This is a genomic window from Exiguobacterium sp. s6, assembly GCF_018618155.1.
Taxonomy (GTDB): Bacteria; Bacillota; Bacilli; order Exiguobacteriales; family Exiguobacteriaceae; genus Exiguobacterium; species Exiguobacterium mexicanum_A.
The window spans coordinates 1,947,087-2,125,226 of sequence record NZ_JACSLN010000001.1 but is presented as its reverse complement, the minus strand read 5'-3'; the positions used below and the strand labels follow the sequence as shown (position 1 = coordinate 2,125,226).

Here is a 178,140-nt window from a genome sequence, read left to right as displayed (position 1 = left end):
AGACGATGAGGTAGATAGGTCATGGGTGGAAGCACGGCGACGTGTGGAGCTGAATGATACTAATCGGTCGAGGCTTTGATCTAGTCTAATGGTTTGTGTGAATTGATGAGTCTTCAGTTTTGAGAGAACGATCTCTTAAAAAATATTGACGTTATGACTAAATAATGTTAATATAATACTTGTCTGGTGGCGATAGCGAAGCGGCCACACCCATTCCCATGCCGAACACGGAAGTTAAGCGCTTCAGCGCCGAAAGTAGTTGGGGGTCTCCCCCTGTGAGGATAGGACGCTGCCAGGCAAGATCGTTCCGCAATAGCTCAGTGGTAGAGCAACCGGCTGTTAACCGGTAGGTCGTAGGTTCAAATCCTACTTGCGGAGCCACTTTTCTCTTTTTGGAGAGCTGTCCGAGTGGCCGAAGGAGCACGATTGGAATTCGTGTAGGCGGCAAAACCGTCTCAAGGGTTCGAATCCCTTGCTCTCCGCCAGTTTTTCAATCCAAGATATGGCCCGTTGGTCAAGCGGTTAAGACACCGCCCTTTCACGGCGGTAACACGGGTTCGAATCCCGTACGGGTCACCATTTAAAGTTTTATATCGTCGCGGGGTGGAGCAGTCTGGTAGCTCGTCGGGCTCATAACCCGAAGGTCGTTGGTTCAAATCCAGCCCCCGCAATTATCAGTGGTCCTGTGGTGTAGTGGTTAACATGCCTGCCTGTCACGCAGGAGATCGCGGGTTCGAATCCCGTCAGGACCGCCATTTTTTTAATTAAATTACTACATACATGGCTTTGTAGCTCAGTTGGTAGAGCAAAGGACTGAAAATCCTTGTGTCGGCGGTTCGATTCCGTCCAAAGCCACCATGTGGGGGGGTAGCGAAGTGGCTAAACGCGGCGGACTGTAAATCCGCTCCCTCGGGTTCGGCGGTTCGAATCCGCCCCCCCCCACCACTTAGGGGCATAGTTTAGCGGTAGAACTACGGTCTCCAAAACCGTCAGCGCGGGTTCGATTCCTGCTGCCCCTGCTTCTTAATATAATTATGGCGATTGTGGCGAAGTGGTTAACGCACCGGATTGTGATTCCGGCATTCGAGGGTTCAATTCCCTTCAGTCGCCCCATTTTATTGGGCTGTAGCCAAGTGGTAAGGCATCGGATTTTGATTCCGACATGCGTAGGTTCGATCCCTTCCAGCCCAGCCATTATGCGGAAGTAGTTCAGTGGTAGAATACGACCTTGCCAAGGTCGGGGTCGCGGGTTCGAATCCCGTCTTCCGCTCCATTCAATTTGGCGCCATAGCCAAGTGGTAAGGCAGAGGACTGCAACTCCTCTATCGTCGGTTCGATTCCGACTGGCGCCTCCAACATAATATGCCGGTGTGGCGGAATTGGTAGACGCGCACGACTCAAAATCGTGTTCCTCTGGAGTGTCGGTTCGACTCCGACCACCGGTATCCGTAGATCCTAGCTGAGGCTAGGGTCTTTTTTTGTGTATCTAAAACCAAGAAGAATGGAGAAAGGGAAACGACGCATAAAGAATAGGGCAGAAGTGTTAAGAAGCTGAACTATGAAAGGTACACTCGTGTCAGAGCTTTTTGCATCAATCAAAAAAGAATCATCATTGAGATGATTCTTTATATGACGTGTACGTCGTTTCTTCCAACGTGTTCAAGTATTCAGGTCCGAAGTTGTTCAAAATAAAGAGTTCTTCTTCATTCTTGGTAGCTAATCCGTTCGAGAACCCTCTACTCGCTTGGAGGAAGTGCAACAAACGATCTTGTTCCTTGTCTGCTTGAGAGAAGTCACCTTGCGACCAGTGATCGAGCATCGTTTTCAATTCCGAGTACATACTGTCACCAATTTTGAATTTAGTTTTTAGGAGCTCCAAATAGTCAGCGGACTGTTGTATATTGTCTGGGGTCATCGGAATCGCTCCCCATTTGGAACGGGCCGATATTTTTTGATGTGTCATCAAGTGCATATTTTTAATCAATCCAGTTCGGCTCGGTTTCTCTTCATTGAAGGAGACCTCCAATTCAACACGCGTCTTTGCGGTGGAGTTGCCTCTCCGATCTAATGGGTCTTCTTTAGAAACTTCGATTTGTAACTCTTTGACTCGCTTTGCATATTTGTCATCAAGGTCTTTATTTTCGACGCCTTGACTCAAATTTTTATAGAACGTATAGCTGACAAAGAAGACTGGGATAAGCAAGATAAAGACGCTCGCCATGATGATTAATCGCTTAGGTGTGATCAAATTTTTTAATTTCTGAAACAATAACATTTCCTCCTATCTCTACATAATTGGAGTCTAACACACTTTATATATTAATAATTCCATATAAGGAATTTTAATGGGAATTATTGAGACTGAAATAATAATTGATTCAATTACTGTTATGGAATGAACGATTTATTCTATATGATGTGATATAATTACCTGGTAATAATATTTTTATGACAAATTGATTCTTATGGCGATGGATGCCGTCGTCACTATCATAGTGTAGTTGGTTTCATATTTCATTTTTGTTGTCGTCAACGCTGTATGCAATTGAGGAGGAAGTTGTACATGAGTAAAGAAAAAATCGCCCAGCTCCGGAAACACGTCTCGCCGTTTGAAAAGGCCGACGTGAAGAAGAGCGTCCGGCAGATGATCAACACGATCCTGCCGTTTCTTGCCGCCTGGATCCTTGCCTATCAGGCGCTCCAAATTTCGGTCTTCTTGACCATCCCGCTCGCCATCGTGGCAGCAGGCTTCGTCGTCCGGATGTTCATCATTTTCCACGACTGCACGCACGGTTCGTTTTTCAAAAATAAGAAAGCGAACGCCATCGTCGGGACGATCATGGGTATCTTGACGTTATTCCCGTATGAGAAGTGGAAACGAGAGCATTCGATTCACCATGCCTCGAGTGGGAATTTAGATAAGCGGGGAGTTGGTGACATTTGGGTCATGACAATCGAAGAGTACGTCGAAGCTTCGAAGTGGACTCGTCTCCAATATCGTCTCTATCGTAACCCGCTCGTCATGTTCGGCCTTGGACCTTTGTTCCTGATCCTTATCACGAGCCGCTTCAACCGGAAAGACGCACGTAAGAAAGAGCGCAACAACACGTATCTCATCAACTTGTCTCTCGTCGTGCTCTACGCACTCGTCATCGCGCTCGTCGGATGGAAAGCATTCTTGATCGTTCAAGGAACGACGATGTTCACGGCAGGTGTCCTCGGGATTTGGTTGTTCTATGTCCAACATACGTTCGAAGACTCGTATTTCGAGGACGAGAGCGAATGGGATTATGTGAAAGCAGCAATTGAAGGGAGCTCGTATTACGAGTTGCCTAAAGTGTTGCAGTGGGTGACGGGAAACATTGGTTTCCATCACGTGCATCATTTGAGCCCACGCGTACCGAACTATAACCTTGAACAAGCCCATACGGCGACACCGCCGCTCCAGAAAGCGACGACGATTGGTCTGTTCTCTAGTTTGAAATCGCTGCGCTATAAACTATATGATGCTAAAAACAAGACGTTCGTCACGTTCCGAGATATTAAACATTTGCTTCGGGAACCAAAAACATCGTCATTGTAATAGAACTTCCTGCCGACAGAGTCGGCAGGATATTTTTATACCGCGACGTTTATCTTATAGTGAGATATGGTTTGAAGAAGAGAGATAAGGGAATTATATGTATTCATACACCATAAGTATAGATTTCATAAGCTATCAAATAAATTTTTTCAAAAGTATTGACTTCCTAAAGGTATAGATGTATATTGATTGTAGTCGCTTTTACAGACGACTCATTTGAACCATGCGGGTGTAGTTTAATGGTAAAACCTCAGCCTTCCAAGCTGATGACGAGAGTTCGATTCTCTTCACCCGCTTCATCATCTCTCTGCCGACTGGCGGGGAGATTTTTTGTATGCGAAAATAGACACGAAAGAGGTGATTCGATGAACGGGATGGACCCGGAGACACTCAAACAGAAGATTGTAGCATATGCGACGACGATCGGGATTGACGAGTTGAAAGTGACGACCGCCGACCCGTTCATCGTCATGAAGCAACGTCTCGTGAAGCAGCAAGAGAAGGGATTCGCCTCGGGGTTCGAGGAGCCTGACTTGGACAAACGGACGACGCCGACGCTGTTGCTCGACGAGGCGCAGTCGATCATCGCCATCGCCATCGCGTATCCGAGCAAATTGAAAGATGCGCCGCGAAGTGTTGCCGATGAACGGCGGGGCTTGTTCGCCCGGGCATCGTGGGGGCTCGACTACCATCGCGCCGTCGGCTCAAGGCTTGAGCAACTGCAAGCGTATATTGAACAGCTCGTCCCGGGCGTCCGGACACGCTCGATGGTCGACACGGGAGAACTCGTCGACCGTGCCGTCGCCGAACGGGCCGGAATCGGCTTCAGCGGCAAGAACTGTTCCATCATTTCGCCCGAGAAGGGGTCGTACCTTTATTTAGGGGAGATGATCCTGGACACATACTTACCACCGGACGAGATGATTGAGGACGGATGCGGAGAATGTACGAAATGTATGACGGCTTGTCCGACGACGGCACTCATCGAACCAGGTGTCCTCGATGCCAAGCGTTGTATCGCCTATTTGACGCAAATGAAGACACTTATGCCACGCGAGTTTCGTTCGAAGCTCGGCGGGCGGCTTTACGGTTGCGACACGTGCCAACAAGTCTGTCCGTATAATCGGAAAAAAGATTGGCGCCATCATGAGGAACTGCTTCCTGAAGCTGAAATCGTCAAACCGTTGCTCGTCCCGTTACTGAACTTGAGCAATCGGGAGTTCAAAGCGAAGTTTGGCCATCTGTCTGGCGCATGGCGCGGCAAAAAGCCGATTCAGCGAAATGCGATTTTAGCGTTGGCCCATTATCGGGAACCATCGGCCGTGCCGGTGCTCGAAGACTTTATTCGACAAGATGAGCGCGAAGACATGCGGGCGACGGCCGTCTGGGCGATCGGTGCGATTCTCGGAGCCGAAGCCGAGACGATTTATCGACAAATAGAGTCGACGGAGACGTCTGAGCTCGTACATGAAGAGATTCGATTGTTCCGAGAGGAGTGGGACCGTGAAGACCGTGTCATCTAAATGGGGTACATTGGCGTATGAATTGAACGCGCAAGGGAAGCTATGCGCGTTAGATTTTGCGGAGACGGAAGCAGATGACGGATCGGCGCCGAGTTGGCTGACCGACCTGATTGAACGCGTGGAGCAAAATGGGCTTCAATCGTCTGACCGCGAGTGGATCGAGATGAATGGGACCGTCTTCCAACAAGAAGTATGGGATGCGTTATTGACGATCCCATTCGGGGAAACGCGTTCGTATAAACAAATCGCTGAACAAATCGGCCGCCCGAAAGCGGTTCGGGCGGTTGGCCAGGCGCTGAACCGCAATCCGTTGCCCGTCATTTTCCCATGCCATCGCGTCGTCGGCAGCGGAGGGCAACTGACCGGGTTCGGAGGCGGCCTTCATCAAAAACAACGATTACTTGATCTCGAACAAGTGAAGTGAGGAGTAGATTATGGCAATCCATGTAGTAATGTTCCAACCAGAAATCCCGGCAAATACGGGTAACGTCTCGCGCACATGTGCGGCGACGAATTCCGTGCTCCATTTGATTCGTCCGTTAGGTTTCTCGACGGACGACAAAATGCTCAAACGGGCCGGGCTCGACTATTGGCAATTCGTCGACGTCCGTTATCACGACTCGCTCGATGAACTGTGGGCCAAACACCCGGACGGAGAGTTCTTCTACATTACCAAGTATGGGGAACAGTACCCAAGTGACCTCGATGTGTCTGCGGTTGATAAAGATTATTTCTTTGTCTTCGGACGCGAGACAAAAGGTTTGCCGATGGAAGTGATCGAGGACAACCTCGACCGCTGCATCCGTTTACCCCAATCGAACCTCGTTCGGTCACTCAACGTCTCAAACACGGCGGCCATCATCGTTTATGAGGCGCTCCGTCAACAAGGATATGCTGGATTGAAATAAAAAAAGAGCCGGATTCGTGAGAATCTCGGCTCTTATTGATTACCTTCAGGTTTTCTGTTGTATCCAGCTGTGAAGATAGCTGCGAGGAAGACGACGCTGATTCCGACCATTAGTAACAAACCCATCTAAAAATCCCCCTTTTGTTCTCCGTGACTACGAATATTATAATATACTTGATAATAGATTTGCACTGAATATGAGAAATTCTTGTGAAATTGGAGCCGATATGAAAACAAACGTGTACTTGTTAAGCTATGCCCCGTTGATTGGAATCATTCTATTCTCGATGTCGCTCGCCATTGCCACGAGTGAGTATGTGATTCAATGGCTGACGCGTGTCGGCGTGTACAGCGAAATCATCGCCTTGTTGTCCGTCCAAGAGTCGAAAGTGCTCGTGCTCGTCGTGTTCTTTACCATTTACTTTATGCTGTTCAGCGCCTTCAAGCTCGTCGCCGACACGTTCAACCAACTCGGGTTCGCATTCTTTGCGCGTGAGACGAACGGTAGCTCGTTGCATCGGTTGAAGCCAGGCGCGACGATTTTTCTCGTCGGCTCAGGGATTAGCTTCTTGTTTTTAAATTCGCTGCTTGCGGTCATTGCGGTGCTGCTCGGCACGTTCGTTCTCTATTTGTTCTATTACATATGGCAAGTCAGCCAGTTGATGTCGACGTTTCGTGCCATCGGTCTACTGTTAATTCAAGCGATGATGTGGGCGATTCTTTTGAGCGGCCTCGCTTGGGCCATGCTCCGCTTGTTTAACTCGGTCGGGGATATCATCCTATGACGGTGAACACGAAGATTTCCCTCATCCCGGCCGAAGAAGTCGTCCAGGAGTGGATGTCGTCGATGGTGCCACCGATGGACTTGTTTATGGCGGACGAGCATCTCGTGACGCAATTAGGCGCACAGGTGTCAGTGTTGATCATCCCGAAAGCAGAATTTGACATACACCCGTCTTACCGGGACGTCCGAGTCGCCAACGCCTATACGTATTGGACGATTGATCGGGAAGTGTCGTACGTCTTGCATGCGCCGCCTGGTTGGATCGAGACATTGCCGCCAGAGGTGAGGCGCGAGTTGCTTGCCTATCAAGTCACGGTCGGACGGGGGCTCGTTTTCCCGGCGACTGACATGGAAATCGATTCGTTGGCGACTTCGATTGTGACGGTAGACGATGTGCCGTATCTCATCTTACATCAGTCAGCCTTTCAGGTGATGCCAGACGAGATGCGTCGTCAACTGACGTTTGAGTACGCCAAAGCTTGGGACGAGTGGACGGCGAGTTCTATTCCCGATACTTGCCCTGACCATGTGCGACGCCTTGCCAACACCTTCCCGGTCACGTCAGGCAGCAATTGCCTCGCGGCGACGCTGTTCGCAGTGACAGGTGCGGAGTGGATCGCTTCGCAATGGGTCCATCCTGGCACATTCCTCCAGACGCTCGGTCAGGCTGGTTACATGAGAACCGAGTCGGAACTGACCGAACGAGGGGATGTGCTCACGTTCGTCGATGAGGCAGGGCGTGTCCAACACGCGACATACTGCATCGGCGCCGGACTCTTCTTCAACAAGAACGGACAGACGCTGTTCAATCCGTGGAAACTGATTCAACAACATGAACTGTTCGAGGCATGGGGGGACTACACGTGCCAGACGTATCGACGACCATAAAAAGCCAGGGACAACGATGTCCCTGGCTTTTTAGCGATGTGCTTCCGTCCAAACGATAGCAGGATAGGCCCGGTTGGCGAGTTCCGGGAACGGCCGCGGCGTGTCGGCGCCGAGCCAGATAGCCGTGATTGTCTCATCGGTCAAGCCGACGTACCACATGTCCTTATGCGAGTTCGTCGTACCGGTCTTGCCGCCGACATAAGGACGTTTGATTTGACCGGCATACCGTCCGGTCCCGTACGTCGTGACGGAAGACAACGCCTCGCGCATCGTCGCGACGGTCGATTTCGACCAGACGGCTTGTTGTGTCACGCTTGGCGTGAGCGTTGGGGCTCCCGACTCGAAACGAATCTGTTTGATGGTTTGACCTGACACGTACACCCCTTGATTTAAGAACGGCGTATAGGCGGCGGCGAGTTCTTTCGGTGACACACCTTGGGTCAATCCGCCGAGCGCACTGGCCAGGCTGTTATCCGTTTTAGCGTCCCATTGGCTGAACATTAGGTCGGCCGTGGCGAACGCCGTTTCCTGGTCAATCGCGGTGAAGGCAGCGAGCGCCGGCGTGTTGTAAGAATACGCGACCGTATCACGGAACGATACATCGCCGAGGACGCGATTGCCGCTGTTCGTCGGACAATATGTTCCGTAACAGACCGGCCGGCCGTCAAGGATCGTATCGAGTTTCGCACCGGTCTCTTCGATGAAAGGCGCGAAGACGAGGACCGGCTTGATGGCCGACCCGGGTTGACGGAACGCTTGCGTGGCCCGGTTGAATTCACCGCTCTGAGTCATTTCTGAATCAACGAGGGCGACGATCCGGCCTTTCGGCGTCAATTCAGCATAGCCACCGTTTAAACCGTTCGGCAGTTTCGTCATCACTTGTTTTGCTTGTTGCTGTCGGGCGACAGACAGATACGTGTCGATCGTCGCTTGATTCGTCGCCAAGTAGTCTCTGGCCGCGTCTTCATCGAGATCGTAACGTGAGCGGACGAGTCGAATCGCTTCTTTCATGACCGTATCCATATAATCGGGATAGCGGACGACGTGCTGGCGATAGGTCGCCTTCAGCTTCACACCATGGTGCGTCTCGTAAGCTTGCTTCGATAGCACGCCGGCATCCCGCAGTTGAGTGAGGATGCGGTCCTTACGCTCATAAAATCCAGATGAAGGTTGGAGCGGATCATAGAGGGATGGATTGTTTGGTACGGTCAACAGGAAAGCGATTTGATTCCAATTTAAATCTTCGAGCGGACGAGCGAAGTACGTATCGGCCGCTGCTTGGATACCATAAACGTTATGTCCAAAGAAGATGACGTTACTGTAGGCGGTCATAATTTCTTTCTTACTATATTGTTTTTCTAGGGCTCGAGCGAGTAAAAGTTCTTTCACTTTACGTTCATATGTCCGCTCGTGCGTCAAATACACGTTACGAGCCAACTGCTGCGTGATCGTACTTCCGCCCTGTAATGACGATTCATTGGCGTTGTGAATGAACGCCCGAGCGATCCCGCCGAGGTCGTACCCGGGGTGGGCGTTGAACTTACGATCTTCGATGACCATGATCGCCTCACGGATATGGGCCGGCAAGCGGGCGACGGAGACGTCATCACGTCGGCCGCTCAAATAGAGCTGTTCTGTCCCGCCTTTATACGTCAATGTGACGGCATGCTTCGAAGCGAGCGGGGCCGCATCGACCGTCTTTTCGCCCCACGTCAAAATCTGCTTTGTCTGTTCAATCTCCTCTTTCAACGCCCCGCTGATTGTCAGACCGGCGGCTAGCAAACCGGCAAAAAATAGTGTCCCAATCCACGCTCGCATCGTCTCACCTCTCTCTTTATTCATTATATCGTCAATCTTTCGATAAAATTCAAAATGTAAACGTTATCATATAATAATTTGAGCAGGAATACATTAGGAAATAGAGAAAGAGGGTAATAGATGTTTATATTATGAATTTAGGAGGCTGTACTATGAAGCAAGAAATGGTTGCGATGCTCCTCGCAGGAGGAGAAGGGAAACGACTCGGGCCTCTCACACAGAAGACAGCGAAGCCTGCTGTCAACTTTGGAGGGAAGTACCGGATCATCGATTTTCCATTATCGAACTGTACCAATTCGGGAATCACGACGGTGGGCGTGTTAACACAATATGAACCGCTTGAGTTGAACCGTTACCTAGGCATCGGGTCGGCCTGGGACTTGGACCGCCGCAATGGAGGCTTGGCCATCTTACCGCCATACCAAGCGCAGTCGGGAAAAAACTGGTACGAAGGTACGGCCAATGCGATTTATCGGAACTTGAGCTATATCGACGATTACGATCCGGAGTACGTGTTGATTCTATCGGGGGACCACATTTACAAGATGGATTATGAGAAGATGCTCGATTTCCATAAAGAGAAGCAAGCAGACGTCACGATTTCAGTTATGGAAGTCCCTTGGGATGAAGCACCGCGTTTCGGGATCTTGAACACGAGCGATGACCTTCGCATCAATGAGTTCGATGAGAAGCCGGAGAAACCGAAGAGCAACTTGGCTTCGATGGGGATTTATATCTTCAACTGGAAAGTGCTACGGGAGCACTTGATTCAAGATGCGGAAGACGAGACATCAAGCTTCGACTTCGGTAAAAACATCATTCCGAACACGCTCCTCGACGGTTTAGACGTGTTCGCGTATAAATTCAAAGGTTACTGGAAAGACGTCGGGACGATTCAATCGCTTTGGGAAGCCAACATGGACTTACTCGAAGAAGATCCACCGTTTGATCTATATGATCCGGACTTTAAAATCTACTCGGTCAACCCGAACCAGACGCCACAGTTCATCGGCAAAGATGCCTGTGTCGAACAGTCGGTCATCAATGAAGGTTGCCGGATTGAGGGCGAAGTTCAACATTCAGTTTTGTTCTATGATGTGCGCGTCGGTGAAGGCTCGCTCGTCAAAGACTCGGTTATCATGCCTGGAGCACGAATCGGAAAAGATGTAACGATTCATAGAGCCATCGTCGCGAGCTGTGCCGTCATTGAGGACGGTGCGACGGTCGGTGAGCCGGGTGGTGAGATCGTTGTCATTGAACCACATGAAAATATCGAGAGCGGCACAGTCTTCAAACAACGTGCTTAATTTAAAAAAAGACCGACGCAAGGAGGCGTTACTGTTGACGAATGATTTGTTAGGGGTCATCAACTTAGGGACCGAAGAGGGCTTGTTTCCAGAATTTACGGGGCATCGCAATTTAGCTGCTGTCCCGTTCTCTGGGCGTTATCGCCTGATTGATTTTACATTGACGAATATGATTACCCAAGGCATCAACCAAGTGGGTATTTTCACGCTCGATAAGTATCGCTCGCTCATGGATCACTTGGGTTCAGGGAAAGAATGGGATTTGGACCGTTCGCAAGGCGGGCTACACATCTTCCCGCCGGCGCTCAAGCCTGACGGGGAAGCGTACCTCGGCGACTTGGCCAACTTCTCGATGCACCGCGAACACTTCGTACGCAGCAAACAGCCGTACGTCGTGATCACCGGATCGAACGTGTTGACGACGATCGACTTCCAAGACATGCTCGAGCATCATAAATCGATGGGCGCGGACATCACGCTCGGCTATGCCGCTCACGAACAAAAATGCGGCTATTGCCGCCCGATTCGTCTCGGCGAAAACGACCGTGTCGTCGGCATCGGTGAGCGCGGATACACCCCGGACGATGAGTATACGTATACCGAGACGATCATCATGTCGAAAAACTTGTTCCTTCGTCTCGTCGACGAAGCGACGTCAAGAGGCGAGTACGATTTGCTCGACGGTGTCATCCGTCCGCAGCTTCATCGTCTGCACGTACACGGCTATCACTATACTGGAAAAATGCAGGTGATTCATTCTGTCCTTTCATACTATAATGAAAGTATGCGCTTACTTCGTCAGGAAGGGATTATCTATGACTTCCCGCATATCTATACGAAGATTAAACATGAGCCGCCGACCCGTTATTTGAAAGGGTCGAAAGTGAATGAAGCGCTCGTTGCAAACGGCTGTAAAATCAGCGGAGAAGTTCAAAACAGTATTCTCTTCCGCGGTGTCGTCGTCAGTGAGCACGCCCGTGTCAAAAACTCAATCATTTTATCCAAGTCGATCATCGAAGAAGGCGCTGTCGTCGAGAACGCCATTTTAGATAAAGAAGTGGTCGTCAAACGAGGACAAGTCATTCGAGGTACGGTCGACGAACCGATCGTCATCGGAAAACGGACAACGGTTTAAAGGGGGATATTATGAAAATATGGTATGTCGCTTCAGAAGCGGCACCGTTCATGAAAACGGGGGGGCTTGCCGATGTCATCGGCTCGCTCCCTCAAGCGGTGTCTGGCCTCGGTGAAGATGTGAGTGTCGTTATGCCGAAGTATGGCTCGATTGCTCAGGAATATGTGGACGAGATGGAGTATCTATTCGACTTGATCGTACCGGTCGGATGGCGCAAGCAGTTTGGTGCCGTCCTGAAACTTGTGCGCGATGGGGTCACGTTCTACTTTATCGATAACGAGTACTATTTCAAACGGGAAGGCGTGCTCTACGGCCATTACGATGATGCCGAGCGGTTCGCATTCTTCTCTCGGGCCGTCCTTGAGATGATCGGGAAACTCGAAGCAGAGGAGATCCCGGACGTGCTCCATTGTCACGACTGGCAAACGGGCGTCGTCCCGGCCTTTTTACGGATTCATTATCAACACCTCGAGGCGTATCAACGCATCCGTACGGTGTTCACCATCCATAACCTGCAATATCAAGGCATCTTCCCGGAAGCGGTCCTCGGCGAGCTGTTACAGTTCGGTCCGGAACACTTCACAGCAGAAGGGATTCAACATAACGGTCTCGTCAACTACATGAAGGCCGGAATCGTTCATTCCGATCAAATCACGACGGTCAGTCCGTCGTATCGCGACGAGATTATGGAACCGTACTACGGGGAAGGACTCGACGCGGCGCTTCGATACCGGTCAGTTGACGTCCGGGGCATTTTGAACGGCCTTGATTTGGCGACGAACGACCCGAGCATGGACAAGCGCATCGCGCAAACGTATGACCTCGATACGGTGAAGGAAGGGAAGCTCGTCAACAAGCGCGTCCTGCAAGAGCGGTTTGGTCTCGAAGTACGTGACGACATCATGTTGATTGGCTTTGTCAGTCGACTCGTCGAGCAAAAAGGGCTCGATTTGATCGAAGCCGTGAGTGAAGAGCTCGGAAACTTGGACTGTCAGTTCGTCTTCCTCGGATCGGGTCAACCCGAATACGAGGGCATCGTTCACGAGATGACGGCGACGCATCCAGGCAAGGTCGGGTCGTATATCGGCTTCGACATTGAACTCGCACACTTGATTTACGCGGGATCGGATGCATTCCTCATGCCGTCGCGCTTTGAGCCGTGCGGTCTGAGCCAACTTATCTCGATGCGCTATGGGACGCTCCCGATCGTCCGCGAGACGGGTGGGTTACGCGACACGGTCAAGCCGTATAATGAGTACACACAAGAGGGTACGGGATTTGGTTTCTTGAATTACAACGCCCACGAGATGCTCGCGACGATTGAGAAATCGATTCGTGTCTTCTACGACGACAACAATTGGAACGCCCTCGTCCATCAAGCGATGACTGCGGACTTCAGCTGGAAACAATCCGCGAAGCAATACCGTGAGTTGTATCACCTATTCGCATGACCGGAAGGAGTTTTACACACATATGTTTACAGATAAACAGAGCTTCGTCACTTCATTTCAAGAGAGATTCGTCGCATTAAACGGGAAGTCGTTTGATGAAGGGACCGAGCAGGAAGTGTATCAAACGTTGGCAACGATGGTGCGCGAACAGGCGATCCCGAAATGGATCAACACCCGCGACAAGCACGAAGAAAAACAGAGTAAACAAGTCATTTATTTCTCACTTGAATTTTTACTCGGCCGTTTTCTGTATAACAACCTGCTCAGCATGGACGTCTTAGAAGTCGTGCAAGAGGGGTTAGACGAACTTGGTTTCAACTTCACCGACATCACGGAATATGAACCGGAACCGGGTCTCGGGAATGGCGGGCTTGGTCGTTTGGCGGCATGTTTCCTCGATTCACTCGCCGCGCTCAGCCTGCCTGGGCACGGGAACGGGATTCGTTACCGTTACGGCTTGTTCAAACAAAAGATCGTCGACGGCTATCAAGTCGAGTTGCCGGACAACTGGCTCCGTGATGGCAACATGTGGGAGACACGCCGGGCTGACCGAGCTGTCGACGTCAATTTCGGCGGTTGGATCGAGATGCGACAAATTGGGGACCGGCTTCGCGTCGTCCACCATCCGGATGAAGTCGTCCGAGCCGTGCCTTACGACATGCCGATCATCGGCTACAAAAACGATGTCGTCAATACGCTCCGTCTTTGGAACGCCGAGTCACCGTTTGATGACGAGGAGTACATGGAACGGACGAAAGGTTCGTACAAAGACTTGCTCAAATACAAGCAGTCGATTGCGACCATCTCTGAGTTCCTCTACCCGGACGATACGACATATGAAGGAAAAGTGTTGCGCTTGAAGCAACAGTACTTCTTCGTTTCGGCGGGCGTTCAGTCAATGATCGCGTCTTACTTACGTCATAATAAATCATTGAAGCACTTAGGCGACCATTACGCCGTCCACATCAATGACACGCATCCGGTCGTGGCCATCCCCGAACTCATGCGCATCTTGATGGACGACCACGGTTACGGATGGGATGAGGCTTGGCGTGTGACGAAGAGCGTCATGTCATTCACGAACCACACGCTTCTCGCCGAGGCACTCGAGAAGTGGCCGGTCGAGATGTATGAACGGCTATTGCCGCGCATCTATCAAATCATCACGGAAATCAATCGTCGCTTCTGTAAAGATGTGCTCGTCAACTATCCACATCTCGAGCCGCACATGGGCGAGATTGCGATCGTGTCGAACCAACACATCAACATGGCGAACCTTGCCGTCGTCGGCTCGCACTCGACGAACGGGGTCGCCCGCATCCATACCGATATTTTGAAGCAACGTGAGATGCGTCATTTGTATGAGATGTTCCCGCTTCGCTTCAACAACAAGACGAACGGGATCACGCATCGTCGCTGGCTGCTCAAGTCAAATCCGCGACTCTCGAACTTGATCACCGATGCGATCGGTTCGTCATGGATCGAACACCCGAACGATCTTGAGAAGTTGATGGGTGTGTCAAAAGACGCGAGCTTCCAAGAGCAAGTCATGAACGTGAAGCAACAGAACAAACTTGACCTCGCCGGCTACATTCAAGCAGAGACGGGCATCGCCGTCGATCCGGAGTCGATTTTTGACGTTCAAGTCAAGCGGCTCCACGCTTATAAACGTCAATTGATGGACGCGATGCATATCCACGCGCTCTATCAGAAGATTCAAGCGGACCCGACGTTCACGATGGTGCCACGGACATTCATCTTCGGTGCGAAGGCGGCGCCAGGTTACTATTACGCGAAAGAAGTCATTCGCTATATCAACGCGCTCGCAGCCATGATTAACAACGATAAGCGGGCGAGCCGCTTCATCAAGATCGTCTTCCTCGAGAACTACCGCGTCTCGATGGCGGAGCGAATCTTCCCAGGTTCGGATTTGAGTGAACAGATTTCGACGGCGAGCTACGAGGCGTCAGGTACCGGCAACATGAAGTTCATGATGAACGGTGCGCTCACAATCGGGACGCTCGACGGGGCCAATATCGAGATTCGCGATGCGGTCGGGGACGATCACATCTTCATCTTCGGATTGACACCGCAAGAAGTCATGAACTACAAGAAGTTCGGCGGTTATCATGCGGCCGACATCTACCATGCGAACACGGAAGTGCGTAACGTCGTCGATGCCCTCGTCAACGGAACGTTCGACAAGGTCGGAGAATACCAATTCCAAGCCATCTTCGACTCGCTTCTCGTCTATAATGATGATTTCCTAGTGTTGAAAGATTTCGCGTCTTACATGCAGGCGCAACGACGCGTCGACGAGGTGTTCTCGGACAAAGCACGCTGGGCCGAGAGTTCAATCGTCAACACGGCCAAATCGGGAATCTTCTCGAGTGACCGGACGATCACTGAATACGCGAACGCCGTCTGGAACATCAAACCGACGAGCGTGAAATAAAAAAAGCGATCCACCCGTTACGGGTGGACCGTGTTTTCTGGATAACTGATCCAATCAGAGTAAGACCCTGGGTACAGCCGGACGTCATCTTTACCGAGGGCGTGTAACGCCAAAATGTTCACGCAGGCGGTGACTCCGCTCCCGCAATAGAAGATGGGGTTGGGGACGTCGAGGACGTTGGCGTACAGCTCTCTCAAATCATGAAAATCTTGAAGTGTGCCGAGGTCGGTGACGGCTTCGGTATACGGACAAAGGACGGCGTTCGGGATATGGCCCGGTTTGCGATCAATCGGTTCATGACTGCCGTCGTACCGGTCGGCCGTCCGTGAATCATAGAGCCCGCCCGTGACCGTGGCGGCACGGACGTCTTCAATCGTCGCAATCATCTCGTCTTGGAACGCTGGGACGTAATCTGAGGCGGGGTAGGACGGAACGTCCGTCGTCGTCTCGCCGCAGTAAGTGATTCCGGACTGAATCCCGCCCTCGAGCACGATGACACGCTCATGGCCGGCCCATTTGAATAACCACCAAGCACGGGCGGCATAAGGGAATCCGTCATCGTAAATGATGATCAAGTCATCTTTTTGAATCCCGATCCGGCGAAGCGTCTCGGTCCATGCTTCTTTTGACGGCAGTGGATGGCGCCCGCCGTGAATGGACACGGGACCGGATAAATCTTCCATCAAATCGAGGAAGACGGCGTTCGGGAGATGCCCCTGTCGATACACATACTTTCCGTATGAGGCGTCGTTTAATGAATAACGACAATCAATAAAGCGAATCGAGTCCGTATGGACGATGTGTTTCAATTCTTGGGCACGCATAGTTGGAAACATAGTATCACCTCGAAGTTTCGTTACTCCCATCGTATACAAGATGGAACAAATTGGCGAGTACTTCGATTGAATTTTTGAATGTCGAAAGGGGAACTGACCATGACATGGCAACAGACATATGACCGATGGAAACAACACGAGGCGCTCGAACCGCACTTGCGCGCCGAGCTTGAGGAAATGGAGCAAGACGAGACGTCGCTCGAAGACGCCTTTTATAAGACGCTCGAATTCGGGACGGGCGGTATGCGCGGGGAAATCGGACCAGGTGCGAACCGGATGAACATGTATACGATTCGTAAGGCATCGCAAGGATTCGCGGACTTTATCGCTGCCTCAGGCGAAGAAGCGAAACGTCACGGCGTTGTCATCGCCCACGACTCACGTCACTTCTCGCCGGAGTTCGCGCTCGAAGCGGCGCGTACGCTCGCCTCGAACGGGATTAAGACATACTTGTTCCCAAGCCTGCGGGCCACACCAGAGTTGTCGTTCGCCGTCAGACATTTAAACGCATTTGGAGGCATCGTCATCACGGCGAGCCACAACCCGCCAGAATATAACGGCTTCAAAGTGTACGGCGCCGACGGCGGACAGTTGCCGCCGGCTGAGGCCGATGAGCTCGTCTCGTACGTCAACGCGATCGAAGACGAATTAAAGATCGAAGTCCAAGATGAAGCCCCACTCCGCGCCGACGGCACGCTCGTCACCGTCGATGCGTCGGTCGATGCCGCTTATATGGAGGCTCTTCAATCGATTCGCATTCATACGGATGTGCAAGGAGACCCGCTTAAAATCGTCTACTCGCCACTCCACGGGACAGGACGCCGTCCGGTCATGGAAGGGTTGAAGGCGTATGGATTTGAACATGTCACCATCGTCGAGGAGCAGGCCGAGCCAGACGGGGCATTCCCGACGGTCAGTTATCCGAACCCGGAAGAACGGGCTGCCTTTGAGCTCGCGATGCAATACGGCGATCGTGTCGGGGCCGACTTGCTCATGGCGACGGATCCGGACGCCGACCGTGTCGGCTTCACGGTCCGTGACCGCAACGGCGAATGGTTCGTCTTGACGGGGAACCAGACCGGGGCGCTCCTCATGGATTACATTCTGTCTCAGAAAGTCGAGACGGGGACGCTTCCGACGAACGGTTTCGTTGCGAAGACGATCGTCACGTCTGAACTTGGCGCGGCCATCGCTAAGGCGTATGGGGTTCACCTCGAGAATACGCTCACCGGCTTCAAGTTCATCGGTGAGAAGATCAAACAATATGAAGAATCTGGTGAATATACGTTCTTGTTCGGCTACGAAGAGAGCTACGGGTATTTGATCGGCGACTTCTGTCGTGACAAGGATGCCGTCCAGGCGTGCTTGCTCGGCGCTGAGATGGCGGCCTTCCATAAACAACAAGGACGCACGTTATACGATGCGCTCCAAGCTGTCTATGAGAAGTATGGCTTCTATGAAGAGTCGCTCCAATCGATGACACTGAAAGGGAAAGCCGGTCTCGAACAGATCGGTCGGATGATGGAGGCGTTCCGTGCCAATCCGCCGCAGGAAGTCGGAGGGTACGAAGTCGTCCGCTTTGAAGACTATAAGCAACAAGTCGCGACGAACTTGCGACAAGGGGAGACGGAAACGATCGAGTTGCCGTCGTCGAACGTGCTCAAGTTCATCTTCGAGGATGGCTCATGGTTCTGCCTGCGTCCGTCTGGAACGGAGCCAAAAATCAAGTTCTACTTCAGCGTCCACGCCGATAGCGCTGAGAAGACGACGGTCAAACGAGAGGCGATTGAACGAGATGTCATGAAACAAGCGAAAGCAATCGATTAAGCGAGGACCACTGCCCTGACGAGGGCAGTGGTTTTTGTTTGACATTGAATGCCCCCGTCAGTATGATGAGGTTATTGTTCAAAACCATGTAATCATATAAGGATTATCAGGAAGGCGGAATTCATATGAAAAAATCGTTAACAGCAGTACTCGCTATCGGCGCATCGTTCGGGGTGCTCGCAGCATGCGGCACAGAGACAGACAGCGGTTCAGAAGAAGCCGTCATCACAGTCGGAACAGAAGCGACATACCCGCCATTCACGTATAAAGATAAAGGTGAAATCACAGGGTATGACATCGATGTGTTGAATGAAGCGGCCGAGCGTGCCGGTTACACGGTCGAATACGAGCCGATGGACTTCAAAGGACTCGTTCCGGCACTCGACGCGGAACGCATCGACATGATCGCCAACCAGATGAGCATCACACCAGAGCGTGAAGAGAAGTACGCGTTCTCAGACCCATACGCCGTCTCAGGCGCGCAAGTCATCGTCGCATCAGACAACGAGGACATCCAAGGCATCGACGACCTCGACGGCAAAGTCGTCGGCTCGACACAAGGATCGGTCTACGCCAAGCTCGCTGAAGAAGCTGGAGCTGAAGTCAAGTTCTACAAAGGCGCGAACCAAGTGTTACAAGATCTTCAAGTCGGACGTCTTGACGCAGCGCTCAACGACCGTCTCTTCATCTTGACGGAGCTTGAGAAGACAGGTTACGACGTGAAAGCGGTCGGTGACGTCTTCAACAAGAGCGAAGCGGGCTACATGACACGCCAAGACTCGGACGTGCTCGATAAGTTGAACGACGCGCTCGCTGAGATGCAAGAAGACGGTACGATGGCTGAAATCGGTGAGCAGTACTTCGGTGAGGATATCAGTCAATGAGTGAGCTGATCAAGACCGTCATCGAGAACCGTTCGGCCTATGTAGAAGCCGTACAATTGACGATGATCGCCAGTATCCTGTCGATTCTCCTCGCCTTGGTGCTCGGTCTGATCATCGCATTACTTCATAGCAGTCCAATCAAAATCGTCCGTTTGTTCACGCGCACGTATATCTCGTTCTTCCGCGGGACACCGCTCTTGTTGCAACTTCTCATCTTGTACGTCGGTTTGACCGGATTCGTTCAGTTGAGCGGGATGCAGGCGCTCATCTTCGGGTTAGGCCTTCACTTCGCGGCCTATATCTCGGAAGCGTTCCGGGCGGCGATCAATTCGGTCGACCAAGGACAAGTCGAGGCGAGTGTCGCCCTCGGCATCCCGCGTGCGAAGCGCTTCAAGGATATCATCTTCCCCCAGGCGCTATCGCGTGCGATCCCACCGGTGTCCAACTCGGTCATCGATATTATCAAATCGACGTCGCTCGGTTCGGTCATCGCCGTCCAAGAGTTGACGTACGTGTCGGACCAAATTGCCGCGACGACGTATCTCGTCATGCCGCTCCTCTTGTTCTCGGCATCGATCTATTGGATCTTGTCGACGCTCATCCAGGCGGGGCAGCATCGTCTCGAACGTCGGTATGCGATTCGCTGACACAAAGAAATCCCTTCGATTGCAACCAATCGAAGGGATTTTTGTATTAACGGATGACTTGTTCTGTTTCCGTGTCGAAGAAGTGAGCTTTCGTCATATCGAGTGCGAGTGTGACGTCGTCACCCATGTGGATGTTCGAACGTCCATCGATGCGAGCCGTGAACTGGTGGCCACCAAGTTCAGCGTACAAGTATGACTCAGCGCCCATGAGCTCGGCGACGTCGATATGCGTGCGGAACGTGTGCGTCGTTGGTGAGTCGATGTAGATCGGTTCATCATGGATCGATTCTGGACGGATTCCGAGAACGAGCTCTTTACCGACGTAACCGCGGTCACGAAGACCTTTCATTTTGCCTTCAGGGACGTTGATTTCTTCACCACCGACGAGGAACTTCCCATCAGCCAATTTACCGCGGAAGAAGTTCATTGAAGGTGATCCGATGAAGCCGGCTACGAAGATGTTGTCCGGGTTTTCATATACTTCTTTCGGCGAACCGACTTGTTGGATGATTCCGTCTTTCATGATAACGATGCGAGTCGCGAGTGTCATCGCTTCCGTTTGGTCATGGGTAACGTAAATCGTCGTCGTGTCGAGACGGTTGTGCAATTGGATGATTTCTTTACGCATTTGAACGCGAAGCTTGGCATCCAAGTTTGAGAGCGGCTCATCCATCAAGAACACTTTGGCATCACGGACGATGGCACGGCCGATGGCGACACGTTGACGCTGACCACCTGAGAGTGCTTTCGGCTTACGTTGAAGGTATTCTTCAAGTCCGAGGATGCGGGCCGCATCTTGGACGCGACGATCGATTTCATCTTTCGGGAACTTGCGAAGTTTCAAACCGAACGCCATGTTGTCATACACACTCATGTGCGGGTAAAGGGCATAGTTTTGGAAGACCATCGCGATGTCGCGGTCTTTCGGTGCGACGTCGTTCATGCGCTTGCCATCGATGATGAAGTCCCCGCTCGAGATTTCTTCGAGTCCGGCGATCATACGGAGTGTCGTCGATTTACCACAACCTGAAGGTCCGACGAAGACGATGAACTCGCGGTCCTTGATGTGCAAGTTAAAATCGCTGACTGCCTTTGAGTCGCCACCTTCGTATATTTTATCAATGTGGTTCAATTGAATTTCTGCCATGTCGTTAGCCTCCTGGGAATCTGTTCTTGTATAATAGCGCTTACAAGATTGATTATACGGTGAAACCGCTTGCATTGGATATGTACACGTTGCACAAAAACGATTACTCAGATTTGTGCAACGTGACAATGAGTTGAAGCAAACTCGCATCATAGAATTGGCGGGCATCGTATCCCGTCAGTTCATACAGCCGATCGAGCCGGTAATTGAGCGTATTTCGATGCATGAACAGTGCTTTAGCCGTATGGGATACGTTTAAAGAGTGGGCGAATAATGCCTCTAACAGCTCGATGTTCGTCTTGTCGAGCGTCGTATATACGGCCTCGATCAATTGGAGACGTTCGGCAAAAGTCTCATGGTCTTCTAGCAAGTAATGGTATAATAGTTGACTAGCAGGGTAAGCTTTAGTAGAGAGTCTCGCGAACGGGCGCAGCGTTTGATGTTGTTGATACAGTGTCCCTAACACACCGAGCGGTCGCTCGCTATAGATGACATGGGCCTCAACGTAGCAATCGCTCGCCACGGCTCGTAACACGTCCTCGAACTCGGACAAATCGACGAGTTGATTCATCTCGATGATTTCCACGTGATGTCGCGTCATGACGACGATTTCCGCTTCAGGCATGAAATCGTGCAATATCTCTAAAAATTGCTCGAGCGATTCCGGCTCTTGATAATGGAGCGACAGCGACAACAACCGAAATGGCTGGGCAATCCGATACGAATCTGTGAGCAAGCGGTCTTGCCATTTCTCTTGACGCGGATCACGCGTCGTCACAAACGGTGTCGCCGACCATTCAAGGAGCTGTCGTTCACGCTCGCTCAATTCCATTTTGGGTAGTCCAAACACGGTCCCATCGTGTGCTTGGTACCAGATGTAGTCTCCGGATGCATCTTCCGACCGATGGACAACGGTCGGGAAAATCGATTTAATACGATCATACGTAGTCAATACAATCACCTCTTCAAACAATGTATCATATTTCAGAACGGAGGCAGGCAGTTTGGACAGTCTACTAAAAATATTCATCATGATCGCCATCGGGGCGACAATCGGGGGAGTCACGAACTTTCTCGCTATCAAAATGTTGTTTCGGCCCCATCATCCTAAATACATCGGGAAGATGAGAGTTCCGTTCACCCCGGGGTTGATCCCGAAACGTCGCGACGAATTGGCAACGAGCCTCGGGAAGACGGTCGTCAAGCACTTGTTGACGCCTGAAGGGATGCGTAAGCGCCTGCTCGATGAACAAGTCGGTAGTCATATTACCCACTTCGTGCAAGGTGAGGTTCGGACGATGCTTCGTTCAGACAAGACGATCCGTTCGCTCATCGAACCGCTCTATCCCGATGCGGAGACACGTGTGTTGGCAGAAGCGGATACGAAGCTCCGGCAAGAGCTCCGACTCGTCCTTGCGGATGTGAAGTCGCGTCAACTATATGAGCTTCTCGGTGAAGACGGGATGGACCGTGTCCGCGGCATCATCCCCGAAATCGTGGACGCCCTGCTCGTCAAGTCAGAAGAATACTTTTATTCGGCTGAAGGCGAGGCGCAACTTCGGCACATGGTCGACTCGTTCGTCCAACGTCGGCTTGGTTTCATCGCCGGGTTCGTTCAAAACTTGAATTTCGTCGAAATGATTCGTCCGGAGATTATCAATATCTTGCGAGGTGGCTCGACTCGGTCTGGCATGGCGACGATGATCACGCGCGAATTCGAGCGGTTCAGTGAACGCTCGGTCGATACACTGCTCGACGACCGATTAGAGGAACGGTTGATTGACGGTGTGACGACGGAAGTCGTCTCGCGTCTCCCGGTTGGGGAACTGCTCGATCGGACCGTCCACTCCTATACGCGGGACGTCGAAGACCGTGTCATCGAAGAACTCGTGCCGAACGGCGTGAGGCTCGTCATCACGCGCTTCACGGATCAAATGGAGACGGTCATGGATCGCCTGAAAATCGATCAAATCGTTCAAGAGCAAGTGAGGTCGCTCGATACCTCGTACCTCGAAGAGATCGTCCTTTCGATCTCAAAACGAGAGTTCCGGGCAATAACATGGCTTGGCGCCTTATTAGGTGGTATGATTGGATTGATTCAAGGGTTGATTGCCATCGTTTGATCGGCACGCCCTAATAGTTTTTAGGAGGACGTCACATGTCACAATCAAACTTGTACGATCATGCTTACCAATTGGAAAAAGCACTTCGCGATTCTGAGGAGTTCACAAATCTCTCTTCACTATACGACCGTGTCAATGCGGATGCAGAAGCGAACCAGTTATTCGCTGACTTCCGTGATATCCAAATGACGCTTCAACAGAAGCAAATGCAAGGCGAAGAAATCTCTGAACAAGAGATGATGGATGCGCAGACAAAAATGATGGGCGTTCAACAAAACGAATTGATCATGGAGCTCATGCAAGAAGAGCAACGCATGCATCAACTGGTCACAGAAGTGACGAAAATTATCATGAAGCCACTTGAAGAGCTCTACGCTCCGATGGTGAATGATAACGAAGTTCAATAACAGTGAAGCGGATGGCAATCGAGCCATCCGCTTTTTTGTTGCCTAGATTGTCACCCAATTAATAATAGCGCTTACATAAAGCGTGGTATACTCTATTTGTAGGTCATTTCACAAGAAAGGGTGGACGTCATGGTCACCTTGGTGATTTTAGCCGTCATGATCATCGGTTTTATCGGAGGTTGGCTCCGGGCCGACTTGGTCGCGCTGATTGGTCTCCTCTTGCTCGTTTTGACAAATCAACTGACACCGGTCGAAGCGATGGCCGGTTTTTCGAATTCGGTCGTGCTCATGATCGCCGGACTGTTCATTGTCGGTGCCGGGTTGTTTCACACCGGACTCGCCGAACGGTTAGGGGCCGCTCTCATCCCGTACGCGAAAGGGAGTGAAGTACGTCTCTTTCTCGTCCTCATGGTCACCGTGACGTTTTTGTCGAGCCTGATGTCGAACACGGGAACGGTCGCTTTGTTGATTCCGGTCGTGCTCGCCATGTCAAGGCAGATGGGTACGAGCCCGGCGAAATTGCTCATGCCGCTCGCCTTTTTCTCAAGCATCGGTGGGACGATGACACTTATCGGAACGCCACCGAACCTAGTCGCCGCGGAGACGCTCCGAGGCGCGGGGGGAGCGCTTGGATTTTTTGCGCTCTTGCCGATTGGTCTCGTCGTGGCTGTGGTCGGACTGTTATATTTCTATGTCATTGGGAACCGTCTGCTCGGGGCGGGGGATGTTCGTTCGTCGGCGGCCCATCCGTTGATGATACCGCAAGTAGCCGTCTACGCGCTGTCCATCACGAAAGGACACCGCCTCGTCGGTCAGACGCTTAGTGACGTCAAGTGGTCACGAGACGGCCTGGTCGTCGTCGGCGAACACCGAAAAGGAGTGGTCCATCGGTTTATCACGGCCCGAGCCGACACGGTGCTTACGGAAGGGCGTGTCCTCGTCAGTGGCGATGAGACGGATGTCCACCGCATCGCCCGACAAGAAGGATTGGTCGTCGAACCGGTTAACGTCAAAGATGTGTACGGCAAAGAGTCGGGCGTCGCCGTTTTCACGATTCCGACCGACAGCCCGCTCGTCGGCCGCTGTTTGTCCGAGAGTCGGTTGCGCAATGAGTATCGATTGAACGTGCTTCAAGTCGTACGCCCGAACGAGGAAATCGCCATCACCCGATTGAAAGATGTGCCGCTCGAACGAGGCGACATGCTTGTCGCCCAAGGGGAGTGGGCCGACTTAGAGCGGGTCGGAAACGAGACGCACCTCTTGCTTGCCAATGAGCACGTGACCGACGTGGCCAATCGGGCCGTATCCGAACGTCATCAACTAGCAGCGGGATTGATCATGCTCGGAATGGTCACGCTTCTTGTGTTCGAGTGGGTCGACCCGACGGTAGCGGTATGGCTCGCGGCGCTTGCCATGGTGCTCACCGGAGCCGTCCGCCAAATGGACGTCGCGTATCAATCGATTCAATGGTCCTCGCTTCTTTTGATCGCAGCGATGATCCCGGTCGGCCAAGCGCTCGACAATGCTGGGATCATGGCGTGGCTCGTCACATGGATCAGTGAGTCGTTCGGGCAGGCTGGTCCGGTCTGGGTGCTCGTTGCGCTCTTTGTCGCGACGATGGTGCTGAGTCAAATCATCTCGAACACGGCGACGGCTGTCTTATTCGCTCCGCTCGCACTGTCGCTCGCCTCGGCACTCCAAGTCAGTCCCGTCCCGCTCGTCGTCGCCGTCGCGATCGCGGCCTCGCTCGCGTTCATGACACCATTCGGGTCGCCGACGAACGCGATGGTGTTCGGCATCGGCGGCTACCGTTTCTTCGATTTCGTCAAAGTCGGCTTGCCGCTTCAGGTCGTGACAGCGGTCATCGCCATCTTCACGATTTTGTTCATCTTTCCGTTTTGAAGGAAATGTTGTTTGCTCTGCCGAATGTGTAAAAAAATGCTAAACGGTGAGGTGAGAGACGATGTGGAAACGAGTTGGGATGATTTTGGCTGTGTTCTTGCTTGCGGCCTGCTCGAATGAGAGCGAACAGCCGGCACCGACGCTCGGGGCGGACGCCAAAGTGGCCAAGGCGTACTTAGAGGAGCAAGGCTATGACGTCGTCTCTTATAAAGGGAATAGAACGTCGAGCTTTGAAAAGGCAGATCTGCTTGAGTTGCCAACGGAAAGTACGTGGCAAGTCCAGATGACGCCGCCGGATGACTATATTGGACGTGACATTCGACATGAGAACTTCATCGTCCGCAACCATCCGCTCGATGAAGTCGCAGAACTCGGCCAGACGAACGTCTCGGTCATGATGGTGGACGGCGAGATCATCGGCGGGACGTCATATCCGGATTCGGCCGAGCCGCTTACCGGAGCGAGCTATTCACTCGATGGGAAGACGGCGGAAGAGCTGCATCCCGATTACATGGAGTGGCGCAGCGAGTGGGAAGCCAAATATAGCGAATGAACAAGCGCCTCGGGATTCCCGAGGCGCTTCTATTATGAGGCCGTGCCTTTCAGTTTTCCTGGCAGTTTACAGCGCTCGAAGTAGATGAGTTGGCCGCGACGTGCGATGCGGGCCCCTTTATGGAGGTGCCCGGCTTCCTCGAGCATCGCGAGCCCTTTCGCTTTCGCCTCGTCATCGCTTGCCGCGGTAAATGAATCGTTCAAGCCGACCGTGCCGTCGTTCTCGAACGCTGTGATCGTATACTGTTCCATCCGTTCGCCCCCTTTGCTTCCATTGTACTGAATGGTCATTCATTCTTCAAGCGAAGGTTTCGTCAGCTCCTCGAACGTGAGCTGACGGGCCGTTTCGGTACGCGGAATCAACTCTGAGACCGTCATCCCGATCAAGCGGACCGGTTCGGTGATCGCCATCTCGTCAAACAGACGGCGGGCGAGCCGTTTAATCTCATCATGGTCGTGCGTCGGATGGTTCAGTTTGATTTGATGGCTCCGGGCTTGGAACTCGCTCGTCTTAATTTTGATCGTCACTGTCTGACAACTGAGCTCGCGGCGGTCGAGCTGATGGAGTACGTCTTCGATTTCCGGGACGACACGTTCATACACTTCTTCCGGGTCATCGAGGTCGAACGCGAACGTCGTCTCGGAGCCAATCGATTTTCGTTCCCGGGTCGGCACGACGGGGCGGCTGTCCCGGCCGTGGGCAAGCTCATATAACTGATTTCCCCGGTCGTGGCCGAAGATGGCCTTCAACTGTTCGGGGCGGGTGCCCTGCAAGTCGGCGATCGTATGGTAGTCGTGCTTGAACAACGTCTGCGCGGTCACTTTGCCGACCCCGTGCATCGTCGTGATCGGGAGCGGGGCGAGGAACGCCTCGACGTCAGCCGCCTCGACGACCGTCAGTCCGTTCGGTTTGTTGAATCCTGAGGCGATCTTGGCGACGAACTTCGACGGGGCGACCCCAGCCGAAGCGGTCAGTCCGGTCCGGCGTTTGATTTCCCCGAGAATATAGCGCGCGATATAAGGACCCGACGTGCTCATGAGCGTATTCTCTGTCACGTCCAAGTACGCCTCGTCGAGCGAGAGCGGTTCGACGAGCGGCGTGATCGATTTGAAAATGGCCATCACCTGTTGGCTGACGTGTCGATAGACGTGAAAGCGCGGTTTGACGAACGTCGCCTGAGGACAGAGCGCGAACGCCCGCCGTGACGACATGGCGCTGTGCACGCCGTATTTTCGCGCCTCATACGAACAAGTGGCGACCACCCCACGGCTGTGAGGGGCGCCACCGACGATGACCGGTTTATCGCGTAAGTCAGGGCGGTCGCGTTGTTCGACCGAGGCGTAAAATGCGTCCATATCGACATGGATGATCAATCGTTCCATGAACATCACCTTTCTGTATCATCTGCTCCTTTCAGTATACCGAACTTTTGTTCGTTTTTTGCTAGTTTTGCTTATTTCGTTTGCTGCGCTGTTTATCTAACTTTTCTTGGCTACGGATTTGATTCGGGAATTGCAGGAGCGACCCAATCCAATTTTTTTGCTTCAACCAGAAATAAATCAAAACCGTGAAGCCGATGATCATAAGCCAGGCGAACAAATAGCCGAGCGGCCACTCGAGCTCGGGCATTTGTTTGAAGTTCATGCCCCAGACCGCACCGAACGCGACGACGGGCGTCGTCAAGGCCGTGAAAACGGTGAGCGCCTTCATGATCTCGTTGCCACGGAAGTTTGACAACGTCGCGGCCAAATCGGTCATCGCGATGACGTCTTCTTGGTAATGTTCGATCAACGTCAGGAGCCGATTGACGCGATATTTGGCGAGACGATACGCTTTCAATTCGTTTAAGTCCATGTCGAGAAACGCCTCGCGCCCGGCCATGAGCAGTTCGCGGTACGGGACGACGGTATCGGACCATCGTTCGATCTCGCTACGGAGCCCGAAAATCTCATTCATGAACTGGGGCGGCACTTGCCCGCTCATCTCGCGCTGGGCGACCATCAACCGTTCTTCATATTCATCGATGCCATGAAAGTAATAGTCCATCTTTTCAGCGAGCAAATCATAGAACGCCTCGATCGGGGTATCGTATTGCTTGGCCGCCACTGACTGACAATAGACGTCATCAAACCCGATTGTCCATAAGAAATCCCGGGTCACGAAGTAGTGCCCGATCTTTTGCGGTTCGCGCTCGAGCTGTTCATAGTCGAGCGTGAGCGAGCCATACATATAGTCTTGCTCGACAATGATTTTTGTGACTTTCGCCGTCGTCAACTGCTCGAGCCAATACGTGTACGCTTCTTCATAATGATTGTCGACCTGTACGATTTCTTCGGGTCGTGTATACCATTTCCAACTCATCTTCCATTCCCCCAATTTCCTTCTCCCTCAAGTATTCCCGCTTTCCTAAGAAAGTTGGCATCTCACGTGAACTTTCGTTAAGATGAAGGTACTGACAAGAAGAGAGGTGCTTTTTTTGACGACTACTAAAATCGGTCAGCTCAAAGTGGGCGACACGTTAAACCAATATGTCATGATCAAACAATCCTATCGAGGACTCGCCGGAAATGGCAAACCATATTTGACGCTCATTCTTTGCGATGAGAGCGGAGAGATTGAGACGAAAGTATGGGATAGCGCCGACACGGATAAATATGCGACGAAGAAAATCGTCCACGCTTCCGGAGAAGTGATGGATTACCGCGGGCGGACCCAACTGAAGCTCAAACAAATCTCCATCATCGAAGGGGAGACGGACATCGCGCCATACGTCCGTTCGGCACCTGTACCGAAGTCGGAACTCGAGACGGGAATCCGCGGCTATATCGATGCAATCGGACACGCGGGCATGCGTGAGCTCGTGACGGCGCTCGTCGACCGGAACGAAGAGGCTTACTTCACGTATCCGGCCGCGGTGCGACACCACCATGCGGTCTATTCGGGCCTTGCGTTCCATGTCTTGTCGATGCTGAAACTCGCTGAAACGATGTGTGACCTGTACCCGCAATTGAATCGTGATTTGCTCGTCTCAGGTGTCGTGCTCCACGACTTGGCGAAAGTGATCGAGTTGTCGGATGCGATCACGCCGGAGTATACGCTTGAAGGCAAACTGCTCGGCCACTTGTCGCTCATGGCGTCTGAAATCGAGGTCGTGGCCCGAGAACTCGGGACCGAACGCGAAGTCGTGACGTTGCTCCAACATCTCGTCCTCAGTCATCACGGGAAACCGGAGTGGGGATCGGCGAACGCGCCACAGCTCCCGGAAGCTGAGATGTTGTTCTTCATCGACAACATCGATGCCCGGATGAACATGTTCGAGAAGGCGTTCGAGGGGATCGAACCCGGAGCGTTCACTGAGCGGGTCATGGCACTCGATAACCGTGCGTTTTATAAACCGAAGCTATGAAGGCATACAAAAAAGACGTCCCGCGGGACGTCTTTTGCTTATTGCTCGGTCGATTCTTCGGCCGGTGCTTCTTCTGTACCTTCTTCTGACGCTTTGATGGCGTCTTTCACAGCGTCGAACTGTGTTGAAGCTTTCGCATCTTTCACGTCGACGTTATATTTCTCGATCAACTCGGCGTAGATCTTGTTCGCGTCGACAGAGGCTGCTTTTTCAGTTGCCAATTCTTCACGGATGCGATCTTTCTCGTCTTCGAGTTTAAGATCTTTTTCTTTACGATCCATGACTTTGATGACGTGGAAACCGAATTGTGATTGGACCGGCTCAGATACTTTGCCGACCACGTCTTCTTGGAACGCGTATTCTTCAAACTCTGGGACCATGGCGCCGGCTGAGAAGTAACCGAGGTCGCCACCTTTTTCACCAGAACCTGTGTCTGTCGATTTCTCTTTCGCGACGTCTGCGAAGTCAGCGCCATCGTTCAATTCTTTGATGATCGCTTGGGCTTCTTCTTCTGTCTCAACGAGGATGTGGCTCGCTTTGACTTCGACGTTCTCTTTCGCGAATTGTGCCTCGATGTCTTCGTCCGTCACTTCGACGAGTTCTGACTTCGCTGCATCGACGAGCATTTGTCCGCGGAGCGCTTCTTTGAACTCGTCCGTGTCAGTCATGCCAGCTTGTTGAATCGCTTGCTCGAACTCTTCTTTCGAGTTGAACTGCTCTTCAGTCTTGCTGAACTCTTCGTCAACTTTGTCTTGTTCGACTTTGTCGCCGTATTCTTTTTCAAGCAACTCGTTCATCGTTTCTTGGAAAGCTAGTTGTGGGACCATACGGTCGTAGCTCATGTCCGCGATCTCGCCTCGTGTCACTTCGCCGCCTTCAAAGGAAACAACTGCTGAGTTGTCCGAAGACCCGCCGTTTGTCGCCGCATATGTGCCGCCGACACCGATGAGAAGTGCAATCGCTGATGCGCCGACGAGGGCGCCTGTTGAAAACTTCTTGTTTTGTTTGTTCGGTTCGTTCGTCATTCCGTTTGACATATATTCCACCCCTAAAAATCTATAAGTTTCTAAATCCGACTATACCACATTTTGTTAATGATAACAGCTGTTCTCTTGCCTGTGTAGTATCATAGCACAGAAACGTGTCGTATAATGATGAAAGAGAATGTGAAATGATGGGGTGGAGAACGTGTCGTTAGAAGAGAAAATCAATCAATTATCGTTTCAAATGGAACTGTTGCTCGGGGCGGTCGATTGGTCGGAGCGGCCCTTTGAACATGAGGTGCTCAAGGCGAATCTGACACGGCAAGAAGTCGTCGCGTTTTTCGCGCTGCTTGATGATATTCGAGAACGACAAAACGAGCAAGCGCGCTACGGTCTGTCGTCCGTAGAGCCTTTGCTCGTTCATTTCGTCGGCATGCTTCATCCTCATTTAGAGGCCGAGACGATTCTCGCGGCGTGCGTGCGCCAAGGAATGGCGCTAGACGTCACGGAACCGCTGTATCGGCAGGTCAAGCTTCTTTACTGATCTCGTCGTCCTCAGGGCGACGTCCGGCTTCTTCTGTGATCATCTTCGATGTTTCAGCGAAGATGTCCATGAAGTTGTCGCCATACAAGCGGCGAACGATCGCGGTGATGTCCGTCAAGTCCGGGAATTTCCCGTACAATTCTTGGAGCGGGAGGGAGGCGCGGAAGACGCCGTTCTCTTCCGGATCGAACGCATGAATCGTCTCGAGCAAGAGCGCTTCACCTTCAGGCGTCAATTGGACGTACGTGTTTCGTTTGTCCGTCTCCTTTTTCGAGAACGTGAGCAAACCGCGGTCTTCTAACTTCTTCGAGAAGTTGAACGCCGTCGATACGTGCATGACCCCATATTTGGCGATCTCTGAGATCGAGGCGCCGCCGAGGGCGTGAGCGATCCATAAAATATGGTGTTCGTTAATGTTCAAATCGAACGGCTTGATCCAATTTTGCCAGTCTTTCTCGACCGTCTTCCACAATGCCTTACTAAGTTGAATGATTTTATGACTATAGAGCATGGCCTCAGGGCCAGTGAATTCTTTTTCATGTTCCATGTCGATCCATCCTTTCCGGATACAATGTGACTAAAACGACGGGCGATGACAACAGACCGGTCAGTTGGTCTTTTCCGCTTTCGCTTCGGTCATGTCTGACTGTACGTTCGAAAGCTCGTCTAGGTTTCCTTGGATCCGCTCGATTGAAGGCTGAATGTCTTGTTGATAACGTTCGACTTCGGCTTTCACTTGATCCGTCAATTCTTTCCCTTGCAATTTACCGGCCGCGGCCACTTGCGACGCGTCCTTGGCAACTTTTTGGAATTGTTCTTTCAACGTAGTGATTGTGGACGCCCGGTGTTGATTGGCCGCGGCGTCATTTGCCGTTCCACGGGCGATTTTCTTCACGGTCGCAACCCCTAAAAACGCTACGACGAAGCCAAATGCAACCCACTCTCGACGATTGTGACTCGACAATACATTCCCCTCCTCAAGCACACTGATGCTACAATACATTCTTTTCATATTATTTTACCAAAAAAGAGTGATTAAAAACCTATATCTTAAATAAAATTTTTCAGAACATTCAATTTTGACCGAAAAATCATTTTATTTTAAACTATGGGTAAAGGAAGGTGACCTCCAGTGAACATGCAAAAGCGTTGGGTTGATGACATGCTAGACCTGTATAACGCGGCCAAGCGACTGGGAGATGACCCTTGGGCACAGACAATAATGGAAGCACTAGAGGCGGGATATGAAGCGTCGGAACAGAATGAACAGACGCGTAAACAAACTTTGCTTGAAAAGCGACTCGTTGAAATAGACGCCCGTCTAAATTTGTTAAGAAAAGAATTCGAACAAGCGGAATCTGTCAAATCGCGGCAACAGTTGTACGAGCAAGCGATTAAATTACAAGTCGAACGGGCCCAAATCGAGGAAGAGCGGAAACGTCATCTCGATTCGATCAATTCGTCATAAGGGCACATAAGACAATGGACCGGTCGCTCCAGGAGCGGCGGTCCATTTTTTCATAGCTTCGCTTTGATGCCGGCAGCGATGGCTTGCATGTCTTCAGTGGAGTAATCGTCTTGGTGCGTCTCCCATTTTGCGTCAAATCCATCTGTCTCGCCATAGCGTGGCAACAGATGCATATGGAAATGGTAAACCGTTTGTCCGGCGATTGCTTCGGCGTTCGATAGGATGTTCATGCCGATCGCACCCGTCTCGCGCTGGATGGCGTTTGCGATAGAAGGCACGGCTTGGAAGACGTCCCGGGCGACATCGGCTGGCAGTTCATAAATGTTTCGGGCGTGATGTTTTGGGATGACGAGCGTATGGCCTTTCGTGACCTGCGAGATATCGAGGAACGCGACGACGGCATCGTCCTCGTATACCTTATAAGAAGGAATCTCGTTCTGGACGATTTTACAAAAAATACAGTTGGCTTCAGTGTGCATGTGGGTTCCTCCATTCGTAAATGACTATTCCACTTCATCATAACATGGAAATTCAGGCGGAAGAATGATTGTCCGGGAGGATGAATCGTCTTAGACTAGAAACAACAGCAATCAAGAGAGGAAGTAAACGGATGGCGTATGTACGATCGAAAAAAACGGTACGGCGGAGGCGAATCTATTATGTCCTCCTTGCGACAATCGTGCTTGGGCTGATTGCCGGGGCCGTCTATCGCTGGGGATATCAACCGGCGGCAGCCAATGACAAGATTCATGTCCTGTTCAAAGAGGCGCTGTTGAACGAGGACGTCAGCTTCTTCCAGGAGAACGTCGAGTATGAATCAGAACCGCTGACACGAGCCGAGGCGCTCCGCTTCATGGGCTGGTTGAATGAAGAGAAGACGATTCGGGGCGAGGCCATCTCGGAAGTAGCGCAGGACCGCGCCGACCGGGAGCAAGGTATGGAGACGGATGGGTTGTTCCGGCTCGTCGATACGGGGGCAGGACGGTTTGGTTTCTCGGACTATCGGATTGAATTGTTGCCGAAGACGCTCGTTGTGACATCGGACGTACCGTTGACGAACGTGTGGGTGGACGGTGCACAAGTCGGTCGAATTGATGAGGGGGGCGGTGAGGTGGAGCTCGAGCGTATGCCGGGTCGTTATGACGTGAAAGCCGTCGCTGTCATCGATGGGTCGACGGTGACCGAGACTGAGGTCGTGACGCTGACAGAAGACGATGACTTGGCGTTTGCCTTGTTGCCGGAACAAGCTGAGACCGTCGCCGGGCAGTTCGATCTTGATCGGGCCGAGTTGATTGAAATCGAAGTCGAAGCTCAGACAGGTCACTCGATTGAGACGATCGAAGGGCTGATGAACAAACGTGAACAAACCGTCCTCGACGAGATTGGTGAACCGATGGAGCGAGGGGACGTTTGGCGCTATGAGGGGATGGAGTTACGGTTTGTTGACGGGCGCGTCGAACGCATCGACATCGATTTACAGAAGCGGCCGGATGACCTCATTGCGCTTTTAGGTGAACCGAACGAGCGAGTCGAAACGGACCTCGGTGTCGAATGGCGCTACGACCGGACGCTGCTCGAGTCGATTTTCACGTTTTTGCGCTTGGAGAGCGAGAAACGATTCATCGAGCGGGATGAGGCCCTCTATCTCATCCTCACATGACAAAAAACGGGACCCTCGGCGAGGGTCCCGTTTTTCTAGCACTGGATTAGCGCTTTTTGTTCATTGACTTCATAACGAACGATACGATCAAGATCAAGATAATCGCACCGAGAAGTGCTGGGATAATCGCGATGCCGCCAACTGCAGGACCGAAGTCTCCGAAGATGAGGCCACCGAGCCAAGCACCGATGATACCGGCAATGATGTTCCCGATGACGCCACCTGGTACATCCTTACCTAAAATAAGACCTGCTAACCAACCGATAATACCCCCGACGATTAAAGTGATAATCCAACCCATAAAAACATTCTCCTTTCTGTTTTGTCCATTGTTCTTCCTAACAATTTTATGGAACAATGGAAGTAATGAATAAGTTTTAAAATGCCTTACAGTTCAGATTATTCCCATGTGACAGCTTTTAAAACATATATCACAAAAAAAAGTTGAAAATGAGGGGTGGAGTTTTCATGTTGCACGTCGACCAGTTGAACGGCGGTTATATAGGTAAACAAGTGTTACACGATGTTTCGTTTGAAGTGAAAAAAGGTGAGCTCGTCGGGCTCATAGGGCTAAACGGCGCCGGGAAATCGACGACAATCAAACATATTTTAGGATTGCTTGATCCGATTTCGGGATCGGTCGAAGTCGATAGTGAGACACTCGCTTCTTCGGAAAATAACTATCGCAAGAAAATAAGTTATATACCCGAGACCCCTATTTTATACGACACGTTGACGTTGCGTGAACATTTGACGTTAATCGGGAAAGCGTATGACATCGATGCGGCCGACCTGAAAATCCGGACCGAAAGATTGGCCCGAGATATGCGGATGGAGAAGCAGTTGGACTGGTTTCCGTCCGTTTTTTCAAAAGGAATGCGTCAAAAAGCGATGATCCTCTGTGCACTCGTGACAAAGACGCCGCTCCTCATCGTCGATGAACCGTTCGTCGGGCTCGACCCGCTCGCGATTCGCCAACTGCTGCGATTGTTTGATGAGTATAAGGAAGATTGCGCCATCTTGATGTCGACCCACATCTTGGAGACGGCGGAACGTCACTGCGACCGCTTCGTTTTCTTGCACCAGGGGTCGGTCATCGCGACCGGTACGGCGGCGCAGTTGCGCGAGACATATGGTCTTCGTCCGGATGCCACGCTCGATGACATTTATGTTGAGGCGATTGAGGCCGAGGAGCGGAAGCAATGAACGTGTTCAAACAACGATTTGGCGTCTGGGTGGAGGACGTCGTGAAATACAGCCGGTACGTGGCGAACGGCGGTTTGTTGTTCACACTTTATTTCACGCTCATTTACGGAGCGTTCGTTTACAACCAGTTCTTGACGGACTTGGACCCGGCATTCCCGAGTGAATGGATTGTGGCGCTCCTCTGGTTGCTTCTGCCGCTCGGGCATCGCCCCCGCACATTGATTCAAGAAGCGGACCAAGTCTTCTTATTGCCGCGACTCGGTGAGATGCAAACGTTCATGAACGGCGTTCGACTATTCAACGTCGTCTTCGCTGCCGTCCGTGCCGTCCTCATCATGCTCGTCGTGTTGCCGTTGCTCGTCCGGACGCAAGCGCTCACCTCGGTCGAAGTCGGGGCCATCATCGCGACGAGTGTCCTGATCTCGGTGGCGGGACGGCTCGCCAAGTTGGAGGGGGTCAAATATGTCGTCTTGCCGAGCGCGCTCGCGAGCGGCTTTCTCATCCTGTTTGGTGTGCCGATGTTGACACCGGTGCCGGCGCTCGTCCCATTCATCTTGCTCCACGTGCGACGAAATCGACGCATCCCGCTGTTCGATTGGCTCTTGCTTGAAGAGAAGAGCAAAGCCCAGTTCAACCGGGTCGTCAGTTGGTTCGTCGATGTCCCGGCGATGCGGGAAGATGTGCGGGAACGATCGCTCATCGTGAACCTGCTCGAGCGCTCGGTCTTGAAACGGGCCGATGCGGCACGGTACGTCTATGGCCTCCGGGTCATGCGCTCGAACGATTCGCTCGATCTCGTGTTGCGTCTTTCCGCCGTCGCGCTCGTCGTCATGTGGCTCTCGGGCGGGTGGTACGTCGGGTTGGTCGTCCCGCTTTTCGTCGGGTTGACTGCCTTGCAACTCGTCCCGTTGTTTAAACGACTCGACACGGTGTCGATGGCGTCGTGGTTGCCGATCACTCGTGCCGAGCGGCTCGTCGCCTATAAATGGTGGGCGACACGGCTGTTGTTCGCGCAAATGCTCGCCCTTGGCGCGGCTTCGCTCATGTTCGGGGCGACGTGGGACGCGCTCGTCGGTCTCGCGCTCGCATATATGGTCGTCCGGTACTATTTGAGCCGACTGACATGAAACAGGGACACCCGCTTTGGGTGTCCCTGACTGTTGTCGTTATTTCTTCGGTGACATGACCGATACACTCGACCCGAGAATTTTCGGGAGGCGTGCTGGTGTCTCTGCTTCTGGCTCGACTTCGCCATATGCCGATACACCGTGTTCAGCGATATCGAGACCGATATCTTCTTGTTCTTCCGTGACACGAAGACCGATCGTGACGTCGAGCAATTTCAAGAACACGTAGCTACCGCCACCAGCGATGACCATTGCGATCAAGACGCCGAGTGCTTGAACACCGAGTTGACCCAAGCCGCCGCCGTAGAAGAGGCCGGCCGAACCGATGCCCGTGATTTCGACCAAACGAGGCGAGGCGAAGAATCCGAGTGCGAGCGTCCCGATGATTCCGGCGACCCCGTGTACCGAGAAAGCACAGAGCGGGTCATCGACATATTTTGCCATGAGGATGCTCGTGCCGTATGTGGCGATCGAAGCGACGGCACCGATGACGACGGCGGCCCATGGTTCGACGAAGGCACAGGCAGCAGTGATCGCGACGAGCGCCCCGAGCACACCGTTGACGATTGTCGGGATGTCCGCTGTCTTCTTATGCATCATGACGATGGCGAGGGCGCCGAGGGCACCGGCAGCCGTGGCGAGCATCGTCGTAAGAGCGACGTAACCGAAGAATCCATCTGCGACCGACATCGTCGATCCGGCATTGAATCCGAACCAGCAGAGCCAGAGCACGAGTCCACCGACGACCGTCAAGACGTGGTTGTGACCGGCGAGTGATTCGGTTTTAAGACGTGGTTTCAAGATGATGGTGGCCATGAGGGCGGCCATTCCGCCTTGAAGGTGGACGACGGCCGAACCGGCGAAGTCTTGCATTCCCATCGATCCGAGGAGTCCACCGGCCCATACGGAGCGGGCGACGATTGGATAGAGGATGGCGACGAAGAAAATACCGAACAAGACGTACGCGGAAAGTTTGGCCCGCTCTGCGAAACCGCCCCAGGCGATGGCGAGTGCGACAGCGACGAACGACAACTGGAACAAGAATTTGATGTCGATCGAGACGTTGGCCCAATCAAGGCTTGTGAACGATCCGTTCATGAAGAACCCTTCCGTCCCGAACCAGCGGGTCCCGTCCCCGAAGGAGAAGCCGAAGCCGACGGCCCAAAAGGCGAGTGCCGCCACAGAGAGGCTGATGATTTGTTTGACTGCGACGTGTCCAGCGTTTTTAGCCCGGAGCGTCCCCGTCTCGAGCAAGCCAAAACCAAGTTGCATCGTTAAGACGAGCAGTGCAGCGATGAGTACGAACAGCGTGTCCATATAATATAAGATGTCTTCCATGTTGCGATTCCTCCTTTTTGCGATTGATGATTCAAAAGTTGTTTTCAGTGTAAGACGAAAAATTCGACTTGGATTGCAATTTGTCAGATTATCTGACATAGTTTTTTTATGAAGGAGGAGGACGAGCGATGGACTATAAGTCGAAGAAAGTAATCGGGATGGGCGTCATCACTGAGCTGACAGGACTTTCGGAGCGACAAATCCGTTATTATGAAGCGAAAGGACTCGTCTTTCCGGATCGGACAAAAGGTGGGTCACGTAAATATTCCTTCCATGACGTCGAGCGATTGGTCGATGTAGCGTCGAAACTTGAGGATGGCTGGCGAATTCAAGACATCAAAGAGCGAGAGAAGCGTCTGTCGTCGAAACAGCGTGACGATTTGATCCGAGGTCAGCTCAATTCAGCCTTCCGCACGTATCCGACAAAGAAATGACACAAAGAAAACACAATGAAAATGCTTCACATTAGCATTATTCTAATTAATTTCTGTATAATGTTTTTGAGTTCACATACCTATAGAAGAAGAGTGTAGGAGAATTATAGAGGGGAATGACGCGACGTATGAACGATACTATTTTGAAGGCGTTTCGAGGAGAGGCGACAGACTATGTGCCCGTCTGGTACATGCGCCAAGCCGGACGCTACCAACCAGAATATCGTGAGATCAAAAAAACGAGGACGCTATTCGAGATCACGCATGATGCCGAGCTGTGTGCCTACGTGACAGAACTCCCGGTGAAACAACTTGGAGTCGACGCGGCCATTCTGTATAAAGACATCATGACGCCACTCCCGTCGATGGGCGTCGATGTAGAAATCAAGAGCGGCATCGGTCCGGTCATTGATAACCCATACCGGACGATGGAAGATGTGGAGCGTTTGAAACCGCTCAATCCGGAAGACATCTCGTACGTGTTCGAGACGATCCGTTTGCTTCGGGAACGTTTGGAAGTCCCGCTCATCGGATTCTCAGGCGCACCGTTCACGCTCGCGAGCTACATGATTGAAGGTGGTCCTTCGAAGAGCTACCACCGAACGAAAGCACTCATGTACGCCGAGCCGGACGTGTGGAACGCGCTCATGGAGAAACTGGGCGACATGGTCATCACATATGCGACGGCACAAGCAGAAGCCGGGATCCAGGCGTTCCAGTTGTTCGACTCATGGGTCGGGACGCTCAGCCGTAAGGATTATGTCCGTTATATCAAACCGACGACAGAACGAATCTTCACCGAGTTGCGCAAGCTCGACATCCCGCTCATCATGCACGGTGTCGGAGCGAGCCATCTCGTCGAAGAGTGGCAAGACCAGCCGCTCGACGTCGTCGGACTCGACTGGCGCCTATCGATTCAAGAGGCGCGCGACCGCGGCATCACGAAAGCGGTCCAAGGTAACCTTGACCCGTCATTCTTGCTGGCCCCGTGGCCGATCATCGAAGCGAAAGTGAAAGAAATCCTCGACGAGGGGATGAAACAACCTGGATACGTCTTCAACTTGGGACATGGGGTGTTCCCGGAAGTCGATCCGTCCGTTCTCGTCAAATTGACAGCATTTATCCATGACTACTCACGTGAAAAAATGGGAGGCAAATCATTATGAAAACCGTCGGATTACTCGTAATGGCTTATGGGACACCATACAAACCTGAAGATATCGAGCGTTACTACACACACATCCGCTATGGCCGTAAACCATCACCGGAAGCACTCCAAGACTTGACGGAGCGCTATGAGGCCATCGGTGGCGTGTCACCGCTCGCGAAAATCACGATCGACCAAGCGGAGACGCTCCGTGACATCTTGAACGAGCGCCACGTAGGTGAGATCGAGTTCAAGCTCTACATCGGGCTCAAGCACATCGAACCGTTCGTTGAAGATGCGGTCGCGCAAATGGCGAACGACGGCATCAAAGAAGCGGTGTCGGTCGTATTGGCCCCGCATTACTCGTCATACAGCGTCAAGTCGTACAACGGCCGGGCGCATGAAGAAGCTGCGAAGTTCGGCATCGAGATTCGTTCGGTTGAATCATGGTACGATGAGCCGAAATTCATCAACTGGTGGGCGGAAGCCATCAAAGCGACGTTCGCGAACTTGCCGGTACCAGCTGAGAAAGCTTGCTTGATTGTCTCGGCGCACAGTCTCCCAGAGAAAATTTTGGCAGGTGGCGACCCGTATCCGGATCAATTGAAGGAGACGGCGGACAAAATCGCCCAAGCGGCGGGTGTACCGAACTATGAGGTCGGTTGGCAGTCGGAAGGCAACACGCCTGACCCATGGATCGGACCGGACGTCCAAGATTTGACGGCTGAACTTTATGAAAAGCATGGCTATGAGGCGTTCGTTTACACGCCGGTCGGATTCGTTGCGGATCACCTCGAGGTGCTCTTCGATAACGACGTGGAATGTAAAGTCGTCTGTGACCGCCTCGGCGTTCACTACGCGCGCCCTAACATGCCAAACGCGGAGCGGAGCTTCATTGAAGCCATCGCCGATCGCATGGAAAGCGTGATTGTACATCATGCGTAATGTAACGATTGTCGGTGGTGGGATCACAGGTCTCACCGCCGCTTTTTATGCCGAGCGTTATTTGCCGGAAGACGTCACCATCAAGCTCGTCGAAGCGAGCGGCCGTTTAGGTGGAAAAATCGATACGTTCGAGACCGGGGAATTTGCGGTCGAACGAGGGCCGGATTCGTATGTGTTCCGGAAAACGGCGATGACCGACTTGATTCATGAGGTCGGGCTCGGCGATGAGATCGTCCGGAACGGCGTCGGCCAAGCGTACGTGCTCCATCATGACGGATTACATCCGATTCCGAAGCAGACGGTCATGGGCATTCCGCTCGACGTCGATGCGTTCAAGGATACGACACTCTTGTCCGAGGAAGAACACGCCACGCTTCGGAAGATGCTGTTGTCGCCCCCGGACGTCGAAGCGCCGAAGACGGACGTCTCGCTCGGACTTTATTTACGCGAGCGCGTCGGGGACCCGATCGTCGACCGGTTGATCGAACCGCTTCTCTCCGGGATTTATGCGGGAGACATCGATAAGATGAGCGCGTTGTCGACGTTCCCACAATTTATCGAAGGCGAGAAGAAATACGGCAACTTGTATGAAGGGATGCGTCACCTTCGTCCGGAGCAGCGGGTCGCTGAAGTCGGGGCGAAGAAAGTCGGACAGTTCGCCTCGCTCAAACGAGGGTTAAAATCGCTCACCGACCGTCTTGCCGAACGGCTAGAGCGCACTGAAATCGTCTTGAACTGTTCGGTCGAGCAAGTTGAGGAGATTGAGGGCGGCTATCGACTATTGACGAACCGTGGCGATATCGAGTCCGATCATCTCATCTTGACGGTCCCGCCTCGGCTCATTCGTCAGTTCTTGCCGAAAGTCGACAGCGATTTTCTCGCAGACATGAAGCCGCACGCGACGGCGACGTGCTCGCTCGTGTTTAAACAAGACGATATCGAGCTGCCGTTCGTCGGGACAGGTTTCGTCACGAGCCAAGAGGCGGACGTGACGATCACGGCGTGCACGTTCATCGACCAAAAATGGCCGCACGCCGTGCCGGAAGGGTATCACGTCCTGCGCGTCTTTCTCGGACGGCCGGGCGCCGACGACATCGTCGATGCGTCCGATGAGGAGATTGTCACAACGGCGTTGCGTGACCTCGGCGGGTTGATGACAATCAAGGCCGCTCCGCTCGAGACGGTCGTCAGCCGGCTCCGGGACGGGCTGCCGCCATACGCCGTCTTCCATTCCGACCGGGTCCGTGCACTCCGGGCTGAGATGGGCCGCGTCTATCCGGGTATCCTGCTCGCGGGCATCGCCTATGACGGGATTGGCATGCCGGACTGCATCAAGAGCGTCCATGAACAGATCAAAGCGCTCGCGGAAGAACGTTAAAGATTCATGAAGGGAGGTGTCGGATTATTCCGATGGCCTCTCTTTTTGTTATAGTTATAAGCGAAACAGAAAAAGAGGAGTGGATGTTGATGACAACGTATAAATTGTTCGTATCTGATATGGACGGCACGATCTTGCACAACCACACGAAAATCGCGCCCGAGACGGCAGAAATCGTTCGCGCGGCAGAAGAACAAGGGATTCGCTTTGCGATTGCGACGGGACGCAATTACTTCAACGCGAAAGAAATCCTCGATGAGGTCGGCCTCACGTGCCCGATCGTCTCTTCAAACGGCGGACGAGTGTTGACAGAAACGGGTGACGTGCTACATGAAATCGATTTGACGACGGAAGAAGCGCTCGAGGTCGTATCGGTGTTGCATCAAGACCATAAATATTCGGACGTCTTCTATGAAATGTATTCGGAGGCGGGACTCGTCGCGAGCCGACTCGACTTGATCGATGCGACGATGGAAAACTTGAAACAGAACGGGGACGAGCGGTCGCTCGAGATGTATGAGTTCTTCCGCAAACGTTATTATGTCAACGAAGATGTCCGTCTCGTCGAGGATATCGAAGACTTCATTAAGAACGAGGCCGGACGCGTCTATAAATTCATCGCTTTCTCGAGCCACTTTGAGAAAATGTCATCGCTGTGGACGGAAATCGATGAGCGCGTCGAAGGTGTTTACGTTACGTCTTCAGGCAACGATAACATCGAGGTCATGGCGAACGGGGCCGACAAAGGACACGGCATCAAAAAACTGGCCGAGCATTTCGGTGTCGATTTGTCAGAGGTCGTCGTCATCGGCGACAACTTGAACGACATTCCGATGTTTGAGGTCGCCGGCAAAGCCATCGCGATGGGCAATAGTCACGAAGACTTGATCGCCATCAGCCATCACGTCACCGAGCGTCACGACGAATATGGTGTCGCGAACGCATTGAAACGCGTCATGACAGGGGAATGGAAGTAAACGAGTTGTAGCGCCGGGCCGACGTCTCGTATAATACAACTAACGAACATCCTTAGGAGGAACTTACTGTGAAATTTATTTTCAACCCGGACATCCGGGACCCAAAACTCAACTTGGCGGTCGAGGAGTACATCCTCAAACATTTGAACGTCGAGCATGAGGATTATTTCTTGTTCTATATTAACGGCCCGTCGATCATCATCGGTAAGAACCAAAACACGTCAGAAGAAGTCAACTTGAAGTATATCGAAGAGAACGGGATCGACGTCGTCCGTCGTCTCTCGGGCGGCGGGGCCGTCTATCACGACGAAGGGAACTTGAACTTCAGCTTCATCACAAAAGATGACGGCAACTCGTTCAATAACTATAAGAAGTTCACGCAACCGATTGTGGATGCCTTGAAACAGCTCGGCGTCGAGGCGGAATTGACGGGACGTAACGATATCCAAGTCGGCGAACGCAAGATCAGCGGTAACGCCCAGTTCACGACGCGCGGCCGCATGTTCAGCCACGGGACGCTCATGTTCAACTCGAACATCGAGGAAGTCGTCAACTCGCTCAACGTCTCAGAAGAGAAGATGCGCTCGAAAGGAATCAAGTCGGTCCGGAGCCGTGTCGCCAATATCACCGAGTTTTTAGAAGAAGAGATGGCGATGGAGCGCTTTGTCGAGGCACTCCTTCACTCAATCTATGACGGGCAAGAACCCGAGCGTTACGTGCTTCGTGATGAGGACTGGGAGATCGTTCAGGACATCTCGAAAGAACGCTACGCGAACTGGGATTGGAACTTTGGGAAATCGCCGAAGTTTGATGTCGAGTCGAAACGTCGTTTCCCGATCGGCACGATTGATGTCCGCTTGAACGTCAACAAAGGGACGATCACGGAAGCAAAAATCTACGGCGACTTCTTCGGCGTCGGTGATATCCATGATGTCGAACAAGTGCTCGTCGGGACGCGCTTCGAACGCGGCGCGATTCGGGAACAATTGTCACAGCTTGACGTCAAACATTACTTTGGCAACGTCGAGCTCGAAGAACTCGTCGATCTCATTAGCTGAAGCGGGTTTGAGGGAAGAAGGGGCTCTGAACAGGGTCCCTTCTTTTTGGCGTTTTCGTGACATCTTGTGTGGACCGTTGCGCGTCGTTTCGACGAGGCGTATCATAATCAATGCAAGCGCTTTCGTAAATTGGGTTCAACCAATAGGAGGAAACAATATGTACCGATTTATCACAGAGTGGATGGACGCGAATTGGATGTGGGTGACGGAGCAACCGACGTTTGACCTCGCTGTCCGCGCGATCGGTCTTGAGTTAGAAGGAAGAGGGATTGTCGATGAGTCATTCGCGCGCGTCGTCATCGAACAAGAGCGGACGATCCCGTCGGGCGTGACAGATGTCGCCGTACCGGTCGCTGTCGTCGATGTACCGCTCCACGTCTCGAAACAAGATGGAATCACGTTGTTACATCTTAATCACCCGTTTGCGATGCAGACGATTGCTGCTGAAACCATTCGGGCCGAGGCGATCTTTTTCATCACGGCAACAACCGAAGCGAAGAAGTCGGCGCTCCACAAATTGATGGACGATTTGCTCATGGATGACGAGACACTGCAGGCGCTCGTCCACGTACAGAGCCGGACCGGTTTGTATCATTTGAAGACGATGGACTTGAAAGCGTTTTCTTATTGAGCCGTTTCATGTACAATGAAGATAACTGAAAAAGAGCGCGGATGCCGTGCTCTTTTTTACGGCTCAAAAGTGAATAGTCATTCATTTTCAAAGGGGGATTACCATGGCAAACTTAGTCACGGCACTACAGGGCGTTGTGGCCGCGCATCCGAATAAGGCGGCCTACGTGTTTGGGGAAGACACGGTCAGCTACGGACAGTTTTTCGGTCAAATCGAGGCGATGGCGGCGACACTTGAGCAAAAAGGGATTGGACAAGGCGACCACGTCGCACTCGTCCTCGGCAATAGCCCGGCATTCTTGATTTCCTATTTTGCGGTGCTCGCACGAGGTGGGGTCGTCATTCCGATCAACCCTACATACACGCCAGATGAGATGGCCTATATTTTAGTCGATGGGGACGTGAAGGCGATCGTCGCCTTGTCACCGCTCGTCGCGCAAGCAGAGGCCGCGCTCGCGAAGTTACCGCAACTCCGCCTCGTCATCTCGGTCCCGTACGCGGACGTACCGGCGTTGAAACGGGACGGGGACATCGAGTTCTTGCCGTTCGAGGAGGCGTTCGCGACGACGAAAGGGGAACTCGTCACGGTCGATGAGGAAGACGTCGCCGTCATCCTCTATACGAGCGGGACGACCGGGAAACCGAAGGGAGCGTTGTTGACGCATCTCAACTTGTTCTCGAACGCCCATTCGATCGGCGAATATTTGGAGATCACGCCGGAAGATAAAGCGCTCGCGGCGCTGCCGATGTTCCACGTCTTCTGTTTGACGGTCATCGTCAACGCCCCGCTCCTTCGCGGGGCGACGATTGTCATCTTGCCGAAATTCTCGCCGCAAGACGTGTTCGACCTCATCCCGAGACACCGCGTCAGCATTTTCGCCGGGGTGCCGACGATGTACAACTTCTTGTTACAGACGGCGATGAAAGTCCCGGCCTACGCCTCGGCACTCAAGCATGTCCGCGTCTTCGTCTCCGGTGGGGCGAGCCTGCCGGTGCAACTGCTCGAATCGTTCGAGCAGAAGTTCGAATGTAAGATCCTTGAAGGGTATGGCCTCTCGGAAGCGTCACCGGTCACCTGCTTCAACCCGCTCCATGGGGAGCGGAAGGCAGGTTCGATTGGTCCGTCGATCGTCCACGTCGAGAACAAAGTCGTCGACGAGCTCGGTGAAGAAGTCGGGATCGACGAGGTCGGTGAACTGATCGTCCGTGGGCCGAACGTGATGAAAGGGTATTACAAGCTCCCAGAAGAGACATCGATGACACTTCGGGATGGATGGCTCTACACCGGCGACTTGGCGAAGCGGGACAAGGACGGATACTTCTATATCGTCGATCGGAAGAAAGATATGGTCATCGTCGGGGGATATAACGTCTATCCGCGCGAAGTCGAAGAAGTGTTGTATCAGCATCCTGGGATCGTCGAGGCGGCCGTCATCGGGGTGCCAGACGCAGAACAAGGGGAAGCGGTCAAAGCGTTCATCGTCACTCGTGACGAGCATGTGACGCTCGACGAGATTCGGTCGTTCGCGGCGACGAAACTGGCGAAGTATAAACAGCCGACACAGATTGAAATCATTGATGAACTGCCTCGGAACACGACCGGAAAAATTTTACGGACCGTCTTGAAGAGCGAGGCGTTCCAACGCAATTGATTAGGGCAAGAGCGACAAATCAGTCGCTCTTTTTTTTGATTAAATGATTTGACACCATTACGGGGTAGGGGTATATTGAAGGTGAGGTGATAACCATGGAAGAATTCATGCATGACGAACCGATCGTTCCGCGCGAAGACGCGGAGCGTGAAGCGCTCAGCAAACGGCTGCGCCGGATTGAAGGACAAGTACGAGGGATTCAAAAGATGGTCGAGAGCGACCGTTATTGTGTCGATATTTTGACTCAGACGTCAGCCATTCAAGCTGCGCTCAAACAAGTTGAGATGCAACTGCTCGAACGCCACATGCGCAAATGTCTAGTCCATGCCAGCGAAACGGAAGACATGGACCCATACATTGACGAATTGATGACAATCGTCAGTCGCATCAAAAAGTAAGGAGGTGGACCGATGAAAACCGTCGAACTGTCGATTCAAGGGATGACATGCGCCGCATGTTCGGCCCGAATCGAAAAAGTGTTGAATAAAATGGACGGCGTCGAAGCGACCGTTAACTTGCCTCTTGAAACGGCGACGATTCGCGTCGAGGAAGGTATCACTGAAGAAGAGTTGATTGCCCGAATCGAGAAGATCGGCTACGGCGCAGAACGGAAAGCGGAATTGACCCCGAAACACGACCTCCGCCCGCTCGAACGAAAAGTGCTCATCTCGGCGCTATTGTCAGCACCGCTTCTGCTCGTCATGATTACGCACATCCCGGGTGTGACGTTCCATGCCGATTGGCTCATGAATCCGTGGTGGCAATTCGCGCTCGCCACACCGGTCCAGTTCTGGATCGGGGCCCAGTTTTATAAAGGGGCGTATAAGAGCCTGAAGAGCGGCGCGGCCAACATGGATGTGCTCGTGGCGACAGGGACATCAGCGGCTTACTTTTATTCCGTCTTCGAGATGCTCGTGCATCCGATGCATCCGTCGCTCTATTTTGAGACGAGTGCCGTTTTGATTACGCTCGTATTGCTCGGGAAATGGTTAGAGGCCCGAGCGAAAGAAAAAACGACGGACGCGCTCAAGTCACTTTTATCGTTACAGGCGAAAGAAGCGATTTTACTTGTTGAAGGTGTGGAACGGCCAGTCGCGATCGACTTGGTCAAAGCCGGTGACGTCATCGTCGTCCGCCCTGGCGAAAAAGTGCCGGTCGATGGAAAAATCGTCGAAGGTGAGACGGTCATCGATGAGTCGATGTTGACCGGGGAATCAATCCCATCTGAGAAAAGTGTCGGCGCCGATGTTGTCGGCGGAACGATTAACCGCTCGCACCGGGTCTTGATGGTCGCCGAACGTGTTGGCAGCGAGACGATGCTCGCTCAAATTGTTCGTGTTGTTGAACAGGCGCAGACGGACAAAGCCCCGATCCAACGGCAAGCGGACCGGATTTCCGGTGTGTTCGTTCCAATCGTCGTCGCCATCAGCGCCTTGACGTTCGCCGTCTGGACGCTTGGCTTCAATGATTTGGACATGGCGATCCGGGCCTCGATCGCCGTTCTCGTTATCGCTTGTCCGTGTGCGCTCGGTCTCGCGACACCGACATCGATCATGGTCGGGACGGGCCGTGCCGCCGAACGTGGTGTCTTGTTCAAAGGTGGCGGTCAGCTCGAATCGTTGAATGGGGTCGATATCGTCGTCTTCGATAAGACGGGGACGCTCACGAAAGGTACGCCGGAAGTCGTGGCGACGTTCGGAGAGACGTCGTTCTTGAAACAAGCCGTCATGGCCGAACGTCAGTCGACGCACCCGCTCGCCGAGGCAATCGGTCGGGGCGAAGGGGACGGTCAGGTCGAACGCGTTGAAGAGTTGGCCGGTCGAGGATTGAAAGCGGTCGTAGATGGGAAACCTCTTCTTATCGGCTCGGTCCGTATGATGCAAGAAGCCGGATTTGCATTACCGGAGTGGGACATGCAGGCGATGACGCCGGTCTATGTGGCCGACGAGTCTGGGGTCGTTGCGGCGTTTGGTCTGCAAGATCGGTTGAAAGACCAAAGCCGTGCCGTCGTCCAACAACTTGCCAAGACGAGACAAGTCTACGTCTTGACCGGTGATCGGAAAGAAGTCGCATTCGACGTCGCCCGTCAACTCGGGATTCCGGAAACGAACGTCATCGCCGAGGTATTGCCCGTCGAGAAGGCGGATCATGTCGAGGCGCTGAAACGCCAGGGCCGTGTGGCCATGGTCGGGGACGGGATGAATGACGCGCCGGCGCTTGCTGTCGCTGACGTCGGCATCGCCTTCGGAAGCGGGACGGATATCGCTCTTGAGGCGGCCGATGTCACCGTGATGGGGCAAGATATCGATGGGGTGAACCGTGCCATCGAGATGAGTGCGTTGACGATGCGTAACATTCGTCAAAATTTGTTCTGGGCGCTTGCCTATAACAGTCTCGGTATCCCGGTCGCAGCGGCCGGTTTGCTTGCCCCATGGATTGCCGGGGCGGCCATGGCGTTCAGTTCGGTCTCGGTCGTCTTGAACGCGTTACGATTGAAAACACAAGGAGGAACATCCAAATGAATGAAACGACATTAAAAGTAGAAGGTATGACATGTAATCACTGCAAGGCGGCGGTCGAAGGCGCCTTGACAGAACTTGAAGGCGTCGAGTCAGCGATCGTCTCGTTACAGGACCATCGGGTCGATGTCATCCACAACGATAAAATTTCAGTGAAAACGATGATCGAAGCCATCGAAGAACAGGGTTACGACGTCAACGCATAATCGAGAGCTCCCGCCTAGCATGGCGGGAGTTTTTTTGTCATGTTCATGCTAAGAAAAGTATGCTATATTATAGGTGATAATGAGAATCGCTATCAGTAGGAAGGTGGAACATGATGGAACTCATGATGATCAGCGGTGTACTGGCCCTCCTTAGTGGCGGCACGGTATTCCTCGCACAACAGATGCGCACTCGGCCGACGCGGTAAGGAAGGGGGAACCCTTCTTTTTTTGTGGGCTTGTTTGCGTGTCGTGAACACATTGAGCGCGGAGGAAACGGCTACATTCCCATCATTCATCCACAATTGTTTGATATGATAAATAAAAAACGTTGCAGAGGTGACTGGAATGTACACAATCTATTTAGTCGATGATGAAATCAATTTAAATAAGATGCTCGTCACGTATTTAGAGCAAGAAGGGTATCAGGTCCGTTCGTTCACCGACGGGACCTCGGCCCAGGCCGCAATCAAAGACGAACCAGACTTATGGGTGCTCGATATCATGCTCCCGGACCTCGATGGGTTCCAATTACTGAAACAAATCAAAGCGAAAAACGCGTTCACGCCGACGATTTTCATTTCGGCGCGAGATGAGGATATCGATAAAATTATCGGACTCGAGATGGGATCGGACGATTACATCGCGAAACCGTTCTTGCCACGGGAACTGGTCATCCGCGTCAAAAAATTGATCGACCGTGTCTACGGTTCGAAATCGAATGAGCATATCGAATATGGGGAATATACGATTTATCCTGAGAAACGTCTCATCAAGCATGAACAAGATGAGATCGATTTGACATCAAAAGAGTTCGACTTGCTGCTGCTCTTCCTCGAACATCCGGGCTCTGCCTTATCACGCGAACAGATTTTAGAAGGGGTATGGGGCCATGACTATTTCGGCTCGGACCGCGTCGTCGATGACTTGGTACGCCGTCTCCGGAAGAAACTGCATCGCCTTGAGCTCGAAACGCTCTATGGCGTCGGTTACCGACTCGTTAAGCCATGAAGCTCGATCGTCTCCAGCCGAAACGGCTCATGTGGAAGATTTGGGTATTGATCCTTCTGATCATCGTGACGCTCGCCTTGATGATTTTGTTGACGATTCGTTCCTCGATCACGCAGTTTATCGATGAACAAGTGTACGAGACGTTGCAAGATGTGGATTATTACCTGGGGAATACGAATGAGCTAGAAAACATTCCGCAAAATCCGATTGAGTATGACCGTCGCCAACAAGAATCCCGATCGGTCAACCAGCTCATCTTTTTGCCGAATGGACGCATCATTTATGGTTCGGCCCCGCTTGAATTGACGAACCGGATGTATCAAGAGGCGCTCACGCAGACGAGCGAGGTCGCCAAATACCAGACGACGATTGATGGAGAGGACGTCTACTATATCATCCGGCAGAACGAGTATGATGGGGCTCTAATTTACCAAGCTTCCTATGCCTGGGACGCTTACCGGCGTGAACTTGTCTCGACGCTCTACTGGCGCATCTCGATTTTAATCGGCGTCATCAGCCTGTTGTCGTTAATCCCGGCTTTATGGATGTCGCGAGAATTGACGAAACCGATCGTCGAGATGGAGCGGGCGGTCGAGAAAATCTCGAACCGACAATGGGAGACGGTGCTCCCGCTCGCTCGTCAAGATGAGCTCGGGCAGTTGGCCCGCTCGATTGACGCGATGCGGCAAGAGTTGCAAGAGCAAGACGTGGCCCAACAGGCGCTGCTCCAAAACATCTCGCACGACTTGAAGACGCCGATTATGGTCATTCGCGGTTACGCCCAATCCATCGGGGACGGGATTTATCCGACCGGGGATTTGAAAGGGTCGGCCGAAGTCATCGATGAAGAGGCGTCCCGGCTCGAGAAGAAAGTCGTCGATTTGTTATATGTCACGAAGCTCGAATACTTTAAAGGCCAGGAGATGCGGCTTGAACCGATCAATCTCGATAAGTTGATGGAACTGCTCGTCAGCCGATTCAAACTGCGAGGCAACTTGGACTGGTCGGTGACAGGACATGCCGGCGAGATGCTCGGGGACGGAGAACAAATCCGTGTCGCCTTCGAGAACGTGCTCGATAATGCCTTGCGCTATGCCGAGTCGACGATTCGAATCGAACTGACACGCTCCGAGGCGGGTGTCGACATCACCATTGAGAATGATGGTCCCCCGGTCGACGCGAACCTCGACTTGTTCCATCAGTTTTCGCGAGGGAAACAAGGGAAGTTCGGTCTCGGCCTGTTCATCGTTCAACGAATCGTGACACTCCACGAGGGGACGGTCGACTTGGGAAATACAAAAGACGGAGTACGTGTGCATTTTCACTTTCCCCAATCGAAATCGTTACAGAATAAGAAATTAGATCACTGAAATTAAAAAACCAGCCGATAATCGGTTGGTTTTTTTAGTGGGAAATATATGAACGCGATTTGTTTAAGTCTTCATTTCTTGGTATGAATGACATGTAAGTCACTATATCCATGATGGAGGCAAATCAGATGACTCAGTTGACGAATGAAACAAGAGCTTTGATTCCAGTTTTCAATGAGTATGGGGAGGCGGAGACGCTCGTCTATCAATCCGACGGTGTATCGCGAATGAAGGGATCACCCCTGTATTTACTTGAATCGGCCTGTCTGTATTACGGTTCAAGCATTCAAGGACGAATCGAGGCGGCCCGTAACGTACTCGGCCCGCACCGGAAGACACCTGTCATCATGGATTGGCATGCGGATGCGATCTTTTTCCCGACGATCGCAAAAGAGAGTCCCGAATGTGCCTGGATCAATTTTTCTCAAGTCCTCGATGCTAAGAAGAGTGGTAAAGGAAGTCGGATTATCTTTCATTCGGGTGAATCGGTCGAGGTCCCGGTCTCAAATCATACCGTCTATAAGCAAAAGCAACGGTCCATCGAGTTATCGTATTCGTTTCAAAAACGCTTTCACTGAAGCACATTCAACTGTGTTTAAAGATTGAAATGAATGGTGAACCCCTCTATGATAAAGAAGAATAGTTCATATGTGTATTTGCACATTATCTGAAAGTGAGGGGTCAACATGTTTTTTCAAAAAATGATTGAACGAGGAAAACTGGTCATCGTGTTTTTGCTCGTCGCAGTCGTCGTCGGAGTGCTCACGTTCTTCCAACTTCCGAAACGTGAAATTCCAGAGACGAGTGTCAATATCATCTTGATTCAAACGCCATATCCTGGCGCGACCGCAGAGACGGTCGAACGGAACGTTACGAATATTTTGGAGACTGAATTGAGAGGACTCGATGGTATCGAGAATGTGTCATCATTATCCGCATCCGAGTTCTCGAATATCACCGTCGAATATGAAGACGGCTTCGATCGAAGTGAGCTGCAGTCGAATGTACGCCAAGCGATCTCAGACGCTGCGCCTCGCTTGCCAGAAAATGCGCTGGCTCCGACCGTCAATGATTCGATCGGGCAGTTGCCGGTCGCTTCTTACTTGTTGACGGCAGGTGATCGCCAAACACTCCAGACAGTGCGTGAAGATATCGAGCGGTTGGAGGAACGTCTGTTGCGGACAGATGGGGTTACCGGTGTGACGATCAAAGGACTACCGGAAACGGAATTCGTCGTCTCGCTCGACTCGGCGGAACTCGGGGAGCGTCAACTTGCTTTTCCGGACGTCTTGACGGCGATCAATGAAGAATATAAGACGACCCCGCTCGGTCGCCAGTCGACTGAAGATGGGATTTACCAATTGGCGATCGATAGTTTGACGAACGTCAATGACATGGGCCAAGTCGTCGTCGGCTCAGTGGATGGGACGCCTGTCCTCCTTGAAGACGTCGGAACGGTCGAAGAGACGGAAAAAGCGGTCACGGACCTCGTTTCACTCGACGGACAACCTGCCGTTTCCTTGACGGTCACGATTGAACCGGGTCAAGATATCCCGACTCTTCAAGAACGCGTCGACGAAGTCGTTGCGGATGAAGTCGGGGACGTGAATGGTGTCGAACTTGTTCCATATTACGAGCAGGCCAAAGCGGTCGATGATATTTTCTCATCCCTCACTCGTGAATTCATCATTGCCATGATTGCGGTCATCGTCGTCACGACGATCGGGCTCACGTTCTCAGGCTCGCTGATTGTCAGCTTAGCGATTCCATTGTCGTTCTTGCTCGCGTTGATTCCACTTCGTTTCACCGGAGTCGACTTGAACCAAATCTCAATCATCGGGGCTATTATTGCGCTCGGGATCCTCGTCGATGACGCCATCGTCGTCAATGACAACATCCTGCGCCGTTACCGAAAAGGTGACACGGCGATGGGCGGTGCCGTACGCGGGACGAAAGAAGTGTGGGGCTCGATTGTCACATCGACGCTCGCCGTCGTCTTCGCCTTCTTGCCATTGACACTCCTCTCGGGAGCGAACGGGAACTTTATCCGTGCCTTGCCGACCGTCTTGGCCTTGTCGGTGCTCGCTTCGATGCTCATCAGTTTGACGCTCGTGCCGATCGCCCAGTACTGGTTGAATCGGAAGCAAGTGAAAGTATCGAAACGCGAGCCGGGTTGGTTAGGTGGGCCACTGAACCGTCTCAGTAATTTCTATGCAGATACGTTATTACCCAAAGTCGCGAAGCGTCCATGGACGTTCGGTCTCGTCGGTTTCGTCATCACGACCGCATTGTACGGCTTGATCTTGTTGACGCCGTTCGAATTCTTCCCGGCTGCGAACCGGCCAGAAGTCGTGACGAGTGTCACCTTGCCGGTCCAAACCGACCTTGAGGAGACGGAACAGAGACTTCGAGCGATCGAGGAAGAGTTCCAAAGTATTGACGGTGTCGTCGAGACATCTGTCTTTGCGGGCGGGGGCCTACCGAGCCTCTTCACGGGAGGGCTCGATCAGACCGGTGAAAACACGGGTCAAATCGTCGTTCGTGTCGACAACGAGACGATTGATGCGATTCAATTGATCGACGAATATACGACACAAATCCGGGAAAACAACCCGGATGCTGAAATCTTCTTGGATACGCAGCAACAAGGGCCGCCGACTTCGGCACCAGTCGAGTTCACGATGCGCGGTGAAACGATTGAGCAACTCGTCACGGCCCGGGATACCGTGAAAGCGGACCTTGAAGCAATCGACGGTGCACTCGTGCTCGACAACATTAAAGAGCCGTTCCAGACGCTCACGTATGAACTTGATCGTGACGCGATGGCGGCCGCTGGTGTGACCGCGAAATCAATCAGTGACCAGATTCGCCTCGTCACGGACGGCATCCCGATCGGCACGTTTGATGACGGAGTCGAACAACGCGATGTGAAAATCGTCGTCGATGCGGAAGCGAACCGTGAGGCGCTCGCCTTAGACGATATCCTCGTCCCAGTTCAGACGGAGGCAGGTCCTCCGGTCGCACCGCTCAGTACGTTCGTCACTGAGACGACGACAGAACAGATTCAACAGATTCCGCGTGAGAACGGGGAACGGATCGTGACGCTCCAAATTTATGCGAGCGAAGGCATGGACGAAGAGGCGTTCAAACAAGACGTCGACCGCGTGCTTGCTGACGCCGAGGCGTCATTGACCGATGAAGGAATCGCGTTCGACCAATCCGGCGCGAGCGACACACAAAACGAGTTCTTCCTTGAACTTGCTACGTTGTTCGTCGTCGTCTTGTTCTTGATCTTCTTGATCATCGCGTTCCAGTTCAATTCACTGTCACTTCCGCTCCTCGTCTTGTTCACGATTTACTTGGCGATTGCCGGTGCTGTGGTCGGACTGTTCGTCACCCAGACACCATTTAGTTTCATGGCCTCGATGGGGATCGTCTCACTAGCCGGGATCGTCGTTCGGAACGCAGTCGTCTTGTTCGAGTTCATCGAGCAAGGAATTCGCGACGGCATGGCCGTCACGACCGCCGTCTATGAGGCGGGACGCGCCCGGATTCGTCCGATTCTGTTGACGGCGTTGACCGCTGTCGTGGCACTCTTGCCGGTCGCACTTGGAGAAGACCCACTGTTCCGACCGCTTGCTATCGGAATCGTGTCAGGAATTCTCTTCTCGACCGTATTGACGCTCGTGCTCGTTCCAGCTTACTACTTGATTTTGGCGAAACGTCGCCATCGAGATAAGCCGTTCACGGAGTAATGTGGCAAACAGAGGGTGGTCCGAACCGGGCCATCCTCTGTTTTGTGAACGAACGTTCACGACAACTCATGTTTTCCCTAGATGTTGTATGGGTATAATAAGAAAAGGTACTTCAGTATATTGGAGGGAATAGACATGAACGATTCGTACACATGGATCAATCGGCGCAAGATGCGCCCTGCTTATAGCGCGACAGGGGGTCGCTCGTGGACGAGTGAACGGATAGTCCGACCCGATGCGGCTCGTGGGCGCACCGTGCGTGGCGTCAAACGTGTCCGTCGCCCGTACACCGATGAACACGGTGTTCGTCGTTATACGACGGGACGTGTCGTCATTACCGATGCGGCTCGTCAGGCGCGTGCGCACGGTCACGGCGAGTCGGCGGTTCAACTCGAGCTGTCGGTGCCGACACCGTATGAACGGGTGAAAGAGATGATTCCGACGAAAAAAGTGCTCGTGCCGGTCATGGCCGGGATTGCTGTCGCCGGAGGACTTGCGGGTGCGATTTACGCGCTTCGTAAGAAAAAACAAAACAAAAACAAGCACAAATAAAAAAATCGCCCGCGGGCGATTTTTTTATTTGAGGCGATCCGCGAGAATCCGTTCGAGCTGTTGCTCGCCGAGTTCACGCATCTCTGCTTCGTTCTCTTGGTCATACGACTCGTCTGTGAAACGGCCGACGAATTCGACTTTCCCGTTCCCGAGTTCACGGAACACGAGGTTTTTGCGATCGTTATAGAAGACGACGCGGTACTCTCGTCCATTCTCATGTGGATAGTTGAACACGCCTTTAATATGGTCCATGTTCTTTTCTTCGGGTTGGTCTTCTTCCTCTTCATCCTCTGCGAGGGCGTCGGCGAGGACTGCCGTCGGTTCTACTTCTTCCGTTTCTTCTTCAGAGGAAACGGCCTCTTTTTTTTCTTCTTCTGTCATGAAAAACGACCTCCTTTACTTACTTTCTTATCATACCCGCTTTTCGAAAGGCTGACTACTCAAAATGGTGGGAGCAGACGCGGACGACGTTCGAGGATGACATGATCAAACGATGGAACAGTTGTTGCTTGACCGATTCGGGGGCATCGACTGTTTTGAGCGCTTGCTCCATGCAGCCGAGCCAGTGGCCGGCGTGCGTTTCCGAGATCGGGTGGTCGCGATGGATCATCGCCAAGTTGCCGCCACCGCGACGTTCCGTATACAGTTTCGGTCCCCCGAGCAGTTGTGTTAAAAACTCAAACTGATGCGCTTTGACCCGGTCTTTGTCGTCCGGGAACAACGGCAATAAGATCGGATCGGCGTAGACGAGGTCGTAAAAAGCGTCCACGAGTTGCTGAACGCCACGTTCGCCTCCAAATTGTTCATATGCACTCATCTTCTTTCCCCCTCATACGTTCAGTCTAATCGATTTTTGCGGAAAAGGGGACTGAAGCGGGCTGGTCAATTTTCTTCCCGGGCTGTTAAAGGATTTCCCTCTACAAACGAGGTCGAATGGGTCATAATAAAGAAAAAAGGGAAGGGGTGTTCGCCTAAATGACGGTCACTTTTCATGTCGGGCGTTCCGGGAGCGGAAAAAGCGAATGGATGACGAAACATGTCATCGAAGAGCTGAAGCGTGACCCGAGCGGACCGACCATCTATATGCTCGTCCCAGACCAAATGTCGTTCGAGATGGAACGGAAGATGGCGATGACGGACGGCTTGAACGGGTCGACCCGGATTCAAGTCTTATCGATGCGTCGACTCGCCTTTTTGATGATGCGCGACCGGGGCGTCGCGACCGAACAGTTTTTAGATCAGACAGGGACGCACTTGCTGTTGCGCCGCGTCGTCGAGATGAACGAGGAACGATTGACGTTGTTCCGCCGGACGATGAACCAGTTCGGATTTTACGAGGAACTGAACCAGTTGATCACGCTCCTCAAGCGCGGCCTCGTCGATCCCGAGCAGTTGCTCCGCTTAAGCGAGCAAGACCAACATCGGTCACTCAAACTCCAAGATTTGTCGATTCTTTACGAGGGTTTCTTGACGATGACGGAAGGGAAATCGCTCCACGCGGAAGACTATTTCAACGTGTTGCTACAACTGTTGCCGGACATCGATTTGACCGGGACGCAGTTTTACGTCGATGGGTTCAATGAATTTTCGGAACAGGAGCTGGCCGTGCTCGTCGCTTTAGCGGAAAAGGCGCCGCTCGACGTGCTGTTGACGATTGACCCGGATTCGCTCTATCGGCCTCATCCGTCGTTCGGACCGACGCAACGGACACTCATGCGTTTCAAAGAGTTGTTGGCCGAGCGCGGTCTCTCGTCAAACGACCACCCTCATACAGGATCTCCGCGCTTCCAACATCCGAGCCTGGCCTATCTCGAGGCGACGTTCGGGCAAGTGACGGCAGCCCCATACACGCGTCCTGATTCGAACGTGGTGTTGAACGCGGCCGTCGACCGGTCGGTAGAAGTCGAGGCGGCCGTCCGTGAGGTCGTGCGGCTTGTCCGCGAGGAAGGATTCCGCTATCGCGATATCGCTTTCGTGTCACGCTCGCTTGAGGAGTACGGCGACTTGGCGACACAAGCGCTCCAAAAAATGCGGTTGCCGTTCTTCCTCGATGAGCGTCAACCGATGCTCGATCATCCCGTCGTCGAATTATTGAAGGCGACGATTGACATCGCGATCCGCGGCTATCGGGAAGAACCGGTGTTTCGGGCGCTCAAAACCGAACTGATTTTGCTCGATGCGGAGCATCGACGCACGTCGGTCGACCGGCTCGAGGCGTTCGTCATCGAGCGCGGGATCAAACATTATCACTGGCACGAGGATTGGTATTTGCGACGCCGAGCCGAAGAAGAGGCACGGCTGACCGGGGAAGAACTTGACTTGGAGACGGCACTCAATCGTTACCGCCAAACCGTCGTTGACACGTTCGACCCGCTGTTGGCCGATTTAAAAGCGGCGAAGACGATGCAAGCTTACACGCACGCCATCTATGCCTTTTTAGAACGGGTTGATGTGGCGTCTTGTCTCGCCTATTGGCGCGAGGAGGCGCTCGAGGAATCAAGATTGCTCGAAGCGAGAGAACATACCCAAGTGTGGGATGCCGTGTTGCACTTGCTCGAACAGTTGGAAGCGGCGGCGCCAGATGAGACGCTCTCGACCGAACTGTTCCTGCAGATGATGGATACCGGGCTCGACAGTTTGCGTTACGCGCTCGTCCCGCCATCTCTGGACCAATTGACGGTCACTGATTACGTCCGGGGCCGCTTGATTGATAAAAAGGTCGTCTTCTTACTCGGGGCAAACGAAGATCAAATCCCGCTCGTAGCGACCCAGTCGAAACTGTTAACCGACCAGGACCTTGATTTCATGCATGACAACGGCGTTCGGGCCGGGAAAGCGACCGAGCATTTATTTGATGACGAGACGTACTATTTATACAAGGCGCTCACGGCACCGAGCCATCGTGTGTTCGTCAGCTATGCCCTCGTCGACCGGGCTGGCAAGGCGATTCAACCGGCGAGTTTTATCGCTGACCTGAAAGCCCGCCTCAGTGGCGGGAAAGTCGTGACGACCCATTTCGCGGAAGCCGGGGAACATCGCCCGAGCGACCAGCTGTCTTTTATCACGAACGTGAATCAGACGGCAGCGGTGACAGCGCTCGAACTGCAACGACTCAGCCGGCATTATCCGATTCAAGATACGTGGTTCACGGTGTACAACGAACTGTTGAAACATCCGGAAGGCCGCGAACGGATTCGCTTATTGACGAGTGCACTCTTCTATCAAAACGTGCCACAACCGTTGCCGGAAGATGTCGCCAAGTCACTTTATACAAACTCGATTCGAGCGAGCGTCTCGCGGCTCGAGACGTTCCAGGCTTGTCCGTTCCGTCACTTTGCGAGCTATGGGCTCCGTTTAAAAGAACGTCGCCTGTATCGGTTAGAAGCGCCGGATATCGGAAACTTGTACCATCGCACGATCGAGCATATGTCCCAGACCGTGAAAATGGACGGGAAAGAATGGCGGGATGTGAGCCGCGACGAGTGTTCGTCACTCGCCGAGGCGGCCGTCGAACTCGTCACGCCGGAAATTCAAAATGCGATTTTGATGAGTTCGAACCGGTATGGCTATTTGAAGAAGAAATTGACCGATGTCGTCAGCAAGACGGCGGAAGTATTGATCGAGCAATCGAAACGGGACGGATTCGACCCCGTCGCTTTCGAACTCGCCTTCGGCAGCGGCAATTTCCCGCCCGTGTCGTTCACGCTCAGTAACGGGGCGACGTGTGAACTTGTCGGTCGCATCGACCGCGTCGACACGGCCTCGGTCCATGATCAGCTTTACGTCCGGATTGTCGACTATAAGTCGAGCAAACGAGAAATCGACTTCGCCGAAATCTATTACGGGCTCGCCATGCAGATGCTCATCTACTTGAAAGTGCTGATCGAGCAGGCGAACGCGTGGACGCAAGAGAATGTCGCCCCAGCAGCGGCGCTTTATTTCCACGTCCACCGGCCGCTCGTCGCACCGGGCGAGACGGACACGGACACCGAGCGGAAGGTGCTCGAGTCGTATCAGATGCAAGGGTTGCTCGTCGACGATCCGGCCATTTTAGAGGCGATGGACCGGACGGCGAAACTCGATCAGAAAAAATCAATCGTCATCCCGGTCAAGTACAAGAAAGACGGGACGATCGATGCGAATACGACGAAAAAAGTCGTCTCCCCGCCGCAGCTCGAGCAATTGATGGACCATGCCCTTAATTTGGCGGAGGCGAGCGCCGAGGCGATGTATGACGGTGAAATCGGAGTCGAGCCATATGAATATAAAGAACGACGGCCCTGCCAGACGTGCCCGTTCCAAAGTGTCTGTCACTTTGATGAGGCGCTGTCTAATGAGCCACGGCAATTGAAGAAATTAGAAAAAGATGACGTCTTGTCAAGATTAGGAGGTGACGTCGATGAAGTGGACGAATGACCAACAAGCGGCCATCGATGCCAGAGGATCCCACGTGCTCGTCTCGGCGGCAGCCGGTTCCGGCAAGACGGCCGTCCTCGTGGAACGGCTCGCGAGCCGTCTCTTGGATGAGACGGACGAATTGACGGCGGACCGCATGCTCGTGGTCACATTCACGAATGCGGCGGCGGCCGAGATGAAACGTCGAATCGCCAAAGCACTCGACGGGGCACTCCGTGACGATCCCGAGAACGCATATATTCGAAAGCAACGCCAAATGCTCAACCGGGCACTCATCACGACGATTCACTCGTTCTGTCTCGAAGTGATTCGGGAGAATTATTATTTGCTCGACCTCGACCCGGCGTTCAAAATCGCCGAGGAACGGGACTTGGTGCTCTTGCAGGACGATGTGCTCGAAGATGTGCTCGAGGAGGCGTACGGTCAACAAGACCAAGCTTTCTTCGCTTTGATTGACGCTTATACGTCGGACCGGGGCGACAGTGAGATCGAGGAATTGATTCTCGGCCTCTATCACTATGCACGGACGCTACCAGACCCGGAAGCGTACTTGGACGAACTTGTGTCGTTGTATCAGTTCGATGGGGATCCTGACGAGGAACAACTGTTGATTGAATTCGGGCGCCTGCTTTGGGTAGACATCGAAAAAGCATTGCGTCAGCTCCGTCGCGTCGCCATCGAACTTCGCCTCGCTGGTTATGAGGCGCAATCTGAGAACGTGCAACAGGCGATTTTACCATTTGCGAATCTCGATCCGGACTCGTTCAAGTGGAGCGAGCTCGAGACGGCTTCCCGCGCCGTCAAGTTCGGGACGATGAAATCCGTTCAAAAGAAAGAAGAACATCACGTCTATCACACGGTATTGAAGCCGGCGTACGATCAGGCGAAGAAGAAGTTAAGTGAAGCCATCGCCCAAGCGAGCACGAGTGGGGCCGATTATTTGGACGTGTTGATGACACAACGTCCGCTCGTCGAGACGCTCGTTAAGACCGTTCGGACGTTCGGTGCCGCCTATGAACAGGCGAAGCGGGACCGTGCTTTTGTCGACTTCAGCGACCTCGAGCATTATGCGCTCGCCATTTTACGAGACGAGGGAGGACCATCTTCGGTCGCTTCGCTTTACAAGCAACGTTTCGCCGAAGTATTGATCGATGAGTATCAGGACACGAACGAGATTCAAGAGACGATCATCGGGCTTGTCAGCAATGAAGTCGAGCATGTCGGAAATCTGTTTATGGTCGGCGATATCAAGCAGTCGATTTACCGGTTCCGTCATGCCGAACCACGCTTGTTCATCGAGAAGGCGACGCGCTTCAAACAGCATGGGTCGGGACAACGGATCGACTTGTCCCAAAACTTCAGAAGCCGAGCCGAGGTACTTCACGGCATTAACGACTTGTTCGTCCGGTTGATGGACGAGGAAGTGAGCGAAATCGAATACGATGAGGCGGCACGTCTCGTCCCGGGGCGTGACTATGAGGCGCTCGAGGCGAGTCCTGAACTCATTCTCGTCAACGGGGAGAGCCGCGACTTGTCGAAACAAGAACTCGAAGGCCGGGCCATCGCGACCCGGATTTTAGAGCTCGTCTCGGGCGAGGAACCGTTCAAAGTGACCGATGAAGCGACAGGTTTGCTCCGGTCGTGTGAATATCGTGACATCGTCATCTTGGTCCGTTCAAAGAAAGAGCGGGTCGAACAGTTGATGGATATTTTGACACAGTACAACATCCCGGCCTACACCGATTCGGACGGGGGATACTTCCAAGCGACGGAGATTCGGATGATGCTCGCGGTGTTGAAACTGATCGACAACCCACTCCAAGACATCCCGCTCGCCGGGGCGCTTCGCTCGCCGATGTTCGGGTTCAGCGACCAAGAGTTGGCGAAAATCCGCCTTGAGTCGGAAGAGTCGTTCTTTGAGGCGCTCAAAGCGAAAGCAGATGATGAGGACGATCTCGGTCTGAAGTGTGGCGATGTCCTCGACGCGTTGTCAGCGTGGCGCACGTTCGCTCGCAACCACAGCTTGTCAGAATTGATTCAACAAGTGTTCAACGACACAGGATTTTATGATTTTGCCGGCGGACTGCCGGGCGGGAAAGGGCGCCAAGAAAACTTGAAGGCGCTCTATGACCGGGCGTTGTCGTATGAGCGGAGTGGTTACCGCGGCTTGTATCGTTTCCTCCGCGTGATGGATCGGCTTCAGGATAACGGTGAGGACTTGTCCGAGGCGCGTTCACTCGGTGAAGAAGAAAACGTCGTCCGGATCATGACTGTCCATAAGTCGAAAGGACTGGAATTCCCGGTCACAATCGTCGCTCAGCTAGGGAAGCAGTTCAACAAGCGCGATCAAATGCAGCGCGTCATCTTCCATAAACGTTACGGAATTTCCCTCGACGCGATTGACGTCGTCACGCGCACGAAGACGGAGACGTTCGTCAAAGAGATGATTCGCCGCGATCTCGATGCGACGATGAAAGCCGAAGAGATGCGCGTCTTGTATGTCGCGCTCACGCGCGCGAAAGAAAAACTGATTTTGGTCGGGACGGTCAAAGAGCCTGGGAAACAGATCGGGCAATGGTTGCACGTCGAGCAAACCGGGACGACTTTATCGGCCGATGCGCGTCGTGAGGCGAAGACGTATCTCGATTGGGTCGCTCCGGCGCTCCTAAAACTCGAAGGGGCGGCCCCGTTTTTAGAAGAGCAAGGGTTGCCAATCGTCGCACCCCAATCGGAAGCGACCCCGTGGACGTACCGTATCATCGGCGAAGAGGACTTGGCGGAAGTCGCCACGCTCCAAGAGATGATGGCGCAGCTCCATCACGTTAAACAGTTCGAGGCGATCGACTTTCCGGTCAAAGACGAGGCGAACGTCACAGACTTTGTCCGCCGGGCGTTCACTTATGAATATCCGGGCCAAGCCGCGACCGAGACGGCTGCCAAGCAAACGGTCACGGAGCTGAAACGCGCGCTCCAACTCGAGCAGGCGGCGTTTGAAGAGACGTACCGGGCGAGTGACACCCCGTACCGAGAGCCGAAGTGGAAACAATCGAAACAGACGGGAGCCGAGCGGGGTACGACGTTACACCTTGTCTTTCAATTGATCGACCCGTCTGAACCGCTCGCCTTACAAATTGATCGCTGGGAAGCCGACGGCATGCTCAGCCCGGTCGAGGCCGAGACGGCAAGGCTTGCCATCCCTGAAATCGAGGCGTTCTTTGCTTCAGACACGGGGCGCGCATTAACGGCAGCGCTTCAAACCGGGACAGGCTGGCGCGAGTTGCCGTTCACGTACACGGTTCCGGCCGAACGGGTCAATCCGAGCGGGACGTTCACTGACGAACATGTGCTGATTCAAGGGATTATCGATTGCCTGTTCCATGACGGCGAGACATACGTGCTTCTCGACTATAAATCGGACTCCGTGCTCTTTTCGAGCGAATCCCGTGAAGCGGCGAAACAAATGTTGCGCGACCGTTATCATGTCCAATTATCGCTCTATCGCGAGGCCATCGAGGCGATTTGGGGGATCACGGTCGGGCAGATGCTCATTTATTCGCTCGAATTACAGGAAATTGTTGTATTATAATGTAGACGTTGTGAAGAAAAAGGGGTACGGTTATACACCGTACACCCTTATTTTTTGTGATTACGAACTGAATCCGTTAAAATAATGGAATGGGATAAAAAATGGAGGAATCGTCATGGTAAAAATTTTACTAGCAGAAGATGAAGAAGTATTACGGATGCTTGTTTTAGATACATTAGAAGATGAAGGATATGACATTGATGAAGCGCCAGACGGCCTTGAAGCCTACCGGCTAATCGAACAGAACGAGTATGACCTCGTGATTGTCGACCATATGATGCCAGGCATGACCGGTCTTGAGGTCATCGAGAAAGTTCGGAAACTACCGGGACGTCAACATACAAAAGTGATGATGCTCACGGCGAAGAGCCAACAATCTGATCGTGATTGCGCGAACGAGATTGGCGTCGACTACTTTATATCTAAGCCGTTCAGTCCACTTGAGTTGGTGAAGATTATAGGAGGAATCGTGAATTGAACAGATGGTTTAAACAAAAACTCGGTCGCGACCTTATGGTCGTTCTCTATTCCTTCCTCGCGCTCGCGCTGGTCGGATCGATGATTATGTACACGTACATGCAAGAGCGAGTTGCTGAAAACGAACAACGGCTTGAAGACGTTGATGAACGGATTGAGCGGTTGAACACGCTGTGGGATGAGTGGCAAGGCGTCCAGTATGATTCGCGCGGTTATCTCTTGTTCGGAGACACCGAGTCGCTTGAACGGGCTCAGTCGAAAGAGAACGAGTTCCAGCAAGAAATCAACTGGTTCAAGAGCGTCGTCCAAACGAAGCAAGGTGAAATTTTCGCAGACGACTTGCAAGAATTCCACGACTTCTATTTTGGCGTCATCCTTCCGGTGACGACGGAATATGGACAGTTGCGTGCTGACGGTGAAATCACCGAGACGACGATCGACCCGGAGACCGTATTAGGCTTACCGACCGCCCAGCGCTTGATTGAGCAGGGCGTCGTCCCGTACAGTCCAGAACGCGGCATCGATACACTCGGCCCAATCCAACAGATCGAGACGGCGTTAGAAGATTATAAATCATTGATGGATAGCGAGAAACAAAAAGTGTACGACGCTTGGAAGTTAAACAATGATATTCTTCAATTCTTGTGGATCGCGAGCATCTTGTCGTTCGCGGCATTGATCTTGTTGTTCATCCAACCATTCTTGCGCCGTCAAACGCGTTTGATTTCACGTCTCTCGGTCGCATCTGACCGGTTGTTGAAAGGCGAGATCGTCGATTTGAGTGATCAGATGGAACGTGAAGACGAAATCGGGATCATGTCACGATCGTTCAACAAGATGGCCGAGACGCTTCGTGACAATGAACGTCACTTGATTGAAAAGAACCACGAATTACAGGCGCAACAAGAAGAGTTGATTGCGCAACAAGAAGAACTTCAAGCGCAACAGCAAGAACTCGAAGAAATCTTGGAGCAGACACAACAGAACGAGCAACACTTGGCTTACCGCAACGAGTTGACCGAGACGCTCGCGGCCCGCGATTCGTTGACGGCTTACCCAGAGATTATCGAGAAACTGGTCGCCATCACCGACTCCGAAGTCGGCGCCCTCGTATTTGTCGATGCGACAGGCTCGTTCTCAATCACAAGCCACGGATTGAACGAGACGCTCACGCGTCAGTTGCTCGACAGCGAGAACTCAGTCTTGACGCGGGCGATGACGCTTCGGACGACAGTCCATTCGTCGAAACAAGTCGCAAGCGACCACCCGCTCCCGTACCCATACTATATGTATGAGACGGCTGTACCGGTCCATGACCCGACAGATGACTCGATCATCGCGTTCATCTATCTCGTCCGCTATAAAGATCGCTTTACGCAGACACAGATGGGTGACATCATGTCGTTCGCTCGTCAGTTGTCGCTCTCGCTTCTCCGGATGCGTCTGTTTGAAGAGATGACCCGTGAGAAAGGGAAGACGGAACGGATCCTCGATTCAATTCGCGAGGCGGTCATTTACGTCGAACATTCGACCGATGACGTCTTCGTCAACCGTCCGCTCTATGAGATGTTCCCTGAGCTTGACGACATCACGTCGAGAGAACTCGCGGAACTGTCGTGGAACGAATGGCGAGAGACGATTTCGACGACAGTCGACCAAGAAGATGATTTCTTGAAGTATACCGATCGCCTCTTCACCGACGACTTCCCGCATGACAGCGTCAGCTTCTCGATCCGTAAAGGCGAGATGAACTTGCAGATGTATGCGGAACGCATCGTCGTCGGCGGGTTGTCGAAAGGGACGTTGCTCGTCTTCCGTGACATCACGAGCGAGACCGAGGCGGAACGCTTGAAGAGCGAATTCATCTCGACGATCTCCCACGAGTTGCGGACACCGCTCTCGTCGATCTACGGGTTCACCGAACTCATGGTCAAGAAGCAGTTGCCGAACGAGAAGCAAGCGAAGTACTTGCAGACGATTCACGCCGAGACGGAGCGCCTGACGCATCTCGTCAACGATTTCCTCGACGTGCAACGGATGGAAGCCGGCAGTCAGATGTACGACCGCGAACAGCTCGATATCGAGCCGGTCATCCGCGACATGATGACGTTCTATGAGGCTTCTTCGCTGAAGCATAAGTTTGAACTCATCACGGCCGATGACCGTCCGTATGAACTGTTCGCCGACTGTCAAAAGTTCAAGCAGTTGATGAGCAACTTGCTCTCGAACGCCGTGAAGTATTCACCGCGCGGCGGAAAAATCACCGTCGAATTGGCCCACCACGATCAATCGGTGTCGATTAAAGTGAAGGACCAAGGTATCGGTATTCCGAGCGACGCGCTCGACCGTCTCTTCGACAAGTTCTATCGGGTCGATAATTCCGACAGCCGAGAAATCGGCGGAACCGGACTCGGTCTTCCGATCTGTCAAGAGATCGTGCGCGGTCACGCCGGACAGATTCATGTCGAGTCGGTCCAACATCAAGGGTCGACGTTCACGGTCGTGATTCCGAGCTTCGAATACGCGGTTCGCGAACAAGAGTCAACGACAGCTTAATAAATGAAATACGACAAGGCGCCTGATCATTCCTCGATCAGGCGTCTTTTTGATAGGCAATCAGATTTTTCAGTGGCCTGCTTGACCGCAATCAGAGCGACTCGTGTACAATAGAGGTTGTACATAATGGAAAGGGGGACTTAGAATGCCATTGATTGCATTCCTACACACGCACGTCACGAGCTGGGTCTTGTTACTCGTCTTGTTCGCTGTCGCCTATATCGGCTACAAAAATGCCAACAAGAGCGGGAAGATCGCCCACATGGCGTTTCGACTCATGTTGCTCGTCGCGTTCGGCACGGGACTTTATTTGTATCTTCAATTACTCGAAGGCGGCATGTTCTACCACGTGAAGATCACGGTCGGACTCTTGACACTCATCTTTGGTGAGATGACGCTCATCCGTGTGAAGAAGAACAAACCTGCGGGCACGATGTTCGGCGGTTTTGCGATTCTCGCGCTTGTGACAATCTTCATCGGCTATGCGTTGCCGTATGGACAGTCGTTCTTCAGCAACTTCATTTAAGTTTGATTCCCACTTCGCACATCGGAGTGGGATTTTTTTGTTTGTCCGTAAATTATTAGGGGAAAATAAAAAAATCAGTGATAACGATGATGAGGTGAAACGATGGAACAACAGATGAATGAATGGTCACGCGTCTTGCACGCACGCAGATGGATGAAACAAACCGAATCGTTCCTGCCGCTCTGGCACGGATATATCGGCTATAAATATGGGTTGTTCGATGCGCTCCAAGGCGGGGCGAGCTTTGCGGAGATGACGCTTCGCTTGAAGCAACCGTTGACGAAACTCGCGCTCGAGCGTTGGCTCGACGTCGGGGTCGCCGTGCGCCATTTGAAGAAGAAAGGTTGGCGCTATTTCCCGACCCGTAGTTTGAAATATCAGTTGTCGCACGAAGATGAGCGCAGCATCGGCTTTATGCTCCAAGAGATGATGGAACTTCATATTCCGGCACTCATCGCATATCCTGACTTTTTAGAGTCGGGCAAACAGAAAACGTTCGATGGGGCGACACATGGCCAGGTCGTCGCACAGACGTCGACGCTCGTCGAGACGGTCGCGTTCCCGGTCGTGCAGCAGCTGTTGCGGCAAGCCGACGTCAAGACGATGCTCGATATCGGGTGCGGCCACGGGGGTTACTTACGCAAACTGCACGGACTCGAACCCGATTGGCAGTTGACCGGCATCGATCTCGAGGAAGACGTGATCGCAGAGGCGCGGGAACAAGATGAGTCCGGTGAGATTCGCTATGAAGTAGCCGATTTTATGGAGTGGGATCACGACGAACGATTTGATGCCGTCATGATGAATAATATGTTGTATTATTTCTCCCCGGAACAACGAATCGAACTGCTCGGACGGATGCTCGAAAACTTAGACGAAGCAGGTGTCGCGGTCCTCGTCACGCCTCTCGCCGAGACGCCGCTCGGTGCTCGATTTGCCTCAGCGTTCAATGCGTTCATGACGTTGCATGATAACCTCTATCCGCTCCCAACGATTCGTGAGTTACGTCGTCAAATGCACAAGGTCGGTTTCGACAACGTCCGTTTCATCCCGTTCATCCCAGAAGGGTCATGGTACATTGTCATCGCGAAACGCGACAATTGACACATCGCGGACACACGACGAGCCGATTCAGATTTGAACTTGTCTCCAGTCATTTCTATAATGGGATAGAAGCATAAGAGACTTTTCACATAGGGAGTTGTTCAACGTGTCGGAAAAAAGAGTCGCCGTAATCGGTGCCGGACCAGGAGGACTTGCGGCCGCTATGCTGCTCGCAAGTCGTGGTGTGAAAGTAACAGTGTTTGAGAAGCAGGCGTTCGTCGGTGGACGGACGTCGCGTCTGCAAGTCGGAGAATTCGCGTTCGATCGTGGCCCGACTTTTTTAAATATGCCATACATTTTAGAAGAGATTTTCGAAGAGACAGGTCGAGATTTACACGACTATGTCGAGATGAAACGACTCGAGCCGATGTATGATCTTTATTTCGATAAAGGAAATCGGGTCCTATCGATGACGACCGATCGCGATCAAATGCATCAGGCGATTGAAGAGCAGTTCCCAGGCAACGGGGAAGGGTACGAACGCTTCATGGCCGAACAAGCCATCAAGCTGTCGAAACTGATGCCGGTGCTCCAGACGGCACATGACAAACTGACCGATTACGTGGCGACGCGCGTCTTGAAGGCGCTCCCGTTCTTATCGATCGGCAAGTCGTTATACGACGTCTTGTCAGAGTATTTCACGAGCGAAGAGCTGAAGTACGCGTTCACGTTCCAAGCGAAATACCTCGGCATGTCGGCGTGGGATTGCCCGGGTGGCTTCTCAATCTTGTCGTATATGGAACATGCTTACGGCGTCCATCATCCGATTGGCGGCGTGAATCAACTCTGCACAGCGATGGCGCGCGTCATCGAAGAAGAGGGTGGGGAGATTCGTCTCGAGGAAGGCGTCGACCGGCTCTTGCTCGACGGGAAACGCGTCAACGGACTCGTAGCGAACAATGTCCACTATGCCTTTGACGAAGTGATTGTCGGTGCCGACTTCGCCCATGCGATGACGACACTCGTCCCAAGCGACGCACTCACACGTTGGAGTCCAAAACAGCTGAAGAAGAAACGCTACTCGTGTTCGACGTTCATGCTTTATCTTGGACTCGACCGTGTCTATGATGATGTCGCGCACCATTCGATCCATTTCGCCGACGACTACGAGCGTAATGTGAAAGAGATGACGCAAGACCTGAAGCTGAGCGAAGACTTCTCGTTCTATGTCCAAAATGCTTCACGGATTGACCCGACACTCGCACCGTCAGGGAAATCCTCGCTTTATGTGCTCGTCCCGGTGCCGAACAACCTGTCGAATTTACCGTGGGAGACGCTCGAGACGACGATGACCGAGCGCGTCCTCGATGCACTTGAGACTCGTTCGCCGTATCGTGAGATCCGGAACCATATCGAGGTGATGCAGCCGCTCACGCCAAACGATTGGGAAGCGTTCGGTGTCTATGAAGGGGCGACGTTCAACTTAGGACATAACTTGTCACAGATGATGTATTTCCGTCCCCATAACCAGTTCGAGGAGCTCGACCACGTCTGGCTCGTCGGCGGTGGGACACATCCAGGCAGCGGACTGCCGACGATTTTTGAATCGGCGCGCATCACCGCCAACCTGTTGCGTGACCGGGCAGGTGTCGGCCAATGAACATCAGTTTCGTCGGTGCCGGAATTGGGTCGCTTTACGCGGCCTTGCTCCTGACCCACAAATATCCGTCGTTAGACGTGACCATCTATGAAAAAGAAGCTCGTGTCGGCGGCCGGCTCAATTATGTCGAGTTCGAGAACGGCGCCCGCGTCGATGAAGGGCCGACCATCGTCTTATTGCCCGGAAAATTGAAAAGTCAGCTCCTCGAGGCCGGTTTCCCGGAGCGAGAGCTCGAGTTGATCGAGGTCGACCCGCTTTATCGCCTCCGTTACGAGGATGGCACGACGTTCTACAAATACCGTGACATCGAACGTCAGGCGGCCGAAATCGACCGTCTGTTCAACGAGGGCGACGGCTTTAGAAAGTATATGACTCAAAAACGAGAAGAGTATCGCCTCGGGTTCGATGCATTCTTAGACCGGGGCTATAAAGGCAAGACCGATTTGTTCGAACCGAAACTATTGATGCTCCTCATGCGCTTGAAGGCGTATGAGACGGCCCACGAGAACATGAAACGCTTCTTCAAAGACGAGCGTCTGCGCGTCGCCTACAGCCTCCAAACGCTCTATATTGGTGGGAACCCATATGATACCCCATCCCTCTATGGTTTGATCCCGTACCGCGAACAAGAAGAAGGAATCTGGTACGTCAAGGGAGGATATTTCTCACTTGCGACGAAAGTAGAACAAGAGTTGAGACGACGCGGCGTCAAGTTCGAGTTGAACGCGAACGTCGAACGGGTGCAGGTGGAACAAAGCCGAGCGAACGCGGTCATCGTGGATGGTGTCGTTCATCCGTATGATGCGGTCGTCGTCAACGGTGATTTCCCCCTCATGGAACGGTTGATTGATGGCGTTAAGCCGAAATCATACGAACCGTCGAGCGGGACGCTCCTGCTTTACTTCACCGTGACCGGGGACATCGATTTACCGATCCACCAATTCGACTTGCCGAATGATTTTGCCGGGTCGATGCGGACCATCTTCGAAGATGGTAAACTAAGCAAGTATCCGGCGATGTATACGTTCAATCCGTCTTTGATGGACGACACGCTGGCACCGGACGGGACGAGCGTTCTCTATGTCCTCGTGCCGGTCCCACGTAAATTGGAGCGTGAGGACTTTGAAACGAGCGGTGCGATCGAGCATTTGATTGGTCGGATTGAACAGATGGTCCCCGACTTCAGGGATCGTGTCATTGAGATGAAAGTTCGGACGCCGATGGATGCGGAACGATTTGGGTTATTTGAAGGCGGGAGCTTCGGCATCGCCCCGAAATTGGCCCAATCGGCCGCGTTCAAACCACAGGCTCGCCCGTACGCGCACATCGACCGACTTTACGCCGTCGGAGCATCGGTGCATCCGTGCGGAGGCGTCCCGATCGTCATGATCGGCTCGCAGCTGTTAGTGAAGAGAATGGAAGAAGAAATGGGGGCATTGTACCATGACGACACAAGAAGCGTATCGTCACTGTGAAGACGTAATGAAAAAAGGCTCGCTCACGTTTTATCGGGCCTTTTCTTTGCTCTCCAAACCAGACCGTCAGGCCGTGGCCGCGGTCTATGCGTTTTGTCGGACGCTCGATGACGCGGTCGATGAATCCGACCGTCCTGAAGAGAGCTTGACGGACTTTTTGACCGAGTTCGATCGCTTCTTGGCCGGTGAACATCTGACCGATGCGCTCTGGGTGGCGTTGCGTGACGTTTGGGGACGTTACGACATGGACGTCGAACCGTTCTTTGAATTGGCTGAAGGCATGAAGTGGGACTTACATAAAACGCGCTACGCGACGCTCGAGGAGACGGAGCAATATAGTTACTATGCGGCCAGCACCGTCGGTTTGATGCTGTTGCCGATCCTCGCGCCGGACGTGGATGCGACGGGACGGCACCAGTTGAAACAAGGTGCGATCGACTTAGGTATCGCGATGCAGTTGACGAATATTTTGCGTGACGTCGGGGAAGATCTCGACCGAGATCGGATTTATGTCCCACAATCGTTGCTCGCCGAGTTCGGTGTCGCGGAAGCCGATTTGTTCGCGCGACAAGTGACCCCGGCGTTCATCGACGTCTGGGAGACGATGGCGCGCCGGGCCGAACACCTATACGTCCGGGCCCGGGAGACCCATCACTTATATCCTGCGACGAGCCGGAAGCCGGTCAGCGCGGCGGCATTGCTCTATGAAGGCATCTTGGACGCGGCCCGGCAGAATGGGCACGACGTCTTCACGAAGCGGGCGTTTGTCTCGACGATTCAAAAAGGGAAACTGTTGGCCAAGTTATAAAATCAGGCAGCCGTCGCAAAACGGCTGCCTTTTTTGTGCACAAAAAAACCACTTTTGGCGGGGGACCAAAAGTGGTGTAAGCGTTGTGTGATTCGTTCATCGGGGAAACGAACGAATCGGACGTGATGAACCCTAAAGATGTGCCTCGTCTCATGGGGAATGAAACGATGGGGCATCTTCGCTGAAGCAGGATGCTTGATGGACTAAGGGGGAACATCATAATGCATGCTGTTCCAGCCGCGGGATACGAGTGGGGAAACTCGCTCATCACTTTTTTCTCGGGTGTGACAAGTTCAAAACGCGATAGGCTCGGGGAAGCCATTCGATCGCTACAGGTGTAACAAACGTTACAAAACTGCTTGAACTCGAATATGATGTTATCACGTCTATCCCGTGTCGACAAGTGTCGAATCTTCTGTTCACAAAATGTTCAAATTGTCAGAGGTATGTCCTCTAACATCGACCGGGCCGCAAATTGTCCTGAAAGCGTCACCATCGGGCTGCCGCCGCCAGGGTGGGTCGAGCCTCCAGCGAACCAAATGTTGGACACATCTTCCGAGCGAGCGGAAGGTCGGAAGAACGCTCCTTTTTTCGAGTTGGCCGATGTCCCATAGAGTGCCCCGTAATATGCGTAAAAATCACGCGTCAAGTCGAGTGGGGTGACACGGCGATGGAAGACGACATCGCGATCTTCCCATTCAACGCCGAATTTCCGGAGGCGTCGGCGAATCAAATGTTCATACGTCTCGGCATCGATGTCGGTCATATGGGCCGGCGCGTTGACGAGGATGAACAAGTTGTCGCCAGCTTCTCCCATCGAAGGGTCCGTATGGGCCGAGTTCGAGATATAGATCGTCGGCTCATCGGCATACCGTTCCTCTTCAAACAAGGCCCGGAACTCGGCCTCGTAGTCATCTGAGAAGTAGACGTTATGATGCGCCAAGTTCAACCGCTTGTTCAAGCCGACCATGATGACGAAAGCGGACACCGATGGTTCAATCGTGTCACGCGTCGGTACCGGGAACGACGGACGGTCAGAAGCATCGACGAGTCGCGGATACTGCGTGAGCAGTTCTCCGTTCAATAAGACGGCGTCACAAGACATGACTTCTTCATGGTCGATGACGACCGCGTGCGCTTTTCCGTTCGTCACTTCAATTTTTGTGACTTCATGACCGAGCCTGAACTCGACGCCAAGCTCGCTCGCCCGTTTGGCGAAGCCTTTCGCAATCGTCCAGTTCCCACCTTTGGCGAAATAGACGCCATCATTCAGCTCCAGGTGCGAAATGAGCGCGAACGTGCCGGGTGTGACGTATGGACTGCTGCCGATATACGTCGCATAGCGGTCGAGCGCCTGGATGATGCGCGGGTCTTTAAAATACTTCTTATGGAGCGCATGTAGGCTCTTGAGCGGATGCACTTTCATCATGTCAGCCCAAAGGCCGGTATCGATTTTTGAATCCATCCGTGTGAAGAACCGGTTATTGGCGATTTCAAACAACTTCTCCGCCTCGTCTAAGTAGTCGGTCAATTGATTCTTGTCGGCCTTATCGCCGGTCAGACGGCGTACCTCGGCTTCCATTTTCTCGCGGTCTGAATGAAACGTGAACGTCGAACCGTCAGAGAAATGATTGACCGTGTGCGACTCAAGTTTGACGAGCTCAAAATAGTCATCCGGGTTGGCTCCGCTGTTGCGAATGACGGAGCGGAACACGTCCGGCATCGTAATCGTATTCGGCCCGAAGTCGAACCGGTGTCCATCGGTGATGATCGGCATGAGTTTTCCGCCGACATGTTCATTCTTTTCAATGACGGTCACGTCGTAACCGCGGGCGGCAAGGGTGACGGCGGCGCTCAAGCCGCCGAGCCCGGCCCCGATAATAGCGATATGTTTCATGTTGTGCCTCCTAGCGAGATTATTGATACGTCCGGCCTTTCCATGAAATCGGCTTTCGTCGCCATTTGCGCACGACCGCGCTCGCGAGGAGCAACAAGTAGGCGATGAGGCTGAACGGATGGAGCCAAAAGTGGCGTCCTCCCGATTTGACGTCGATCGCCAGTCGAGCGAGCAAGACGAACACGCACGCCAAGAACGAGATCCAGTCCATGCGGACGAGGAGTGCGATGAAAGCAGACAGCTGGGTGCCGTAGTATAAGAAGAAATAAAGGGCGATGCCCACTGCTTCATTCATTCCCTTGAATACGTTCTTTGAAAACCCGTTCCACACTTCTTCGTTCGTCGCATACATGTCACATGTGATGTAAGGCGAGACGTTGACGAGCGACGTGACTTTTTTGCGTCGCTTGAACTCACGGCACAGATCGATATCATCGATCAATGAATTGTGGATCGAGGCGTGTCCACCGACGTCGTCATAACTTTTCCGTTCGACGAGCACGTTCATTCCGTTGGCGGCGGCGAAGGCGGGATGACGCACCTTTCGCCAAAACAACGGCAAATGTTGGGCGATTAAGACGTGTTGCATCGGAATCAACAGTTTCCCGAGCCACGTTGGTGTCGGGAAACGAGGAAAACCTGACAAGAAGACCGCCCCTTCACGGGCGAGTGTGCCGTGCAGTCGCCCGATGAACGTCGGGTCGATCGTCACGTCGGCATCGAGGAACAACACGTACGGTTCGGTCGTCCGGGTCGCCAGCTGGTGACACGCGTGGACTTTGCCGGCCCAACCTTCCGGGAGCGGCACACCACGGAAAATGGTGAAGCGGGCATCGTCCGCGATTTCCCGGACGAGTGCCTCGTATGTAGCATCCTCGGACCGGTCCTCGTATAAATAGACGTGGCTTTCATCCGTCAAGGCGGCCTTCAAACTCGTGATCAGTTTTGGCACGTTCCGTTCCTCGTTCCGCAGTGGGATGCACACCGCGGTCGGAGGAGCTGGGATGGGTGCGGTGAGCGGACGGAGGAATAGCAAGTTGACCAACGTGAACAGCAGCATCAAAAATGTGAGCGACAAAATCACCATCAGCGGCCTCTTCCGATTTGGAGCAAGTGCTCCGTCCAATCTGCCAAACTGCGCTTCGGTGGGAACAAGGCGATATAGCGGTCGGACTGCTTGATTACGTCGTCGCGCGTATCGTCATATAGGCGTTCGAGTGCTTCGGCGAGCTCTTGTTTTTGAAGCCGCCGCGTCTCGGAGACGACCGTATGGTTGCGGAAGCGCACATAGACGAGCGGAGCGGCGTGCGACGCGAACGTATAATAGATGGCACATAGCCGGACTTCCGGCTGGTGGAGCAGCATCGTCACACCTGAGCCAATCTCGAGCGGACGATGCTCTTGTGGATACTCGCGTCCTTGTGGGAACACCCAGACGGACTTGCCTGCAAGTAAGAGCCGATTGGCGTAGTCGAGCGAGGCGCGCACATCCGACAGTTTGCCTTTTTTGATGGAGAACGCGCCCAAGTGACGGAAGAACGGGAAGCGGCGCAACCCATCCTCATCCATCAAGACGTGAACGTCATGACGCAAATAGTATTCGTTCAACATGAGCAAAATCATCCCGTCCCACCACGAGCTATGTGTGCTCAAAAACAATCCTGGTGTCGGCACGTCATCGGCCCGGACGTGAATCGTATGGAAAAACGGACGGATTTGACGTTCTTTGACGAACGTCGAGAACAGATTATTGAACCATTTCTTTTTGCTCGCTTCGATCATGTCGGCTCCTCCGTTCTATCAAGATGAGGCCTGCGGCTGTGACAACGCTGAGTACGCCGATGCCGTAAAGACCGGCGTTGACGGCCGTGACACCGAACAGGGCGTGCAGCATGACGAACAAATAACGTCCGTGTCCGAGTAACATCGGCTCGGCTTCGACTTCAAACCGGTCGAGCAACCAAGAGAAAATGAGTGACAGTCCGAACCAACCGACGAAATTCTGCGTCGGGATATCATAATACAGACCGTCATTGGCCCATTCCCAGTAGCCTTTCACGTTCGCTGCGACCGGGTCAATCGCCATATCGAGCCAAACGGCGAGGAACGGGACGAGCCAGAGCGTCCGGTTCTTGAACGAGAACAAGCGGGCGACGGCAAAACTCGAGCCGATGACGGCGAGCCAAGCCGCCCCGATCGTGACCGGTACACCGAACACGGTCGGACCGAACGCCTCCGCGTAGATGTACTCACTGAACGGGAAGCCGGTTTTGACACCGAGCGTCTCGACAGCGATTGAACCGAAGAAGATGAACGGGACGATCAGGCGGGCGTGGCGGACGCCGTCCGCAATCACCCAACCGCCGATGAGACCGGCGAGCCATAAGAAGACCGGGTTCGCCCATTCGAGCCAACTCGGCAACAAATCAAAGCCGACGAGGACGACCCCGACGACATACCAAACCAAAAACCATTTCCAAATCCATGGATACACTTTCATTTCATCACCTCTATTCTCATTCTAGAGAGGTTTGCGGCTTGCGTCTAATAAATGCATGCAAAAAAAAGAGTCCCTCGAGAGGGACCCGTCAATTCGCCATCCGCTTTCGTTTTTTGACGAACGAGAAAGCGATGAATAAGACATAGAACGTGACGGCGATGAACCAGAATGATGGCCATTCTTTCCACCGGGCAAAAATCATGTACGTCAAGTAGATAAGGCTGACCGTGATGATGAACGAGTGGCGCGGGAGCGGCACGTCTTTAAAGCTCGGGATGCGGACACGGCTGACCATGAGCAGAGCGAGACCCGTGAAGAAAATCGGAGTGAGCAACTCGTTGATCTGGTCCCCGAACGTCGTCACGACGGCGAGCAAGCCACCGGCCGCGGTGATCGGGACGCCCGAGAAGTAACTGGCCGTGACGTTCGTCGCCGACAAGTTGAAGCGGGCCAAGCGGTAAGCACCGAACAACGGGAACAAGGCGGCGAAGAAGAGACCGTAGTTGCCGTAATCGATGAAAAACGTATAGTAGGCGAGAAGCGCCGGGGCGACCCCGAACGTGACGACATCGGCGAGCGAGTCGAGTTCTTTTCCAAAGTCACCGGCCACGCCGAGCATACGGGCCAGCCGTCCATCCAAACTGTCGAGCATCATGGCGATGATGATGAGCAGCGTCGCATTCGAGAAGTCACCGCGCGCCGCATAAACGATCGCCAAGACGCCACAGAACAAGTTGCCGAACGTAAACGAGTTAGGAATCCATGAGCGGATTCGTTCTTTCCACATAGGTATTGCCTCCATCTTTCTTTGTCATTGAGTGAACCAGTGACCGTCCGTGAACCGGAGCAAATCGGTCGGTGTGAGTTCGAGTTGGTAGCCGCGCTTGCCGGCCGAGATGATGATCGTATCTTTTTGTCTGGCACTATCATGCAAGAAGACAGGAAACCGTTTTTTCGCCCCGATTGGCGAGACACCGCCGCGGATGTAGCCGGTCAGCGTTTCGAGCTCCTTCATCGGGACAGGGGAGGCTTTTTTGGCGCCCCAGGCTTTCGCGGCCGCTTTCAAATCGATATCTAAATCTCCTGAGATGAGGAAGAAGGCGTAGCGCCGTTGCTCATTCTCGAGACAAATCGTTTTATAGAGCTGGTCGAGCGGTTTACCGAGTGACGCGGCGACATGTTTGGCGGAGACGTCGGACGCGTCCACTTCGTAGGAGTGGTACGTGAACGGGATGTTCCGTTGTTTCAATTGTCTTGCGGCATTCGTCAGTTGCATCAGCCCCACCCTTTCGTTGAACGACTCTTTTAAGAATAGCAAATAGTGGTAGCGTCGGGCAATCGAACTCGGAAAGTTTCTATGACAAGAAGGAAACAGAATGACCGATATAGAAATGAATAGTGATTCATTTTAGTGAAGGGGGAAATGGGATGGAAACGATTCAACTGGAACAGCGGAACGGGGTCGGCTGGCTGAAATGGGACCGGCCGGAAAAATTGAACGCATTAAATGAGACGTTGCTTCGCGAGGCGAGGGAAGCGATGGAGCAGCTCGTGGCGGATGAGGCCGTCCACGTCATCGTGCTCGTCGGGCAAGGGCGTGCCTTCTCATCGGGCCAGGACTTGACGATTGAGAGTGGCGCCGACTATGGGGTGTATTTGGAAGAGGTGTACCATCCGCTCGTGCGGGCGCTTGCCGACTGTCCGAAACCAATCATCGCCGGCATTCACGGGGTCGTGGCGGGGGCGGGACTCAGTCTGGCGCTCGCGGCGGACGTCCGTCTCGTCGCCCGGTCGACGAAGTTCAGTTCCGCCTTCATCAAAATCGGCCTTGTCGCCGATGCCGGGGGTCCGTACCATTTACGGCGCTTGATGCGGCCCGATCTCGCGCTCGCTTGGATGTGGAGCGGCAGCACGATTGATGCCGAACAGGCCGAAACGTTCGGTCTCGTCACCGAGCTCGTCGAGGATGAGGCGTACTTGGAGCGGTTGACGGCCTATGCCGAGACGCTCGCAGCCAAGTCACCGACGGCGGTGCAAGGCATGAAGGCGTTATTCCGGGCCGACTCGTTCGAGGACGGTCTCGAGCAAGAGATCATCTGGCAACGGAAATGTGGTCAGACGGACGTTCATCGGCAGGCGATGCAGGCGTTCCTAAATCGATGAAAAAAGAAGCGGTCACAGCGACCGCTTCTTTTTGGTTGATTATGAAGTTGGCTTCGGTTCGAACTGGAAGCCTTTTTGTTGCCACGTGCCGTACTTCCAACGACGGAAGGCGAAGAAACCGCGGAACCACTCGTCGAGCGAGAAGGCGAGCCAAATGCCGAGGACGCCGAGTCCCATTTGGAGTCCGAACAAATAACTGAAGACGACCGCAACGCCCCACATCGAGGCGATGCCGATCATGACCGGGAAGCGAACGTCGCCGACCGACTTGAGCGATCCCATCAACACGATGTTCATGGCGCGACCTGGCTCAAGGATGAGCGTCGCCCATAAAATCGGCACCCCGACGGCGATGATATCCGGGTTCGATGTGAACAAGCCGAGCAGCGACTTGCCGAAGACGGCGAGTCCGAGCGACGCCACGAGTGAAGCGAACATGGCAATCTTCAATGTCTTAACGGCGCGGGTATACGCTTCTTTAAACCGTTTCCCGCCGATGTCACGGGCAATCAATAATTGCGTCCCTTGCGCGACGGCGACCGTGAACAAGAAGGCGAGCATCGACAAGTTCATGACGTATACCCGCGCGGCGAGGGAAGCCTCGCCCATCGTGGCGATGAAACCGGTGATGATGATTTGCGAGAACTGATATGACAAGTTCTCTCCGGCTGATGGTACGCCGATTTGGAGCAAGGCGCGAATGTCGTCACGTTTCGGACGAATCAATTCCTTGAGCGGGAAGCGGAGCATGAGCCGCTTCTTGACGATCCAGAACAATAGCACCATGGCTGAGAAGCGTGCGATGACGATGGCCCATGCGACGCCGGCGACACCCGTGACCGGGAGACCGAACCAGCCCATGACGGCGAGCATCGCCCCGGCAGCTGTGATGATATCGATGAGAAGTGTCGCGAGCATCGCGTGCTTCGTCATCCCGTGGCTCCGGAGGACGGAACTGAGCGCCATGATGAGCGCTTCGGTGAACAGCGACAACCCGACAATCTGCAAAAATAACAGGCCATGGTCGAACAGCTCATCCGATAAGCCGAACAAACGGAGGAACGTCTCACCGAACAAGAAGACGACCGCGACCATGAGCACGCCGAGCCACATGTTCAAGCTGACGGCGGAACGGGCGAAGTCACGGCTCTTCTTCATCCGATTGGCGCCGATCGCTTGACCGATCAAGATGGTCGCACCGACCGAGGTCACGCTGAAGACGATTAAGAAGACGTTCAAGATTTGGTTGGCGACGCCGACCGCGGAAGCGGCAGCATCGGAGTAATGGGCGAGCATGAGCGTGGCAATAATCCCGGTCCCCATATGGAGTGCGAGTTCGATGAAAATCGGCCACGAAATTTTAAATAAACTGAGCTGTTCGGTGTCTTTTGTCGGCATGTTGTATTCTCCCTTGTTTCTACAATTCTCTATATGAAATATTTACGTTGTCAAAATCACAAGGGTCATGTTACTCCTTTTGAAATGAAAAAGAAAGGGATTTGGCAAATTATTTTCAACAAAAAAAACACCCGCCGAAACGGGTGCAAAACGGAATTTATTTCATTTTTAAAATCGTGGCGCTGTACGGTGCGAGCTCGACTTCGAGCGAGTCTACATCACGGTCGCGCAGCAAATCGTAAGCGCTTCCGGTATGGCCGAGCGGATTAAGTTTTGATACGGAATCAGAGTTATTGAAGTATATCAAATACGTCTCATCTTTCGTACAACGCTCGATGATGAGGGCGTTATCCTCATCGTCGACGAGATTGAAACGATACGAGCCGCCGTTCGCGAGCACCGGATGCTCTTTGCGGAGTCGAATCAATTTCTGCACGTAGCGGAACAGTTCGCGATCTTCTTCGGCTTCGTCCCACGGCATACAACGGCGGCAACCCGGATCTTGTTCACCTTCGAGGCCGATCTCGTCCCCGTAATAGATGCATGGGCTTCCTGTGTACGTGAGCATCGACGTCATGAGCAACTTGAACTTTCCTTTATGCCCTTTCGCTCGTGTAAGGGCACGCGGCGTGTCGTGCGAATCGATCAAGTTGAACGTCACTTCGTTCACGTTCGTCGTGTTCATCATCTCGACGCGTGTCAACTCATTGCGAAACTCGGAAGCAGACGTCCGGTCGAGCGCGAAATAGTTGAGGCTCGCGTTCGTAAACGGATAGTTCATGACCGCATCGAACTGGTCACCTTTGAGCCATGGCTGGGCATCGTGCCAAATCTCACCGAGGATGTACGCATCCGGATTCGCTTGTTTGACCGTTTTACGGAAATCGCGCCAGAACGCGTGATCAACCTCGTTAGCCACGTCTAACCGCCACCCGTCGATGCCGAATTCTTCGACCCAGTAGCGGGCCACTTCTAATAGATAAGCTTTCAACGCCGGGTGCTCCGTATTGATCTTCGGCATGTTCTTCTCGAACGCGAACGTGTCGTAGTTCGGCTTCGGCGTCGTCTCGATCGGGAAGTCGCGAAGATAGAACCAGTCACGGTACTCTGACTGTGGTCCTTTTTCGACGACGTCTAAGAACCAAGGGTGGTTGTACCCGACATGGTTGAAGACGGCGTCGAGCATGACTTTGATGCCGTTCTCGTGGAGAAGATCGACGAGTTGTTTGAACTGCTCTTTCGTTCCGAACTGCGGATCGATTTCCATATAATCGAGCGTGTCGTATTTATGGTTCGTCGTCGCTTTGAAGATCGGGCAGAAGTAAATCCCGGTGATCCCTAGATCGACGATATGGTCAATATGGTCGATGATCCCTTGGAAGTCGCCGCCGAAGAAGTTCGTGATCGTCGGTTCGGTACTATTCCATGGGAGCGTGCCTTCTGGATCGTTAGAAGGGTCACCGTTCGCGAACCGGTCCGGGAAGATTTGATACCAGACTGTGTCCTTCACCCACGATGGGGCGTGGAAGATGTCGACCGGGTTGATGAACGGGATGCAGAAATAGTAGCCTGTGTCATCGAGCGGTTTATCTTCGAACCAACCTTTTTCCGTATAGACGGCCGTCTCATTGCCGTCATGGAGCCGGAAGCCGTAACGGAGGCGGCGGAATGGCGGTTTGATGGCGATGAACCAATAGTCGTATTGATCATCATGGCCGATTTTTTCCATCGGCGTCTCGAACGTGCGCCAAAAGCTCGGCTTGTCCGGGTCGAAATTCCACATGGCCGGGTCTTCCGAGTGCCAGTCGTACGGATCGTTCCAAATTAAGTCAACAGATTGGATATCATTTCTTTTCGTATGGAAGCGAATATGTATCGTTTCTCGGTCGTACTTGTACACGAAAGGGGACATGGCGCGGTGGTAGATGGCTTCTTTGATCATGGGTTTGAATTCCTTTCTCTATTAAGGGTTATAACCATTTTACACTGTCTGTTCAGAAAAGAAACAACAGTTGTGAAAACGTTTGCTCAAGCAAAGGGTAATAAAGCGTTTACATTTTGTCAATCGCCCGATTCGTCATTTTTTGCGAAATAGGGTCATAAATAATTCAAAAAGAGATAAATGGGACAACCACAATAAAAAAAGCGAAAAAAAAAGACTTGTAAAACGCTTACACAACTGTATAATAAAAATTGAGGTGAGGATGCAAACGTTTTCACTAACCTACTGATTCTGTAGCGGAGTTGATTAAAATCAGTAGGTCAGTGCGATTGCGCAAATCTGACCATACTATTTCCTTGGGGAGGTTTTTCATCATGAAGATGAAAAAAATGGTAGCAGGACTTTCAACGGCAGTATTCGCTTTCGGTGCACTTGCTGCATGTGGTGGCGGTACGGACAATGGTTCTACTAACGAAGGCGGTTCTTCTAGCGAGAACAAGCCAGAAAAAATCGTAATTTGGGAAGATATTGAAAAGTCGGAAACGACGAAAGAAGTTGCGAAGGCGTTTGAAGAAGAACACGGCGTCGCAGTTGAAGTCGTTGAAGTCCAAATGACGGATCAAAAGGACAAGTTGGCGCTTGACGGCCCAGCTGGTAAAGGTCCTGATATCGTTCTCGTACCGCACGACCAAATCGGAACGATCGCTGACCAAGGTCACTTGGCTCCACTTACTGACGAAGGCGCACTTGACGCGTTCACAGACGCTTCGAAATCGGCTGTCATGTTCGACGGACAAGCTTACGGCTACCCGAAATCAGTTGAAACGCCAGTCCTCATGTACAACAAGGATTTGGTATCAGAAGCTCCTGCTTCAATGGACGACTTGTACAAGTTGTCTACAGATCTTAAAGATAAAGGCGAGTACGGATTCCTCGGTCTTTGGGATAACTTCTACTTCGCTCACGGTGTCGTGGCTGGCTTCGGCGGTTACGTCTTCAAAGAAGACGGCGGCGCGCTCGATCCAACTGACATCGGCTTGAACAACGAAGGCGCAGTCGAAGGCTTCGAGTACATCGGCAAATGGTACCAAGAAGGCCTCTTCCCTAAAGGGTTGATCGGCGAGTCTGGCGGCCAAGCGATGGACCAACTCTTCACTGAGAAGAAAGCACACACAGTCATGAACGGACCATGGGCCGTAGCTGGTTACACAGATGCCGGCATCAACCTTGGAGCGTCTGCATTGCCGACACTTCCAAACGGTGAGCCAATCAAGACGTTCATGGGCGTGAAGACATATGCACTTTCGGCTTACACAGAAAACCAAGAGTGGGCTGAAATGTTCCTCGCAGAACTCACGAACGAAGAGAACGCATTGAAGATGTTTGAAGCTTACAACGAGATCCCACCAGTAGCAGCACTCGAGTCGAACGAGACAATCACGTCGAACGAAGTTGCGAAAGCGGTATTCGATCAAGCAACGAACGCGATCCCAATGCCTAACATTCCTGAAATGGGACAAGTTTGGGAGCCAATGGCACAAGCGCTTCAGCTCGTAGCAACTGGCAAGCAAGATGCAAAAAAATCAGCTGACGATGCTGTTAAAGTCATCGAGCAACAAATCCAAGCAAACAACCAATAAGGATATGAAATGATGGGGTACGCCGACTGGCGTTCCCCCTCATTTTCTAGAATTGAGCAAACGCTTGCTCGATTGATTTGCTCAAATTGAAAGGAGAAATTGAGGATGGCTTCAATCGCGAACCCTAAAACGCCGGAACAACGTCCGGAAAAACCGACCAATCATGCTCGGAACGCCGCATTACTTTCGATCATTCCGGGAGCCGGTCAATTCTATAACAATCAAAAAGCGAAAGCGATCGCTTTCTTTATCGTTATCATGTCTTATTTTGCAGTAAACTACGATCTCTTTTTCAAAGGGGCGGGCGCAGGACCTGGCGACCGTGGTGGCCTTTGGGGATTGATCACGCTTGGCGAAGTGGCAGGACCTCGTAACGACCACTCCATCTTCTTGATGGTAGAAGGGATTGTCGCATTAATCTTACTTTTCTTCGGAATCGCGTTCTACATCTGGAACATTCGTGACGCCTACCGAGTCGGTCGCATTCGTGATCAGCACCTAAACGTCCCAACGTTCCAAGTGCAACTCCGCAACTTGCGCGACCATGGATTCCCATACTTGATGTTGATCCCGTCGCTCATCTTGCTCGTCTTCACAGTCGTATTACCACTCATTTTCACATTCTTGATCGCGTTCACGAACTATCGTTACAACAACGCACCACCGGCAAAACTTGTCGAGTGGATCGGGTTTGAGAACTTCACACGAATTTTTGAAATCGACATTTGGCGCGACACATTCGTCGGCGTTCTCGGCTGGACACTCGTCTGGACGGTCGCTTCGACGGTCGGTGTCATCGCGATCGGGATTTTCCTCGCGGTCCTCTTGAACCAAGAAGGCCTTCGCTTCCGCCGCTTGTTCCGCTCGATTTTGATTTTGTCATGGGCCGTTCCAGCGTTCATCACAATCTTGATTTTCCGTTCGATGTTCAACGAATCGTTCGGTGTGTTCAACACGACGATCCTTCCAGCGTTCGGACTTGATCCGATCAACTGGATGACCGATCCGACGGCGACACGCAGCGCGCTCATCTTGATTCAATGGTGGCTCGGCTTCCCGTTCATCATGACGCTCATGACTGGGGTATTGCAATCGATCCCTGGCGACTTATATGAAGCGGCAACGATTGACGGTGCGACCATCTTTGACAAGTTCCGCTTGATTACGTTACCGATGCTCTTGTTCGCAACAGCACCGATTCTCATCACGCAGTTCACGTTCAACTTCAACAACTTCAACATCATCTATCTCTTTAACGGCGGTGGACCGGCTGTACCGGGACAAACTGCCGGTGGTACCGATATCTTGATTTCATGGATTTACAAATTGTCTCTCGGAGCCAACCCGCAATACGGACTTGCGGCTGCGATCACGCTCATTTTGTCATTCTTCATCATGACACTTGCCGTCATCCAGTTCCGTCGGACAAAATCTTTCAAAGACGAGGATATGATCTGATATGAAAAAACAAAAACGAATCAATTTGGCGTTCTCTTATGTCATCTTGACGCTTGCGTCGATCATCATTCTCTATCCAATGCTTTGGGTGGTAGGGACGTCATTCAACCCGGGTCGTACCATCACGTCAAAAATCATTCCAGAAAATCCGACGTTCATTCACTATAAAAACTTGTTTGATCTAACGATTTCGGATTATAGTTTATGGTATGTGAACACGTTGAAAATCGCTTTCATTACGATGGCGCTCGCTGTCATCTTGGTGACGATCACTGGTTATGTGTTCTCGCGCTATCGTTTCGTCGGACGGAAGAACTCGCTCGTCTTGTTCCTCGTCTTGCAAATGGTGCCGCAATTCGTCGCCATCATCGCCATCTACGTATTGCTCAACATGCTCGGTCTTCTCGACACGCACACAGCGCTCATTCTGCTGTATGCCGGTGGCGCGATTCCGATGAATACGTACTTGGCAAAAGGTTATTTCGATACGATTCCGAAAGAGCTCGATGAAGCCGCTCGGATGGATGGTGCCGGTCACCTTCGTATCTTCTGGCAAATCATTTTGCCGCTCGCGAAGCCAATCGTCGCAACGATCGCCCTCTTCAACTTCATGGGCCCGTTCAACGACTTCATCTTGGCATCGCTCGTCCTTCGGACACCAGAGAAACAGACGCTCGCGGTTGGTCTTTACAACATGATTTCTCGACAGTTCGACAACAACTTCACGTTGTTCGCGGCAGGCGCCGTCCTTTCGGCCCTCCCAATCGTTCTCTTGTTCTTCATGTTCCAACGCTACTTCGTCTCGGGTCTTACTGCCGGTGGTACGAAAGGATAATACTCACTTAAGGGGGAAGCGATATGAGGCGAGGCGTCGTGCTCGTTCTTCTGTCGCTTCTTTTGTTTCCAACAGTCGTCGGAGCGAAAGAAGCAGCATCGTGGGAACAGGAACGCATGTACTTTATCATGGTCGATCGGTTCGTTGACGGGAATCCCGATAACAATGACCAGGTCGATCAGAATGACCCGAAAGCCTTTCATGGGGGCGATATCCGAGGCGTGATTGAAAAACTTGATTACATCGAGTCGCTCGGATTCACGTCCATCTGGTTGACGCCGGTGTTTGAAAACATGCCGGGCGGTTACCATGGCTATTGGATTAAAGATTTTTATGACATCGATCCCCAATTCGGGACGAAAGAAGATTTGCAGGAGCTCGTCGATGAGGCGCATAAGCGGGATATGAAAGTCATCCTCGACTTTGTCGTCAACCACGTCGGGCCGAACCATCCGTGGGTCAAAGAAAAACCAGACTGGTTCCATGACGAGCTACCAATCGTGCTGTGGAACGATCAAGAACAAGTCGAGACGCACTGGCTGTTCGATTTGCCCGACTTTAAAACCGAAGACCCGGAAGTGAAAGACTACTTGCTCGAGGCGGCCACGTATTGGATTGAAGAGACCGGCATTGACGGCTATCGTCTCGATACGGTACGTCACGTCGACAAACCGTTTTGGGAAGATTTCGTCAAAGCGGTCCGTGAAGTCGATCCAGATTTTTATCTCTTGGCCGAAGTGTTCGATCCGGACCCGCAGTATGTCGCCGAGTATGATGGCTTAGGCTTCAACAGCATCACCAATTTCACGTTTTATGACCGCGTCTCGAAGACGATGACGCAAAAGACGGCGAACGTCGACGAAATCGATGTGGCCGCAAGTTACGCCGAGACGTTCTTTAATGATCCGAACCAAATGGCGACCTTCCTCGATAACCATGACGTCGAACGTTTCATGCACGTCGCGGAACTAGGTGGTGCCGAGTCGGCCGAACGCAGGCTCCGCCTCGGATTGTTCGCCCTTTACGCGTCACCGGGGATGCCGATCGTCTTCCAAGGCACGGAGAATGCACAAAAGGGCGGGGCTGATCCCGCGAACCGGGTCATGACCGATTTCCCTGGAAATGAAGAGCTCCATGAATACGTTGCGACGATGAACCGGATGCGCGCCGAATACCCGGTGTTTGCGACCGGTGAACAACGGATGATCGCTTCGAAAGACGGCATGGCCGTGTTTGAACGTCGTGACGGCGAAGATGTCGCGCTGTACGCCATCAATATGAACGCCGAGGACAGAGAGATTGAATTCGAGGTAAGCGAGGTCGGAGAAGATACACGGCTTCGTGGTCTCTTGTTCTCACAACTTGTCACGGACAGCCGTGGCACGTTCACCATCAAACTCGCAGGAGAAAGTGCGAACGCCTACATCGTCGAAGAATCGGAAGTGAACATGTGGACGATCGGTCTACTCGTGGTCGCCATCCCGATTTTCTTGACTGGATTGGTCATGTGGAAGCGTCGCAAGAGCGCGAGCTGAGGATACCCTGTGATAGGGAACTTTGAACTAACGGAAGCAAGGGGGAGCATCATGCAAATCACGATTAAAGATGTCGCCAAACACGCCAATGTCGCACCGTCGACCGTGTCACGCGTCATCGCCAACAGTCCGCGTATCAGTCAAAAAACAAAAGAGCGTGTACGCAGTTCGATGGAAGAACTCGGGTACCATCCGAACATTCACGCCCGAAGCCTCGCCAACCGCTCGACGCAGTCGATTGGTCTCGTCATGCCGAGCGCAGCGACGAAGACGCTACAAAACCCATTTTTCCCGGAAGTGTTGCGTGGGATCAGTACGAAAGCCCATCAAAACGGCTACTCGCTCTATATGACGACTGGTGTCACCGAAGAAGAAGTATTGTCCGGTGTCATCGAGATGGTGCAAGGACGTCGCGTCGACGGGGTCATCGTCTTGTATTCACGAGAAGACGACAAAGTCGTTCAATACTTACGTCAGACGAAATTCCCGTTCGTCGTCGTCGGGAAGCCGTTCGGGGATGCTTCATCAATCACATACGTCGACACGGACAACTATTTGGCCGGACGAGAAGTGACGAAACATCTATACAATCTCGGCCATCGCTGTATCGCCTTCATCGGAGGCTCGGATAAACTGGCGGTCACGCAAGACCGGCGCAACGGGTATGCGACGGCGCTCATGGAAGCAGGGATCCCGGTTCGCGAAGACTATATCGCCCGGGCCGAGTTCATGACGAAAGGCGGCGCCAAAGCCGTGCGCGAGTTGCTCCAACTAGAGGAACCACCGACAGCCGTCGTCGTCAGTGACGATATGATGGCGCTCGGTGTCATCAGCACGCTCAGTGAGATGGGACTCGGAATCCCTGAGGATGTCGCCGTCGTCAGTTTTAACAACGTCTACATCGCAGAACACTCGAACCCGCCACTCACATCGGTCGAAATCAACATTTTCGGCCTTGGTTTCGAGGCGACGAACTGTTTGATTGAACAGATCGGCGATAGCGCACCACCTTACGGGAAACGCGTCATCGTGCCGCACTATTTGGTCGTACGCCAGTCGTGCGGTCAGAAAAAGAAGACTGAAATCGTTGAATGAGTGCAAACCTTCCGTATCATGCGGAAGGTTTTTTTGTGGAAAATCTCAATGCATATAATAGAAGCGAAAGCAATCGGTCGAAAGTCATGATGTTACAAACAGATTACAATCATGAAAGAAACGATTGAAACGGAGTTGCAAGGGAACATCTACATTACCGGCCGAATGGCAGATCATTTTGAATCCGCCCAGCCAATAACCAAAAAATACAGAATGTGAAAGGGAGATACAATCATGGATAACAAACGTTATGTAGGCACTTACTATCAGGAGTCAGAGCTCGTGTCAAAAATTGATCAACTTCGTGCCGAGGGGCATCGCGAAGACGATTTGTACGTCGTTGTGAAAGATAAATCGAACCTTTCGATGGTTCGCGGCGAAACGGATGCAGAAGTAAAAGAAACGAAAGCGTCATGGCTTGATCGCTTCTTTGGAGTCGCGGACGGAGAAGACGAAGTTCGTCATACGTTCGATAAACTCGGTTTCTCAGAAGAAGAGACAGCACGTCACCGTCAAGACATCGAGAACGGTGGATTCGTCCTCTTGTTGGACTCGAACGACGGCATCTTAGATGACGGTCGTAACTCGACGTTCGAAGGTGGCCGCACATCAGCTGGCTACGGTTCAGAAGGTAACGAAGCAGGCAACATGACCGCACGTGACGTTGGGATGACAGGAGCTTCAAGCACTGGTATTCCATCGGAACGATTCAACGATATGGATGAAGATATTCGTAACCGCACGGATTTGACGGATGAGCAAAAGCTCGAATTGCATGAAGAGCGTCTCCAAGTGAACAAAGAGCGTGTTCAAACAGGAGAAGTTCGCGTCGAGAAAGATGTCGTCGAACACGAAGAACGTGTCGATGTCGAAGTCGAGCGCGACGAAGTCTACGTCGAACGCCGTCGCGTTGATGGGGACCGTGAAGCGACAGGACATTCATTCGATGCGACAACGGACCGCGATGAGATTCGCGTGCCGGTCACGGAAGAGCGCGTCGATGTGACGAAGAAAGATGTCGTCGCCGAAGAAATCGTCGTCGGCAAAGAGAAAGTGAAAGATACAGAAACGGTACGTGAGACGTTACGTAAAGAAGAAGCGCACGTCGAAGGGGAAGATGACCTTCGTCATCGTGATCATGACCGCGACCATACACGTCGTGATGAGCGCGACCGCTTCTAATCTGATTGACTAAGTACCTCGACAAGGATGGCTCTCTCTGAGGGACCATCCTTTTTTTCGCCAATTGACTAGAGGAGGAACGAACGCCATGAAACATGCAATCATCTCAGAAGTTTTTGATCATCCCGAAGAGTTGCTTAATCGAACGGTCGATTTAAAACGAGAAGGGTATGAAGAAGAAGACATGTACGTCCTTGTCAAGCGGGCCGATGTGGCGGACGCTGTCCGCCGTCACTCGAACCTCTATGTTCTCGTCACCGATGAACCGGGAACGGTCGCCTCGCTCGTAACGTCGAGTGAGCGGCCAATCGAACGCTGGCTCAAAAGCATGCGCTTGACGTCAGAGCAACAAGACCGCTTTGCGAAAGAAGTTGAACAAGGTAGACTCTTCCTCTATGTCGACGCGGACCGGAGTGAACAACAGTTTAATGCGACGAGTTCGAAGACCGAACCCGCGCCGAAGACGGAGGAACAGACGCTCGCCTTACACGAGGAACGGTTGACGATCGAGAAGCAAGCGGTCCAAGCAGGAGAAGTCGTCATCAATCGTCACGTATCGGAGACCGAACAAGAGATTGAAGTGCCCGTTCGGAGGGAACAGGTCCATGTGGAGCGGACGACCGGATCAGAAGATGTGGTCGAAGATTATGACTTCGATCAACCCGGTATCCGCACGATCGACGAAGGGGACCACTTACGGATCCAAGTCATCGAAGAACGAGCTTTCATCGTGAAGCGTCCTGTCGTCGTCGAAGAAATCATCGTTCGAAAACAAGTGACCGAAGACGTCAAGACGATGACGGAAACGCTCCGCAAAGAAGAAATCGAAGTGACCGAAGTCGGACAAGCCGATGTCACGGTCGAAGACCATACAACGCGAAAGGATGAGACACAATGAGTAAACGTCGTTTTGTAGATACGTATCCAGAGGAGGCGGCACTCGTCGCCAAAATCGATCAACTGACCGAAGAGGGTTACGACGAAAGTGATGTGTTCGTCGTCGCGAAAGATCAAGACGATGTGTCGCTCGTCAAACGGAATACCGATGCGAAAGTGGAAGAAGCAAGCGCGAACTGGATGCAGAAATTCACTGGCGTCGCGGAAGGCGAGGAAGAAGTGAAGCGGGCCTTGCTTGACCTTGGCCTCACTGACGATGACGTCAACCGGGCGTACGGAGATATTTTAAACGGAGGGTATGCCCTCATCCTCGACGAACCGGATACGGGATTCAATGACGGGAACAACCCGGCATTCGAGGGTCACGAAGCGAATGCCGCGTTTGGACGCGACCAAGACAAGTGACTAGAGCACCTACTGCCTTCTTGAAAAGGTGGTAGGTTTTTTGTTTGCTCCAAAAAGTAAGAAAAAAATTTATGCAAACGATTGCATTCTTGTGTGAGTCGTGTAAAATGAGAGGTGAGATTGAAATACAGCGCTTTCATAGACAAACGGTTGCATGATTCGATTGTCTGATGACGAGTAGCCTTGTAGAGAAAAAGGAGTGGCAGACAGATGAAACGATTGTTTGCAGTCGATGAATGGAAAGTAACGGAAGAGAACTTGCATCCGAAAGAAAACCGCCTCGCAGAATCGATTACCTCGCTTGGTAACGGTCATATGGGGATGCGCGGTAACTTTGAAGAAGATTATTCAAACGATACACACCAAGGCTTCTATGTGGCCGGCGTCTATTATCCAGATAAGACACGTGTCGGTTGGTGGAAAAATGGATATCCGGAGTACTTCGCAAAAGTATTGAACGCGACGAACGTCGTCGGTCTTCGTGTTGCCATCAACGGGACACCGGTCGATTTGGCGAAGTGGGAAGTGAAAGACTTCACGCGTGAGCTCGATATGCAACGCGGCGTTCTCACACGGACGTTCACGCTCGTGAACGGAACGGAAGAGACGAACGTCGAAGTCGTCCGTTTCTTCTCAATCGTCGATAAAGAGATTTTGGCAATCCGTTACAACGTCACTCCGGTGAACTACGAAGCGAAAGTTGAATTCACACCTTACTTGGACGGCGATGTCGTCAATGAGGATTCGAACTATGATGAGAAGTTCTGGTTACCGGTCGAGCATGGTGTTGAAGAACGTTTCGGATTCGTGACAACGAAAACGAAGAAACTCGATTGGCACATCACGGCCTCGATGATCGCAGACGTCGAAGGAGCCCGTTGTGAAGTGCTCGAAGCGACTGACCTTTACGTCGCCAACAAATTCACGGTCACGGCGGCAGCTGGCGAGACGGCGACAGCGTACAAATACGTCTCGGTCGTCACGAACCGTGACTACGAAGTCGAGGAATTGCAGTCGACGGGAATGCAACGCGTTGAGATGGCGTTTGAGAAAGGCTTTGAAACGCTTCTCGCCGAGCAGACAGAAGCATGGCTCGCTCGTTGGGAAGATGCCGACGTCCGCATCGATGGGGACGCCGAAGCGCAACAAGGCATCCGCTTCAACATCTTCAACATGTATCAAACGTACACGGGTGAAGACTCGCGCCTCAACATCGGACCGAAAGGGTTCACCGGTGAGAAATACGGCGGTGCCACATACTGGGATACGGAAGCGTATTGCCTCCACTTCTACTTGGCAACGACGAAACCTGAAGTCTCATGGAACTTGCTCAAATATCGTCACAATCAATTGCCGCAAGCAAAAGAGAACTCGGTCAAGAACGTCGGCATGGAAGGCGCCCTCTATCCGATGGTGACGATGAACGGGGAAGAGTGCCACAATGAGTGGGAAATCACGCATGAAGAGATTCACCGGAACGGTGCGATCGCCCACGCCATCTTCAACTATACGAACTTCACGGGCGACAAGTCATACCTAGGTCAATACGGACTTGAAGTATTGGTCGAGATCTCGCGTTACTGGGCGAGCCGCGTCAACTTTGTCCCGCACAAAGACGTGTATATGATCCTAGGCGTCACAGGTCCGAACGAATACGACAACAACGTCAACAACAACTGGTATACGAACTTGATTGCCGCTTGGACGCTCGAGTACACGCAAGAAGTGTACAACTATTTGAAAGAAGCAGAGCCGGCGCGCCTTGAAGAACTTGTCGCGACGCTTGGTCTCTCAGATGAAGAACTCGCGAAGTGGAACGATATCCAAACGAAGATGTACTATCCGAAAGATGACCTCGTCCCAGACGTGTTCATGCAACAGGACGGCTTCATGGATAAAGAACAGATCTTGGTGAAAGACCTTGACCCGAAACACTTGCCGCTCAACCAAAACTGGTCGTGGGACCGCATCCTCCGCTCGAACTTCATCAAACAAGCGGACGTGCTCCAAGGGCTGTATACGTTCAGCGACCGCTTCACGGTCGAACAGAAGCGGGCCAACTTCGACTTTTATGAGCCGCGTACGGTTCACGAGTCGAGCTTGTCACCTTGTGTTTACTCAATCATTGCGGCCGAAGTCGGTTACGAAGACAAAGCGGTCGAGTTGTATCAGCGTTCGGCGCGCCTCGACCTCGACAACTATAACAACGACACAGAAGACGGGCTTCACATCACATCGATGGTCGGCTCATGGATGTCGATTGTTCACGGTTTCGCAGGCATGCGCGCCCTCGAGACGGAACTCACGTTCAGCCCGATGATTCCTAAGGGCTGGAACGGGTACTCGTTCAACATGCTCTGGCGCGGTCATCACTTGACGGTCACGTCGACGCGTGAACAAGTGACGATCAAACAGACGGGCGGTACGGACGTGTCGATCCGCGTCTACGGAAACGTCGTCACGGTCCCGGCAAACGATGCGGTGACCATCGAGACAGTGAAAGCGTGACCAAACGCATCAGCTCAACAAGTCGGCTCCGGCCGGCTTGTTTTTTTATGAGAAGCGCGGACACATCCCATTATTTTTATGGTAGGCAGCACTAGAAAACTATGTTATCTTGATTCTTAGCCATTTTTGAAAGGGGAGACAGAACTTGACGGAAGCCGTTAAAGAACACGCACGCATCGGGATCGTTTCGATTATCGGGGGAGTGTTCGTTGCATTATCCATGACATTATTCTTAATCCCGGCGGGGGTATACTCGACCGGATTTACAGGGCTCGCCCAAATCTTTACGAAACTGTTTGCGGGGACACCGTTTGAGCTCGGAGAAGGGATTTGGTTCTTCGTCTTGAACGTGCCGCTTTTGATCGTCAGCTATTTCATGCTCGGCAAGAACATGATGATTCATACGTTGATCAGTGTTGCGGCAGTTACCGTGTTTATTCGCGTGCTTCCACAGTCGTCAATCATTTCGGACGACCCGCTTTTGAACGCTGTGTTCGGCGGGGTTTTGCTCGCCATCGGTTCGGGGATCACGATTCGCTTCGGTGCCTCGACCGGTGGATTTGATATCGTCGCCCTCATCTTGGCGAAGTTCACGAACAATTCGGTCGGCGTCTATCTGTTCCTCATGAACATGATGATCGCGCTTTGGGCCGGTGCTTTGTTCGGGTGGCCGACCGCGCTTTATACGATCGTCTTCTTATACGTCACGTCGAAAGTCATCGACGAGATCTATACGAACACGCAGCGGCAGACGCTCTTCATCGTCACGAGTCATCCGGACGAAGTGACGAAAGAACTGCATCAGCACGTCTTCCGCGGCATTACGCTCATGCCGGCAATCGGTACGTATTCGAAAGTCGAGAAAGCAACGCTCATGATGGTCGCCCAGCGCCACGAAGTGCGTGAGATCACGCGAATCTGTAAAGACGCCGATCCAAGCGTCTTCATCAACATGGTTCCGACTGAAAATGTCGAAGGTGCGTTCCGACGCTGAAATGAACCCCCGCTGAACGCTCAGCGGGGGTTATTCTATAGATAGGAATAAAAAGAGATGGGGTGGACGTGTGATGATTGGAGTCAGTATTGCGACGAAGTGGGAATACGAAGCGACATTGGAGCATTATGACGTCAAAGCGGATGAGCGGTTCAGCTACCCGTATGGCGAGTACTTCATGAGGACGGTTGATCGAGCGGTCGTGATGTGGAACGATTATTTAGAACTCAAAGAGCATGGCGTCACCATCGCGGACACGGAAGCAGGTGCCATCGCCTATATCTGTAAGAAAAATGACGTCGAGTGCATCATTATCAAAGGCATCTCTGACTTCCCGACGGATGAACGCGACGCGAATCCAGTCGAATCGAACGCGGAACAAATCAATGTGTACATCGCGAACACCCCGAAAGTCATGACCAAGATTTTTGACGACTATTTGATGCGCTTTCTGTAGGCAAATCGCAAAAAACACCGACTGCATGAACAGTCGGTGTGTGGATTATGCTTTGATGCCAAGTTTTTCTTCGAGGTAGATGGCGATGCCGTCTTCCATATTCGAAGCGGTCACTTCATCCGCGACGGCTTTCAACTGGCTGATGGCGTTGCCCATCGCGACGCCGGTGCCGACGTAGTCGAGCATCTCGAGGTCGTTTTCCTCGTCGCCGAACGCGATGATGTTTTTGCGGTTGATACCGAGATGTTTCGATACTTCGCGCAACCCGAGCGCTTTCGACGTGTTCTGACTCATGACCTCAATCATGTGCTCCGGCATGCGCCATTGGCGGTTCAAGACGGCCTCGGCGTGGACTTTATTCAAACGAGCGCGGACGTTATCGACGTGCTCTTTCGTCGCGTGGATGAGGAGCGATGTCGGTTCTTCCTGCAAGTGCTTGAGCAAGTTGCCCGACGTGACGCTGAGCGCGCGCTCGGCGTACGGGCTGTAAAACTCTTGCGGATCTTTATGGAAGTAGACGTGGTCGGTCACTTCGACGACGATGTTGTGCGCTTTCGTGTCCGAGACTTCCTCGATGATCTCGTGCGCCGTCTTGAGCGGGATCGGCCGGTGCGTCACTTCGTATGACGGATCTTTCGGGTGATGGACGAGCGCTCCGTTAAAGTTGATGAGCGGTGTCGTCAAGCCGAGTTCTTCGTAATACATGATCGAATGGCGTTGTGGGCGTCCGGTCGCGATCATGACTTCATGACCGGCCTCACGGGCCGCTTGAAGCGCGCGCACGTTGCGCTCACTGATCGTTTTGTCGTCGCGCAACAACGTTCCATCTAAATCGACTGCGATTAAATAACGTGACATAAAGGGTTCCTCTTTTCTACGAGATGCTTATTTCTCAAACCGTACCATATTTCCCGTTTCGACGGAAAGAATATACAATCGAGGTCGCACATTTTACGGTAACAATGCTATACTAAGGTCGTATGAATTTTTCATGAATCATCTGTGAGATGGAGGGGACTATCGATGCGTTACTTAGTCACATTGTTCTGGGCGATCTTGCTTTCGAATACAGCAATCTTTATCATTTCTGCTGTCGATGGCGTGTCGTTCAACGCGATGCTCGCGACATTCTTTGGCGTCGTCATCACGATCTTTATTGTACTCTTGGACACGCTTAACCAAGATATGGGGATTAGCGACGTCGCACAAGAGAAGTAAGACGTCTACAACCAAGCTGGCTCATATCCGAGTCAGTTCTTTTTATATTATTTAGGAGGAATCGAATATGAAAAACAGTGCCAAACGGGCGAACTTCATCACGTTCGCCATCATCGGTGTCATCATCATCGTCGGGATCGCTCTCTTGTTCTTCTTGAACAATGCGAACGAGGAGACGGGCGTCAACGCTGTCACACCGGACGAGCTTGAAACGAAGATTTCAGAAGAAGAGGAAGTCGTCGTCTACTTCTGGCAGACTGGTTGCGAATACTGTGAGCAAGTCAAACCGTACGTCGAGCCACTCATCGAAGAATATGACGCCGTGTCGATCAACTTGGCCGACCACAACGTCTGGACGACTTACGGCATCAACGGGACACCGACAATGATTCGTTTCCAAGATGGAAAAGAAGTCGGTCGTGTGGAAGGTGCCGTCTCTGAACAACAATACGAGACGTTCTTTAAAAACGAGGAGGGCGCACAGTGATCAAAAGCCGCTTGTATCAGACTTTGTTTGAGTTGAACGCGACCCCGGTCATTGCCAAACGACTCCGTGCCTTCGCTGAATCGTCAGCGAGCCGGTCCTTCATCCCTTCGTTTGCGAAAACGTATCAAATCAATCTTGATGAAGCGGCGGAGCCGATCGAGGCTTATCCGAGCTTGCACGCCTTTTTCACACGGCACTTGAAAGAAGGGGTCCGGCCAATCGATGCAAGTCCGGACTCGGTCGTCTCGCCATGTGACGGGAAACTATCCATCGTGGCCGATATCACGGACGATAGCCGCTTCGAAGTGAAGGGACAATCGTACACGCTCGCCGAACTGCTCGGCTCGCAACAAGAAGCGAGACGTTACGCCGGCGGCACGGTCTGTGTCCTCTACTTGAGCCCACGCGACTATCATCGCGTTCACGTCCCGCTCGCCGGGCGGGTGCTCAGCCACTACGAGCTCGGTGACCGTTCGGCCCCGGTCAATGACATCGGCTTGACGGAGACGGTTCGTCCGCTCTCACGAAACTATCGCCGCGTCACACGCTTTGAAACGGCGTCCGGGTTGTACGAACATATCATGGTCGGCGCCTTAAACGTCAACACGATCGAATGGACGCTCGACGGCGACCGCGCTGCCAAAGGAGAAGAGGTCGGATACTTCTCGTTCGGTTCGACCGTCATCCTATGTTTTGAGAAAGACCGCGTCACAATCGACCCAGCAAAAATCGGTCCGGTGCGACTCGGAGAAGTCATCGGTACGATGCAAAACGATTGATTTTAAAAACTTTTTCAGGCCGACCGAACGATACACTAGTCGTTTGGTCGGTTTTCGTTTACCATAGAAGGGATATCACTACATGTATAGTAGTTGAATCGCTTTAGCTAATTGGAGGAATTTAAACGTGTTTAATCGACTTTATCCGAAACAGTTCGTCGCGTCAGTTTTTGACATCGACCTTGAAGAATTGAAAGACCGTGGGGTCCGCGTCATTTTGACGGACCTTGATAATACACTCGTGGCCTGGGACGTCCCGCACGCACCGGAGCTTCTTTTGCTATGGCTTGAAAAAGTGAAATCACACGGACTCGATGTCATCGTCGTCTCGAATAACAACGAGAACCGCGTACGTACGTTCACGGAACCGCTCGGCCTTCACTATGTGGCGCGTGCGAAAAAGCCGTTGCCGTCTGGATTCAAACAGGCGCTCGCAAAATATGGATACTCGACGAAAGAAGCCATCTTCTTAGGCGATCAATTGTTCACGGACGTGCTCGGCGCCAATATGGCCGGGATTCACGTCATCCACGTGCAACCGGTCGTCAAGACGGACGGACTCGTCACCAAGTTCAATCGCATGCTTGAAAAAGTCGTGTTCGCCCATATGAAACGTCGCGGGAAGTACGTGTTGATCACGAAAAAAGTTGAGGAAATCGCTGTCGATGCGAAGCGCGCCAAAGTGGCGGTCGCTGAGAAAATCGGTGAAGCGATGCACTCTCGTTCCGAAGATTCACATAAAAAAGATGAATAAGGACCTCGAACGCACAGGAAGAAGGAGGCTGTCCATGTACGGCGCGTAAGGCGTCGGAATTAACGCTTCAGGAGTAGCGGCGAGGCGCTACGGTGAATGAAGAAGAGGCAACTCAAATGACAGCAGACAACATTATGGAAGAAACAAAACGTTATTGCGCCGGTTGCGGCGTCGCCATTCAAACGGAAGACCCGACCGGTGTCGGTTATGCACCAAAATCGGCACTCGATCGCGAGATCGTCATTTGCCAACGCTGCTTCAAATTGAAGCACTATAATCAAATTCAAGACGTCGAACTGACAGATGACGACTTCTTGCGTATCTTAAACGGCATCAGCGCGAAAGAAGCGCTCGTTATCAAAATCGTCGACATCTTCGACTTCAACGGTAGCTGGTTGCCGGGGCTCCAACGCTCGGTCGGCACGAACCCCGTCCTCTTGGTCGGGAACAAGGTCGACTTGTTGCCGAAATCGGTTAACCCGAACCGGATGTCTAACTGGATGAAGGCCGAAGCGAAAGAGCTCGGTTTGGAACCGATTGACGTCCATTTGATCAGTGCGAAAAAAGGTCACGGGATCGACGAGCTCGCCGAAAAGATCGAATATTATCGGAAAGGCAAGGACGTCTATGTCGTCGGTTGTACGAACGTCGGGAAGTCGACGCTCATCAACCAAGTCATCAAACGTTTCGGGGCAGAGGACGAGGCCATCATCACGGTCAGTCATTTCCCGGGAACGACGCTCGACTTGATCGATATCCCGCTCGATGATGATGCGAACCTTTATGACACGCCAGGGATTATCAATCGTCACCAAATGGCGCATTACGTCGATGCGAAAGATTTGAAAACGATCACCCCGAAAAAAGAGATCAAGCCGCACGTGTTCCAGTTGAACCCGCAGCAGACGCTCTTCTTCGGTGGACTCGCCCGTCTCGACTACATGGAAGGCAACAAGCGCTCATTCGTTGTCTACATGTCAAACGAGTTGAAGACACACCGGACGAAGCTCGACAAAGCAGATGAACTATACGAAAACCATATCGGTAAGATGCTCAACCCGCCGAACGAGAAGACATTACAAATGTTGCCTCCGCTCGTGCGTCACGAGTTCAGTCTCCGTGACGGCGTCAAGACCGACATCGTCTTCAGTGGACTCGGTTGGGTTGCGATTCACGGAAAAGGTGGACGCATCGCCGCATGGGCACCAAAAGGAGTGGCCGTCACATTGCGTGAGGCGCTCGTATGAGACTGGCCGTCCTCGGTCACCCGATTGCTCATTCGCTCTCTCCCGTCCTGCACGAGCAGTGGCTGAGCGCGTCTGGGCTTTTCGGGCGCTATGAGGCACTCGACGTCGCCCCGGACGAGCTCGGGGACTTGTTTCAAGCGATGCGGGACGGCGTCTGGGACGGCTTTAACGTCACGATTCCGTACAAAGAGGCGGTCATCCCGTATCTCGACGAACTTGATCAGGCGGCTGAAGCCGCCGGTGCCGTCAACACCGTCTATAAACGGGACGGAAAGCTGATTGGGACGAATACGGACGGTGTGGGTCTAGTCACCGCACTCGACCGTCATACCGATTGGACGGGACGTGTGCTCGTTATCGGGGCAGGCGGGGCAGCGCGCGGGATCATCAGCGCCTTGCCGACCCGAGCCGTCACGATCACGAACCGAACGATGGAACGAGCGGAGCGTCTCGCGGAGGCGTTCGGCATTGAAGCGCAGGCGCTCACCGACGTTGATCCCTCACGCTATGACGTGATCATCCAGACGACTTCGGTGGGGATGGATGGTATCCATTCGCCTCGATCATTAAAAGGTTTACGACAAAACACCGTCGTTTGTGATATCATATATCGTCCACTCGTCACACCGTTTTTAAAGGAAGCCGCCAAAAGTGACGCGAAAATCGTCAACGGAACTGCCATGTTCGTCGGACAAGGTGCTTTGGCGTTTGAATATTGGACAGGTGTGAGACCGGATCAACTTGTCGGAATGAAGTTAATTGAAAGCTTATTGGAGGAATAAATAGTATGTTATCAGGTAAACAAAAACGCTTTTTACGTGCTGAAGCACACCACCTTTCACCGATTTACCAGGTCGGGAAAAATGGAGTCAGCGAAGCGATGTGCAAAGACATCAGCGACGCGCTCGAAAAACGTGAGCTCTTGAAAGTTCAAGTGCTCCAAAACTGTGCCGATACGCCGAAAGATGTAGCCGGTGAATTGGCTGAGGGCACGAAAGCCGAAGTCGTTCAAGTCATCGGAAAAGTCATCGTCTTGTACAAACAGGCGACTGAGAAAGAAAATCGCCAAATCAAACTCCCATGAGCCGCATCGGCCTGATGGGAGGCACGTTCGACCCGCCGCATCTCGGTCATTTGTTGATTGCCGAGCAGGCACGTGAACAGCTCGCCCTCGACGAGGTCTGGTTTCTACCGGCGGCGATCCCGCCTCACAAGGCGGGGTTCAGTCCGGCCGAGGATCGGATCGAGATGACACGACGGGCGATCGCGGACCAAGCCGATTTCAAGCTGAGCTTGATCGAGTTTGAACGCGACGAACCGTCTTACACGGTCGAGACGATGAGACGGTTGCGGGACATGTACCCAGACGACACGTTTTTCTTCTTGATCGGGGCGGACTCGCTCGAGTCGCTCGAGAAGTGGTTCGATTACGACACGCTCGTGACCCTCGTCACGTTCGGGGCCGTTGCGCGTCCGGGTAGCCGGTATCGCATCCCGAGACAGGCAGATGTGCGCACAATCGATATGCCGCAACTCGAGATCTCATCGACCGATATCCGGGAACGGGCGAAACGGGACAAGTCAATCAAATATCTCGTCCCACGCGATGTCGAAACTTATATCAAGGAGCGCAACTTGTATGACGTATGAGGAAGCACAATCATTGATTGAGGCGACATTGCCGGAGAAACGCTATATCCACACGCTCGGTGTCGTTGAGACGGCAGATCGGTTGGCCCGTTTATACGGTGCCGATGTGGAACAAGCACGTCTCGCGGCGATGTTGCATGACTATGCGAAATATTTTGATAGCGATATGATGCGCCAAGTCGTGGTCGAGGAAAACCTTGACCCGAGCTTGCTTGCGTTCGATGACGAACTGCTGCATGCACCGGTCGGCGCGATTCTATTAGACCGGGCGTATGACCTTGACCCGGCCGTTGTATCGGCCATTAAGAACCATACGACCGGAGAGCCTGGCATGTCACGCCTCGACCAGATTTTATTCGTCGCGGACGCGATTGAACCGAACCGGTCGTATCCGGGCGTCGACACGTTGCGTGACCTCGCGGACCGTTCGCTCGAAGCGGCCGTCGTCGCGACGTTGCGTCAGACAATCGATTATTTATTGAAGAAGTCGGTGCGAATCTTTCCACTGACGATTGAGGCGTATAACCATTTTGTGAAAACACCCTAGGAGGTACAGTATGACTGTAAAAGAAGAATTAGAATTGATCGTGAAGGCCGCTGACGATAAGCGTGCCGAAGATATCGTCGTCCTCGACATGGAAGGCATCTCACCGGTCGCAGATTATTTCGTCATCTGCCACGGTAACTCAGAGAAGCAAGTCCAAGCGATCGCACGCGAAATCAAAGACGTGGCCGGCGAGCATGAGCTTCCGCTCCACAAATTCGAAGGCATGGACTCGGCACGTTGGGTGCTCGCTGACCTCGAAAACGTCGTCGTCCACATCTTCCATCGCGATGACCGCGACTACTACAACCTTGAAAAATTGTGGGCAGATGCGCCACACGTTGAAGTGGAAGTCGGCTAATGGCGTACGAAGGGTTCGCCTACGTCTACGATGAGTTAATGAAAGATGCCCCGTACGAGGATTGGGTCGCCTTCGTGCGTCGCCACGTCCAAGACGGTGCATCGCTTGCTGACGTCGGATGCGGGACGGGCTCGGCGACGATTCGCTTGGCGGAACATTACGAGACGATCGGACTCGATTTATCCGAGTCGATGCTCGAAGTCGCCCAAGAGAAGGCGCTCGAGGCAGGCATCACGCTCCCGCTCTGGCAACAGGACATGCGGGAGCTTGAATTGCCACACCCGGTTGACGCCGTGACGATCCTTTGTGACTCGCTCTGCTACCTCGAGGATGAGGCCGACGTCATCGACACGTTCGAGGCGGTGTACGAACAATTGAAACCGGGCGGCATGTTCATCTTCGATGTGCATTCGCCGAACAAGATGCAGACGCTCTTCAATCAGAAGACGTATGCCTCGAACGGAGAAGATTGCTCGTATATCTGGTTCGCCGACCCAGGCGAAGCACCGCTCTCGGTCGTGCACGATTTGACGTTCTTCGTCGCCCTCGAAGATGGCACGTATGAGCGTGTTGAAGAGACACACGAGCAACGGACGTACGAGCCGGGGCAATATATGCAGTGGCTCATCGGAGCCGGCTTCCATGTGAAATCGGTCACCGCTGACTTCACGGACCAAGCCCCGGGCCCGAACGCAGAACGAATCTTTTTTGTCGCCCAGAAATAAACGAGACCCCATCGCGGATTAAACTGCGATGGGGTCTTTGTCATAGTCACGCCTCGTGACTGAACTGCCATTGGACACCGAAACGGTCTTCGACCATGCCGTACGCCTTGCTCCAAAACGTCTCTTGGAGCGGCATGAGGACATGGCCCTCGTCTGACAAGGCCTCGAATTCGCGACGAATCGCCTCGAGGTCGTCGGTCACGACGGCGAGAGTAATGTTTTGCCCGAACGTCACCGGACCGTCCGGCATCGCGTCTGAAAACATGAGCGATGTACCATGGACGTTCAGACGAGCGTGGAGGACGAGGTCGGCCATCTCGTCTGGGACCGGTTCGCCGTCCGGTCCAGGCTGGGCTGCGAACGTCATAATCTCTGGTGCGGGCTCGCCGAACACGTCCGCATAAAATAGCACGGCGTCGCGGCAGTCACCGTTGAAGTTGAGATAAGGATTGATCGGCATGAGAGTTCCTCCTTGAATCGTTTTTTTCAGTATGGAACATATGGATGCGTGAAGAATCCGACAAAAGCACGAATTTTCGAACTGGGTTGTTGAAATGTTCGCTGAAACGGGAATGAACAAGATGAGACATTCTAACGAAAGAAGGCGCGTTACATTGAAACTGACACGAGGACGTCTATTGGAATTCGGGTTCGTGTTGTTCATGGCAATTATTCTCGTCACGTCGATCATCGAAGGGGAATGGTTTGACGCGAGCGTCGCTGGGGCGGGGATCGTGTCGGGATTGATTCCGTTCATTCTCGAGAAGACGTTCAAGACCGAGTTCGACGCCAAGATGAAAGTCGCCTATATCTTGTTCTTGTTCGCATCGCAATATTTGGGCTCGATCGTCGGTTTATATTCGAATGGATGGTGGGACACGTTTCTGCACGTGTTGAGCGGCGTGTTCTTGGCGTTTCTCGGCTTCGATTTCTTAAGTCGACTTGATGAGGACATCCGGCTCGAGATGCCGAAGCGGTTCGTCTTCGTCTATATCGTCGTTTTCGCAATGGCCGGGGCAGCGCTTTGGGAAATGTATGAATTCACATCGGACTTGGTGTTGAACACGACGATGCAAGGGAACGGGAATGATGACACGATGGTCGACATCGTCGCGGGATCACTCGGAGGTATCATTGCGGCTCTCCTTGTGACCGAAATCCATCGGAAAGAACAGCGTAACAAACGTAAAAATTGAAAGCGATTTCAAAAACGCTCGAGTCCATCGAGCGTTTTATTTGTAATAATTATTATCTTTTAATATTATTAATCTTGTAATAATGATTATTAAGAGGAGGCAATATTAATGGATCAACACCGTCATCTAACTACTAACCAAGGCGTCCCAATCGGGGATAACGCCAACTCCATCACAGCGGGTCGTCGCGGCCCGACACTTCTCGAAGATTATCAGCTAATTGAGAAACTCGCCCACTTTGACCGTGAGCGCGTACCGGAACGGGTCGTTCATGCCCGTGGCGCCGGAGCCCACGGTGTCTTCAAAGTTAAAAATAGCATGAAACGATATACAAAAGCCAAATTTTTGCAGGAAGAGGGACAAGAGACACCAATCTTTGCTCGCTTCTCGACGGTCATTCACGGTCTCGGCTCACCAGAGACGCTTCGTGACCCGCGTGGATTCTCGGTCAAATTTTACACGGAAGAAGGGAACTACGACTTCGTTGGAAACAACTTGCCGGTCTTCTTTATCCGTGACGCCATCAAATTCCCGGATGTAATCCACTCACTCAAACCGGACCCGCGGACGAACCTGCAAGACCCAGACCGTTTCTTCGACTTCATGTCGCTCACGCCGGAATCGACGAGCATGCTCATCCATTTGTTCAGTGACGAGGGGATCCCAGCGTCCTACCGTCACATGCGCGGCTCATCGGTCCACTCCTTCAAATGGGTCAACGAATATGGAAACACGGTGTACATAAAACTCCGCTGGGTCCCGAAACAAGGTATTAAAAACTTGTCGATGGAAGAAGCGGCGAAAGTGCAGGCCGAAGACTTCAACCATGCGACACGCGACTTGTTCAACGCCATCGAGGAAGGCGACTTCCCAGAATGGGATCTCTACGTCCAAATCCTCGACCCGGCCGATATGGACAACTTTGACTTCGATCCGCTCGACGCGACGAAAGATTGGTTCGAAGACGTCATCCCGTATCAACTTGTCGGTACGATGACACTCAACAAAAACGTCGACAACTTCTTCGCCGAGACAGAGTCGGTCGGTTTCAACCCGGGTGTGCTCGTTCCTGGGATTCAACCGTCTGAAGACAAGATGCTCCAAGGCCGCTTGTTCTCGTATTCGGACACGCAGCGTTACCGCATCGGGGCGAACTACTTGCAACTCCCAATCAACTGCCCGTTCGCACAAGTGTCGAACAATCAGCGTGATGGGGCGATGCCGTTCAAACAACAGACGAGCCCGGTCAACTATGAACCAAACCGCTATGAGGACGCACCGAAACCGGACGCGGCTTATATCGAGACGGAACAACCGCTCACAGGCGTAGCCGGACGTCAAAAAATCGAGAAGACGAACGACTTCGGTCAAGCGGGTGAAGTGTACCGTCGCTACTCGGAAGAAGAGAAGACGGCGCTCGTGAACAACTTGGTGGCACACATTAAAGAAGTTCGCCACGAGAACACGGTGCTGCTCTTGATCTGTAACTTCTATCGGGCCGACCGCGACCTCGGCGCGCGTCTCTCGGAAGCACTCAACGTCGATATCACACCGTTCTTGAGTCAAGTGACGGAATAACTTGTCCGCAACAGAGATGCGTAGCTGCATCTCTGTTTTTGTTTTTTTACCTTAGGAGGATAAGTGGTTCGAATCTCAAAAATTGTCCCGAGCCCGTCCATATGCCAAGATAAGAAAAAAGGGGGATGTTACATGAACCAAGTCATTGACACACTACTGAACCACCGCTCCGTCCGCTCGTTCACGGACGAGACGTTGACCGACGAACAAATCCGGCTCATCGTCGAGAGCGCCCAGCGCGCCTCGACGTCGAGCTTCATCCAAGCCTATTCCATCATCGGGATGACCGACCCGGAGAAGAAAGCAAGGCTGGCCGAGATCGCCGGTAACCAGCAGTACGTGATCGACAACGGTCACTTCTTCGTCTTCTGCGCCGATTTGTATCGACATGAGTTAATCGGTGAACTACGGGAGGCCGAAGTGAATGCGACGCTCGAGACGGACGAGAAGCTGCTCGTCGCGGTCATTGATGCCGCGCTCGCTTCGCAAAATGCCGTCGTGGCCGCGGAATCGATGGGCCTCGGCATTTGTTACATCGGTGGGATTCGCAACGATATGTTCGCTGTGAAGGAACTGCTCGGTTTGCCGGAGCGGGTATTGCCTCTCTTCGGACTTGCCGTCGGTGTACCGGAGCACGTCGAAGGCCAGAAACCGCGTCTCCCGTTCGAACATATTTATCACGAGAACACGTACGTCGCAGACGCCGGGCAACTCAAACAAGAACTCGATGCGTATGATGCGACGATTCACGACTACTATGCGGTCCGCGGGTCGAACCAACGAAGTGACACATGGACCGGACAGATGGGTCGGATGCTGTCGAAACCGACCCGGCTCGACGTGAAAGATTTCCTAAAGACGCAAGGCTATTTGAAGCAATGAAAAAACCGCCGGGAGGCGGTTTTTAGTTTGTCTGAGCATCGAGCCAGGCGTGGTCGATCGCCCCGAATTGCTTGGCGATGATGACCCCATTTTCATCAAGGACGTATGTTGTGGGCATCGCTTGAATCCGGTAGGCGTTTCCGACGATTCCTTCCTCGTCATAGACGACCTTGAACGCATCTTCATATGGGGCGACGAACGTCCGCGCATCCTCGATGTCCCGTTCACTCGTCGTCGTATTGACGGCGACGATGGTCACATCGTCTTGTTCTCGGGCAAACTTGGCCATGTCCGGCATCTCGGCCCGGCATGGCGGGCACCACGATGCCCAGAAGTTGACGACGACCCGCTCACCGCGTAAATCTTTCAAGTTGAACGGCGTCCCATCGGTTCGCTTCAACTCAAAATTCGGTGGGATTTGGCCGATGTTCAATCCGGTCTGGGACGAGTCGGCCTCGAGCCGTGGCGTCTCGTCCGGTAAGCTCGCGTTGATGACGGCGAGCACGACGATGAGCCCGAGTCCGTATTGGACCGCCTTTTGAGATGGCCGTGCTACATATGTGGCGACGGCGATGAGAAGAAAGAGCGGAATGAGCCACCACAACTCGAATGTATCGGTCACAAGCGACCCGACCGACCAAATCGCGAACGCACCGACCACGGTCCAGAGTAACAATCCGAGCGTAGGACTCTGCATCCAGCGCCATGTCGTGACGAGCAGCAAGGCGATCAGGACGGCCATATAGATATGGAGCGGTTGCGGAGATGAGAGCAATGGGAGCATCCCATATTTGGGGACGACGAGCGTCACCGCAAACCAAAAGACCAAGGCCGAGAACAACCAATAGCCACGAAGGCTAGGCGTGAGCCGGAATACAAAAATAGCAATCACGGCAGCGGCAATGAGAAGTGACCACGTGCCGCCGGTCGCATAAAGGGATAAGGCCAAACTTCCTGTCGACGCGAGACCGAGGACGATCGCGCTTCCTTTCCAAGCGAGAAAGCCGGCGAACCATGTGCCGAGGACGGCGTCGCGCTCTTTTTCCGACAAGCCGATTTTTTTAAAGCCGATGTAGAGAATAAGTAGGCTGGCCATCATAGCCAGCAAATCGAGTCGAACGTTCAATGGACCGATGGCAATCACAGAATCCCTCCTAGAGAAAAAGCGCCCAAACGAGTGGGCGCTTTCTTTGTTTGTAGTATAGCATTAGCCGATTTGTTCTGCATTGAGGACAGTCTTCATCGCGCCATAGCCACCGAGGATGTTTTGGATATCCTTGTAGCCGAGTGATTGAAGCACACTCGCGGCCATCCGTGAACGGACGCCAGATGCACAGTGAACGGCGATTGTTTGATCTGTCGGGAGACCTTCATGGTCGCGTGCCAGTTTACCGAGTAGGATGCGCTCGGCTTTCTCGTAGTGGCTCGCGTTCCATTCTGTCGCATTCCGGACATCGAGGACGAAAACGTCACCTTTTTCTGCCGACTCGATCGCTTGTTCCGCTGTCACATCTGTGTACGTTTCCGTCAACAGTTCTTGACCGAGTTCTTCGACTGGGACGACGAAGCGGAGACGGTCGAGACCGATCGATTGGAGGTCCGTCTGTACTTGATCGACATCTTCCGCGCTCGCGATGAGCGTGATGTCTTTGTCGAAGTTGACGAGCCAGCCGGCCCATGAGACGAACTTCGTGTTGTAAGGGATGTTGATTGTGCCCGGGACGTGCCCTTTGGCGAACTCTTCCCCTTTACGCGTATCGACGACTTGTGTTTCCTCGACGAGCGTATCGAGGCGGTCCGAACCGACGACTTCTGGACGAGCGATTTCGTTCGTGACTTGGATGCCTTCTTTGTTCACTTTTTTCATCATCGCGAAGTAGTTCGGCGGTTCTGGTTGGTCCGTCGTCAACTCTTTGATGAACGCGTCTTTGTCTGTCATTTGAAGCGCCCAGTTCGTCGCTTTCTCGTAACCGACCGTCGATGTCGGGATGGCGCCGAGCGCTTTCCCGCAGGCACTTCCGGCACCATGGCCCGGCCAAACTTGAACGAAGTCAGGAAGGTCTTTGAACTTTTTGAGCGAGTCGAACATTTGCTCGGCACCGATCGCTGTCGTTCCTTTTACACCGGCTGCTTCTTCGAGCAAGTCAGGACGACCGATATCGCCGACGAAGACGAAGTCGCCTGTGAAGATACCCATTGGTTGTGTTTGGTTCCGGTCGTAGAGCAAGAACGAGATATGTTCTGGCGTGTGACCTGGTGTATGCATAACTTCGAGTGTGACGTTACCGACTTTGAACGTGTCGCCATCTTTGACAAGTTTTGAGTCGATGTCTTTCGCGAATGCATATTTCCATGACGCGTCGCCTTCGTCTGATAGATAAGCCGTTGAACCGGTACGTTTCGCAAGCTCGAGTGAACCTGAGACGAAGTCGGCGTGGATATGAGTCTCAGCCGTCGCGACAATCTTCATGCCTTCTTTTTCAGCTTCTTGAAGATAAGGTGTGATGTTACGGGCCGGGTCGATGACGACGGCCTCGCCGGTCATTTGGCAACCAACCATATAAGATGCTTGTGCTAATTTTTGATCATAGAAATAACGTAATAACATGTGAAATACCCCCTAAGAATAGTTGACTGTAAACGATTGTCGTTTTTGAAATATATATATAGAAGATTGTTAGACTGTTTCGCCCGTCCAGCTCATCATGCCGCCATCGACGTTGATGACATCGAAGCCGAGTGAATCGAGGTAAGCCGAAGCGTTCATGCTTCGTCCGCCTGCTGCACAGATGACGTGAATCGGTTTCGAACGATCGAGCTCATCGACTTTCGCACCGAATTCAGAGAGTGGCACGTTTTTTGCTTGCTTGATGTGGCCACCTGCAAATTCGTCTGTCTCCCGAACATCAATCAAGTTGAGTGTCTCGTCAGATTGAAGCAATGTTTCTAGTTCAGTTGTCGAAATGGTTTTCATGAGTCATTGATCTCCTTTGTGATTGTAGAATTTTTGAAGTGAGTTTCTTTCGTTGTTTTTAATATACCCCCTGAGGTATACTGAATGCAAGAAAAAGAATCGGAGGTCGAAAATTGAAGAAATTAATGCTGATTTTATCGATTTTGGTGCTGGTGACGATCGGAATCGTTCTTTTCACGTCCAAAGAGACTGGAATTACAAAAATCGACGTCGAAACACTACAAAACAGATTGGAAAACGAAGAAATAACCTTGTTAGACGTCCGAGAAGTAGACGAATACGAGGGGGGGCATATTGAAGGAGCGGTGAACGCACCACTTTCTTCATTAAATGAAACCGAATTATCTTATCCGAAAGATGAACCGATCTATGTCATCTGCCGGAGCGGAAATCGAAGTGCCCAAGCGGCACAACTGTTGAAAGAACGTGGCTACACTGAAATTTATGATGTCTCGGGCGGTATGATTGCCTGGGAACAAAAATAAAAACTTACTTATTATATAGGGTAGGGAATTGGAGGAATTGATATGGAATTTGGATTTATCATCACCATCTTTTTGATCGGCTTTATCGGGTCGTTCATTTCAGGGATGGTCGGAATTGGCGGATCGATTATTAAATATCCGATGTTGTTGTATATTCCACCGCTCCTCGGCTTCGCGGCGTTCAGCGCCCATGAAGTATCGGGGATTAGCGCGATTCAAGTCTTCTTCGCGACGATCGGTGGGATTTACGCATACCGGAAAGGCGGTTATTTGAACAAACAGCTCATCTTGTATATGGGTGTCGCCGTCTTGATCGGGAGTTTCATCGGCGGCTACGGCTCGACGCTCTTGTCTGAGAACTTGATTAACGTCGTTTATGCCGTGCTCGCGACCATTGCGACAATCATGATGTTCTTACCGAAAAAGAATGTCGAGGATGTTCCGCTCGACCAAGTCACATTCAATAAAGTGATTGCATCGAGCTCGGCGTTCATCGTCGGGGTGGCAGCAGGGATCGTCGGGGCAGCAGGAGCGTTCATCTTGATGCCGATCATGCTCGTCGTGCTCCGGATTCCGACGAAGATGGCGATCGCGAGTTCGCTTGCCATCACGTTCATCTCGTCGATCGGTTCGACAGCGGGAAAAATCATCACCGACCAAATCGTGTGGGAACCAGCCGTCATCATGATCATCGCGAGTTTAATCGCGGCACCGCTCGGCGCGAACGTCGGCAAGAACATGAAGACGAAGTCACTTCAAATGATTTTGGCGTTACTGATTTTAGCGAGTACAGTAAAAATTTGGATGGACATCATCGGTTAATCGAATCAATGTTAAATGGCTACCAAGGCGACTTGGTAGCCTTTTTTGTGTAAAGACTGCAATGGAATTGTTAAGTTTATGTATAGTTGTAAACGTCGATTAGTTGAATCGGGTTCACAAGAACGTTAAAATAGAGGCTATACGTCTAAAAAGAAAATGAACCTTTCACTTGAATTGCATATAAGGAGTGTTTACATGAATCACACGAATCAACCGAAAGGAAGAATGGACCGATTCCGCCAAGCGGCGCTCGACTCGTTCAAAACACATCGTCTGTTCTGGGTGTTCACCATCTTGTTATGGACGAAGTCGCTAATCGCGTATCAGTTCTTCTTCAACATGCCGGCCGAGAATGCGGTCCAGGCATTTATTCTCATCATCAACCCGCTCAGCTTCACGTTGTTCTTGTTCGCCTTCAGCTTCTTCTTCGGGGGAAATAAGAGGAAGTGGGCGCTTTATGGTCTATATCTCGTCTCCTCGCTCATCTTGTTCGCGGATACGACCTATTACCGTGAGTTCACGGATTTCTTGACCGTACCAGTCCTATTCCAATCGTCGAACATGGAGACGCTCTCGTCGTCATTCCTCTCGCTTCTCGAATGGAAAGACTTGCTCTTGTTAGGTGATCTCGTCGTGCTCCCGTTCCTACTATGGAAAATGAAAGAGACGAGCCAAGCGTCACAGCGCCGCGTCTTGATCACATTTACGGCAGCCGCCGCCATGTTTGGGTTCAACCTCGTCCTTGCGGAAACGGAGCGTCCAGAGTTACTCACGCGCTCGTTCGACCGGGAACTGTTGGTCAAAAATTTAGGAACGTTCAATTTCCACGTCTACGATGCCATGCTTCAAACGAAGACATCGGCCCAAAAAGCGCTCGCGGACGGTTCTGAACTGGATGAAGTCGAGAACTTCACACGTCAGAACTATGCGGCGCCGGACCCAGAGATGTTCGGGAAGTATAAAGGCAAGAACGTTGTCGTCGTCTCGTTCGAGTCGGCTCAAAACTTTACGCATAACATGAAAGCGTCGAACGGCGAGTACATCACGCCGAACTTGAACAAACTGATCGAAGAGTCCCACTACTGGCCGAACTATTACCATACGACCGGCCAAGGGAAGACGTCAGATGCCGAGTTCGCACTCGATAACTCGCTCTATGGCCTCTCGCGTGGAGGAGTCTACTTCACGAACGCCGATAACGAATACAACGCGTTACCAGAAGTCATCAAAGAAGATAACTACTACTCGGCCGTGTTCCACGCCAACAACAAGTCGTTCTGGAACCGCGACCAGATGTATCAAAACATCGGCGTCGACAAGTTCTTTGACGAAGCCAGCTACGACCTCGGAAACCCTGAGGATATGACGGAGTGGGGTCTGCTCGATGATGAGTTCTTCCGCCAATCGGTACCGATGCTCGAAGAGCTGCCGGAACCGTTCTATGCGAAGTTCATCACGCTGACGAACCATTTCCCGTACACGATGCCGAGTGAGAAGCACGAGCTCGTCCCGAAATTTGAGACGAACTCGACTACGCTCAACAACTTCCCGCAGGCGCTCGCCTATCAGGATTATGCCCTCGGCTTGTTCATCGACGAGTTGAAGGCGAACGGCATGTGGGATGACACGATTTTCGTCGTCTACGGTGACCATTACGGCATCTCGACGAACCATAACGCCGCCATGGCGGATCTGCTCGGGAAAGACGAGTTGACGCCATACGACGTCGCCAAGCTCCAAGCGGTCCCGTTCGCGATTCATTTGCCGGGACAAGACAAAGGTGAAGTGCACGAGACGATCGGAAGTCATGTCGACATGAACCCGACGATTCAGCACTTGCTTGGAATCGATACGTCAGAACAGGTCGGATTCGGGAACGACTTGTTCTCGAAAGAGCATTATGACCGCGCCATCTTCCGTGATGGAACGGTCGTGACGCAAGACCATCTGTTCACGCAGTCGCTGTGCTATGACGCCAAGACTGGCGAAGTCGCAGAAGACGGTGAGGCGTGTACACCACTTGAATCAGAAGCGAACAAAATCCTCGAGATGAACGACCAGCTCATCTATTCAGATTTACTCCGCTTCAAACAAGCTCAATAATGAAGAGAGAAAAGATTGGAAACAGTCTTTTCTCTTTTTTTTGTGGTCGTCGCGCCTTAGGAAGACTAAGATGAGAGAAGTGCACATCAGAAAAGGAGAACGAGATGACATTAGATTATACGGGAGAACGGGTCATCCCAGATCGCATGGACCCGCTGAACGGCTTGTTGCTTGAACATATCGCGCGTTACCATTTCGCCCTCTTATACATGAATGGACGCGTCCTCGATTTTGCGAGCGGGAGCGGATACGGCAGTCAATTGATCGCCAAGAACTTGAAGGGGACCGTGACCGAGGTCGTCGCGCTCGACTTGTCGGAAGAGGCGACGCGCTATGCGAAAGGGAGATATCACCATCCGAACGTGGCCTATGTAGTAGGCGACGTGTTAGACCGGACGTTGCCGGAGAAACTCGGGACGTTCGACTGCATCGTCAGCTTCGAGACGATTGAACACGTGACCGATTATGAGGCGTTCATGGCGAACGTGTGGGAACTCCTGAAACCAGGGGGCATCTTGGTGTTATCGACACCATTCGGGCAAGGTGTCGGGCAACCGACGAACGAGCCGTTCCATGCCCACCAGTTCACCGAGGCCGAGTTTGAGGAATTATTTACGCCATTCACGTCGACCGAATTTTATTATCAACGAGGTGTGCTCGTCGAACCGAAACGGGCGACCCGCCATTATCCGATTGGAATCGTGATCGCGGTGAAATAGTAAAACGGGGAGGGGGAGTAAGATGGGAAAAATTAAAAAACCATCCTATTATGGATGGTACATGGTCATGATCGCAGGGCTCGGCGTCTTTTTCTCGGGTCCCGGTCAGACATATTTTATCTCAGTGTTTATCGATCAATACATAACCGACTTCGGTTGGTCGCGTTCGGAAGTGTCGAGCATCTATTCGGCGGCGACGCTCGCTTCAGCCGCCTGTCTGTTCTTCGTCGGTCGATTGATCGACCGGTTCGGGCAACGCGTCATGATGGTGCTGGCATCGATTCTCTTAGCCGTCGCCTGTCTGTTCAATAGTTATGTGGTGAACTTGACGATGCTCTTCTTCGGGATTTGGATGCTCCGTTTATTTGGACAAGGCTCGATGACACTCATTCCGAACACGCTCGTTCCGCAATGGTTCATCACGAAACGCGGGCAAGCGCTCAGTTATATGGCGATTGGCGGCTTCTTGAGTTCGGCTGTCTTTCCTCCGCTCAACGTTTGGCTTGTCGGTTTGATCGGCTGGCAGACGACGTGGCAAGTGTGGGGACTCCTCGTGTTCGTCTTGTTCACGCCGCTCGCTTACCGCTTCGTCCGCAATCGACCGGAGGATATGGGGTTGTTGCCGGATGGCGGGACGAACCCACACCCGAGTCCAAAGACGGCAGGTGCACCGATTCATGTCGACATCGACTTCACGTTCAAAGAAGCGCTCAAGACACGGGCGTTTTGGCTGATTCTCTCGTGTATCGGGATTCCGGCGCTCGTTAACACGGCCATCACGTTTCATCTGATTTCGATTTTTGAAGAGCAAAGTCTGCCTCCTGTCACGGCGGCACTCGTCTTAAGTTTGATGGCGATCCTTGGGTTTCCGGTGACGTTCATCGCTGGACGAATCATCGATGTCGTGAAAATCAATTACGTGCTCATCGGGATTTTCGTCACCGAAATCGTCTTCATGGTTATCTTGCAGTATACAACGACGTTCTCGCTCGCCATTCTCTTCGGGGTCATTTGGGGGATCAGCAACGGTTTTGAACGCATCGCCTTGAATTACGTCTGGCCGTATTACTTCGGTCGCGCCGCGCTCGGCAGCATCAGCGGGCTGGCGACGTCTGTCATGGTGCTCGGTTCTGCGGTCGGCCCGCTTCCGTTCGGGATCGCCTACGACCTGTTCGGGAATTATGAGATGATCATTTGGTATTCGCTCGTCTTCCCGCTCATTGGTATCGTAGCTGCCGCTTTGGCGGTGAAGCCGACACTCGTCCGCTCGTGATGACACAAAAAATCCCGATGAACGAAGTCATCGGGTAATGAAATAGTATAACAGGCCGAGCGCCACGAAGGAGATCGGGAACAGGACGATATACGTCCACGACACCATCGACCAGCTTTTCTTTTGACTGTAGTCTGACTTGTCTTTTCCGAGCCCGACCATGATCGTAAAAATGAGGGCAATCAAGCAAACGAGTAGCGATAATCCGATTGTGAGATACATATTGTCACATCCTTCTTTGTTTCTTCATATATCAAGCATAGCTGAAAACGTAACGAAAAAGCCTCTGAAATGTTGGGATTCTGTGTCCAACAATCAGAGGCTTTTATCACACCTGGGTATCTTTTATATACGTGTCGGCATCATCGATTGGAATGCCAAGCGCCTCGTGGATGACGGTCAAGGCGCTGTCGTTGCGCTTGTCCGTCTCGGCGGCGACACAGTCGCGCGGGACGTGGAGCTCATACTCACGCATATAGCCGTCATTCGCCGAGAACAGGATACAGATATCCGAGGCGACACCGGTCAGGACGAGTGATGTGACGTCAAGTTGACGCAGCAAGATGTCGAGTTGTGTCCCGTAAAACGTCGAGTGTCTCGGCTTGATGATGAAGTATTCTTTTTCTTCCGGCGCGATCCGTTTGGCGATGGTGCTGCCTTTCGAAGACTCGACGTGCCGGATGATATCCTCGGTGCTATCTTTCCACTGCCCGAAGTTATCGTTGCAGTAGATGACCGGCCAGTCGTTCTCTTTAAAGTGACGTTTCAGTTTCAAAATCGGGTCGACGATCGGCTCCGTATGTCGAAACAGGTCTTCTCCTCCGACGAAGTCGAAGTCGTTAAACAGATCGATGATGAGTAACGCCGTCTTTGGCATCGTGGTCCCTCCATTCAAAGAAGTCTCTGTATAGGAAGTACCACACTCGTTCAGCCGTTAATCGTCATTCAGCAAACGTTTTGCTGCGGAACATGAACGCCGTGATGATATAGAAGGCGACGATGTGAATCAAGACGTAGAACGCCGAGAACCAAATCGTCACGTCCATCGTCTCCATGAAACCTGGGCTTTGGTAATAGATCGACAAGTCCGTGTGTAAGAAGACGATCCATTTGGCGATGGCCGGTTTCCACGCGATGAGAAGTCCACCGATCATCGTCGAGACGAAGTTTGCGAGCACGGTGAAGCCGATCACGACCCCGACCGATTTGAAGACGACCGAGAACATGAGCGTCAAGAAGATGACGAACACGCCGCTCGAGACGCTAAGCAGGACATTGCGGAACTGCTCGAGCGTCAACTCCCCGTCGAGCGTCAACGCAAAACCGTACGTGACGGCAAGGATGAACACGAACTGGGCGAGCATGATGAGAAGGGCGGCCACAAGTTTCGACAGTAAAATTCGATCGCGCGAGTAAGGGCTCATGAGTAGATGCTTCAACGTATCAAATTTCAACTCGTTCCCAATCATCTCAGCGGTGAAGACGATCGTGAAGATGCCGAGGAACGTCATCGCCGCCATCGTCGCATAGTTGACGAACGTTTCCGCGTCACCTGGGTTGTTGCCGCTCCGGACGATGAAGTACGTTAAGACGATGATCCCAGTGTACATACCGAGTGCGACGAGCGGTTTAATCGTACGTCGCCATTTCATGAACTCATTGGCTAGTAATGAACGCATTGTTCGTGCCTCCTTCTTTTTTCGTCAATTTCAAGAACTGTTCTTCAAGTGTCTCGTGTTTCATCCCGATCTGATAGACGGCGATGTCACGTTCGACGAGATGTTTCAACAAATGCGGGATATCGGTTTCCGGACGCGGGACGATGAACGTCTCAGCTGACTGTTGAATGATTTTCACATCATCAAAAGCGAGTGCGACGACATCGAGCGCTTCGTTCATCTGCTCGCGGCCGACTTTACAGAGGATGACACTTTCCGTCTTAGCCTCACCGTCTCCGCCTTGGACCGACTTGATTTGTCCTTGATCGATGATGGCGAACCGGTCGGTGATCAGTTCCATCTCGCTCAATAAGTGACTCGAGATGAGGATGGCGATGCCGCGGTGGTCGGCTAAATGCCGTAAGTAGTTGCGCAAATCAGCGATGCCTGCTGGGTCGAGACCGTTTGTCGGCTCGTCGAGGATCAATACTTTCGGATTATGGAGCAGGGCACGGGCGATGCCGAGTCGCTGTTTCATCCCGAGTGAGTATTGTTTCACTTTCATATCGAGCTTTGTCTCAAGTCCGACGAGGGCACCGAGGGCGTTCAAGTCGACTTTCTTTAGACCAGGAATCAAATTCATCGCGTGAATCAGGTTCTCGCGGCCCGTCAAATACGGATAGAAGGCCGGGTTTTCGACGATGGCACCGATGCGACTGAGCGCTTGTTGGCGTTCTGTCGAGACGTCGAATCCGTCGACGGTCACTTTGCCGTGTGTTGCTGGCATGAGGCCGGTGATAATACGGATCGTCGTCGTCTTCCCGGCGCCGTTCGGGCCGAGGAAGCCAAAGATTTCTCCGGGCGTGACGTCAAAACTTACATTCGTCAGGACGTTCGTCTGGCCCATTTTCTTGTGTACATTTTGTACGGATAACATAGGGTCACCTTGCTTTCGTTGAGAGTATTTTCCAACTGGACACCCTTATATACGGACTGGATTGAAACAAGGTTTCACCTTTTTTTGAAACTGTTGAAACAAAGCGTTGATTTCACAATTAGTTGATAAGGAAAACTTATTGAAATAGTATGGACGAATTGTGAATTTGAAAGGGTCTTTCTACAGGGAAAGGTGTAGTATGAAGAGGAGAGAAAGAGGCAAGATTTGGCTCTTTTTGCAGGACGAATCAGATGGATGAACTGCTTCGTGCTTAATGTTAAAATGAAAGCGTTCACACATCGGACGCACAGGAACGGATAGGGGGATTTATTCAATGGGAGAGTCGTCGAACGGTCGCGAAGAAGTGCAAGCATTTTATGGTCCAAACTTAGGCTACATCGTTGAATTATATGAGCAATACGTGGAAGACCCAGAATCGGTCGACGCGGAGACGCGTCAATACTTTGACGAACACGGGGCACCGGAAGCGAGCGCGCCTGTCGCGCCGGCTGCATCGTTTGATTTAGAGAAAGTCGTGGCAGCGACACGGTTGGTCAATGATATCCGGGCACTCGGCCATAAAGCGGCCGATATCTATCCGCTCAAAGACCACCCGCGCGAACACGGCTTGTTTGCGTTTGACCGCTACGGGTTGAGTGAGGCCGACCTCGAGCAAGTACCAGCTCACTTGTTGTCGGAAGACGTGCCAAAACCGGGCGCGAACGCGCTCGAACTCGTTCGTCATTTGCTTGACGTCTATACGGGCACGGTTGCCATCGAGCTCCGCCACTTGGACGATATGGAAGAGAAGCGTTGGATTCGCCGCCGCATCGAGCAAGGCGCATTGAAAGCGAAGTACTCGAAGAACGAGAAAATCGAGCTCTTCCAGCGTCTAGCCGAGACAGAGTTGTTCGAGTCGTTCCTTCATAAAACATACGTCGGACAAAAGCGCTTCTCGATCGAAGGGCTCGACGCGATGGTGCCGCTCCTTGACGCCATGGTCGGCGGCCTCATCTCGAGCGGGTCAGAACATATCAATATCGGGATGGCCCACCGCGGACGCTTGAACGTACTCGCGCACGTGCTCGGCAAACCGTACGAGATGATCTTCGCCGAGTTCCAACACGCCCCGAACAAAGAGTTGATCCCGTCGGAAGGATCGATCGGCATCAATTTCGGTTGGTCCGGCGACGTCAAATATCACCTCGGTCTCGACCGCAGAGTGTTAGAAGAGAAGAAAGAGGTCCGATTGAACCTCGCCAATAACCCGAGTCACCTCGAGTTCGTCGGTTCGGTCGTCGAAGGGTATACGCGTGCCGCGCAAGACGACCGCTCAGAAAAAGGGATGGCGGTACAACATGACGACAAGGCCGCATCGATCTTGATTCACGGAGACGCCGCGTTCCCAGGTCAAGGAATTGTCGCCGAGACGCTCAACATGACGAACTTGCAAGGCTATCGTACAGCGGGGACGGTCCATGTCATCGCCAACAACACGATCGGCTTCACGACCGACCCGAGCGACTCGCGCTCGACACGTTATGCGAGCGATATCGCCAAAGGCTATGAGATTCCAGTGTTCCACGTTAATGCCGACGACCCGGAAGCGTGTGTCGCCGTCGCCAAACTGTGCAGCGAGTATCGTGCCAAGTTCCATAAAGACATCCTCGTCGACTTGGTCGGTTACCGCCGCTACGGTCATAACGAGATGGATGAACCGATGAACACGAACCCGGTGCTCTATAAAGCCATCAAAGAACACCAATCGGTCCGTCACGTCTACGCAGATGTGCTCGAAGCGGAAGGTGTCATGTCGAAAGAAGACAAGGCGACAATCGAACAGTCGATCGAGGATCGTCTCAAGTCGGCCCGTGACCTCGTCCCGGCCGAAGAAGAAGATGCTGACATCGTCTTGCCGGAAGCGGTCCATAAAGGATTCCCGTTCGTCGAGACGGGCGTGGAACGTGATGTGCTCCAACAATTGAACGATGAATTGCTCGTCTGGCCGGAAGGCTTCGGCGTGTTCCATAAACTTCAAAAAGTGCTTGAGCGTCGCCGTGACGCGTTCGCGGACAATGGGAAAGTCGACTGGGGCCATGCTGAGACGCTCGCCTATGCCTCAATCATCTCGGACGGCACGCCGATCCGCTTGAGCGGGCAAGATTCAGAGCGCGGAACGTTCGCGCAGCGTAACATCATGTTGAACGATGTCGAGACTGGCAAGAAGTTCTCGCCGCTCCATCACTTGTCGACGGCGAACGCCTCGTTCTCGGTCCACAACAGCCCGCTCTCAGAAGGCTCGGTACTTGGTTTCGAATACGGCTATAACGTGTTCGCCCAAGATACGCTCGTCCTATGGGAAGCACAGTACGGTGACTTCGCCAACTCGGCGCAAGTCATGTTCGACCAGTTCATCTCGGCCGGTCGTGCCAAGTGGGGCCAAAAATCAGGTCTCGTCATGCTGTTACCGCACGGCTATGAAGGCCAAGGGCCAGAGCACTCGAGCGCCCGGATGGAGCGTTACTTGACGCTCGCCGGAGAGAAAAACTGGACGGTCGCGAACTTGTCGACGGCCGCGCAGTACTTCCACATCTTGCGTCGTCAGGCGAAGATGCTCGGTACAGAACAAGTCCGTCCGATGATCATCATGACACCGAAGAGCCTGCTCCGTCATCCGCTTGCAGCCTCATCGGTCGATGAACTGTCCGACAATAACTTCCGTCCGATCATCGAACAAGTTGGTCTCGGTGAGAATCCGGAGCAAGTCGAACGTCTCGTCTTCTGTTCAGGGAAGATGGCAATCGATTTGCAAGAAGCGACGATGAAGTCAGAGGAGTCACTCGACTTCCTGCACATCATCCGTGTCGAAGAAATTTATCCGTTCCCGGTCCGTGAGATCCGTGAATTGATCAGCCGCTATCCGAACGCGAAAGAGATTGTCTGGGTCCAAGAAGAGCCGAAAAACATGGGGGCTTGGACGTACATCGAGCCTCGCCTCGAAGCGGTCACGTCGAACCGATTGAACGTCCGCTACGTCGGCCGCCGCCGTCGTTCGAGCCCGGCCGAAGGAAATCCGACGGCCCATAAACAAGAACAAGCACGTATCATCCGTGAAGCCATCTCACGTGACGCCGTCTCGGCTGCTGCCGGCACGAGCACATACCAAAAAGATCGTAAATAAGTTAAGGGGGAACTCATTGTGATCGAAATCAAAGTACCGGAATTAGCAGAGTCCATTACGGAAGGAACGGTCGCGTCGTGGCTTAAACAGCCAGGCGACCATGTTGAAAAAGGGGAAGCCATCGTCGAACTCGAGACGGACAAAGTCAACATCGAAGTGCCGGCCGATGAGTCGGGCACGCTCGACGAGCAATTGGCGGCCGAAGGGGACACGGTCCAAGTCGGACAAGTGATCGCTCGCCTCAGCTCAGGTTCGGGTGGCGGCACGGCTGTCGCGACGAAGACAAAAACGGAAGCGGCGACAGAGACAGCTCCGGCACCGGCCGAGACGAAAACAGAGGAAGTCGGCGAAGCGAAGAAAGTTGAACGCCGTGAAGAGCACGTCGCGAGCCCAGGCAAAGGACCGATTGCGACACCGGCGGCCCGTAAATTGGCCCGTGAAAAAGGCATCGACTTGTCGGCCATCCAAACGAACGACCCGATCGGCCGCATCAACGTCCATGATGTGACGAACCACGAGTCGAAACCGGCACCGACACAAGCACCACAAGCGCCAAAAGCACCGGCAGCGGCACCGCAACCGGCAGCGAGCGGCAAAGATGAAGAGCGCATCAAAATGACGCGTCGTCGTCAAACGATTGCCAACCGCCTCGTCGAAGTGCAACAGACGGCAGCGATGTTGACGACGTTCAATGAAATCGATATGTCGGCCGTCATGGCGCTCCGCAAACGTCGCCAAGAGAAGTTCGTCAAAGATAACGACGTCAAACTCGGCTTCATGTCGTTCTTCACGAAAGCGGCCGTCGCGGCGCTCAAACGGATGCCATACTTGAACGCTGAGATTCAAGGCAACGAGATCGTCTTGAAGAAATACTATGACATCGGCATCGCCGTGTCGGCTCCGGACGGCCTCGTCGTCCCGGTCGTCCGCGAAGCGGATCGCAAAAACTTCGGTGAGATCGAGAAAGACATCTTGCACCTCGCCGATAAAGCCCGCAACAACAAGCTCGGGTTGAGCGACCTCACAGGTGGCACGTTCACGATCACGAACGGTGGCGTCTTCGGCTCACTCTTGTCGACACCGATCTTGAACGGACCACAAGTCGCCATCCTCGGGATGCACTCGATTCAACTCCGTCCGATTGCCATCGACGCGGAAACGATGGAGAACCGTCCGATGATGTACGTGGCCCTCTCGTATGACCACCGCATCGTCGACGGTCGTGAGGCTGTGACGTTCCTCAAACACATCAAAGACATGATTGAAGACCCAGAACAATTGTTGTTCGAAGCGTAATACAAGCAGGTCCATGCCGACGAGCGGCATGGACCTTTTCTTATGCGATGAGCGTCTCATCGAGCGTGATTTGATTTTTTCCGTTCGCTTTGGAGCGGTAGAGCGCCTGGTCCGCCCGTTCGATGGCGGCGTGCGGCACCGTTTCTGTCTGCCAGAGCGAGGCGCCGATACTGGCCCCGACGCTTGTCGTCCCGCTTTCAATGGCGATCGGCTTGGACAGGGACGCGATAATGTCTTCGCCGATGCGTGTGATGGAGTGTCCGTTCTGTCCGTTCCGTTCGAACAAGAGGAAGAACTCGTCACCGCTCAAACGGACCGGATAGGACCCATCGAGCGTCACTCGTTTCAATCGCTCGGCAATCTTAATCAAGACGTCATCCCCGGCGGCGTGCCCGTATGTATCGTTGATCGCTTTGAAACCGTCGAGATCGATATAGAAACAGACGTATTCGTTCTTTGTCGCCTGGGCTTCGTTCAAATAGTGACGAAGCGCCGTCCGATTGGCGAGCCCGGTCAAGACGTCGCGATGGGCGAGCGACTCGTAATGGACCCGTTCCGTCTCGGATTCGGTGAGTGACGTGACGAGCGATTCTAAGGCGAAAGCGAGCGACTCGATCTCATGAATCCCTGATTGGTGTGGGAACGTCTTCGCTTTGCCTTGTTTCATGAGAGCTGCCGTCTCGGTGATCCGTTTTAGCGGTCGGGTCACGACTGAGGCGAGGAGCCAACCGAGGATGGCCGTCACGAACGAGGCGACGAGGCCGATCGATAAGATGTTCCGCTCGAGTGAGGCGACCGGGGCGAAGGCGACCTCGGCCGGTTGGCGGACGACGACACTCCAGTCGAGGCCGGCGTAATCTTCATACCCTTCTCCGGTGGCGACGCCGGTCAAATAGGATTTTCCGTCCGCCCACGTGTCGACGTGCCATCCGTCGTCTAGTTTCGTCGGGAGCGGTTTCCCGACGAGATGGTCCGGGCCGAGCAACACGGTGTTGTCGCGTCCGCTGACGACGAATAGGTCGGTATACTCGGACTGATGGTGGAGCGTCCGGTTGAAGTGGCGGAGTACTTCCTTCCCCCATTCCCAACTTAGGTGAGTCGCAAGCACGCCTTGGAAGGCCCCGTCACGGAACAGCGGGACACTGATGTCGACGAACTGAAGGACTTCGCCGGTCGGGTTCGGCAACAGCTCCGCGAGCAATACGGCCTCGTGGACATCCCCGATGAACGGCTCATCCTGGGCTTCTAGAAAGACAGGGCGTTCGCTGATTGAAGCGCCTTCTAATATTCCATTCGTCGAAGCGACGACGTTCCCCGACGCATCGGTCACGCCCATCCATGAGAAAGCGGGGATGTTCGTTTGGACCTGGTCGAGCAGGGCCCGGCTCGAGGCGGGTTCGTTCAAGGCGTCGAGTCCTTGGAGCAATTGGATCTCTTGATAGCGCGACCACATGTAGAAGTCGAGCTTATCGACGAGCTGGTGTGACGTCATCGACAACCGTTCCCCGATCTCTGCTTCGAGTGAGGCGGCGGAGCGTTGGCTGGTCATGTACGTTAGCGTGATGGTGAGCAAAAAGACGAGTGTGGCGATGCTGAGCGCCAAGATCAGGCCGAGGCGCATCGAAAATGATTTCATGAACAAATTCCTCCTACAGTGACAATCTCCACTCTGTTCATCGTCATCTTTGCCGTGACATGAAGCGAAGTTACGAAAAAACAAGGGTGATTTCGTGGAAACAGATAGCGCTTTCGTTATAATGAAAGACGAATCGATACAAATAGAGGTGAGACAAATGAAACAGAATAAACTATTGGTCATCGCGACGCTGCTCGCGGTCGCCCTCGTGGCCGTCGTGGTCGTTCTCTTGAACCGGCCGGCCGAACAAGCGGAGACGGCGGCACCGGTAAAGGCAGAGCATGTGTCGACCGAAGGACAGCCGACGCTCGGAGATGCGGACGCACCCGTCTCGGTCGTCGAGTTCGGGGATTATAAATGCCCGTCTTGTAAACAGTGGGGTGAGACGGTCTATCCGAAGTTGAAGCAAGACTATATCGACACAGGGAAAATCAGTTTCAGCTACATCAACGTCCTGTTCCACGGACAAGAGTCGATTTTGGCATCGCTTGCGTCAGAGTCGGTGTATAAACAAGACCCGGACGCGTTCTGGGATTTCCATAAGGCGCTCTATGACGCGCAACCGGCGAGTCAGCAGCACGACGAGGCATGGGTCACGGTCGAGCGGTTGACAGAGATTGCGAGCGAGACGACATCGGTCGACGTGGCGAAGCTCGAGGACGATTTAAGTGAGAACTCGACGGTGCTCGACCAAGTGAGCCTCGATGACGGGCTCGTCAAAGAGCACGGTGTCCAGTTCACCCCTTCAATCATGATCAACGGGGTCATGCTCGAAGACCCGTTTGACTATGAGACGATTGAGCGGTTGATCGAGCAAGGCACACCATGAAGCAGTCGTTCTTGACCCGTTATGGTCTCTATCTCGCTTGGCTCGTCGCCCTCGCAGCGACGCTCGGCAGTCTTTACTTCAGTGAGATTCGCGAGTTCGTGCCATGTGAGCTTTGCTGGATTCAACGCATCTTCATGTATCCGCTCGTCATCCTGCTCGGCGTTGCCGTGTTCACGGACGACCGGGCGGTGAAGAAGTATGTATTGCCGCTGTCGATGATCGGCGGTCTCGTTTCTTTGTACCACTACTTGGTCCAAAAAGTGCCCGGGTTCGCCGACATCAAACCGTGTGTCGCAGGCGTACCTTGTAACGTGCAGTACATCAATTGGTTCGGGTTCGTGACGATCCCGTTCCTTGCCTTGACGGCATTTACTTTAATCACGCTCCTCGTTTGGCGCGTGAAACGCAACTGACAACGAAGGAGATGGAACGTGTGAAGAAATGGATGCTTTTCGGGCTGATCAGCCTCATGGTGGTGCTCGCTGCATGCGGCAACGAAATCGAAGACCCGCTCAACTGGGAGATCGAGTCGTTCAATTATATGAATCAAAATGAAGAGATGGTCAGTCTTGATGATTTGAAAGGGAAGGTATGGATGGCCGACTTCGTGTTCACAAACTGTGAGACGGTCTGTCCACCGATGACGTACAATATGACAAAGCTCAATGAGGCGCTCGTTGAGGAAGGTGTCGAGGATGTCCAGTTCGTGTCGTTCAGCGTCGACCCGACCGTCGACACGCCAGATAAAATCAAAGAGTTCATGGCAAACTACGACTTGGCACAGGCCGACTGGCAGTTCTTGACGGGCTACTCGCAGGAGGAGATCGAGGCATTCGCGCAACAGAACTTCAAGGCGCTCGTTCGTAAACCGGCAGAGGGCACGCAAGTCGATCACGGGACATCCTTCTACCTCGTCGACCAAGACGGGAAGATCATCAAAGTGTATCCCGGTTTCCAAGAGGTACCGCTCGAGGATATCGTGAACGATATTAAGATTTTACAAGAATCATGAGACGGCCATGTGCCGTCTTTTTCTGTATTCAAAAACAGGGAAATCGGCGCTAGTACCGTATAATGAAAACGTAGAGGAGTGGATGAACATGAAGAAGACATTATTATTTTCATTGATGGGCATGGCAGCCGTGACGGGGACCGTGCTCACCCAATATAAACCGCTCGGGAAAAAGCCGAAAACGCTACGATCGCCGAACCTCGTGAACGGCAAGTTTCGCAATCAGCTCGAGACGCCGATGCGGTTTTCAACGGACGACATGATCTCGATGTCGAAGGAATATTTGAACCCGGACTCGCTTCGGAAACCGAGTGAGCGGTTGCCGGTTGTCCCAATCGACTTCAGCGAGAAACTCGGCTCGAGCTTCACCCGCATCTATTGGCTCGGCCATTCGGCGATGCTCGTCCAAATGGACGGCAAGACGATGCTCGTCGACCCGATGTTCGGCCGGAGCCCGTCGCCGCTCCCGTTCGCGAAGAACGAGCGGTTCAGCGAGGACTTGCCGTTCGAGCTCAACGACTTACCAGATATCGATGTCGTCCTGCTCACGCATGACCATTACGATCATTTGGACTATGCGACGATTCAAACAATCAAAGACAAGGTCGCGGTCTTCATCGTCCCGCTCGGTGTCGGTAGCCACTTGAAACGGTGGGGCGTCGGGGCGGAACGCATCGTCGAACGCGATTGGGGCGAGACGTACAACTTCGGGCCATGGACGTTCGTCTGCACGCCGGCTCGGCATTTCTCGGGCCGCTCGCTCACTGACCGCAACGCGACGCTCTGGGCGTCATGGGTCGTCCTCGGTGAGACGGATCGCCTGTTCTTCAGTGGGGACGGTGGATACGGGCCGCACTTTAAAGAGATTGGTGATGCGTACGGACCGTTCGACTTCGCAGCGCTCGAGTGCGGCCAATACGACGAGCGTTGGCCGGACGTGCATATGCAACCGACTGAGACGGCACAGGCGTTCCGTGACGTGCGGGCCGACAAGATGCTCCCGATCCATTGGGGCGCGTTCACGTTATCGTTCCATGCCTGGTTCGACCCAGCTGAGCAGATGGTGGGGCTCTTACCACGAGAGGACGTGCTCACGCCACGAATCGGTGAGCGGATCACGCTCGACGGACGGAACGACACGACCAACTGGTGGCGTGACATCGAAGACATGAACAAGCGGTGACCGAATTCGGTCACCGCTTTTGTCACGAAGAGAGGCGTTCGGCCTCGTCCGTTTCGATATGAAGTTTGTGTTTGCGCGTGTAGACGAGGAACGCACCCGTCATGAGGATCGAGCTGATCCCGAACAAGACGACCATGAGCTGTAAGCCGATCAAGTCGAGGAAGAAGCCAGTGACGAGCAACACGACTTGGAAGACGATTCGGTCGAGCATGTTCCGGAACGAGAAGAAGCGGCCGTGATAGTCTTTCGGCATCCGTGTCTGGAAAATCGTCACGGCCGTCGGGAAGAAGCAGCCGACCGAGAAGCCGAACAAGACGAATGCGGCGATCGAGACGGCCGGGATGTCGGCGAAGTAAAGCATGAGCTGGGCGACCCCAATCAAAAACGAGAACGTGAACAAGATGGAGAACACGGAGAACTTCTCACCGATCCGTTTGATGAGGAACGCACCGACCATGAAGGCAATCCCTTCGGCCGTGTAAATCCATCCTTTGATCGCCGTCGAGTCCTGCAGCTCGCTAATGTTGATGACGAGCAAGTTGAACCCGCCGATAAAGAGGAGCGGGATGAGCGTCATGACGAGCGTCATAAAGATGACCGGAATCGATTTGATGATCGGAAAGACGTCCTTGAACCCGCCGGACGACTTGGCGTCCACTTTCTTCGCAGACGGGACGGTCGTCTCGTCGATCTTCAAGAACCACGTCGCGACGGCGAGAAGCAGATAAGCGACAAGCGAGAGCGCGTAGACGTCCCGAAGTGAGATGAGCGTGAGCAAGATGCCGGCGATGGCCGTCCCGATGACACGCGACAGCGTCGACACGTTCATATGCACCCCGTTCAAGGCGAGCAACTCCCGTTCTTTGACGATGAGCGGGATGGCCGCCTGGAGCGCCGGGAAGTAGAACGCGGCCGACCCTTGCAGGAAGACGAGGAAGACGACCATCCACAGCACGCTTCCCGTCTCGATGGCGACGAACATGAACAGGACGCTCAGCGCCCGGACAATACTTGAGATGAGCATGATTTTCTTTTTCGAGCCTTGGTCGGTGAGTCGACCGGCGAGCGGCCCGATGGCGACCCCGGCGAGCAATCCGCCAGCGAGGATGAGCGCCTTGACGAAGTCAGACGGCACTTTCTCCTGCATGAACTCCAAGTTGCCGATGATGCCGAGCCAAAGCCCGAGACCGGCGACGAACTCCCCGGTCAAGATGATCCAGACGTTGCGATTTTTCCACATATGGTTAAGTCCTCGATTCTTATTAGCTAATAATAATTATCCTTCAGAACGATTTAGAAAGCTACAAAAAAGAAGCCGGGATTCGGCTTCTTTCAAATCAGATATCGCAGTTGTCGTCCGTGCACGTCGCACCGCCTGAGAGCACTTGAAGCGTCGGTGCCGATTCGGCCCACGTCTTCTCAAGCACTTGTGTGAACGCCTCGGTCGGTTGCGCACCAGAGACGCCATATTTTCCGTCAAAGACGAAGAACGGGACGCCGGTGATGCCGAGGTCGCTTGCACGCTTCTCTTCAGCGCGAACGTCTTCCGTGTATACGTCTGAAGCGAGCACGTCTTTCACGGCGTCAGCATCGAGTCCGACACTTGTCGCGATCTCGACGAGGACGTCGTGGTCGCCGATATGTTTCGCATCGACGAAATACGCCTTGAGGAGCGCTTCTGACAATGCTTTCTCTTTTCCGACCGTCTTCGCATAGTGCGTCAACCGGTGCGAGTCGAGTGTGCCCGTGACGACCATGTTGTCGAAATCGTACTCAAGTCCGACGGTGCGGGCCTGGGCGGCGACTTGTGCCGTCGTACCTTTTGCCTGCTCGAGCGGCATGCTGTATTTCTTCGCGAGTGCTTCGTAAATCGAACGCGAGTCGGTCGTCGGGGCGTTCGGGTCGAGCTCGAAACTCTTGAACTCCACTTCGACGTTGTCCGCGTGCGGGAACTGTTCGAGCGCCTCTTCTAGACGGCGCTTGCCGATATAACAGAACGGGCAGACATAGTCTGACCAAACTTCAATTTTCATATTTAATCCCTCCTACAGTCAGTGTAGGATGTCTTGAATTTGAAGTAAATGAATGTGCTCACGAAATAAGCCCTCACGAGGAGGACTTAAAAGACGTACCAGAACACGCAAACGAAGTGGGCGAAACTGCCGAACAAGATGAACAAATGGAACACCTCGTGGAAGCCCCAACCGCGCCAGTTGACGAACTTCGGCTTGAAGCCGTAGATGAGCCCGCCAATCGTGTACATGAAACCGCCAAGCAATAGCCAAAAGATGCCGGCGTTGCCGATGACGTCATGAAGCGGTCCGATGAAGAACACCGATAACCAGCCCATGCCGATATAAAGTGCCGTCGACAAGAAGCGTGGCGCGTGGAACCAGACGAGCTTGAAGATGATGCCGAACAAGGCGAGCGCGTGGACGGTGCCGAACAACACCCAACGTGTCGGTCCCTCAAGCGCAAGCAACGTGAGCGGGGCGTATGTCCCGGCGATCAAGGCGTAAATCATCGCATGATCGATTCTCCGGAAAAAGGCGATGACTTTCGGCGAGGCGATGATGCTGTGGTACAGGCCGGACGACAAATAGAGGAAGACGAGGCTAATCCCAAACAAGATCGCAGCCATGATGGCGAGCGGCGACCCGAGCAGAGACGCTTTCACCGTCATCGCAATCAACGCGATGAACGCGAGCACGGCCCCGGCCAAATGGGTCAGTGCATTAATCGGTTCCCGAAAAATCGAATTCATGTAAAAACACTCCTTATCACGTCATGTAGTATCCATAACTACATGATAAGCTGTATACGGAAGAACAACAAGGTTTTTGTTTCGACAAATTGAGTTTGTCCGTATACTGAAGGGGAGGTGATTCGATGAAACCGCACGAGATTGTAGAGACGGAAGGGACGTTGCCGAAACAGGTGCTCCCGACGATCGACTTATATATGGACCAAGTCATCCAGCTGTTCGAGCAACATTACGGCAAGATGAAACGAAGCGACGATGAGACGATTTTGACGAAGACGATGATCAACAACTACGCCAAGGGCAAGTTGTTCCATCCTGTCAAAAACAAGAAATACACGAACGAGCACTTGATGTTGCTCAGCCTGATTTACGAGATGAAAGGATTGCTCTCGATCAATGACATCAAAGAGACGCTCCGGCCGTTGAACGAGTCGGACGAAGGTTTCTCGCTCGAGGACTTCTATGACGCGTACCAGGTTCAGAAAGAGCAGAACATGCAGGCGTTCGAGGCGCAAGCCGAGACGCTCCTCGCCAACGTGCGCACGAACGAGACGAACGGCATCCAACAGTCGCTCGCCATCGCCTCGGCCGTCCATATGAGCCACTTGTTCCAACGGCTCGCCGAACAATTGATTGATGAAGGCAAATGAAAACGGCCCACGATTCAGACGAATCGTGGGCCATTTTTCATTAGTTGTTGATGTACTTCTCGAACACGTCACCGAAGTCTTTGCGGTTCCACTCGTGATAGTGACCTTTGAGCCAGTCGAAGCTTTGTTCGTTCAATTCCTTGAACGTCGACGCCACGTTCATGTCGCCTTGGCGGAGTCCGCTCAAAATCGACACCGAATGCGTGAGTGACGCGTTGGCATACTCCATCATCTTCCGGCCTTCACGTTGCTTCTCAGCGATGGCGAGGAGCGATTTGTACAAGTCTTTCACATGCTCGATTTGTTTCTTGTTCACGTCGATCGAGTACGGCTTGTCGCCGATGGTGAACTTGATCTCGACGTCCATGTCGACCGTACCGGCCGTCTCGAACATGACGTTATTCAATGGGAAATGGGCGTAAGGATAACGGTACAAGACGCGTTTCGAACTCATCGCACTCGTCCCGTCGAGGTGGATCATCGCCAAGTTTGTGAAGCAGTACTCGTCCGATTTCGATTTGATCAAGAAATAAATCTTCTCGTTGTCCTCATGCAGGACGTAATCATCCGAATCCGCTTTATCGAAATCTTTCGGGTCGATGACTTCGCCGATATCGCTGAAGCCCGTCAAATCAGAAGCTAGTTTTTTGAACATGTACAATCTCTCCTCAGTAGTGGATTTTGTGCATCTCGTTCGGGTCAGACCCGGTCCGCTCGTCGCGGTTGAGTCCGTCGATCGCGTGCATCTCTTCTTTCGTCAACGTGAAGTCGAATACCTCTATATTCTCGCGAATCCGGCTCGGCGTGACCGATTTCGGAATGACGGCGACGCCGTTCTGCAAGTGCCAACGCAAGATGACTTGAGCCGGCGACTTCCCGTACTTATCAGCGATCTCGGTGATGACCGGATCCTCGAGCGCCTCACGCCCTTTCATGAGCGGGCTCCACGCCTGGATTTGAATATCGTACCGCTGGCAGAACGCAATCAACTCTTTTTGGGACAAGTATGGGTGGATCTCGACTTGGTTCACCGCCGGGACGATCGAGCACGACTGGATGATCTGTTCGAGGTGGCTGATCTCAAAGTTCGAGACCCCGATGGCCCGAACCTTGCCTTCCTCATACAACTGTTCGAGCGCTTTATACGTCTCGACGAACTTGCCGAAGCGCGGCATCGGCCAGTGAATCAAGAACAAGTCGACATATTCGAGCCCGAGCCGGTCGAGGCTATCTTGGAACGCTTGGAGTGCCTCGTCATAGCCGTGGAACTCGTTCCACAGTTTCGTCGTCACGAAGATGTCTTCCCGCGGGACGCTTGACTCGCGAATCGCTTGGCCGACGCTCTCCTCATTTTGATAGATGGCCGCCGTGTCGATTAACCGATAGCCGGCATCAAGCGCCGCTTTGACCGTGTCGACCGTGACCGCACCGTCTTCCACTTTGTACACGCCGAGTCCGAGCATCGGCAGTTTCACATCATTGTTGAGTGTTGTCCATTCCATAAATTGATTCCCTCCCTCTCACCTCTTACGTTACCGAAAATCGTCCGGAAGTGAAAGCGAAAGCTACAGCCGAATGCTTTCGCCGTGCGCCTTGATCACGATTTGATCACGTTCAAGCTTTGCCGCGGCGACGAGTCGCTCATACGGCTCCTCGACGGGTTCGTAGGATAAGACGAACGTGTCCCAATGCATCGGGAAGAAGCGTTTCGCGCCGCTCTGTTTGAACATCGTCCATGCCTGCTCCGGGGTGCAATGCGCTTCCTCGAACGACTCGGGTTGATAGGCACCGATCGGAAAAAAGGCGAGGTCGATCGGCTCTTTGTTCGCGAGCCCGTTGAACGATTCGGTGTACGCCGTATCCCCGGCGAACAGCATGCGAACGCCTTTATATTTCAAGACGTAGCCGTTATAGCCCATATGTTTGTCCCATGGGAAACGATTGCCCCAGTGGGCGACAGGGATCGCTTGGACGTGGAGCCCGTTCGCGAGCATCAATTTGTCGTGTGGGTGCATCTCGAGCGTCTGTAAGCTCGGATATTTACGTAACAGTTTGCTCGTGCCCGGGGCCGAGATGACGACCGTATCGCGGGTGATGAGCCGCTTCAGGCTCTTATGGTCGAAGTGGTCCATATGGGCGTGACTGAGCAAGATGACGTCGACGTGCCCGATCTCCTCGATCGAGAGGGCGGGGGCGGTATGGCGTTTCATCCCGAACGTGACCGGGCCGACGTGGACCCCAATCCGGTTCGAGAACACCGGATCGGTCAAAATCTTTAATCCGTACCAATGGATGAGCACGGTCGAATGACCGACCCAGGTGGCGCCGACCATCGTCTCATCGAACGAGGCGAGGTCCGGCTTGACCGTCGGGACTTTGAAGGCGGGGCGAGGCAGTCTTTGTTTGAATCGTGTATATAAGAACGTACCGACGCTCGCTAGGACAGCGCTCGGGACGAGTAGGTTTCGTAATTTCATGTCAGTCACCTCATCATCTTAGTTGGTTTAATCATACCGCTCGCGTGACGCGCTTGCATCCGCCGGAAGGTGTAGAAAAAATGGGAGATTGTGGGGCACCCCTTGCGAATCCGCTTTCAATTTGGTACGGTTGCAATAACTTAGGAAAGGAAGGTACCCGTTGCCATGAAAAAGTCACACGCCCTCAACTGATGAAACGAATCATCACTGTTCGCACGAACAGTCACGGGTGAAGTGTGTCCAATTTCAGGCGACGGGGGTAACCCTTCTTTCCGCTTGACCGGAGCTCTTCACACCATCGCTTTTGAGCGGATGGTGTTTTTTGTTTCATCGCGTATCCGAACAATTAGCGAGGTGAAACAATATGTTATCAATCCAACAAGTCCGGTTCGACCACGACCGGCAACCATTATTCAACAACGTCTCGTTCGACGTGGCGGCAGCAGAACGGGCCATCTTATTCGGACAGAACGGGTCCGGCAAGACGACGCTGTTCAAGCTGCTTATCGGCGAGCTGACCCCACAGGCAGGTGCAATCGACGTCTTAGGTTCGGTCGGTGTCGTCGAACAGACGGTGTTTGATGGAGAAGAGACTGCGCTGGACTACGTCATGCAAGGCGACCCGCAGCGCTATCCGCTCTACATGGATGTCACATCAGGTGACACGGCGCGCGTGCTTGAAGCATACGACGAGGCGCTCGCAACTGACGCCTTCGGACTCGAGCTTGAGGCGAGACAAGCGCTCAAACGGCTCGGTCTCGACGCACAGGACTCGATCCGGCTCCGAGAGTTGAGCGGCGGTGAACAGACACGGGCCCAACTTGCTCGGCTCACGATGCAACACGTCGATATCGTCCTCTTAGACGAGCCGACGAACCATCTCGATGTCGACTCAATCGAGTGGCTGACGCGCTGGGTGAACGAGTTTCCGGGTACGGTGCTCGCCATCTCCCACGACCGCCAGTTCATCGACGATGTCGCGACGGTCATCCTTGAATTAGACGAAGGGAAAGTCGTCCGCTATCCTGGCAACTACACGGCCTATAAACACCAGAAGGCCGAGGAACGGGTACGCGATGAGCGGGCCCATGCCCGCTACGTAGCGCGGAAGTCGGAACTGCTCGATATGATCGCCCAATATAAGGGGTGGCATTTGAAAGCGAAAGCGACGGCGAGCGTGCGGAGTCCCGGCGCGCAAAAAGGCGCGGCGAACCTCGCCGTCAAAATGAAAGCAAGGGAACGTAAGCTCGAGCAACTCGAAGGTTCTCGGCCCGATCGACCGAAAGATGCGGCCCACGTCTCCGTCCGTTTCCAAGCCGACCCGCTCGAGGCGAAGACGTGGATCACGGTCGACGACGTCTCGTTCGGTTACGAGGAACCCCTCTTTGAGCACCTCTCGTTCACGGTGAACCGGGGTGACCGCATCTCCATCGTCGGTCCGAACGGAAGTGGGAAGACGACGCTTTTGAAACTATTGATCGGCGAACTCGCACCGGAGGCAGGGGACATCAAGCGTCACCCGAAACTGAAGGTTGGCTATTTCTCGCAGACGCTCGCACGATTGCCGAAGGGAGGGACGTTGCTCGACGCACTCCTCGCCGAGAGTGACATCACAGAGACGGAGGCACGGACGCTTTTGGCGCACTTCTTATTCCGCCGCGATGAGGTGTATAAGCCGATCCGTGACGCGAGCATGGGGGAGAAGTGCCGCATCGCCTTCCTCATCCTCTACTTCTCGGATGCGGATGTGCTCGCGCTCGATGAGCCGACGAACTATTTGGATGTGGCGACACGGGCGCAAATCGAAGCCGCACTCGACGTATATCGGGGCGGGTTGATCCTTATCTCGCACGACCGGACGTTTCATCGATTGACGGACCGGACGATCGAGCTCGGAAAGACGGTGCGCGTCCTTGAGTCGGGTGATACAAAACCTCCGGTCGACGTCGGCGCGACGCTGCGGACGCTCGAGACGCTGACGAGCGAGCCGCAAATTTTCTTCGACGAGGCAGGAAACGGGATCCCTCTTGCCGAATCGGAGAAGGGACGAAACAAATAGGGGTGGAAGAACATGAAAGAAGAAGTACGGGTATCACGGGCAGCGTCACGGAAACGGAAACGGTTTTGGCAATCAGCGACGGTGGTGTTGTTGATCGCCTCGCTCATCGGAGTCATCGCTTTCGCGGCGCTCATGGACTCGAAGAAGTCGGCGTTGCCGGAGACGGACGACATCGCGACCGAATCGGTCAACAGTGAGACGGAAGCGACAGAGGAGACCGAGGCGGAAGCAGAGGCTGACGAGACCGACGGGGTGTTCGTCTATATCGCGGCGCCGTATACGAAAGTGTTCGCCGATGACCGGGTGACGGTCATCTATGAGGCCGACCTCGGCGACCGTTTCGAACAACTCGAGGCCGTCAGTGGTTTCGTCAAGCTCCAATTGAACGAGCGGACGATCGGTTGGGTGACGGAAGCGCAAGTGACGAAAGAAGCGACGAGTGTCTCGGACGAAGATGTGACCGCGGCCTGGAAAACGGTCGTCCCTACGGCCGACCCGGCGACGCTTGAATGGCTCGGACAAGATATCTCGAGCGTCCGCGCCACGCTCGGTGCCCCGAAAGCCGTCCAGCGTGACCAAGTGAACGAATATCATTTCTATGACGGTTTCTTCTTGATGGTGCGTGACCAGCAGGTGAAGGCGATCGACTGGGACCGCCAAGCGGTCGCGACGCCTGATATGACGGCGACGAGCAGTCAAAGCGCCGGCAGTTGGTATGAGGGCGAGACGCGACAATTGAAGTTGTTCCCATATGACGGGGTCATGCGGGTCCGGCTCGAACAAAAATAATGACGATCGTCGAGAGGACATCCCTTTCGACGATTGTTTTTTATGTATTCATTCAAACGTACGTTTGAATGTTAAAGGAGAAAGGTATAGAATGAAAGGGAGAGGAGGGGATGGTATGGGTGCACATCACGATCACCACGGACATGACCACCATCATCACCATACGACGAACCAACGGGCGTTATTCTGGTCGTTCGTCCTGATTGCGACGTTTATGGTCGTCGAGGTCATCGGCGGATTATGGACGAACAGTTTGGCGCTCTTGTCGGATGCGGGCCACATGCTCAGTGACGCAGCCGCGCTCGGTCTCAGTTTTCTCGCCGTGCGGTTCGGGGCACGGCAGGCGACGCCGGAGCGCACGTTCGGCTATCGACGGTTCGAGATTTTGGCGGCATTCGTCAACGGATTGACGCTGCTCGTCATATCCATCTACATTATCATCGAGGCGTATCAGCGCTTGTTCGCCCCACCTGAGATTTTGAGCGGGGGCATGCTCACGGTCGCCATCATCGGGCTGCTCGTCAACGTACTCGCGGCCTGGCTGCTCATGCGGGGGGAACGTGACAACTTGAACGTCCGCAGTGCACTGTTGCACGTGTTCGGCGATTTGCTCGGCTCGGTCGGTGCCATCACGGCGGCCGTGTTGATCATGGCGTTCGGTTGGACGCTTGCCGACCCGATCGCGAGTCTATTCGTCGCTGTCCTGATTTTATTGAGCGGCTACCGCGTGACGAGGGAGGCGATCCATATTTTGATGGAAGGGACACCCGACCAAATCGACGTCGTGGCGATGCAACGTGAGCTCGGTGGCGTCGATGGCGTCAAAGAAGTCCATGACTTACATGTCTGGTCAATCTCATCGAACGAATTCGCCGTCACGTGCCACGTCTTGATCGAGGCGGACACGGACGACCAGCGCGTCTTGCGTGAGGTGACAAAACGAATCCGTCAGTTTGCCACGTTCGAGCGTTCGACCGTTCAAATCGAACGGGAAGCGCAATGTTGCGAAGAACGGACGATCTGGTAAATGAAGAAGCGGTCCCTGACAGATGTCAGGGACCGCTTGTTCGTTATGGTTTCAAGACGACTTTGACGCAGTCGTCGAGATGATCATTAAAGATTTTGTAGGCGTCGGCCGCTTGTTCGAGCGGCAAGCGGTGCGTGATGATGTCGGTCGGGTCGAACTTCTTGTCGACGATCATTTGGAACAGCTCGGGCATATAGTGGATGACCGGGGCTTGTCCGGTCTTCAATGTGACGTTGCGTGTGAAGAAGTCGCCCATCGGGAACTGGTTGTAGTTCATCGGATAGACGCCGGTCAATTGGACGATACCGAACTTACGGACGGCTTCCTTGGCGACTTTGATGGCGCTGAGCGTGCCACCTTGGACCATGAGTTTCTGCTCGACTTTCTCGATCGGTGATTTCTTCCCGTCAATCCCGACACAGTCGACGACGATATCGGCGCCGCCACCCGTGATCTCGCGGATGTATTTGCCGGTTTCGACCGGGTCTTTCAACAGGACGGTCTCGACGTTGTTCGACAGCTTGGCCCGATTCAAACGATAGATTTCGGGGTCGACGGCGATGACACGTTTGGCGCCGCGCACCCAGGCGAGCTTTTGCGTCATCAGACCGACCGGCCCCGAACCGAGGACGACGACCGTGTCGCCAGCCTTCATACCCGCGTTGTCTAGACTCCACCACGCCGTCGGGATGACGTCCGATAAGAACAGGAGCGCCTCGTCATCGAGCTCGCACGACTCCGGGATGACGAGCGGCATGAAGTTTCCATACGGTACTTTTAAGTACTCGGCTTGACCGCCGGGATGGTTCCCGAACTGCTCGGTGTAACCGAACAACCCGCCGGCGTCGGTGTGCGGGGCATGGTTCGAGTTGTCGCACTGGCTCTCCATGTCGTTCTCACAATAGAAGCAATGGCCGCACGAGACGTTGAACGGCAAGACGACGCGGTCGCCTTTTTTGACCTTTGTCACGTCCGGTCCGACTTCTTCGACGATGCCCATCGGTTCGTGCCCGATGATGAATCCGTGTCGGGTCGGCATGTTGCCCTGATAGATGTGCAGGTCCGACCCGCAGATGGCCGTCGATGTGATCTTGACAATAATCTCTTCCCGATTCTCGATCTCCGGGTCTTTCACATCCTTGACCTCAATGTTCTTCGTTCCTTGATAGGTAACAGCACGCATATGTCCACTTCCTCCTTTTTTCAAAAAACAGGTAAGTCACAACATGGATACTGTACCCGCACGAGGTGCATGCGAATCCGATTTTTGGGGAAAATAGGAAAAGGGGCTCACTGAGGAGCCCCGGTCCCAGCGACGTCGATGACGACGATCTCTGGTGGATTGAACACGCGCGGTACGCTGACGCTGTAGTTGAAGCCGCGACCGATGACGTGGGTGAACGTCTCGTGCTCATATAGACCGCCGGCATACTTCGGGAAGAAGCCTTGGTCCGGCGCGTACAGCCCGTTCAATAAATAGGGAATTCGAACCTGTCCGCCGTGGGCATGGCCTGAGAGTACGAGGTCAAACGGTAAGGCGGCGTACGTCTCGACCTGCTCGGCCCGATGTGACAAGAGCAGACTGAACGCCGTCTCCGTGTCGACATCACCGAGTGAGGTCAATGCCGTCTCTTCCCAGCTGCCGTGGATGTTTTCCGTATACGTCCGCAATGGGTCCTCGAGTCCGCCGACGAGGACGTCGACGCCGTTGACATTGATTGACGCGGTCTCGTTCTCGAGCACGGTCACACCATAGGAGCGAAATACGTCCTTGACGTCGTGGCGGACGAAATCGTCCGAGCCGTCGATCTCATGATTGCCGGTCACGAAATACATCGGCGCGATCCCTTGTAGCCCCTCGATCAATTCGAACGAGGCGTCGGGGGAGCGGAAGCGGTCGAGGATATCACCGGGCAGGGCGATCAAATCCGGTGCTTGGTCTCGTACTTTATCGATCAAGACGCGCTGGTCGTCCCCGTACGAGTAGCCGTGTAAGTCCGACAGCAGGACGACTCGGAACGATTGTCCTGCCTCGAGCTTGTCCGACTCGACCGCATAATTGCGGACGGTCAGGCCGTTATAGAAGGCGGCGAGAAGAAATGCGACCCCGAGGCCGAACGTCACAAATTTTCGTTTTCCTTTGAACATCATCCGCCTCCTCTCCTTGTCTATCGTTCCTTCATTCTACTCCGTAGAGTAGGGAGACGCAAAAAAAAGCCCGCTCGGAAGCGGGCCATCGAATTATGCTGCTTTGGCAGTCAACTTGACGTCGACGTTGCCGCGTGTCGCTTTCGAGTACGGGCAAACTTGGTGTGCCGCTTCGACGAGACGTTCCGCCGTCGCTTGATCCACACCTTTGATCTCGACTTCGAGTTCGACCGAGATGAAGAAGCCTTCATCGTCTTGGTTGAGCGTCACGTGTCCTGTGACGTTCGTGCCATCTGTTTTAATACGTTCTTTGCCGATAACGAGGTTCAAGGCGCTACCGAAACATGCCGCGTAACCCGCTGCGAAGAGTTGCTCCGGGTTCGTCGCTTCATCCGCGTGTTTTGAGCCAGGCATTGAGACGTTTAAGTCGATGACGCCGTCCGTCGATGTAACGCGACCTTCGCGGCCACCGATTGCAGTTGCTGAAGCTGTGAATAATGGTTTCATGATTCAATTCCTCCATTTCGTTTTTAGGCAATTAAGTTGTGCACAATCTAATTATAGGGCAGTCAAACAGATAAGCAAGTGATATGCTTGTCCTAAGACTATAGCCGGAGGAAATGACATGAAAAGTTCGTTAACATTAGAGCATCAGATTTGTTTTCAGCTCTATACCGCCTCGAAAGAATTGACGCGCCTGTATCGGCCGATTCTCGCGCCACTCAAGCTGACGTATAGCCAGTACTTGGTCATGCTCGTCTTGTGGGAAGAAGACAATATCGACATGAAACAACTCGGCGACCGACTGACGCTCGACTCGGGCACGCTGTCGCCGCTCGTGAAACGTTTGATTCAGCTCGATTACGTGGAGAAAGTCCGGGCGACCGACGACGAGCGTCGCGTCCTCTTATCCCTCACGCCGTCCGGCAGCGCACTGCGTGAGCAGGCCGAAGACGTACCGGTCAAAGTGAGTGGTATGCTGAATATAGATGAAGCGACGTACGTCGCTTATATGGAGATGCTCATCGATATCAAGACACGACTGCGTGACTTCGGTGAGCGACAGGAGTAGTTTTTTCGAAAGGAGACGCGATGTTTCGTAAACTAGTGATTCTATTGCTCGCGATCGGCATGTATGCGGCCTGGAAGTATGAAGTGCCGAACGTGTCGGCGCCGACGAGCGTTCAAGTGAAGTCGACGGAAGTGGCGGAAGAACAACAGGAACGTGCGACCGACGCGCCGCGCTTCACGAGCCAATATGCCGGGCATGACTGGTACTTGCTCGAGAAGGGCGGGGACCGGAGCCTCGAGTTGATCGATGACGACGGTTCGAAGAAAGGCCATTACCAGTTCGAGACGGGGAGCGTCTATGAAGGACTCGTCGTGGGTGAGACGACACGGCAACAAGTCGAGCAAATCGGTTTCGATGAGGTCAAGTCGTATAATAAGGGACTCAAACGCTATTTGATCCCGGACGACCCGTCATTCAACGTCTATGCGATTGATGATGACTATGTGACGCTGTTCTTCGATCAGCACGATGAGGACAAGCTAAAGGCCGTGCTCACTGTCGACCGGGACGTCGAGGAGTCGAGTGACGGCTATTACGGCGACGTGTCGGAAGACAATCTCGTCGCGAACGAACAATTGATGCGGATGCTCATGAACTGGGACCGTCAGAAGTTCGGATTGTCGGCGCTCGCTGACTACGAACCGCTGCTCCCGGTCGTGCGCGCCCATAGTGAGAACATGGCCCGCAACAACTTCTTCAGCCATACCGATCCCGAGGGCCGCGACCCGTTCGAGCGGATGAATGAGGCCGGCATCGCCTACTCCCTCGCCGGAGAGAACTTGGCGATGGGGCAGATGAGCGTCTTCCACGCCCACTGGGGACTCATGAATTCGCTCGGCCACCGGGAGAACATTTTGAAAGATGGCTTCACGCACGTGTCGGTCGGCCTCGTCTATAATGAAGAATCAAGTCCGTTCTACACGATCAACTTCATCACCCCACGCTAAAAAAAGGATGGCCCGCCGGATTTCGGTGGACCATCCTTTTCCTTATAACAGGCGTTTGACCGCCGTCTCGATTTCGTCCGGTGTCGTTTGCGGCGAGAACCGTTCGATGACGTTGCCGTTCCGGTCGACGAGGAACTTCGTGAAGTTCCACTTGATCGTCTTCGAGCCGAGCAGGCCCGGTGCTTCTTTTGATAAGTATTGGAAGAGCGGGTGGGCGTCTTTCCCGTTCACGTCGACTTTGGCGAACATCGGGAACGTCACGCCGTAGTTCAATTGACAGAACTCGCTGATTTCCTCGTTCGAGCCCGGGTCTTGATTGCCGAACTGGTTGCATGGGAAGCCGAGGATATGGAACCCTTGCCCTTGGTAACGTTCATATAATTTCTCGAGCCCGTCGAGCTGTGGTGTGAAGCCGCACTTGCTCGCCGTGTTGACGATCAACAGGACGTCCCCCTCGTATTTCGATAGCGGTTGGAGCTTGCCGCTCATGTCGGCTGCTTCATATTGATAGATCATGTTGATTCCCCCTTTTTGTTTTCATTATACCAATCGGGATTTCAAGACACGACTTTGAACCGGTTGTTCGCAATCAAATTGTCATGAAATGATGAAGTCGTTGTTACAATGAAACATGATGGACGGCGTATAATGAGACTCGTTGTAGAAAGGAACGGTGTTATGTACATACTGAAAAATGAATTTATATGGATCAGTTTGATCCTGATTGGCTTATTCTTCTCGAGCGCGACCCCATACTCGGACCAGAGCATCGTCTCACCGCTCGAACGCATCGATTGGACGTGGGCCGAACCGGTACTCTCGACCGTCGACTTCGAGTACGCCGGAGGACCAGTATCGCTCGAGGCGAAAGGGAGCGTCGGCTTGATTGAGTTCTTGATTCGGAAAGCGGCGCACTTCACCGTCTTCTTCGCTCTCGGGGCACTTCTCGTCAAAGCCGTGTCGCGGACAAGACTCCATGCCGGTCTGACGATCTTGTTTGCCTGGACGCTCGCGAATACGGTCGCCATCTTTGATGAGTTCCATCAAAGCCTGACGCCTGAGCGGACGCCGCTCATTCAGGATATCCTGCTCGACAGTTTCGGGGCAGCCTGTGGCGTCCTTCTCGTTGGCGGTTATTATTTGTGGAAACACGGCCGAACGAACCGGTCGCGATCGGGGTATGTCTCCCCAAGGTGGTAAAAAAATCATATAGGTAGTTATTTGAAAAGCGCTTTCAAGAAGTGCTTTTCTTTTTTATTTATAACGTTTTTGTGACATGGGGAAATGAGAAATCCCTTTATACCCCCATTTTTAAACGTATAAAACCTAAAACAGGTCAATGTAATGCGAATGAAATATAAGTGTAAAATAACTTTAGGTTTAGATTGCTATAATGAGTCTCAGAGCGATACAGGAATTCGCGTTTTAACTTATAAATTATTCGATCTATTTTATATAGAAATTCACAGAACTCAGCGGAGGGAAGCACATTGGTTAACTTGAAGAAACTTGCAGCAACCGTCACTTTAGGAGCTCTTCTCATTAGCGGCACGACACCTGGCTATGCAGCGTCACTTACAGACAAACAGAAAAAGGTGCAGCAGCAACAACAAAAGAATAGCAGTGAACAGAGCAAAGCGAACGCCTCGATCCAAAAACGTGAACAGGCAATCAGCAAAGAGCAGCAAGAAATCAACAAGTTAGATGCTGAACTCCAAGACGTCATCAACGACGTCGCGCAAAAGAAAGCTGAGATTCGTGCGACACAACAAAAAATCGCAGCCCTTCAAAAACAAATCAAACAATATGAAGCGAAGATGAAGGCGCAAGAAGAGCTCATGAAAGAGCGCATGGCCACAATGCAAAAAAATGGCGGCGGCTCGATCGACTGGGCAGAGTTCATCTTCGGTTCGAAAGACTTCGGTGACTTGCTCACACGCATGATCACAGCTGGTACGATCCAAGAGAACGACAAGCAGATCTTCGAAGAGTACCAAGCGACAAAAGAGAAATTGGCGAAAGCGCAAGCTGAATTGAAAGCCGAGCGCGACGCTCTCGTGAAACAAAAAGAAGAACTCGAACAACGTCAAAAGACGCTCAACAAGAAAATGAAAGAGCGCGCAGCGAAGATCAAGAAACTCAACGCTGAAAAAGTGAAGTTCGAATCGAAATTGGTGAGTCTCCAAGAAATGGAGTCAACACTCAAGTCACAAGAAAAAGCCATCAAAGCTGAAATGGAAGCACAACGTCGTGCGGCCGAAGAAGCCAAACGTGCGGCAGCGGCAGCAGCGGCAGCGAAGAAACAACAGAGCTCGAACTCTGCTGCGAGCGCAGTCAGCACGCCGACAGCATCGGCAGCAGCTTCAGTACCAGCAAGCGGCGGCATGTTCCAACGTCCGGCAAGCGGTCGTCTCTCACAAGGTTGGGGCGCAGCAAGCGGCGCGAACGGCTACACGTTCCACAACGGTCTTGATATCGCGGCGGCAGTCGGCACACCGATTAACGCAGCACAAACAGGTACGGTCACACGTGCTGGATGGGGCGGCGCCTACGGGAACCACGTCATCATCACACACGTCTTGAACGGTCAAGTATGGACGACTGTATACGCGCACATGAGCTCGGTATCGGTATCAGCCGGCCAACGCGTGACACAAGGTCAACACATCGGCGGCATGGGTAGCACTGGGAACTCGACTGGCTCACACTTGCACTTCGAGATTCACCGTGGCGGTTACTCGTACTCATCTTCGAGCGCGGGCAACACAGTCAACCCAGCTTCATTCTTCTAATAAGCCTATACAAAAAGTGATCGACGAACGCGTCGATCACTTTTTTGTTGCCTTGTACGTGATAAAGGTCAAAAGGGCGGCGCCAATCACGCTCAGCCAGAGCGTGTCCCAGTTCGGGTCGTCGAGCATGCTCCTCCCGCCGAGGAAGACCATATAGCCGAGCACCGCGAGCGTGGCGAGCGTCAAGACGGTCATCCGGATCCGGCGTGGGATGCGGAGCCACCAACCGAATAGTCTGTTCATCAAAAATCGCCTCCACCTACAGTATAGGGGAGGCGACACGAATCAGCTAGGCAATCGAATCCACGCTGAAGTGAAGATTTTTTGATAGCCGACTTCTTTGTAAATCTTGTTCGATGTCGGGTTGCTCAAATCTGTATAGAGCGTACAATATTGTTTCGACGTCAAGAGCTCTCGGCTCAGCTCGGCGACGAGCGAACGGGCATAGCCGCGCTTGCGCAGCGCTTTCGGTGTGTAGACGAACGAGACGGTGACGCCGTTAGCGGTCTCACGCGATTTCTTCGCGCAGGAAACGACCTTGCCGTCGACTTCCCAGACGTACACTTCTTGATTCTCGAGCATCGTCGCAATCTTTCGTGTTGCGTCTGCCTTCGACGAGACCGGCAAACGGGTCTCCTTTTCAAACGCGCTGTACGCCTTTACGAGGAACGTCTCATCGTCCTCGGTCGCCCGTCGCATCGACCCTTCCGACAGCGGGATGTCGTTGACGTGATCAAGACGATACAGACCTTGCTCCATGAAGACTTTCGGCTCTCGTGCCGTCAGGATGTACCAGAGCGTGTAGAAATTCATCGCAAGATCAGCTTGCGAGACGACCTCGGTGAATGGGATATCACCATTTAATAGTTCAGGCACGAGCAGACGAAGGACGTCATCCTCTCGCTCAGGCTTCACGAGCACATAGTTGAGCGGATGGGGCGGCGTCACTTGCAGGATCGCGAGCACATCACCGTCATCTTCGACGGTCAGTTGAAAATACGACTCGTATCGGCCTTGCTTGATGGCATCGAGCACGCCAATCATCAAGCTGTTCTCGGCCTCATGTTCGAGCAGGTGGGGCATGACACGTTCTTCAAATCCGGATAGGTCGTTCCAACGAATCAGTTCCATGTAAACACCCTTTCTTCGTATGTATGAAAAACGGGCAAACCGCGTGGCCTGCCCGTTTTCCTCATTCTATCAAATTTTGGAGCGTATTATGCGATTTCTTCGCGCGCTTTCGCGTCGTCGAGGAGTTTCGTGTTGCGTTTGAAGTAGTGAACGATCTTGGCGATGGCCCCGTCTCCCGTGACGTTCGTCGCCGTGCCGAAGCTATCTTGTGCCAAATAGAGGGCGATGACGAGACTTTGCATCGTCGCATCGAACCCGAGGATCGAACCGAACAAACCGAGTGAGGCCATAACGGCTCCACCTGGTACGCCTGGTGCCGCGATCATCGTGACGCCGAGGGCGAGGATGAACGGAAGCACGATCGCGTAAGACATCGGCATGCCGTTCAAGTACATGAGGGCGACACCGACCGATGTGAGCGTGATTGTCGACCCTGACAAGTGGATTGTCGCACAGAGCGGGACGACGAAGTTGGCAACACCCTCGTCCGTGTTGTTCGCTTTCGCTTGGCGAAGCGTGACCGGGATTGTCGCCGCTGATGACTGTGTCCCGATGGCCGTGAAGTAAGCCGGCATCATCGTCTTCAAGAGGCGAAGCGGGTTCTCTTTGTTGAGACCCCCTGCGATCGAGTATTGAATCAAGAGCATCGTCAAGTGTAGGACGATGATTGTGACGAAGACGAGCGAGAACACCGAGAGAATCTCAGCGACTTGTCCGGCATACGTCATGTTCATGAAAATTCCGGCGATGTGAATCGGTAATAGTGGAATAATGACTTTGCTGATGAGTAGTTCAATGATATCGCGGAAATCCATGGCTAGGTCGAGCGAGCGCTTGCTTTCGATGGCGGCAATCCCGATGCCGATGACGAATGCGAGAATGAGCGCCGTCATAACGCCGAATACCGGTGGGATCTCGAATTCCATGAAGCCTTTTAAGAGCGCTTCCTCCGGGCTTTCAGCTGACGCGTTGTTACGTGTCAAAATTTGTGGGAACAGGTTGCTCGTCGCGAAGTAGGCGAGCGTCCCGGCGACGATTGTCGATACGTATGCGATCAGTGCCGTCAAACCGACCAATTTCCCAGCGCCTTTTCCAAGTTCCCCGATTCCTGGAATGATGAAGGCGAGAATGATGAGTGGGATGGCGAAGCCTAGGAACTGTCCAAAGACCGTGTTGAACGTGACGAACGTCCGGACAATCCAGTTCTGGCTTTCTGGTACGATGCTACCGAGTAGAATCCCGAATGCGATAGCGATGATGATGCGACCTAGAAGGCCAATGCGTAATTTCAAATAAATCATCCTCTCTTAATGTTTGAATTGTTGCTATTTTCGCACATTTCATGCGGTGTTGCCACCCTATCTTTCATTTTTTAACGAAGATTGACGTTTGACAACTTTGAAATAGGGTATCACAAAATGTTGGAGTGGAAAAGGGAGGGACCTTCTTCTTTTCCTAATATACAAACGATGTTATGATTAATTTTGAATAGACGTAAAGGAGGGGTGACGCGTGCAGGTACAACGAACAACAATTCATATCGCGGGTCAAGACTATACGATCGTCAGCGAAGAGCCGGCCGATCATGTGAGGGAAGTGGGCTTTCTGGTCGATAGCAAAATCCGTGAGATTCGTGAACAGTCCCCTCATCTAGACGCTCGTCAGGCAGCGGTGCTCGCCGCTATCCAAATCGCGAGCGATCACGTCAAAACTAAACGAAATACGGGAGAATAAATCACTTTATGGTTACTCTACTTATACTGTTTTTCTTGTTCATCGGAATCGTTAACGGGTTCCGTCGCGGGGCGATCTTGCAGCTCGGCCATTGGGTCGCGCTCATCATCAGTTTCCTCGTCGCCAATGCATACTACCGTGATCTCGCCGAAGCGTTCAAGCTTTGGATTCCGTATCCGTCGCAACTCGATGGAACGCTTCCGAAAGGTGTCATCGATTTAAACGCGCTCACGGGGCTCGAGATGACATTTTATAACGTCTTTTGGTTCGTCGTCTTGTTCGTCATCACGAAACTTGTCTTGCATCTTATACTATCGATGCTCGACTTCTTGACGGACTTGCCGATCTTGCGCCAATTGAAAGGCATCATCGGTGCCGTCCTCGGTTTCTTCGAGGCGTATGTGATCACGTTCTTCATTTTATGGGTCATCGCCTTCGTGCCGATGGCAAGCGTCCAAAGTGCGGTCGATAACTCGTCGCTCGCGACGTACATCATTCAAGACACGCCATACCTCTCAGAATGGTTCTCGAATAAGATGTTGTAACACGACAGGCCGGAATGCAAGCTAGTGCTTGTGTCTCGGCCTTTTCTGTATGGAAAAGGGGGAATTTCAATGAATAAAGTTGAAGCGATGATGCTGTTAGAAAAGATCGCGCAATATATGGAGATTAAAGGGGAGAACCCGTTCAAGATCAACGCCTTCCGGAAAGCCGCGACGGCGCTCGAGAACACGGAGCTCGAACTCGAAGACATCGAGGATTTGACGACGATCTCCGGTATCGGCAAAGGGACGGCTGCCGTCCTGCAAGAGTGGCGGGACACGGGGCGGAGCGAAGTGCTCGAGTCACTCCAAGAAGAGATCCCATACGGTCTCATGAAACTGCTCAAAATCCAAGGACTCGGCGGCAAGAAGCTCGCCAAGCTCCGTGAAGTCGGCGTCGTCGACCTCGAGACACTCATTACCGTGTTAGAGGACGGCACGGCCGCGAGCCTGCCGGGATTCGGGGCGAAGAGCGTCGAGAAGTTGCTCACGGCCGCAAGGAACCTCGAGTCACGTCCGGAACGTTTGGCGTACGCCATGATGCGTCCGGTCGTCGAAGAGATTGAGACGGTGCTCGAAGCCGAGCCGCTCGTCTTGCGCCATTCGGTCGGAGGCAGTTTCCGCCGTGCCGAGGAGACGTGTAAAGACCTCGACTTCATCATCGCGACTGAGGAACCTGTCGCCCTCCGCGACAAGCTGCTCGCCCTCCCGTTCATCAACGAGGTCATCGCGGCCGGCGAGACGAAAGTGTCGCTCGTCCTTGAGCGCGAGGAGATGGTGTCGGTCGACTTCCGCATGGTCGAACCGGGCGCCTTCGCTGCGACGCTCCATCACTTCACCGGCTCGAAAGACCACAACGTCCGCATGCGCCAGCTCGCCAAGGCGAAGGGTGAGTCGATCTCCGAGTATGGCGTCGAGACGGCGGACGGCCTCTGGCAACCGGAGACGGAAGCCGAGCTGTTCGAACGCTACGGTCTGCCGTTCATCCCGCCGGAGCTCCGGGCAGGGAACCTTGAGTTCGAGCATGACATCTCGAAGCTCGTGACGCTTGACGACATCAAGGCCGACGCCCATATGCACACGGTCTGGTCGGACGGGAAGCTGACGGTCGACGAGCTCGTCGCGGCGATGAAAGCGCGCGGCTATGAGTGGATCGCCATCACCGACCACGGCAAATACATGTCGTTCGTCAACGGCTTGACCGAGGAACGGCTCGAGGCGCAAGGGGAAGAGATTCTCGCTGCCGCGAAGAAACACGACATGCACGTCCTGCGCGGTGTCGAGATGGACATCCGTCCGGACGGGACGCTCGATTATGAGCCTGAGTTCTTGGCGACGCTCGACTACGTCGTCGCCTCGATTCACTCGAAGATGGACCAATCCGTCGACGAGATCATGGCCCGGCTCGAGAACGCCTGCCGCTCGCCGTACGTCAACGTCATCGCCCATCCGACCGGTCGCCTCATCGGGCGCCGTGACGGATATCCGATTGACGAGGAGCGCTTGATTGCCCTCGCCAAAGAGACGGGGACGGCGCTCGAGTTGAATGCGAACCCGAACCGGCTCGATTTGACGGCCTCGACGCTGAAGAAAGCGAAGGCGGCCGGCGTCAAACTGATGATCAACACCGACACACACCACCCTGATATGATGGAAGATATGGCACTCGGCGTCCTGCACGCCCGGAAAGCCTATCTCGAACCGTCAGACATCATCAACTGCCTCTCGTTCGAGGACGCCAAGGCGTTCATCGACGCGAAGCGACAGAAAGGAACATGCTAGATGGATCACGCGTTACGCGTTTTAGAATATGAAAAACTCCGCCAGCAGCTCGCCGCCCACGCCGCGAGCTCGCTCGGGAAAGAACGGGCGCTCAACATGCAGCCCGACTATACGTACGACCGGGTATTGTCGAACTTGAACGTCACCCGGGAGGCGACCGAGGTCGTCCGTCTCCGGGATCGGCTCCCGCTCGGCGGGCTGACCGACGTCCGCAGTGAAGTGAAGCGGGCCGCCATCGGCTCGGTCCTGTCGACGAGCGAACTGCTCGCCGTCGCCGCCGTCATGTACAGCGGCCGCCAAGTGAAGAACTTCTTCGAGAAGCTTCATGAGGACAATGAAGACCTCCGCATCCCGCGCCTCGACGAATACGCCGAGCGTTTGACGAAACTGATCGAGGTCGAACAGTCAATCCGTCACGCCATCGACGACCAAGGCACGGTCCAAGACTCGGCGAGCGACCGTCTCCGTGGCCTCCGGACCCAGCTCCGTAGCTTTGAAGGCAGCGTCCGCTCACGGATCGACAACATCCTCCGCAACAACGCGAAGATGCTGTCAGACGCCATCGTCACGATCCGGAACGACCGTTACGTCGTCCCGGTCAAGATGGAGTACCGCCAAGCGTTCGGCGGGATTGTCCACGATCAATCGGCATCGGGCCAGACGCTCTTCATCGAGCCGCAGGCAATCGTGTCGATCAACAACGAGATTCAAGAAGTCCGCTTGAAAGAGCGCGCCGAGATCGACCGCATCTTGAGCGAACTGTCGAACCTCGTCGGCGGTGTCGCCGATTCGGTCGTAATCAATCTCGACGTGCTCGCCACGCTCGACTTCGTGTTCGCGAAAGTCGCCTACGGCCATCAGCTCAAAGCGACGGAGCCGAAATTGAACGACGAACGCGAAATCAAATTGAAACAGGCGCGTCACCCGTTCATCCCGCAAGATGAGGTCGTGCCGATCACGGTCGAGCTCGGTGAGGCGTTCACGTCGCTCGTCATCACCGGACCGAACACCGGTGGTAAGACGGTGACGCTCAAGACGCTCGGATTGCTCCAACTGATGGTGCAGTCAGGTCTGTATGTACCGGCTGAGTTCGGGACGGAGCTGTCCGTCTTTGACGCGATTTACGCCGATATCGGGGATGAGCAGTCGATCGAGCAGAGCTTGTCGACGTTCAGCTCGCACATGACGAACATCGTCAGCATGCTCGACAAGATCGACTTCATGTCACTCGTCCTATTCGATGAGCTCGGTGCCGGGACCGACCCGCAAGAAGGGGCGGCCCTTGCCATCGCCATCCTCGACGAAGTGAAACGACGCGGCGCCCGCGTGGCGGCGACGACGCACTACTCGGAACTGAAGGCGTATGCCTACAACCGCGAAGGCGTCATGAACGCCTCGATGGAGTTTGATATCGAATCACTCAGCCCGACGTACCGCCTGTTGATTGGCGTACCGGGTCGTTCGAACGCGTTCGAGATCAGTAGACGTCTCGGCTTATCGGAACAAGTCATCGACAAGGCACGGAGCCATGTCGGCACCGACGCCGAATCGGTCGAATCGATGATCAATGAGCTCGAGGCGGCCAAGCAACGTGCCGAACAGCTCGAGAAAGAACTCATCGTCAAACGTCACGACCTTGAAGAAGAGCAGGCGGCGTTCGAGGCGAAGCTGACCGATTTCGAGCGCGAGCGCGACACGATGTACGGCGAAGCCGAGGCCCGTGCCGAGAAGGCCGTCGAACAGGCGAAGCGCCAGGCGAACGAAGTCATCGACCGTTTGAAGAAGCTACGCGCAGAAGGGATCGTCAAAGAGCACGAGATCATCGCCGCGAAGAAACAGCTTGAATCGGCGAAACCGACGCTCCAAGAGAAAAAGATCCAAAAAGTGAAACAAAAAGCGCAACAGAAACGTACGTTCAGTAAAGGCGAAGAAGTGAAAGTGACGACGTTCAACCAAAAGGGCTATATCGTGAAGCAATTGAACGACAACGAGTACAACGTCCAAGTCGGGATCATGAAAGTGAACGTCAAAGCGGACGACCTTCAGAAGATCGGCCCATCGAAAGAGCAGTCGCTCCAGTCGAAAGGCAGCTCGCTCAAGCGTCAGAGCTCGACGAAGTCGGAGCTCGACTTGCGCGGCGTCCGGGTCGAAGAAGGGCTTTCCCGCCTCGACAAATATATCGACGAGGCGCTCGTGTCCGGGTATGACAACGTCCGTATCATCCATGGTCTCGGGACCGGTGCGATGCGACAGGCGACACAAGAGTACCTAAAAGGACATCGTCACGTGAAGAGTCAGCGCCCCGGTGGGATGGGTGAAGGCGGACTCGGAGTCACGGTCGTCGAACTGAAGTGAGGGGAACAGACGGATGGGGAATGTGAACGTGAACGTATTGCTTGAGTCGCTCGGCCTGTATTCAATCGCCGGACTCATGATTGTCGTCGGTCTCGCCGTCTTCGAGGTGACGACACCGTACAGCAATTGGCGCGAGATTCAAAAAGGAAACATCGCCGTTGCACTTGCGACCGGCGGGAAAATCGTCGGTCTCGCCAACATCTTCCGTGTCGTCGAGAGCCATCACGACCAGACGATGGATGTGTTGGTCGGGGGAAGCTTCGGCTTCTTCCTTCTCTTGACGACGTATTGGTTATTCGAATTTTTGACGCCGTCGCTCAAAGTGAACGAGGAGATCGGGAAAGGGAACATTGCCGTCGGCCTGATGGCGTTCCTGCTCTCGATTGGGGTCTCGCTCGTCGTCGGCGCGGCGTTGGTGAGGTGAAAACATGGTATATGAGAGACTAGCGAAGATTCTCTTCATCGGGGCCGGCCTGTTTTTAGTGGCAGCGGCACTGTGGTTTATCTTTTATTAAGGGAAGGCGACGTTTTCGAACGTCGCTTTTTTTGAAAGGGGGAGACAAGTGTGGCAATCGATTTGAACTTTTTGATGACTACGGAAGACTATGTGCTCGAGACGGAGTCGTTCCAGATGAAGGGTGTCACCAATTATCCACTCGAATGGACATTTTTCGGGGCAAGCGACCCGACGATGTTGCTGACGTGGGACGCGGAACGCGACCGAATCAGTATCCGTTTTGAGCAATATGCGGTGTTTCTTGGGACGATCGAGGACCATAGTATGCATGAAGAAGGGCTACGCCATGCCTACCCAATCGTGAAACTGAAGACGTCCCGATTCACACGATTCGCCGCAGAGAACATGGGGACAGAACGTGTCAACACGTACCGAGGCGAACTATCCCACTATGTGATTCGGACGTTTGAACAAGAGTTTCACGTCTTGGCGTACGAAGACCCGACCGTGCTCGACTTGGGGAAAGCCGGGGATACAGGGGTTGTGGTCGAAACTATAGATGAACTTTCTTAAAAAATCGAACAAGTGCGAAGGAGAATCGATGATGAAGAAGTTACTCTTATCCGTCTCTCTGTTCGCAGGAACAACGATGGGTTTATCCGCTTGCGGAAGCACGGGAACGGTTGAAACGATTGACGACAGACCGGTCATCCATTTCGATGCCGCTTCCATCATCTCGTCAGCGCGCGACCATCATATCAAGATGCTCACGTTATCGAGCATTCCGAGAGATGACGTCAACGTTCCCGGAGCGGTAGAAGAATTGCAGGGCATGCAAGCAGACAACGACACGTATTTAGCCGAACTGGAGGGCTTGCAGCATGAAGTTTCTGCTTCCGATGAGTATAAAGACCTCGTTGTCGAATATTTAGAGGCGGAAAACGCGTATATCGATCAAACCATCGAGAACGTGTACGCGGGGAGCATAAGTCTCCCTAACCGATTTTCGATGGATACGCTCTACTCGCGAACAAACGCAAACGTGTCAGACTTTCGATATGAGCCAAAATGAATGGCTAAATAATATGAAAACGTGTATGCAGAAGATGTGATACACGTTTTCAGCCTCTATATCAACGTATTCAAAAAGCCTCAATCTAACAGATTACATCGCACAGCCCTAAACTCAGCTATGTGACGTAATTCGTAGTGAGGTTTTTTGATTTTTAGTTGGTGACAGAAATCAACCCTTAAGAAGGCAATCAATCTAAACTGAAATGTTTCTCTAGACGAGCGTGAACTACTCACCACTTGCTTGCTCGCAACCTGAAGTGGGAGCTTCTTGGGAAGACCGTGCTTCGACCAGCCACGGTTATTTGCCAAGCTCGTCGGGCAGTCCCTGCCCTGAGGTGTTCCGGTCGGCGAGACGCAGCAGGTTGAGGCTCGCGTTGACGTCGCGGTCGTGGTGTGCGCCGCATGCGCTGCATGTCCACTCGCGGATATGCAGGTCCTTCTTGCCGCCGTTCTCGCCGCAGCTCGAACAGACCTGGGTCGAGGCGAACCACGGGTCGGCTTTGATCAGTGTCCGTCCATAGAACCTGCATTTATATTCGAGTTGCCGGACGAACTCGCCCCACCCGGCGTCCCCGATCGACTTTGCCAGGCGGCGGTCCTGCATCATCTCCCTCGTTCGGAGCGTCTCGACCACGACGACTTGGTTCTCGTCGACGATGCGTCGCGACAGCTTGTGGAGGAAGTCGTGCCGGCGGTTCCTGACCTGCTCGTGCTTCTTCGCGAGGATGAGCCTGGCCTTTTCGCGGTTCCTGCTGCCCGGTTTCTTGCGGGCGAGGGCGCGCTGCGCTCGTTTCAGCCGCGCCTCGGCCTTTCTCAGGTTGCGCGGGTTCGCAATCTTCTCCGTGAAAAGTGTGTCGTCCGTCATGGTGGCGAAGTGTTCCAACCCGAGGTCGATCCCGATCGTGTGCTCGGCCGGGACCCATGGCTCGTCGTCCTGCTCGATGAGGAGCGACACGAAGAACTTGCCCGTCTTCGTCATCGATACGGTCGCCGAGCGGATTTCCCCGTCGAAGCCGCGATGCTGTGTGAACCGGATGAACCCGACCTTCGGGAGCCGTACGCGGTCCTCCTCGATGCGGATCGTGCCGCGTTGGTTGTTCGTCGTGTAGGAGGCGCGCGATTTTCGTCTCGACTTGAACACCGGGAAGCCGGCGGTCCCGGCAAAGAACTTCGCGAACGCCGTGTCGAGGTGCAGCTTCGCGTTCGCGAGCGCGAGGCTGTCCGCCTCACACAGGAACGGGAACAGCGGCTTGTAGGATGCCGGTGTCGGCGGCTTGCGTCTCGCCCCGCCGCCCGCCTTCGCCTCCTCGTGGATGGCGATGTGGTCCTCGAGCAGCTTGTTGTAGATGAAGCGGGCGCAGCCGATCGTCCGGATCAGGAACTCGGCCTGTGCCGCCGTCGGGTGGAGCCGGTATTTGTAGCCCTTCAGCATGTCCGTCCCTCCTTTGCCCGGTGCCAGGATGAAGCTCGTCCCATTCCGATACCCGCGGAGGGGGCGAGGAAATCTGACGGAATCGCGAACTTTTGTTCGTTATATTTTTCACAGGGACATTCAAAGGGTTCGCAAGCCGGCGATTTATCTCCCACCTACGCTGGGATGTGCCCCGAGACACTTAGAGGTGGGAGAATTCTCGCCTAAATCAGTTAAAGGAAACAGTATGTAGCTGAGTAGGATTTTAGTGATGATGAGGGCTATAAAAAGGGACGAGGTGTGGACCATGTTGAACGGGGCAAAGTTTTTCGAACAGTTAGTGATTAATGTCGTGAAATTGCCAGGGGTGAAAGTAGATCGAACAGAGTTTTTAGCAAAAAGTTTTAGTAAGCACGTGACCGCGAGACAATTAGCAGACATCCTTGAAAAAGGACCGGTTCAATCAAACGTTTCAAAAAAATTGATTCGACGAGTCGAAAAGAAGACCATCTTGAATCGAACGATGAAAAGTTCATCGGCTTCGTTTGCAGCGGGGTTACCTGGTGGGGTGGTCATAGCGGCCACTGTTCCAGAGGACACGGCTCAATTCTTTGGTGTAGCGCTTCGAGTGGCTCAAGAAATTGGTTATATCTATGGATATGAAGATTTTTGGAGTGAGAATGGCCTAGATGTCAATCGAGTGAGCGGAGAATTGATTTTGTTTCTCGGTGTCATGTTTGGTGTCGGCGGAGCGACGGCCACCATTAAAGTGTTGTCTTCGCAATTATCCAAACAAGCATTAAAGAAAATTCCGAATCGAGCAATGATGCAGACCATTTATTATCCGATTCTTAAGAAGATGGGAAGCTACATCGGATTGAAGATGACGAGAAAATCTTTCGCGCAAGGGATTTCGAAAGTGATTCCTATCGCTGGAGGTGTGATTTCAGGTTGGATCACGTATTCATCCATGCATCAAATGGGGAATAGACTACTGACAGCACTTGAAGAAAGCATGGATCTCTCTGATGAGGAACTTGTAGCGAGTATCAAAGCGATGAAACAAGAAATTCCGAACATGACTGAGAAAGATTTCGGGATTTTGCAAGCGAGCGTGTAAACAAGGAGATGAAAATAAGTTTGGCAGACGGTGACGAGCGGTAGAAGGACATCATGAGTGTAACGGAGGAGACGACATGAAATCGTATGAAATTGAATTCCATATGATCAATGATGAGGTGTTGACGCAAGTGGTGGAAGCGGAGAGTCGCTATGCGGCGCTCGAATCGATTTATCAGTCGTTCCGTCATGCGACGGACGGGTTCGTTCAGTTCGAGGATGAGTGGATCATCTTTCTCGACCATGTCGTGTATGTGAAGGCGTTTGAGATTGTGGAATGAGCTAAGGAGGATAATGCCTATAAACTTTTGTATAAAACAGATTTTAAATTCGTAAAGAAAAATGATCGTAGAAGAAAAAGTCAGATCTGATTTTTTCTTCTAACGATCAATCGAGTATGGGTAAAAAATTATCTAATGTTTAGTACTTCGATATCTGCATACATTTTTAAGTTCTCTAAAAATAGTGTCTTTAGCTCATCTTTTTCAAGCATTGGAGACAATACGATTGGATAGCACTTGTTAAACTCAAAAATAACCCTACGTCCAACACGTTCATCACGTCCAAGGTCATCACGATTTTTAATTTTAGACTTTAGTATTTTTGACAAATCTAACTCATCTATAATATCCATGACATTCAATAAAAACTGTCCGTTTCGGAAAATCTCATATTTTATGATGTAGTTGTATAGGTCCAAATTTTCGACAATTAGTTGATAGTAGTGTAATCGCTTATTTGAATCAGTTGTATGGTCTGAAACATACTGAGCAGCTAAAATACTTTTGTAAATATAGTTCTCCCAATCGAATTTTTTCAAAACAATGTTGTTAAAGTTTTTTTCGCTTTCCTCCACTTGAGGATAAGTTTTTAAGATGAATTCTCGTTTTTTTGTTAAAAGTAATGAATGCCAAAATCTTTCATCTAGATGAATATCTCGATCGGTTTCCAAGTAATGCTCACTCAAAATTTTAAATGCTTCAAAAAATGAATCAATTCTTTCGGCTTCATTTTTTTGTGCCATGTATATTGGGAAATCTGGGGCGTTAATTATTGTTACGACTTCGTTTGAAAAATATTCATCTTTAGAGTTAATTTGATCTTCTAAAAAATCTTTATACAAATTCTCATTGGTTTTATAACCACGTTCTAACAATCTAATTTCCATGGTTTGCAAGTCCTTTCATAGCGGAAACATACTTATCTATAATACGATCAGATATTTTATGGATAACTTCGTCTATGGTATCTAATGTCAACTCCGTCACCATTTTTTTGGTCATCAATTGATGTAATTTAAAATCGAGAGGACTACTTGGAATATCACATGTTTCTAGATCGACAGTTTCTTGATCATCACTATTATTGATAATGAATTGGTGCAAAGCTCTAGATAACCCAGTATAAATGTACGGATTATTTAATGTATTACTTTGAGGAAAACTAATAAATTGGTATTCAGGATCCCTGTAATGTATAACAATTGTTTCTGTCCCGAGTTCTATTTTGATATCAGAAGTAAGTGCCGGGTTAACCTTCTTTTCAAATAGCTCGAATGGCTTAACAGTACTACCTTCAAAAAATACAACATTCGAATAAGCTAATAAAGCATGTTTTGAAACTTGAAGGTCGTTTCTAAAATTTAAATAAAAATCATTTAAATCTTCATTATCAGCGTAGCTAATTTCTTCTTTTGATTGAATTTGAAGTTGGATTGAAGTTCTTTTGCTTAAAGATAAGCGTGACTTTGGAATATCTACGTAAGATTCCGAATAGTCTACACGAAAATATTTGTTATCACGGGATTGTATAATGAATATAAGCTGTGCACGTTGCTCAATCAGTAGTTTCTTTAAAAAAGGAGAGTCAAGTTCGTAAGTGTAGTTTAAACGATAAAAAGTTGAGTTCTCTTCTAGAGCTACATCTAAAATAAAGTTACTTTCGGCATAACTCTTTGAGTCGTTTGTAAGTACAGGATAAGGAAAATTAGCGTTTTTTTTATAAATCATTTGGCACCTCTACATAATATACGAACTTTAGAGCACGGTTATAGTTAGGGGAAAGAGTAAGTTCGAGTCGGGCCTTCCCTTCAATAACTTCAACATCTTTAATACTATTATTTTCAATATTATAATTTTGAGAAGTTATTGGATTTCTAATTGTTAGGTAGCTATCTTTTAGTTGAAATTCATTAGAATGTTCTACACCCATTCCATCAATTACAGCCAAACTTATACTACACGGATAATCCCCAATAGTTTCCTTGCTTTTTGAAAAGTCAAAACTTAAATATTCGCGATCTTGTACGATAATTCGTTCTACCATTTCTGGATTTGCACTATATTTCTTAGTTTGGTCTTCACCGTCGTGTTTACCCTCTAGGTTCTTAATAAGTTTTAGAGGCTTTCGATTCTTTGTAGCTTCTCGAGAAGTAGATTGCTTTGAATTTTTTTGTTTGTCACGTTTTTCCTTTTTCTTTACGTTTGTTTTAGTTTTAACTACTGGTTTGCTGTTAATTAAAACTGTTCCCATAGATGACATAAGATCTTGCTTGAATTGAGATTCAACTAAATAAATAATATTTTTTGTATCCATAGTTCCATCTACCGGATTGTTATCTTTCATAGCTTTTTCGATAACTTTACTGATTTCTCGTGACAAATTATTAATAAAACGTTTTGCTTGTCGCTGTAAAACAGGGTCTTTGATATGATCCGAAGAAAGTTCTGTATGTGATTCATTTTCTAATGACTTCAAGTAGGAATCTTCATCCGATCCACCGATTAACACAGCGTTAAATGGCTTGTTAACGTTCCCTTTGACCTTGAGATCTTCGATTTTCATTCCTACTGTTCGTACTATAGCAACTCTTCCTTTTGCAATTCTTTCATCATAAGTAAAGTAGAGACGAAATTTAAAGTCGTGGCGTCCATCTGAAATATTAAGTTCTTGAGGAACTTTCTCTAAGTAAGTGTTTACGTATAATGGGGTAAAATTTTTCTTTATGTCCTCAATTTTTTGTACATAGTATGATGGATTCGTCACTAAGTCATGGATAGTATCTGGATTAATTTTGATACCGTTGACTTCGACTTCTAATTTACCTTCAATAATAGAAATGAAAAAACTATCACATACACTCGTAACAATATCTTGAGTCTCTGCATAACCCTTTCTTAAATAAGGAATTATAATCTTCAAACCTCTAGTGTTTTTTGAAAAAACTTCATGAAAATTATTTTCAAACGGCATAAATTTTGATGAATACTCATCTTTTTTTAATTCGGCGAAATATCCACTTGCTCGATAATAACGATCATTATATGAATGCTCAATTAACTGAATTGTTCCACCGAGATGTTGCTCTCCTTCTTCATCGCAGTTAGCAAAGTACATTAAGTGAATATCTGAAGCTGCGTTAGATGCAATTTTACCAACTCCATGAGATCCTCCTCTTGCAGTTTCTATTGCCGTATCTGTTTCTTCAAAATGAACACCTTTGTTATATGCATAGATCCCCCACGTATGATCTTTTGAATTACTTTGACCATATTTTGCACCTGTCAGCCCTTTAGTGTTTTGATCTTCAAAAGATATATAGGAAACGGACTCTTGATCAACTTTGTTTAACATATGTTGAATAGTTTCTTTAGTATAAGTATTGCGACCTTCGAGAGAATAGATACGATCTATTAATTCTTTGACACCTGGGATAAGTCTAGTCTCTATATCACCTGTTTGAATTTTTACAATAACTGGGCCATCATATTCTTTAAGTTTTCCATCTAAAGAATTTTGAATGTTTTCTCGAACTAAACCAGTCACTTTCATGTCGTAAAAACGTTCTAGAATTTTATTGAAATTTGATTCTTCAATATTGGGTATTTGAGAAAATTGCCAATAACTTTGTTGGTTTTGTGTCATTTTTGAATTCCACCTCAGAATAATTTAAACTATGTTTTTCCTCATTGTTCCAATTATACAATATGAGTTATTATTGATCTATAATTTGAAATTCTAAAAAATGTTTAAGGCTAGACATTTAGGACATTTAGAAAGTAGGTATAAAATGGCGATTAAAAATTACGCTTTCAAAAAAATAGAATCTTTTATTCAAGATAGTATATATCATATTCCTGACTATCAACGTGAGTATTCATGGGAAGAGTCCCAAGTCGAAGACTTTTGGAACGATTTAAAATCTCTTCGTGATTCAAATGAAACTGAACATTTTTTTGGTCAAATCGTTGTTCATGATGAAACTGAAGACGCAAATAGTGCTACAAAATATATCATCGATGGACAACAGAGAACAACAACATCGATTATTTTTTTGAGTGTTTTAAAGCAACTAGCAATTGAAATAACGGAGCATGGGATTTCAGAGGCTGAAGAAATTGCGGAAGATATTAAAATTAAATTTATAGGACGTTGGACTGCTTCAAATGATCGTCTCCGCTTTAGACCAACTTCTAACGACGCAGATTTCTTTAGGTCTTTCATTCAAGTACGTACAGAAAGCTCATGCAATCAAAGACCTAAGAATCGTGCTCAAAAGAGAATGAAAGATACATTTGAATTTCTTGAAGAAAAATTACGTGAAGAAATTAAAGGTGTATCACCTCAAGATCAATACATTATTATCAATGAATTCTTTAATACTTTTGTTAACCGGTTTAAAGTTATGTATGTTGAGACATCTTCTTTGGAGGAAGCATTCATTATCTTCGAATCTTTAAATGCTCGTGGGAAAGGTTTAGAAACATCAGACTTATTAAAGAACCATCTTTTTAAATCGTCTAAAGCACAAATCGAATCAGTAAAAAACAAATGGGAAAAGATAACCGATAACATTGGATCTTCAGAGGCCACAAAATTTATTCGCTATTATTGGAATGCGATTGAGTCTTTCACAAGAACTCAGAATTTATATCGTAAAATGAAGTTGAAAATTAATAGTGAAGGGCAAGTCATAAAAGTAATCAGCGATCTTGAATTATTATCAGAAGTTTACACGACCTTAAACGCAAACTCTGGAACCAGCGTATTTAACAGTAAAATTTTGAACGACTCATTGAAAAATTTAAATTCTTTCAACGCTACGTCGTTCTATCCAATTGTATTCGCTATGTATTTAAGAAGTTGGGATGAGAAAGATATTGCTGAAGTAATTCATACTATAGAAAAGCTGATTTTTAGAAATATTGTAATCGCTAAAAATGCAGCTAATAAATACGAATTGATCTTTGCCGAACTTGCAAATGCAATTTCAAGTAAAGACACGTCTAAAAATGAAATTATTAACGATTTGAACGGTCATAAAATTTCTGATGAAGCATTTAAAAATCACTTTATAGATTTAGAAATTAAAAACAAACCAATTATTCGATATATTTTAAAAGAAATAAATAATTTAGATTCAAGTAAAGAAACAATTATTTCTGACTCTGAAAACGTTCATATTGAACATATTCTTCCTCAAACACCTGGAGAATGGTATGTCTATAGTCATGAAGAATATGTAAATAAACTTGGAAATCTCACTTTATTAGGTAGCGAATTCAACCGAAAAATTTCTAACAGCTTATTTGATAAGAAAAAAGAAATGTATAGAAACAGTGAGATAAAAATCACAAGAAATTTAATCGACTATTCTCAATGGGGAATAGATGAAATAAAGCATCGACAAGATCATTTGACTAAACTTGCATTGATGATTTGGTAAATTGTATTAGATGAATTTTGGCGATTGGAATACTCAAAATTTGAGCAGATACTGTTTAAAGAGCTTTAGTTTATTTATCTGGAAATCACAACTGATTTGAAAGGGTGAAGATTAATGCCTCATTACAACAAATTAATTCGAGACCGTATCCCGGAAATCATTCACGAAGCAGGGCAGATTCCTGTCGTCAAACACCTTAATCAAGCCGAACATTTCGAACAGGCTCGCTTAAAACTCTATGAAGAAATCAAAGAGTACGAAGAGACTAACATCGATGAAGAATCACTGGAAGAACTTGCTGACATTTTGGAACTCGTCTATACGCTTGGAAAAATGCATGGTGCGAGTTTTGAGGAATTGAATCGCATCCGTGAGGAGAAGCGTGAGAAGCGGGGCGGTTTTGAAAAAGGTCTCTTTTTGGAAGAGGTCCTTGAACATGAGTGAGTTACGTCTTCATACGAGTCACTTACGAATTCCATTACAACATCAAATCGACGCGGCGACTGAAATCTATATGATCGTCGCGTTTGCGCAAGTATCGGGTGTTCAAGAACTCGTCGCTTCACTTAAGCAAGCAGTCAATCGTGGTGCCCAAGTCCGCATTCTGATTGGGGACTATCTCTATTTGACGAACCCGGACGCGCTTGAGATGTTAATGAATATTCAAGGCGTGGAACTACGACTCTATCGATCGAAAGGCCAGTCATTTCACCCGAAGGCATATTTGTTCCGAACACAAGATGGAGGGACGTTCTTTGTCGGCTCGTCCAATCTGTCGCATAGCGCCTTGAATCGAGGTGTCGAATGGAATGTCGAGATACCGGCGAGCATCTCGGAGGACGTGTTTGAACAGTCAGTCGATTCATTTCATGAGCTCTTCTATAGTGACTACGCTCAAATCATGAATACCGTCTCGTTGCAGCCTTATCGTGAAGAGTATATGGCCAGAAAAGATCGGATGAAAGAAGCTGAGCAAATCGCAGCGCCAGCCCCGGTCTATATCGAGGACGATACGATCACGCCGAACACTGTGCAAGACGCTGCTTTGAAGGCGTTACGCGAGACGATGGACGAAGGCAGACGCAAAGCGATGCTCGTGCTCGCTACCGGACTAGGAAAGACGTACTTGAGCGCCTTCTTCGCGCGCCAGTTCAAACGAGTGCTCTTCATTGCCCATCAAAAAGAGATTTTGCTTCAAGCTGAGGCATCGTATAAGAAAGTCGCAAGCGAATGGAAGACGGGATTATTGCTTGGCGGTGACTCGAGAGATGAGGAATCGGCAGATGTCTTATTCGCCTCGATTCAAACGTTGGCATCGAAACATCGGATGCAGCAGTTCACACCAGATCAGTTTGATTTGATTGTCGTCGACGAGTTCCATCATTCGGCGGCACCCTCCTATCGGCGTGTCCTTGACTACTTCGAGCCGAAATTCTTGCTCGGATTAACGGCAACGCCGGATCGGTTGGACGGGGGAGACGTCTATGCTTTATGTGATGACAATGTTGCGTATCAGATGCACTTCACTGAAGCTATTGAAGAGTCGTATTTGACGCCATTCCATTATGTAGGGATTTATGATGAAATCGACTATTCGCAGATTCGACTGATAAACGGTCGTCGCTATGATCAGAATGAACTTTTGGCGAAACAGTTAAAGGAGAGTGTCGCTAAAAAAATCTTTGAAGCTTGGCGTATGCATCACCAGACGAGAGCACTAGGCTTCTGTTCCTCAGTCACTCAGGCTGAATACTTGGCCGACTACTTCCGCTTGCAAGGTGTGCAAGCGGTCGCGCTACATAGCCAGACCGAATATGACCGTGCAGAAGTCATCCGTCAATTGAAGCAGGGGCATCTTGATATTATTTTCGCGGTCAACTTATTCAATGAAGGGGTCGATATCCCAGAGGTTGATACGTTATTATTCTGTCGCCCGACAGAATCTTTAACGATCTTTACTCAACAAATCGGTCGTGGACTCCGTTTGCTGAGTGGGAAAACAAATTGTACAATCATCGATTTAATTGGTAACTATAAAAGTATCGATAAAAAATTGGCATTGCTCAGTACAAAAGAAATAGATTTAAAAGAATTGAAAAAGTATAAAAAAGGCGATAATACGAATAAACCATTAGGTATTACTCTACCTTTAAAATGCACAGTAGATTTTGACTTAAAATCAATAGATTTGGTTAAAGTGATGATGACAAGACCATCAAAAAGGCAACAAATCTTGTCACAAAATTATATTCAAGTTAAACAAATTTTAGGGAGAAGACCGACTTATCTAGAGTTGATTCAGCGAGGTGAATACTCTTTTAGTGCTTATCAATCTGAGTGTAAAAATCATAAAGGTATTTTCGGATTCTTAAATGAGATAAATGAACTAACTCCCGAAGAGGTGGACGTTTTTTATCATGCTAATGATTTATTGCATGAGGTGGAAAATACCAGAATGCAAAGTAGTTATAAGATGGTAGTTTTAAATATAATGTTGCAAAGAGGTATTGATGAATGGTTCTTACCTATCACTTCGAAAGAGGTTGCGAAACCATTTTATGAGTATCTGGTTGCAGAGCCATACCGTTTAAAAACTAGTAAAAACTCAAAAGTTTTATATAAAAGTTTCAATCAAAAGAGAATTGAAAAGTTATTACTTGATATGCCATTCACCTATATTGCAAAAGGACCTTTTAGACTTGAAGGAGATACTCTAACTATCGATTCTTCTGATGTTTACAAAAATCCTATATTATATAAATGGTTAAAAGATTTAGTAGAAGTACGTTTGTATGATTATTATACAAAGAATAATTCAGCTAAAAAATAAGGAGAGGATAGAATATGAAACGCGCATTACTTCGCAAAATCCAATTCGCCCTCCAGCATCACGGCGGGACGGCGTCATTGAAAGAAATCAACGAATATATCGAGCGGTCATACTATCAACTCGAGCTCGATCGGTATAAAGACTGGAAGGCTCACGTCAATAAACAGATTCGGGCCCATTCGAGTGATTCGGCCAGCTTCGCGGGGAAAGAAGACTTGTTTTATTCCACAGGAAATAAAGGCATCTGGGGTCTTCGCCAACCGAATAATTAACCGAAAGCGGAACCATTTCAGTTGGTTCCGCTTTCAATGTTTACAAAACATCACACCCCCTTGTCACAGAATGTTCAATCCTGTAAACTTCGAAACAGTGTGAAAAAAATGTATAAGGGGTTTATCCATGGAAATCGTTCAGCAATTATCGCAAGTACAATTACTCAACCAATTCTGGTTGCTCATGGCCTTCGTCATCCCGATGGTCATTTTATCGCGGATGGTCGTGGCCGGTTCACGGTTCTCACCAATCCTCGTCATCGTCATCTTCGGTCTCGGACTTGGCTTCGCCATGGTCGAGATGGGCATCGCGACACCGGGTCTCCCTGAGTTCCCGCTCGTCGACTTTATGTCACGGACGACGATCATCGCGCTCGTCGTATCGTTCTTCGTCGGTGGACAAGAACTTCGCAAGATTTTAAGCAAGCAAGAGCTCGACATGAAAGACATCGTCGTGCCATCGAAAGAAGAGATGTTCCTCGGAACAGGACGGACACAGTTCATCTTCATCCTCCGTTCATTCTTCTTGCTCGTCGGTCTCGAAGGATTCTTCCGCATGATGATTCAACCGGGCGCGGCAGAGGGCATCATGCTCTACTACCCAATCCTCGCGTTGATCGGTCTCGCAGCATCGTTCCTCTTGATCGACCACAAGGCGCAAATCGACGATAAGAAGGTATACATGCGTAAAGGCGTCATCGAGACAGTCTTAATGCTCGTCATCTTGTTCGTGTCGTACGGCATCGCCGTGGCGGTTCAACCGATTATCGCGCTGCCGCAAATCTTCTTCGCCATGTTGCTTTCGTCAGCACTTGGTGCCATCTTCCACAACTGGACGTATGGACCGACCGTCCGTGCGCTTCTGTTCGCCGGAATCCCGGTCGTCTTGGCCGCCAACTTCATGGTCGGTGGCTCGCGAATCGGTGATGCGTTCGCCATCGAAGGCATGAACTCGATTCTCGTGTACGGTTTCTTCGGTCAGTTGTTCTGGATGTTCGGTGGGATTGCGCTCCTCATGTGGTTCGCCCGCACAGGACACATCCGCAACCTCGCACCAGGTATGGCCGGCTCGCTCTCGCACAGTGGTCTCACAGGAGCATGTACGGCTGGTGACTTCGGTCAAGTGGCCGCGAAACGTGCTCCGATCATGATCAACATTCCGTTCTTCGGTCACATCTTCGTGTTCTCGATTTTGGCAGTCAGTGCCGACAACGGAGCGCTCTGGATCTGGCCAACGGCAATCATCGTCTTGGTCGGTCTCACGTTGACTGCGCTCTCGCTCAAAAACTTGCGCGGTGCTAACGGAGAAGACTTCAAAGAAGTGAAGGCGCTCATGCAGTTCTCGTTCGGTTGGCAGATGATGGCGGTCTTCGGTGGACTCGTCCTTCTCACGTTCAGCACGATCGCGTTCGACTACACGACGATGGCTCAATCGTCAGCCATCTCGCACTTCGGTCTCTTCGCAGCCGTGCAGGGCGGTATGTTCGGGACGGAAGCGTCGCTTCTCATCCCGCTCATCTTCTCGATGCCATTCCTCGTCCATCCGATCGTGTTCTACATGTTCGGGAAGGCGCTCGATAATAACGGTGAAATGCCGCGCGTACCAGTTTACGCCATGGCGCTCATCGGTGTCGTCGGAGTCTCGTTCGCGATTCTCGGCGTATAACAAACAGCCGCTTCTACAAATGCGTAGAAGCGGTTTTTTGTATGCCGAAACATCGGACCGATGAATCGATGGGACAAAAAAACGGTCGACACGAGGTCGACCGCTTCAAGCTCACAACAACAAGGACAACAGCGTCAAAATCGCCAATCCGCCTTGCGTGAGGATAATCTTTTTGTTGCTCGTGATACTGCCGTACAACGCGACGAGCACGATATAGATGAGAAGCATCGTGACGATCTCGATCGATTGGCTGACGAACAGACCGTACAGCAAGCCGACGCCGATCAACCCGTTATAGACGCCTTGGTTCTTGAACAGCACCGACACGGAATCACGCGCGAGCTCTTGTTCCGTCATGTTGAAGACATGGGCCGTCGTTTTTGAACGCGTGGCGAACGTCTCTAAATACATAATGTAGAAGAACTCGATGGCGACGAGTGTTCCGAGGACGAGGGTAAGCCCGGACACGTTAGTTGGCCGTCGCGACTTCCGTCACATGGAGCACGGGTTTCGCCGTCACGTAGTTGCCTACGTTTTGAGCGAACGCGATGAGGTCCGGGTTTTGGTTGTGTTGCTCGACGGCCGCTTGGTCGGCCCAGTTCTCGATCATGACGAAGCGGTTCTCCGCCGACGTCGATTGGAACAGCTCATAGCTCAAGCAACCGGCTTCTTGTTTCGATGAGTCGATAAGCTTGTTGATGTCCGCCAAGAAGTTGTCAAATTCCGTTTCTTTCACGTCGAAAATAGCGTTAATTAAGATCATGTAGGTGTCCTCCGATTATTTGAATGATGTGATTTTTTCAGCGTCGAGACGTACCGATTGGTAGCCTTCTTCTGCAGCTTTACCGACCGAGAGGATCATGACCGGCACGTAACGGTCTTTGTCTAAGCCGAACGCTTCCGCGAGTTGGTCTTTCTCGAAACCGCCGATTGGGTTCGTGTCGTAACCGTGGGCACGGGCGACGAGCATGAATTGCATCGCAGCGAGGCTCGAGTCGATTTTGACGATGTCGTTCATCTCTTGTGTCGACAAGTTCTTGTAGTACGGGAGGATGGCACCGAGCTGTTGGTCGCGTACTTCTTGCGGCATTTTGCCTTCCGCGACAGCTTGGTCGTAAATCTCTTCACCGAGTTCGTAGCATTCCATGTCGCCGAAGATGAGGACCATCGCAGCCGACGTGTCGTTTTGACGGACGTTGAAGCGGATGAGCGGCTTGAGCGCCTCTTTCGCCTCTGGGCTCTCGACGACGACGAAGCGCCACGGTTGCATGTTGACTGAAGAAGGGGCTGTTGTCGCTTCCTCGATCATTTGAAGCATTTCAAGTTGTGAGATTTTGACGTTCTCGTCGTAGACGCGGATCGATTTGCGACCGAGCATCACGTCAGTGAATGTGTTGTTTTCGAATGTAGTTGCCATGGATATTACCTCTTTCTCTCTTGTTATAGTTGGTTAAGCTTTTGCAGCAGACTCGACAGCTGATTGATTTCTGACTCGGACAGCACTCTCGTAATCAAATGCTTGCCGCGGTCGTGGTCTTGTTCACAGCTCGTCAAGTCATGTTTGGCTTCGTCGGTCAAATGGACGAACACTTCACGATGGTTCGCGGTGTTCCGTTCCCGGCGGACGTAGCCTTTTTCTTCAAGGATCTTCAAATGGCGGGTGATGGCCGCATTGTCGATTTTCATCGCCTGCTGAATCTCGCTTTGCGAACAGACGCCCTTGTCATGCACAATCATGAGCATTTCGTAGCGGGTCAGGCTGAAGCCCGTCTCTTTCTCGAATGAGGTCGCGACGCGTTGGTCCGCCAGTTTGATTTGGTACAGCAGTCGGCTGATGTCTCGTAATTCCATCTGTGGTGTCTCACCCCTCTCATTTGATAAGTCAATTGTTGACTCGTCAAATGTAAAACATTCACGCCGTGCTGTAAAGGAGAATGCTCACAAAAAAACCATCCGCTCGTGCGAATGGTCCTCAGTCTTCATAGTTGGTGCCATCGAAGTGGTAGTCATGGATGAACGTCGTCTCGTCGAAGCCATACAGTCGATCATGGCGATTCAAGTCCTCGATTGTCTGAATTTCATGCATCGCCGGTTCGCCGGGGAACGAGTCGTGTGAGACATTCATGTAGCGTTCTTTGAAGTCGTCATCCTCATACGGTGTCCCGTCGAATGAGAAATGAATCGAGTAGACGTCATCTTCCAAGGCTCGTATCACGCCGAGCATCCGTTGTTTCTGCGCATCGGTGTTGGACCACTTCTCGTGGAACATGATGGACACGTCCAAGAACTCTTTTGACTCGACGTCGAAGACGGACGTCGGGGTAGGGCGTACGGTCGTCGCAACATCCTCATCCACACCGGTCGGTACACTCGCGCGGACCGTTTCCGCCTCCGTCAACAAGTCGAGTTGCTCGAGACGCTCCTTGAACGTGTCTTCGGCTTCTTGCTGCCAGACATGTTCGAGCACGTTGTCATGGATTGTTTGATCAGTCTGATACGTCTCAGCCCAATAGTCACCTTCGAGTATCGGATCGGTCAGGGTGAATTCGGCCGCATAGCCGCCCATCTTCCAGTCGCGCTTGAGCGTGACCTCGACGTCTTCTCCATATGTATCTTCAATATAGGACTCGTATCGTTCTTCCTCGTCTTGTTTTGCGTAAGTCGACCATGTCGTGCCAAGCGCGGTCACGGCGACAGCGGTTGCGACTAACCATCGTTTTCTCATTTTTGATTCACCTCTCTACCAATGTACTTGAAATGGAAGTGGACTACCTCGGTCCAAAGTCGTATTCAATTTATTCCCAAATGCCTGTAAACTGAAAGTGCCCTTTAAGAACTATTGTATTTACGTGTACTAATACATATAATACACTTATACCACGTACACAAGAGAGGGTGTGACCCATGTTATATAAAATTGATATGAAAAGCGCGGAACCTTTGTACGAACAAATCGTCAATCAGACGAAGGCACTCGTCATCCGCGGAATTTTACGGCCGGGCGACAAAGTCATGTCGGTGCGCGAACTTGCGACCGACCTCGTCATCAATCCGAACACGGTCAGTAAGGCGTATCAGGAACTCGAGCGGCTCGGATTGCTCGAGATGCACCGCGGGCGGGGGACGTTCGTCTCCGAGGACTGGATCGACCAGGACTCACCGCGCGCCCCAATTCTAGAGGCGATCAAGAAGCTCGCCATCGATTGCCATTACGCGAACATCGCGCTCACTGAAGCGCTGACGCTATTTGAGACAGAGTATAAGAAAGTAGGGGAGAACCATGCTGACAGTCCAGCAACTGAGTAAGAAAATCGATCGACAGCAAGTGCTAGATGATATCGATTTCACCGTCGGCGCAGGGGAAATCATCGCCCTCGTCGGACGGAACGGGGCCGGCAAGACGACGCTCCTCCGGACGATGGTCGGCATCATCCGACCGGACACGGGCGACGTCCGCTACGGTCCATCGAGCATCTTTGAAAAAGCAGAGTTAAAGCGTGACGTCATCTTCGTCCCAGATTCGGCCGACGCGCTCAAGCATTACACAGTCAACGAGGCGGCAGCGCTCTACGAATCGATTTATCCGACGTTCAACCGTTCAACCTTTAGAGAGACGCTCACACGATATAACATCGACAACAAGAAGATTCGCCAGCTCTCGAAAGGGCAGAAGGCGATGGTGACGCTGTCGCTCGCGTTCGCCGTCCAAGCAAAATATTATCTGCTCGATGAACCGACGGACGGACTCGACGTCGTCGCCAAATCCGACGTCTTGAAGCTGATGATCGCCCAAGTCGAGGCACGCAACTGTTCGATTATCGTCTCGAGCCATCAGTTGCATGAGCTCGAACGAATCGCCGACCGCATCATCATGATCGAGAAAGGACGCGTCAAAGCGATCATGTCGCTCGAGGAGGCGCGTGAGACGAGCGTCAAACTGCAAGTCGTCTTCAACGACCAAGTACCGGTCGAACTGCTTGAACGGAAAGATATCGAAATCATCAACGTCACAGGCCGGGTCGCCTTGTTCATGGCGAAAGAACGGACGAAAGAACTCGATACGTTCGTCGATGCGCATGATCCGATGCTCGTCGAAGAGATTCCGATGTCTCTCGAAGACATCTTCCGGGTCCAATTAGGAGGTGAGGCAAGTGTCTTTTAAAGTGTTGTTAAAGAAAGACTGGAAACAAGTGTCGTTGTTATGGATGTTGCTCGTCTTCCTTGGAATCGTCGCCTACACGCTTCCAGTGTGGACACAGATGCAATCATTCGATGAACAAGTTCGTGAAATTCAAGCGAATCCCGAGGAGTTTGCCGAATGGTATGGCGACAATGTAACCAATCCGTCGGTTGAAGAGTTGTTTAGCCCGCAGTACAGCTACTTTATTGGTGACTTACAGACACTGATCCCGTATGGTGGCGTCATCTTCCTCTATATCATCTTCGGCTTCTTGATGGCATCCGTCTTGATTGGAAGTGAACGCAATAGCCAAATGTCTGACTTTGCGATGTCCCTCCCGTTCAACCGCAACCAGCTATACATATCGAAGTGGTTGATTGGGACGAGCGGGATCATAGTCTCGTCTCTCATTGGTGGACCGCTCATGCTTTGGGTGATCCACTCATCACGCTATTCTTTTTTGATGGACGGACACACGTTACAAGTCGCGGGGCTTGTTGGGTTTATGTTGTTGACCGGGATTGCCGTTTTCTCGTTGGCGTTATGGATGGGTTCATTCGGCGGGGAGGCTGTCTCGCAAGTGCTCTGGTCGGTCGTCGCCTTATTGTTCCCTGTCGGCATCATCCTGTTGATTCAAGGTTCGATTTACGCGGTCGCTCAAAATACGTCGGGCGTCTACGGTCTGTTCGAACGGGCTATGGAAAGTGTGTTCTTGCGAGTGATTTCACCGCTTGCGAACGTATTTAACGTCGATACGTTCAACATGTTCACGGACAATACGGTGTGGGAAGACTTTATGACTGTGGCGATGCTTAGCGCCATCAGCTTTATCATCCTCTCGTTCGCTCTCGGCTTATGGATGTTCAACCGGGCCCCACAAGAGAACAACGGCCGCTTCTTCATGTTCACGAACTGGCTTTGGCTTGTCCACGTGATCATGGTCGTCTGTTTCGCCATGCTCGGCGGGATCATTCTAGCCAACCTCTCGTACCCGACGAACAGCATCCTTTACGTTGTCGGCTTTGTCATCGGCGGTTTCCTCGCTCATTTACTTGCGAAACGCCTGCTCTATCGCTTGAACTTGAAACTAAAATCTTGATAGGAGGATTTTCATGAAACGGCTCAGTCTGCTCGTCGTCTTGCTCATCGTGCTCGCTGGATGCGGGGACACCGAACGATCGAACGCTTTCCAATACAAAGGGTCTTACGTCGGGGACAACAACGCCGTCGCCGGCATCGCCCAGACGTTGCCGATGCACGACTGCTACAAGTCGATCGAGCTGCAGACGAAAAAGCGTCCTTACGGCCTGACGATTCGTTACAGTGACCCTGAGATTGAACGAATCGAGCAGGAGCGACTCGCGATTCGGAACGCGGCGACGTACTTCACACTCGTGCAAAACACGGAGATTGTCCGCTTCGCTTTCCCGAACCGAACATATTCGTTCTCACGCCCGGAGATGGAAGCGTGGCTCGACGTCGACTTCTCGACGATCAAGTGGGAAAAAGAATTAAAGGATCACTTGGACGAGAAAATCAGCAACCAAGAGCAGACCGAAGCCTATTTCAAGAGAATCTGAACGTGTGCGGAAACTTTCATCCGCACACGTTTTTTCGATATTTTCTGAAAATTATCGGGTAAAGGGTAGATGAAAGCGTTTTCTTGGCATTATAATAGAGTTAACTGAATGACTATTCATTCCAAGGAGGAGAATCGATGAACAAACCGTGGTTGCAAGATTATCCAGCTGACATGCCAGAAACGATTGATTACGAGGTGAAGCCGCTCTATGAAGCGCTATCCCGGGCCGCTACCGATTATCCGGACCGGACCGCCGTCTCTTTCATCGGCAAAGAGTTGACGTTCGCCGAGGTCGATGACGCGGCGAAGCGACTCGCGACGATGCTCCAATCGAAAGGCCTGCAAAAAGGGGACCGCGTCAGCCTGATGCTCCCGAACTGTCCGCAATACGTCATTTCATTCTACGCCGTCTTGTACGCTGGCGGAACGGTCGTCCAGACGAACCCGCTCTACACCGAGCATGAGCTCGAGAATTTGATCACCGACTCAGGTGCGAACATCCTCATCACGCTCGACCTCCTCTATCCGAAATCGCTTCGTGTGAAACAGAAGACGGACATCAAGACGATCATCACGACGAGCATCGCCGACTATCTTCCGTTCCCGAAGAACAAGCTGTACCCGATTAAAGTGAAACGTGAGAACAACATCGTCATCGACACGACAGGTTCGGTCGCATTCAAAGACTATAAGAACTTCGGGCCGATCACCCCGATCGCAATCGATCCGAAAGAGGATGTCGCTGTCTTGCAATATACCGGCGGAACGACAGGTTTGCCAAAAGGCGTCATGCTGACCCACTTCAACTTGACGGCGAACGTCGACCAAATCTCGAACTTCTTCTATAGATATAACCGAGGCGACCTAAAGCGTGTCTTGAGCGTCGTCCCGTTCTTCCACGTCTACGGGATGACATGCTGTCTGAACTTCGGGATGGCGAACGGATATGAGCTCGTCCTCGTCCCGCGCTTTGACGTCACCGACGTCTTGAAGACGATTCACAAGAAGAAGCCACACTTCTTCCCAGGTGCACCGACGATGTATGTCGGCATCCTCAACGACCCGAAATTGAAGAAATATGACCTGTCGTCAATCGAGGCGTGTATCTCCGGATCGGCGCCGCTCCCGGTCGAAGTGCAGGAGCAGTTCGAGAGCATCACGGGCGGTCGCATCGTCGAAGGGTACGGGTTATCGGAGACGTCACCGGTCACGCACGCGAACTTCCTATGGGATAAACGGATCGTCGGCTCGATCGGCGTGCCGTTGTCGGACACATCTGCTAAAATTGTAAAGGCAGACGGGGAGACGCCGGCGGATGTCGGCGAGATTGGTGAAGTCATGCTTCATGGCCCGCAAGTCATGAAAGGATATTGGCAGAAGCCGGAAGAGACGGCTGCCGTCTTGAAGGATGGATGGCTCGCGACCGGTGACCTCGGCTATATGGGCGAGGACGGGTTCTTCTATATCGTCGACCGGAAGAAGGACATGATCATCGCCGGAGGCTTCAACGTCTATCCGCGTGAGATCGAAGAATTACTCTATGAGCATCCGGCCGTCAAGGAAGCGGTCTGTATCGGCGTCCCGGACCCATATCGCGGCGAGACGGTCAAGGCGTTCATCGTGACGCGTGACGGCGCCAGCGTAACAGAAGAGGAGCTCGACAAACACTGTCGCGAGAAGCTCGCGGCGTATAAAGTGCCGAAGCTGTACGAGTTCCGTGAGGAGTTGCCGAAGACGTTCGTCGGTAAGATTTTACGTCGTGTCCTCGTCGACGAAGAGAAGGCGAAACAAGTGAAACAAAGCAGTTGACACAACCGTGTCACATGATAGAATAATAAATGAATGAACCATCATTCATTTTTCTGCAGCGGTAAGGAGCTTGGGTGTTTATGACAAAGAATGGATCAAAAAGTGACCGCATTATCGATGCGGCAGTGAAAGTGATTGCGGATCATGGCTATCACGGTGCAAAGGTGACGGCCATCGCCAAAGAGGCGGGCGTCGCCGACGGAACGATTTATCTGTACTTCAAAAACAAGGAGCATCTGTTGATTGAATTGTTCCAAACGAAGATGGGCTTGTTCATCGACTACTCGAAGCAACAGATCGAGCAGGAGACGACGGCCGGCGACAAACTCTATCAGTTGATTGAGTCGCACTTGAAGCAACTGTCGGCCGATTACGACCTCGCCGTCGTGACGCAAATCGAGCTTCGGCAGTCGAACTTGGCGCTTCGTCAAAAGATCAGCGAAGTGTTGAAGCCGTACTTGAACTTGATCGATGCGGTCGTACAGCACGGGGTCGACACCGGCGAGTTCGACCAAGAACTTGACTATCGCCTCGCCCGGCAGATGATCTTCGGCACGATCGATGAAGTGGTCACGAGCTGGATGGCGAGCGGCTTCAAATATGATTTGATGTCGACGTTACCGAAAGTACACCATATGTTAAAAAAAGGGCTTGCTTAACCGTAAGCCCTCTCGCTAGCTCAAAAAATGAATGGAGATTCATGAATGATGGTGCGAACAACTTAAAGGGGGAACTACGATGAATATTTTTGTATTGCTGAAGCGTACGTTCGATACAGAAGAAGCGATTCAGCTCGAGAATGGGGAAATTCAAGAAGACGGCGCTGAGTTCATCATTAACCCGTACGATGAGTATGCGGTCGAGGAGGCCATTCGCAAGCGTGACGATCTCGGGGGAGAAGTCACGGTCGTGACGGTCGGTCCAGAAGACGCGGACAAAGAACTTCGCACGGCGCTCGCGATGGGTGCGGACAAAGCGGTCCGTATCTCAATCGAAGATGACGTCGAGGACGCCGATCACGTGACGATCTCAAAAGTGCTCGCCACGTACTTGAAGGAACAAGCGCCTGACCTCGTCTTTGCCGGGAACGTCGCCATCGACGGCGGCAGCGGCCAAGTCGCGCCACGCGTCGCAGAACTGTTGGACATGAACTACGTGACGACGATCACGGAACTCAAAATCGACGGGACGATGGCGACGGTCACACGTGACGTCGAAGGGGACACCGAAGTGATCGAAGTGCCGCTCCCGCTCCTCGTGACAGCACAGCAAGGGTTGAACGAACCGCGCTACCCAAGTCTTCCAGGCATCATGAAGGCGAAGAAGAAGCCGCTCGAAGAACTCGAACTGTCGGACATCGACCTCGATGAAGACGAGATCGAAGCGAAGATCGAGACGATTGAACGGTTCTTGCCGGAAGAGAAGAAAGCGGGACGCATCCTTGAAGGGGATACGTCGTCACAAGTGAGCGAGCTCGTTCAATTACTTCGCACGGAAGCAAAAGTCATTTAAGGGGGACACATAGATGAAAGCTTTAGTACTCGCAGAAGCGCGTGAAGGCGCGTTACGGAACGTATCATTCGAAGCCATCGCCGCGGCGAAGCAACTGACGGACGACGTGACGGCGGTCGTCATCGGGGATGATGTCAAAGCACTCGCCAATGAACTCGGGGAATACGGCGCGGGACGCGTCCTCGTCATCGAAGACGAGCGTCTCAAACACTATACACCAGACGGTTACGGACAAGTGCTCCGCCAAGTCATCGACCAGGAGTCGCCGGACATGATCGTGCTCGGCCATACGGCGCTCGGGAAAGATATCGCACCGAAACTAGCGGCTCGTCTGGACGCTGGTCTCATCAGTGACGTCGTCTCGATCGAAGGGTCAGGCAAAGACGCCGAGTTCGTCCGCCCGATTTATTCAGGGAAAGCGTTCGAGAAAGTGAAGTTCAAAGACTCGGTCATGTTCTTCACGATCCGTCCGAACAACATCGACGCTCTTCCGCGTACGGCTGGAGCGAGTGTGTCGGTCGAGACACCGAGCGTGGAGCTCAAGGACCTCGCCATGATCGTCAAAGAAGTCGTCCGCAAGGCGACGGGGAAAGTCGATTTGACGGAAGCGAAAGTCATCGTCGCCGGTGGCCGTGGCGTCAAGAGTGAGGACGGCTTCAAGCCGCTCGAAGAGCTCGCGGAATTGCTCGGCGGGGCCGTCGGCGCTTCACGTGGAGCATGTGACGCCGACTACTGTGACTACGCGCTACAAATCGGGCAGACCGGGAAAGTCGTCACGCCGGACTTGTATATCGCCTGCGGCATCTCTGGGGCGATCCAACACTTGGCCGGGATGAGCAACGCCAAAGTCATCGTCGCCATCAACAAAGACCCGGAAGCGAACATCTTCACCGTGGCCGACTACGGCATTGTCGGTGACTTGTTCGACGTCGTCCCGCTCTTGACGGAAGAGTTCCGCAAACACCTCGTCAATAGCTGATATGCAGAATGTTTGGGGAAACGTACCCTCCGTGGTATACTCTGAACATGAAATGCATGAGAGTTCTTAATCGGCTCTCACATCTTACTGGGGAGGTATTTACCAAATGGCTATTAAACACGCAACGACTCAAACATTCGAACAAGAAGTAAAAGAGGGCGTCGTCCTCGTCGATTTCTGGGCAGCTTGGTGTGGACCGTGCCGCATGATCGCACCGGTACTCGAAGAGCTTGACCAAGAGATGGGCGACCAAGTCCAAATCGTGAAACTTGACGTTGACGAGAACCCAGAAGTAGCGGGTGCTTTCCAAATTCAAAGTATCCCAACACTCATGATGTTCAAAGACGGACAACCTGTTTCGAAAACAATGGGCTTCCAACCAAAAGAAGCACTCAAAGAGTTTATCGCGACAGCAAAATAATGCGTACAGCCGACCGGGGAACTGGTCGGCTGTTTTTTGTTGGGCTCGTTAGGGAAGAAGGAGTTTAGTCGTTTCGCATGGAATAACAACGGTTAAGGTTCGGTCCGGATTTAACGGGGAATCCGGAAAAAGCACCATCTGAAAACGGATACATACGACGCTTGATCAGAATTTTTTTTCGTCGCTTTTTGTCGACTCTCTTCATATTTAACAGTTCGGTATTTTTTGACGAGGCTCTGAAAAGCGGGAAGGTTTTATCATGGAAACAGACTGAAAATTTACGCTATACTCATGAGGAAGACATGATGGCGTCAAGTGACCTTAATAATTGGCCCATCGCTTGTAAGACTCTGTTCGAAGGAGGAATTTTCTTGTCGGTGTTACATTTAGCTATCTTATTGCCGCTTCTCGCGGCACCGTTCATCCCGTTCTTGTTCCGGGCGCTGAAGCGAATCCATACGGGTTGGTTCGTGTTAATCGTTCCGGTCGTCCTGTTCGTGTACTTCTTCCGCTTCATCGGAATCACGAGCGCGGGGGACGTCGTGACGGAGACGGTCGAATGGATGCCATCGCTCGGCATCAACTTCACGGCCTACGTGGACGGGCTCGGACTATTGTTTGCCCTCCTCATTACAGGGATTGGGGCGCTCGTCGTCCTCTATTCGATTTACTATTTGAATAAAGACAAAGAGTCGCTCGGTCATTTTTATGTGTACTTGCTCTTGTTCATGGGTGCGATGCTCGGTGTCGTCCTCTCGGATAACATGGTCGTCATGTACATGTTCTGGGAACTCACATCGATTTCGTCGTTCCTGTTGATCGGGTATTGGTACGAGAAAGAACGCTCACGCTACGGGGCACGTAAGTCGATGCTCATCACCGTGTTCGGGGGCTTGTCGATGCTAGGGGGGATTGTGATCCTCGAGTCGATCGTCGGCTCATTCAGCATCCGTGACATGGTCGCCAATCAGGCACTCATCGCCGATAGCCCGTTCTTTATCGCGGCGATGATTCTCATCTTGCTCGGCGCCTTCACGAAGTCAGCGCAATTCCCGTTCCACATCTGGTTGCCGGATGCGATGGAGGCACCGACCCCGGTCAGTGCGTACCTCCACTCGGCGACGATGGTCAAGGCCGGTCTCTATCTCGTCGCGCGGATGAGCCCGGTGTTCCAGGAGTCGTCACTCTGGCTATGGATCATTGCCTCGGTCGGGACGTTCACGCTCTTCTGGGGTTCGTTCAACGCGGTCAAACAGACCGATTTGAAGGGAATTCTCGCCTTCTCGACCGTCAGTCAGCTAGGTCTCATCATGTCGCTTCTTGGCCTCGGGGCCGCGGCGCTACATTATGACGGCATGGATGACAACATCTATATGGTCGCAACAATCGCGGCAATCTTCCACTTGATCAACCATGCGACGTTCAAAGGGTCGCTGTTCATGATGGTCGGAATCGTCGACCACGAGACGGGGACGCGTGACATCCGTAAGCTCGGCGGTCTGATGACCGTCATGCCGATTACGTTCACGATTGCCGTCATCGGCTCGTTGTCGATGGCAGGGCTGCCGCCGTTCAACGGCTTCCTCAGTAAAGAGATGTTCTTGAAGGCAACCACGAAAGTGTTCTCGATGGACTTCTTCGCGCTCGATACGATCGGCATCTTGATCCCGGTCGTTGCGTTCATCGCGAGCGTGTTCACGTTCATCTACAGCTTGATTATCTTCACCCGGACGTTCATGGGCAAAGCCCAGTTCGACCGGTTACCGAAACAGCCGCACGAGGCACCGATCGGGATGCTCATCCCGCCAGCGATTCTCGCTATCCTCGTCGTCGTTCTCGGTTTCGTACCGAACGTGTTGTCGAACTCGCTCATCAAGCCGGCCGTCGAGTCGATCTATCCGACGCTCGTCGCGAGCGGGCAGGACGTGAAGGTCGACATCTACTTCTGGCATGGATTGACACCTGAACTCTATATGACGATTGGGGTCATCCTGCTCGGGACGCTCATGTTCTTCACAATCAACAAGTGGATGGGCATCTACAACCATATCCCGCATCGCTTGACGCTCAATGGCATGTACGACGGGACGCTCGTCTGGTCGAACAAAGCGGCGTACCGTTTTAAAGACAACTATATGACGGGCTTCATCCGCTCGTATTTGGTGTACATCTTCTTGTTCTTGTCAGGCATGATGTTGTTCTCGATGTATCGCTTCGACTTGTTCGACTTCTCGTTCGGCGAGATGGAACCTGTCGCACCGTATGAATACGTCCTCGGGGCGGTCGTCATCTTGGCATCGCTTGCGATTCT

At 52.2% G+C, this 178,140-nt stretch carries 173 protein-coding genes, 14 tRNA genes and 2 rRNA genes (1 of these 189 cut by a window edge); 133 read left to right on the top strand and 56 right to left on the bottom strand.

Features of this window, described 5'->3' with window-relative positions:
• The 15 genes from KNP75_RS10995 to KNP75_RS10925 all read left to right on the top strand — a co-directional run.
• Nucleotides 1-83 (top strand): 23S ribosomal RNA (locus tag KNP75_RS10995); the annotation flags it as partial.
• Between the two features lie 99 nt (nucleotides 84-182).
• Nucleotides 183-298: ribosomal RNA gene (gene rrf, locus KNP75_RS10990) — 5S ribosomal RNA — on the top strand.
• Between the two features lie 8 nt (nucleotides 299-306).
• Nucleotides 307-381: transfer RNA gene (locus tag KNP75_RS10985), tRNA-Asn, on the top strand.
• 13 nt (nucleotides 382-394) lie between these two features.
• Nucleotides 395-485 (top strand) — tRNA-Ser (locus tag KNP75_RS10980).
• Nucleotides 486-504: 19 nt separating this feature from the next.
• Nucleotides 505-579: transfer RNA gene (locus KNP75_RS10975), tRNA-Glu, on the top strand.
• A gap of 18 nt (nucleotides 580-597) precedes the next feature.
• Nucleotides 598-671: transfer RNA gene (locus tag KNP75_RS10970), tRNA-Met, on the top strand.
• 8 nt (nucleotides 672-679) lie between these two features.
• Nucleotides 680-755 (top strand) — tRNA-Asp (locus KNP75_RS10965).
• A 27-nt stretch (nucleotides 756-782) separates the two neighbouring features.
• Nucleotides 783-858 (top strand) — tRNA-Phe (locus KNP75_RS10960).
• A gap of 3 nt (nucleotides 859-861) precedes the next feature.
• Nucleotides 862-945 (top strand) — tRNA-Tyr (locus tag KNP75_RS10955).
• Between the two features lie 3 nt (nucleotides 946-948).
• Nucleotides 949-1,019 (top strand) — tRNA-Trp (locus KNP75_RS10950).
• A gap of 18 nt (nucleotides 1,020-1,037) precedes the next feature.
• Nucleotides 1,038-1,113 (top strand) — tRNA-His (locus tag KNP75_RS10945).
• A gap of 6 nt (nucleotides 1,114-1,119) precedes the next feature.
• Nucleotides 1,120-1,194, top strand: a tRNA-Gln gene (locus tag KNP75_RS10940).
• Between the two features lie 4 nt (nucleotides 1,195-1,198).
• Nucleotides 1,199-1,273 (top strand) — tRNA-Gly (locus KNP75_RS10935).
• Nucleotides 1,274-1,281: 8 nt separating this feature from the next.
• Nucleotides 1,282-1,355 (top strand) — tRNA-Cys (locus KNP75_RS10930).
• A gap of 9 nt (nucleotides 1,356-1,364) precedes the next feature.
• Nucleotides 1,365-1,445, top strand: a tRNA-Leu gene (locus tag KNP75_RS10925).
• A 164-nt stretch (nucleotides 1,446-1,609) separates the two neighbouring features.
• On the opposite strand, the gene KNP75_RS10920 is transcribed toward KNP75_RS10925, so the two are convergent.
• A complete protein-coding gene (locus KNP75_RS10920) occupies nucleotides 1,610-2,269 on the bottom strand; it encodes a DUF6241 domain-containing protein (protein ID WP_215190367.1) in 660 nt (219 codons plus the stop codon).
• A gap of 294 nt (nucleotides 2,270-2,563) precedes the next feature.
• Between KNP75_RS10920 and desA the strand changes: the two genes are divergently transcribed.
• The 7 genes from desA (at nucleotide 2,564) to KNP75_RS10885 (ending at nucleotide 7,685) form a co-directional block, all read left to right on the top strand.
• Nucleotides 2,564-3,583, top strand: coding sequence for a Delta(5) desaturase DesA (desA, locus tag KNP75_RS10915; RefSeq protein WP_034776483.1), 1,020 nt, complete (start codon nucleotides 2,564-2,566; stop codon nucleotides 3,581-3,583).
• 225 nt (nucleotides 3,584-3,808) lie between these two features.
• A tRNA-Gly gene (locus KNP75_RS10910) sits at nucleotides 3,809-3,879 on the top strand.
• A gap of 78 nt (nucleotides 3,880-3,957) precedes the next feature.
• Complete coding sequence (gene queG / locus KNP75_RS10905) at nucleotides 3,958-5,106, top strand: tRNA epoxyqueuosine(34) reductase QueG (RefSeq protein ID WP_138860337.1); 1,149 nt, start codon at nucleotides 3,958-3,960, stop codon at nucleotides 5,104-5,106.
• Complete coding sequence (locus KNP75_RS10900) at nucleotides 5,096-5,530, top strand: methylated-DNA--[protein]-cysteine S-methyltransferase (protein ID WP_215190425.1); 435 nt, start codon at nucleotides 5,096-5,098, stop codon at nucleotides 5,528-5,530. Before queG ends, KNP75_RS10900 begins: the two co-directional genes overlap by 11 nt.
• 10 nt (nucleotides 5,531-5,540) lie before the next feature.
• Nucleotides 5,541-6,014, top strand: a complete 474-nt coding sequence (gene trmL / locus KNP75_RS10895; RefSeq protein WP_034776487.1) for a tRNA (uridine(34)/cytosine(34)/5-carboxymethylaminomethyluridine(34)-2'-O)-methyltransferase TrmL — start codon at nucleotides 5,541-5,543, stop codon at nucleotides 6,012-6,014.
• Between the two features lie 226 nt (nucleotides 6,015-6,240).
• Nucleotides 6,241-6,798, top strand: a complete 558-nt coding sequence (locus KNP75_RS10890) for a DUF5366 family protein (RefSeq protein ID WP_021066738.1) — start codon at nucleotides 6,241-6,243, stop codon at nucleotides 6,796-6,798.
• Nucleotides 6,795-7,685, top strand: a complete 891-nt coding sequence (locus KNP75_RS10885; RefSeq protein ID WP_215190366.1) for a hypothetical protein — start codon at nucleotides 6,795-6,797, stop codon at nucleotides 7,683-7,685. The genes KNP75_RS10890 and KNP75_RS10885 overlap by 4 nt, the downstream gene beginning before the upstream one ends.
• A gap of 30 nt (nucleotides 7,686-7,715) precedes the next feature.
• On the opposite strand, the gene KNP75_RS10880 is transcribed toward KNP75_RS10885, so the two are convergent.
• Nucleotides 7,716-9,503 carry a transglycosylase domain-containing protein gene (locus KNP75_RS10880; RefSeq protein ID WP_251128240.1) on the bottom strand — a complete coding sequence of 596 codons (1,788 nt, stop codon included), beginning with the start codon at nucleotides 9,501-9,503 and terminating at the stop codon, nucleotides 7,716-7,718.
• 152 nt (nucleotides 9,504-9,655) lie between these two features.
• Here KNP75_RS10880 and KNP75_RS10875 point away from each other — a divergent pair, with 152 nt between their 5' ends.
• Genes KNP75_RS10875 through KNP75_RS10860 form a run of 4 tightly spaced genes read left to right on the top strand, consistent with a single transcriptional unit; the run spans nucleotide 9,656 to nucleotide 15,851 of the window.
• Nucleotides 9,656-10,810, top strand: a complete 1,155-nt coding sequence (locus KNP75_RS10875; RefSeq protein WP_034776493.1) for a glucose-1-phosphate adenylyltransferase — start codon at nucleotides 9,656-9,658, stop codon at nucleotides 10,808-10,810.
• 34 nt (nucleotides 10,811-10,844) lie between these two features.
• On the top strand, nucleotides 10,845-11,945 hold the full coding sequence (gene glgD / locus KNP75_RS10870; RefSeq protein ID WP_052090076.1) for a glucose-1-phosphate adenylyltransferase subunit GlgD: 1,101 nt from the start codon (nucleotides 10,845-10,847) through the stop codon (nucleotides 11,943-11,945).
• 11 nt (nucleotides 11,946-11,956) lie between these two features.
• Nucleotides 11,957-13,396 carry a glycogen synthase GlgA gene (gene glgA / locus KNP75_RS10865; protein ID WP_215190364.1) on the top strand — a complete coding sequence of 480 codons (1,440 nt, stop codon included), beginning with the start codon at nucleotides 11,957-11,959 and terminating at the stop codon, nucleotides 13,394-13,396.
• A 22-nt stretch (nucleotides 13,397-13,418) separates the two neighbouring features.
• Complete coding sequence (locus tag KNP75_RS10860) at nucleotides 13,419-15,851, top strand: glycogen/starch/alpha-glucan phosphorylase (protein WP_034776498.1); 2,433 nt, start codon at nucleotides 13,419-13,421, stop codon at nucleotides 15,849-15,851.
• 17 nt (nucleotides 15,852-15,868) lie between these two features.
• Here KNP75_RS10860 and KNP75_RS10855 read toward each other — a convergent pair whose 3' ends face one another.
• The gene (locus KNP75_RS10855) at nucleotides 15,869-16,687 is read right to left on the bottom strand and encodes a sulfurtransferase (protein WP_251128239.1); all 819 of its coding nucleotides are present in this window, start codon (nucleotides 16,685-16,687) and stop codon (nucleotides 15,869-15,871) included.
• Nucleotides 16,688-16,786: 99 nt separating this feature from the next.
• On the opposite strand from KNP75_RS10855, the gene KNP75_RS10850 reads away from it, so the two are divergent.
• The 3 genes from KNP75_RS10850 to KNP75_RS10840 all read left to right on the top strand — a co-directional run bounded on the left by KNP75_RS10850 (nucleotide 16,787) and on the right by KNP75_RS10840 (nucleotide 20,045).
• Complete coding sequence (locus KNP75_RS10850; RefSeq protein WP_034776502.1) at nucleotides 16,787-18,514, top strand: phospho-sugar mutase; 1,728 nt, start codon at nucleotides 16,787-16,789, stop codon at nucleotides 18,512-18,514.
• A 125-nt stretch (nucleotides 18,515-18,639) separates the two neighbouring features.
• Nucleotides 18,640-19,398: a transporter substrate-binding domain-containing protein gene (locus tag KNP75_RS10845; RefSeq protein WP_034776504.1), complete on the top strand. Its 759-nt coding sequence runs from the start codon at nucleotides 18,640-18,642 to the stop codon at nucleotides 19,396-19,398.
• Nucleotides 19,395-20,045 (top strand): amino acid ABC transporter permease, encoded by a 651-nt coding sequence (locus KNP75_RS10840; protein WP_215190363.1) that lies wholly within the window; start codon nucleotides 19,395-19,397, stop codon nucleotides 20,043-20,045. Before KNP75_RS10845 ends, KNP75_RS10840 begins: the two co-directional genes overlap by 4 nt.
• 46 nt (nucleotides 20,046-20,091) lie before the next feature.
• On the opposite strand, the gene KNP75_RS10835 is transcribed toward KNP75_RS10840, so the two are convergent.
• Together KNP75_RS10835 and KNP75_RS10830 are read right to left on the bottom strand one after the other, a co-directional pair.
• Nucleotides 20,092-21,192: an ABC transporter ATP-binding protein gene (locus KNP75_RS10835; RefSeq protein WP_034776508.1), complete on the bottom strand. Its 1,101-nt coding sequence runs from the start codon at nucleotides 21,190-21,192 to the stop codon at nucleotides 20,092-20,094.
• 103 nt (nucleotides 21,193-21,295) lie between these two features.
• Nucleotides 21,296-22,153 carry a PucR family transcriptional regulator gene (locus KNP75_RS10830; RefSeq protein ID WP_353048135.1) on the bottom strand — a complete coding sequence of 286 codons (858 nt, stop codon included), beginning with the start codon at nucleotides 22,151-22,153 and terminating at the stop codon, nucleotides 21,296-21,298.
• Between the two features lie 70 nt (nucleotides 22,154-22,223).
• On the opposite strand from KNP75_RS10830, the gene KNP75_RS10825 reads away from it, so the two are divergent.
• The 4 genes from KNP75_RS10825 (at nucleotide 22,224) to KNP75_RS10810 (ending at nucleotide 26,177) form a co-directional block, all read left to right on the top strand.
• Complete coding sequence (locus tag KNP75_RS10825) at nucleotides 22,224-23,315, top strand: DUF445 family protein (RefSeq protein WP_215190424.1); 1,092 nt, start codon at nucleotides 22,224-22,226, stop codon at nucleotides 23,313-23,315.
• A gap of 35 nt (nucleotides 23,316-23,350) precedes the next feature.
• Nucleotides 23,351-23,722 (top strand): YlbF/YmcA family competence regulator, encoded by a 372-nt coding sequence (locus KNP75_RS10820; RefSeq protein WP_034776512.1) that lies wholly within the window; start codon nucleotides 23,351-23,353, stop codon nucleotides 23,720-23,722.
• A 129-nt stretch (nucleotides 23,723-23,851) separates the two neighbouring features.
• The gene (locus KNP75_RS10815) at nucleotides 23,852-25,624 is read left to right on the top strand and encodes an SLC13 family permease (RefSeq protein WP_034776514.1); all 1,773 of its coding nucleotides are present in this window, start codon (nucleotides 23,852-23,854) and stop codon (nucleotides 25,622-25,624) included.
• Between the two features lie 61 nt (nucleotides 25,625-25,685).
• Nucleotides 25,686-26,177: a hypothetical protein gene (locus KNP75_RS10810; protein WP_215190362.1), complete on the top strand. Its 492-nt coding sequence runs from the start codon at nucleotides 25,686-25,688 to the stop codon at nucleotides 26,175-26,177.
• 32 nt (nucleotides 26,178-26,209) lie between these two features.
• On the opposite strand, the gene KNP75_RS10805 is transcribed toward KNP75_RS10810, so the two are convergent.
• From KNP75_RS10805 to KNP75_RS10795, 3 genes are all read right to left on the bottom strand, one after another.
• A complete protein-coding gene (locus tag KNP75_RS10805; RefSeq protein ID WP_251128237.1) occupies nucleotides 26,210-26,428 on the bottom strand; it encodes a YhzD family protein in 219 nt (72 codons plus the stop codon).
• 39 nt (nucleotides 26,429-26,467) lie between these two features.
• Nucleotides 26,468-27,559: a DNA polymerase IV gene (gene dinB, locus KNP75_RS10800; protein WP_251128236.1), complete on the bottom strand. Its 1,092-nt coding sequence runs from the start codon at nucleotides 27,557-27,559 to the stop codon at nucleotides 26,468-26,470.
• Nucleotides 27,560-27,620: 61 nt separating this feature from the next.
• Nucleotides 27,621-28,538 carry a magnesium transporter CorA family protein gene (locus tag KNP75_RS10795; protein ID WP_052090080.1) on the bottom strand — a complete coding sequence of 306 codons (918 nt, stop codon included), beginning with the start codon at nucleotides 28,536-28,538 and terminating at the stop codon, nucleotides 27,621-27,623.
• 172 nt (nucleotides 28,539-28,710) lie between these two features.
• Here KNP75_RS10795 and KNP75_RS10790 point away from each other — a divergent pair, with 172 nt between their 5' ends.
• Nucleotides 28,711-29,583 (top strand): HD domain-containing protein, encoded by an 873-nt coding sequence (locus tag KNP75_RS10790; protein WP_233004917.1) that lies wholly within the window; start codon nucleotides 28,711-28,713, stop codon nucleotides 29,581-29,583.
• 38 nt (nucleotides 29,584-29,621) lie between these two features.
• Here the strand turns inward: KNP75_RS10790 and KNP75_RS10785 are convergent, their stop codons facing one another.
• Nucleotides 29,622-30,620 (bottom strand): peptidylprolyl isomerase, encoded by a 999-nt coding sequence (locus KNP75_RS10785; RefSeq protein ID WP_034776518.1) that lies wholly within the window; start codon nucleotides 30,618-30,620, stop codon nucleotides 29,622-29,624.
• Nucleotides 30,621-30,771: 151 nt separating this feature from the next.
• Between KNP75_RS10785 and KNP75_RS10780 the strand changes: the two genes are divergently transcribed.
• Complete coding sequence (locus tag KNP75_RS10780) at nucleotides 30,772-31,110, top strand: DUF1878 family protein (RefSeq protein WP_353049027.1); 339 nt, start codon at nucleotides 30,772-30,774, stop codon at nucleotides 31,108-31,110.
• Here the strand turns inward: KNP75_RS10780 and KNP75_RS10775 are convergent.
• Together KNP75_RS10775 and KNP75_RS10770 are read right to left on the bottom strand one after the other, a co-directional pair.
• Nucleotides 31,094-31,657 (bottom strand): HTH-type transcriptional regulator Hpr, encoded by a 564-nt coding sequence (locus KNP75_RS10775; RefSeq protein WP_021066715.1) that lies wholly within the window; start codon nucleotides 31,655-31,657, stop codon nucleotides 31,094-31,096. The genes KNP75_RS10780 and KNP75_RS10775 overlap by 17 nt on opposite strands.
• Before the next feature lie 60 nt (nucleotides 31,658-31,717).
• Complete coding sequence (locus tag KNP75_RS10770) at nucleotides 31,718-32,074, bottom strand: hypothetical protein (protein ID WP_235420126.1); 357 nt, start codon at nucleotides 32,072-32,074, stop codon at nucleotides 31,718-31,720.
• A gap of 174 nt (nucleotides 32,075-32,248) precedes the next feature.
• Here KNP75_RS10770 and KNP75_RS10765 point away from each other — a divergent pair, with 174 nt between their 5' ends.
• On the top strand, nucleotides 32,249-32,578 hold the full coding sequence (locus KNP75_RS10765; RefSeq protein ID WP_232938993.1) for a hypothetical protein: 330 nt from the start codon (nucleotides 32,249-32,251) through the stop codon (nucleotides 32,576-32,578).
• 50 nt (nucleotides 32,579-32,628) lie between these two features.
• Here KNP75_RS10765 and KNP75_RS10760 read toward each other — a convergent pair whose 3' ends face one another.
• The gene (locus KNP75_RS10760; protein ID WP_034776521.1) at nucleotides 32,629-33,057 is read right to left on the bottom strand and encodes an HIT family protein; all 429 of its coding nucleotides are present in this window, start codon (nucleotides 33,055-33,057) and stop codon (nucleotides 32,629-32,631) included.
• A 131-nt stretch (nucleotides 33,058-33,188) separates the two neighbouring features.
• On the opposite strand from KNP75_RS10760, the gene KNP75_RS10755 reads away from it, so the two are divergent.
• Nucleotides 33,189-34,238 carry a hypothetical protein gene (locus tag KNP75_RS10755; protein WP_215190359.1) on the top strand — a complete coding sequence of 350 codons (1,050 nt, stop codon included), beginning with the start codon at nucleotides 33,189-33,191 and terminating at the stop codon, nucleotides 34,236-34,238.
• 46 nt (nucleotides 34,239-34,284) lie between these two features.
• Here KNP75_RS10755 and KNP75_RS10750 read toward each other — a convergent pair whose 3' ends face one another.
• Nucleotides 34,285-34,539 carry a GlsB/YeaQ/YmgE family stress response membrane protein gene (locus KNP75_RS10750; RefSeq protein WP_034776523.1) on the bottom strand — a complete coding sequence of 85 codons (255 nt, stop codon included), beginning with the start codon at nucleotides 34,537-34,539 and terminating at the stop codon, nucleotides 34,285-34,287.
• 167 nt (nucleotides 34,540-34,706) lie between these two features.
• Here KNP75_RS10750 and KNP75_RS10745 point away from each other — a divergent pair, with 167 nt between their 5' ends.
• Together KNP75_RS10745 and KNP75_RS10740 are read left to right on the top strand one after the other, a co-directional pair.
• Complete coding sequence (locus tag KNP75_RS10745) at nucleotides 34,707-35,444, top strand: ABC transporter ATP-binding protein (protein WP_215190358.1); 738 nt, start codon at nucleotides 34,707-34,709, stop codon at nucleotides 35,442-35,444.
• A complete protein-coding gene (locus tag KNP75_RS10740; protein WP_215190357.1) occupies nucleotides 35,441-36,571 on the top strand; it encodes an ABC transporter permease in 1,131 nt (376 codons plus the stop codon). Before KNP75_RS10745 ends, KNP75_RS10740 begins: the two co-directional genes overlap by 4 nt.
• A gap of 39 nt (nucleotides 36,572-36,610) precedes the next feature.
• Here the strand turns inward: KNP75_RS10740 and KNP75_RS10735 are convergent, their stop codons facing one another.
• A complete protein-coding gene (locus tag KNP75_RS10735) occupies nucleotides 36,611-37,909 on the bottom strand; it encodes an ammonium transporter (RefSeq protein ID WP_215190356.1) in 1,299 nt (432 codons plus the stop codon).
• A 128-nt stretch (nucleotides 37,910-38,037) separates the two neighbouring features.
• Between KNP75_RS10735 and KNP75_RS10730 the strand changes: the two genes are divergently transcribed.
• From KNP75_RS10730 to KNP75_RS10655, 16 genes are all read left to right on the top strand, one after another.
• The gene (locus tag KNP75_RS10730) at nucleotides 38,038-38,343 is read left to right on the top strand and encodes a MerR family transcriptional regulator (protein ID WP_215190355.1); all 306 of its coding nucleotides are present in this window, start codon (nucleotides 38,038-38,040) and stop codon (nucleotides 38,341-38,343) included.
• Nucleotides 38,344-38,459: 116 nt separating this feature from the next.
• Nucleotides 38,460-39,509 (top strand): uroporphyrinogen decarboxylase, encoded by a 1,050-nt coding sequence (gene hemE / locus KNP75_RS10725; protein WP_215190354.1) that lies wholly within the window; start codon nucleotides 38,460-38,462, stop codon nucleotides 39,507-39,509.
• Entirely contained in the window at nucleotides 39,506-40,435 is a 930-nt protein-coding gene (gene hemH / locus KNP75_RS10720) for a ferrochelatase (RefSeq protein ID WP_215190353.1), read from the top strand. The genes hemE and hemH overlap by 4 nt, the downstream gene beginning before the upstream one ends.
• Nucleotides 40,428-41,813 (top strand): protoporphyrinogen oxidase, encoded by a 1,386-nt coding sequence (gene hemG, locus KNP75_RS10715; RefSeq protein WP_215190352.1) that lies wholly within the window; start codon nucleotides 40,428-40,430, stop codon nucleotides 41,811-41,813. The genes hemH and hemG overlap by 8 nt, the downstream gene beginning before the upstream one ends.
• An 89-nt stretch (nucleotides 41,814-41,902) precedes the next feature.
• Nucleotides 41,903-42,790 carry a Cof-type HAD-IIB family hydrolase gene (locus KNP75_RS10710; RefSeq protein ID WP_232939005.1) on the top strand — a complete coding sequence of 296 codons (888 nt, stop codon included), beginning with the start codon at nucleotides 41,903-41,905 and terminating at the stop codon, nucleotides 42,788-42,790.
• Nucleotides 42,791-42,858: 68 nt separating this feature from the next.
• Entirely contained in the window at nucleotides 42,859-43,848 is a 990-nt protein-coding gene (gene lplA / locus KNP75_RS10705) for a lipoate--protein ligase (RefSeq protein WP_215190351.1), read from the top strand.
• A gap of 157 nt (nucleotides 43,849-44,005) precedes the next feature.
• The gene (locus KNP75_RS10700) at nucleotides 44,006-44,479 is read left to right on the top strand and encodes a PTS sugar transporter subunit IIA (protein ID WP_034776548.1); all 474 of its coding nucleotides are present in this window, start codon (nucleotides 44,006-44,008) and stop codon (nucleotides 44,477-44,479) included.
• A 103-nt stretch (nucleotides 44,480-44,582) separates the two neighbouring features.
• Nucleotides 44,583-46,130 (top strand): long-chain-fatty-acid--CoA ligase, encoded by a 1,548-nt coding sequence (locus tag KNP75_RS10695; protein WP_138859873.1) that lies wholly within the window; start codon nucleotides 44,583-44,585, stop codon nucleotides 46,128-46,130.
• Nucleotides 46,131-46,225: 95 nt separating this feature from the next.
• Nucleotides 46,226-46,528 carry a metal-sensitive transcriptional regulator gene (locus KNP75_RS10690; RefSeq protein ID WP_034776552.1) on the top strand — a complete coding sequence of 101 codons (303 nt, stop codon included), beginning with the start codon at nucleotides 46,226-46,228 and terminating at the stop codon, nucleotides 46,526-46,528.
• A gap of 12 nt (nucleotides 46,529-46,540) precedes the next feature.
• Nucleotides 46,541-48,652: a heavy metal translocating P-type ATPase gene (locus KNP75_RS10685; protein WP_215190350.1), complete on the top strand. Its 2,112-nt coding sequence runs from the start codon at nucleotides 46,541-46,543 to the stop codon at nucleotides 48,650-48,652.
• On the top strand, nucleotides 48,649-48,855 hold the full coding sequence (copZ, locus tag KNP75_RS10680; protein WP_029595964.1) for a copper chaperone CopZ: 207 nt from the start codon (nucleotides 48,649-48,651) through the stop codon (nucleotides 48,853-48,855). Before KNP75_RS10685 ends, copZ begins: the two co-directional genes overlap by 4 nt.
• 345 nt (nucleotides 48,856-49,200) lie before the next feature.
• Entirely contained in the window at nucleotides 49,201-49,863 is a 663-nt protein-coding gene (locus KNP75_RS10675; RefSeq protein WP_034776554.1) for a response regulator transcription factor, read from the top strand.
• Nucleotides 49,860-51,233, top strand: coding sequence for a sensor histidine kinase (locus KNP75_RS10670; RefSeq protein WP_215190349.1), 1,374 nt, complete (start codon nucleotides 49,860-49,862; stop codon nucleotides 51,231-51,233). The genes KNP75_RS10675 and KNP75_RS10670 overlap by 4 nt, the downstream gene beginning before the upstream one ends.
• Before the next feature lie 128 nt (nucleotides 51,234-51,361).
• Nucleotides 51,362-51,811 (top strand): competence protein ComK, encoded by a 450-nt coding sequence (locus KNP75_RS10665; RefSeq protein WP_251128235.1) that lies wholly within the window; start codon nucleotides 51,362-51,364, stop codon nucleotides 51,809-51,811.
• A gap of 108 nt (nucleotides 51,812-51,919) precedes the next feature.
• Nucleotides 51,920-54,988, top strand: a complete 3,069-nt coding sequence (locus KNP75_RS10660; RefSeq protein WP_215190348.1) for an efflux RND transporter permease subunit — start codon at nucleotides 51,920-51,922, stop codon at nucleotides 54,986-54,988.
• Between the two features lie 135 nt (nucleotides 54,989-55,123).
• A complete protein-coding gene (locus KNP75_RS10655; protein WP_034776560.1) occupies nucleotides 55,124-55,540 on the top strand; it encodes a hypothetical protein in 417 nt (138 codons plus the stop codon).
• Between the two features lie 24 nt (nucleotides 55,541-55,564).
• Here KNP75_RS10655 and KNP75_RS10650 read toward each other — a convergent pair whose 3' ends face one another.
• Nucleotides 55,565-55,921 (bottom strand): hypothetical protein, encoded by a 357-nt coding sequence (locus tag KNP75_RS10650; RefSeq protein WP_034776562.1) that lies wholly within the window; start codon nucleotides 55,919-55,921, stop codon nucleotides 55,565-55,567.
• Nucleotides 55,922-55,976: 55 nt separating this feature from the next.
• A complete protein-coding gene (locus tag KNP75_RS10645) occupies nucleotides 55,977-56,357 on the bottom strand; it encodes a truncated hemoglobin (RefSeq protein ID WP_138859867.1) in 381 nt (126 codons plus the stop codon).
• Nucleotides 56,358-56,515: 158 nt separating this feature from the next.
• On the opposite strand from KNP75_RS10645, the gene addB reads away from it, so the two are divergent.
• The 9 genes from addB to KNP75_RS10600 all read left to right on the top strand — a co-directional run bounded on the left by addB (nucleotide 56,516) and on the right by KNP75_RS10600 (nucleotide 72,088).
• Complete coding sequence (gene addB, locus KNP75_RS10640) at nucleotides 56,516-59,956, top strand: helicase-exonuclease AddAB subunit AddB (protein WP_215190347.1); 3,441 nt, start codon at nucleotides 56,516-56,518, stop codon at nucleotides 59,954-59,956.
• Entirely contained in the window at nucleotides 59,940-63,542 is a 3,603-nt protein-coding gene (gene addA, locus KNP75_RS10635; protein ID WP_215190346.1) for a helicase-exonuclease AddAB subunit AddA, read from the top strand. The genes addB and addA overlap by 17 nt, the downstream gene beginning before the upstream one ends.
• 115 nt (nucleotides 63,543-63,657) lie before the next feature.
• Entirely contained in the window at nucleotides 63,658-64,020 is a 363-nt protein-coding gene (locus KNP75_RS10630) for a response regulator (protein WP_021066686.1), read from the top strand.
• Entirely contained in the window at nucleotides 64,017-66,575 is a 2,559-nt protein-coding gene (locus KNP75_RS10625; RefSeq protein WP_215190345.1) for a sensor histidine kinase, read from the top strand. The genes KNP75_RS10630 and KNP75_RS10625 overlap by 4 nt, the downstream gene beginning before the upstream one ends.
• A gap of 145 nt (nucleotides 66,576-66,720) precedes the next feature.
• Nucleotides 66,721-67,101, top strand: a complete 381-nt coding sequence (locus tag KNP75_RS10620; protein ID WP_034776573.1) for a YisL family protein — start codon at nucleotides 66,721-66,723, stop codon at nucleotides 67,099-67,101.
• A 102-nt stretch (nucleotides 67,102-67,203) separates the two neighbouring features.
• Nucleotides 67,204-68,205: a class I SAM-dependent methyltransferase gene (locus KNP75_RS10615; protein ID WP_034776575.1), complete on the top strand. Its 1,002-nt coding sequence runs from the start codon at nucleotides 67,204-67,206 to the stop codon at nucleotides 68,203-68,205.
• 73 nt (nucleotides 68,206-68,278) lie between these two features.
• Nucleotides 68,279-69,805, top strand: coding sequence for a phytoene desaturase family protein (locus tag KNP75_RS10610; RefSeq protein ID WP_215190421.1), 1,527 nt, complete (start codon nucleotides 68,279-68,281; stop codon nucleotides 69,803-69,805).
• The gene (locus tag KNP75_RS10605; RefSeq protein ID WP_034776582.1) at nucleotides 69,802-71,280 is read left to right on the top strand and encodes a phytoene desaturase family protein; all 1,479 of its coding nucleotides are present in this window, start codon (nucleotides 69,802-69,804) and stop codon (nucleotides 71,278-71,280) included. The genes KNP75_RS10610 and KNP75_RS10605 overlap by 4 nt, the downstream gene beginning before the upstream one ends.
• Nucleotides 71,249-72,088 carry a phytoene/squalene synthase family protein gene (locus KNP75_RS10600; RefSeq protein ID WP_215190344.1) on the top strand — a complete coding sequence of 280 codons (840 nt, stop codon included), beginning with the start codon at nucleotides 71,249-71,251 and terminating at the stop codon, nucleotides 72,086-72,088. The genes KNP75_RS10605 and KNP75_RS10600 overlap by 32 nt, the downstream gene beginning before the upstream one ends.
• Nucleotides 72,089-72,518: 430 nt before the next feature.
• Here the strand turns inward: KNP75_RS10600 and KNP75_RS10595 are convergent, their stop codons facing one another.
• The 6 genes from KNP75_RS10595 to ybaK all read right to left on the bottom strand — a co-directional run bounded on the left by KNP75_RS10595 (nucleotide 72,519) and on the right by ybaK (nucleotide 77,761).
• Nucleotides 72,519-73,985 (bottom strand): phytoene desaturase family protein, encoded by a 1,467-nt coding sequence (locus tag KNP75_RS10595; RefSeq protein ID WP_215190343.1) that lies wholly within the window; start codon nucleotides 73,983-73,985, stop codon nucleotides 72,519-72,521.
• A 19-nt stretch (nucleotides 73,986-74,004) separates the two neighbouring features.
• Nucleotides 74,005-75,072, bottom strand: a complete 1,068-nt coding sequence (locus tag KNP75_RS10590; protein ID WP_138859860.1) for a glycosyltransferase family 2 protein — start codon at nucleotides 75,070-75,072, stop codon at nucleotides 74,005-74,007.
• Nucleotides 75,072-75,767: a lysophospholipid acyltransferase family protein gene (locus KNP75_RS10585; RefSeq protein WP_034776590.1), complete on the bottom strand. Its 696-nt coding sequence runs from the start codon at nucleotides 75,765-75,767 to the stop codon at nucleotides 75,072-75,074. Before KNP75_RS10585 ends, KNP75_RS10590 begins: the two co-directional genes overlap by 1 nt.
• Entirely contained in the window at nucleotides 75,733-76,485 is a 753-nt protein-coding gene (locus KNP75_RS10580; protein WP_034776593.1) for a carotenoid biosynthesis protein, read from the bottom strand. The genes KNP75_RS10585 and KNP75_RS10580 overlap by 35 nt, the downstream gene beginning before the upstream one ends.
• Nucleotides 76,486-76,573: 88 nt before the next feature.
• On the bottom strand, nucleotides 76,574-77,272 hold the full coding sequence (gene pssA, locus KNP75_RS10575; protein ID WP_021066674.1) for a CDP-diacylglycerol--serine O-phosphatidyltransferase: 699 nt from the start codon (nucleotides 77,270-77,272) through the stop codon (nucleotides 76,574-76,576).
• A gap of 24 nt (nucleotides 77,273-77,296) precedes the next feature.
• Nucleotides 77,297-77,761, bottom strand: coding sequence for a Cys-tRNA(Pro) deacylase (gene ybaK / locus KNP75_RS10570; RefSeq protein WP_034776595.1), 465 nt, complete (start codon nucleotides 77,759-77,761; stop codon nucleotides 77,297-77,299).
• Nucleotides 77,762-77,913: 152 nt separating this feature from the next.
• Between ybaK and KNP75_RS10565 the strand changes: the two genes are divergently transcribed.
• A complete protein-coding gene (locus KNP75_RS10565) occupies nucleotides 77,914-78,648 on the top strand; it encodes an enoyl-CoA hydratase/isomerase family protein (RefSeq protein ID WP_215190342.1) in 735 nt (244 codons plus the stop codon).
• 39 nt (nucleotides 78,649-78,687) lie between these two features.
• Here the strand turns inward: KNP75_RS10565 and KNP75_RS10560 are convergent, their stop codons facing one another.
• Both KNP75_RS10560 and KNP75_RS10555 read right to left on the bottom strand, forming a co-directional pair.
• On the bottom strand, nucleotides 78,688-80,046 hold the full coding sequence (locus tag KNP75_RS10560; RefSeq protein ID WP_034776600.1) for an MATE family efflux transporter: 1,359 nt from the start codon (nucleotides 80,044-80,046) through the stop codon (nucleotides 78,688-78,690).
• Nucleotides 80,047-80,203: 157 nt separating this feature from the next.
• A complete protein-coding gene (locus KNP75_RS10555; RefSeq protein WP_034776602.1) occupies nucleotides 80,204-81,988 on the bottom strand; it encodes a glycoside hydrolase family 13 protein in 1,785 nt (594 codons plus the stop codon).
• A 374-nt stretch (nucleotides 81,989-82,362) separates the two neighbouring features.
• On the opposite strand from KNP75_RS10555, the gene KNP75_RS10550 reads away from it, so the two are divergent.
• The 11 genes from KNP75_RS10550 to KNP75_RS10500 all read left to right on the top strand — a co-directional run bounded on the left by KNP75_RS10550 (nucleotide 82,363) and on the right by KNP75_RS10500 (nucleotide 94,994).
• Nucleotides 82,363-83,628: an extracellular solute-binding protein gene (locus KNP75_RS10550; protein WP_034776603.1), complete on the top strand. Its 1,266-nt coding sequence runs from the start codon at nucleotides 82,363-82,365 to the stop codon at nucleotides 83,626-83,628.
• Between the two features lie 105 nt (nucleotides 83,629-83,733).
• Entirely contained in the window at nucleotides 83,734-85,086 is a 1,353-nt protein-coding gene (locus tag KNP75_RS10545; protein ID WP_052090084.1) for a carbohydrate ABC transporter permease, read from the top strand.
• Between the two features lies 1 nt (nucleotide 85,087).
• The gene (locus KNP75_RS10540; protein WP_034776607.1) at nucleotides 85,088-85,921 is read left to right on the top strand and encodes a sugar ABC transporter permease; all 834 of its coding nucleotides are present in this window, start codon (nucleotides 85,088-85,090) and stop codon (nucleotides 85,919-85,921) included.
• Nucleotides 85,922-85,944: 23 nt separating this feature from the next.
• The gene (locus KNP75_RS10535; RefSeq protein WP_215190341.1) at nucleotides 85,945-87,456 is read left to right on the top strand and encodes an alpha-amylase family glycosyl hydrolase; all 1,512 of its coding nucleotides are present in this window, start codon (nucleotides 85,945-85,947) and stop codon (nucleotides 87,454-87,456) included.
• A 51-nt stretch (nucleotides 87,457-87,507) separates the two neighbouring features.
• Nucleotides 87,508-88,551 carry a LacI family DNA-binding transcriptional regulator gene (locus KNP75_RS10530; protein WP_034776611.1) on the top strand — a complete coding sequence of 348 codons (1,044 nt, stop codon included), beginning with the start codon at nucleotides 87,508-87,510 and terminating at the stop codon, nucleotides 88,549-88,551.
• A gap of 234 nt (nucleotides 88,552-88,785) precedes the next feature.
• Nucleotides 88,786-89,733 (top strand): YsnF/AvaK domain-containing protein, encoded by a 948-nt coding sequence (locus KNP75_RS10525; RefSeq protein WP_215190340.1) that lies wholly within the window; start codon nucleotides 88,786-88,788, stop codon nucleotides 89,731-89,733.
• A gap of 88 nt (nucleotides 89,734-89,821) precedes the next feature.
• Nucleotides 89,822-90,631: a YsnF/AvaK domain-containing protein gene (locus KNP75_RS10520; RefSeq protein ID WP_034776614.1), complete on the top strand. Its 810-nt coding sequence runs from the start codon at nucleotides 89,822-89,824 to the stop codon at nucleotides 90,629-90,631.
• Entirely contained in the window at nucleotides 90,628-91,035 is a 408-nt protein-coding gene (locus KNP75_RS10515) for a general stress protein (protein ID WP_034776616.1), read from the top strand. The genes KNP75_RS10520 and KNP75_RS10515 overlap by 4 nt, the downstream gene beginning before the upstream one ends.
• Nucleotides 91,036-91,245: 210 nt before the next feature.
• Nucleotides 91,246-93,543, top strand: coding sequence for a glycoside hydrolase family 65 protein (locus KNP75_RS10510; RefSeq protein WP_214797174.1), 2,298 nt, complete (start codon nucleotides 91,246-91,248; stop codon nucleotides 93,541-93,543).
• A gap of 145 nt (nucleotides 93,544-93,688) precedes the next feature.
• Nucleotides 93,689-94,537: a YitT family protein gene (locus tag KNP75_RS10505; protein WP_034776620.1), complete on the top strand. Its 849-nt coding sequence runs from the start codon at nucleotides 93,689-93,691 to the stop codon at nucleotides 94,535-94,537.
• Between the two features lie 73 nt (nucleotides 94,538-94,610).
• On the top strand, nucleotides 94,611-94,994 hold the full coding sequence (locus tag KNP75_RS10500; RefSeq protein ID WP_034776622.1) for a nucleoside phosphorylase-I family protein: 384 nt from the start codon (nucleotides 94,611-94,613) through the stop codon (nucleotides 94,992-94,994).
• A gap of 45 nt (nucleotides 94,995-95,039) precedes the next feature.
• Here KNP75_RS10500 and KNP75_RS10495 read toward each other — a convergent pair whose 3' ends face one another.
• Nucleotides 95,040-95,852: a Cof-type HAD-IIB family hydrolase gene (locus tag KNP75_RS10495; protein ID WP_215190339.1), complete on the bottom strand. Its 813-nt coding sequence runs from the start codon at nucleotides 95,850-95,852 to the stop codon at nucleotides 95,040-95,042.
• 165 nt (nucleotides 95,853-96,017) lie between these two features.
• On the opposite strand from KNP75_RS10495, the gene KNP75_RS10490 reads away from it, so the two are divergent.
• The 11 genes from KNP75_RS10490 to KNP75_RS10440 all read left to right on the top strand — a co-directional run bounded on the left by KNP75_RS10490 (nucleotide 96,018) and on the right by KNP75_RS10440 (nucleotide 102,759).
• Nucleotides 96,018-96,212 carry a YjzD family protein gene (locus tag KNP75_RS10490; protein ID WP_034776626.1) on the top strand — a complete coding sequence of 65 codons (195 nt, stop codon included), beginning with the start codon at nucleotides 96,018-96,020 and terminating at the stop codon, nucleotides 96,210-96,212.
• Nucleotides 96,213-96,279: 67 nt separating this feature from the next.
• The gene (locus KNP75_RS10485; RefSeq protein ID WP_034776627.1) at nucleotides 96,280-96,699 is read left to right on the top strand and encodes a thioredoxin family protein; all 420 of its coding nucleotides are present in this window, start codon (nucleotides 96,280-96,282) and stop codon (nucleotides 96,697-96,699) included.
• The gene (locus KNP75_RS10480; RefSeq protein WP_052090086.1) at nucleotides 96,696-97,478 is read left to right on the top strand and encodes a phosphatidylserine decarboxylase; all 783 of its coding nucleotides are present in this window, start codon (nucleotides 96,696-96,698) and stop codon (nucleotides 97,476-97,478) included. The genes KNP75_RS10485 and KNP75_RS10480 overlap by 4 nt, the downstream gene beginning before the upstream one ends.
• 127 nt (nucleotides 97,479-97,605) lie before the next feature.
• Nucleotides 97,606-98,232, top strand: coding sequence for a YqeG family HAD IIIA-type phosphatase (locus KNP75_RS10475; protein WP_034776630.1), 627 nt, complete (start codon nucleotides 97,606-97,608; stop codon nucleotides 98,230-98,232).
• Nucleotides 98,233-98,366: 134 nt separating this feature from the next.
• Nucleotides 98,367-99,479 (top strand): ribosome biogenesis GTPase YqeH, encoded by a 1,113-nt coding sequence (gene yqeH / locus KNP75_RS10470; RefSeq protein ID WP_034779781.1) that lies wholly within the window; start codon nucleotides 98,367-98,369, stop codon nucleotides 99,477-99,479.
• The gene (gene aroE, locus KNP75_RS10465) at nucleotides 99,476-100,261 is read left to right on the top strand and encodes a shikimate dehydrogenase (RefSeq protein ID WP_214752415.1); all 786 of its coding nucleotides are present in this window, start codon (nucleotides 99,476-99,478) and stop codon (nucleotides 100,259-100,261) included. Before yqeH ends, aroE begins: the two co-directional genes overlap by 4 nt.
• Nucleotides 100,262-100,266: 5 nt before the next feature.
• Nucleotides 100,267-100,563 carry a ribosome assembly RNA-binding protein YhbY gene (yhbY, locus tag KNP75_RS10460; protein ID WP_034776635.1) on the top strand — a complete coding sequence of 99 codons (297 nt, stop codon included), beginning with the start codon at nucleotides 100,267-100,269 and terminating at the stop codon, nucleotides 100,561-100,563.
• Nucleotides 100,560-101,129 (top strand): nicotinate-nucleotide adenylyltransferase, encoded by a 570-nt coding sequence (locus KNP75_RS10455; RefSeq protein ID WP_214752417.1) that lies wholly within the window; start codon nucleotides 100,560-100,562, stop codon nucleotides 101,127-101,129. The genes yhbY and KNP75_RS10455 overlap by 4 nt, the downstream gene beginning before the upstream one ends.
• The gene (gene yqeK / locus KNP75_RS10450; RefSeq protein ID WP_214752419.1) at nucleotides 101,119-101,676 is read left to right on the top strand and encodes a bis(5'-nucleosyl)-tetraphosphatase (symmetrical) YqeK; all 558 of its coding nucleotides are present in this window, start codon (nucleotides 101,119-101,121) and stop codon (nucleotides 101,674-101,676) included. The genes KNP75_RS10455 and yqeK overlap by 11 nt, the downstream gene beginning before the upstream one ends.
• A 10-nt stretch (nucleotides 101,677-101,686) precedes the next feature.
• Nucleotides 101,687-102,034, top strand: coding sequence for a ribosome silencing factor (rsfS, locus tag KNP75_RS10445; protein WP_034776639.1), 348 nt, complete (start codon nucleotides 101,687-101,689; stop codon nucleotides 102,032-102,034).
• Entirely contained in the window at nucleotides 102,034-102,759 is a 726-nt protein-coding gene (locus tag KNP75_RS10440; RefSeq protein ID WP_034776641.1) for a class I SAM-dependent DNA methyltransferase, read from the top strand. The genes rsfS and KNP75_RS10440 overlap by 1 nt, the downstream gene beginning before the upstream one ends.
• Before the next feature lie 46 nt (nucleotides 102,760-102,805).
• On the opposite strand, the gene KNP75_RS10435 is transcribed toward KNP75_RS10440, so the two are convergent.
• Entirely contained in the window at nucleotides 102,806-103,219 is a 414-nt protein-coding gene (locus tag KNP75_RS10435; protein WP_034776645.1) for a VOC family protein, read from the bottom strand.
• Nucleotides 103,220-103,373: 154 nt separating this feature from the next.
• Here KNP75_RS10435 and KNP75_RS10430 point away from each other — a divergent pair, with 154 nt between their 5' ends.
• The 3 genes from KNP75_RS10430 to nfsA all read left to right on the top strand — a co-directional run bounded on the left by KNP75_RS10430 (nucleotide 103,374) and on the right by nfsA (nucleotide 106,415).
• Nucleotides 103,374-103,955, top strand: a complete 582-nt coding sequence (locus KNP75_RS10430; protein WP_251128234.1) for a DUF2238 domain-containing protein — start codon at nucleotides 103,374-103,376, stop codon at nucleotides 103,953-103,955.
• Between the two features lie 108 nt (nucleotides 103,956-104,063).
• Nucleotides 104,064-105,533, top strand: coding sequence for a catalase (locus KNP75_RS10425; protein ID WP_214825148.1), 1,470 nt, complete (start codon nucleotides 104,064-104,066; stop codon nucleotides 105,531-105,533).
• Nucleotides 105,534-105,665: 132 nt separating this feature from the next.
• Nucleotides 105,666-106,415, top strand: a complete 750-nt coding sequence (gene nfsA / locus KNP75_RS10420; protein ID WP_215190338.1) for an oxygen-insensitive NADPH nitroreductase — start codon at nucleotides 105,666-105,668, stop codon at nucleotides 106,413-106,415.
• A 22-nt stretch (nucleotides 106,416-106,437) separates the two neighbouring features.
• Here nfsA and KNP75_RS10415 read toward each other — a convergent pair whose 3' ends face one another.
• The 3 genes from KNP75_RS10415 to KNP75_RS10405 form a co-directional block, all read right to left on the bottom strand.
• Nucleotides 106,438-107,559, bottom strand: a complete 1,122-nt coding sequence (locus KNP75_RS10415) for a redoxin family protein (RefSeq protein WP_215190337.1) — start codon at nucleotides 107,557-107,559, stop codon at nucleotides 106,438-106,440.
• A gap of 63 nt (nucleotides 107,560-107,622) precedes the next feature.
• The gene (locus KNP75_RS10410) at nucleotides 107,623-109,023 is read right to left on the bottom strand and encodes an MBL fold metallo-hydrolase (RefSeq protein WP_034776653.1); all 1,401 of its coding nucleotides are present in this window, start codon (nucleotides 109,021-109,023) and stop codon (nucleotides 107,623-107,625) included.
• Between the two features lie 69 nt (nucleotides 109,024-109,092).
• The gene (locus KNP75_RS10405; RefSeq protein WP_029595926.1) at nucleotides 109,093-109,389 is read right to left on the bottom strand and encodes a rhodanese-like domain-containing protein; all 297 of its coding nucleotides are present in this window, start codon (nucleotides 109,387-109,389) and stop codon (nucleotides 109,093-109,095) included.
• Nucleotides 109,390-109,502: 113 nt separating this feature from the next.
• Between KNP75_RS10405 and KNP75_RS10400 the strand changes: the two genes are divergently transcribed.
• From KNP75_RS10400 to KNP75_RS10380, 5 genes are all read left to right on the top strand, one after another.
• Nucleotides 109,503-109,874 (top strand): rhodanese-like domain-containing protein, encoded by a 372-nt coding sequence (locus KNP75_RS10400; RefSeq protein WP_251128233.1) that lies wholly within the window; start codon nucleotides 109,503-109,505, stop codon nucleotides 109,872-109,874.
• Between the two features lie 42 nt (nucleotides 109,875-109,916).
• On the top strand, nucleotides 109,917-110,696 hold the full coding sequence (locus tag KNP75_RS10395; RefSeq protein WP_034776656.1) for a sulfite exporter TauE/SafE family protein: 780 nt from the start codon (nucleotides 109,917-109,919) through the stop codon (nucleotides 110,694-110,696).
• Nucleotides 110,697-110,891: 195 nt separating this feature from the next.
• The gene (locus KNP75_RS10390; RefSeq protein ID WP_215190336.1) at nucleotides 110,892-112,799 is read left to right on the top strand and encodes an LTA synthase family protein; all 1,908 of its coding nucleotides are present in this window, start codon (nucleotides 110,892-110,894) and stop codon (nucleotides 112,797-112,799) included.
• A 104-nt stretch (nucleotides 112,800-112,903) separates the two neighbouring features.
• Nucleotides 112,904-113,518, top strand: a complete 615-nt coding sequence (locus KNP75_RS10385) for a class I SAM-dependent methyltransferase (protein WP_215190335.1) — start codon at nucleotides 112,904-112,906, stop codon at nucleotides 113,516-113,518.
• Nucleotides 113,519-113,540: 22 nt separating this feature from the next.
• A complete protein-coding gene (locus tag KNP75_RS10380) occupies nucleotides 113,541-114,791 on the top strand; it encodes an MFS transporter (protein ID WP_215190334.1) in 1,251 nt (416 codons plus the stop codon).
• A gap of 27 nt (nucleotides 114,792-114,818) precedes the next feature.
• Here the strand turns inward: KNP75_RS10380 and KNP75_RS10375 are convergent, their stop codons facing one another.
• The 4 genes from KNP75_RS10375 to KNP75_RS10360 all read right to left on the bottom strand — a co-directional run bounded on the left by KNP75_RS10375 (nucleotide 114,819) and on the right by KNP75_RS10360 (nucleotide 117,386).
• Nucleotides 114,819-115,013, bottom strand: a complete 195-nt coding sequence (locus KNP75_RS10375) for a hypothetical protein (protein ID WP_034776662.1) — start codon at nucleotides 115,011-115,013, stop codon at nucleotides 114,819-114,821.
• 106 nt (nucleotides 115,014-115,119) lie between these two features.
• Nucleotides 115,120-115,668 carry a cysteine hydrolase family protein gene (locus KNP75_RS10370; protein WP_215190333.1) on the bottom strand — a complete coding sequence of 183 codons (549 nt, stop codon included), beginning with the start codon at nucleotides 115,666-115,668 and terminating at the stop codon, nucleotides 115,120-115,122.
• A 64-nt stretch (nucleotides 115,669-115,732) separates the two neighbouring features.
• On the bottom strand, nucleotides 115,733-116,470 hold the full coding sequence (locus KNP75_RS10365; RefSeq protein WP_034776666.1) for an ABC transporter permease: 738 nt from the start codon (nucleotides 116,468-116,470) through the stop codon (nucleotides 115,733-115,735).
• Nucleotides 116,448-117,386, bottom strand: coding sequence for an ABC transporter ATP-binding protein (locus KNP75_RS10360; protein WP_034776668.1), 939 nt, complete (start codon nucleotides 117,384-117,386; stop codon nucleotides 116,448-116,450). The genes KNP75_RS10365 and KNP75_RS10360 overlap by 23 nt, the downstream gene beginning before the upstream one ends.
• 334 nt (nucleotides 117,387-117,720) lie before the next feature.
• Between KNP75_RS10360 and KNP75_RS10355 the strand changes: the two genes are divergently transcribed.
• Both KNP75_RS10355 and odhB read left to right on the top strand, forming a co-directional pair.
• The gene (locus KNP75_RS10355) at nucleotides 117,721-120,567 is read left to right on the top strand and encodes a 2-oxoglutarate dehydrogenase E1 component (RefSeq protein WP_215190332.1); all 2,847 of its coding nucleotides are present in this window, start codon (nucleotides 117,721-117,723) and stop codon (nucleotides 120,565-120,567) included.
• A gap of 18 nt (nucleotides 120,568-120,585) precedes the next feature.
• On the top strand, nucleotides 120,586-121,863 hold the full coding sequence (gene odhB, locus KNP75_RS10350; RefSeq protein ID WP_214825127.1) for a 2-oxoglutarate dehydrogenase complex dihydrolipoyllysine-residue succinyltransferase: 1,278 nt from the start codon (nucleotides 120,586-120,588) through the stop codon (nucleotides 121,861-121,863).
• A gap of 40 nt (nucleotides 121,864-121,903) precedes the next feature.
• Here the strand turns inward: odhB and KNP75_RS10345 are convergent, their stop codons facing one another.
• Nucleotides 121,904-123,499 carry a diguanylate cyclase domain-containing protein gene (locus KNP75_RS10345; protein ID WP_034776674.1) on the bottom strand — a complete coding sequence of 532 codons (1,596 nt, stop codon included), beginning with the start codon at nucleotides 123,497-123,499 and terminating at the stop codon, nucleotides 121,904-121,906.
• Between the two features lie 157 nt (nucleotides 123,500-123,656).
• Between KNP75_RS10345 and KNP75_RS10340 the strand changes: the two genes are divergently transcribed.
• From KNP75_RS10340 to KNP75_RS10325, 4 genes are all read left to right on the top strand, one after another.
• The gene (locus KNP75_RS10340) at nucleotides 123,657-124,328 is read left to right on the top strand and encodes a DsbA family protein (protein ID WP_034776675.1); all 672 of its coding nucleotides are present in this window, start codon (nucleotides 123,657-123,659) and stop codon (nucleotides 124,326-124,328) included.
• Nucleotides 124,325-124,741 (top strand): disulfide oxidoreductase, encoded by a 417-nt coding sequence (locus KNP75_RS10335; RefSeq protein ID WP_214752441.1) that lies wholly within the window; start codon nucleotides 124,325-124,327, stop codon nucleotides 124,739-124,741. Before KNP75_RS10340 ends, KNP75_RS10335 begins: the two co-directional genes overlap by 4 nt.
• An 11-nt stretch (nucleotides 124,742-124,752) precedes the next feature.
• Entirely contained in the window at nucleotides 124,753-125,340 is a 588-nt protein-coding gene (locus KNP75_RS10330) for an SCO family protein (protein WP_034776677.1), read from the top strand.
• A gap of 88 nt (nucleotides 125,341-125,428) precedes the next feature.
• Nucleotides 125,429-126,523 carry an MBL fold metallo-hydrolase gene (locus tag KNP75_RS10325; protein ID WP_034776678.1) on the top strand — a complete coding sequence of 365 codons (1,095 nt, stop codon included), beginning with the start codon at nucleotides 125,429-125,431 and terminating at the stop codon, nucleotides 126,521-126,523.
• A gap of 22 nt (nucleotides 126,524-126,545) precedes the next feature.
• On the opposite strand, the gene KNP75_RS10320 is transcribed toward KNP75_RS10325, so the two are convergent.
• The 3 genes from KNP75_RS10320 to trhA form a co-directional block, all read right to left on the bottom strand.
• Nucleotides 126,546-127,763, bottom strand: coding sequence for an MFS transporter (locus KNP75_RS10320; protein ID WP_034776679.1), 1,218 nt, complete (start codon nucleotides 127,761-127,763; stop codon nucleotides 126,546-126,548).
• 97 nt (nucleotides 127,764-127,860) lie between these two features.
• On the bottom strand, nucleotides 127,861-128,556 hold the full coding sequence (locus KNP75_RS10315; RefSeq protein ID WP_034776681.1) for a DsbA family oxidoreductase: 696 nt from the start codon (nucleotides 128,554-128,556) through the stop codon (nucleotides 127,861-127,863).
• 86 nt (nucleotides 128,557-128,642) lie between these two features.
• Nucleotides 128,643-129,287: a PAQR family membrane homeostasis protein TrhA gene (gene trhA, locus KNP75_RS10310; RefSeq protein WP_214752445.1), complete on the bottom strand. Its 645-nt coding sequence runs from the start codon at nucleotides 129,285-129,287 to the stop codon at nucleotides 128,643-128,645.
• Nucleotides 129,288-129,412: 125 nt separating this feature from the next.
• Here trhA and KNP75_RS10305 point away from each other — a divergent pair, with 125 nt between their 5' ends.
• Entirely contained in the window at nucleotides 129,413-129,937 is a 525-nt protein-coding gene (locus KNP75_RS10305) for a DUF1836 domain-containing protein (RefSeq protein WP_034776685.1), read from the top strand.
• Nucleotides 129,938-129,977: 40 nt separating this feature from the next.
• Here the strand turns inward: KNP75_RS10305 and KNP75_RS10300 are convergent, their stop codons facing one another.
• The 3 genes from KNP75_RS10300 to KNP75_RS10290 form a co-directional block, all read right to left on the bottom strand.
• Complete coding sequence (locus KNP75_RS10300; RefSeq protein ID WP_021066768.1) at nucleotides 129,978-130,592, bottom strand: PH domain-containing protein; 615 nt, start codon at nucleotides 130,590-130,592, stop codon at nucleotides 129,978-129,980.
• Between the two features lie 13 nt (nucleotides 130,593-130,605).
• Nucleotides 130,606-131,439 carry an aldo/keto reductase gene (locus KNP75_RS10295; protein ID WP_214752447.1) on the bottom strand — a complete coding sequence of 278 codons (834 nt, stop codon included), beginning with the start codon at nucleotides 131,437-131,439 and terminating at the stop codon, nucleotides 130,606-130,608.
• A 63-nt stretch (nucleotides 131,440-131,502) separates the two neighbouring features.
• Complete coding sequence (locus KNP75_RS10290; protein WP_215190331.1) at nucleotides 131,503-132,414, bottom strand: MBL fold metallo-hydrolase; 912 nt, start codon at nucleotides 132,412-132,414, stop codon at nucleotides 131,503-131,505.
• 364 nt (nucleotides 132,415-132,778) lie between these two features.
• Here KNP75_RS10290 and abc-f point away from each other — a divergent pair, with 364 nt between their 5' ends.
• The 3 genes from abc-f (at nucleotide 132,779) to KNP75_RS10275 (ending at nucleotide 136,289) form a co-directional block, all read left to right on the top strand.
• Complete coding sequence (gene abc-f / locus KNP75_RS10285; RefSeq protein ID WP_215190330.1) at nucleotides 132,779-134,473, top strand: ribosomal protection-like ABC-F family protein; 1,695 nt, start codon at nucleotides 132,779-132,781, stop codon at nucleotides 134,471-134,473.
• A 12-nt stretch (nucleotides 134,474-134,485) separates the two neighbouring features.
• Nucleotides 134,486-135,262: a hypothetical protein gene (locus tag KNP75_RS10280; protein ID WP_034776691.1), complete on the top strand. Its 777-nt coding sequence runs from the start codon at nucleotides 134,486-134,488 to the stop codon at nucleotides 135,260-135,262.
• A gap of 115 nt (nucleotides 135,263-135,377) precedes the next feature.
• Entirely contained in the window at nucleotides 135,378-136,289 is a 912-nt protein-coding gene (locus KNP75_RS10275; RefSeq protein WP_215190329.1) for a cation diffusion facilitator family transporter, read from the top strand.
• 43 nt (nucleotides 136,290-136,332) lie between these two features.
• Here KNP75_RS10275 and KNP75_RS10270 read toward each other — a convergent pair whose 3' ends face one another.
• The 3 genes from KNP75_RS10270 to KNP75_RS10260 form a co-directional block, all read right to left on the bottom strand.
• Nucleotides 136,333-137,472, bottom strand: coding sequence for a zinc-dependent alcohol dehydrogenase (locus tag KNP75_RS10270; RefSeq protein ID WP_034776693.1), 1,140 nt, complete (start codon nucleotides 137,470-137,472; stop codon nucleotides 136,333-136,335).
• 107 nt (nucleotides 137,473-137,579) lie between these two features.
• Nucleotides 137,580-138,437 carry a metallophosphoesterase gene (locus tag KNP75_RS10265; RefSeq protein WP_215190328.1) on the bottom strand — a complete coding sequence of 286 codons (858 nt, stop codon included), beginning with the start codon at nucleotides 138,435-138,437 and terminating at the stop codon, nucleotides 137,580-137,582.
• Nucleotides 138,438-138,530: 93 nt separating this feature from the next.
• Nucleotides 138,531-138,944 carry an organic hydroperoxide resistance protein gene (locus KNP75_RS10260; RefSeq protein ID WP_021066776.1) on the bottom strand — a complete coding sequence of 138 codons (414 nt, stop codon included), beginning with the start codon at nucleotides 138,942-138,944 and terminating at the stop codon, nucleotides 138,531-138,533.
• A 118-nt stretch (nucleotides 138,945-139,062) separates the two neighbouring features.
• Between KNP75_RS10260 and KNP75_RS10255 the strand changes: the two genes are divergently transcribed.
• Nucleotides 139,063-139,509 (top strand): MarR family winged helix-turn-helix transcriptional regulator, encoded by a 447-nt coding sequence (locus tag KNP75_RS10255; RefSeq protein WP_214752457.1) that lies wholly within the window; start codon nucleotides 139,063-139,065, stop codon nucleotides 139,507-139,509.
• A 20-nt stretch (nucleotides 139,510-139,529) separates the two neighbouring features.
• A complete protein-coding gene (locus tag KNP75_RS10250; RefSeq protein WP_215190327.1) occupies nucleotides 139,530-140,456 on the top strand; it encodes a CAP domain-containing protein in 927 nt (308 codons plus the stop codon).
• Between the two features lie 42 nt (nucleotides 140,457-140,498).
• On the opposite strand, the gene KNP75_RS10245 is transcribed toward KNP75_RS10250, so the two are convergent.
• Nucleotides 140,499-140,972, bottom strand: coding sequence for a glutathione peroxidase (locus KNP75_RS10245; protein WP_029595900.1), 474 nt, complete (start codon nucleotides 140,970-140,972; stop codon nucleotides 140,499-140,501).
• Nucleotides 140,973-141,134: 162 nt separating this feature from the next.
• On the opposite strand from KNP75_RS10245, the gene KNP75_RS10240 reads away from it, so the two are divergent.
• Nucleotides 141,135-141,656, top strand: coding sequence for a VanZ family protein (locus KNP75_RS10240; protein WP_214752461.1), 522 nt, complete (start codon nucleotides 141,135-141,137; stop codon nucleotides 141,654-141,656).
• A 290-nt stretch (nucleotides 141,657-141,946) separates the two neighbouring features.
• Nucleotides 141,947-143,248 carry a murein hydrolase activator EnvC family protein gene (locus tag KNP75_RS10235; RefSeq protein WP_034776701.1) on the top strand — a complete coding sequence of 434 codons (1,302 nt, stop codon included), beginning with the start codon at nucleotides 141,947-141,949 and terminating at the stop codon, nucleotides 143,246-143,248.
• Nucleotides 143,249-143,284: 36 nt separating this feature from the next.
• Here the strand turns inward: KNP75_RS10235 and KNP75_RS10230 are convergent, their stop codons facing one another.
• The 3 genes from KNP75_RS10230 to KNP75_RS10220 form a co-directional block, all read right to left on the bottom strand.
• The gene (locus KNP75_RS10230; RefSeq protein WP_138859809.1) at nucleotides 143,285-143,491 is read right to left on the bottom strand and encodes a hypothetical protein; all 207 of its coding nucleotides are present in this window, start codon (nucleotides 143,489-143,491) and stop codon (nucleotides 143,285-143,287) included.
• 42 nt (nucleotides 143,492-143,533) lie between these two features.
• Nucleotides 143,534-144,379 carry a GNAT family N-acetyltransferase gene (locus tag KNP75_RS10225; protein WP_215190326.1) on the bottom strand — a complete coding sequence of 282 codons (846 nt, stop codon included), beginning with the start codon at nucleotides 144,377-144,379 and terminating at the stop codon, nucleotides 143,534-143,536.
• A gap of 86 nt (nucleotides 144,380-144,465) precedes the next feature.
• Entirely contained in the window at nucleotides 144,466-145,680 is a 1,215-nt protein-coding gene (locus KNP75_RS10220; RefSeq protein WP_214797141.1) for a dicarboxylate/amino acid:cation symporter, read from the bottom strand.
• Nucleotides 145,681-145,891: 211 nt separating this feature from the next.
• Here KNP75_RS10220 and zapA point away from each other — a divergent pair, with 211 nt between their 5' ends.
• From zapA to KNP75_RS10185, 7 genes are all read left to right on the top strand, one after another.
• Nucleotides 145,892-146,113 (top strand): cell division protein ZapA, encoded by a 222-nt coding sequence (gene zapA / locus KNP75_RS15705; protein WP_021066785.1) that lies wholly within the window; start codon nucleotides 145,892-145,894, stop codon nucleotides 146,111-146,113.
• 8 nt (nucleotides 146,114-146,121) lie between these two features.
• Entirely contained in the window at nucleotides 146,122-146,658 is a 537-nt protein-coding gene (locus KNP75_RS10210) for a CvpA family protein (protein ID WP_034776712.1), read from the top strand.
• 63 nt (nucleotides 146,659-146,721) lie between these two features.
• Nucleotides 146,722-148,437 carry a DNA polymerase/3'-5' exonuclease PolX gene (gene polX, locus KNP75_RS10205; protein ID WP_215190419.1) on the top strand — a complete coding sequence of 572 codons (1,716 nt, stop codon included), beginning with the start codon at nucleotides 146,722-146,724 and terminating at the stop codon, nucleotides 148,435-148,437.
• Nucleotides 148,438-150,792 carry an endonuclease MutS2 gene (locus tag KNP75_RS10200; protein WP_034776714.1) on the top strand — a complete coding sequence of 785 codons (2,355 nt, stop codon included), beginning with the start codon at nucleotides 148,438-148,440 and terminating at the stop codon, nucleotides 150,790-150,792.
• A 13-nt stretch (nucleotides 150,793-150,805) separates the two neighbouring features.
• Complete coding sequence (locus KNP75_RS10195; RefSeq protein ID WP_034776716.1) at nucleotides 150,806-151,216, top strand: DUF350 domain-containing protein; 411 nt, start codon at nucleotides 150,806-150,808, stop codon at nucleotides 151,214-151,216.
• 141 nt (nucleotides 151,217-151,357) lie between these two features.
• Entirely contained in the window at nucleotides 151,358-151,822 is a 465-nt protein-coding gene (locus tag KNP75_RS10190; RefSeq protein WP_215190325.1) for a hypothetical protein, read from the top strand.
• 31 nt (nucleotides 151,823-151,853) lie between these two features.
• Nucleotides 151,854-152,321 (top strand): hypothetical protein, encoded by a 468-nt coding sequence (locus tag KNP75_RS10185; protein WP_215190324.1) that lies wholly within the window; start codon nucleotides 151,854-151,856, stop codon nucleotides 152,319-152,321.
• 300 nt (nucleotides 152,322-152,621) lie between these two features.
• Here KNP75_RS10185 and KNP75_RS10180 read toward each other — a convergent pair whose 3' ends face one another.
• Entirely contained in the window at nucleotides 152,622-153,755 is a 1,134-nt protein-coding gene (locus tag KNP75_RS10180) for an RNA-guided endonuclease TnpB family protein (RefSeq protein WP_215190323.1), read from the bottom strand.
• A gap of 286 nt (nucleotides 153,756-154,041) precedes the next feature.
• Between KNP75_RS10180 and KNP75_RS10175 the strand changes: the two genes are divergently transcribed.
• On the top strand, nucleotides 154,042-154,854 hold the full coding sequence (locus tag KNP75_RS10175; protein ID WP_215190322.1) for a bacteriochlorophyll 4-vinyl reductase: 813 nt from the start codon (nucleotides 154,042-154,044) through the stop codon (nucleotides 154,852-154,854).
• 76 nt (nucleotides 154,855-154,930) lie between these two features.
• Nucleotides 154,931-155,134 carry a hypothetical protein gene (locus KNP75_RS10170; RefSeq protein WP_034776722.1) on the top strand — a complete coding sequence of 68 codons (204 nt, stop codon included), beginning with the start codon at nucleotides 154,931-154,933 and terminating at the stop codon, nucleotides 155,132-155,134.
• 128 nt (nucleotides 155,135-155,262) lie between these two features.
• Here KNP75_RS10170 and KNP75_RS10165 read toward each other — a convergent pair whose 3' ends face one another.
• Genes KNP75_RS10165 through KNP75_RS10155 form a run of 3 tightly spaced genes read right to left on the bottom strand, consistent with a single transcriptional unit; the run spans nucleotide 155,263 to nucleotide 158,777 of the window.
• Entirely contained in the window at nucleotides 155,263-156,021 is a 759-nt protein-coding gene (locus tag KNP75_RS10165) for a DUF6339 family protein (RefSeq protein WP_215190321.1), read from the bottom strand.
• Nucleotides 156,011-156,862: a hypothetical protein gene (locus KNP75_RS10160; RefSeq protein WP_215190320.1), complete on the bottom strand. Its 852-nt coding sequence runs from the start codon at nucleotides 156,860-156,862 to the stop codon at nucleotides 156,011-156,013. Before KNP75_RS10160 ends, KNP75_RS10165 begins: the two co-directional genes overlap by 11 nt.
• Nucleotides 156,852-158,777 (bottom strand): hypothetical protein, encoded by a 1,926-nt coding sequence (locus KNP75_RS10155; RefSeq protein WP_215190319.1) that lies wholly within the window; start codon nucleotides 158,775-158,777, stop codon nucleotides 156,852-156,854. Before KNP75_RS10155 ends, KNP75_RS10160 begins: the two co-directional genes overlap by 11 nt.
• A gap of 145 nt (nucleotides 158,778-158,922) precedes the next feature.
• Between KNP75_RS10155 and KNP75_RS10150 the strand changes: the two genes are divergently transcribed.
• From KNP75_RS10150 to KNP75_RS10130, 5 genes are all read left to right on the top strand, one after another.
• Complete coding sequence (locus tag KNP75_RS10150) at nucleotides 158,923-160,578, top strand: DUF262 domain-containing protein (protein ID WP_215190318.1); 1,656 nt, start codon at nucleotides 158,923-158,925, stop codon at nucleotides 160,576-160,578.
• Between the two features lie 114 nt (nucleotides 160,579-160,692).
• Entirely contained in the window at nucleotides 160,693-161,022 is a 330-nt protein-coding gene (locus tag KNP75_RS10145; RefSeq protein ID WP_215190317.1) for a nucleoside triphosphate pyrophosphohydrolase, read from the top strand.
• A complete protein-coding gene (locus KNP75_RS10140) occupies nucleotides 161,015-163,408 on the top strand; it encodes a DEAD/DEAH box helicase family protein (RefSeq protein ID WP_215190316.1) in 2,394 nt (797 codons plus the stop codon). The genes KNP75_RS10145 and KNP75_RS10140 overlap by 8 nt, the downstream gene beginning before the upstream one ends.
• A gap of 14 nt (nucleotides 163,409-163,422) precedes the next feature.
• On the top strand, nucleotides 163,423-163,680 hold the full coding sequence (locus KNP75_RS10135; protein WP_034776738.1) for a PARP domain-containing protein: 258 nt from the start codon (nucleotides 163,423-163,425) through the stop codon (nucleotides 163,678-163,680).
• A gap of 127 nt (nucleotides 163,681-163,807) precedes the next feature.
• Nucleotides 163,808-165,346: a hypothetical protein gene (locus KNP75_RS10130; RefSeq protein ID WP_214752478.1), complete on the top strand. Its 1,539-nt coding sequence runs from the start codon at nucleotides 163,808-163,810 to the stop codon at nucleotides 165,344-165,346.
• Between the two features lie 111 nt (nucleotides 165,347-165,457).
• On the opposite strand, the gene KNP75_RS10125 is transcribed toward KNP75_RS10130, so the two are convergent.
• The 5 genes from KNP75_RS10125 to KNP75_RS10105 form a co-directional block, all read right to left on the bottom strand.
• The gene (locus KNP75_RS10125; RefSeq protein WP_215190315.1) at nucleotides 165,458-165,814 is read right to left on the bottom strand and encodes a DUF1304 domain-containing protein; all 357 of its coding nucleotides are present in this window, start codon (nucleotides 165,812-165,814) and stop codon (nucleotides 165,458-165,460) included.
• A 1-nt stretch (nucleotide 165,815) separates the two neighbouring features.
• The gene (locus tag KNP75_RS10120) at nucleotides 165,816-166,109 is read right to left on the bottom strand and encodes a putative quinol monooxygenase (RefSeq protein ID WP_215190314.1); all 294 of its coding nucleotides are present in this window, start codon (nucleotides 166,107-166,109) and stop codon (nucleotides 165,816-165,818) included.
• 15 nt (nucleotides 166,110-166,124) lie between these two features.
• Entirely contained in the window at nucleotides 166,125-166,763 is a 639-nt protein-coding gene (locus KNP75_RS10115) for a nitroreductase family protein (protein WP_034776748.1), read from the bottom strand.
• A gap of 23 nt (nucleotides 166,764-166,786) precedes the next feature.
• Complete coding sequence (locus KNP75_RS10110) at nucleotides 166,787-167,197, bottom strand: MarR family winged helix-turn-helix transcriptional regulator (protein ID WP_138859783.1); 411 nt, start codon at nucleotides 167,195-167,197, stop codon at nucleotides 166,787-166,789.
• A gap of 121 nt (nucleotides 167,198-167,318) precedes the next feature.
• Nucleotides 167,319-168,071, bottom strand: a complete 753-nt coding sequence (locus KNP75_RS10105) for a hypothetical protein (protein ID WP_214823316.1) — start codon at nucleotides 168,069-168,071, stop codon at nucleotides 167,319-167,321.
• Between the two features lie 179 nt (nucleotides 168,072-168,250).
• On the opposite strand from KNP75_RS10105, the gene KNP75_RS10100 reads away from it, so the two are divergent.
• From KNP75_RS10100 to KNP75_RS10055, 10 genes are all read left to right on the top strand, one after another.
• On the top strand, nucleotides 168,251-168,652 hold the full coding sequence (locus KNP75_RS10100; RefSeq protein ID WP_034776753.1) for a GntR family transcriptional regulator: 402 nt from the start codon (nucleotides 168,251-168,253) through the stop codon (nucleotides 168,650-168,652).
• A complete protein-coding gene (locus KNP75_RS10095; protein WP_214752485.1) occupies nucleotides 168,627-169,508 on the top strand; it encodes an ABC transporter ATP-binding protein in 882 nt (293 codons plus the stop codon). Before KNP75_RS10100 ends, KNP75_RS10095 begins: the two co-directional genes overlap by 26 nt.
• Nucleotides 169,498-170,625 (top strand): ABC transporter permease subunit, encoded by a 1,128-nt coding sequence (locus KNP75_RS10090; RefSeq protein ID WP_215190313.1) that lies wholly within the window; start codon nucleotides 169,498-169,500, stop codon nucleotides 170,623-170,625. Before KNP75_RS10095 ends, KNP75_RS10090 begins: the two co-directional genes overlap by 11 nt.
• Before the next feature lie 13 nt (nucleotides 170,626-170,638).
• Nucleotides 170,639-171,106, top strand: coding sequence for a DUF4825 domain-containing protein (locus KNP75_RS10085; RefSeq protein WP_214797126.1), 468 nt, complete (start codon nucleotides 170,639-170,641; stop codon nucleotides 171,104-171,106).
• Nucleotides 171,107-171,243: 137 nt separating this feature from the next.
• Nucleotides 171,244-172,917, top strand: a complete 1,674-nt coding sequence (locus tag KNP75_RS10080; RefSeq protein WP_215190312.1) for an AMP-binding protein — start codon at nucleotides 171,244-171,246, stop codon at nucleotides 172,915-172,917.
• A gap of 80 nt (nucleotides 172,918-172,997) precedes the next feature.
• The gene (locus tag KNP75_RS10075; RefSeq protein WP_034776763.1) at nucleotides 172,998-173,576 is read left to right on the top strand and encodes a fatty acid metabolism transcriptional regulator FadR; all 579 of its coding nucleotides are present in this window, start codon (nucleotides 172,998-173,000) and stop codon (nucleotides 173,574-173,576) included.
• Between the two features lie 79 nt (nucleotides 173,577-173,655).
• Nucleotides 173,656-174,429 (top strand): electron transfer flavoprotein subunit beta/FixA family protein, encoded by a 774-nt coding sequence (locus KNP75_RS10070; RefSeq protein WP_214752493.1) that lies wholly within the window; start codon nucleotides 173,656-173,658, stop codon nucleotides 174,427-174,429.
• 13 nt (nucleotides 174,430-174,442) lie between these two features.
• Nucleotides 174,443-175,408, top strand: a complete 966-nt coding sequence (locus KNP75_RS10065; protein ID WP_034776767.1) for an electron transfer flavoprotein subunit alpha/FixB family protein — start codon at nucleotides 174,443-174,445, stop codon at nucleotides 175,406-175,408.
• A 106-nt stretch (nucleotides 175,409-175,514) separates the two neighbouring features.
• A complete protein-coding gene (trxA, locus tag KNP75_RS10060) occupies nucleotides 175,515-175,829 on the top strand; it encodes a thioredoxin (protein WP_034776769.1) in 315 nt (104 codons plus the stop codon).
• A gap of 371 nt (nucleotides 175,830-176,200) precedes the next feature.
• Nucleotides 176,201-178,140, top strand: partial view of a Na+/H+ antiporter subunit A gene (locus KNP75_RS10055; protein WP_034776771.1) — the 5' portion only. Its footprint extends 490 nt past the window's final position; 1,940 of the gene's 2,430 nt are visible here — the first part of the coding sequence; the start codon lies at nucleotides 176,201-176,203; its stop codon lies beyond the right edge, outside the window.

Bases quoted from the DNA above. Each gene is read 5' to 3' on its own strand.
- KNP75_RS10250 (WP_215190327.1), top strand. From the start codon at position 139,530: ATGTTTCGTAAACTAGTGATTCTATTGCTCGCGATCGGCATGTATGCG.
- KNP75_RS10365 (WP_034776666.1), bottom strand. From the start codon at position 116,470: ATGCGTTCATTACTAGCCAATGAGTTCATGAAATGGCGACGTACGATT.
- KNP75_RS10360 (WP_034776668.1), bottom strand. From the start codon at position 117,386: ATGTTATCCGTACAAAATGTACACAAGAAAATGGGCCAGACGAACGTC.
- KNP75_RS10115 (WP_034776748.1), bottom strand. From the start codon at position 166,763: ATGGCAACTACATTCGAAAACAACACATTCACTGACGTGATGCTCGGT.
- KNP75_RS10820 (WP_034776512.1), top strand. From the start codon at position 23,351: ATGTCACAATCAAACTTGTACGATCATGCTTACCAATTGGAAAAAGCA.
- KNP75_RS10320 (WP_034776679.1), bottom strand. From the start codon at position 127,763: ATGTGGAAAAATCGCAACGTCTGGATCATCTTGACCGGGGAGTTCGTC.
- KNP75_RS10860 (WP_034776498.1), top strand. From the start codon at position 13,419: ATGTTTACAGATAAACAGAGCTTCGTCACTTCATTTCAAGAGAGATTC.
- KNP75_RS10440 (WP_034776641.1), top strand. From the start codon at position 102,034: ATGGCGTACGAAGGGTTCGCCTACGTCTACGATGAGTTAATGAAAGAT.
- KNP75_RS10070 (WP_214752493.1), top strand. From the start codon at position 173,656: ATGAATATTTTTGTATTGCTGAAGCGTACGTTCGATACAGAAGAAGCG.
- KNP75_RS10840 (WP_215190363.1), top strand. From the start codon at position 19,395: ATGAGTGAGCTGATCAAGACCGTCATCGAGAACCGTTCGGCCTATGTA.
- KNP75_RS10395 (WP_034776656.1), top strand. From the start codon at position 109,917: ATGGAATTTGGATTTATCATCACCATCTTTTTGATCGGCTTTATCGGG.
- KNP75_RS10245 (WP_029595900.1), bottom strand. From the start codon at position 140,972: ATGATCTATCAATATGAAGCAGCCGACATGAGCGGCAAGCTCCAACCG.
- KNP75_RS10150 (WP_215190318.1), top strand. From the start codon at position 158,923: ATGGCGATTAAAAATTACGCTTTCAAAAAAATAGAATCTTTTATTCAA.
- KNP75_RS10265 (WP_215190328.1), bottom strand. From the start codon at position 138,437: ATGTTCAAAGGAAAACGAAAATTTGTGACGTTCGGCCTCGGGGTCGCA.
- KNP75_RS10890 (WP_021066738.1), top strand. From the start codon at position 6,241: ATGAAAACAAACGTGTACTTGTTAAGCTATGCCCCGTTGATTGGAATC.
- hemG (WP_215190352.1), top strand. From the start codon at position 40,428: ATGCGTAATGTAACGATTGTCGGTGGTGGGATCACAGGTCTCACCGCC.
- KNP75_RS10100 (WP_034776753.1), top strand. From the start codon at position 168,251: ATGTTATATAAAATTGATATGAAAAGCGCGGAACCTTTGTACGAACAA.
- KNP75_RS10170 (WP_034776722.1), top strand. From the start codon at position 154,931: ATGAAATCGTATGAAATTGAATTCCATATGATCAATGATGAGGTGTTG.
- KNP75_RS10275 (WP_215190329.1), top strand. From the start codon at position 135,378: ATGGGTGCACATCACGATCACCACGGACATGACCACCATCATCACCAT.
- KNP75_RS10495 (WP_215190339.1), bottom strand. From the start codon at position 95,852: ATGTCACGTTATTTAATCGCAGTCGATTTAGATGGAACGTTGTTGCGC.
- trhA (WP_214752445.1), bottom strand. From the start codon at position 129,287: ATGAATTCGATTTTTCGGGAACCGATTAATGCACTGACCCATTTGGCC.
- KNP75_RS10335 (WP_214752441.1), top strand. From the start codon at position 124,325: ATGAAGCAGTCGTTCTTGACCCGTTATGGTCTCTATCTCGCTTGGCTC.
- KNP75_RS10175 (WP_215190322.1), top strand. From the start codon at position 154,042: ATGTTGAACGGGGCAAAGTTTTTCGAACAGTTAGTGATTAATGTCGTG.
- KNP75_RS10185 (WP_215190324.1), top strand. From the start codon at position 151,854: ATGAAGAAGTTACTCTTATCCGTCTCTCTGTTCGCAGGAACAACGATG.
- KNP75_RS10330 (WP_034776677.1), top strand. From the start codon at position 124,753: ATGGAACGTGTGAAGAAATGGATGCTTTTCGGGCTGATCAGCCTCATG.
- addB (WP_215190347.1), top strand. From the start codon at position 56,516: ATGACGGTCACTTTTCATGTCGGGCGTTCCGGGAGCGGAAAAAGCGAA.
- KNP75_RS10805 (WP_251128237.1), bottom strand. From the start codon at position 26,428: ATGGAACAGTATACGATCACAGCGTTCGAGAACGACGGCACGGTCGGC.
- copZ (WP_029595964.1), top strand. From the start codon at position 48,649: ATGAATGAAACGACATTAAAAGTAGAAGGTATGACATGTAATCACTGC.
- KNP75_RS10595 (WP_215190343.1), bottom strand. From the start codon at position 73,985: ATGAAACATATCGCTATTATCGGGGCCGGGCTCGGCGGCTTGAGCGCC.
- KNP75_RS10140 (WP_215190316.1), top strand. From the start codon at position 161,015: ATGAGTGAGTTACGTCTTCATACGAGTCACTTACGAATTCCATTACAA.
- KNP75_RS10650 (WP_034776562.1), bottom strand. From the start codon at position 55,921: ATGACAGAAGAAGAAAAAAAAGAGGCCGTTTCCTCTGAAGAAGAAACG.
- abc-f (WP_215190330.1), top strand. From the start codon at position 132,779: ATGTTATCAATCCAACAAGTCCGGTTCGACCACGACCGGCAACCATTA.
- KNP75_RS10665 (WP_251128235.1), top strand. From the start codon at position 51,362: ATGACTCAGTTGACGAATGAAACAAGAGCTTTGATTCCAGTTTTCAAT.
- KNP75_RS10855 (WP_251128239.1), bottom strand. From the start codon at position 16,687: ATGTTTCCAACTATGCGTGCCCAAGAATTGAAACACATCGTCCATACG.
- yhbY (WP_034776635.1), top strand. From the start codon at position 100,267: ATGTTATCAGGTAAACAAAAACGCTTTTTACGTGCTGAAGCACACCAC.
- KNP75_RS10645 (WP_138859867.1), bottom strand. From the start codon at position 56,357: ATGAGTGCATATGAACAATTTGGAGGCGAACGTGGCGTTCAGCAACTC.
- KNP75_RS10075 (WP_034776763.1), top strand. From the start codon at position 172,998: ATGACAAAGAATGGATCAAAAAGTGACCGCATTATCGATGCGGCAGTG.
- KNP75_RS10515 (WP_034776616.1), top strand. From the start codon at position 90,628: ATGAGTAAACGTCGTTTTGTAGATACGTATCCAGAGGAGGCGGCACTC.
- KNP75_RS10795 (WP_052090080.1), bottom strand. From the start codon at position 28,538: ATGAGTTGGAAATGGTATACACGACCCGAAGAAATCGTACAGGTCGAC.
- KNP75_RS10240 (WP_214752461.1), top strand. From the start codon at position 141,135: ATGTACATACTGAAAAATGAATTTATATGGATCAGTTTGATCCTGATT.
- hemH (WP_215190353.1), top strand. From the start codon at position 39,506: ATGAAAACCGTCGGATTACTCGTAATGGCTTATGGGACACCATACAAA.
- KNP75_RS10260 (WP_021066776.1), bottom strand. From the start codon at position 138,944: ATGAAACCATTATTCACAGCTTCAGCAACTGCAATCGGTGGCCGCGAA.
- KNP75_RS10065 (WP_034776767.1), top strand. From the start codon at position 174,443: ATGAAAGCTTTAGTACTCGCAGAAGCGCGTGAAGGCGCGTTACGGAAC.
- KNP75_RS10670 (WP_215190349.1), top strand. From the start codon at position 49,860: ATGAAGCTCGATCGTCTCCAGCCGAAACGGCTCATGTGGAAGATTTGG.
- KNP75_RS10880 (WP_251128240.1), bottom strand. From the start codon at position 9,503: ATGCGAGCGTGGATTGGGACACTATTTTTTGCCGGTTTGCTAGCCGCC.
- KNP75_RS10405 (WP_029595926.1), bottom strand. From the start codon at position 109,389: ATGAAAACCATTTCGACAACTGAACTAGAAACATTGCTTCAATCTGAC.
- KNP75_RS10760 (WP_034776521.1), bottom strand. From the start codon at position 33,057: ATGCACACTGAAGCCAACTGTATTTTTTGTAAAATCGTCCAGAACGAG.
- KNP75_RS10815 (WP_034776514.1), top strand. From the start codon at position 23,852: ATGGTCACCTTGGTGATTTTAGCCGTCATGATCATCGGTTTTATCGGA.
- KNP75_RS10630 (WP_021066686.1), top strand. From the start codon at position 63,658: ATGGTAAAAATTTTACTAGCAGAAGATGAAGAAGTATTACGGATGCTT.
- KNP75_RS10590 (WP_138859860.1), bottom strand. From the start codon at position 75,072: ATGGTGATTTTGTCGCTCACATTTTTGATGCTGCTGTTCACGTTGGTC.
- addA (WP_215190346.1), top strand. From the start codon at position 59,940: ATGAAGTGGACGAATGACCAACAAGCGGCCATCGATGCCAGAGGATCC.
- KNP75_RS10535 (WP_215190341.1), top strand. From the start codon at position 85,945: ATGAGGCGAGGCGTCGTGCTCGTTCTTCTGTCGCTTCTTTTGTTTCCA.
- KNP75_RS10560 (WP_034776600.1), bottom strand. From the start codon at position 80,046: ATGCCGACAAAAGACACCGAACAGCTCAGTTTATTTAAAATTTCGTGG.
- KNP75_RS10740 (WP_215190357.1), top strand. From the start codon at position 35,441: ATGAACGTGTTCAAACAACGATTTGGCGTCTGGGTGGAGGACGTCGTG.
- KNP75_RS10425 (WP_214825148.1), top strand. From the start codon at position 104,064: ATGGATCAACACCGTCATCTAACTACTAACCAAGGCGTCCCAATCGGG.
- ybaK (WP_034776595.1), bottom strand. From the start codon at position 77,761: ATGCAACTGACGAATGCCGCAAGACAATTGAAACAACGGAACATCCCG.
- KNP75_RS10565 (WP_215190342.1), top strand. From the start codon at position 77,914: ATGGAAACGATTCAACTGGAACAGCGGAACGGGGTCGGCTGGCTGAAA.
- KNP75_RS10295 (WP_214752447.1), bottom strand. From the start codon at position 131,439: ATGGAATGGACAACACTCAACAATGATGTGAAACTGCCGATGCTCGGA.
- KNP75_RS10370 (WP_215190333.1), bottom strand. From the start codon at position 115,668: ATGCCAAAGACGGCGTTACTCATCATCGATCTGTTTAACGACTTCGAC.
- KNP75_RS10685 (WP_215190350.1), top strand. From the start codon at position 46,541: ATGAAAACCGTCGAACTGTCGATTCAAGGGATGACATGCGCCGCATGT.
- KNP75_RS10210 (WP_034776712.1), top strand. From the start codon at position 146,122: ATGGTTACTCTACTTATACTGTTTTTCTTGTTCATCGGAATCGTTAAC.
- KNP75_RS10765 (WP_232938993.1), top strand. From the start codon at position 32,249: ATGCAAAAGCGTTGGGTTGATGACATGCTAGACCTGTATAACGCGGCC.
- KNP75_RS10675 (WP_034776554.1), top strand. From the start codon at position 49,201: ATGTACACAATCTATTTAGTCGATGATGAAATCAATTTAAATAAGATG.
- KNP75_RS10290 (WP_215190331.1), bottom strand. From the start codon at position 132,414: ATGAAATTACGAAACCTACTCGTCCCGAGCGCTGTCCTAGCGAGCGTC.
- KNP75_RS10385 (WP_215190335.1), top strand. From the start codon at position 112,904: ATGACATTAGATTATACGGGAGAACGGGTCATCCCAGATCGCATGGAC.
- KNP75_RS10270 (WP_034776693.1), bottom strand. From the start codon at position 137,472: ATGCGTGCTGTTACCTATCAAGGAACGAAGAACATTGAGGTCAAGGAT.
- KNP75_RS10195 (WP_034776716.1), top strand. From the start codon at position 150,806: ATGGGGAATGTGAACGTGAACGTATTGCTTGAGTCGCTCGGCCTGTAT.
- KNP75_RS10845 (WP_034776504.1), top strand. From the start codon at position 18,640: ATGAAAAAATCGTTAACAGCAGTACTCGCTATCGGCGCATCGTTCGGG.
- KNP75_RS10145 (WP_215190317.1), top strand. From the start codon at position 160,693: ATGCCTCATTACAACAAATTAATTCGAGACCGTATCCCGGAAATCATT.
- KNP75_RS10300 (WP_021066768.1), bottom strand. From the start codon at position 130,592: ATGTTCAAAAAACTAGCTTCTGATTTGACGGGCTTCAGCGATATCGGC.
- KNP75_RS10165 (WP_215190321.1), bottom strand. From the start codon at position 156,021: ATGGAAATTAGATTGTTAGAACGTGGTTATAAAACCAATGAGAATTTG.
- KNP75_RS10200 (WP_034776714.1), top strand. From the start codon at position 148,438: ATGGATCACGCGTTACGCGTTTTAGAATATGAAAAACTCCGCCAGCAG.
- KNP75_RS10620 (WP_034776573.1), top strand. From the start codon at position 66,721: ATGCCATTGATTGCATTCCTACACACGCACGTCACGAGCTGGGTCTTG.
- nfsA (WP_215190338.1), top strand. From the start codon at position 105,666: ATGAACCAAGTCATTGACACACTACTGAACCACCGCTCCGTCCGCTCG.
- KNP75_RS10180 (WP_215190323.1), bottom strand. From the start codon at position 153,755: ATGCTGAAGGGCTACAAATACCGGCTCCACCCGACGGCGGCACAGGCC.
- KNP75_RS10325 (WP_034776678.1), top strand. From the start codon at position 125,429: ATGAAGAAGACATTATTATTTTCATTGATGGGCATGGCAGCCGTGACG.
- KNP75_RS10850 (WP_034776502.1), top strand. From the start codon at position 16,787: ATGACATGGCAACAGACATATGACCGATGGAAACAACACGAGGCGCTC.
- KNP75_RS10120 (WP_215190314.1), bottom strand. From the start codon at position 166,109: ATGATCTTAATTAACGCTATTTTCGACGTGAAAGAAACGGAATTTGAC.
- KNP75_RS10375 (WP_034776662.1), bottom strand. From the start codon at position 115,013: ATGTATCTCACAATCGGATTATCGCTACTCGTTTGCTTGATTGCCCTC.
- KNP75_RS10390 (WP_215190336.1), top strand. From the start codon at position 110,892: ATGAATCACACGAATCAACCGAAAGGAAGAATGGACCGATTCCGCCAA.
- KNP75_RS10875 (WP_034776493.1), top strand. From the start codon at position 9,656: ATGAAGCAAGAAATGGTTGCGATGCTCCTCGCAGGAGGAGAAGGGAAA.
- KNP75_RS10315 (WP_034776681.1), bottom strand. From the start codon at position 128,556: ATGAAAATTGAAGTTTGGTCAGACTATGTCTGCCCGTTCTGTTATATC.
- KNP75_RS10095 (WP_214752485.1), top strand. From the start codon at position 168,627: ATGCTGACAGTCCAGCAACTGAGTAAGAAAATCGATCGACAGCAAGTG.
- KNP75_RS10580 (WP_034776593.1), bottom strand. From the start codon at position 76,485: ATGAAAGTGTATCCATGGATTTGGAAATGGTTTTTGGTTTGGTATGTC.
- KNP75_RS10085 (WP_214797126.1), top strand. From the start codon at position 170,639: ATGAAACGGCTCAGTCTGCTCGTCGTCTTGCTCATCGTGCTCGCTGGA.
- yqeK (WP_214752419.1), top strand. From the start codon at position 101,119: ATGACGTATGAGGAAGCACAATCATTGATTGAGGCGACATTGCCGGAG.
- KNP75_RS10110 (WP_138859783.1), bottom strand. From the start codon at position 167,197: ATGGAATTACGAGACATCAGCCGACTGCTGTACCAAATCAAACTGGCG.
- KNP75_RS10790 (WP_233004917.1), top strand. From the start codon at position 28,711: ATGATCAAACAATCCTATCGAGGACTCGCCGGAAATGGCAAACCATAT.
- KNP75_RS10660 (WP_215190348.1), top strand. From the start codon at position 51,920: ATGTTTTTTCAAAAAATGATTGAACGAGGAAAACTGGTCATCGTGTTT.
- yqeH (WP_034779781.1), top strand. From the start codon at position 98,367: ATGGAAGAAACAAAACGTTATTGCGCCGGTTGCGGCGTCGCCATTCAA.
- KNP75_RS10655 (WP_034776560.1), top strand. From the start codon at position 55,124: ATGAACGATTCGTACACATGGATCAATCGGCGCAAGATGCGCCCTGCT.
- KNP75_RS10255 (WP_214752457.1), top strand. From the start codon at position 139,063: ATGAAAAGTTCGTTAACATTAGAGCATCAGATTTGTTTTCAGCTCTAT.
- KNP75_RS10775 (WP_021066715.1), bottom strand. From the start codon at position 31,657: ATGGAACATGAAAAAGAATTCACTGGCCCTGAGGCCATGCTCTATAGT.
- KNP75_RS10340 (WP_034776675.1), top strand. From the start codon at position 123,657: ATGAAACAGAATAAACTATTGGTCATCGCGACGCTGCTCGCGGTCGCC.
- KNP75_RS10435 (WP_034776645.1), bottom strand. From the start codon at position 103,219: ATGCCGATCAATCCTTATCTCAACTTCAACGGTGACTGCCGCGACGCC.
- KNP75_RS10615 (WP_034776575.1), top strand. From the start codon at position 67,204: ATGGAACAACAGATGAATGAATGGTCACGCGTCTTGCACGCACGCAGA.
- KNP75_RS10280 (WP_034776691.1), top strand. From the start codon at position 134,486: ATGAAAGAAGAAGTACGGGTATCACGGGCAGCGTCACGGAAACGGAAA.
- KNP75_RS10520 (WP_034776614.1), top strand. From the start codon at position 89,822: ATGAAACATGCAATCATCTCAGAAGTTTTTGATCATCCCGAAGAGTTG.
- KNP75_RS10410 (WP_034776653.1), bottom strand. From the start codon at position 109,023: ATGTTATTACGTTATTTCTATGATCAAAAATTAGCACAAGCATCTTAT.
- KNP75_RS10455 (WP_214752417.1), top strand. From the start codon at position 100,560: ATGAGCCGCATCGGCCTGATGGGAGGCACGTTCGACCCGCCGCATCTC.
- KNP75_RS10105 (WP_214823316.1), bottom strand. From the start codon at position 168,071: ATGAGAAAACGATGGTTAGTCGCAACCGCTGTCGCCGTGACCGCGCTT.
- KNP75_RS10750 (WP_034776523.1), bottom strand. From the start codon at position 34,539: ATGGGTTGGATTATCACTTTAATCGTCGGGGGTATTATCGGTTGGTTA.
- KNP75_RS10130 (WP_214752478.1), top strand. From the start codon at position 163,808: ATGGAAATCGTTCAGCAATTATCGCAAGTACAATTACTCAACCAATTC.
- KNP75_RS10135 (WP_034776738.1), top strand. From the start codon at position 163,423: ATGAAACGCGCATTACTTCGCAAAATCCAATTCGCCCTCCAGCATCAC.
- KNP75_RS10825 (WP_215190424.1), top strand. From the start codon at position 22,224: ATGATCGCCATCGGGGCGACAATCGGGGGAGTCACGAACTTTCTCGCT.
- KNP75_RS10530 (WP_034776611.1), top strand. From the start codon at position 87,508: ATGCAAATCACGATTAAAGATGTCGCCAAACACGCCAATGTCGCACCG.
- KNP75_RS10525 (WP_215190340.1), top strand. From the start codon at position 88,786: ATGGATAACAAACGTTATGTAGGCACTTACTATCAGGAGTCAGAGCTC.
- KNP75_RS10605 (WP_034776582.1), top strand. From the start codon at position 69,802: ATGAACATCAGTTTCGTCGGTGCCGGAATTGGGTCGCTTTACGCGGCC.
- KNP75_RS10485 (WP_034776627.1), top strand. From the start codon at position 96,280: ATGAAAAACAGTGCCAAACGGGCGAACTTCATCACGTTCGCCATCATC.
- dinB (WP_251128236.1), bottom strand. From the start codon at position 27,559: ATGGAACGATTGATCATCCATGTCGATATGGACGCATTTTACGCCTCG.
- KNP75_RS10745 (WP_215190358.1), top strand. From the start codon at position 34,707: ATGTTGCACGTCGACCAGTTGAACGGCGGTTATATAGGTAAACAAGTG.
- KNP75_RS10225 (WP_215190326.1), bottom strand. From the start codon at position 144,379: ATGGAACTGATTCGTTGGAACGACCTATCCGGATTTGAAGAACGTGTC.
- KNP75_RS10230 (WP_138859809.1), bottom strand. From the start codon at position 143,491: ATGAACAGACTATTCGGTTGGTGGCTCCGCATCCCACGCCGGATCCGG.
- rsfS (WP_034776639.1), top strand. From the start codon at position 101,687: ATGACTGTAAAAGAAGAATTAGAATTGATCGTGAAGGCCGCTGACGAT.
- KNP75_RS10305 (WP_034776685.1), top strand. From the start codon at position 129,413: ATGAAACCGCACGAGATTGTAGAGACGGAAGGGACGTTGCCGAAACAG.
- KNP75_RS10550 (WP_034776603.1), top strand. From the start codon at position 82,363: ATGAAGATGAAAAAAATGGTAGCAGGACTTTCAACGGCAGTATTCGCT.
- aroE (WP_214752415.1), top strand. From the start codon at position 99,476: ATGAGACTGGCCGTCCTCGGTCACCCGATTGCTCATTCGCTCTCTCCC.
- KNP75_RS10510 (WP_214797174.1), top strand. From the start codon at position 91,246: ATGAAACGATTGTTTGCAGTCGATGAATGGAAAGTAACGGAAGAGAAC.
- KNP75_RS10600 (WP_215190344.1), top strand. From the start codon at position 71,249: ATGACGACACAAGAAGCGTATCGTCACTGTGAAGACGTAATGAAAAAA.
- KNP75_RS10500 (WP_034776622.1), top strand. From the start codon at position 94,611: ATGATTGGAGTCAGTATTGCGACGAAGTGGGAATACGAAGCGACATTG.
- desA (WP_034776483.1), top strand. From the start codon at position 2,564: ATGAGTAAAGAAAAAATCGCCCAGCTCCGGAAACACGTCTCGCCGTTT.
- KNP75_RS10695 (WP_138859873.1), top strand. From the start codon at position 44,583: ATGGCAAACTTAGTCACGGCACTACAGGGCGTTGTGGCCGCGCATCCG.
- KNP75_RS10490 (WP_034776626.1), top strand. From the start codon at position 96,018: ATGCGTTACTTAGTCACATTGTTCTGGGCGATCTTGCTTTCGAATACA.
- KNP75_RS10710 (WP_232939005.1), top strand. From the start codon at position 41,903: ATGACAACGTATAAATTGTTCGTATCTGATATGGACGGCACGATCTTG.
- hemE (WP_215190354.1), top strand. From the start codon at position 38,460: ATGACGCGACGTATGAACGATACTATTTTGAAGGCGTTTCGAGGAGAG.
- KNP75_RS10735 (WP_215190356.1), bottom strand. From the start codon at position 37,909: ATGGAAGACATCTTATATTATATGGACACGCTGTTCGTACTCATCGCT.
- KNP75_RS10080 (WP_215190312.1), top strand. From the start codon at position 171,244: ATGAACAAACCGTGGTTGCAAGATTATCCAGCTGACATGCCAGAAACG.
- KNP75_RS10835 (WP_034776508.1), bottom strand. From the start codon at position 21,192: ATGGCAGAAATTCAATTGAACCACATTGATAAAATATACGAAGGTGGC.
- KNP75_RS10540 (WP_034776607.1), top strand. From the start codon at position 85,088: ATGAAAAAACAAAAACGAATCAATTTGGCGTTCTCTTATGTCATCTTG.
- trmL (WP_034776487.1), top strand. From the start codon at position 5,541: ATGGCAATCCATGTAGTAATGTTCCAACCAGAAATCCCGGCAAATACG.
- KNP75_RS10355 (WP_215190332.1), top strand. From the start codon at position 117,721: ATGGGAGAGTCGTCGAACGGTCGCGAAGAAGTGCAAGCATTTTATGGT.
- KNP75_RS10220 (WP_214797141.1), bottom strand. From the start codon at position 145,680: ATGATTTATTTGAAATTACGCATTGGCCTTCTAGGTCGCATCATCATC.
- KNP75_RS10700 (WP_034776548.1), top strand. From the start codon at position 44,006: ATGTACCGATTTATCACAGAGTGGATGGACGCGAATTGGATGTGGGTG.
- KNP75_RS10155 (WP_215190319.1), bottom strand. From the start codon at position 158,777: ATGACACAAAACCAACAAAGTTATTGGCAATTTTCTCAAATACCCAAT.
- glgA (WP_215190364.1), top strand. From the start codon at position 11,957: ATGAAAATATGGTATGTCGCTTCAGAAGCGGCACCGTTCATGAAAACG.
- KNP75_RS10585 (WP_034776590.1), bottom strand. From the start codon at position 75,767: ATGATCGAAGCGAGCAAAAAGAAATGGTTCAATAATCTGTTCTCGACG.
- KNP75_RS10730 (WP_215190355.1), top strand. From the start codon at position 38,038: ATGGACTATAAGTCGAAGAAAGTAATCGGGATGGGCGTCATCACTGAG.
- KNP75_RS10690 (WP_034776552.1), top strand. From the start codon at position 46,226: ATGGAAGAATTCATGCATGACGAACCGATCGTTCCGCGCGAAGACGCG.
- KNP75_RS10380 (WP_215190334.1), top strand. From the start codon at position 113,541: ATGGGAAAAATTAAAAAACCATCCTATTATGGATGGTACATGGTCATG.
- KNP75_RS10160 (WP_215190320.1), bottom strand. From the start codon at position 156,862: ATGATTTATAAAAAAAACGCTAATTTTCCTTATCCTGTACTTACAAAC.
- KNP75_RS10545 (WP_052090084.1), top strand. From the start codon at position 83,734: ATGGCTTCAATCGCGAACCCTAAAACGCCGGAACAACGTCCGGAAAAA.
- KNP75_RS10885 (WP_215190366.1), top strand. From the start codon at position 6,795: ATGACGGTGAACACGAAGATTTCCCTCATCCCGGCCGAAGAAGTCGTC.
- pssA (WP_021066674.1), bottom strand. From the start codon at position 77,272: ATGTGGAAAGAACGAATCCGCTCATGGATTCCTAACTCGTTTACGTTC.
- KNP75_RS10345 (WP_034776674.1), bottom strand. From the start codon at position 123,499: ATGAAATCATTTTCGATGCGCCTCGGCCTGATCTTGGCGCTCAGCATC.
- KNP75_RS10810 (WP_215190362.1), top strand. From the start codon at position 25,686: ATGTGGAAACGAGTTGGGATGATTTTGGCTGTGTTCTTGCTTGCGGCC.
- queG (WP_138860337.1), top strand. From the start codon at position 3,958: ATGGACCCGGAGACACTCAAACAGAAGATTGTAGCATATGCGACGACG.
- trxA (WP_034776769.1), top strand. From the start codon at position 175,515: ATGGCTATTAAACACGCAACGACTCAAACATTCGAACAAGAAGTAAAA.
- KNP75_RS10555 (WP_034776602.1), bottom strand. From the start codon at position 81,988: ATGATCAAAGAAGCCATCTACCACCGCGCCATGTCCCCTTTCGTGTAC.
- KNP75_RS10785 (WP_034776518.1), bottom strand. From the start codon at position 30,620: ATGTCAAACGGAATGACGAACGAACCGAACAAACAAAACAAGAAGTTT.
- KNP75_RS10755 (WP_215190359.1), top strand. From the start codon at position 33,189: ATGGCGTATGTACGATCGAAAAAAACGGTACGGCGGAGGCGAATCTAT.